The following is a 223,371-nucleotide window of genomic DNA, read 5'->3' on the forward strand; positions in this document are numbered from 1 at the left end:
GGTCATCCTGCGCCAGCGGGAGATGGGCGGATCGCTCGCCCGGTTCGCGCAGGCCAGGATGCTGGTGGCGGAAGAGGGCACCGGTTTCGCCGACGCCCAGCGCGCCGCGCACGCCGTCGTGGCCGCGCACCCGGCCCTCCGGATGCGGCTGCGCACCGAGTACGGAGTGTGGGCGCTGCGTACCGAACCCGCCTACGAGGTCACCGTCGTGCGGTCGGAAGCCACCGACGCGAGGAGCGCGGCGAACGAAGCCGCCGGACGGCTCGATCCCGAGTGCGGGGACGTCATCGCGTTCTCGTGGCTGGCCGCGAGCCGGACGCTGGTGGTCACCGTCCACCACCTCGCTGTCGACTCGGTGTCCTGGCTGGTCCTTCTCGACGACCTCGCCGCCGCTCTGCGCGGGACGGCCCTGGCACCGCCGACCACCTCCTATGCCGAGTACGCCGAAGCGCTGGCCACGCAGTCCGCCCAGGTGACCGGCGACCTCGGGCGCTGGGTCACCACGCTCCGGGCGCCCGCGCTGCTGTCCTCGGCCGGGGAGCTGCACGCGGTCGAGCGGCACGAGACCACCGTCGTACTGGCACCCGAGGTGAGCGACACGGTGACGCGTACCGCGCCGACCGCACTCGGCGTCGGCCTCACCGAGCTGCTGTGCGGCGCGCTGCGCACCGCGCTGACCCGCATCCAGCCCTCGCCCACCGATCTCGCGGTGGAGTTGGAGCGGCACGGCCGGGTCCCGGCGCTTGAACACCACGACTACACCCGCACGGTCGGCTGGTTCACCGCCATCGCGCCCGTGCGGCTGACCGCGCACACCGATCCCGTCGCGGCGGCGCACGAAGTCGCCGAGCGCCAGCCGAACGAGCGCGGCCACGTCGCCTACGGCCAGCTCAGGTACCTCAACCCGCAGACGGCCCCGCTGCTGAACGCCTGCCCGCAGGTGCTGTTCAACTACCTCGGCCGGGGCGGCGAGTCCCAGGCACTGCACGTCACCGGCGGCGAACAGCACAGCCCGTACGCCGTCGAGGTCAACGCGTGGACCGACGAGGCCACCGGAAGCCTGCATGCGGCCTTCACCCTCGCCGAGGGCATCCCCGACGAGATCACCGCGCACTGGCGGAGCGCGCTGGAACACATCGCGGAGTCGGCCTCGACGGCCGAGCGCACGGCACCGGTCACCCCGCTCCAACGGGGCCTGTTCTTCCAGGCCCAGCTGGCCGGTCCGGACGGTCCCGGCCGGGCGCGGTATGTCGCGCAGAGCTACTTCACCTTCGACCGGCGCCTGGACACCGACGCGCTGGCGGAGGCGATGGCGTACGTGATCGCGCGGCACCCGGTCGTGGGCGCCGGCTTCACCACCGACGACGACGGGAGCCCGGTCCAGGTCCTCCGTGCGGGCCGGCGGGTCGAGGTCCGCACGATCGAGCTGTCGACGGCGGCGGAGATCGAAGCCCTGCGCGCCCGGGACCGGGAGACGGGATTCGATCCGGGGAAGCCGCCGCTGATCCGGCTGACCGTGGTGGGTCTGCCCGACAGCCGCGACGGCCTGCTGCTGAGCTACCACCTGCTGCTGTGGGACGGCTGGTCCCGCGAGATCCTGTTGCGGGACCTGTTCGACGCCTATCAGGCCGTTGTCGCGGGCGAGCCGCTGGATGCGGCCCCGGCCACGCCGAGCTTCGAGGACTACGCCCGGCGGCTCGACGCCAGGGACCCCGCCGTGTCGGAACGCTTCTGGGCGGAGCACCTGGCCGGCCTGCCCGGCCCCACGCTGCTCGCCGGACCGCAGCCCTCCCTTTCGGACGGTCTGCCGCACGCGCTCGTGCACACGCTCTCCTCCGAGCAGTCGGAACTGCTGAGGGAAGCGGCAAGGGTGCACGGCGTCACGCTGAACTCGGTGCTGACCGGCGCGTTCGGCCTGCTGCTCGGCGCGCACACGGGCCGGAGTGACGCCGTGTTCGGCGTGACCGTCTCCGGCCGGGAGGGCGAGGGCCACTCCGGCATCGTCGGTGTGCTGCTCAACACCGTGCCCCTGTGGACGCGGGCACGGCCGGACGAGACAGCCGGCGAGTACCTGGCGGCCGTACAGGCGGCCAGGGTCGAGGCCATGGAGCACGAGCACCTCGGGCTCGGCGAGATCCAGCGGGCCAGTGGGCACGACACGCTCTTCGACAACCTGTTCGTGCTCCAGAACTTCCTGGACACGGACGCCTTCGCCGACATGAACACCAGGCACGGCATCACCTCGGTGAAGGCCGACGACTCCACCCACTACCCGTTCACGTGGGTCATCACGCCCGGCGAACGGCTGACGGTCAAGCTGGAGCACCGCGGAGCAGCGGGGCGCGGCACCGAGCACGCCCGTCGTCTCCTCGGCGACTACCTGCGCGTGCTGGAGGATCTGGCCCGGTGCACCGGGCCCGTCGGCGCACTGCGGGGCCCGGGGCCGGCGCCGGAGCCCGTCGAGCGCACGGACATCGGCACGGACACGGTCGTCGACCGGTTCGACCAGGCCGCGGAGCGTGACCCGGGGCGGGTCGCGCTCGTCGCCCACGGTTCGACGATGACCTTCGCCCAGCTGCGCGACCGCAGCCGTGCCGTGGCGGGTGTGCTCGCCCGGCGGGGCATCGGCCCCGAGAAGACCGTGGGCCTGGCGATCCCGCGCTCCCTCGATTCGATCGTGGCGCTGTTCGCCGTGCTGCGCGTCGGCGCCGCGTACGTACCGCTGGAGCTGGACCACCCGGACGAGCGGATCGCCGCTGTCGTCGCGGATGCCGGCCCGGAGGTGGTACTCACCGTGAGCGCCGTATCGCCCCGGCTGACCGGTGAACTGATCGAGCTGGACCGCCCGCTGCCCGAGGCCGAGCCGTATACGACATTCGCACCGGAGGACCCGGACCGCCTGCGGCACCCCGCGTACACCCTCTACACCTCCGGCTCGACCGGGAAGCCCAAGGGTGTGGTGACCGCATACGCCGGGCTCACCAACATGCTGATCAACCACCAGCGCAGGATCTTCGAGCCGGTCCTCGCGGAGCACGGCCACCGGGTCTTCCGGATCGCGCACACCGTGTCGTTCGCGTTCGACATGTCGTGGGAGGAACTGCTGTGGCTCGCCGACGGCCACGAGGTGCACATCTGCGACGAGGAACTGCGCCGCGACGCGCCCCGTCTTGTCGAGTACTGCCTCGGGCACGGGATCGACGTCATCAACGTGACCCCCACCTACGCGCAGCAACTGGTGGCCGAGGGCCTGCTCGACAACCCGGCGCGGCGCCCCGCGCTGGTGCTGCTGGGCGGCGAAGCCGTCACCCCGACGCTGTGGCGGCGGCTCGCGGAAACCGAGGGGACGGTCGGCTACAACCTGTACGGACCCACCGAGTACACCATCAACACCCTCGGCGTCGGCACCTTCGAGTGCCAGGACCCGGTGGTGGGCGTGGCTATCGACAACACCGACGTGTACGTGCTGGACCCGTGGCTGCGTCCGCTGCCGGACGGAGTCCCCGGTGAGCTGTACGTGTCGGGCATCGGCATCGCGCGCGGCTATCTCGGGCAGCCCTCCCAGACCGCGCACCGCTTCCTCGCGTGCCCCTTCGGCGAGCCCGGCGAACGCATGTACCGCACCGGGGACCTGGTGGTCCGGCGGACGGACGGGAACCTCACCTACCTCGGCCGCATCGACCAGCAGGTGAAGATCCGGGGGCACCGGGTCGAGCCGGGCGAAGTCGAGGCCGCGTTCGCAGCGCACCCGGCGGTACGGTTCGCCGCCGCGGTCGCCCAGCCCGACCCGCGGGTCGACGGGGCGTACCGGCTGGCCGCCTACCTCGTGCTGGACGGCTGCGAACTGGCGGCGGTCGCCGCGGAGGTGGGCGCCGAACTGCCGGACTTCCTGCGCCCGACGCACTATGCCCAGGTCTCCGGAATCCCGCTGACGGTGAACGGGAAGGCTGACACGAAGGCGTTGCCGGAGGCCAAGCCGCTGGGCGCGCTGACCACGCCGGGGGAACGCGGCCCGGAGACGGAGACCGAGACCGCGGTGTGCGAAGTCTTCGCCGAGGCACTGGACCTGGACGATGACGAGGTGAGCGCGGTGAGCGACTTCGTGTCCCTCGGAGGGCACTCCATGCTGGCGGTGCGGCTGGCCGGGCTGCTCCGCCGAGAGTACGGTCCTGTGGTCACGATCCGTGACCTGTTCACCCTGCGAACCCCGGAAGCGATTGCCCGCCATCTCGATGACCACTCCTGACACACAGCCCCGCTCGGGGCCCGGCATCCTCCGCACCGCGCTGCGCCGCAACATCGGTGCCATGACCTGGGGCACCGTCCTCATGGGCCTGTACCAGGCAGGTGAGACCGCCTTCCCCATCGCGCTCGGCCTGATCGTCGAACACACACTGCGGGAGGACCGGAACCTCGGCTCCCTCGCCCTGTCGATCGCCGCGCTGGCCGTGATCATCACCACCGTTTCGCTGTCGTGGCGGTTCGGGATGCGCGTCCTGCAGAAGGCCAACACCACCGAGGCCCACCGCTGGCGTGTGCGGGTCGCGGCCTGCGGGCTCCAGCCGGTGGCCAGGGACGTCGACCTCAAGTCCGGCGAGGTGCTGACCATCGCCACCGAGGACGCCGACCAGACGGCCGACATCATCGAAGTGGTACCGCTGCTGATCAGCTCGCTGGTCGCGGTGCTGGTCGCGGCGTTCGCACTGGGTTTGGCAGACATCCGGCTCGGCCTGCTGGTGATCGTGGGCACCGTGGCGATCCTGTCGGTCCTGAGCGTGATGTCCAAGCGGATCGGCTCGAGCACCCGCGAACAGCAGGCGCGGGTGGCGCGGGCGGGCGCGAAGGTCGCCGACCTGATCACCGGTCTGCGCCCGCTGCACGGCTTCGGCGGCAACCAGGCGGCGTTCCTGTCCTATCGGAAGGTCAGCACGCGGGCCAGACGCCAGGCGATCACCGTCGCCAGGGTGAACGGCGTGTACGCGGGCACCGCGCTGGCCCTGAACGCGGTCCTCGCCGCGGCGGTGACGCTGACGGCGGGCTGGCTCGCGTTCGACGGCAGGATCAGCATCGGGGAGCTGGTCATGGCGGTGGGTCTCGCGCAGTTCATCATGGAACCGCTCAAGCTGTTCTCGGAGATGCCGAAGTACGTGATGGTCGCGCGCGCGTCGGCCGAGCGGATGGCGCTGGTGCTCGCCGCGCCACCGGTGACGGCTCCGGGCCCGGAGTGCCCGGCCCCGGGCGGAGACCTGGAGGTCGACTGCGTCCGGTACGGGCCCCTGCGCAAGCTGAAGTTCCAGGTGGCCGCCGGGGAGTTCGCGGCGATCGCCGTCTATCAGCCGCGCGCGGCGGCCGACCTCGCGGCGGTCCTCGCCGTGAACGTCCCGCCCGACGCTTACGAGGGCGTGGTGCGGGTCAGCGGGCGGGAGCTGACGGACCTGTCGATCGAGGCGGTCCGCGCGCACCTGCTGGTGAACCCGTACGACGGGGAGATCTTCGCGGGCAGCCTCCGCACGAACATCGACCCGTCGGGCACCAGCCGGATGCTCCCCGAAGCCGTCGAGGCGTCCATGCTGACCGATGTCGTCGCCCTCCACCGTGAAGGACTCGACTACGCGGTCCGTGACCGCGGCGCGAACCTTTCCGGGGGGCAGCGCCAACGGCTCTCCCTGGCCCGCGCACTGGCCGCCGACACCGACATCCTCGTCCTGCACGATCCGACGACGGCGGTAGACGCGGTCACCGAACAGCTCGTCGCACGCAACGTAGCGAAGCTGCGCCGGGGCCGTACCACCGTCGTGATCACCAACAGCCCGGCCCTGCTGGACGCCGCCGACCGTGTCCTCGTACTGGACGACGGCGTCATCATCGCCGAGGGCACCCACCGCAACCTGCTCGCCGCCGACGAGGACTACTGCCTGGCCGTGGCCCGGTGACGCCCTAAGAGCCCCTGACAGAATGGGCGGTCGGCTTGCGACGCCTGGCACGCGCGCTCGCCGCGTTGTCGGAGTCGTCCATGTACGCCCAGTACGAGGACGATCCTCCGCCTTGCGAGCGCACGCACCAGACGCCGCAAGCTGATCGACCGCCCATTCTGTCAGGGGCTCTAAGCGAGCGCCCAGGCGACGTCCCTGAGCAGGGCGTGCCGCCAGCCCGCCCGGTCGTGATGCGATGCCGACCGCGAAACGCGCACGGTCGCACCGGCCTGTCCGGCCAGTGTCTCGGCCAGCTCGCAGTGGGGCAGCATCCGCGTCTCGTGTTCCCCCACGTCGAACGCGACCCGCAGACCGGACAGATCGGGCCGCTCCCGCAGGCGCGCGGCGATGGCGCCGCCGACCGGGCCGCCCAACGGGTCCGCCAGACCCGGGGCTTCGGGTGTCCACCAGAACGCCGCCGACTGGCAGGCGACGCGGGATACCAGGTCCGGGAACTCCAGTGCCGCGTACATCGCGCTCAGCCCGCCGAGGCTCTGCCCGGCGACCACCAGCCGGTCCCGGTCAGCGGGTATGCCGCTCTCCGCCACCAGCGGCAGCAGTTCGTCCCGGATCGCCTCCCACAACGCCGGGCTGCAGCCGAACTCGGCCTGCCTGTCCCTGGCCGGGAGGAAGACGAGGGTGACGGCGGGCATCTCACCACTGGCGACGGCCGAGTCGAACGCGGTCACGGCCGGATGCAGGTACAGCCAGTCGTCCCCGTCGAGCAGCAGGACCACCGGTCCCCCGCCGCCCGCCGGGTGGACTCGCACGGTGCGCCGCCCGCCGAGCCGTTCGCTGGTCCAGCGGAGCCGGGTTCGCGGGACCGGCAGTACGACATCGGTGCCGGCGCCGCTGTCGGGCCAGTGCGGCTGGGCCGGGGTGTCGGGGGTCGCGGCGATGGACCGGTCACCGCCCGCACCGGCCGGGTTGAGCGGGTCGGCGTGCGCTTCCCCGCGCGCCAGGAACTGGTAGGTCACCCGCAGCCGCGCGGGCATGCGCACCTGGGCATACCAGCAGTCCGTATCGCCCCATCGGTGCAGTGGCACCGGCTCCGACCAGCTCTCGAAGCCGATGCTCGCCGGAGACCCCCGCCACAGGAACAGGGTCACCCAACCGCCGTTGTCCGCAGGCACCGAGGCGGGTGTCCGCGCCGCCGCCCAGAACTTTTCGGTGCCCGGTTCGCCGGGCAGTCCGAACTCGGCGAAGGCGCTCTGCTCGGTCACCGGGCGCATACACGTCTCCTTGTGAGGGGGAGGGCGAAAGGCTAAGCTCGCCACTTAGTTAGGTGAGCCTAATCTAACCGCGACTGAGGAGGCACCGACACATGAGCACCAACCCTTTCGACAACCCCGAAGGCCGCTTCCTGGTCCTGGTGAACGACGAGGGACAGCACTCACTCTGGCCGTCCTTCGCCGACGTCCCCGGAGGCTGGACGATCGTCTTCGACGAGAACACCCGAGACGCATGCCTGGACTTCATCGACACCCGCTGGACGGACCTGCGCCCCCGCTCCCTCCGCGCGTCCACGGACGCCTGACCCTCCGTCGCCGGTCAGTGCGGAAGCTCAACCGCCAGGTGCGGTGTCAGCGCCCGGAGGAAGTCCGCCGCGTCGAACATCGCGCCGGCCGAGGCCACGCCCGTTGCCCGCGTGTGCCCGGCCAGGATTCGCTGGACGGCCTCCACGACCAGTGGCGCGGTGACCGCGTAGATGTCCTGGCCACGAGCCGTGGCGCGTCGCTCGACGCCACCCGCGCGGACCAGGGCGTCGACGACGAACGTCTGGTCCGACCGCCCCGAGGAGTCGACCGGCTCCGGCGTCGGCGTACCCTCCTCGGCCAAGTCCCTCGCGGCTTCGACGGCCATGTAGGTGCGGACTTCAGGCACGGCCAAGTGGCTGGGAACGGTGACGATATCGGCCATGGAGAACTCCGCGATCACCGCTCGCCGCCCCAGCGGCTCGGGGAAGAGCCAGTCCTGCTCTGAGACCTTGTCGTCGTGGTATTGCAGCGCGCCGCCCGCGAACCGCACCCGACGGCCCGCGCGACGCTGATGGGACACCTGACCGGCCACCCGGGTGCCCGCCGTCGGATGCCAGCTGCTCAACCCGTACGCGACATGCGCTGTGTCCGCAGCAGTCCATTCGCCCATCGCCGCGGTCACCAACAGGTCGCCGAGCCCACCGTAGAACGCCATCGCCGGCACCACGGGTGTGTCCGACTTCCGCGCTGCCTCCGCATGGTCGGCGAACATCGAAGCGTTCGCCTCGATCTCTGCCGCGACATCGACGTACGGGATCCCCGCGCGCAACGCCGCCTCGACGACCGGGCTTCCCGTCACCGCGAACGGGCCGGCACAGTTGATGACAGCCGCTGCGCCCGCCAGGGCGCGGTCCAGCGAGCTCGCGTCGTCCACGGTGGCCGGGCGCACGACCACATCTCCCCACTCGGCGGCCAGCACCTCCAGCTGAGCCGCGTCACGGCCGGAGATCACAGCGGTGAAGCCACGTCTGCGCAGTTCGGCGACGATGAAGCGACCGGTGTGCCCTGTCGCCCCGTAGACCACTACTGCGGCCGGTGTACCCATGATTCCCCCATCTCGATGTGCTGATGAGTCCAGCCTCGCCGCAGACGGGCCCTGACCGTGAGAGTCTGGAACGACATCACACGTACACTTTCGGACATGCCCACTGTCGCGCTGCTGACCGCCGGCCACCCGCTGCACTTCGAACTGGCCGTGGCCTGCGAGATCTTCGGCAATCCCCCGCGTGAGGCCACGGAGGGCTGGTACGACGTACTGCTCTGCGGGCCCGGACCAGTGCAGGTCGGCCCGTTCACGGTCGAGCCCGAGCACGGCCTCGAGCGCTTGGCCGGCGCCGACACCGTGATCGTGCCCGCGTGCGCGGACATCGACGAGCCACCGCAGACGGAGCTGATCGAAGCCGTGCGTGCGGCCCACGAGTCGGGGGCCCGGGTTGCCTCCCTCTGCACCGGAGCATTCCTGCTCGGCGCCGCGGGCCTGCTGGACGGCCGGCGGGCCACCACCCACTGGGCTCACGCCGCGGCGTTGAGTGCCCGCCATCCGCAGGCCGTGGTGGACCCGGAAGTGCTGTACACGGACAACGGCAGCGTGCTCACGGCCGCGGGCAAGGCCGCGGCCGTGGACCTCTGCCTCCACCTGATCCACCTGGACCACGGCGCCACCATCGCCAACTCCGTCGCCCGCCGCCTCGTCATGCCGCCACATCGGCCCGGCGGCCAGGCCCAGTTCGTGGCCACGCCGATGCAGGTCACGGGCGACCACGCGCTGACCGGTCTGCTCACCTGGGTCCAGCAACGCCTGGACCAGCCGCTGACAGTGACCGACATGGCGCGCAAGGTGAACACCAGTCCGCGCCATCTCGGACGGCAGTTCCAGTCAGTCATCGGGCAGACGCCGATCCAGTGGCTCCTGACCCAGCGCGTACGTCGCGCCCAGGAGCTGCTGGAAGCCACCGACGAGAGCATCGAGGCGGTTGCCCGCGCTACCGGCATGGGCACCGCCACGACACTTCGGCGCCAGTTCAAACGGATCGTAGGGGTCCCACCCGACAGCTACCGGCGCGCGTTCCGCAGCGCGAAGCCCGCCTGACCGGTACGGGTGGCAGCTCCCCGCCCGAATTCACCGTAGGGGCGGGCCCGTCGCCCCCGTGGGGAGTTCCTGGACGCCCAGTACCCGCAGCAGCTCAAGCCGCTCGCGCGCCTCGGCGTCCGCCGGGCTCAGCACCAGCAGCTGCTGACCCTGGTCAGGGGTGACCCAGAGTCTCGCAGGCCATCAGCAGGCGGCCCACCCGCGAGTACTGGACGGTCTTGCGGTCGGCGCGCCGGACCGCCACCTCGTACTCGCCCCAGAGCCGGCGGGTTCGGCGCTCCTCCCGCGGTCCCGCACTGGAGCCCCTCCCGAGCCCCGCGAGCATCCTGCCGCACCGGGCACCGACCGCCCGGCTCCGGATCGCAGACACGAGGGTGACGCTGCTGGGCCCGTACGTGCCCTCACGAGGCCCGCGCGAACGCCGCAACGAGGGCAAGCACGCCTTCCAAGCCGCCGTCACCACAGCCCTCCTCGGCCTGGCCACCGATGCGGACGGCCCGGTGATCGTCGCGGGCGACCTGACATCGTCGTGGGGGCGTCCGCCAGAACCTGAGCAGCCGCAGTAGACACACCAGGCCCACACTGACACACACAGCGACTCTTGCCTCCATGAGCTTGCATTGACACACTGTGCCATTCAAGTCATGGTGAGCCTATGAACACCGCCGCCTCGCAGACACGCCCTCGATGGTCCGCTGCCGAGATCCCCGACCAGACCGGTCGCACCGCCCTCATCACCGGCGCGAACAGCGGCCTCGGCCTGGAGACCACGCGTCAGCTGGCCCGTCGTGGTGCGCACGTGATCATGGCCGTGCGCAATCAGCGCAAGGGCGAGGACGCCGCCAGAAGACTGCGCGACGAGATCCCCGGAGCCCGCCTCCAACTGCGCGCGCTCGACCTCGCCGACCTGGACTCGGTGCGGTCGCTCGCAGCGGACCTCAGGTCGGAGGGCGCTGTGATCGATGTGCTGGTGAACAACGCGGGAATCATGGGGGCGGTGCGGTCGCTGAGCCCGCAGGGGCACGAAAGCCAGTTCGCCACGAATCACCTCGGCCATTTCGCCCTCACCGGTCTGCTCCTGGACACTCTCCCGTCGGGACCGGATCCGCGCATCGTCACCGTCACCTCGTTCACGCACAGCCGTGGGCGTATCGACTTCGAAGACCTTTCGGGCGAACGGAAGTACTCACCGATGCGTGCCTACACACAGGCCAAACTCGCCAACGCTCTTTTCGGCCTGGAGCTGGACCGCAGGCTGCGTGCGAGGGGCTCGGCAATCCGCAGTGTTCTCGCCCACCCTGGCTACGCGAACACCCCCATGCAGCGCACCGGACCGAACGCCGTGGCCCGCTCCCTCACGGGACTCGCCGGCGCACTGACAGCCCAGCCCGCCGAAGTGGGCGCACTCAGCCTGCTCTACGCCGCCACCGCACAGGCCGCACAGGGCGGCGACCTCATCGGCCCTGACGGCCCGAGGGCGAAGAAGGGCCACCCGACCGCGCTCACCCCCGCCCCCTCGGCCACCGACCAAGCTGCTGCCCGTCGCCTGTGGGAGGTGTCGGAGGAGTTGACCAAAGTGCGCTTCCCCCGCTAGAGGTGCGCGTTGCCCGGAGTGTCGAGCAGTGTGAACGCCTCGTTGACCAGGGACTTCAGGGGCGGGGCTCCGCCACGGTCCACCCATGCGGCCAGTGCGACGTCGAAGGCGGCGAAGGCGGCCGCCGTCATGAGGGCGGGCCGCATGTCTGCTCGCGCGTCGGTGTCCATGCGGCGGGCCACCTCCTCGGTGAGGTCTGCCCGCCATTCGGCCTGCCGCTCCAGGTAGCGGCCATGGAGGGCAGGGGTGGAGAGCATGAGTTCGGCCAGGCGCAGCGGCGTCTGGGAGGGATCGCCGTAGGCGTCACCGAAGGCCGCGAGGGTGTGGCGCAGGGCGGCACCGGGGTCCTCGTCCGCCGGGCGCCCGGCGAGCTGGTGGCGCAGCTGCGGGCCCAGGTCGCCGAGGAACTGGACGATCACATCTTCCTTGGAATGGAAGTAGCGGGAGAACGTCCTGCGGGAGATACCGGCCTCGGTGACGATCTGTTCGACGGTGGTCGCTTCGAAGCCCTGGGAGGTCATCAGCCGCAGCGCCGCGGAGGTGAGCTCCGTACACACGACCTGCCGTTTCCGTTCGGCGATGGTGACGGGCAACGACCCCGGCGGTGAGCTGGTCATGAAAGCAACCCTAAGGCACGCCGGTCCTTGTGCGCGGCAAATTACGCAGCAGGCCGCAATTGACTCACCGTGCCACTCCTTCCGTGTTGAACTCCCCCGCGAGAACCGCCGGCCTGGACGGCTCCACGACCAGCCGGCGTGTTCCTTATGCTCGGAAACATGACTATTCAGCGGATGGACAACGTCGGCATCGTCGTCGACGACCTGGACGCGGCTGTCGCGTTCTTCACCGAGCTGGGCATGGAGCTGGACGGCAAGGGGCAGATCGAAGGCCGTTGGGCGGACCGCACCGTCGGACTCGACGGCGTCCGGAGCGACATCGCGATGATGCGGACCCCGGACGGCCACAGCAAGCTGGAGCTGGCCAAGTACCACACGCCCGCGGCGTCCGGCGCCGAGCCAAAGAACCCTCCGCCCAACACGCTGGGGCTGCATCGTGTCATGTTCGCCGTCGACGACATCGACGACACGGTTGCCCGCCTGCGCGCCCACGGCGCCGAGCTTCTCGGCGAGGTGGCGCAGTACGAGAGCGTCTTCCGGCTCTGCTACCTCCGCGGCCCCGCGGGCATCATCGTCGCCCTCGCCGAACAGATCGGCTGATGCGGTCTGCCGCGCGCCGCGGGCGCGTCACATGCGGTCGGCGATGTGGTTCAGGTAGTGGGCCAGTGTCGGGTGCTTGGCCGGTGTGAGGGCGCGGTCGTTCCAGGAGCCGACGCGCCCCTCGGGGTCCACGAAGTGCCCGGAGGTGTGCATCGTCTGGTCGTCGCGGGAGGTGACCGGTATCCAGGCCGGGTTCCAGGCACGCCCCCACTGCTTCACGTAGAGACCGTGGTTGAGGCGCAAGGTGAACATGTGATGGATCTGCTGCGCCTTGTCCAGGCTGATGAAGGCGTGGCCGTCCATGAAGTCCCACCGCATGCCCCGGTCGCGCACGTCGTACGCGCCCTCGTGGATACCCCACAGCGTCCGGAGTGCCTCCGGTATCCGCATGTCCTGGTCTTCTTCGAGCGCACGGACTGCGGCCGGCGGCGCCGGCGGGCGCAGTGGCGGATACGTGTCCGGATGCCGGGAGATTGCCTGCTGGATGCGGTTCCATGCCTGCTGTATCTTCTGCTCGCCTGCCATCACGCGTCCCCCTGGTCCTGGTTACGGTGCCTGCGGTGGAACGGCCGCCAGTCGTCCAGCTCTTCGTAGAGCCGACGGGCGGGATCGTCCCAGACGAGGGAGCCGTCCGAGATGCCCGGCACGTCCCCGCCCGTCGACTGGTCGGGCGCTTTGTGCAAGGCGTCCGCCTCCGACTTCAGGTAGTCGGCCAAGGTGGTGCCCATCGACACCGTCGGCATCTCCGCCTCCGCCCAGTGCCCGACGAAGCCGGTCTTCGTGTCGTGGAACATGCCGGAATACGGGTCGGTGGGGTCGTTGCACACGAACGGTATCCACGACCGCTCCCACCCCCGCTCCTCCCCGTTCTCCAGTGGATGGCAGCGGACTGACCCGTCGATGCTCAAGGGCGCGTAGCCGTCGAGGAAGTCGGGGAAGGTGAACAGGTAGGCGCCCTCGTTCACTCCCCACAGTGCCTTCAGGTCCGCATGTACGGGCGTGCCGATGCGCTGTTCGTACCACTCCAGCGCCTCCGGCGTCACCGGCGGGCGCAGGCGTGCGTAGGTGGCGGGGGCGTGGCGCTTCAGCCAGGAAGTGATGCGTTCCCACTGGTGGGTGACCCTTGCTGGTGAGTCCACTCTCTGTCCTCCCGTCGGCCGGCGTTGTGCTGGTGTACGGCGCTGGTCCTGCGGACTGCCGCACGCGGCGACGGTCGTCGTCGTGGAGGTGAGGGCTGCGAGTACAACACTGCGGCGGCGCACGCTTGTCGATGTCACCGGGCCGACCATATCGGGCAGGGGTTCGGCATCGCCCCTCACCACAACTCCTCCGGCACCGACACCGACGCCTTCTCAGGCCACCGGGCGTTGTTCATTGCTGCGGACCGGGTCACTGAACAATCCGTGCCGCGCTGAACTGGGCTTGCGGTGCCTGCGTTCGGCACCCGCGAAGACGGGTCACAGCACGGAGAGAGGTCGTTGGATGTTCAAGAGGCGGAGCGTCACCGTGGTGGCCGCCGGGCTGGTACTGGCCGTCAGCGGCTGCGGGGGCGGAGACGGGGACGGGGCAGACGGGAAGTCCGGCACGTCGGACAAGAAGTCGGCCAAGCCGCCGCCCAAGGAGCTGGTGGAGTGGGTGGGCGACATGTGCGAGTCGACGACCGCGCTCAAGACCGTCCGGGCGGACAGCACGGCGGCCCTGAAGAAGGTCCGCAAACCCGGCGAGACCGACCCGTCCCCCGAATTCCTCGCCTATGACCACGTCTTTGCAGCGCCACCGTCGGTGAAGGATGTGGAACGCGACCTCAAGAAGCTCGGCCGGTCGGGCGTTTCCGCGGCCGACCAGCTGCACGGGGCCTGGCTGCGGAAACTGAAGGACGTCAGGCCGGAGCTCGACAAGTTGTCCCCGTCCGCGGCCTTCGACGACCCCGAGGGCAGCGCGGCGGACGCCGACAAGCTCGTGCAGTCCCTCGCCCCGCCGAAGCCGGACCTGACGGCCCTGACCAAGAAGGACCGGCAGCTCGCGGCCGCACACAAGCGCGCGAAGCAGTGCGCCCCGGGCTGGAAGCCGCCCGGAAAGGCGGCCTCGCACGCGCCCGACCCGACCGGCCCGCTGCCCAAGGCAGCGGACGGCGGGAACAGCGGGGCCTGCGCCGACAGCAAGTGCGAGATCCTGGTGACCTCCTCGGTGAACATCACGGCGAAGGGGCTGAACCTGCTGGTCACCGTGGACGACGAGGGCGTCTCTCTGCAGACCGGTGATGGCGGCTTCATGCAGCTGGGCGGCAGGGGTTCGATCGAGTTCGCCGAGGGCGTCGGCGTGTTCGTCATCGCGCAGAACGAGGACGGTGCCGTGCTGCACTTCACTCCCTCTTGAGCGCCGTCCCGCACGCGCCGTACGCGCCGCACGCTGCGCACACGCCGCACCCCGCGTGCCTATCCCTCCTCGCACGACTCCCGGTAGCCGAGTTGCGGCAGGCTTTCCTCCCATTCGGCGCGGGTGAGGACGCCCTGGGTGCGGTCGCAGACGTAGTCCGTCGCACGCTCCGCCTCCAGGGTCCACACGCGGGCCGTCAGGTCGTAGCTGGCGGAGGTGAGGGTGCCGCCGTCCGGGCTGAACGCGACGGAGGTGACGGTCTCGAGGTGACCGGTGAGTGGCTGGCCGACGGGCTCGGCGCGGACCGGATCGGCCACGTCCCACAGGCGGACGGTGCTGTCTCCGCTGCCGGTGGCCAGCGTCCTGCCGTCCGGGGCGAAGGCGACGGACCTGACCGGCCCGCGGTGCTCGGCCAGCTCCTCCCCCACCCGCCGTACGCGGTCCGTCCGTTGTACGTCCCACAGCCGCGCCGTGCGGTCGTCGCTGCCGGTGGCCAGCGTCTTGCCGTCCGGGGCGAAGGCAACCGTGTTGACGGTCTGGTCGTGGCCGGTGAGGGCTTCACCGGCCGGCCGTGCCCGGGCTGGGTCGCGTACGTGCCACAGCCGCGCCGTGTTGTCCTCGCTGCCGGTGGCCAGCGTGCGGCCGTTGCGCGCGAAGGCCACGGAGGTGACGGTGTCCCGGTGGCCGCGCAGCGGTTCGCCCAGCTGCCGTACGCGTTCCGGCCGGCGTACGTCCCACAGCCGCACCGTGCCGTCGTCTCCACCGGTGGCCAGCGTGCGGCCGTCGGGGGCGAACGCGACGGTGAGGGCGCCGTCTTCGTGCGCGTCCAGCGGTGCGCCGAGCGGGGCGGGGCGTTCGGGCGCGGAGATGTCCCACAGCCGTACGGTGCCGTCCTCCGAACCGCTGGCCACCGTACGGCCGTCGGGGGCGAACGCGACGGCCAGCACCTCGGCCTCGTGGCCGGTGAGCGTCCGAGGTATGCGGCGCGGGCGGCCCGGCTCGTCCACGTCCCACAGGCGGATCAGCCCGTCGTCGGTACTGGCGGCGGCGAGCAGGCTGCCGTCGGGGCTGTAGGCGACGGCGGTCAGTGGGTTGGTGAAATCGGTGAGGACGGTCGGCGGCCGGTGCCAGAGGCGGACGCTGCGGTCGGCGCCGGTGCTGGCGAGGGTGCGGCCGTCGCGGCTGAAGGCCACCTCCCACACGGCCTCCGTGTGGCCGGTCAACGGCTCCCCGAGCTGTTGCGGGTATGCGGGGTTGGCCACGTTCCACAGGATCGGGGAGTCGTCTTCGCCCGCGGTCGCCAGGGTGCGGCCGTCCGGGCTGAAGGCCACCGACATGACGGACGCGGAGTGCTCGGTGAGCGGTTCACCCAGCGGCTTGAGGCGGGCCGGGTCGGAGGCGTCCCACAGTCGTACGGTCTCGTCGAAGCCGGCCGAGGCGAGGGTCTGGCCGTCCGGGGAGAAGGCCAGCGTCCAGACGGAGGCGGTGTGTTCGCGCCGCGGCTTGCCGAGCGGGGCGAGTCCGTCGTCCTCGCTGAACTGCCACATCCGCACGGTCCCGTCGTAGCCGGCCGTGGCCAGGGTTTCCCCGTCCGGGGCGAACACGACGGCCCGGACGCTGCCCTTTTCGGATTGGTCGGCCTCGGCGGGCTCGCCGAGCGGCGCGGGGCGGGACGGATCGCTCAGATCCCACAGCCGTAAGGTCCCGTCGTCGCCTGCGGTGGCCAGCGTCCGGCCTTCGGGTGCGAACGCGACGGAGACGACGTTCTCCTCCTCGTGGCTCACCAGCGGCCGGGCGACGGCGCGGGGCCGCTCCCGGTCGCGGACGTCCCACAGTTGGATGGCGCCGCCCTCCCCGGTGGCTGCCAGCAGGTCGCCGTCCTGCGGCGCGAAGGCGACCGCGCCGACGGGGCCCGTACGCAGGCGCAGCGGCTTCCCCAGCGGCCTCCCCATGCCCTCGGACGTGTCCCCCGGCCGCGCGGCGGTGTCCCACAGCCGGACCGTGCCGTCGTGGCCGCCGCTGGCGAGGGTACGGCCGTCGGGCGCGTACGCCACGGAGCTGCCCAGGCCGCGGTGCCCGGACAGCCGGGTGGCCAGTACCCGGCCCGCGTCCGAGGCCAGCCGCGTCCGCAAGTCCGGGGTGGAGCGCATGCGGTGCGCGGCGACGTCGAGCCGGGCGGCCAGTCCGGCGCGGGTCTCGCGGACTCCGTCGGCCTCGGCGGTGAGACGGCCGAAGACGGCATCGTCCCGTTCGGCGTGTGCGGTGGCGCGCGCCTGGAGGGCGACGACGGCGGTGCCGCTGGCCAGCATCACGAGCGCGGCGAGCACGGCCACGACGGTACGGCGCAGGCGCGCGGCACGGTGCCGGCGCCGGAGCGAGGCGCTGAGGAACTGCCTTTCCGGCGGGGTGAGTTCGTCTATGCGGCGCTCCTCACGTGTCTCCCGCTCCGCCTGTCCGCTGCCGTGCGGCTCGGCGGCGTTCGGCGGGAAGGCGTCGTGGGCGGCGTCCAGACGGGAACCGGCGTAGAGCGCGGCGTTCTCCCGGCCGAGTGCCTGCCAGGTGCGGGCCGCCTCGGAGAGCGAGCGGTGGACGCGGAGCCGGTCGCGTTCGGCGTCGATCCATTCGCGCAGGCGCGGCCAGGCGGTGATGAGTGCTTCGTGGGCGAGGTCGACGGTGCCGTCGTCGAAGGTGATGAGGCGGGCACGGACCAGGCGTTCCAGTACGACTCGGGTGTCGGCGGGCCCGCCGAAGTCGAGCTCCGCGTGCTCGGTGGGGCGGCGTGTGTCGGGTGTGCCGTCGCCGGGGGCGATGAGGCGGAGCAGGATGCGGCGGGCCAGCTCCGCCTGGGAGGCGGTGAGTTCCTCGTACACCTGCTCGGCCGTACGGACGACGGCGCCGTGCAGCCCGCCTGCGGCCTCGTACGCGGTCTCGGTCAGTGCGCGTCCGCTGCGGTGGCGCCACGTCTCCAGCAGGACGTGCGACATCATCGGCAGTCCGCCTGGTGCGCCCTCGACTTCGTCCAGGAGGCGGTCGGTCAGGGAGCGTTCGACGATGAGGCCGTCCACTGCTGCCGGGCGGACGATGGCCTCCCGCAGCTCCGCGCGGCTCATCGGTCCGGCGAGCAGCGTGGCGTCCTGCAGCACGGCCGTCAGGCCCGGGTGTTCGGCGCAGCGTCCGAGAAAATCGGCCCGCACCGCGATGACGACGCGCAGACGGCTGTCGGCTTCGGTCGCGGCGACGAGGCGGTCGATGAAGGTGTCCCGCTCGGCCGGGTCGGCTCCGAGGGTGTAGAGCTCCTCGAACTGGTCGACGATGAGCCAGGTGTCGGCGTCGGTGCCGGATACGGGCATGAGCCGGTCCGCGTGGGTGTGCAGCGGGTCCGCGCCGGGCGTGAGGATCCGTACGGCTGCGGGGGTGGCGCCGCGGTCCCCGTGGCCTTCGCCGTGGGGCGAGTTGCGCAGGCGCGGGATCAGACCGGCCCGCAGCAGCGAGGACTTGCCACTGCCGGAAGGGCCGAAGACGGCGGTGAAGCGGTGCTTGCGGTTCAGCTCGCTCAGCCGCTCCACGAGCGGGTCGCGGCCGAAGAAGAGTTCGGCGTCGCCCGGTTCGAAGCGGGTCAGGCCGCGGTAAGGCGGCCGGAAGGTCTCGTCGTCGGCGGTCTCGGCTGCCAGTTCGGCCGACGCCTCGCGCCAGCGCCGCTCCCACTGGTTCACGTCGCCGCCGCACGCCTTCACATAGGCGAGCGTCACCGGCCGGGTGGGCAGCTGTTTCCCGGCAGCCGCCTGCGACAGGGCGGTCACGCCGTACCCCGCCTGCTGAGCCATCGCCCGGTACGTGGGTCTCCCCGCGGACTCCCGCAGTGCGCGCAGTTCGGCGGCGAACCTCGGCACTGGTCCGGCCTCCGGATCCAGTTCGCCCTCGTTCCGCCCCGGTCCTGGTTGTTCCGACACGTGCCCGCCCTATCCTCGTTCACTTAAGTCGTCACCAGGCATCACACAGCGCGTCCGCTGGGGCGCCCACGGTAGGGAGTCCCGCGGACGGCCGCAACCGAGGGTGGGCCGTATCGGCAGGTGGGGCAGCGCCGTTCACCCGATCTTCACGATTCCTCCTGCCGAGTCCGCACGCTCAATCGGGCGCGTTCCCGTTGTTCAGTACCGGGAGAGGGCCTGCTGAACAACGGCGTACGGCGGTCGAATAGCCGTGGGACATGGCCAGGACGGGTCATGGCGCGGTCCGAACCCGCCACTGGGGGGAGGGTTCGGGCCGCCATCCCGCATCCGCACACGCGCGACAGACTGAAGGGGAGTCATGTACGGACGACTTCGCGCCCGGCACCTCGCCGATCCGCCCGGCACGGCCGCTCCGACCGGGATACCGCGCATGCCCGGCGCCCTCGTCCTCGTGCTCGTGCTCGTCACCGTGCACGCGCTGGGCACGGCCGTCGGCGGCTGGGCGGTCCTCGACGAGAACCACAGCAAGCAGGACCACGGGCAGGATCTCCTCATGCCGATGGGCATTGCCTGGTTCGTGGCGCTGTGCTGCTGGGGGCTGGCAGCGCTCCAGGTCGTCTGCGTCGTGCTGGCCCGGAGGCGCCGCCACTGGGTCCGTGTGGTGCTCGCCGCGTGGCTGATCTTCGTGACGCTCTCGATGGTCCTCGGCCTCACCGGCTCGCTTGCCGCCGGGACGCCCAGCCCCGCGGTGCTCGTGATCCTCGGCATCGATGTGGCCGCCCTGTGGGTGGTGCTCGGCGAGACCGCCCGCCACTGGTTCTCCGTACGCAGCCCGGCACCCATTTCACCTCAGGGGTGATCACCCATGGACTACCCGATCCACGAACACGACCCGTACCAGCCGCCCGGCGAGCCGCCGGAGCCTCCCGAGCCGCACGGGGACCCGGGCCTGCCCGACCCGCCCCCGTCCGACCCGCTGGCGGCGGCCCTCGGCAACGCCTCACTGCTCGGCATCGGCTATCTGCTGCTGGGCCAGTGGCGGCTGGCCGCGCTCGCCGCGCTCTGCACGGGCATGCTCCTCAGCTTCAGCGCCTCGGACGCCACTGCCTGGTGGGAGGTCGTGCTGCTCCTGTGGTGGGTGTCCGGCATCGCCGCCGGCTGGTTCCTGGCACGCGGGCGCGCGGAGCATGCCGTACGGCGCGGGCAGCGGGCGGGCGCGCTCGCCGTCACGGTCGCGGTGCTGCTGGCCGCCGCGCTGCTGCGTGTCGACGCGTACGGGATCGAGGACCGGGTGAACGAGGCCCGCGAGGGCGGCGACTGCGAGACGGCCGTGGCCGCGCAGGACGAGGTGTGGTTCGGCCACCGTCTGGCGGGCGCACCGGTGGTCGCGCCGGGCGACGCGGTGGTGGAGGCGTGCCACCGGCTGGAGCGGGCCGCGGCCAGGCTGACCGCCGGACGGAGCGGGAGCGCCGACGACCTGAGGCAGGGCTTCGGCATCCTCGCCGGCGTGCTGGAGAAACCCGGCAACGAGAAGACCGTCGAGACGGTCCTGGACGGCTTCCTCGACGGCCTGCCCACCGAGGACTCCTGCAAGACCGCCGAGATCACCGACTGGCTCCGCGACCGCAAGCCCACCCGCGACGTACTGGACCAGTCCGCCGACACCGCGACCCGTACGGAACCCGCAGCGCTGATGGGATGCGGCGACGAGCTGATGGACGAGGACTCCTGGAAGAAGGCGCGAACGCACTACCAGCACCTGCTCGACGAGCACCCGGACGACGCGCGCACCGGCGAGGCACGGAGCGGTGTGAAGAAGGCGACCTTGGCCATCGAGCTGGACAACGTACGCGGTCTTGTCGACTCCGCTGTCGACGCGTCGTCCGGCTACTGCGACGCGCCCGCCCAGTACAGCGGCGCCCCGAAGTACCGCAAGGGGGAGAACCGCGCACTGTTCCTCGGCGACAGCGAGTACACCGGCAAGCTCCCCGGCGACTGGCGTACCGAGGACCCGGCCAAGGCGGCGCTCGTGGTCTGCGCGGACACGGCGAAGAACGGAGCCGCCGTCGAGACGTGCGACTACGAGAACGACCGGTCCGAGTTCCTCCCCCACCAAGTGACCTTCTACAAGGTCAAGATCCCGCTGAAGGTCTACGAGCTGCGCACCGGAAAGCGCCTCGACCCGCGCGAGGTGCAGATCAGCGGCGGAAGCTGCCCGAGCGTCCTGCGCTACGAGTACTACGGCACGGCGGACCTGGGGCCGGGCGACCAGTTCGTCTCCACCGCCAAGTCCGGCGTCCGGGACGCCTTCCGGTCCGTCATCACACGGTGACGGCGGCCTGAGGCCCCGGCCCCGCGCCCGGCCGGCCCCCGGCCCCCGGCCCCCGGCTGTGACGCCTGCACGTCACAGCCGGGGGCCGGGGGCGCGTGCGGGTGCCTGCGTGCACCGCACACGGACGGCCCTCACCGAGCGGCCTTGAATTGAGGATTTCGGTAGAGTGAGCCACTGGTCTCCGCGAGCGGAAGCGGGTGAGCATGACGGTGGTGCGAGGGCCCGGCATTCTGACGGCGGGGGCAGGCGAGGCTCTCCCCGCGCGTGCTGTGGAGCACGCATGATGCCGACGCCGTCGACCGCGACCGAAAGCGCTCCGGAACCTCTCGTCTCGCCGGTCAGTTCGCACAACGAATGGGATCCACTGGAAGAGGTGGTCGTCGGGCGTCTCGACGGCGCGACGATTCCTTCCAGCCATCCGGCCGTGACGTGCAATGTCCCGCCGTGGGCGGCGCGATTGCAGGGGATTGCCGCCGGCTTCAGATATCCGCGCATGTTGATCGAGCCCGCACAGCAGGAACTCGATCAGTTCATCACTCTCCTGGAGTCTCTCGGCATCACGGTCACGCGCCCCGAAGCAGTCGACCACAAGCGACGTTTCCGCACCCCGGACTGGTCGTCGCGCGGATTCGGCAACACCTGCCCGCGGGACAGCATGCTCGTGGTCGGTGACGAGATCATCGAGACGCCGATGGCCTGGCCGTGCCGGTATTTCGAGACCCACTCCTATCGCGCGCTCCTCAAGGACTACTTCCGACGTGGCGCGCGCTGGACGTCGGCGCCGAAGCCGCAGCTCACGGACGCGCTGTTCAAGGCGAATTTCCGTCCCCCAAAAGCCGGCGAAGCCATGCGCTACATCCTCACCGAGTTCGAGCCCGTGTTCGATGCGGCGGATTTCGTGCGCGCGGGCCGGGATCTGTTCGTCACGCGGAGCAACGTCACGAACCAGATGGGCATCGAGTGGTTGCGCCGGCATCTCGGACCGGGCTATCGCATTCACGAGATCGAGAGCCGCTGCCGGACGCCCATGCACATCGACACGACGTTCCTCGTGCTCTCGCCCGGCAAGGTGCTGGTGAATCCCGAATACATCGACGTCGACCGCCTGCCCGACGTGCTGAATTCATGGGACGTCCTGATCGCCCCCGAGCCCGATCCGATCAATGAGCGTCTACTGAAGATCACCTCGATGTGCGGCAGGTGGCTCAGCCTGAACATCCTCATGATCGACGGCAAACGGGTGATCGCGGAACGGCACCACACCGCCATGCTGCGCGCGCTCGAAAAGTGGGGTTTCGAGCCGATCCCCTGCGACCTGCTGCACTACGCCCCCTTCGCCGGTTCCTTCCACTGCGCAACCCTCGATATCCGCCGCCGCGGCACCCTCGAATCGTATTTCCCCTGACCGGACCGAAGTGACAGCCCTGAGGGGCCGGTCATGCCGTCAGCCCTGCGTGCATGACCGCCGCCGCCGCGAGGCCTCGGATGAGGGGATGCGGGCGGCTGCCGTCGTCAGCGAGCTCGGGCTGGAAGAGGGTGGCGAGGAAGAACGGGTGGCCGGGCAGCTCCGCGACGCGCACTTCGCCCTCCGCATCGGTACCGGTGAAGCGCATCCCGCGGGCGCGGAGAAAGTCCACGTGGTATGGGTTGGCACCGTAGTTGCAGTGGTAACGCTCGACGGACTGCTCGGCGCCGATGAGCCGTTCGGCCCGAGAGCCCGCGGCCAGCTCGATCGTGCCCTCGTGGCCGACCAGGGAACAGGCGAGCGGCACCACCACCGCGTCCTTGGCCGGGGTGTCCGGCGTGTTCTCTGCATGCTCCACCGTCGCCAGACCGCACACGTTGCGGGCGTATTCGAGCAGGACATGCTGGAAGCCGGCGCAGGTGCCGAGAAAGGGGATGCGGTGCTCGCGGGCGGTGCGGATGGCCGCGAGGGCCCCGGCCTCGCTGCGGTAGGGGCTGCCGGGCAGCACCCAGACCGCGTCGAACGCGGCGAGTGCCGTGACGTCCGTCGCCTCTTCGGTGGGAATCCAGTAGGCATCCAGATCCAGGCCGTCGCGCTCGCGCAGCGCGTCAAGCAATCCCGGAACGCGCATATGGGACCGGACGTGGGGCGAGCGGTCGCCGACGAGGGCGATGCGGGCGGTATGGGTCATGCCGACCATCCTGAGCCAGCCTGCCGCATCGCGTCCAACGATGATCTCTGCATCCAGTATCAGCAATACTGATGCTCATGGATCCGCAGCAACTCCGCACGTTCGTCTCGGTGGTCGATCACAGGTCCTTCTCCCTCGCGGCGCGGGCTCTCGGGTACACCCAGTCCGCCGTCTCGCAGCACATCGCCGCCCTCGAGGCCGACCTGGACACCCCGCTGGTCACCCGCCGCCCGGTAGCCCCGACCGAGGCGGGCGTACGACTGCTGGAGCACGCCCGTCCGCTGCTGCTCCGCCTGGACGCAGCCCGCGCCGACATCGCGAGGCTGCGACAGGTGCACCCCGGACGGCTCACGCTGGCCTGCACGCCCGGTGCGCTGACGCCCGCCGTCGCGCACGCGGTGGTCCGCCTCCGCACCACGTCCCCGCGGCTCGCCGTCTCGGTACGGACCTGCGGCCGCGGCGAGGCGGTGGAGGCGGTGCTGACCGGAACGGCCGATCTCGCCCTGGTCGACGGCGCGGCGGCACCCAGCGATCCGCTGCCGCTGCCCGACGCCGGGCCCCTCACCGCGTTCGCCATCGCCCAGGAGCCGCTCGCGGTACTGCTGCCCGCCACCCACCCGCTCGCCGGACGGCCCGCACTGCGGCTCGCCGACCTGGCCGCCGCCCGCTGGATCGAAGCCCCGGACGCCGCCGTACCTCTGAGCCACCTGCGGGCCGCCGCCCAAACCGACGGCTTCGGACATCAACTCGCCTATGCCGGAGGCGACATGAGGGGGCTCGGCACTCTGGTAGCCGCCGGAGGCGGGCTCACCACAGCAGCCCTGCCTGCGGCCCGCCACGTCCCGGGCGTCGCCGCCGTGCCGATCTCCGTACCCCGGATCGTGCATCGCGTCGAAGTCCTCCAGCCCCGCTCCTCCACCGGCCCAGCCGCCGAACTCTCCGACATCCTGCGGCCCTCGCAGTGAGCATGCCTGGGCTCAGCCCGCGGCCGAGCCCTTGGTCAGGGCGTCCATGAGGAGGGCGACGAGCCGGCCGGCCTGCTCCCGGGTGGCGTACTGACCGGCGGACAGGGCGATGCCGCCCATGAAGAGCAGCACGTCCTCCGGAGTGATGTCCCCTCGCAGGCTCCCGTCCCGTGCACCGGCCTCCAGGAGGGTCGAGACGGCATCGACGAGGAGGGTGCGGCTGTCTGCGTACGGGTCGACTCCGGAGGCGATGACCGTGTTGAGGGCCTCGGACATGCCGCTCTTGGCCGTCGCGTAGTCGAGGAAGTGTTCCATCCACGCCCGGGTGGCCTCGGCGGCCGTGTGCCCGGGGAGGAGTTCGGCCGCCTTTTCGCATACGAGGGTGAGCCGGCGCCGGTAGGCGGCGTCGATCAGGGCCTCACGGGTCGGGAAGTGGCGGTAGAGCGTGCCGACGCCGACCCCCGCCTGCTTGGCGATGGCGGCCGGAGCGGTGTCCAGGCCCTGCTCGGCGAAGACCTGCGCGGCGACCTCCAGCAGGCGTTCCCGGTTCTGCAGCGCATCGCTCCTGGTCCGGCGCGGTGTTGCGGGCATACGGGCTCCCTCGGCGGCCTCCTGTTGCATTCCGGAATGCGTTCCGGTTAACTGCTTAAGCGGAACGCATTCCGGAATCACTCTATCCGAGGACACCCCTATGCCCACTCCGGCTCTGCCCACTTCGGCTCTGCCCACCCCCGCCGACAAGGCCGTACGTCGCTGGTTCATCACCGGAGCCTCCGGCGGCCTGGGACGCCACCTCACCGAACACGCCCTTCAGCAGGGCGACCGCGTCACCGCGACGGTCCGTCGCCCCGGCGCCCTGGACGACCTGCGCGCCGCGTACGGCGAGCGCCTGACCGTCGAGACCCTCGACGTCACCCGGTCGGCGGACATCGACGAGGTGACCGCCCGCACCCTCGCCTCCGGGCCAGTCGACATCCTCGTCAACAACGCCGGGTACGGCCTGGTGGGCGCCACCGAGGAGATGACCGTCGAGCAGATCCGCGACCAGGTGGAGACCCTCCTGCTCGCTCCGATGCTGATCACCCGGGCCTTCCTGAAGCCGATGCGCGAGCAGGGCGGCGGCCGCGTCATCCAGATCTCCAGCATGGGCGGCCAGGTCGGCTCCCCCGTCTTCAGCGCCTATCACGCGGGCAAGTGGGGGCTGGAGGGCTTCACGGAGGGCGTCAGCCGTGAAGTCTCCGGCTTCGGCATCCACTTCACCCTGGTCGAGCCGGGCGCCACCCGCACCGGCTTCACCTCCGCCCTGCGCTACACCATCGAATCAGCCGCCTACCGGGACAACGCCGTCGGAGAGATGCGGCACTGGCTGGAGGCCGCCGACGACAGCGCCCTCACCGTCGACCCGGCCGCACTCGCCGCCGCCGTCTACGACACCACCCGCCGACCGGCCCCGCCCCTGCGCCTCGCTCTGGGCGCCGACACCTATGACGCCGTCCACGCCGCACTCACCGAACGCCTCGCCGCACTCGAAGCACAGAAGGACCTCGCAGCATCGGTCGCGTTCACCCGCTGAAACCCGGCACTCCCTGTACTCTCTAGTGGTTACTCAGGCACTGCAGGAGAGTGAGAGTGACGTGGAAGAACGCACCTTTCCTTGACTGGGGAGAGCCTGATGGGGACCAAGCAGTTCAGCGGCCTGCCCGAGGACGCAGACCTGGCGCGCGCGGACTCCCTGGCGCGCGAGATCTTCGCGGACGTCGCCAACAAGTGGGCGTTCCTGATCATCGAGTTCCTCGGCGAACGCACCCTGCGCTTCAGCGAACTGCGGGACGAAGTCGAGGGCATCAGCCACAAGATGCTCACCCAGAACCTGCGCATGCTGGAGCGCAACGGCCTGGTCGAGCGGGACGTGCACCCCACCGTGCCGCCGCGGGTCGAGTACACCCTCACCGAGGCGGGCCAGGCTCTGCGGGCCACCGTCGACGGCATGTGCGGCTGGACCCGCCAGTACCTCGGGCACATCGAGTCCTCCCGCGACCGCTTCGACGCCTGACGGGTGCTGCCGGCCCGCTGCCCGACTCCGGGGTCTCAGTCGAGAACCGCGGTGGCGTCGACCTCGACCAGATGACCGGGTACGGCGAGTGCGGCAACGCCCAGCAGAGTGGCAGGCGGGACCGGGGTGGCCCCCAGCTTCGCGGCCGCCGCGGCGATCCCTTCCAGGAACAGAGGCATCTTGTCGGGGGTCAAGTCGACGACATACGCGGTCAGTTTCGCCACGTCATCGAAGGAGGCCCCCACTCCGGCCAGGGCGGTGCCGACGTTGACATAGCACTGCTCGACCTGGACAGCGAGGTCACCTTCGCCGACCGTGACCCCCTCCGCATCCCAGGCGACCTGCCCGGCGATGTGGACCAGCTTCGACCCGGTCGAGACGGACACCTGCCGGTAGACGTCGATCTTCGGCAGTCCTTCGGGGTTCACCAGGGTGACGGCCATGCTGACTCCTTCTCGTGAGAGCGGCTCATCGGTCTCTTGTGGTTACTCAGAAACCGTAAGAGAGTGGCCGCTGACATGGAAGAACGCACTTTTTCGTGACTGGGGAACCTTATGGTGACCTAAGGCGTGATTGAGAAGTAGCGCCGGCCGTCCGGAGGGCGAGACAGGCGGGACTTCTCAAACACTCCCCAGTGTCTGGCAGTTCAGGTGCCGTGGATTTCAGCTGGTCCACACCTTTCAACGGACCGGGCGGCTCAACAGGTGGAGCGGCTCGTGTTGTTCAGGGTGAGGTTCCGGTAGGTGATGTTGGTGCCGCAGGGGCTTTCCCGCAGCGAGGTGTCGTTCAGCGTGAGGTTCTGCAGGGTGATGTCCCGGTTGTTCTCGAACTCCGAGCGGGCCGCGAGCCGTACCTCGCCGCCTCCGCTGATCGTGCCGCCCTGCCCGGCGATGGTCACGTTGTAGCAGTTCTCGATCAGGATCGCGTTGTTGCCGGTGTTGGTGAGCGTCACCCGGTCGATGACCGCGCCGCCGCTCTGGGAGACGCAGAACACCCCGCGTCCGCCGCCGCTCGCGACCACCTCGCCGACGTGGATGTTCGTCGGGTAGCTGCTCCCGACGCGGCCGTTCCCGTTGGCCATGCGGAACGCCGCGTATCCGGTGCCGCTCCCGGTGTTGGCCGCGTCTACCTTGCCGATGTCGGCGTTGACCGTGTCGTTGAGCAGCAGCCCGGAGTAACCGACGTCGCGGGTCGTGACCGTGCCGACGTTGAGCCCGTCCACGCCGTAGGTCTCCACGCCGTGGTTGCCCGCGCCGGAGACGTACACGTCGTCGATGCGGATGTTGCGGGAAGGCTGCGAACGGTCGCCGTGGTTGTCGATCCGGATGCCCAGGCCGCCGGACAGCCGCATGTCGATCTGGCCGAGCACCACGTTGCTGACGTTGCGCATGAAGATCCCGTACAGCGGGCCGCCGGTCAGCCTCAGATGGCCCACCTCGATGTTCGAGGCCCCGCGGGCGTATATCGGCGCTTGGTCACCGGAGCCGGAGCCCGTGACGTTGATCGTGCCGCACACATCGATCCCGGTGTAGCTCGCCAGCGAGACACGGGTGCCAGCACTCATCGAGCCGGAGCCGCGTACCACCACGCGCTCCATGGACGTGCGGTTCGGCGTGAGGCTGCTGACCGCCGCCTGCATCGCGTCCCGCATGTTACCGCCGGTGTAGACGGTGCTGCCGCCGTTGCGGGCCGTCCAGGTGCCGCCGTTCAGCTCGGCCTCCGCCTGGTAGGACCCGCTGCCGCACTCTTCGCTGCCGCCGCCGGAGCCGACCGGGGTGAGGGCCCATTGCTGATTGGCGCCGTCGAGGTCCGAGTACTGCGAGACCCGCGCACCGTCGTCGGTGGACCACTCCCAGACCTCGAGTGCCTTGCCGCTGTGGCGGTTGATGAGCTGGATGTTGCCGTTGCCGGAATCGGTGACGGCGAACTGCTGGTTGGGCGAGTTGCTGTCCGTCCACTGATAGACGTTCGCACCGTCCTCGGTAGACCAGCCCGCGATGTCGAGCACCTTTCCGCTGTGCCGTGATCTGAGGCGGTAGTACCCGTCGCCGGAGCTGACGAACTGCCACTGCTGCCAGGCACCGTCGTTCCTGGGCCACTGAACGATCTCGGCCCCGTCGTGGGTGCCCAGGTTGTACACGTCGAGTGCCTTGCCGCTGTGCTGGTTGGTCAGCACGTACCAGGCACTGGTGTCGATGGCCGCGGCGTGCGCGCGGGGTGCGGGCAGGGCGACGAGGGACACCCCGGCCAGCACGCTGACCAGCAGGGCGGCGAACAGCACTCGCAGGCTGCGCACTCTTCGGAAAGGCATGGCGGCTCCTTCTCACTGAGACAGGGAATCTCGGGAAGCCCGGCCGACACGCGATGAATCGTTTCACTCCAAGGCCGCGTGCAGCGCGGTTGGGAGCGCTCCCATGACCCGGCAAGATATCAGTTTGGTCATGCCCAGGACAACCACTGCGCGGCGGGCGGTCAAAAGGTGTCGAGGCCGTCGACCAGGCGGTTGAGGAAGCGGGTGAAGGTGGCTTCGGGGGTGACGAGGCGTCCGGGGACGGAGAGGGCTTCGGCGAGTTCCGGGTGGTGGCCGTCCGCAGCGACGGCGGCGAGGTGCCCTGGCTGGACGACGTGATGACGCACCCGGACGCCAACGAACTGAACCTCCTCGTGGAGCTGGCCACGTACACGGCGCCGAGCGCGCCGTGAGCAACATGCGGTCTCTCGGAGGAGGTCACAAGATCCTCCTCTTTGACGGCGGCATGCCGTACCGCCTCTCGGTGAAGGCCGCGCTCAACTCCCGGCGGCGGAACCGCGAGGTGGAACGGAAGTAGCCGTGGATCAACAGCCGCACCGTGAGCTGGGGTCGCAGGGCGCAAAGCCGCGCTTCTCGGCGTAGTCGGCCAACAGGCCCGAGGTCCAGCACTTCGTCCACCAGGTCGGCGACAAACCGGGCCAGGTGGTCCTCGAACAGCCCATCCCACCGCGCATAACCTGATCATCGGCATGAAGGACCAGGAACACACGCGGGCGCGGAGCAAAGTGGCGATCGTTCCACTGGTCGGCGTGCGCCTGAACCGCACTTCCGAGAAATTTCGCAGGTCCTTGCTCGGGGATGTCGAAATCGTCGCGCGTGCTTCTACCTATCAGTGAGAGCGCCTGACAGGAGCGCACGAATGTGAGGAGCAGGTCGTGAAGTACATGCTGCTGATGCAGTTCAGCGAGCAGACAGCTGACTTCCCGGAGATCGGGACCTGGAGCGCGGAGGAGCTCAAGGCGCATATCGCGTTCATGAAGGACACCAACAGGAAGCTCGGCGAAGCCGGGGAACTGGTCGACGCCCAGGGTCTGGCGATGCCGGAGACGGCCAGGATCGTCCGCTCCCACGGCGGCGGCGTGCCCGTGGTCACCGAGGGCCCCTACCCTGAGACCAAGGAGTTCCTGGCCGGCTACTGGATCGTCGACTGTGACGAGCCCGAGCGTGCGGTGGAGATCGCCGCGTCCGTCTCGGCCGCACCCGGCCCCGGCGGGAACCCGCTGAACATGCCTATCGAGGTGCGCCAGGTGATGTCGGCACCGCCCGGGGAGATGTGAACACTGGCTGACGCGGACATGAACGCCGACGACCTGCTGCGCGAGCTGGCGCCGCAGGTCGTCGGCGTGCTCACCCGGCGTTTCGGCGACTTCGACGCCGCCGAGGACGCGGTCCAGGAGGCGCTGCTGGCAGCAGCGACCCAATGGCCGAACGAGGGAGTGCCCCGCAATCCGCGAGGATGGCTGATCCAGGTCGCAAGCCGCCGCATGACCGAGCAGGTGCGCAGCGAGCAGGCCAGGCGCCGCCGCGAAGATCTCGCAGCCAGGCGGATGTCGGCCGACCGGCAGTCCGCGCCCGCGGCGGACGCACAGGACCCCGCCGGGCGGGACGACACCCTCGTCCTGCTGCTCATGTGCTGCCACCCCGCGTTGTCGCCGGCGGCGGCAATCGCATTGACCCTGCGCTCGGTGGGAGGTCTGACCACAGCCGAGATCGCCCGCGCCTTCCTCGTGCCCGAGACGACCATGGCGCAGCGGATCAGCCGGGCCAAGCAGCGCATCAAGGCCTCCGGAATCCCCTTCGGCATGCCGGACCGTGAGGACTGGGCGCCTCGACTCGACGCGGCATTGCACGTCCTGTACCTCATCTTCACCGAGGGCTCCACCACCAGCAGCGGCCCCGACCTGCTGCGCCCCGAGCTCTCACGGGAAGCGATCCGGCTGGCCAGGGCAGTGCACCAGATACTTCCCGACGACAACGAGGTGACCGGGCTGCTCGCGCTGATGCTGCTCACCGACGCCCGGAGCCCGGCGCGCACAGGCCCGGGCGGCGAGCTCATCCAGCTGGCCGAACAGGACCGCAGTCTGTGGGACGAGAAGGCGATCGCCCAGGGAGTCGCGCTTGTCACCGAAGCCTTGGCCACGGGCCCCGTCGGCCCCTACCAGATCCAAGCGGCGGTAGCCGCAGTTCACGACGAGGCGGCGACGGTCGAGGAGACCGACTGGCCCCAGATCCTCGCGCTGTACGGAGTGCTGGAACACATGTCGCCCAATCCCCTGGTCTCGCTCAACCGCGCCGTCGCTGCCGCCATGGTGCACGGCCCGGCCGCCGGCCTCGACATGCTGAGGGTCCTGGAGTCCGACGGACGCCTGGCGGAGCACCATCACCTGTACGCCGCCAGGGCCCACCTCCTGGAGATGGCCGGCGATCTTCAGGCCGCGATCGAGAGCTACCGCGCAGCCGCAAACCGTACGACCAGCCTGCCGGAACGGCACTACCTCACCATCCGCGCCGCCCAGCTCGCCGCCCCGCCCACGTAGGCCCCGACACAAGACGCGGCGCGCAGGCCAGGAACGTCACTGAGCACGGCACCCGCCACGCGAAGCGCTCTCTCGCCAACTGAAGCAGTCACAGCCGGTTACCGGGACACGCTCCTGGCCGAGGCGAGGGGCTGCCGCTGCTCGCTCTGGGGGCTCGCACCGTCCCGGCCCCATTCCTCTCAGGCAGCCCCGGCGGTGCGCACGCGCACCGCCGGGGGCACATCGCCCACCCGAGAAGGGGTAACACCCGCCTCGCGGCGGCCCAGCAAGATCCAGACGAGAGACCCTAGCGGCGCAGCGCTGCCGCGCCCGCGTACTGGGCGCTGTCGCCCAACTGCTCCTCGATGCGGGTGAGTTGGTTGTACTTGGCGGTGCGGTCGGAGCGGGACAGTGATCCGGTCTTGATCTGGCCGCAACCCGTGGCCACCGCCAGGTCCGCGATCGTCGTGTCCTCCGTCTCTCCCGAGCGGTGCGACATGACGACGGTGTAGCCCGCCCGGTGGGCGGCGTTGACGGTGGCCAGGGACTCCGTCAGGGTGCCGATCTGGTTGACCTTCACCAGGACCGAGTTGGCGACGCCGGAGCCGATGCCCTCTCGCAGGAGGGTCTCGTTCGTGCAGAACACGTCGTCACCGGTGAGCTGGCAGCCCGCACCGACCCGTGCGGTCAGGTCCCGCCACCCTGGCAGGTCGTCCTCGGCCATCGGGTCCTCGATCGACACGATGGGGTAGGCGTCGATCAGCTTGACCAAATAGTCGGCGTGTTCGGCGGGTGTGCGCCGTACTCCTTCCCCGGTGTAGTCGTAGACGCCTTCGCGGAAGAACTCGGACGACGCCGGGTCCATGACCAGGCCGACGTCCGTGCCCGGCCGGTAACCCGTGCGCTCGACGGCGGTCATCACGAAGTCGAGGGCCTCCTCGGCGGTGCGCAGGGCGGGTGCGAAGCCGCCCTCGTCGCCCACGCCCGTGGAGTGCCCGGCGGCGAGGAGGTCGCGGCGCAGGGTGTGGAAGATCTCGGACCCCATCCGCACGGCCTCGGCGAAGGTCTCCGCGCCGATCGGGGCGATCATGAACTCCTGGAAGTCCAGGGGATTGTCGGCGTGCGCACCCCCGTTGACGATGTTCATCATCGGTACGGGCAGCAGCCGGGCGTCGGAGCCGCCGAGGTAGCGGTAGAGCGGCAGGCGGTGGGCGGCGGCTGCGGCCTTGGCGGTGGCCAGGGAGACTCCGAGGATCGCGTTGGCGCCGAGCCTGGACTTGGCGGGGGTGCCGTCCGTGGCGACGAGGGTGGCGTCGAGGCCGGCCTGGTCTTCGGCCTCGCGGCCGGTGACGGCGGCTGCCAGCTCCGTGTTGACGTGGCGTACCGCGTGGTCGACGCCCTTGCCGTGCCAGCGGGCCGGGTCGCCGTCGCGGAGCTCGACGGCCTCGCGGGCGCCGGTCGAAGCGCCGGAGGGGACTGCGGCCCGGCCGATGGAGCCGTCCGCCAGTTCCACGTCCACTTCGACGGTGGGGTTGCCCCTGCTGTCGAGGATGCGGCGGCCGGTGACGGAGGTGATGGCGGTCATGGGAACCCTTCCCGTTGTCGCATGCGTGCCGGGGTTCGGCTGCGGCGACGGTGGCGCTGGACCCGGCGCAGAACACTCTACAGCAATGCTGTCCAGTTGTGCTGTTTAGTTTGGCTGTTCAGTGATGCTGCGCAGTTCTGCTGTGCAGCGCTGTGCTGCGTTAAAGTTCGGTATGCCCCTTCCGGAATCCGCCGCCGTCGCGGCCGAACTGCGCACCGCGATGGGAAAGCTCACGCGGCGCGTGAAGCTCGAGGACCAGATGCCGCTCGGTCAGGTGGCCGTCCTCGGTGCGCTGGACCGCAGCGGTGCGATGACCACCAGCGAACTGGCGGCCGATCAGCGGGTACGCCCGCAGTCCATGGCCCGAGCCGTCGGACTGCTCATGGAGCAGGGGCTGATCACGCGCCGGGCACATCCGACCGACGGCCGCAAGAGCCTGGTCGAGCTCTCCTCTGCGGGGCAGGCGCTACTGGAGGAGGAGCGGGGGCGCAGGGCGGATTGGCTTGCGCGGGCGATCGAGGCGGAATTGACGGGCGAGGAGCGGGAGTTGCTGGCACGCGGGATCGGGCTGGTGGAGAGGCTCGCGGCGCGCTAGGGTCTCTCGGCGGCCGAGCCGACCACGGGCGAACTGTTCGCACGCGATCGCGCCTCATACGCAGCCCGCCGACGCGTCTCCTCGGCGGTGACTTCCCCGATCGGGCGTTCATGCAGGGGTCGCCGAGCACCAGCCCCGCCGCTGTCAGAATCCGATGGCTTCGCGGAGCAGCAGAACGGTGCCGCGTCCAGGGCGGTGTTCCGCGTTGAGGATGAGAAGGCGGTTGATGACGCTGGGCCACCCGTGGGCTTCCTGCGTGCGGGCGGTTTCCAGCGGGAGGCAGTGGTCTTCGACGCGCCGCAGCGCGGTGTCCAGGTCGGGCACCACCTTCTGCGCCCCGACGATCCAGATCGCGCGGGCGGCGCCGCCGGCGTAGCCGGGCAGCTGGCTTCCGCTGCCCGAGGCGATGACGAGGGAGCCGGTTTCGGTGAGGGCGGCGACGCTGCCCACGATGACGTCGGGGCTGGCGAGCAGCCGCCGGATGTCGTCGGCGCCGGTGACGCGGTCCATGGCCAGGACTCGTGGCTTGATGGCCTGGTACCGTCCGCCGGCGTTGATGTCCTCATCGATGCCGGACAGACGGAGCGTCTCGCTGGACCCGGTGAACACGCTGGCGCCCTCCGGTATCAGCTCTGCGATGCGGGTACGCGCGGCGGCCACGTCGTCGAGGATCTCCACGGTGAAACCGTGCACGGTCAGCGCAGTGGCCGCCCGCTCCAGGCGCAGTGCGGGCGCCGGGTCGGCGAACGGTGTTACCGGCATCGGGCTAGTCATGAGGTCTGAGCTTCCTGTTCGCTGGGTGACGTGTTCGTCTCACCAGTTCGACAACACAGCCCCTCCGAATGTGAGGTGACGCACCGGCCTCACGTTCCGGTGCGCTGTCTTTTCGAACTGGTGAGGACAGATGCGACCAAGGGAGCCGTCGGCACCATGACCACCCGATCCGGGCCCAGGACACGGCCGGCCCGATCCGGGCCTGGACGTGATCATGAGCGAGCGGCTTCAGCTGATCAACACCGCCTACCGGCTCCTGGGTTCTCTGGCCGAGGCCGAGGACTCCGTCCAAGAGGCCTACGCCCGCTGGTACGCCATGCGCCTGGGGCAGCGGGACGTCATCGAGTCCCCCGGCGCCCGGCTGACGACGGTCGCCAGCCGCATCTGCCGCAACTGGCTCGGCTCCGCCCGAGCCCGGCGCGTGACCTACGTGGGCGAATGGATCCCCGAGCCACTGCCCGAACCTGCGGAGTGGAGCACCGGGCGGCCGGACGGCACCACCGGTGACCCGGCCGACCGGGTCACCCTCGACGAGTCGAAGGCGGCGAGCAGATCGCGCACGCCTGGATCGAACTCGCCCGCCGGAGGCCCGGCGGCATGACGTGCCTGGAACGTACGGTCAACGGTCAGCCCGGTCTGGTGGCTCAGCAAGGCGGCGTCACCGTGACGGTGTTCGCGTTCGACGTCGCCTGGGCCGCGAAGGCGAGTTCAGTGCGCCGGATTGCTGCGCAGCTTGCGCCGCTCCCAGCGGCTGGGGTGGCGGATGACTACTCCCGCCATTCCGGCGGACCCGGTGAGCCGGATCAGTGGAGTTCCCGGGAGCCGGTCGGGAGTGGTCTTGTCCGTAAAGCCGCCTACGCCGGGATCCATGCCGCTGGTGTCTGCGGCCCAGGCGTCGGGGATGACGATCGTGACACCAGCCATCTCCCCGTACGCCTCGACTGCGACCTCGGTGAGGCGGCACTGAACCCGGGTGAAGTCGACCTTGACGCCGCCCATGCCTCCGCGAGCGACCACGTGCCCGGGAACCTCCCAGCGCCCGGGACCTCGCGAAGCGCCATGCATGCCGCCCTTGAGCACCAGCGGCGGCCGGCTCTCAGAGCTATGCAGCCTCGGCAAGTCGGCGGTCAGGACGGCCAGTTCGGCGTGAGTCTTGGACTTCAGCGCCTGCTCCAGGCGCGTATCCAGCTCATCGAGATCGATTCGCCCCTCGGCTGCCGCATCGCGCAACTGCTCCACCACCGCTTCCCGGTCGTCATGAGAGGCGCGGAGCTCTCCCGAAGGAGCAGGGCGCGGAGATGGCTCCGAAGGATGGGCAGTCATGGCCACAAGGATAAGCGGCCGGCGGGCCGGGTGGCCCGGACTGCGCTTGACCTTGTCGCTGCGACAAGGTCTCTACTGGTGCCATGCGGATCGGAGAACTCGCCGGCGTGGCCGGCATCACGACACGCGCCGTGCGGCACTACCATCGCATCGGCCTGCTGCCCGAGCCCCCACGGCAACCCAACGGCTACCGTGAGTACTCGCTGCGCGATGCCGTCGAGCTCGCCCGCATCCGCCGCCTCACGGAGTTGGGGCTGAGTCTGGACGAGGTCCGCGATGTCCTCGCCGAGGACGTCGGCAAGGATCTGGCCGAGGTACTCACCGAACTCGACGCGGATCTGGCACGCCAGGAGGAGTCCGTCCGGGAGCGACGCGCCCGCCTGGCGCAGCTGCTGCGGCAGACCGATGAAGGCGGCACGCTGTCCGCCGAGGCGCCGGTTTCTCCCGCGCTCGCCGCGCTGTTCGACGACATGGAACGTACCTCGGCCCGGCTCCCCGGGCCGGAGCCCGCGATGGCGGTCAAGGAGCGCGAACTGCTGGCGCTGCTGGAGACCGGCTCCCCGGGCGGTGACCGCGGCTGGCTCGACGGCATGATGCACGCGCTGAGGTCCGATCCGGAGGCCATCACGCGGGCGTACGCCGTCTACACCCAGCTCGACGAGCTGGCGGGGGCGTCTGAGGATGATCCTCGGGTGGAGACCACAGCCCGTGCAATCGTCCGCAGCATGCCGGAGGGGGTGCTCGAGGCGATGACTGCGCCAAGCGGCCAGGAGCCGGAGGCGGCGGGTGCCGGTTTCGAAGCGGCGTTCTTCGCGGACTTCGCGCCGGCACAGGCCGCGGCGATACGCCGCGCCATCCAGCTGTTGCAGGAGCGGACGCGATGAAGGCGCTGCGCAAGGCGGTGCGGTGGTCGTTCGCCGCCGTGGTGCCCGGCGAACTGGTGCTGGTGGTCTGCCTGGTGTCCGGGGCAGGCATGGCACCGGCGGCGCGCATCGCCGTGGAACTGGCGGTACTCGTCGTCATGGTGGCCTCGGCCACGCTGCTGGCGCTGGACTGTCACCACCACCGGCGCGGCGGCATGGGCTGGCGCCAGGCCGTCCTCGCTGCCGTCGCGGACTCGGTGCCCGTTTCTGTACGCAGGCTCATCGCCCACGAGTTGAGGCTCTCGACCAGCTTTCTGCGCTGGATCACGCGGCACGGGCCGCACGGCGTGCGCGAGGGCGACACGGCGGTGGCGTATGCCTCAGGGCAGGCGGCTGTGAGGTACGGCTTCCTCTTCGTCTGCGTCGTGGAGACGGTGGCCCTCGCCTATCTGATCCCCTGGCCCGTGGTGCACGCGATCGTCCTCGTTCTCGACGTCTGGGGCGTGTACTTCATCATCGCCCTGCATGCCTCCTGCGTCGTACGCCCGCACGTCATCGGCGCCGACGGCGCGCTGTGGCTGCGTTACGGAGTGCTGCTCGACATCCGCATCCCCGCTGAGCACATAGCCTCCGCCCGCGTCGAACGCCGCTTCCCCGAGAGCCGGCTGGCAGCCGTGGACGAGGACGGCGGTGCGGACCTCGCCGTGGGCGCCCAGACGACGGTCACCGTGCAACTGACGGAGCCGGTCTCCTACACCCGGCCGCTGGGGAAGCCCGCGCAGGCCCGCACCTTCCGCTACTACGCCGAGGACCCGGCATCCGCTGTCGCGGAACTCCGTGCACGCGCGGCTTTCGACGGGACGTGAGGCGGCGGCTCCACGTCCGTCGCCAGGCGGGCGTGGCGCTCGACGTCGTAACGCACGCCGTCGTGTTCGAGCTTCTGCCGTTCCGGGCCTCGACGGCGAAGCCCGCGGCACAAGCCACGCCGCATGAGGCCGCGTTGTTCACCCGGTGCCCCAACTCCAGGCGGAACAGGCCCGCCTCGTCGAAGCACCAGCGGGCGAGAGCGCGACAGGCCCGGGAGGCGCCCCCTGCCTGCCCGCGCATGAGGGGATCCGCGAACGCGGCCCTCACCGACGTGGCGTCCGGGAACGTCCACCGCCACAGCACCAGCCCCGGCGAAGCCTCCGCACGCTCATCCGATTCTGCGGGCGAGGGTGAGGCCGTCGGCGAGGGGCAGCATCACGGATTCGACGCGGCTGTCCGCGCGGACCCGTTCGTTGAAGGACCGGATGGCGCGCGCGTTGCCCTCCGCTCCGGCGTCTGCCGCCTCTCCTCGGTACAGCACGTTGTCCGCGAGGAGCAGACCACCGGGGCGGACCAGCGGAACGAGCAGTTCCCAGTAGGTCTCGTAGCCGGGTTTGTCCGCGTCCAGGAACACCATGTCGATCACCGGGTCCGCGGGCAGGCCGCGCAGCGTCTCGGCCGCCGGGCCGAGCCGGAGTTCGATGCGGTCGGCGACTCCGGCCTCCTGCCAGGCGTCGCGGGCGACGGAGGTCCACTCCTCGGAGACGTCGCAGGTGATCACTCTGCCGCCGGTGGGCAGCCCGAGCGCGAACGCCAGCGTCGAGTACCCCGTGAAGGTGCCGACTTCGAGGATGAGGCCCGGCCGGACGATGCTGGTGAGGAAGGTCAGGAAGGCGGCTTGCTCGTGCGGGACCTGCATTCCGGCCACACCACCGCCGAGGGACCTGGTGCGCTCTATGAGCTGGGCCTGCACGGCGCTCGGGGGCGTGGCCTGCTCCAGCAGATAGTCGTACACCTCGGGCGTCATCGGCACGGTCTTCGTCGCGCCTGCCAGGTGGCGGGGCTGCATGCCGGCCCCGGCCCCGGCGTTGGTGTTGATGTTGGTGTTGGTGTGGTTCACAGGCACGGTCCCTTCGCGCGTCAGCGCCGGGTGGATGACGACTCCAGGATCACCCGGCGCCCGCCGACGTGGCCACCCGGGGCAGGTACGGGCACGCACTGCACGCAGTGCGTGCCACGGTGGCTGCGAACCGTCACATCCCCCGCTCCTTCGGGCCCCCGCTGACGCTGGAGCCGCGGACGACGAGTTCGGGTCGGAGGACGATCTGCTGGTGCCGGTGGTGCCGGGCCGCGTCGCCGGTCTCCTCCATGAGGAGTTCGGCGGCGATACGGCCCATCCGCTGGGCGGGCTGGCGCACCGAGGTCAGCGGCACCGCGGCCGCCGAGGCGAACTCGATGTCGTCGTAGCCCACCAGGGCGATCTCCTCCGGCACCGAGACGCCCGCCCCGTAGAGCACCTGGAGCACTCCGAGAGCCAGCAGGTCGTTGGCGCAGAACACGGCCGTCGGCCGTGGTGACATGCCCAGCAGCCGTGCGGCCGCGTCGCGTCCGGCCTCCGCGTCCCGACCCGCGGTGTCCTCCAGCCCGCCGGTCTCGATATGACGGAGCCTGGATCTCGGCAGGCCCCACCTCTCGATCATCCCCAGCGCTCCGGTGTACCGGTCCTGGCACTGGGTCAGCCGCATGGGGCCGCTGATGTACGCGATGTCCCGGTGTCCTTGTTCCAGCAGGTGGCGGACTGCCAGGCCGCCGCCCATCACGTCGTCGACGGAGACCGAGCAGCCCTCCTCGCTGGGCTGCGCCCGGTCGACGAAGACGACGGGGGTGCCACGGCGGCGGAAGTCGGCGAGCTCGCGGCCGCTCCCGTCGACGGGGGTGACGAGTACACCCCGTACCCGCTGCTCAGCGAAGAGTGAGAGGTATCCGGCCTCCTCCCCCGGGCTCTGCGCGCTGTTGCACAGCATCACCCAGAGGCCCGCCTCGCGCGCCGCCCGCTCCGCGCCGGAGGCGACATCGACGAAGAACGGGTTGGCCATGTCCAGTACCAGCAGGGAGATGATCCGGCTCTGGCCCGCCCGCAGCTGCCGCGCCGACTCGCTGCGGACGTAGCCGAGCCGTTCTATGACGGCCAGGACGCGTACCCGGGTCTGCTCGGAGACGTTCTCCGGCCGGTTGATGACGTTGGAGACCGTGCCCACCGACACTCCGGCCTGCTGGGCGACCTCCTTGATACCTACCGATCCGGCCATCAAGCGGTGACCTCGACCAGCTCCAGTCCGCTGAGGCCGGCAAGCGCCCGCAGCTCGGGCAGCAGCCGTCCGGTGGCCAGAGCCCAGTGGTGGCCGATGCCGCTGGCGCTCCAGGCGTCGGTCCACTCGCCGGGGTCGGCGCCGAAGTCGACTCGGGAGGTGGTGTTTCCGATCGACAGCAGCGGCCCGCCGACGACCTCTCCCTCGGCCGCGATCAGCCGGTAGCGGCCGTCGCGGGTCTGGCCGACGCCGACCAGTGTCACCGGGCCGTGCTTGACGTCGAACTCCACCGAGACGCCCCAGCCGCGCTTGCCGTGGTAGACGCCGAGGCCGCGCAGCAGCGGCTTGTTCTCGCTGATCGCCAGGTGTCCTGGGCCGTCGTGCCCCATCTCGACGACGCCGTCCCGGAAGTTGAGCGCCTGCAGTTCGGTGAAGGAGCCGCCGGCGCCCAGCCGGTCGCAGATGAGCATGGCGAGTGAGGTGCGCAGCTCGAATTCGCCGGCCGCGGGGATGCCGCGGGCGGTGAGCAGTGAGGAGCCGAGGATCATGCCGGCGCCGAGGCGTTCGTGGATCTCGCCGTCCAGCCCGCGGTGGTAGTAGGCGAGCGAGTCGAGGTCGAAGTCGGCGACGAGCCGGTCGAGTCCGGCCGCGACCGTGGCGGCCCACCGGAGATCCTCGTCGATGACCGAGCCGTCGACCGCGAAGGTCTCACGGGTCTCGGCGAGCTTGGCGGCCGTCTCCTCCTCGGTGACCTGCTCGACGCGCGTGCGCAGGTCGTCGAACTCCAGGACCTCGACGTGTCCGCCGAAGCTGCCGGGGACCATGGTGAGGTCGGTGGAGACGTCGTACATGCCGGGGTAGAGGTGCCCCATCAGGCCGTGGCGGCCGTTGCGGAGCACGGAGCGCACGCCCGCCGCCCGTATCCACCTGCCGATGCGCTGCCAGGCCCGCTCGTCCTCGAGGTGTCCGGAGACGGAGCGGAAGTCGACTCCCACTCGTTCGAACGCGTTCGCCATCTCCGGCAGCGGGCAGGCGCCGCAGTAGGCGAGCCACTGGCCGGTGTCAAAGGCGGCGTGGTCCATCGCCTCGGTGGGCTGGAGGTTGACGAGCAGCACCGGGGCGTCGCTGCGCTGGGCGATGGGCACCAGCATGGTGGCGGTCATGTAGGTGGTGAGGAAGCCGACGATGAGGTCGCAGTCGGCCTCGCGCAGCCTCGCCGCCGCGGCGGCGCCTTCCTCGGCGTCCGAGATGAAGCCGACGTCGATGACCTCGGCGTCGAACTCCCGCACGCGCTCGGCGACCCGGACGGCGGACCGTTCGAGCTGCGGCAGCAGGTCGGGGAACTGCGGCCAGTAGGCGCCGAGTCCGCCCGCGACCAGGCCGATCCTCGGCTTGCGGGCGACCGCCGGGGTGCGTGGGATGCCCGGGGCGCGTGCCGTGCTCGGCGTGCGTGTCGTCGTGGTGGTCGTGGTGGTCATGGTGAGCAGTCTCCTCTCTTACCGGGGCAGGGCGAAGTCGATGACGCGGATGGGCGAGGGTGTCGTGCCGCTGGAGCGGCGCTGGTACATGAACGACAGCACTCCGTCCTGGGCGAGCCGGGTCTCGTCGAGGACGATCTCGCCGAAGGCGTTCAGTTCGCGGCCGTTGTAGAGGGTCTTCCAGTCGGTCCAGCCCGACGCGCGGGAGGCGGCGACGATCCGGCCGTAGGGCATGATCGCGTACGCGTTGTCGTAGGCGTCGAAGGCGAGCTTGGTGCGCTGGGTGGAGTCGAGCGGGACGTCGATCTCGGTCTTGTGCCAGTTGCCCTCGTCGTCCTTGTGGAGGTGGAAGACGCGGCCGTCGGCTGTCCTGTCCCGGACGTAGTCGGTGGTGCACTGCCCGAAGCGCCCGGGGACGTAGCTGACGAGGGCGTGCGGACGGTTCGCCGAGTCGGTGGCCTGGGTCTCCTGGTTCATCAGCGAGTGGTCGGGCCCCAGCGGGTCGGCGACGGTGCCGGGGTCGCCGACCGCGACGAGATCGCTGCCGCCGGTGGTGCCGATCACGGTGCCCTCGGCGTTGCGCCAGGTGCGGCCGCGGTCGGTGGAGTGCACATAGCCGGTGTCGTGGTTGCTGAGCCCGCCCGGTGCGCACATCACGGCGCCGTTCCCCTCGCGCCAGGTGTAGAAGGCGTGCAGGGTGCCGTCGGTGTCGTAGTCGATGCCGTGGAGGTACATGTTGCGGCGGTCGCTGGAGCCGTGCCGGGTCGTGTAGGTGCCCGACGAGCTGGACCACTCGCCGAGCACGCTCCAGGTGTCGCCGTCGTATTCGGCCAGGGCGTTGCGCCCGTTTCCGGAGATGCCCACCCGGTAGCTGAGCTGGAGCGCGCCTTCGGGGGTGGCGACGAACTGGGGGTAGGTGAACTGGTCGGTGAGGTTGAGGCCGTCGAGCGTGGTCTGTACGGGCCCGAAGCCGGCGGCCGTCCAGTCGTGGCCGCCGGGGTCGTTCATCAGCCCGGCGGCGGACTTCACGTAGAAGAGGCTGTCGCTGTGCGCGTCCATCAGGATGTGCATCCGGCCGTCTGCCTTGGAGACGCCCATCGAGATGACGTTGTGCGAGTCGTCGGACTTGAGCCGGTGGCCCAGCTTGACGGTCTGCCACCGGCTGTCTCTCGCGGCAGACTCCAGCTTCCTCCGGCCGATGACGGCGCTGCGGTCGGCGGTGTACCAGGCGGCGTACTGGTAGCCCTGGTGGGTGAGTACTCCGTTCTTCTGGAAGGAGTTGTTGTTGACGAGGCCGTCATAGGAGACGAAGTAGAGGGCCTCGTCGTCCAGCCGGGTGTCGGCCAGTTTCTCGACAAAGGGCCCGGGGGCGGCGGCCGGGCCGGTGCCGGCCCGGACCGCGCCCGCGGGGAGCGCCGCGGTGGTGGCGAGGAGTGCTCCGACAGCCAGCACGGCGGTGGGGAGTCTCATCAGGTGATTCCTAGTCGAGGTGGAAGACTTCGGTCAGTGGGCGCATCGCCTCGTCGGGCTGGGCGCCGTCCAGGGCCTCGAAGTAGTCCGCCATCTGGGCCTGCCAGCGGGCGTTGACTCCGGTGGCGGCCATCGCGGCCTGGGCGGCGGCGAAGTCCTCGGTCTCCAGGTAGCCGACGAGCAGGCCGTCCTCGCGCAGGAAGAGCGAGTAGTTGCGCCAGCCGGATTCGGCAAGTGCCGCGCGCATCTCGGGCCACACGTCGGCGTGCCGCTCGCGGTACTCCTCGAGCCGGTCTGTTCGCACCTTCAGCAGAAAGCAGACGCGCCGCACCTTTTCTCCCGCCGCTCAGAAGTCGAAGTCGTCGATGTTCTTCTTGTCGAAGACGGTGGGCGGGCCGAGGATGACCTCGCCGTCCTTGCCGATCTCGTACTCGCCGAGCTTCCCGGCCTTGAACTTCTCGCCCTCCGCGCCGGTGATCTGCCCGGAGGCCAGCGCCGCCGCCGCGTACGAGCCGAGGTAGCCCAGTTCCTCCGGGTTCCAGAGGGAGAACTGCTCGACGGTGCCGTCCTTGATGTACTTGCGCATCTGGTTCGGGGTGCCGAGGCCGTTGACGATGACCTTGCCCTTGTACGAGGAGGAGCTGACGTAGCGCGCGGCGGCGGCGATGCCGACGGTGGTGGGCGAGACGATCGCCTTCAGCTTGGGGTGGGACTTGAGCAGGCCCTGGGCTTCCTGGAAGGACTTCTGGTCGTCGTCGTTGCCGTAGCGGGTGTCGACCAGTTTCATGTCCTTGTATTCGGGCTTCTTCAGCTCCTTCTTCATGTACTCGATCCAGGTGTTCTGGTTGGTGGCGTTCTGGGTGGCCGACAGGATGGCGAGCTCACCCTTGTAGTCCATCTGCTTGGCGACGTGCTGGATCTGGGAGCGGCCGATCTCCTCGGAACTCGCCTGGTTGATGAACATCTGCCGGCAGTCCTTGGAGGTGTCCGAGTCGTAGGCGACGACCTTGATGTCCTGCTTCATCGCCTGCTTGAGCGGGCCGCAGACCGCCTTGGGGTCGTTGGCGGCGATGAGGATCGCGTCCTGCCGCTGCTGGATGAGGGTGTTGATGTAGGAGACCTGGGAAGACGCCTTGGCGTCGGAGGGTCCGACCTCCTTGCCCGTGCCCTTGTACTCCTCGGCGGCCTCGATGCCCGCCTTGTTGACGATCTTGGAGTAGGGGTTGTTGATCTGCTTGGGGAGGAAGGCGACCTTGAGTCCCTCCTTCAGCGGGGCGTCCGGGTCGGCTTTGGCGTCCGAGGTCTTGGCATTGGCGTCGCCGCTCGAATCGTCCTTGGTGGTGCCGCCGCAGCCGGTGAGGGTGACGGCGAGTGCGCCGGCCACGGCGGTCGCCGCGAAGGCGGCCCGGCGGGTACGGGCGTGCGGGTGCGTCATTGCGGTGCCTTTCGGGTGATGCGCTCCTGGGGGGCGCGCTCTTGGGGCGGGCGTTGCCGGGGTGGGCGTTGTTGGGGCGGACCGCTGCCGGGCGGCTCGCTGCCGGATGTGCCGCTGCCCGGCGGCGGGTTCAGGCGTTGCCGCCGTTCGGAGAGCACGGCGATGAGCCGCGGGGTGAGGACGGAGGCGATCAGCAGCAGCCCGGTGACGATGACCCGGATCTCGTTGGAGATGTCGTTCAGCGTGAGGAGGTTGTTGAGCAGGCCGATCAGCAGCACTCCGGCGACCGCGCCGCCGAGCGTGCCCTTGCCGCCGTTGAAGTCGATGCCGCCGAGCAGCACGGAGGCGATGACGACGAGTTCGAGGCCGAGCCCGTTGTCGGCGCGGGCGCTGCCGTAGCGGAGGGTGTAGACGATTCCGGCGAAGGCAGACATCACTCCCGTGAGGACGAAGAGCAGCAGCTTGATGCGCCGCACCCGGATGCCCGCGAAGTAGGCGGCGTCCTCCTGCGCGCCGATCGCGAACAGTGACCGGCCGAAGCCGGTGCTGTGGAGCACGATCGCGGTGATCACCGCGAGCACGGCGAACAGGGCGATCGGATAGGGGATGAAGGTGCCCGGCACGGTCTCGAGGTGGGTGGCCCACTGGGAGTAGGTCTCCGGGAAGTCGGCGACCGCCTTGTTGCCGAGGATCACGGAGGCAAGACCCCGGTAGAGGGTGAGGGTGCCGATGGTCACCGCGAGCGAGGGCAGCCCGACGCGGGTGACCAGCCAGCCGTTGAGCAGTCCGCCGGCCATGCCGACCAGCAGACAGACGGGCAGGATCATCTCGAAGGTCCAGCCGGCGTCCCACAGCGCGCCGGCCAGCGCGCTGGAGAGCCCGAGCATGGAGGCGACCGACAGGTCGACCTGCCCGGCGACGACCAGCAGGGTCATCGGCAGCGCGATCAGGGCGATTTCGGCGGTGTCGTTGAGCGCCGCGGAGAGGTTGCCGGTGCTGCCGAAACCCTCGGTGCTGCCGGTCCCCGCGAGGAAGACGGCGATGAGCAGCACCCCGACGACGGTGTCCCAGCGCAGGAACTTTCCCAGTCCGGTCACTTCCTGCTCCTCTTCCTGAGTGCACTGGTCGTGCGCGTGTGCACGATGCGGTCAGTGGTGATGGCCGCGAGCAGCAGTACGCCGGTGATGGCCTGCTGCCAGAAGGAGTTGACCTTGAGGACGACCAGGACGCTGCCGATGGTGGTGAGCAGCGTCGCGCCCAGGGCGGCGCCCCAGACGGAGCCGACACCGCCGGTGATGGCCACGCCGCCGACGACGACGGCGCTGACGACGGTCAGCTCCCAGCCGTTCGCCGGGTCGGCGACGACGGTGCCGAAGCGGGCCAGCCACAGCGCGCCCGCGAGCCCGGCGACGGCGCCGGAGAAGAGATACGCGCCGAGCACCCGGCGGCGGATCGGGATCCCGGCGAGCCGGGCGGCCTCCGGGTTGGAGCCGATCGCGTACAGCTCGCGACCGCTGCGGTAGGTCCGCAGGTAGTAGGCGGTGGCCACCAGGACGGCGACCGCGATGAGCGGCAGATACGGCACGCCCAGGACGTTGCCGCTGCCCAGTTCCAGGATGGGGTCCGGCACGTTGGCGGCGCTGATCTGTCCGCCGTCGGCCCAGTAGTAGCCGATGCCCTGGATGACGTAGAGCATGCCGAGTGTGACGACCAGGGCCGGCACCCGGCCGAAGCTGACCAGGGCGCCGCTGACGAGTCCGCACAGTGCGCCGAGGGCGATGCCGAGGAGCACCATGGTGGCGGCGCTGTGGTCGCTGCCGGAGACGAAGCTTCCGCAGGCGAAGGCCGAGAGGCCGACCACCGATCCGACGGATAGGTCGATGTTGCGGGTGAGGACGACGACGGCCTGGCCGACGGCGAGCAGCAGCAGGATGGAGGAGTTGAGCAGGAGGTCCTGGGTGCCCTGGCTGTCCAGGAAGCTGGGGTTGGTGATCCAGGTGACGAGGATCAGCAGCACCAGGGCGCCGCCGATGCTGAACTCGCGGGCGCGCAGCAGCGCCTCGGCGAGGGCGCGCGCGGAGCGGCCCGGTGTGCCGGGGCCTGGTGGCGCTTCCTCGCCCTGCCGGGTCTTCCGGGGTGTGGTGATCACGCCGCTTCCTCCCCGCTGCCGCCGTTGCGCCCGGTGGCCGCGGCCATCACGGAAGCCTCGGTTGCCTCGTCGCGCGGGATCTCGGCGACCAGCCGTCCCTCGTGCATGACCAGCACCCGGTCGGCCATACCGAGTACCTCCGGCAGGTCGGAGGAGACCATCAGTACGGCGAGTCCTTCGGCGGCGAGGCTGGACAGCAGCCGGTGGACTTCCGCTTTGGTGCCGACGTCGATGCCGCGGGTGGGCTCGTCGACGATGAGCACGGACGGCTCGGTTGCCAGCCACTTGGCGAGCACGACCTTCTGCTGATTGCCGCCGGAGAGCACCTCGACGGTGTCGGAGAGGCGGTTGTACTTGAGCTGGAGCTTGGTCGCCCAGTCGGTGGCCCGCCCGCGCTCCAGGGTGCGGCGCACCAGTCCGGCCCGGCCGAGTTCGTCCAGGCCTGTCAGTCCGATGTTGCGTTCGATGGACATCTCCATCACCAGCCCGCGCTGCCGCCGGTCCTCGGGGACGAGCGCGATCCCGGCGTCCATCGCTGCGGTGGGTGAGCCGGGCGGCAGTGTCCTGCCGTTCACCTCGACGGCGCCCGCGTCGGCGCGGTCGACGCCGAAGACGGCCTGGACGACCTCGCTGCGTCCGGCGCCCACCAGCCCGGCGAGCGCCACGATCTCTCCGCGCCGGACCTCGAAGGACACGTCGAAGAAGACACCCTCCCGGGTCAGCCGGCGCACCGAGAGCGCGCACTCGCCGATGCGGGTGTCCTGCTTGGGGTAGAGCTCGTCGAGGTCGCGGCCGACCATCCGGTGCACCAGATCGTCCTCCGTGAGGTCTGCCAGCGGCTCGGAGGCGATCCAGCAGCCGTCGCGCAAGGTGGTGACACGCTGGCAGAGCTGGAAGATCTCCTCCAGACGGTGCGAGATGAACAGCACGGCCGCGCCCTCGGCGCGCAGTGTCCGCACCACCGAGAAGAGCCTGGCGGTCTCGCTGCCGGTCAGCGCCGCAGTCGGCTCGTCCATGATCAGTACGCGGGCGTCGAAGGAGAGCGCCTTGGCGATCTCGACGATCTGCTGGTCGGCGATGGAGAGGCCGCGGGCGGGCCGCTTGGGGTCGAGGTCGACGCCGAGCCGCCGCATCAGGGCCGCGGTCGCCTCGTGCACGGCCGCGTGATCGATCCGCCCGAAGGAGCGGAGCGGCTGCCGGCTCATGAAGATGTTCTCCGCGATCGTCAGATCGGCGAAGAGTGTGGGCTCCTGGTAGATGACGGCGATGCCCGCGTCCCGGGCGTCGGCGGGGCCCTGGAAGTCGACGGGCTCACCGTCGAGCAGCACGGTGCCGGTGTCCGGCCGGTGCACTCCGGCGAGCGTCTTGATGAGGGTGGACTTACCGGCTCCGTTCTCCCCCGCGAGGGCGTGCGCTTCGCCGGAGTAGAGCCGCAGGGAGACTTCGCGCAGGGCACGTACGGCACCGAACGACTTGCTGACGTCGGTGAGCGCCAGGACGGGGACCGGGTCGCCCGTCTCGGACTGTTTCATGAGAGCTCCAGGGCGGCGGCGCGCCGGGCAGGCCGCACAGCCGTGAAAGGTTTCAACCAGATTTCAGGGAAGCTAGACGGCTCTCCGGCTCCGAGTCAATGGGTGGGAGGCCAGAAACTGTTCAATGCCACCCGGAGTGAAGGCGGACAAGGACCGTGCGCCCACACCTCTTGACGACTCCAAGAGCACGCCTATAACTTCACGATCGTGAAACGATTCAAGCTCGCCTCTGACAAGGAGCACTGATCGATGACCGCCGTAGCCGCGGTGAAGGCCGCACTCAGGAGCCAGGCCATCGAGACGCCGTCATGGGCGTACGGCAACTCCGGCACCCGCTTCAAGGTGTTCGCCCAGCCTGGCGTCCCCCGCACCCCGTGGGAGAAACTCGACGACGCCGCCCGCGTGCACGAGCACACCGGAGTCGCGCCGACCGTCGCCCTGCACATCCCGTGGGACAGGGTCGAGGACCTCGAGGGATACGCGGAACTGTCGGAGTACGCCCAGGAGCGCGGACTGCGGCTCGGCGTCATCAACTCCAACGTCTTCCAGGACGAGGACTACAAGCTCGGCAGCGTCTGCCACCCGGACCCCGCGGTGCGCCGCAAGGCCCTGGGCCACCTGCTGGAGTGCGTCGACATCATGGACGCCACCGGCTCCCGCGACCTGAAGCTCTGGTTCTCCGACGGCACCAACTACCCGGGCCAGGACGACATCCGCACCCGCCAGGACCGGCTGTCGGAGGCGCTGCACGCGGTGTACGAGCGGCTCGGCACCGACCAGCGGATGCTGCTGGAGTACAAGCTCTTCGAGCCCGCCTTCTACGCCACCGACGTCCCCGACTGGGGCACCGCCTACGCCCACTGCCTCAAGCTCGGCCCGCAGGCCAAGGTCGTCGTGGACACCGGCCACCACGCGCCGGGCACCAACATCGAATTCATCGTGGCGCTGCTGCTGCGCGAACAGAAGCTGGGGGCCTTCGACTTCAACTCCCGCTTCTACGCCGACGACGACCTGATGGCCGGAGCGGCCGACCCCTTCCAGCTCTTCCGGATCATGTACGAAGTCGTGCGCGGCGGCGGACTGACCTCCGAGGTCGCCTTCATGCTCGACCAGTGCCACAACATCGAGGCGAAGATCCCCGCGATCATCCGTTCGGTGATGAACGTCCAGGAGGCAACCGCCAAGGCGCTGCTGGTCGACGGCGACGCGCTGCACGCGGCCCAGTCGGAGGGGGACGTCCTCGCGGCCAACGCCGTGCTGATGGACGCGTACAACACCGATGTGCGGCCGCTGCTCGCCCAAGTCCGCGAGGAGATGGGCCTCGCCCCCGATCCGGTCGCCGCGTACAAGGCCTCCGGCTGGGCCGAGAAGATCGTCGCCGAACGCGTCGGCGGCACCCAGGCGGGCTGGGGAGCCTGACGCCCCACCACCGGCTGGAAACCGGACACTGTCGAAGCCCGGCCACTGTCGAAACCCAGACTCATCAGACTCAAAGGAACTCCAGGGAATGACGGACGCAACTCACGGGCCAGTGGCCGAGCTGCTCGCCCGCTCGCACCGCCTCGGCGCCGATCCGCGCAACACCAACTACGCGGGCGGCAACACGTCCGCCAAGGGCACCGGTGCCGACCCCGTCACCGGTGACGAGATCGGCCTCCTGTGGGTGAAGGGCTCCGGCGGGGACCTCGGCACCCTGACCGCGGGCGGCCTCGCCGCGCTCCGCCTGGACCGGCTGCACGCACTGACCGGTGTCTATCCGGGCGTGGAGCGCGAGGACGAGATGGTCGCCGCGTTCGACTACTGCCTGCACGGCAAGGGCGGGGCCGCGCCGTCCATCGACACCGCGATGCACGCCCTCGTCGACGCCGGCCACGTCGACCATCTGCACCCCGACTCCGGCATAGCGCTGGCCTGCGCGGCCGACGGCGAGGCGCTGACCGGGGAATGCTTCGGCGATCAGGTGGTGTGGGTGCCCTGGCGCCGCCCCGGCTTCCAACTCGGCCTGGACATCGCCGCGGTCAAGGAGGCCCACCCGGAGGCCATCGGCTGCGTCCTGGGCGGCCACGGCATCACGGCCTGGGGCACGAGCAGCGAGGAGTGCGAGCGCAACTCGCTGTACATCATCCGCCGGGCCGAGCGGTTCCTCGCCGAGCGCGGCAAGGCCGAGCCGTTCGGCCCCCCGCTGGCCGGGTACGGGCCGCTGCCCGAGGCGGAGCGGCGGGCGCGCGCCGCAGCGCTGGCACCGGTCGTCCGCTCTCTCGCCTCCGCCGACCGCCCGCAGGTCGGGCACTTCACCGACTCGGAGACGGTGCTGGACTTCCTGGCCGGCACCGAGCACCCCCGGCTGGCCGCGCTGGGCACCTCCTGCCCGGACCACTTCCTGCGGACGAAGGTCCGCCCGCTCGTCCTCGACCTTCCCTCCGACGCGCCCCTGGAGGACGCCGTCGCCCGGCTGCGCGAACTGCACACCGCCTACCGGGACGAGTACCGCGCCTACTACGAACGGCACGCCTCCCCCGACTCCCCCGCCATGCGCGGCGCCGACCCGGCCATCGTGCTCATCCCCGGCGTCGGGATGTTCTCCTACGGCAAGGACAAGCAGACCGCCCGGGTCGCGGGCGAGTTCTATGTGAACGCCATCAACGTGATGCACGGCGCCGAGGCCGTCTCCGCCTACTCCCCCATCGAGGAGTCGGAGAAGTTCCGCATCGAGTACTGGGAGCTGGAGGAGGCCAAGCTGCGGCGGATGCCCGCGCCCAAACCGCTGGCCACCCGTGTCGCGCTGATCACCGGCGCCGGCTCGGGCATCGGCAAGGCCATCGCGCAGCGGCTGGCCGCCGAAGGCGCCTGCGTCGTGGTCGCCGACCTGGACGCGGCGAGCGGCGCGGCCGTCGCCGAGCAACTGGGCGGCCCGGACAAGGCAGTCGCCGTCACCGTGGACGTGACGGAGGAGGCACAGATCCAGGCGGCCTTCGACGCGGCGGTACTCGCCTTCGGCGGAGTCGACCTGGTGGTCAACAACGCGGGCATCTCCATCTCCAAGCCGCTGCTGGAGACCACCGCCGCGGACTGGGACCTCCAGCACGGCATCATGGCCCGCGGCTCCTTCCTCGTCTCCCGGGAAGCGGCCCGGGTGATGACGCAGCAGGGGCTGGGCGGCGACATCGTCTACATCGCCTCCAAGAACGGCGTCTTCGCCGGACCCAACAACATCGCCTACGGCGCCACCAAGGCCGACCAGGCCCACCAGGTGCGGCTGCTCGCCGCCGAGCTGGGCGAGCACGGAATCCGGGTCAACGGCATCAACCCGGACGGCGTCGTCCGCGGCTCCGGCATCTTCGCGGGCGGCTGGGGCGCCAAACGGGCGGCGGTGTACGGAGTCGAGGAGGAGAAGCTGGGCGAGTTCTACGCCCAGCGCACCCTGCTCAAGCGTGAGGTGCTGCCCGAGAACGTGGCGAACGCCGTCTTCGCCCTGACCGGCGGCGACCTCACCCACACCACCGGGCTGCACATCCCCGTCGACGCGGGCGTCGCCGCGGCCTTCCTGCGCTGACGCCGCCGCTGACGCACCTGCCCGGCCGCCGCGCGCTCCTGCCGTGCGGCGGCCGGGCAGAGCACCACCGCCCTGTCGTGGGCACCCGCGGACACGGAGTCGCCGCGGGCCGCGCCCCCACCACGATCACCAGGACCGCCATGCCCCCCAGCTCCCCGCCCGCCTTCGCGGCCGTCGACCTCGGCGCGTCCAGCGGCCGCGTCATCCTCGGCCGCGTCGGCACCGGCCGCACCGGCCGCACCGGCACCGACGGGCTGTCCCTGACCGAGGTGCACCGCTTCCCCAACCGCCCCGTACGCCTGGGCGGCACCCTGCACTGGGACATCCTGGGCCTCTACCGGGGCGTGCTCGACGGCCTGCGCAAGGCGGGCGAGGTGGCCTCCGTGGGGGTGGACTCATGGGCCGTCGACTACGGACTGCTCGACGCCACCGGCGCCCTGCTCGGCAACCCCGTGCACTACCGCGACAGCCGCACGGAAGGCACCGCCGGACGCGTTGCGGCAGTGCTGCCACCGCCCCGTCTCTACTCCCTCACCGGCCTCCAGCATCTGCCGTTCAACACCGTCTACCAGCTCACCGCCGCCCGGGGCACCCCCCAGCTCGGCGCCGCCCAGCGACTGCTGCTGATCCCCGACCTGATCTCCTACTGGCTGACCGGGACGGCCGGGACCGAGCTGACCAACGCCTCCACCACCCAGCTCGTCGACCCCCGAACCCGCGACTGGTCCCGTCCTGTGGCCGACGCCCTCGGCATCGATCTCACCCTCTTCCCCCCGCTGCGCATCCCCGGCGAACCGGCGGGCGAGCTGCTGCCCGGCGTCCGCGAGGCGACCGGTCACACCCACCCCGTCCCCGTGACCGCCGTCGGCTCCCACGACACGGCCTCCGCCGTTGTCGGAGTCCCGGCGGCGGGCCCGGACTTCGCGTACATCGCCACCGGCACCTGGTCGCTGGCGGGGCTCGAACTCGACGCCCCCGTGATCACCGAGGCGAGCCGTCGCGCCAACTTCACAAACGAGCTGGGTGTCGACGGCACGGTCCGCTATCTGCGCAACATCATGGGGCTGTGGCTGCTTCAGGAGTGCCAGCGCAGCTGGGAATCCGAGGGACGGCCGTACGAGCTGCGGGAGCTGCTGCGCGGAGCCGCCGAGGCTGCCCCGCTGCGGTCCGTCGTCGACGCGGGCGACCCCCGCTTCATCGCACCGGACCGGATGCCCGCCCGGATAGCCGAAGCCTGCCGCGACACCGGCCAGCCCGTGCCACGTGACGCCGTGGAGACCGTCCGCTGCGTCCTCGACTCGCTCGCGCTGGCCCACCGCCGGGCCGTCGAGGACGCCCAGCGGCTCTCCGGCCGAGGCGTCAGCGCCGTCCATGTCGTCGGCGGCGGCGCCCACAACGAGCTGCTGTGCCAGCTCACCGCCGACGCCTGCGGCCTGCCCGTCGTCGCGGGCCCCACGGAGGCCGCGGCGCTGGGCAACGTGCTGGTCCAGGCCCGCACGGCGGGCGCCGTCCACGGCGGCCTCGCCGACCTGCGCGAGCTGCTGCGTACGGCCCTGCCGCTGCGCCACCACCAGCCCGCGGGCCCGCAACAGGCATGGCGGAGGGCGGCGGAGGCCGTGTCCGCGCAGGCGAACGGGTGACGCAGGGCATCCGGCTGCCAGCCGGGTGGAATACCTCGCACGGGTCGACAAATCGATCGGCTGTCGCGTGGTAGGGAAGCCCCTTGTGAGTGTTACTGATCCCGTACTCGAAATGTTCCTCGACATCCTCCCCGCGGAACGACGGCAGTGGGTGGAGGGCAGGTCCCTGGAAGAGCAGCGTGCGATGACCGAAAACTGGATGGAGGTAACGGGCCTGGCTGCCACCGACGTCCTGTCCGGCCCGTCCGCTGAGGCACGCGCCCTCGCGGCGGGCCTCGTCGAAGCCTCTCAGTCGGCGGCGGGCGGCTGACCGGCAGCGGGGCGCGCCAACGGCATTACTATGGGGCGCCGGAAAGACGAGACGGGGGGCGCCGCAGTGACGCAAGGGCGTAAGCACGGTCGGCAGAGCCCCTCCCCGCCCCACGGACACCGGCGGGCACAGGGAGAGCTGGAAGCGCTCATACTCTCCGCACTGCGGGAGGCACCCGCCCCGGTGACCGCCGGATGGGTACAGGAACACCTCGGCATGGAGTTCGCGTACACCACGGTGATGACGATCCTCACCCGGCTGCACACCAAGGGAGTTGTGTCCCGGGAGCGCGATGGCCGTGCCTTCGCCTGGCGGGCCACCTCTGATGAGGCGGGCTTGGCGGCCCTGCGCATGCGGCGGGTGCTGGACAGCGAGTCGGACCGGGGCGCGGTGCTCGCCCGGTTCGTGACCGGTCTGTCTTCGGACGACGAACTGCTGTTGCGCGGACTGCTCAGGGAGACGGCTGAGGGATCGGCTGAGGGGCCGGAGGAATAGCCGCATGGGCGTCTTCGTCTTCTTGCCGCTGGTGCTGCCGGTGACGGCATGGCCGATCGTCCGCCTCGCCGAGCAGCACCTCCACCCCCGTGGTGCGGCCCGCCTGTTGACGGTCGTCGGGGGGCTGCTGGCGGTGTGCAGCACACTCTGCCTGGTGCTGCTCATGGTGGTCGGCACGGCGCAACTGCCCGGAAACCCGCTGCCGGACGGCTGGTCGGATCCGGAGGTGCGCGCGGCCGTGCCACACGAGAAGTACGTCGGCGAGGTCTCGATCGGCGCGCTGCTGGCGGTGCTGGTCGCCTGGTCGCTCGCCGTTGCCGGGCACTTCCGTGTACGGCGGCGTGCGCACCGGTCGCTGGCAGGGCTGCCGGACGCGGAGCTTGCCGTGCTGCCTGACGCCGCCCCGTACGCGTACGCGCTCCCCGGCGACTCCGGCAGGCGCGGCCGGGTGGTGGTCTCCACGGCGATGCTGGACCACCTCGACGCCGACGAACGCCGGGTGCTGATCGCCCACGAGCAGGCGCACCTGGCGGCCCGTCACCACCGCTTCCTGCTCCTGACCCGGTTGGCGGCGCGGGCGAACCCGCTGCTGAGTCCGTTGCGGAACGCGGTCACCTACAGCGCGGAGCGGTGGGCCGACGAGGAGGCGGCACGGGAGGTGGGCAGTCGGCGCACGGTGGCCCGCGCGGTCGCGAAGGCGGCACTGGTCACCCGGCGTGCGCACGCCTCCGCGCCGCCGGCGTTCGCCGAGCCCGGCCCGGTGCCACGGCGGGTCGCCGCGCTCCTCGCGCCCGAGCCGCCGGCACGCAGCTGGCCGCCGACGGGGACGGCGGCGGGGCTGGCTGCCTGGGTCGCCGCCGCGGGCACGGCGGCCTCCGCCCTCTCCGCCCTGATCGCCGCCGCGGCGCTCACCGCGATCCTGATCGCGGCCACCCCGCTCTAGCCGCCCCGGCATGGGGTCAGAGGTCGAACTCCGACGGCGGGATGCCCAGTGCGAAGCAGGCCTCGCGTACGACACCCTGCTCGGTCCTGTCGAAGTCGCCGTCGGCGCCGCCGATGACGATGCCGATCTGGACGACGGCACGCGCCTCGTTGGGCTTCTTGCCGACCTTGCCGATCGTCTGCATGAGGCTGACCTTGCCGACGGCGAAGTCCGCCATGAGCTGCTGGCAGTTGTCGTTGAACCGCTGCTGGAGTTCCTCGGCGGGGAAGTTCCGCAGCACCTCGTTGCCGGCGATCAGGGAGGCGACTCGCTGACGTTCGTCGGGGTCGATGGTTCCGTCGGCGGCGGCCACCAGCGCGCACATCGCCATGCTGGCGTCACGGAAGCCGCCGCCTTTGAGCTCGTTCTTCTTCGTGTTGAGCTGGGTCTGCATCGTCGAGGCGGATTCCTTGAACCGGTCCCACAGGGCCATCAGCCATCCTCCGAGCCAAATCGACTTCTACATGGGTGTAGAAGTTGCACGTGGCCAGGAGTCTACAGGCCGGCTGACGCACCGTGAGAGCCGCTCACGGTTTGCGGTGACGCACCCCTCATCCTCTCCCCCGCCCTCCTCTCTACAGCCATGTAGAGGAAACGTTTAACATGACGCAACGGACTGCCTTCGACGGCCGTCCCCCGCATCCGAACGTTCCCAAGGAGTCGCAGTACCGCGATGGACGATCCTCCGAGTAGCCGCAGTGCCATGCCGTGCCCGTCTTCGCGAGCGGGGGTGGCCCGGTGACCGAGGCACTGCTCCTGCTGGTGGCCCTGGCGCTCACGCTTGCCTGCGCGGTCTTCGTGGCAGCCGAATTCTCGCTCACCACGATCGAGCGCGGCGAGCTGGAGCGCTCCGCGGCGGCAGGCGAACACGGGGCCGCCGGTGCGCTGAAGGCGGCGCGGGAGCTGACGTTCCAGCTCTCCGGCGCCCAACTGGGCATCACCGTCACCTCCCTGGTCATCGGCATGCTCGCCGAACCCTCCCTCGCGGGGCTGCTGCGCGGCCCGCTGGAGGCCACGGGGCTGCCCCTCGGGGCGACCTCCGCCCTCGGCGTCATTCTGGGCGTGATCCTCTCGACCGTGGTCCTGATGGTCGTCGGTGAGCTGGTGCCGAAGAACTGGGCGATCTCCCGCCCGCTGGCCGTCGCACGGGTCGTGGCGGGGCCGCAGCGCGGATTCACCGCCGCCTTCGCACCGCTGATCCGGCACCTCAACAACTCGGCCAACCGCCTGGTGCGCCGCCTGGGCCTGGAACCCGCCGAGGAGCTGGCCTCCGCGCGGAGTCCCGAGGAGCTGATCGCCCTCGCCCGGCACTCCGCGGCCAAGGGCGCGATCGAGGCGGACTCCGCCGAGCTCTTCGTCCGCACCCTGCACCTGGGCGAGCTGAGCGCGGAGAACGTCATGACGCCCAGGGTGGACGTCATGGCCCTGGAATCCCACAGCACGGCCGCCGACGCCGCCGAGCTCGCCCTGGCCACCGGCCTGTCCCGCTACCCCGTCTACTGCGACACCCTGGACGACATCCTCGGCACCGTGCACATCCGGGACGTGCTGGCCCTGGACGAGGACGAGCGCGCCGGCACCCCCGTCACCGGCCTGATGACCGAACCGCTGCTGGTACCGGACAGCCTCGCCGTGGACCGCCTCCTGGACCGGCTGCGGCACAGCCGCACCATGGCCGTCGTCGTCGACGAGTACGGAGGCACGGCGGGCGTGGCGACCATGGAGGACATCGTCGAAGAGATCGTCGGCGAAGTCCGGGACGAGCACGACCCGGAGGAACGGCCCGACCTCCTGCCGCTCGAAGGCACCGGCGACGGCCGCCCCGCATGGGAGGCCGACGGCAGCGTACGCCTCGACCAGCTCGCCGACCTCGGCCTGCTGGCCCCCGAAGGACCGTACGAGACCCTCGCCGGGCTCATCGCCGACCAGGTCGAACGCATCCCCGCCGCCGAAGACACCGTCGAGCTGGACGGCTGGCGGCTGGAGGTCGTCCAGGTCGACCACCACCGGGCCGAACGCGTACGCATCACCGCACCGGCGGCAGCGCCGGCACCGGCAACCGCTTCGCAATCCCCTGGGAAGGAAGCCCGATGACCGCCCTGCAACTCGCCATCGGCGCCCTCACCCTGATCACCAACGCCTTCTTCGTCGGCGCCGAATTCGCCCTGATCTCCGTACGCCGAAGCCAGATCGAACCCCGGGCACGCGCCGGGGAGAAGCGGGCCCGCGCCACCCTGTGGGGCATCGAGCACGTCTCCGCCATGATGGCCACCGCCCAGCTCGGCATCACCGTCTCCTCACTGGTGCTGGGCGCGGTCGCCGAACCGGCGATCGCCCACCTGCTGGAGCCCGGTTTCGACGCCGTGCACGTACCGCACGGCCTGGTGCACCCGATCGCCTTCGTGATCGCCCTGGCCGTCGCGACCTACCTCCACATGCTCATCGGCGAGATGGTGCCGAAGAACATCGCCCTCGCCGCGCCCGAACGCACCGCCCTGCTCCTGGGCCCGCCCCTGGTGGCCCTCACCCACGCCCTGCGCCCGCTGATCTTCGGCATCAACGCCTTCGCCAACACCCTGCTGCGCCTCCTGCACGTCGAGCCGAAGGACGAGGTGGCCGCCGTCTTCACCGACGACGAACTGGCCCGCATGGTCGAGGACTCCCGCGCCGCCGGACTCCTGGAACCGGCAGAGGGCGAACGCCTCCGGGACGCCCTGGACCTCGGCACCCGCCCCGTCGGCAGCATCCTGGCGCCCCTGGAGACCATGGTCACCGTCGACGAGCGCATCACCCCACGGCAGCTGGAGCGCGCCTCCGCCGAGTCCGGCTTCTCCCGCCTCCCCGTCATCACCCCCGGCGGCAGCGGCACGGTGCTGGGCTACCTGCACATCAAGGACGCGCTGGGGGCCACGCCACGCGACCAGCCCTTCCCCCGCTCGACCCTGCACCCGGTCACCAAGGTGAGGGACGACACCCCGCTCGACGACACCCTCACCGCCATGCGCGCCACCGGCACCCACCTCGCCGCGGTCTCCGGCGCCGACGACACGCTGCTCGGCTTCGTCACCATGGAAGACGTCCTGGAAGAGCTCGTCGGCCCCGCCCCCACCACCGCGTCAACTTGACCCCGCCCCGAGGAACGGCCTCAGCGGCCGAACCCGGCCGCGATGCGGTCGGCGAGCAGCAGCGCCAGCGGGCCTCCTTGCAGCAGGAAGCGGCCCTCGGCGGCGGCCTGGATCGCGTCAGTCATGGGCCACCACGTCAGCTTGAAGCCCTCATCGCCCGGCTTGAGCTGCTGGGGACCGCAGGTGAGTCCCTCGGCCAGGAAGAGGTGAATGCGGGCGCCGGAGTCCAGCGTGATGGCGTATGAGCCGAGGGGGCGCCAGAACTCGGCGGTTACGCCCGCTTCCTCGCGCAGCTCGCGCCGCGCGCACTCTTCCGGCGTCTCCCCGGATTCCTGGCGCCCTCCGGGCAGGAACACGTACTCGCCGCCAGGCCGGCGGAAGTCGGCGGTCAGGACGGCGACCATGCCGTCCGCGTCACGGGCCACGGTGACGGAGGCGTCGCGCCGAGCCCGCCTGTCGGATACGTCGGTCATGGCCCGCGAGCGTAGCGCTTTACGGTGCGAGCACAGCGGCGAACGGCACGTTCAGCACGGCGGGGTGAGCAATTCCACGGCCGTGGTACCCATCGAACGCATCACCGTGGTCGGCGCACATGATGATCAGCCATCTCTTCTACTGCCAGGGCTTGAGTGCGTCCTCGGCCAGCCAGCGGCGCACGGTGGAGGCTGACACGAACGTGCGATGCCCCGCTGGATGGCCTCGCAGGCCAGCTCCGGGCACGACCGCCGCGACAGCGGTATGCCGCTCTCGACGGGCGGTTGGCAGGCCAGGGCCTTGACCTGGGCGGTCTGCAGTGCGGTGAACACGCGCGGGCGGCCCGGGCGCTTGCGGTCGGCCAAACCCGGCAGGCCCTGCCCGGCGAACCGGCCCCGCCAGCGGCGCACGGTATCCACGTGCAGCCCCGTCTGGCGGGCGATCGCTGCGGTGGAGCGGCCTCTGGCCGCGTGCAGGACGACCTGCGCACGCAGGCGCGTCCGGTACTCGCTCTTGTGAGCGCAGGCCATCTTCTTCAGCTGCTTGCGCTCGGCGGCGGTCACTGTGATGGGGCGGGCCGGGGTTACGGGCATGTCGTTGAGCGGGCCGATCGGGAGAAACGGATGCCGATCTGCCGCGTCCGGTGGCAACTGCCCGGTCCGCGGCGGTGGTGCAGGCACTGCGGGCCAGCTGGACCCTTGTGGCGCGAGGCGCGAGCCGGCCCACGGCGGTCTCGGCCGCATCATGGAGACGGTGGCCGCGGGCGCGACGGTCAGAGGCCTAGGTAGGGGGCGAGGGTCGCGGCTGTGGTCGCGGACTTCAGGTAGTTCTCGGCGTGGTGGAAGCGGTAGTGGGGGCTGATGACGGTGGTGTGGTCCAAGGCGATCCCGTCGAAGCGGCTGCCCAGTTGAGGTTCGGCGGCCCAGGCACGCATCGCCCGGCTCCAGGTGATGGGACTCCGCACTCTGCGCTACTTCGTGGCGGTCGCCGATGAGCTGCACTTCGGCAGAGCCGCCGTGCGGCTGCGGATGACGCAGCCCCCGCTGAGCCGGGCCGTCAGACAGCTGGAGACCGACCTGGGCTGCGAACTCCTCCGCCGTTCCCCCTCGGGCGTCGCCCTCACCCCGTCCGGAGCCGTGCTCTACGACGAGGCACGCACCCTGCTGGCGCGGGCCGACCAAGCGCGTGCCCGGGTGGCCGACACCGCCGGGAGCGCGACCCTGACCCTCGGCACCCTCGCCGACAGCGCCGAGCAGTTCGGAACGCGGCTGGCCGCCGCCTACCGGCGCCGCCGCCCCGGCGTGGACGTCCGCATCCGCGAGGCCGACCTGACGGACCCGACGACCGGCCTGCGGTCCGGGCTCGTCGACGTGGCCCTGACCCGGGCACCGTTCGACACCACCGGCATCACCACCCTCGTGCTGCGCTCGGACCCGATCGGCGTGGTCCTGCGCACCGACGACCCGCTTGCCGACCGCGACCAGCTGCACCGGCACGAGCTCGCCGACCGCAGGTGGTTCCAGTTCCCGGACGGCACGGACCCCGTGTGGCGGGCCTTCTGGACGGGCCCCGCCCAGGCGGACGGGCACCATGACTGGCCCGTCGTCCGAACGGCCCATGAATGCCTCCAGTCCGTCCCGTGGAACGGCACCGTGGGACTGGCGCCGCTCGCTCACGCCCTGCCGGACGGCCTCACCACCGTGCCTCTGGCCGGCACGCCGCCCAGCGACCTGGTCATCGCCTGGAACACCGCCCACACCACCCCACTCATCCGCTCCTTCGTACGAACCGCCGCCACCGCCTTGACTGACGCAGCGTCAGCTGCTGGAGCCTGAGCCTGCTCGCTGCTCGGCACACGACTGCGGGGCTGCACTCCCGTCTTCCCGAACTCCGCACGGACGGCAGTACCGTGGAGCACAGGCTCCGGCGGGGAGCCGCTGCCGGAGGGTCGGCGTCGCTCAGTCGTCGACGGCGCAGAGAGTCTCGGTCAGTGCCGCCAAGCGGGCCCGGGCGTCCGGGTCGTACGCCTGGGCCTGGGCGGGGGCTTCGGTGAACTGGTCGAAGTAGGTGCCGGTGACGCCCGCCACGGCCGGGTCGGCGATCAGCCTCAGCGTCGGCCGCATTCCCTCGGCCAGCTCGGCCACGGGCGTGAAACCGCTCTGCCGGACCATCTCGGTGTCCATGAGGTGCGCCGGATGCAGCACGTTCAGGGTGATTCCGTCGCCCGCGAACTCGGCGGCCAGGTCGAACGTGGCCATGATCATGGCCAGTTTGCTCTGACAGTAGGCACGCACGCCTTCGTACTCACGCTCCAGCATGGCGTTGTCGAAGTCGATGGGGGTTTGGCCCATCGAGGCGACGTTGACCACCCGGGAGGGTGCGGACGCGGTCAGCAGCGGCAGGAGGCGGCGCGTCAGGAGGTAGGGCGCCAGATGGTTCACGGCGAACCTCAGTTCATGCCCCTGGCGGCTCACCTCCCGCCGCGCGGGATCGACCCCACCGCCGACGGCGGCGTTGTTGACCAGGACATCCAGGCGCGATTCGGCACGGAGCAGGCGGTCGGCAAGGGCGCGCACCTGATCGAGGTCCGACAGGTCTGCCAGATAGGTACGGGGCGGTGCGTCGGGAGCGAGGGCTCGGACCTCGGAGGCGACCTGTGCCATCCGGGCGCCGTCGCGTCCGTGGAGCAGCAGGGTGGCGCCCGCGGAGGCGAGTGCGTGAGCGAGGTGACGCCCCATCCCCTGGGTGGCACCGGTGAGCAGGACGGTCTTGCCGTGCAGATCGTACGCAGCTGGGCCGGTGGCGTGGTTTTCCGTCGGGCGGTTCGTCGCTGGCAGTGTGTTCATGCCCTGCTTTCTATCAATACTTTGATAAGTAGTCCAGTATTGATTCTGGACTCCGGGCTATAGGATCGCCCGCATGGACATGCCTCCCGACACGCGGCTCGGCCTGGACATCAAGCGAGCCGAGCAGGCCCTCATGTCCGCCAAGAGCACCGCGGTGAAGGCGGCGGACCTCAGCGTCGCCCAGTACGCCGCACTGCTGGTCCTGTCGCAGAACCCGGGCATGTCCGCTGCCGCGCTGGCCCGCGCGTGCCTCGTCACCCCCCAGGCGATGACGGCCGTGCTCAAGAACCTCGAACAGCGCGCCCTGATCAAGCGCACGGCACATCCCTGGCATCAGAAGATGCTGGAGACACAGCTCACCGAAGCGGGCAGGCAGGCCGTGGAACTCGCCGACCGGGAGGCCGTCCGTATCGAACGCCGCCTTGCCGAGGAGTTCACCGGCGAGGAACGAGACACCCTCCGCACCCTGTTGTCGCGCTGCGTCCGGGCCATCCAGAGCGGCGGCTGACTCCTGCCCGCCGCCCCCGCCGACCGCGCACCCGGTGAACACCTGGGCGCGGCCGTCGGAGCGGCCGTGCTCGGTTTCTCGGTCGTGGTGGCGGTCCTCGTGGTGGAACACCACGTGGCTCGTACGCAGCGGCGGGTGAGCGCCGCGTTGCCCCGGCCGGTACCTGCGCAGGCCGGTACGGCGATTCCGCAGTAAATTGGGTGCGTGGCCCGCCCCAACAAGGAGATTCAGGCCCTGCTCCAGGAGTATGCGGACCTGATCCTGATCACCGGCGGAGACGCCTTCCGGGCCCGGGCCTACGAAAAGGCCGCGCGGGCCATCGGCGGCTCCCGTGCCGACGTGTCGCAGCTCGACGAGAAGGGGCTGCGGGACATCCCCGGTGTGGGCAAGTCCATCGCCGACAAGGTCGTGGAGTATCTGCGCACCGGCGAGATGCCCGAGATGGGAGAGGTGCGGGAACGGATCCCCTCCGGCGTACGGCATCTCGTGGAGATCCCGATGCTCGGCCCCAAGAAGGCCAAGATCCTCTACGACGACCTGGGCATCTCCTCGGTCCCCGCGCTCCGGGAGGCGATCGAGCAGGGGCGGCTGCGTGACCTCAAGGGCTTCGGCCCGAAGACGGAGGAGAACATCCTGCACGGCATCGAGCTGCTGCGGGTGGCCGGTGAACGCATTCCGCTCAACGTCGCGACCGAACTCGCCGAGGAGGTCGTCGCGGCGCTGAACGAGGTCGAGGGCTGCGAGAAGTGCACCTGGGCCGGATCGCTGCGCCGTATGCGGGAGACGGTCGGCGATGTGGACATCCTGGTCGCGGCGCGACGGTCCGAGCCCTTCATGGAGGCTTTCCGTGCGCTGCCGTACGTCGCCGAGACCATCGCCCAGGGTGAGAAGAAGACCTCCATCCGCACCTCCACGGGCACGCAGGTCGACCTCCGGGTGGTGCCTCCCGGTTCCTGGGGCGCCGCGCTGATCTATTTCACCGGCTCGAAGGCGCACAACATCCGGCTGCGCGAGATGGCCGTACGGCGCAGGCTCAAGCTCTCCGAGTACGGGCTCTTCCACGCGAAGAGCGGCAAGAAGATCGTCTCGGAGACGGAGGAGGAGGTGTACGCCCGGCTGGATCTGCCCTGGATTCCGCCCACGCTGCGGGAGGACCGCGGTGAGATCGCGGCCGCGCTGCACGACGGACCTCGCCGCTCGGGCGGCTCACGCGCCTCGCGCGGTTCACACGAGGCGGAGAAGGAGAAGGAGTCCGAGTCGGCGGACGAACCGCAGCAACTGCCCGAGCTGCTGACCGAGAGCGACATCAAGGGCGATCTGCACACCCACACCAACCTCACCGACGGGCTCGCCTCGCTGGAGGACATGGTGGACGCTGCGGCGCGGCGGGGACTGCTCTACTACGCGGTCACCGACCACGCCCCGGAACTGCGGATGCAGCAGATGACGGAGGAGAAGATCCTCGCACAGCGCGAACGCGTGCGGGAACTGGACGGCAAGCGCCGGAAGATGCGCCTGCTGCACGGCACCGAACTGAACATCGGCCCCGGGGGAGACGTCGACTGGCCCGAGGACTTTTTGCGGGACTTCGACATCTGCGTGGCCTCGGTGCACTCACACTTCAACCAGAACCGCGACGCGCAGACCCGGCGGCTGCTGCGCGCCTGCGACAACCCGCGGATCCACATCATCGGCCACCCCACCACCCGGATCATCGGCAAGCGCGAGGGGCTGGACGTGGACCTCGACGCCGTCTTCGCCGCCTGTGCCCGCACCGGCACCGCGCTGGAGATCAACGCACACCCCCATCGTCTGGACCTGCACGACGAGCACATCCTGCGGGCCAAGCACCACGGCGTGAAGTTCGCGGTCAACACCGACGCCCACTCGCTGCCCGATCTGGAGTGTCTGGGCTACGGAGTGGGGATGGCGCAGCGCGGCTGGCTCACCGCCGACCAGGTGATCAACACCTGGCCGCTGCGGCGGCTGCGGAGCTTCCTGCGCACTCCCCAGCCCTGAACCATCCGCACGTTCCTGCTCGTCACCGGGGGGGCGTCAAGTGCTGGAGCGCGACGCGGATCTGGTGGCGGCCGTGCCGGGCGGCGGCTCGTGAAACTGCTCAGTGGTACTGGTGCACCACCGCGTGACCCTTCCCGCGACCGATCAGCCACTTGTTGACGGGTGTGGTGACCAGGAAGGCCACGGCGAAGGCGAAGGCGAGCGCGCCCCAGAACAGCGCGTCCGAAAGGTGCGCCTCCATGGCTCCGGGCACCATCAGCAGCACGCCGTTGTCGACGATCTCCATCACGGCGATCGAGAGGGTGTCGGCAGCGAGGGCGACACCGATCGCCGCCCTGAGGCTCACGCCCGCCCGGGTGACGGCGTAGAGGGTCAGCGCGTAGCCGAAGAAGAAGGCGAGGACGATGGCGAGGGCCATCGTCGGGGCGGTCCCCCAGCCCAGGGCCGTGCCGATGATCATGCCGAGCACTTCGCCGATGGCACAGCCGGTGAGGCAGTGCAGTGTGGCCTTGGCGGCCATGGCCCAGCCGACCGGGCCGTGCCCGTGAGCGTGCCCGTGATCGCCATCGTGGCCTGCCTGATCGTGAACCGCTGTGTCCCCACCGTGGTGCCCATGGGAAGCGTGCTGAGCGTGCGGGGCCTGCATGTCGTGCGCAGCGTGGGTGTCAGGGGTGTCGTGCGTCATGGCGTTCCTCGATGTTGAAGCAGCTCGACCCCACCGAATATATACCCCCATAGGGTATAAGGCAAGGGACTCTCCGCCCCGTGGAAGTGGGCGCGCGCGCCCATCGAAGGCAGGCGATGCCAGGCCCCCGGGAGGCGGCGATGGCGGTCATCGCGGCGAGGCCCAGTGCTGAGCCGATCTGGTCGCCGGCGTTGACGAGGCCCGCGGCCAGGCCGCCCTCCTCCGGGCGGGCGCTGGAGATGGCCGCCCCGAGGGAGGGGATGAACGCGAGCGCCGTCCAGCGCCTCGGGTCCGGCCGGGTCGACGTTGTCGAACGTCTTCCTCACCTCATACTCCCTGGGGGTAGCTCGTGAACAAAAAGAGAACTTACCCACAGGGGGTATGAGTGACGAGCGGGTGAGGACGGGCGAGGACTGGGTACTCGGCCGCGAAAGGCAGCATCGGCTCACTGATAGGGGGCATCTTGACAATGCTCCCATATGCACCTTATGTACGTTTTATCGGTTGTTTATCTCCAGGTCCGTGCCCGAGTCCCCTGCTTCGGCGGGACGCACGAGCTTGCCAATGAGGAGGAACCTGAGATGGCACGCGCGGTTGGTATCGACCTCGGCACAACCAACTCGGTGGTCTGCGTCCTGGAGGGCGGCGAACCCACCGTCATCACCAACGCCGAGGGCGCACGCACAACGCCTTCGGTGGTGGCCTTCGCCAAAAGCGGCGAACTGCTGGTCGGCGAAGTCGCCAAGCGTCAGGCGGTGACCAACGTGGAGCGCACGGTGCGCTCCGTCAAGCGCCACGTCGGTGAGGCCGACTGGCGTTTCCCGCAGTCGGGCGACATCGACGGAAAGCAGTACACGGCGCAGGAGATCTCCGCCCGGGTGGTGCAGAAGCTGAAGCGCGACGCCGAGTCGTACCTGGGCGAGGACGTCACGGACGCCGTCATCACGGTGCCCGCGTACTTCAACGACTCGCAGCGCACCGCCACCAAGGAGGGCGGTGAGATCGCGGGCCTCAACGTCCTGCGGATCATCAACGAGCCGACATCCGCCGCCCTCGCCTACGGCCTGGACAAGGAGGGAGACCAGACCGTGCTGGTCTTCGACCTGGGCGGCGGCACCTTCGACGTCTCGCTGCTGGAGATCGGCGAGGGCATAGTGGAGGTCAAGTCAACCTCCGGGGACACCCACCTGGGCGGCGACGACTGGGACCAGCGGATCGTCGACCACCTGGTCAAGCAGTTCAAGAACGGCTACGGCGTGGATCTGTCGAAGGACAAGATGGCGCTTCAGCGGCTGCGCGAGGCGGCGGAGAAGGCCAAGGTCGAGCTGTCGGCGGCCACCGAGACGACGATCAACCTGCCCTACATCAGCGCCTCCCCCGAGGGCCCGCTGCACCTGGACGAGAAGCTCACCCGTACGCAGTTCCAGCAGCTCACCTCCGACCTGCTGGAACGCTGCAAGGGTCCCTTCCACCAGGCGGTCGAGGACGCCGGGACGGACGTCGCCAAGGTGAACCACGTGATCCTGGTCGGCGGCTCCACCCGCATGCCCGCGGTGACCGAGCTGGTCAAGGAACTCACCGGGAAGGAGCCCAACAAGGGCGTCAACCCGGACGAGGTCGTGGCCATCGGCGCCTCGCTCCAGGCCGGCGTGCTCAAGGGCGAGGTCAAGGACGTCCTGCTGCTGGACGTCACCCCGCTGTCCCTCGGTATCGAGACCAAGGGCGGCATCATGACCAAGCTGATCGAGCGGAACACCACGATTCCGACGAAGCGCTCGGAGATCTTCACCACGGCCGAGGACAACCAGCCGTCCGTGCAGATCCAGGCATTCCAGGGCGAGCGCGAGATCGCGGCACACAACAAGAAGCTCGGGATGTTCGAGTTGACCGGCCTGCCCCCGGCGCCGCGCGGGGTGCCGCAGGTCGAGGTCACCTTCGACATCGACGCGAACGGCATCATGCACGTCGGAGCCAAGGACCTCGGCACGAACAGGGAACAGAGCATGACCATCACCGGCGGCTCCTCGCTGCCGAAGGACGACATCGAGCGCATGGTGCGGGAAGCCGAACAGCACGCGGACGAGGACGCCCGGCGCCGCGAGTCCGCGGAGACCCGCAACCAGGCCGAGCAGCTCGTCTACCAGACGGAGACCCTGATGCGGGAGAGCGGGGACAAGATCCCGGCGGACTCCCGGCAGGAGGTCGAATCCGCCGTCTCCGACCTCAAGGAGAAGCTGAAGGCGGACTCCGGCGAGAACGAGGACACGGCCGCCATCCGCGCGGCGGCGGAGCGGGTCAGCGAAGCGAGCCAGAAGATCGGCTCCGCCCTCTACGCCCAGGCACAGCAGCAGCGGCAGGGGGCCGCGGGCGGTACGGAGGCTCCCCGTGAGGGCGCGGCCTCCGGTGCGGGTGCCGGTGCGGGTGCCGACGAGGAAGAGGAGGTCGTGGAAGGGGAAATCGTCGACGAGGACGACAGGTCGAAGGGAGACGCCGCATGACCCGGTCCGGGGAGGGCCGGGTCCGGGCCCCTCGCCCGCGCCCGGGAGCACGACGAGGTGTCGGGTCTCTTCGGACAGGTCGCCGACATGCCGGAGAAGGAGACGAGCGCCCTGGGCCCGCAGTCGTCCGGCGAGGCCGGTGACGCCTTCGAGCCGGGCTCGACGAGGCGCTCGCCCACTCGTTCGACGAGGATGCCGATCACGCCACGTGCACCGAGGTGTTCCGTCCCGGCTACCGGATCGGTGACCAGCTGCCGCGGCCGGCCCAGGTAGCCGTGACCGAAGGCCCTCGGTCCGAGGCGTCCCAGCAGGAGGGCACCTCCGGGTGACGGCGGGGGCCGGGCCACCTCGACGGAAGGGGTGAGCACTGTGCCGTGGCAGCCGTGTGTGCTTCTCAAGTACGGCGAACTCGCGCTCAAGGGCCGCAACCGGTGGCTCTTCGAGCGGCAGCTCCGCGACAACGTACGCCACGGCGTGGCCGGAATCCGCTCGCCCGTGCGGATCCGCGGGCGTCGTGGCGTCCTCGTGCTCGCCGCGGCGCCGGAACACCAGGAGGAACTGGTGGCACGGGCGTGCGAGGTGATGGGCATCAGTGTGGTGCAGCCCGCACTGCGGGTGCCCCGTACTCCCGACGACGCCGCGTCGGCCGCGCTGGAACTCGCCTCTTCGCGCGGGGCGTCCCGCCCTGCCCCGCGCCGCTTCGCCGTACGGGCCCGGCGGCGGGACAAGAACTTCCCGCTGTCCTCGGACCAGCTCGCCGCACATGTCGGCGCCCGGATCTGCAAGGAGCTGGGATGGCCGGTCGATCTGGACACCCCGGAGCTGGAGATCGCCGTCGAGGTCGACCGGCACGAGGTGTTCGTTTCCACCGCGCGCCTCCCCGGCCAGGGCGGGCTGCCGGTCGGGGCCAGCGGCCGGGCGCTGGTGATGCTCTCCGGCGGCTACGACTCTCCCGTGGGGGCCTATCGCGCCATGCGCCGGGGCCTGCACTGCGAGTTCGTCCACTTCACCGGCGCTCCGTACACCGGGCCCTCCTCCACCTACAAGGCGTACGCGCTGGCGCGGCGGCTCGGTGCGTTCCAGGGCGGTGTGCGGTTGCACGTCATCCCGCTCGGTGAGGCCCAGCGCGCGCTCGCCGTGGCCGGGGCCGGGGAGCTGCAGATCGTGGCGCAGCGGCGGCTGATGGTGCGTACGGCCGACCGGCTGGCAGCGCGGCTCGGAGCGCGGGCGCTGGTCACCGGGGACAGCCTGGGACAGGTCTCCAGCCAGACGCTGCCCAACCTCACGGCGGTCGAGCAGGCCGCCACGCTCCCGCTGCTGCGTCCGCTGCTCGGTTGGGACAAGGCAGAGATCATGGCCGAGGCCGAGCGCCTCGGCACCGCCGAGATCTCCCGGCTGCCGGATGAGGACTGCTGCAAACTGCTCCTGCCGCCGCATGTGACCACGCGGGCGGCACCTGCCAGGCTGGACCGGCTGGACCAGCGGATGGACCCTGACGAGATGGCCGAACGCCTCCTGACGCGGGTCCGGGTGCTCCAGCCGGAGGGGAGACCGGCCGAAGCACCCGGGCCGGGCTGAGCGGCCTCCCCGCATTGCCGGTCGGGACGCGGCACAGTGGCGTACTGCGCACAGCCGCCGTGCACGTCCCAGCCGGTGCGGACGGACGAGGGGCAGGTTTCCCCCACGCCGGAGGCAATGGCATCACGTCCCGCAGGTCCAACGCAGCCAGGGAACCCCCACCCGAGCGGCGGACCGACCGCCTCGTGACCGGGAGCGACGCGCGCATCGTGCCGGGGAGCCCGGCGTTCCTGTGCGTCATCCCCCTCGGCTCCCTCGGCCTCCCCCCTCCCCCCTGCATCTGACAGCTAGGTGTGTTGTCCGGGAGACGTGCAACGGGCGGTGCTGCGGTCAGTCGGCCCGGCCCCGGAACCCGTATCCGGCGTCGTCGAGTACAGCGGCGATCGCCGCCTCGTCGGGCCCGCCTTCGGAGGTGACGGTCATCCGCCCGGTGGAGGTGTCGACGTCGACACCGCTGACGCCGTCGAGCTCGCCGACCACCTTGGTCACGACGCCCTTGCAGTGGTCGCTGTGGACGCCGGAGACCTTGAAGACGGTGTCGGTCGGCTCCGCGGCCCCGGAGTGGCAGCTGCCGTCGGTGGTGCAGCAGGACGAGGCCGTCGCTGCGGTCTCTTCGGTCGTCTCGGTCGTCGTCACATCGGACATGGGTTCCTCCTGGAAGAGACAAGGGCCAGGCGCTCAGCGGGTACCGGGGTAGGTACCCCGGAAGGCCGAATCACTTGCGCTCTTTATACCCCTCCCCCGTATACACCCGCAAGATTTCACGGTCAGCAAAAACACCCGCCAGGGGTATTTCCACCTGCGGTGACCGCGTAGTCGGCTACAGGGACGCTGCGGCAACGCAGCGGATGCGCGCCCGCCAGGGGGCGTCGTCCGGTGCGTGCGGTCCGCCGGTCCGCCGGTCCGCCGGTCGCCGCGGCCCAGGGCTCGGTCCTGCCGGTCCCGGAGGACGCAGGCCACATGCGCCGTCTGCGCCCAGCCCGCCGGCGCGAGCAGCCGCGACAGGGAGTCCGGAGGCGCGGCGGCCCGTACGCGGCCCTCTCGAGCCGCCGAAACCGCCGAGACCGCCGCGCGTGCCGCGTCCGCCGCGTCAGAACGCGGGGTCGAGAAGAGAGTCGAAGGCGGCCGGGAGGCGCATCCAGGATTCACGCCCGGCCGCGTACTCCGCGTCCGTGAGCAGGCAGGAGTCGAGAAGCTGTGCCAGTGCTTCGCGGTCCAGGCCCGGCGAGGTGAAGACGAGGTGCTGGCAGCGGTCGCCGTGCTCCGGATCCCAGTCCAACGCGGCGGCTGCCCTGCGCACCGGCGGCACCATCTCCCAGGCGGCGTCCGGCAGCGAGGCCAGCCACGGGCCCGCGCTCTCCACACACAGTGCGCCGCCCGCCGCCTCCCAGGCGAGCAGCGTGTCCGGCCGGTCGGCGAGCCAGAAACGGCCCCGGCTGCGGGCGGCGCCGCAGCACAGCTCCTCCAGTGCCCGGTAGAGCCGTTCGGGGTGGAAGGGGCGGCGGTGGTGCCAGACGAGCGTGGCCACGCCCGCTTCGTCCGCCTCCTGCGGCAGCAGCGCGCAGGCCGGGTGCTGGGCGGCGGCGGCCGAGCCGACGTCGAAGCCCGCGAAGGCGGCCTCGGCGAGATCGCCTGAGCCGGCGGTCACCTGCCGTGCGGTGGGGTGGAGTTGGGCGAGGAGTGCGCGGTCCTCGTCGTCGGCCTCCTCGCTGTCGACAAGCGCGAGGACGGGCGCGTACTCGAGCTGGCGGGCCCAGGTGTCCCCGACCGTACGCTGATCGGTCGCTGCCGCCGCGAGCCCGGCCTCGGTCAGATCGTCGCCGTTGGCGAGGTAGGGGAGCACCAGTGCTGGGTCGACGGCGGTCAGTACGTTGCGCAGGTCGAGGACGTCGGCGCCGTGCGCGGCGATGACCTCGGCCATCGCCTTGGGTTCGACCGAGTCCCACAGTTCGACGACGGCCAGCCGGGGCGTGCCGTCGGCGGCCAGGCGTCGCAGTTCGGGTACCAGGTCCTCGCGCAGCGCGCAGCAGGCGCAGTCGTTGACCAGTGGTGCCGCGCCGGAGGTCAGGTGCCCGGAGGCGTTGCGGACCAGGCGCCGCACCGTGCCCCCGGCGGCGGTGGCCAGATCGTGGTGGAGGGCGACGCTGCCGGGCACGGCACGCAGCAGTTGGTCCACCACCTGTGTGCGTGCCGCGGAGTGGAGACCGGCGACGATCACCACGGGCAGCCTCATGCGCGGCCTCCCTTTCCGTAACGGCGCTCGAAGCGCTCCACGCGGCCTGCGGTGTCGAGCACGCGTGCGGTCCCGGTGTAGAAGGGGTGGCTCACGGAGGAGATCTCGACGTCGACGACGGGATAGGTGTTGCCGTCCTCCCACTCCACCGTCTTGTCGCTGGTGAGGGTGGAGCGGGTGAGGAAGGCGGAGCCGGCGGCCTTGTCGCGGAAGACGACGGGGCCGTAGGCGGGGTGGATGCCGGGCTTCATGGCGGTGCCCTTCGGGACGGGAGGAGTGCGGTCAGCGTTCTTCGCGGAAGTCGACGTGCCTGCGGGCCTGCGGGTCGAACTTGCGCAGCACCAGGCGATCGGGGTCGTTCCGCCGGTTCCTGCGGGTGACGTAGACGTAGCCGGTCCCCGCCGTGGAGCGGAGCTTGACGAGTGGGCGTAGTTCGTTGCGGGCCATGGGCGCTAGTATATGACAACGATTTTCATTACCGAAAGCACTCGGAGAGAGAGGCAGGTCACCCGTTGTCCGCCCACTGCCAGCTGACCGGCGCCCAGCCCCGGTTCGGAAACAGCATTTCCCACTCGCACCGGCGCACCTCCCGGCGCTTCGACCCCAACATCCAGCGCAAGCGCTACTGGCTGCCGAGCGAGGGCCGCCACGTGCGCCTGACGCTGAGCACCAAGGCGATCAGAGCAATCGACACGATGGGCATCGAGGCGGCCGTGGCCCGCATCCGCGCGCGAGGGGTGAAGGTCTGATGGCGAAGAAGAGCAAGATCGCGCAGAACGAGAAGCGCAAGGCGACCGTCGAGCACCACGCCGCACGGCGGGCCGAGCTGAAGGAGATCATCCGGCGCCCGTCCACGCCGGACGCCGAACGCCTGGCCGCCGTGGCGGAGCTGCGCCGCCAGCCGCGAAACGCCAGCGCGACGCGCGTACGCAACCGGGACAGCGTGGACGGCCGCCCGCGCGGGCACCTGCGGCGGTTCGGGCTCTCCCGCATCCGCGTCCGGGAGCAGGCTCATGCCGGGTTCCTGCCGGGAGTCACCAAGTCCTCCTGGTAGGCGGCACCCACGGGGGCAGCGCCGACCGGCGGCACCTGCGGCCCGCGCCCTTCGGGCTGCGGGCCGCAGGTGCGGTGCCTAGGTAAAGAGTGCCTAGGTAAAGAGGTACCGCTCCCCCGCCGTCGCCCGGAGCGTGGTCTCGCCGCCGGGCAGCAGCGTGCTGCGCAGGGTGAGTTCGCCCGTGCGGCTCGCGGTGAGGGCGATGCGGCTCGCCCGTCCGCCGCTCCAGGTGATGTCGAGGGTGACACCGCCGCGCGCCCGCAGCCCCCGCACCTCGCCCCGGGGCCATGCGCCGGGCAGCGCGGGCAGGATCTCGATCGGGCCGTGCTGGCTCTGCACCAGCATCTCCGCGATGCCCGCCGTGGCACCGAAGTTGCCGTCGATCTGGTACGGGGGGTGGGTGTCCCAGAGGTTCGGCAGCGTGGAGGCCCTGAGCTGCTCGGCGAGCATCGTGTGGGAGTGGTCCCCGTCGTGGAGCCGCGCCCAGAAGTTGATCTTCCACGCCTTGCTCCAGCCCGTGCCGCCGTCACCGCGTGCGGTGAGCGACACCCTGGCGGCCTCGGCCCACCGGTCGCCCGCCGCTATCTGGCGGCCGGGATGCAGGGCGAAGAGGTGCGACACATGGCGGTGCTCGTCTTCCTGGCTGTCCAGGTCGGCCTTCCACTCCTGCAACTGGCCCCAGGAGCCGACGCGCAGCCCCGGATCGAGCGCGTCCAGCGCGTCTTCGAGCCGGGTGCGGAAGCCGGGAGGTTCGCCCAGAGTCCGGGCGGCCTCCAGCGTGCTGGTGAGCAGATCATGCACGATCTGCTGCGACATCGCCGCGCCCGCCGTGAAGTCACCGTGCTCGGGCGAGTAGCTGGGGGTGGCGACGAGCTTCCCGTCGCGCGGATCGGGGCGCAGGTTGTCCAGCCAGAATTCGGCGGCCTCCTTCATCACCGGGTAGGCGGTGGCACGCAGATAGCCGAGGGAGCCGCTGAAGCGGTAGTGCTCGTACAGCTGCCCGGTGATCCAGGCCGCGGCCTCCGGGAACCAGAAGGCGGTCGGCCAGTCGTGCACGCCGGTGAAGCCGTACGGATTGGTCTCGTTGTGCACCACCCAGCCCTTCGAACCGAACATCTTCCGCGCGGTGCGCCGGCCGGGCGCGCACAGCGTCTCGACGAAGCGGGCGTACGGCGCGGTGGTCTCGGCGAGGTTGGTGACCTCGGCGGGCCAGTAGTTCATCTGCAGGTTGATGTTGACGTGGTAGTCGGCGGACCACGCCGGGCCGGTGCTGTTGTTCCACACGCCCTGGAGGTTGGCGGGCAGCGAACCGGCACGCGACGAGGCGATCAGCAGATAGCGCCCGTACTGGAAGAAGAGTGCCTCCAGCGCCCGGTCGGCGGCGCTCGAACCGCCGGTGTATTGGGCGAGAAGCTGGTCGGTGGGCAGGTCGGGGAGCTGCTGGCCGATGTCCAGGGAGACCCGGTCGAAGAGTGCCCGGTGGTCGCTCTCGTGTTCGGCGCGCAGCTCCTCGTACGGCCGCCGGGCGGCGTCGTTGACGGCCCGGGTGACGGCGGCGTGCGGGTCGTCCCCTCGGTAGTCGGGATAGGTGTCGGCGTAGTCGGTGCCCGCCGCGAGGACGAACCAGGCACTGTCGGCGCCCCGCACGGTGAGGGTGCCGTCCGTCCGGGCCGTGACGCTGCCGCCGGCGGTACGCACCTCGATCTGGGCCTCGAAGCGCAGCCCGTTGTCCTGGAGGGCACCCCGCACCGTGAGGCGGCTGCCGGAGGCCGTGGCCGTGAAGTCCTTACGGGGCGAGGTGTAGCGGAGGGTGAAGCCGACACTGCCCGGCTGGTCCGCCCGGAAACGTCCGGCGAGGACCCGGCCGGGATGGGAGGCGAAGAACTCCCGCTGGTGGGCGGTGCCCTGATGGGTGTAGGCGACGGTGGCGACGGCCGTGGCGAGGTCGAGACCGCGCCGGTAGGAGGGGTCGGGGGCGGTGGGTGCTGCGGGCACGTCCAGCACCAGGTCCCCGAAGACCTGGTAAGCCCCGTAGCCGCGCTTCGGCTGGCCCAGTTCACCGGCGACGGACTCCGGGGAGAGCGATCCGTCGGTCTCCAGCCGCCGCTGGACGGAGGCGAGGGCACCGGGGCGGGGAGAGGACCAGTCGCCGTGGTCGTAGCCTCCGGCGGCACCGGGCCCGCCGGTCCACAGCGTCTTCTCGTTGAAGACGAGCCGCTCGGAGGCGAGGGTGCCGTACACGCTCGCGCCGAGGGCCCCACCGCCCAGGGGGAGACTCTCGCGCTCCCAGTCGGCGGCGGGCCGCGTGTACCAGAGGGTCAGTTCCCCGGCTGCGGTGGCGGTGTCGCTGCTGGTGGCGGTGTCGGCGGCGGCAGCAGGCTGGGCTCCCAGTGCCAGCCCGCCCGTCACACCGAGCGCGGTCTTCATCGTCGTCCTTCGACTGATGTGCTGAGTCATGCCAGATCACCTCGAACGTCGGTGGTACGGCGGGTCGGGGTCGTGCAGGTCGGGGTCGTGCAGGTCACAGGCCGTAGATCCTGGTCGCGGTCGCCGAGAAGACGGCCTCCCGCCCGCCCGTCCCCAGCCCCTCGGTGAGGGCCCACGCGGCCCCGACCACCTCCGGGTACGAGGCGGCGAGCAGGCATACGGGCCAGTCGGAGCCGAACATCACCCGGTCCGGGCCGAAGGCGCGCACGACGGTGTCGGCGTACGGACGCAAATCCTCGATACTCCAGGTGTCCCAGGCCGCCTCGGTGACCAGCCCGGAGAGCTTGCACGCGGTGTTGGGGAGGGTGGCGAAGGCGCGGACGGCCCGCGCCCACGGTTCCAGCTCACCGGCGGCGACGGGCGGTTTGGCCAGATGGTCGAGCACGAAGGTGAGGGCGGGGACCGCCGCCGCGGCCTCGTAGGCGGCCCGCAGCTGGTGCGGCCGGATCACGAGGTCGTAGGCGAGCCCCGCCTCGGCGAGTGCGCGCAGCCCGCGCAGTACGTCGGGGCGGACGAGCCACTCCGGATCGGGCTCGTGCTGGACCTGGTGGCGGATGCCGGCGAGCTTCCCGCCGCCCGGCAGTTCGCGCAGCCCTTCGATGCGGTCGGCGATCTGGGGCGAGGCGAGGTCGGTCCAGCCGACCACGCCCGCCACCGCGCCGCCGCCCGCCGCCAGCCGGAGGAGTTCGGGGGTCTCCTCGGCGACAGTGACCGTCTGCACCACCACGGTCGCCCGCACGTGCGCCGCGCGCAGTTCCGGTGTGAGGTCTTCGAGGGTGAAGTTCCGCCGCAGCGGCGTGAGTTCGCGGCCGGTGATCCAAGCCTGATCGCGCACCGAGAGGTCCCAGAGGTGGTGGTGGGCATCGACGATCCGCATCGGCCTCACCCTTCCCTGTCCGGCGTGGGGACCCGGTCCGGCAGCAGGCCCTCGGCGCGCAGTTCGTCCCACAGCGCGGCCGGGACGGGGCGGCCCGGCGGCGCGGCGGCGTCCCGTACCTCCGCCGCCGACCGGGCGCCGATCAGGACGCTCGCGACGGCCGGATGCCCGAAGGGGAACCGCAGCGCGGCGGCCCGCAGGCCGACCCCGTGCCGCTCGACGACCGCCTTGACGCGCAGGGCCCGGTCCAGTACGGGAGGTGGCACCGGCGCGTAGTCGAAGGTCGCGCCCGGCCGCGGGTCCGCCAGCAGGCCGGAGTTGAAGACGCTGCCGACCACGACGCTGCGCCCGCGCGCGACCGCCTCCGGCAGCACGTCGTCCAACCCCTGCTGATCCAGCAGGGTGTAGCGGCCCGCCAGCAGCACGACGTCGACATCGGTGTCGCGGAGGAAGCGGGCGAGCAGCGGCGACTGGTTCATGCCGACGCCGATGGCGCCCACCACGCCCTCCGCGCGCAGCCGTTCCAGCGCGGGGTAGGCCTCGTGGAGGGCCTGACGGGCGTGGTGATCGGGGTCGTGGAGATAGACGATGTCGACCCGGTCCAGGCCCAGCCGCTGAAGACTCTCCTGGAGGCTCCGGCGCACGCCGTCGGCGCTGAAGTCCCAGACGCGGCGGTGGGTGGCGGGCACCGCGAAGCCGTGGGCGAGGTCGTCGCCGCCGGGCCCGCCGGGCACCAGCAGCCGTCCTGCCTTGGTGGAGAGGGTGAAGTCGGCGCGGGGCCGGTCGGCCAGGGCGGCGCCGAGCCGCCGCTCGGACAGGCCGAGCCCATAGTGGGGTGCCGTGTCGAAGTAGCGGATTCCGGCGTCCCAGGCGGCGTCCACGCAGTCGGCGGCCTGTGCGGAGCTGACGGAGGCGTAGAGGTTGCCGATCGAGGCGGCGCCGAGGGCCAGTCGGGTGACCCGGACCGTGCTGCGGCCGAGCGTGACCTTCATGACCGCTCCGGCCGGAGTCTCAGGCCCGCCATACCGCCGTCGACCGCGAGCGCGGTACCGGTGACCGACGCCGCACCCGGTCCCGCCAGATAGACGATCGCCGCCGCGACCTCCTCCGGGCTCACCAGGGCACCCGTCGGCTGGCGCGCGCTCAGCGCGGCACGTTCGGCCGCCGGATCGTCGGCAGCCTCCAACAGCCGCGCCACCCAGGGGGTGTCGACGGTGCCCGGCGTCACACAGTTCACCCGGATCCCTTCGCGGACGTGGTCCGCCGCCATCGCCAGAGTCAGCGAGAGCAGGGCTCCCTTGCTGGCGCTGTACAGGGCGCGCTGCGGCAGCCCGGCGGTGGCGGCGATCGAGCAGGTGTTGACGATCGCCGCGTGGGCGGATTCCCGCAGGTACGGCAGCGCCGCCCGGGTGGTGCGTACGGCACCGAGGAGGTTGACGTCCAGCACCCGGTGCCACTGGGCGTCGTCGTTGTCCTCGACGGTGCCCTGCGCCCCGATGCCCGCGTTGTTGACGAGGATGTCGAGGCCGCCGAGAGCCGCTGCGGCGTCCCGGACCGCCGTACGGACGGATGCGTCGTCGGCGACGTCGGCGCGGTAGGCGAGCAGCGGCGCCCGCACGGCGTCCGGCTCCAGATCGACTACGGCGACCCGGGCCCCGTACGCCGCCAGCGCCTCGGCGGTGGCCCGGCCGATCCCCGACGCACCGCCGGTGACCAGGGCCCTGAGACCCGTCATGCCCGGTGTCATGCGACCGCCTCCCCGGTGGGCGCGGCGAGGGTGGGCGCGGCGAGTTCGGCCGCCCAGAAGGTGCCCTCCGGATAGCGGTATTCGGCGAGCGACTCGGCCCGCATGGTGGCCGAGAAGCCGGGCGAGCGGGGCGCGTCGTACCGCCCGTCGCGGACGGAGACGGGGTCGAGGAAGTGCTCGTGCAGATGGTCGACGTACTCGATGACCCGCGCGCCGAGGCTTGCCGACTCGGTGCTTGCCGAATCGGTGCTTCCCGAATCGGTGCTTCCCGACAGCGAGACGTAGTCGTACATCGCAAGGTGCTGGACGAGCTCGCAGAGGCCCACGCCGCCCGCGTGCGGGCAGACCGGGACGCCGAACTTGGCGGCGAGCAGCAGGATCGCCAGGTTCTCGTTGACGCCGCCGACACGCACGGCGTCGATCTGCAGGATGTCCAGTGCGTCCGCCTGCAGCAGCTGCTTGAAGACGATGCGGTTGTGGACGTGTTCCCCGGTCGCGACCTTGACGGGCCCGACCGCCCGCCGGATCGTGGCGTGGCCGAGGATGTCGTCGGGGCTGGTGGGCTCCTCGATCCAGTACGGGTCGAAGTCCGCGAGCGCGCGCGTCCACTCGATCGCCTCGTCGACGTTCCAGCGCTGGTTGGCGTCGACGGAGATCCGGATGTCCGGCCCGACGGCTTCGCGGGCGACCCGGCAGCGGCGGATGTCGTCGGCCACGTCCGCGCCGACCTTGAGCTTGATGTGGGTGAAGCCTTCGGCTACCGCCTCCTTGGCGCGGCGCGCGAGCTTCTCGTCGGAGTAGCCGAGCCAGCCGGGCGAGGTGGTGTACCCGGGGTAGCCGCGCTCCAGCAGCGCCGCCTCGCGCCCGGACGCCCCGCGCCGTCCCGCGCGCAGCATCCGCAGCGCCTCCTCGGGGGAGAGCACGTCGGCGATGTAGCGGAAGTCGATCTGCGAGACGATCCATTCGGGCTCGGCGTCGGCCAGCACCTTCCACAGCGGCTTTCCCGCGCGCTTGGCCGTCAGATCCCATACGGCGTTGACGACGGCGCCGATCGCCATGTGCATCACGCCCTTCTCCGGTCCGAGCCAGCGCAGTTGGCTGTCCCCGACCAGTTCGCGGCTGAGGGTGCCGGGGTCGGCGCACAGCGCGTCGAGCGGGCGGCCGAGCAGGTACGGGCGCAGCGCCTCGATGGCCGCGACCTGGACGCCGTTGCCGCGCCCGATGGTGAAGGTGAAGCCGTGGCCCTCCAGTCCGTCCGGGGCGTCGGTGCGCAGGACGACGTAGGCGGCGGAGTAGTCGGGGTCGGGGTTCATGGCATCGGACCCGTCCAGCTGCCGGGAGGTGGGGAAGCGGATGTCGTAGGTGTCCACCGCGCTGATCAGGGCGGCGGCGGACGGTGACGCGTACGGCGAGGTGGCCCCGGAGGGCGGAGTCGGCTCGGAAGCCGGAGATGACGCGGTTGACATGGTGCGGACCTTTCACACGAGGCGGTTCAGCCTGGCCGCTCAGTCCTGGCCGCGGCCGGTGGTGACCCGGGCGATCATCAGGGCGACGAGGATGATCCCGCCGTAGATTGCCTGGATCCAGAAGGACGACACCTGGGCCAGGGTCAGCAGGTTCTGCACGATGCCGAGCAGCAGCACGCCGGTGAGCGCGCCGAACATGGTGCCTTTGCCGCCGTCCAGGCTGATGCCTCCGATCACCGCCGCCGCGAAGACGGTGAAGATCATGTTCTGGCCCTGGTTGGCGTTGATCGCGCCGACATAGCCGGTCTGCATCAGGCCGCCGAGTGCCGCGAGGACACCGGCGACGACGAAGACGCCGAGCAGGACGCGCTCCACCCGGATACCGGCCGCGCGGGCCGCCTCCGGGTTGCCTCCGATCGCGTACAGCGCGCGCCCCCAGCGGTGGTACCGCAGCACGAACCCGGCGAGGCCGAACGCCGCGGCGGCCAGCCATACGGACAGCGGGATATGCAGGAAGGTGCTGGTGGCGAGCGTGTAAAAGGCTTCGGGCAGCCCGAAGAGGGTCTTCCCCTCGGACGCCCCGACCAGCAGCCCGCGCAGGACGATCAGCATGGCCAGGGTGACGATGAACGCGTTGAGTTTGAGGTGCACCACCAGCAGGCCGTTGAAGGCACCGAGCGCCGCGCCGACGACGAGGATGGCCAGCAGGGCCACCGCCGTGGGCAGCTCGGTGCCGAACCCGGCCTGGGCGGCGGGGAGCACGAGCAGCGCGCCGAGCGCGGGGGCGATGCCGAAGACCGATTCGAGTGACAGGTCGAACTTGCCCGCGATCAGCACCAGGGACTCGGCGAGCACCACCATCGCCAGGGCGGCCGAGGCGCCGAGGATGGAGATGAGGTTGCGCTCGGTGAGGAAGGAGTCGTTGAGCAGCGTGCCCAGCAGCATCAACAGCAGCAGCGCCGGTACGAGCGCCAGCTCCCGGGCCCGGCGCAGCAGGAGCGCCCTGACCCCAGGTGCCTGGGGCGAGCTCTTCCCGCCGGATGGAGGCGGCGCGGTGGAGGGCGCCGGAGTCTTGGTGTCAGCCACGGTCAACTCCTTCAATCGAGGCGATCAGCTCCTGGTCCGACCAGCCCGCCGGCCGGTCCGCGACGACCCGGCCGTGGAAGAGGACGAGGACCCGGTCGCAGCGCCGCAGATCGGCGAGTTCGTCGGAGACCATCAGCACCGCGGTCCCGTCCTCGCGGGCCTGGTCCACGCGGGCGAGCAGTGACTGCTTGGACTTCACGTCGACGCCCGCGGTCGGATTGATCAGGACGAGCAGGCGGGGGCCGGAGGCCAGTGCCCGTGCCATGACGACCTTCTGCGCGTTGCCGCCGGAAAGGTCGTGCACGGGCTGCTCCGGCCCCTCGGTATGGATGTCGAGCCGCTCGATGAGCGCGCCAGCCACGTCCCGCTGCCGGTCCGCGCTGACGAAGCCGTACCGGCCCAGCCGCTCCGGCACGGTCATGGTGGCGTTGTCGCCGACGGACATCCCGGCGACCAGGCCCTGTTCGTTGCGGTCGCGCGGCACACAGCCGACACCTGCGCGCAGGGCGGCCGGGACGTCGCCGAACGGCAGCGGCTCACCGTCGAGTTCGGCCGTGCCGGAGACCGGGTTGTGCAGTCCGGCGAAGCTCTCGGCCAGCTCGATCTTGCCGCTGCCGCTGCTCCCGGCCAGGCCCACGACCTCGCCCCGGCGGACGGTGAGGTCCACGTCCTGGTACGCCCGGGAGCTCAGCGCCTGTGCCCTCAGGACCACCGGCGCGTCGGCGGGGGCCGGGGGTCGTACGGCGTCGGTGTCCGCCACCGGCTCCCCCGCCATGGCCTCCACCAGTGCGGCGTGCGGCAGACCGGTCACGGGTGCGGTGGTGATCCAGCGGGCGTCCCGCAGCACGGTGACCGTCCGGCAGACCTCGTACACCTCCTGGAGATGGTGCGAGATGAACAGGAAGGTCACCCCGGACGCCTGGAGCGCGCGCATCCGGGTGAAGAGCCGCTCGATCTCGCGGTTGTCGAGCTGTGCGGTGGGTTCGTCGAGAACGATGAAGCGGGCGCCGAAGGAGAGCGCCCGCGCGATCTCCACCATCTGCCGGTCCTCGACCGGCAGATCCGCCGTACGGGCGTCGGGCGCGACGCGCACGTCCCAGGTGTCGAGGAGTGCGGTGGCCTCCGTGCGCAGCCTGCGCCAGCTGATGACGCCGCCGCGTACGGTGGGCTGCCGGTTGATGAAGAGGTTCTCGGCGACCGTGAGTTCCGGTACGACGGTGGGTTTCTGGTAGACGCAGGCCACCTTGCGGCGCCAGGCGTCGCGGTCGGCGGGCGGAGGCGCGGGCAGACCGTCGAAGGTGACGGTGCCCTCGTCGGGTGACTGCAGGCCGGTGAGGATGGAGACGAGGGTGGATTTGCCCGCGCCGTTGCGGCCGACCAGGGCGTGGGATTCGCCGGACCGCACGGTCAGCCTGCCGTCCTGGAGGGCGACCGTCGGTCCGTAGCGCTTGGTGATGCCCAGCGCTTCGGCGAGCGGCGCATCCCCGGCCCGGGTCTGAGTATGGGTTTCGGTCTCAGCGTCCTTCTCGGTCTCGGTATTCATTCGACGGTGTTGCCCCACAGCTCGGGGTCGTCGACGTTCTTCCTGGTGACCAGGGGCGCGGGCAGCTGGTCCTCCAGCAGGCCGTTGGGCAGCCGGACGATCTCGGAGCCGTGGTCCGTCGGGCCGGGCTTGAACGTCTCACCGGCCATCGCGGCCTTGATGTAGTGCATGCCGTACTTGGCGTACGCGTCGGCGGGCTGCGAGACGGTGGCGTCGATCTGGCCCTTGCGGATGGCCTCCAGCTCCTGCGGAATGCCGTCGTTGGAGACCACGGTGACATGGCCCTTCTCGCCGGACTTCTTCAGCAGCCCCTTGCTCTTGAGGGTCTGCAGGGTAGGGGCGAGATAGACGCCTCCGGCCTGCAGGTAGATGCCCTTGATGTCGGGGTTGGCGTTCAACAGGGTGTCCAGCTTGGCGGCCGCGGTGTCGGCCTCCCAGTTCGCCGGGATCTCCAGAACCTTCAGGTCCGGGTACTTCTTCTCGGCGCAGTCGCGGAACGCCTTGGAGCGCTCGCGGCCGTTGACCGAGGCCAGATCTCCCATGATCTGCACGACCTTGCCGGACTTCACCTGCTTCCCGAGGTAGTCGCAGGCACGCTTGCCGTAGGCCACGTTGTCGGCGCGGACGACCATGGCGACCTTGCCCTTCTCCGGGGCCACGTCCACGGCGACCACGGGGACGCCCTTGCGTTCGGCCTGGTCCAGCCCGGCGGAGATGGCGGCGCTGTCCAGGGGAGCGACGACCAGCCCTTCGACGCCCTGGTTGAGCTGGTTGTTGATGTCGGTGATCTGCCGTGCCGAGTCGCTGTTCGAGTTGACGGTCTTGAGAGCGTCGACCCCCGCGGCATCCGCCATCTTCGGCACGTAGTCGTTGTACGCCTGCCAGAACGGCGAGGTCAGCAGCGGAACGATCACCCCGACCTTGCCGCCCCCGCCACCGTCAGCTCCACCGCCGACGTCGTCCTTCGTACTGCCGCAGGCCCCGAGGAGCAGGGCGGCGCATGCGGCGAAGGACACCGCACGTGCCCGTAGCATCCCGTGTCTCACTGCCATGGCAACCACCTGACGGCCCCTCACCGAAGAGGAGCACTCAGTACGGCGGGCTCACCGGCCTAGCTGTGGTCCGGAGATCCCCTTCTCCACACGAAACGAATAGTGATCCGACCAATCCACTCCGTCAATGCCGCCGCAGGCACTTTTTCTCGATCATTCGTGTATTACTCGAAGAGTGGTCCGACCACCTGTGGGATTGAAGGGGTAGAATCCCGTAAATCCGAGACAAGGGGAGGAACAGCATGAAAGAGGAAACTCCGGACCAGGAAGCTCTGCCCAAGGAAGCTCCGCACAAGGAGACGGTGACGCAGCGCGCCATCGAGCAGATCAAGGCGATGATCGCGCAGGGCCGCCTGGAGCCGGGGCAGCGGCTGCCCACCGAGCGGGACTTCGCCGCCCAACTCGGCCTCTCCCGCAGCTCCATGCGGGAGGCGATCCGGGCACTCACGGTCCTCGGCGTACTGGAGGCCCGGCACGGGTCCGGGGTCTACGTCACCCAGCTGGAGGCGGGCGATCTGCTGGAGACCTTCGGCGTGGTCGCCGACCTCTCCCGCGGACCGCAGCTGGCCGAACTCCTGGAGATCCGCCGCATCATGGAGTCCTCGGCGACCGCCCTCGCCGCGGCCCGCATCACCCCGGAGCAGCTGGGCGTCGTCGAAGCGCACCTGGAAGCGATGCGACTGACCGAGGACCCCGAACGGATACTCGCCCACGACCTGGCCTTCCACCGGGCGATCGCGGTGGCCGCGGGTAACGAGACCCTGGCCGTCCTCCTGGAGGGGCTCTCCTCCCGCACCTTCCGGGCCCGGGTATGGCGCGGCTACCGCGAGGAGGGCGCGTTCGAACGCACCCGGCGGGAACACGAGCGCATCCACCGCGCGCTGGTCGCCCGCGACCCGGAAGCGGCAAGGGCGGCAGCCGCCGCCCACGTGGGCGAGGTCGAGCGCTGGCTCCGCCTCCAACTCGACCAGGGCACACCTCTGCCGGGCTGATCACCCGGACGCGTCCTCCGGGGAGGAGGACGCGTCCGATGCGGCGGACAGCTCCGCCCACACCGTCTTCCCGATGCCGCCTACGCGTTGGCGCACGCCCCAATGGTCGGCCAGCGCCTCCACCAGCAGCAGCCCGCGCCCGCACGTCTCGTCCTCGCCGGGCCTGCGCACCTCCGGCTTACCTTCACCCGCGTCGCTGACCTCCAACCGAAGCCGCCCGGAGCCGGATTGAACGATCCGCACCCCCACCTGCCGGTCCGGCGGCACCGGCACCTGCACAGCATTGGTCACCAGCTCCGACAGCACGAGTTCCGCCCGAGGAGATCGACCAGTTCGTCCAAGTGCGGATGGCCCGGCAGGAACGGCTCAGCAGTGAGACCCCTCTGGAGTTGTGGGCGGTACTCGCGGAAGGGGTTCTTCGGCAGCACGTAGGCGGCCCTGCGGTGATGCGTGCACAGTTGGAGCACCTGGCGGCGATGGCTGAGCTGCCGAACATCACTGTCCAAGTACTGCCGTTCTCGCGCGGTGCGCACTCCGGTATGTTCGGCCCGTACCTGGTGCTGAGCTTCCCGCAGGTGACATCGCTTGATCTCGTGCTGACGGAAACCCCGACCGGCAACATCTGGATGGAACGGGAACCCGAAGTCGCTTACTATCGTGCGCTCTTCGATGATGCGCGAACGGACGCGCTGCCGCCCACGGAATCGCTCAGGCTGATCCGCCGCATCGCCAAGGAGTATCGATCATGACCCGTGAACATCGGCTTCCCCCGGAAACAGCATGGCGAGCGAGCACATACAGCGGCGGACAAGGAAACTGCGTCGAGGTGGCCGACGGGATACCCGGTCTCATCCCCGTACGCGACAGCAAGCGTCCCACCGGGCCCGTGCTGCGCTTCCCCCAACACGCCTGGGGTGCCTTCCTCGACCGCCTGCGCTGAAGCGCGTCGCCACTGCCGTTGGTCGGGTACTCCCGGCAGTTATTGCCGGTCACGGCACTCGAAACTTGGTACCGTGGCCCAGGTCGCTACCGCTGGGAGAGTACGGCAGCGCGCTAGGCAGGGGGCCGGGCAACGATGCAGGCGTCAGAGTTCCCGCGTGCGATGGCCGCGGCCATGTCGATCGCCTCAGCACTTGGCCTGACAGCCGACGACGCGATCGTTCTCCATGACTCGAACAAGCTCACGCTGCGCCTGCTGCCTTGTGACGTCCTGGCACGGGTGGCACCCGTAGCGCATCAGGTCGCACAGTTCGAAGTCGAGATCGCTCAGCGGCTCGCCGAATCCGAGAACCCGGTGGCTGCTCTTGAGCCCCGAGTCGAGCCACGCGTCTACGAGCGCGACGGCTTCGTGGTCACGCTGTGGACTTACCACGAACCTGCGACGCCTGAAGAGGTCTCGCCAGCCGACTACGCCGATGCCCTCGCCCGGCTGCATGCAGGCATGCGCAAGCTCGATGTCCCGGCACCGCACTTCACGGACCGAGTCGAGCAGGCCCAGCAACTCGTGGCAAGCCGCGACCGCACACCGGCGCTCGCCGACGCGGACCGGGAGCTCCTCGGCAACACGTTGCGGGGCCTGAGACGAGTGATCGGCGAGCGCGGCGGCGCCGAGCAGTTGCTGCACGGCGAGCCGCACCCGGGCAACGTGCTCACCACGGAGAACGGGCTGCTGTTCATAGACCTTGAGACGTGCTGCCGTGGGCCTGTCGAATTCGACCTCGCCCATGCGCCCGAAGAAGTGAGCGAGCACTATCCGAATGTCGATCAAGGCTTGCTCCGCGAGTGCCGGATCCTCGTGCTGGCGATAATCACCACGTGGCGTTGGGACCGACACGACCAACTCCCCAACGGGCGCCAGCTGGGCACCGAGTGGCTCAGCCAGATCCGAGCAGCGCTCGACCGCAATGGGCTGGATACCCCTGGCTGATCGCGGGCCTTCGAGGTCGTGGACGCAGGACTCGCCGCACTTCTCGGCGCCGCTGGTTGCCCAGGCCTCGTCCGTCGGCGATCCCCTCCAGGTTCTCCCGGTGGCGTTTCACCGTCCCTCCTGCCGTCAGCGGAAATCCGTTCGACGCACCGGGCCGGAGTGTCATGATCCCAGTCGTGACGACTTCCCCGCAGTTCCTGGCCCGGGCCGCCGCCCGCAACAACGCCGAGTGGTGCGCGGCGATGAGCCGATCGCACGGCTTGGTGGGCGAATTCGAGGCACAGGCGTGGTCCGCTCCGTCCCGCACGCCACTGTATTACCCCGACGCGGTGACGCTGGTGCCGGGCGCCGACCCGACCGCGCTGGTGTCCCGGGTCGACACCACCGCACCCGGCGCCTCCGTCAAGGACAGCTTCGCCGACCTCGACCTGACGGAGGCCGCCGGCTTCCAGGTGCTGTTCGAGGCGCAGTGGATCCACCGCCCGGCGCGCGCGCCCGCCCCGGCGCCGGACCTTTCGTGGGACGTGGCGGGCAATCCGGACGCGCTGCGCGCCTGGGCACTCGCCTGGGACGACAGGGCAGGCAACGCGGACCTCTTTCGGCCCGAACTACTCGACGACCCAGCTACCTTCCTGCTCGCCGGACACTCCACCGACGGCCGTGTGCTCGCCGGAGCGGTGGCGAGCCGCAGCGACCAGGTGGTCGGAATCTCCAACGTCTTCGCGCTGGACAGCGGCCCTGACGCGGCCTGGCCGGTCGTACTGGCTGCGGTGAACCAGCTGTTCCCCACCCTGCCGGTGGTCGGCTACGAACAGGGAGACGACCTGGCGGCAGCCATACGTCATGGCTTCGAGCCGGTCGGTCCGCTGCGGGTCTGGCTGCACGGCTAAGAGCGAACTGGGCACGCAGCAGCAGCCGGACCAACTCGGCGTCGGTCTCCGCTTCGTCCGCGTGCATCTTTCCCATGCCTACCCGCCACATCTCTCGGTTCCTGCCAGGATCGTCGCATAGTCAGACCGTGCCCGAGAGCTCATATGTGCCGACCGCGCTGCCGGAGCGACACCACGCAGGCGGTGCTGCTTCAGCCGCAATACGTGTTGCGCAACAGCGTGTTGATCCGCTTGCCGTCGGCCTCGGTCACCGTGTGGTTCCCGGTGCTGAACCGCTCGGCGGCGAGCTGGTCCGGGGTGGCGGCGGTCCGCTGGAGGTCGGCGCACTGGGCGTCAGCCTTGCTGATGTCCTTGGCTGTACCAAGTGCGGCATCGATATAACGCAGGCCGCTTTGGAGGGCGGCTGCGCGCGCCGCGCCGAACGCCTCGTCGACCTGGGAGCTCGACTCCGCGGTGGGTTCCGCCGGAAGCTTGTCGTCGGTGGGGCGGGGCGAGGCACTCGGACTCTTGTCGGGCGTCGCCTCCGGCCCCGGCGATCGGGTGGCCTGGCTCTCCGACGTCCCACCCGTGCTCGGCTGGTCGGGGCCGGCCTTGTCCGCGCCTTCGCTCCCGCATCCGGCCAGCAGCAGCGCCATGCCCGGAGCGAGGAGTACGAGAGCCACGCCTTGGCGTCGCGTGGAGAGCATCTGGCGCATGGGATCCGCTCCGTGGTCAGAACCGGCCGCTGTCCTTGGCGAACACAGTATGGCGTACCGCTTCCCTGGCCGCTCCCGGTCCGCGCGATCGCGCCAACGGCACGGCCGCGCGCACCCGTCGGTGCGCGCGGCCGTCGCGCCGTCACCCGACGAGGGCCTCCCAGGTCTTCGCGCCCGCCAGACCGTCCACGTACAGGCGGTTGGCGCTCTGGTAGGCGCGGACGGCGGAGGTGGTCACCGAGCCGAAACCGCCGTCGACGGCGAGCCCCGCGCTGTGCTTGTTCAGCATCACCTGAAGCGCGCGTACGTGCGATCCCGAGTTCCCCTGCCGGAGCGAGTACACGAGTTTCGGCCAGGTCTTCGGCCCGACCTGGCCGTCCGCCACCAGCCCCCGGGAGGTCTGGAACTTCTTGACCGCGCTGACCGACACCGAGCCGTAGACCCCGTCGGCTACAAGTTTGGTGCCGCGCTGGGTGATCAGGTACTGGATGGCCCTGACGGTCGTGCCCGCGGCCCCAGGACTGATGGCCGACCAGCCGCCGCCCAGGTCCACGCCTCGGGCGGAGAGGTAGGTGACGGGATTCGTCGTGGCCCCCAGCCCTCCCGCGTGGGTCTCGAAGTGGAGGTGGGGACCGGTCACGTTGCCCGTGGCGCCCATGTCGCCGATGCGCTGGCCGACGGAGACCCGGGCGTTCAGGGCGATCCGGAACCGGCTGAGGTGCCCGTAGTAGGTGTACCGTCCGCTGCCGTGCGAGAGGACCAGGCCGTACCCGCTGCGCCCGGTCAGGACGCCGGTGCCGCGGCGGATCACGGTGCCGGCGGCAGCCGCGTAGACGGCCGTGCCCGTCGAGTTGGTGACGTCCTGCCCCGCGTGCGGGTAGCTGCCGCGCGGTGCCCCGTAGTGCCCGCCCGAGGGGAAGTAGCCCCGGGCGGGGTTGCACCAGCGGCCGTCCTTGAGAGTCGCCGCCGAGGCCGATGACGTCAGCATCGGCGCCCCCGTCAGCGCCACCCCGAGCCCGGCGCCGACGCCGAGCACAAGCTTTCTGCGTGACGGCCCCGAGGGCCGGGCCTCCAGCGGCTCTTCCCCCGCGCCCTCGTCCGGACCACACTGCTCACACATGTCCCGCCTCCTGGATTCCCAGTGGTTCTACGCGCGTTGCATTGGCGAGAGCATGCCAGATAACCAACCCACGCTCCAGGGGTCATGCAGGGCTGGGCGGGGGCTGCACACCCTGGCCAGTTCGTGATCTTCGTCGGTCGATGGCGTGACCATGATCCGTGGGAAATCCTGGTCAGAACATCGACCGATACCAGCGCTGCTGTGTCAGACCAGTTGCCGCAACGCCGCTTCGGTCACGGTGTCAGGTGCGGACCCCGTGTGCCGGATCCAGTCGGTCAGCTGCTCGACGTCGCGCGTGATTCCGCCTGAGCACCGGCTGCGCCGACAGCCCGGCTGGGCGAGGAGTGCCAGCTACCGACACCGATACGGACAGAGCGGCGGGATACTGCCGGGGGCTGGCACTCCGCCCATCTCGGCGAAGAGCTGCCCCCGGTCGCCGGCGGTCAGTCCTCGCGGCAGCGGAGGACGAGCTTTCCGGTGGTGTGGCCGGTCTCGCCCTCGGCGTGGGCCTTGGCGGCCTGCGCCAAGGGGAAGGCCGCGGCGATCGTCGCGCGCAGTTGGCCCGCGGTGACGAGGGCGGCGATCGCGTTCATGCCGCCGTGGTCCGACTCGACGACCATCAGCTCCGCCCGCACGCCGCTGCGGTCGGCCTCTTCCCGTAGCTTCTGCTGCCCGACCGGCAGGATCGAGACGAGGGTGCCGCCGCGGCGGAGGGTGGTCAGGGAGCGGGTGCGGTAGTCGTCGCTGCCGATGGTGTCCAGTACGACGTCCACCCCGCTGACGGCGTCGGCGAAGTCGACCTGCCGGTAGTCGATCAGCTCGTCCGCACCCAGTCCGCGCAGCATCTCGTGCTTGGCGGCGCTGGCCGTGCCGATCACGAACGCGCCGCGCGCCTTGGCGATCTGCACAGCCAGATGCCCGACCCCGCCCGCCGCCGCGTGGATCAGTACCCGCTGCCCGGCCTGTACTCCGGCGGTGTCCACGAGCGTCTGCCAGGCCGTCAGCGCGGCCAGCGGCAGCGCTCCGGCCTGCACATGGTCGATCCCGGAGGGCTTGTGGGCGAAGCTTCGCGCAGGTGCGGTCACATATTCGGCGTGCGCGCCGGCACCGTACGGATAGGGCAGCATCCCGAAGACCTCGTCGCCCGGCTTGAAGAGGGTGACGCCGAGGCCGACCTTCTCGACGACCCCGGAGACGTCCCAGCCCAGAACGAACGGCGGTTCGCCGAGGAAGAGCCCGCTGGCCCGGTGCTTCCAGTCGGTCGGGTTGAGCCCCGCCGCGTGCACCCGGACCAGCAGCCCGCTCACGCCCGGCTCAGGGCGTTCCACTTCCTTCTCCGTCAGCACCTCGGGGCCGCCGAGGACGTCCTGACTGATCACACGCATCATCTTCGTTGTCGTCATGGGCTCAGAGTGCCCCGGTCCGGCGCCGCGAAAAATGCCCGGACGGCGCGGAGGACGGCCGGTACGAAATCCTCACCCGCACGGCCGACGGCCGTCCGGTGAACGGCTGGCTCGCGGCCATACGGACCGGCCGGGACACCGCCCCGGTCCGTTTCCTCGTCGCGCGGCCGGACGGGTGCGGCCGCGGACCGGCCCGCCCGCGGGGAGGTTCAGCGGGGCGGACCGGTCCGCGGCAGGAGGTCAGGCACCTCTTCGTGCACCCGGATCACGCGTCCCGTCAGGGATAGGACACCACCGTGGACGGGATGGTGTCGCTGCCCGAGGTCGGTGCGCCGATGTTGTTGATGACGTGCTCGTACTGGCCAGCGCCGCCCAGGGACACGACGAGCAGATGGTGGAACTTCACGCCCGGCTTGTTCGGCGCCGCGAATCCGTGGCCCTGGATGATCGTCGGGTCCACGTTGTAGTAGCAGTAGTTGCCCAGCCCCCATCCCTCGTGGGTGTTCACGGAATCGCCGACCCGGTAGGCGGCGAAGCCCTTCTGACCGTTGTTGTCGATCGCCGCCTGGTTGGGGGCGTCGTACGCCTTCTCGCTCTGGAAGAAGATGGTGCGGCCCCGCTCGCCGAACCACTGCACGTCGTACTTGTTGAAGTGTTCGACGAACAGCCCGGTCGCCAGGACGTCGGCACCGTTGACGACGAGGCCGTAGTCGGCGCGGTTGGTCTCCCAGCCCACGCCATCCCCGTGGTCGGCGCGCCAGATCCACGTGTGATCGATGATCGTGTGGCGGCTGTTGACGACCAGGCTGGTCGTCGCCTTGCCGGGGCCCGCGCCGCCGATGCGGATGAAGAGGTCCTGGACCGTGATCGGGTTGGCGGAGTGGTTCGCGGACGCGCCTTGCTGCCCGACCTCCACCAGGGTCTCGGAGTTGGCCTGGCCGGCGTCGACGAGTATCCCGGCGAGGCGTACGCCGTCCACGTCGGCGACCCGCAGTGCGGTCACGCCGTTGTCCGGGATGAGGGTGGCGTAACCCAGCCCGAGCACCACGGTGTTCGCGTGCCGCACCTCGATCGTCTGGTCGAGGTGGTAGATGCCGGGGGTCAGCAGCAGATGGAGGCCCTGTTCGAGCGCCGCGTTGATGGTGGCGGCGGTGGCGCCCTCCTTGACGACGTAGAAGTCGCTGAGCGGCAGCGACTGGCCGCGCGGGGTGCCGTTCCCCCAGGTGGTGCCGCTGGAGTTGGTGCGCAGCTCGGGGAGGAAGACCCGGTAGTCCGCACCGTCCAGGTAGAGGAAGGGCTTTTCCCGGGAGAGCGGGGTGGTGGCCAGGGTGGTGTAGGGCGGGTCGGGGAAGCTCTGCGCCGGCGCGCCCTGGACCCCGGAGAACACCATGTTCCACACGGCGTTGAGCCAGCCGCCGACCGAGCTGTCCCGCGTGTACCACTGCTGCTGGGAGTACGGCCCGACGGTGCCGTCGATCCGGCTGTCGGCGATGTAGCCGCCGCTCGCCCAGCCGTAACCGGCGGGCGCCAGGTTGAGGCCGCCCCTGATGTGCATCCGCCGGAACGGCGCGGCCTGGGAGACCGCCCAGCGGTTGGTGCCGCTGACCGGGATGAGGGCGAGGTTCTCCACCGAACGCCAGAAGTTCTGCGTGGCGTTGCCCTCGAACCATCCGGCGTCGACGGTCACGTCGCCGTGGAAGGTCGTGTCGTCGGGCGACAGGCCGAGGCCCGCGATGGAGGTGTAGAAGCCGATCTGGGCGTTGAGTCCCTGGTAACTGCCCGGCTTGAAGAACAGCTGGTAGCGGCCGGTGCCGAACTGCGCCGACTCTTGCCGGGCGAAGATCTCGTCCAGCTTGCCCTGGATGCCGGGTGTGGAGGGGTCGAAGACCAGCACGTTCGGGCCGAGGTCGCCGCCGCCGGGCAGGGGATCGGCGGCGGCGGGCAGGGAGTCGGCGGCTGCGGTCTCCGCCGAGGAAAGGGTCGTGAGGGTGGCGGCCGGGACCGCGACGGCCATCGCTCCGAGGACCTTCCGGCGGGAAGGTGCGGATCTGGGGGTATCCGCCGCGTCGTGGGTGGGGGGCGTGGGCATGGGCAACTCTCCTAGTTCAGGAAGTGAACGACTGAAGACCTGGGAGCGCTCTCTTGCGTCCGGAGCTTTCTTGGAAGTGAACGAGGTGTCAAGGGCTGCGGACGGAGTTCTCTCAGTTCTGGCCGACTCCTCGACAGAAAGGCACCGTGTTCTGGTAATTGGTCCCTGTTTGCCGCTGCCGGCAGGGCCCGCTGACCCGATCCGTTGAGTTCATGAGGTGACGAATGCAGGGCAGTTCGTCCGGCGTCTTGACAGTGCCGGGGCGCACTTCTACCTTGCGAGGGAGAGCGCTCTCCAGCACTCAGCCGGTCTCCTGCCCGGCGGCGGCCGCCGTGGGCGCGGTCCGCCTGCTCCCCGCCGACCTCCTGAAAGCGCCCGGCACTTGCGACCGCCTGGTCTTCGCGTAAAGAGGAGTGGGCCGCCCGACTGCGGGCGCGTTACCTCCTGGCGTCCGCGCCCGGAGGTACGGTCGTCCTCGAGGTGGCGTACTGGGGCCCGTTATCGGGAATGCTTTCCCGTGACCACATGCCGGAATGAGCTGAACCAGGACGCAAGAACGGGTTATGTGTGACGTGCATTACCGTCCATGCTTTTCGGAACTAATTATTCCGCATCGTTTCACGCAACTCCCGCATAACTGCGCGACAGGTGTGGTAGGTTGGAGATGCGATACTGCACCGTGAACGGCCGTCAATGGCTTTCAACGGTGCCGCCGTGGCACACCGAAATCGAAATCCTCGATGGCTGTCCGTTCAACCGCGGAAATACCGCAGTCGGACAGCGCTTTGATCCGCGAAGCCCCGCGCGCATTCCCTCCGGGGCTCGCCGACCGCATCGGCGCAGGTTGTCGGCGTAGGCTTCCGGCGCTTCCGCTTTCCTCCCCGGCAGCAATTCGGCGCGTGACGCGCGACGCACTGCGCCGCAGCGGTGATCGACTTGGAAGCAGGCGCGCGCACGGGCAGATACCCGGAGCCGGGCAGAGCGATGACGAAACTCCCGCCTCCCGGCCGGCGGCCCCGGCAATATGAGCGCGCTGACTCCAACCTGCACACTCTTACGCCTCGGCAACCCTAAGCCTTAGTGTCACTACACGAAGTCACCGGTGCCTCGATGTGGGGCGCGTAAAAGGGGGGTTGTCCGTGTACCGCACAAGACTGACGACGCACGTCGTCGCTTTACCGTCAGCCGGCCTGCGGGGCGCCGCGCTGCTCGACACGCCCGACCCCGCAGCCGGCAGAGCCACACCGCAGCCGCGGGCCGCTTCCGGTCCGCGGCTGCGAGGCGTTCCCACCCCCCGGGCCGGCGGCCTGGCGCAGGCCCGGGACCAGCACAGCGGGCGGGCCTGCGACCGCTGAACCGCCCGCCCGCGTCCGTCATCCGCCCACTGACCGTATGACCCGCGTTGGTATGCCCGTCCGCCACCCCGGTCCCCGCGTCTGTCCCACCAGCAGGCCAAGACTCCCCGTCACAAAACGGCTCGCACCATCGGCCTCCCCGGGAGCGCCGGCGCCCACCGCGGCCGTACGGCGTCGGCGTGCGCACCTCGCTTCCCCCTGTCTGCGGTGTCCGTCAACCAGGACGCCGCCACCCGCGCCCACACCCAGCACCTGAAGCGGCGAGGCCGGCACGTCCGGCAGCGCCCGCATCCGTCTGTCCAGCACCGTCGCTGGATGCCCGCATCACCCCCGTCGCGTGACTCCGCGAGTGCCGGTCCGCCATGCCCAGTGACCGAGGGCGGCACACGGCTGCCCTACACCGACCGGCCCGGTGCCTCGCCGCGTCACCCTTACCGAGAAAGGCCGAACATGGCTGATGCCCTCAGTGAGAACGCGTCCACCACCACGTACGACACGCGCACCGCGCACACGGACACGTTCGTCCTCGACAACATGCCACCGCTCTCCCAGCAGCCGGAACTAGGCTCCACCCTTCCCGAGCTCGACTTCCCGACACGGGTCAACTGCGCCGGCGAGTTCGTCGACCGCTGGGCGGAGCAGGACGATGCCGGGGCGCGCCTCGCCCTGATCTCACCCCACGGCATCCGGTGGACCTACCAGGATCTGGACGAGATCGTCTCCCGGATCGCCCACGTGCTGACGACCGATCTCGGCCTGACCCCCGGCAACCGCGTGATGCTGCGCGGGTCCAACAGCCCCATGCTGGCAGCGATCTGGCTTGCCGTCATCAAGGCGGGCGGCGTGGTGGTCACCACCCTGCCGCTGCTGCGGCCCAAGGAGATCACCTACATCCTGGACAAGGCCCGCATCGACCACGTGCTGTGCGAGCGGGGACTGTCAGGGGATCTGGCCGAGGCGCTGGAAGACCGGCCGGAGGGTGTCCGGCCCCGGCTGATGTACTTCCACGGGGGCCCGGAGGCCGGTCTGGAGGCGGCGATGGCCGCCAAGCCGGTGCGGTTCACACCCGTCGACACCGCCCGCACCGACCCGTGCATGATCGCCTTCACCTCCGGCACCACCGGCTCCCCCAAGGCATCGGTCCACACCCACCGGGACGTGCTGGCGGTCTGCAACACCTTCCCCCGCCATGTGCTGGAAGTGTCGGAGCAGGACCGTTTCATCGGGTCACCACTGCTCGCCTTCACCTACGGACTCGGCGGCCTGCTGCTGTTCCCGCTCTACCACGGGGCGTCGACGGTGCTGCTGAGCGAGGGCTCGCCGATCGCCCTGGCCCGCGCCATCGCCGACTTCCGCGCCACCGTCTGTTTCAGCGGTCCCACCGCCTACCGCATGGTGGCGACCGAGGCGCACGACTGCGACCTCTCCTCGCTGCGCGCATGCGTCTCCGCCGGGGAGGCGCTGCCCACCGCCACCCGCGAACTGTGGAAGCAGAAGACCGGTATCGATCTGACAGACGGAATCGGGGCCACCGAGCTGCTGCACATCTTCATCTCCATGCCGGGTCGCGACGCACCGGCCCGCCCCGGCGCACTCGGGCGGGCGCTGCCCGGGTACACGGCCGCCGTATGGGACGAGCAGGGCCGCGCGCTGCCGCCCGGCCAGGTGGGGCGGCTCGCCGTGCGAGGGCCGACCGGCTGCCGCTACCTCGCCGACGAGCGCCAGCACGACTGGGTCAAGGACGGATGGAACCTCACCGGGGACTCCGGCTCGCTGGACGAGGACGGCTACTTCTACTACCGCGCACGCACCGACGACATGATCGTCTCAGCGGGCTACAACATCTCGCCCGCTGAGGTCGAGGACGCCCTGCTGTCCCATCCGGCGGTGCTTGAGTGCGCTGCGGTGGGCGTGCCCGACAGCAGACGCGGCTCCATCGTGAAGGCGTTCGTGGTCCTCGCCGGGAACCGCGCGCCCGGGCCCCAACTGGTCGAAGAACTCCAGAACTTCACCAAGCAGACGATCGCGCCTCACAAGTATCCGCGCGCGATGGAATTCTGCTCCGAGCTGCCCAGGGGCGGCACCGGGAAACTCCAGCGGTTCCGGCTGCGTGAGGCCGACGAAGCCGCCCGGAAGGCGGTATCCCAGGATGCCCGGTAATCCTTCCCGGCCTGCGGAGTTCGCAGTCGAGCGGCTCATCCGTTTCCAGCACTGCGACCCGGCGGGCATCGTCTTCTACCCGCAGTACCTCTTCATGGTCAACGAATTGCTCGAGGACTGGTTCGAGGAGCATCTCGGGATCGACTACGGGGCGATGTTCACCGAGCGGCGCATCGGCATTCCGACCGTACGGCTGGAATGCGACTTCCTCGGTCCGAGCAGGGTCGGTGACCGGGTGCGCTTCAGCGTACGGCTGCAGCGCATCGGCAGCAGTTCTTTCGAGCTCCAGTACCTGTGCGTGGGCGCCAAGGAGGGCGATATCCGGGTGCGCATGCGCGCGGTGCTCGTCTTCCTCTCCCTCACCTCGCACAATTCCCTGCCGGTGCCCGAGGACATCCGGGCGGCGATGGAGCCGTGCCTGGATCCGGTGCCCGGGAGCGGCACAGCGCCCGGGAAGAATTCCGGCCCCTCCGATACCGGCCCCTCCGATACCAGCACCACCGACACCAGCACCACCGACACCAGCACCGCAGGCCCCGGCGACTCCGGTGCCGCATGAGGAAGGAACACGAACCGATGCAGTCGAACCTGCTGAAGAACAAAGCGCTCGGCGCCGGCAACTTCTTCCCGCTGGCGAGCGCGGACACGGTCCTCGCCGTGGCGGTCGCCATCGAACTGGACCAGCCCTACACCTGCCACGACGGCCGCGTCCTCACCTCGCTCACACTCCCCGAGCTGGACGAGGTGAGCGACCGGATAGCCGGCGGCTACTGGCAGGACGGCATCCGGCCCAAGGATCCCGTCGCCCTCTTCCTGGACGAGAGCGTGCGCTACCTCGTGCACTACGTCGCCCTGAACAAGATCGGCGCCATTCCCGTCTTCCTCAACAGCGGGCTGCCGACCGACATCGCGACGCGGTTCATCGGCAACGTCGGTGCGGTCGCGGTCGTCTCGGACCACGACCGGCTCCCCCCGGACGCTCTCGGCATCCGCTACTACGAGACCGATCCGCACTCGGACCAGCCCTACCGGCGCTTCACCCACACCGACAACGACCCGACCCTGATCGCCCACACCTCCGGCACCACCGGCGTGCCCAAGGCCGTGCAGTTCAACCACCGGGGCTTCTTCTTCGGCATCAGGCAGCAGTCCGGGGCCGACCTCGGTGCGCGCATCCTCTCCGCCCTGCCGCAGAGTCACGCCTCGGCGATCTCCGTGCTGATGTCCGCCGTGCTGCGCGGCTCGACGGTGCTGCTCGCCACCCAGCGGGGACCGCAGCAACTGGTGGAGGCCATCGAGCGCTTCCGGCCGAACCTCGTCGGGGGCTTCCCGAGGACTTTCGTGGACCTGTGCCGGGTCGACCTGGACAACCGCGACCTGGACTCGGTCTCCCGCTGGATGTGCACCGGCGACGCCAACCACGAGCAGCACATCAGGAAGCTGGTGCGGCAGGGCACGCACACCGACCGGGGCGGGGAGGTCCGGCGCGGCTCCCTGTTCATCGACAACTTCGGCTCCTCCGAGTTCGGCTTCGCGATGTTCCGCACCGTCCACACGCCGACCAGCGACCGCTACGGACGCTGCATCGGTCAGCCCTTCGACTGGATCGACGTCGAGATCTTCGACGTGCACGACGAGCCGGTCGGGCCCATGACCGTGGGCCGTCTGGCCCTGAAGTCCCCGACGGTCACCTCTGGTTACTGGAACAACACGCTGCTCAGCGAGCGAAACCGAGTGCGCGGCTACTGGCTGACCGGCGACCTCGCCTACCGCGACCAGGACGGCCTCTACTACCACGTGGACCGCGCCTCCGACAGCATCACCACCGGCGGCGGCACCGTCTACAGCACCGAATGTGAGGAGCTGATCCTCACCGGCTTCCCGGAGATATTCGACTGCTCCCTGGTCGCCGCCGAACAGGGCGCCGACCGGGCCGCCGACAGCGCGGACGCCCACCTCGTCCTCAGTGTGGAGCCGGCGGACAGCCTCGCGGAGGGAGACCTCGACGACCTGCGCGGCCGTATCAACCTGGTGCTGCGCGAGCAGGGGCTGCCGCGGATCGAGCGGATCGTCCTCAAGGGCAGCGACGAACACGCCGGTCTCACCGGCAAGGCACTCAAGCGCACCATGCGCGAGGCGTACTCGAGCCAGCCGTGACCCATTCGAAGTCCCAAGGGGGAGACTTGTCCTCGTTACCGATCCTTCCCGCACGGCCGCAGCCGGACGCCGCCTCCGAGGCCCGTTGGGGCACCCCCGCGGGCGTGGGCGTCCTGCGCGTCAGCCAGCCGATGAACGTCCAAGCCGCCGCGGCTCTCGCCACTCTGGAGAAGGCGCTGGACGAGCGCCGCGGAATGCTGCTCCACCGAGGCGTGGACCGCGTCGTCGGGTACGTCGATCCACCGCTGGAAATCAACGTCACCGGCGGCCTGCTGGCCGTACGGGCGCTCAACGCACGTGGCCGGGTGCTGCTGCCCGCGCTGCGGCCGGCGCTGGCAGAGGTCCTGCGGCAACCGGACGTCACCGCGGACGTGGTGAGCGGCCTGGTGCCGCCGCCCGGCGTGGGTTTCGCCGAGGAGGACCGGACGCGTCACTCCGGCGTCTTCGCGGCGCTGCGCACGGTCAAGGCGGCACTGGCATCACGGGAGGACTCCCTTCTCGGTCTCTACGGTGCCTTCGGCTACGACCTGATCTTCCAGATGGAGCAGATCGAGCTGCACCAGGAGCGCAACCCGCAGGACCGGGACATGGTGCTGCATCTTCCCGACGAGATCATGGAGTTCGACCTCGGCGCGGACCAAGTCCGCCAGCACCGCTACGACTTCCGGGTCGGTGAGGTCTCGACACTCGGGATGCGGCGCGACACGCCCGCTCTCCCCTTCTCACCGGGCACGACCACGGAGCCGCGCGAGCGCGCCCCCGGCGAGTACGCCCGGCTGGTGGAGAGGGCGATGCCGCGCTTCGCCGCCGGTGACCTCTTCGAGGTGGTGCCCGGTCAGGTCTTCCGGCGCGGCTGCGCCCAGCCGCCCTCCACCGTCTTCCGCCGGCTGCGGGAGACGAACCCGGCGCCGCACAGTCTGCTGGCCAACCTGGGCGGAGGCGAATACCTGATAGGCGCCTCGCCCGAGATGTTCGTCCGGGTGCACCGCACCGGCGAGCTCGGCCAGGAGCGCGAGATGGTGGAGTCCTCGCCGATCAGCGGCACGATCGCGCGCGGCCGGGACGCGCTGGAGGATGCGGCCCGCATCCGGGAGCTGCTCGACTCCGTGAAGGAGGAGTCGGAGCTCACCATGTGCACGGACGTCGACCGCAACGACAAGGCGCGGGTGTGCGTACCGGGCACCGTGCGGCTGACCGCACGGCGGCAGACCGAGTTGTACTCCACGCTGATCCACACCGTCGACCGCGTCGAAGGGGAGATCGCCCCTGGCCGGGACGCGCTGGACGGCTTCCTCGCCCACCTGTGGGCGGTCACCGTCACCGGCGCGCCCAAGCTTGCGGCCGTCGAGTTCCTGGAGCGTGAGGAGCGGTCACCCCGCCGCTGGTACGGCGGTGCCGTCGGCAGCATCGGCTTCGACGGCAGTCTGGACACCGTGCTGACGCTGCGCACCATCCAGGTGCGCGACGGCGTGGCCACCGTACGGGCGGGCGCCACGCTGCTGCACGACTCGTCGCCCGAGGCGGAGGAGGCGGAGACCGAGCTCAAGGCGTCCGCGCTGCTGAACGTACTGGACCCGCCGCGCAGCGTCCCGGCAGCGCCCGCGCGGACCCGTACCGGTGACGGCCTGCGGATCGTACTGGTGGACCACCGCGATTCGTTCGTCAACTGTCTGGCCGACTACCTGCGGCAGACCGGCGCGGAAGTCACCACCTACCGCAGCGGCCGGCATCTGCCGGTGATCGAGCGGCAGCGTCCCGACCTGGTGGTGCTCTCCCCCGGGCCGGGCCGCCCCGCCGACTTCGGCCTCGGGCGGACGCTGGAGCTCGCCGAGCGGCTGGAGCTGCCGGTCTTCGGCGTCTGCCTGGGCCTTCAGGGGCTGGTGGAGTACTACGGCGGCGGCATCGGGGTGCTGGAGCGGCCGGTGCACGGCAAGCCGTCGCGGGTGCGGGTCACCGACGCGGACTCGCCTCTGCTGGCCGGGCTCCCCAAGTCGTTCGAGGTGGGCCGTTACCACTCGCTGTACGCCCTGGCGGACGCCCTCCCGGCGGAGCTGCGGATCACCGCGGAGACCGACGACGGCGTGCCGATGGCCGTGGAACACGCGCAACGCCCGTTCGCCGCCGTGCAGTTCCACCCCGAGTCGCTGATGTCCCTGAGCGGGCGCATCGGACACACAGTCGTCGACAACGCGGTGCGGGCACTGACCCGGCGGCCCCGGCTGCTGAGCGGCACGCGCTCATGACCGCCCCGCACGGCGGTCACCGCCCGGCCCGCACCGCAGCCCGCACCGCAGCCCGCACCGCAGCCCGCACCGCAGCTCAAGCCCGCCCGGCAGCCCATCCGGTCACATTCCACCCGAAGGAGACGCGCATGTCCTCCACCGGCCCCAGCTCCCAGACCACCGACTTCCCGACAACCCTCCCGCCCGATCCCAAGGCCGACACCTGGCGCGCGGTCCCGGCCGCCCAGCAGCCTGAGTGGCCTGATCCCGGCGCGCTACGCGCGGTGACCGACGAACTGACCACCCTCCCGCCGCTGGTGGCGGCCTCGGAGTGCGACACGCTGCGGGACCGCCTCGCGGCCGTCGCCCGCGGTGAGGCGTTCCTGCTCCAGGGCGGCGACTGCGCCGAGACCTTCGACTCCGTCACCGCCGACCAGATCGGCCACAAGCTCAAGACGCTCTGGCAGATGGCCGCGATCCTCACGTACGGGTCCGAGCTGCCTGTGGTCAAGGTAGGCCGCATCGCCGGCCAGTACGCCAAGCCGCGTTCGAGCTCCGAGGAGACCCTCGGCGGGGTCACGCTGCCCTCCTACCGCGGGGACGCCGTCAACGGCCTGGAGTTCACACCGCAGGCGCGCAGGCCCGACCCGGGACGGCTGCGCCAGGTCTACGACCACTCCGCGGCGACGCTGAACTTCGTGCGCGCCGCCACCAGCGGCGGCATCGCCGACCTGGCGCAGGTGCACACCTGGAACCGGGAGTTCCTCGGGCTCTCCCCGGCCGGGCAGCGCTACGAGCATCTGGCCGGCGACATCGACGGCATGCTTCGTTTCATGCGGGCCTCGGGCGCCGACCCCGACCGGCTGAGCCCCACCGAGTTCTTCACCAGCCACGAGGCTCTGATCCTCGACTACGAGAGTGCGCTGACGCGCGTAGACAGCCGTACCGGCGCACTCTACGACGTGGCCGGGCACATGGTGTGGATCGGCGAGCGGACCCGGCAGGTGGACGGGGCGCACGTCGAATTCGCCCGCCACATCAGCAACCCCGTGGCCGTCAAGCTCGGCCCGGCCACCACCAGCGACGACGCCCTCGCACTGATCGAGCGGCTCGATCCGGAGCGGCGTCCGGGCCGGCTGACGTTCATCAGCAGGATGGGAGCCGACCAGATACGGGAAAAGCTGCCCCGGCTGGTGGAGAAGGTGCAGGCGAGCGGGGCGCAGGTCGTGTGGGTGTGCGACCCGATGCACGGCAACACCTACACAGCACCCGACGGTCACAAGACGCGGCGGTTCGACGCCATCATGGACGAGATCACCGGCTTCTTCGAGGTCCACCGCGCGCTGGGCAGCCACCCCGGCGGCATCCATCTCGAACTCACCGGCACCTCGGTCACCGAGTGTGTCGGCGGCACGGTGGAGGAGGTCACCGAGGACGAGCTGGGGTTCCGATACGAGAGCGCCTGCGATCCGCGTCTCAACCACAGCCAGTCGCTCGATCTGGCGTTCCTGACGGCGGAGATCTTCAGGCGCTGATGATGACGACGGCTCACACGGCTCACTCCCCCGGCGCGGGCGGCAACGAGCGCGACGGCCCGCCGCCGGACCGGCCCACCGTCCGGCGGCAGCGCACCGTGCTCATGCTGATGTGCGCCTGCGTGCTCGTGCTGCAGTCGCTGGTCGCGGCCATCAACCTCGCCATCGCCGAGATCTCGGCCGGCGACCTGCGGCCCAGCTCCCCCGAGCTGCTGTGGATCGTCGACGCCTATGTCATCGTCTTCGCCTGCCTGCTGATCCCGGCGGGCATGCTCGGCGACCGCTTCGGACGCAAGGGCATGCTGCTCACCGGCATCGGCGTCTTCGGCGCCGGTGCGCTGATGAGCGCGCTCGCCACCGGTGTGCCCGTGCTCATCGCGGGCCGCGGGATCTCCGGGGCGGGCGCGGCGCTGGCGATGCCGGCCTCCATGTCGGTGCTGGTGCAGGTGATGCCCGCCGAGCGGCGGGCCTCCGCGATCGCCAGCTGGAGCGCTTCCGTGGCGATCGGCGGCGTGGTCGGCAACGCGGGAGGCGCACTGATCCTCCAGGCGTTCCCGTGGCAGGGGCTGTTCTGGGCGTACGTCCCGGCGAGCGTGCTGCTGCTGGCGGTGACGGCAATGGTCGCGCCACGCCTGCCGCATGGCACGGGCGCGCTCGACGTACCGGGGGCGGTGCTGCTGACCTGCGGACTGGTGCCGCTGCTGTTCGGCATCATCGAGGGCCCGGAACTGGGCTGGTCCTCGGGGGTCGTGCTCGGCGCCTTCGGCGTCTCGGCCCTGGTGCTCACGCTCTTCACGCTCTACGAGCTGCGCGCCCGGGTCGTCCTGCTCGACCCGAGGCTCTTCCGGCTCCCGGCGGTGCGCGCGGGCACCATCGGGGTCGGCGCCGTCTTCTTCGCGATGTTCACGCTCTTCTTCGTCAACGCCCAGTTCCTGCAGTACGTCAAGGACTACTCGCCGCTGCGCACCGGCTTCGCCATCGTGCCGATGGCGGTGGGGATGGTGATCGTCACGCAGATCAGTGTGCGTTGGGCGCGGCGCTACGGCGAGCGGCGGGTGGTCGGCACCGGACTGATGCTGCTCGTCGCCGGGCTGCTGCTGATGTCGACGGCCACCCGCGACACGCCGTACACCCTCTACACCACCTGGCTCATGGTGATGGCGGTCGGCGCGGGCCTGGCCATGCCCTCGCTCTCGTCCGGCATCCTCGGCGCGCTGCCCCCGCAGCACGCGGGGATGGGCTCGGGGCTCAACGGTGCCGCGCGGGAGCTGGGCGCGGCGCTGGGCATCGCGGGTATCGGCACCGTGCTGAACATCCGCTTCACCGACCAGCTTCCGGAGGCGCTGGCAGGGGACGCGCACTCCACCTCCGCCGCGCTGGCTGCCGCGGCCGAGGAGGGGGAGGCGCTGCATCTTGCCGCGGTGGAGAGCTTCACCCGGGCCGTGGCAACCGGTTACCAGACCGCCGCGGCGGTGCTGTTGCTGCTCTGCGTGCCGGTGCTCTTCGGCCGTCGCGAGGGGCGGTGAGCGGAGGATGCGCCAAGATGGGCCGGTGGGGCGGCGAGAGGTCAGGCGCGACGGCTCTCCGCCCGCAGCAGGGTCACCCCCTGCTCCGCGCACCGCCCCTCCAGCTCCAAGGGCGCCTCGGCATCGGTGACCAGAGTCCAGCCGCCGGACAGCCGCGCCCAAGCCGGTGCGTCGCCCACTTTCAGTTTCGTCGCGTCGGCGAGTACGGCGACGCGATCCGACCGGGCGGCGACGCGTTCCTTGACCGCCGTCTCCTCCAGCGTCGGCTCCCCGACACCCCGGCACGGGTCCACCGCGTCCGCGCCCAGGAAGGCCAGGGCGAACGACATGCGGTCCAGCGCGAGGTCGGTGAGCGGGCCGACCATGCCGTGGCTGAGCCTGCGCACGCTGCCGCCCAGCATCACCACGTCGAGCCCGGGTGACTCGGCTAGCGCCGCCGCGGTCTCCAGGCCGCGCGTCACCACCAGCGTCCGCGTGGTGGCGGGCGTGGAGTGCGCCAGCCTGCGCGCGAGTGCCGCGCAGGTGGTGCCCGCGTCGACGAACACGGCGCCGGAACTGGGCAGCAGGGACTGCGCGGCGGCCGCGATGTCGTCCTTGGCCTGGCGCCGTACCAGCGCGCTCTCGGCGACCGGCCGCTCCTGGAACGCCTCCGGGACTACGGCGCCGCCGTAGGTACGCGCCACCTTGTTGTCCTTGGTGAGCCGTGCCAGGTCGCGCCGCACCGTGGAGGGCGAGACGGCAAGGGCGTCGGCGAGATCCGGTACGTCCGTGACCCCCTTTCGCAGTAAGGCGAGCAGCGCCTCGTGCCGCAGCCGGGTGCCCTGCCGCGCGGCGGGCTCCACCGCGGGCCCGGCTGCGGGCTCCGCTGCGCGCCCATCGGCCGCTCGTAGCCCTGGTCCGTCCGATCGGCCCACCGGATCATCCTCCGTCTGGTCAGGAACCGTATGTCTCACGGATCTTCGGAGCGTACGGGCTGTAGTCGACGCCCGCGAGATACGCCGAGAGCATGGTGCCGTGATGGGCGCGGCCGGTGCCCGCGATGTCGAAGGCCGTGCCGTGGTCCACCGAGGTACGCAGGATCGGGAGTCCTACCGTCACCGAGATGGTGCCGTCGAAGTCGTAGGTCTTCGCCGGGATATGGCCCTGGTCGTGGTAATGCGAGAGCACCCCGTCGTACCGGCCGGTGAGCCCCTGGTGGAAGACGGAGTCGGCGGGCACCGGCCCGGTGACGTCCAGCCCGTCCGCGCGCGCCTGTTCGCACGCGGGGGTGATGTGCACGATCTCCTCGTCACCGAAGGCGCCGTTCTCGCCGCCGTGCGGGTTGACGGCTGCGACGGCGAGCCGGGGTGCCTCGGTGCCGAAGACGCGCAGCGCCGTGAGCGCCTCGCGGATGGAGCGGCCCACGCTCTCCTGGGTGATCTGGTCCAGAGCCCTGCGCAGCGAGACATGGCGGGTGGTGAAGAAGATGCGCAGATGGTGCCCCGCCGCCGCCGTGTTGCGTACGACGAACATGGTGTCCTGGCGGGTGACCCCGGTGAGTTCGCCGAGCATCTCGGTGTGGCCGAGATGCTGTGAACCGGCCTTCCAGATGGCCTCCTTGTTGATCGGGCCCGTCACGATGCCGGACACCTGGCCGTCCATCGCGGCGCGGGTGGCGACCTCGATGGCGGCCACGGCGGCCCGGCCTGCGCGGGCGTCGACGGTGCCCCACTCGGGCACGTCGGTGCCCAGCACACCGGTGTCGAGGATGTCGATCACGCCTTCGCCCGCGGGTTCCGCGTCGAAGCCGCTCACTTCGCGCACCTCGGCGTCGACGCCCGCGGCCCGTACGCCACGGCGCAGCGCCTCGGCGTCGCCGACCGCGACGCCGTGGTGTGTGCCCTGACCGGCTACCTCCGCGAGGGTGCGGGCGGTGATCTCCGGGCCGATTCCCACGGGGTCGCCGAGGGTGAGGGCGAGAACGGGACGGGTCATGAGGGTTTCCTCCTGGCAGGGGTGTGGGTGTGAGCGGATCGGACCTGACGGCGGGCCGCCGAGGCAGCCCGCCGCAGTTGCTCAACGCAGACGACCGTCGTGGCGGCGTCTCCGACGAGCCCTCCCTTGGTGACCACCGGCAGACCGGCCCAGGGGCCGCCGACGAAGGCCCCGGCGACCGCGAGCGGGACGATCTCGTCCGTCACGTCCAGCCCGTCGGCTTCCAGTTCGGCGAAGAGGGCGGCCGAGACGTCCCCTCCGGTGGCGTACAGGCCGTCGACCGGCCATCGTTCCATGGCGCGGCGCACCGCCTGGGCCAGGGCCGCCGTCAGCCGCTCGCTCTGCAGTGCGCTGTGCGGGGTGACGTCGGCGCCGTCGAGGACGGTGGCCAGCAGGACGATCTCCGCGGGCCCCGCCTGCGCGAGCGCCGCGGCAAGGGCCTCGGCCGTCGCCGCGACGTCCGGTACGGCGCCGTCTCCCGCGGTCGCGGGGCGTACGACGGTGACCGGGTGTTCGGCACGGAGTCTCTCCAACTGGCTGCGGGTGAGCCGGGTCGTGGAGCCGGAGACGGCGAGCACCGGGGCGCCCTCGGAGCGGTCGGTGAGACCCAGTGCGCGGGCCAGCGCCACCGAGGCGGGGCCCGGGTCGACACCGATCCAGACAACATCGTCGCCGTCCGCGTCCCGGCCCGCGTCGACCGCCGCCGCGGCGGCCCGGTCCAGATGCTCCTCGGTGAGAGCGTCCGCGATGATCATCTCGGCGCCGTCCCGCAGGTGGCTTCTGATCAGTTCGCGCAGTTCGGCCGGGTCGCCGGTGACGGCGGACAGCGGCAGGTGGGCGACCCGCAGATCCGCCTGCGCCCGGACCAGCGCTGCGATGTCCGAGGTGCGCACGGGTGCGCGCGGGTCGCGGGCGAGCTCGGTCTCCTCCAGCCGGGTGCCCGCCAGCAGTTGGGTGCCCTGCACGGTGTGCCGCCCCGCCGCCGGGTGCGCCGGTGCGCACAGCGCGACGCTGCGGCGGCCCGACTCCTTCCGTACGGCCTCCAGGGCTGCGGCGGCCGAGGCGCCGACGTTCCCTCGAAGGGTGGAGTCGACGCGGTCGCAGACGAGTGCGGCGGGCCAGCCCGCGTGGACGACGGCGCGGATCTGCGCGGCGGCTTGTTCCGGAGAGCAGTGGCGGCTGTCGGTGCTGACGACGACCACGTCGAAGCGCTCGGCGAACTCGGCCACCAGGTCCGTGGACCGGTCGGCGCCGACGGTGACCGCGCGCAGCCCTGCGCGGGCGAATCCGGCGGCGGCGGCGTTCGCACCGGTCAGGTCATCGGCGATGACGAGGACAGGGGCGCGTGAGCCGCTCTGCGTTCCACTCATACGAACACACTCGCTATCAGCAGCAGCGGCAGCGAGCCGAGCCATACCGCGCTGGTGATGCCGGACCATCCGCGCAGCGCCGCCGTGCCCTCCAGCCCGGTGAAGCGGGTCACGACCCAGAAATACGAGTCGTTGAAGTAGCTGAGCACCATCGAGCCGGCACAGCAGCCGAGGGCGGCCAGCAGCGGCGATATTCCCAGGCCGCTCACCAGCGGTGCCGTCACCGAGGCGGCGGTGATCATCGCGACGGTGCCGGAGCCCTGGGCGACACGGACCAGGGAGGCGATCAGGAAGGGAACCAGCACGCCCGGCAGGCTCCAGGAGGAGATGGCCTCCGCCAGCTCGTCGCCGACGCCGGAGTCGCGCAGCACCTGCCCGAGCGCGCCACCGGCACCGGTGATCAGGATGACCAGTCCGGCCGAGGCCGCCGCCTCGGAGAGCCAGCCACCGACCTGGCTGCGCGTCGTCCAGCGGGGCAGCAGCACGTAGACGGCGAGGATGACGCCGATGATGAGGGCCACCACCGGGCTGCCGATGAAGGCGAGTATTTCGGCGGTCCGGGACGGGTCGTAGTCCTTTCCGTCCAGCGCGTCCTGGGAGTTCTGGTCGATGGCAGTGGTGACCGTGTTGGCGACGATCAGCAGGAGCGGTACGAGCAGCGGAAGTATGGCGAGGCGGACCGGCACCCGGTGCGGCTTCGCGCCCTCCGGCGGTGTGCCCAGGGCGGCGGCCGGGTCGGGCTCGCCGAGGGAGTCCGGTTCGCTGCCGTCCAGGTCGGCGCCGTCCGCGCCGGAGCCGGGTGAACCGGCAGGACCAGCTGAACCAGGGCCCGAGCCGGGCCCCTTGGTCAGGACGGTGCTTCCGGCCTGCTTTGCCTCTGCGGAGAGTGCCGCACCGCCGTAGACCGCCTCACGGACCTCCGGGGTCAGCTCGCTCTCCAGCCGCGGGCCGACCCAGCGGGCGTACAGCACCACGACCGGCATCAGGCACACGCTGAAGGCGAGGCCCCACAGGACCAGGGCGCCCAGATCCGCGCCGAGGATGCCGGCGACGCCGAGCGGGCCCGGGGTCGGCGGCACCAGGTGGTGGGTCAGGGTCATGCCGCAGCCGAGGGCGAGGGCGAGCGTGACGTATCCGGCCTTCTTGCGGCGCGCGATGGAGCGGGCCAGCGGGTTCATGATGACGTACCCGGAGTCGCAGAAGACCGGGATGGAGACCATGGCCCCGGTGCCCGCCATCGCCCATGGCTCGCGGCCCTTGCCCAGTGCTCGCACGACTGCACGGGCGAGGGCGTCGGCCGCTCCGGACACCTCGAGGATCTTGCCGACGGCCACGCCGAGGCCGATGACGATGCCGATGGAGCCGAGTGTGCTGCCGAACCCGGTGGTGATCGAGTCGAGCACCTCCGGTGCCGGGGTGCCTGCCACGAAGCCCGTGACGAGCGCGGCGATGAGCAGTGCGACGAACGCGTCGAGGCGCGTTCGGAGCACCACCACGATCATCGTGGCAATGCCCAGCACAAGGGCCGCCAAGAGTTGGAGATCCACGCTGATCCTCCCTGTCGTGGGACACACGCACCGCCTTGGAAGGTCGGGCGGACGCCATCCTGCACCCGAAGAGATGCGCAAAACAAGCATCCAGCAGGATGAACTTGCGCGAACTGAGCAACTAGCCCGCGTGCAGTCGCACCCCGCGCGGAATCTCGTATTCCATTTGTGCAGCTCAGGGCGCCGCGAGACGCCCGGGGAATTGCGGGAGAAGCCCGGACAGGGACGGCGGCATGCCGGAGACTGTGGGCGCCGGTACGCCGCCGAGCCCGCCCCGTAGCCGCCCCGAGCCCGCCCTGCCTCCAGGAGGACCCCCATGAAGGTGACCGCCGCTGTCTCGACCGCGCCGCAGGCCCCGTTCGAGATGCGCGAGCTGGAGCTCTCCGCGCTCGCACCGGACGAGCTGCGCGTCCGGCTCGTCGCCACCGGCGTCTGCCACACCGACGCCCTCGTCCGCGACCAGGCGTATCCCACCCCGCTCCCGGCGGTGCTGGGCCACGAGGGGGCGGGGGTGGTCGAGGAGACCGGTCGGGACGTCCGCTCGGTGCGGCCCGGCGACCAGGTGGTGCTCTCCTTCGACTCCTGCGGGCAGTGCGACCACTGCCGTTCGGGCGCACCGGGCTACTGCCGCTCCCTCCTCGCACTGAACTTCTCCGGTCGCCGCCCCGACGGGAGCAGCACCCTGCATGACGGCCGCGAGCCCCTCTCCTCCCGCTTCTTCGGCCAGTCCTCCTTCGCGACCCACGCGAACGTCGCGGAACGCAGCGTCGTCAAGGTCGACCCCGGGCTGCCGCTCGAGCTGCTGGGCCCGCTCGGCTGCGGCGTACTGACCGGGGCCGGGGCCGTCTTCCACACCTTCCGCCCGCCCGCCGGTTCCTCGATCGCGGTCTTCGGCACCGGAGCGGTGGGCGCGTCCGCGCTGCTGGCGGCGCAGGTCGCGGGCTGCGCCACGCTGATCGCGGTGGATGTGCTCGGCTCGCGGCTGGAGTTCGCCCGCGCGCTGGGTGCCACGCACACCGTCGACCCGAACGCCGGGGATCCCGTGGAGCAGATCCGGGAGATCACCGGCGGCCGGGGCGTGGCGTACGCGCTGGAGACGACCGGGCTGCCCGCGGTGCTGCGTCAGGCTGCCGACTCCCTCGACATCCGGGGCACGGTCGGCCTCGTCGGAGCCGCCGCGCCGGGGACGGAGACCAGCTTCGAGACGGGTCTCTCGCTGACGAAGGGCTGGACGCTGCGCATGATCATCGAGGGGGACGCGGTCCCGCAGGTCTTCGTCCCCCGGCTCATCGAGCTGTGGAGCCGGGGCCGGTTCCCCTTCGACCGGCTCATCACGCCGTACCCGTTCGCGAAGATCGACGACGCGTTCCGGGACTCCGCGAACGGGGACGCGGTGAAACCGGTGCTGACCTTCGGCTGACGCGCTGTCACCAGGGCCTCTCGTCCGAGCGGTCAGCCGACCGCCTTCGCCGCCGCGCGGCCCGCCGTCCGTCCGGAGAAGAGGCAGCCGCCCAGGAAAGTCCCCTCCAACGAGCGATAGCCGTGCATCCCGCCACCGCCGAACCCGGCCGCCTCGCCCGCCGCGTACACCCCCGGCAGCGGCTCGCCTCCTTGTGCGAGTACCCGGCCTGAGAGGTCGGTCTCCAGACCGCCCAGTGTCTTACGCGTGAGGATGCTGAGCCGCACCGCGATCAGCGGACCCGCCTTCGGGTCCAGCAGGCGGTGCGGCGTCGCGACCCGGATCAGCTTGTCGCCAAGGTAGTTGCGGGCTCCCCGCATCGCGGTGACCTGGAGGTCCTTGGTGAAGCGGTTGTCGATCTCGCGGTCGCGGGCGGTGATCTCGCGCCGCAGCTCCGCTTCCTCGATCAGCGGGTCGCCGGTGAGTTCGTTCATCCGGCGAACCAGCGCGGACAGGTCGCGTTCGATCACGAAGTCGGCGCCGTGGTCCATGAACGCCCGCACCGGACCGGGCGCCCCGGAGCGGGCACGGCCCAGCACCTGGCGTACGGACCGGCCGGTCAGGTCGGGGTTCTGTTCGGAGCCGGAGAGGGTGAACTCCTTCTCGATGATCTTCTGGCTCAGGACGAACCAGGTGTGTTCGTGGCCGGTCCGCATGATGTGTTCGAGCGTGCCCAGGGTGTCGAAGCCGGGGAAGAGCGGGACGGGGAGCCGCTTGCCCGTCGCGTCGAGCCAGAGGGAGGAGGGGCCGGGGAGGATGCGGATTCCGTGCTGGGCCCAGATCGGGTTCCAGTTGGCGATGCCCTCGGTGTAGTGCCACATGCGGTCGCGGTTGATCATGCTGGCCCCGGCCGCCTCCGTGACGCCGAGCAGTTCGCCGTCGACGTGCGCGGGGACTCCGGAGAGCAGGTGCCTTGGCGGGGTGCCCAGCCGCTCCGGCCAGTTGGCCCGCACCAGGTCGTGATTGCCGCCGATGCCGCCGGAAGTGACGATCACAGCCTGGGCCCGCAGCGTGAAGTCCCCGGTGGCCTCCCGGCCACTGGCCGTGCCGCGCTCCGCCCCGCTCGGGGCCAGGATCTCGCCGCTGACGGTGTCGACGGCACCCGCGCTGCGGCTGAGGCCGGTCACCCGGTGCCGGAAGCGCAGGTCGACAAGTCCGCGTGCGACGCCCGCCCGCACCCGCGCCTCGAAGGGTTCGACCAGTCCGGGTCCGGTCCCCCAGGTGATGTGGAAGCGCGGCACCGAGTTGCCGTGCCCCGTCGCCTCGTAGCCGCCGCGCTCGGCCCAGCCCACCACCGGGAAGAGCCGCAGCCCTTGCTGCCGGAGCCAGGAGCGCTTCTCGCCCGCCGCGAAGTCGACGTACGCCTCGGCCCAGCGGCGCGGCCAGTGATCCTCGGGGCGGTCGAACCCGGCCGTGCCGAGCCAGTCCTGCCAGGCCAGTGCGCGGCTGTCGCGGATACGCAGCCTGCGCTGCTCCGGGGAGTCGACGAGGAAGAGGCCGCCGAAGGACCAGTGCGCCTGGCCGCCGAGTGACTGCTCGGGCTCCTGGTCGAGGAGGATCACCTTGCGTCCGGCGTCGACGAGTTCGGCGGTGGCAGCGAGCCCGGCGAGCCCGGCGCCGATCACGATCACCTCTGCGTCGTACGCGTCGTGCGCCATGCTGCCCACCTGCTCTTCCGTTCACGGCCGCCGTTGGTGACTGGAGAGTAACCCCCGCCCTGCGGCGGTGACACCCCTGTACCGGCTGTTGAATGGCGGCATGACGGATCAGGAGATCAGCGGCAGGTCGGCGGATGAAGTGCTGGACATCGTCGACGAACACGACCGGGTGGTCGGGCAGGCGCCGCGCGGAGAGGCGACGGCGCGCAGGCTGCGCCACCGGTCGGTCTCCGTACGGGTGCGGGACCCAGAGGGGCGGATCTTCGTACACCAGCGCACCCCGGTGAAGCTCATCTTCCCCTCGATGTACGACGTCGTGGTGGGCGGCGTCGTCGGCGCGGGCGAGAGCTACGACGAGGCGGCCCTGCGGGAGGCGGAGGAGGAGCTGGGTGTGAGCGGTCTGCCGACGCCGCAGTGGCGCTGCCACTTCCTCTACGAAACGCCGGAGCACAGCTGGTTTCTGAACGTGTACGAGGTGGTCTGCCCGCTGCCCGTGGCGCCTCAGCCCGAGGAGGTGCAGTGGCACGCCTTCCTCACGGACGAGGAGCTGGCAAGGCGGCTGCCCGGCTGGGACGTGGTACCGGACGGGCTGGAGTGCCACCGCCGGCTGGACGCCTGGCACCGGGAGCACGACGCCGGGTGACCGGCGGACCGGCGCCCGCAGAGGCGGGGCCGCTACCCTCGGGCCATGATCAACCGGCTGACGGCCACGCTGCGGCTGTGGTTCGCCCCGCAGCGGCTGCGGGAAGAGGGCCGTACGCCCGACTACCGCTTCTCCCTCGCGAACGAGCGCACCTTCCTGGCGTGGATCCGTACCGCGCTCGCGCTGGTCGCGGGCGGGATGGCGGTGGACCAGTTCCTCACCGGCATGCGGTGGGGTGTGCGTACGGCGATCGCGGTGGCGCTGCTGGCGGGCGGCGCGGTGTGCGCCGTACGGGCGGTCCATCACTGGATGAGGTGCGAGCGGGCGATGCGCCGGGGCGAGGATCTGCCCGTCTCGCGCTTCCCGGCGCTGCTGGGCGTGGCGACGGCGATGGCGGCGTTGCTGGTGGTGGCGGCCGTACTGCTGGGGCAGGCGGGAGCGTGACGGCGGGCGGGCTCGTGACGCCGCCGGGCCCCGGCAGCGGCGGGCCCGACCGGGGTGCGCAGCGGGAGCGCACGCGGCTCGCCTGGCGGCGTACCACGCTCACCTTCACGGTGGCGGCCGGGCTGGCGGTGCGCAGCGCATTCGAGGGATCGGTGGCCATCGGGGCCGTCGCCGCCGGGGCGGTGGTGCTTGTCTGGATTGCCTTCCTGGTGGTGGCGCACCGGCGGGTCCGTGAACTGACCGAACTGCCGGTGGTCGGGGCGGCCGGTGGACGGCTGCGGTCGGCGGCACTGTGGACGCTGGCACTGACGGCGCTCGGCGTTGTACTGCTGCGGTGACGTACGGCCTCTGGACTCCATACCGACCAGTCGGCATGATCGGTGCGGACCGGCTGTCCACCCCCGGAAGAGGAGCCGCACGCGATGAGCATGGACAATCCGCCCGGACTCGACCTGGCACGGCTCGCGGCATACCTCGGCCGGGAGCGCCCGGACCTGGCGGCCGGGCCGTTGCGGGCCGAGGTGATCGAGGGCGGGCGGTCGAACCTGACCTACCGGGTGTACGAGAGCGGCGGAAGCGGCAACGGCGCGCGCTGGGTGCTGCGGCGTCCGCCGCTGGGGCATGTGCTGGCGACCGCGCACGACATGGCGCGCGAGTACCGGGTTATCAGCGCCCTGCACGGGACCGCCGTACCGGTGCCCGGCACCGTACTGCTGTGCGAGGACGACTCGGTGCTCGGGGCGCCGTTCTATCTGATGGAGGAGGCCCCGGGCACCGCCTACCGCAAGGCCCGCGAGCTGGCGGTGCTGGGACCGGAGCGCACCCGCGCACTGGTGCTCTCCCTCCCGGACACCCTTGTCGACCTGCACGCCGTGGACCCGGAGGCCGTCGGGCTCGCCGGGTTCGGCCGCCCCGAGGGCTTTCTGGAGCGGCAGCTGCGGCGCTGGGGCAAGCAACTGGACGCCTCCCGCGGCCGTGAACTGCCCGGGATCGACGAGCTGCACGCGGCGCTCGGCGCCGACCTGCCCTCCTCGCCCGCCCCGACCGTCGTGCACGGCGACTTCCGGCTGGACAACGTGCTGGTGGGTCAGGACGACGGGATCACCGCGGTACTCGACTGGGAGATGTCCACGCTCGGCGATCCGCTCACCGACCTGGGCCTGCTGACGATGTACAGCGAGCAGCGGGAGATGCCGGGCTCCCCGGTGGCCACGACGCGCGACGCGCCGGGTCATCCTGAGCCGGGTGAACTGATCGAGCGTTACGCGGCCGGGTCGGGCCGCGACGTGTCGCGGATCGGCTGGTACACCGCGTTCGCCTACTTCAAGCTGGCGGTGATCTGCGAGGGCATCCACCACCGCTTCACGCTCGGCCGGACGGTCGGCCCCGGCTTCGACCGGATCGGCGCACTCGTCCCCGTCTTCACCGACAGCGGACTCACCACCCTGCGGAAGGGCTGAGCAGCATGGACTTCGCATTCGACGCACGCACACAGGAGCTGCGCGAGCGGCTGCTCGCCTTCATGGCGGAGCACGTCCGCCCCGCCGAGGCCCTCGTGGCCGAGCAGCGCGCGGCGCAGGACGACCCCTGGCGTACGCCGCCCGCGGTCGCGGAACTGCAGGCGCGGGCGCGCAAGGAGGGGCTGTGGAACCTCTTCCTCCCCGACCGCGCCTACGGGGCCGGGCTGAGCAACGTGCAGTACGCGCCGCTGGCCGAGATCACCGGCCACAGCCCGCAGCTGGCGCCGACGGCGCTGAACTGCGCGGCGCCGGACACCGGGAACATGGAGCTGCTGGCGGAGTTCGGCAGCCCCGAGCAGCGCGAGCGGTGGCTGGAGCCGCTGCTGCGAGGTGAGATCCGGTCCGCGTTCGCGATGACCGAGCCGGAGGTCGCCTCCTCCGACGCCACCAACATCGAGACCCGTATCCAGCGCGAAGGCGACGCGTACGTCATCACCGGCCGGAAGTGGTACATCTCCGGGGCGATGAACCCGGACTGCCGCGTCTTCATCGTGATGGGCAAGACGGACCCGGAGGCCGGAGACGTCCGCCGCCAGCAGTCGATGGTCCTTGTCCCGCGCGGCACGCCCGGCCTCGAAGTGCGCCGGGCGATGCACGTCTACGGCTACGAGGACCACTACCACGGCGGCCACGCCGAGATCGTCCTCGACGAGGTGCGGGTACCGGTCGAGAATCTGATCGGTGAGGAGGGCGGCGGGTTCGCCATCGCCCAGGCTCGGCTGGGGCCCGGCCGCATCCACCACTGCATGCGGCTGATCGGGATGGCGGAGCGGGCGGTCGAGCTGATGTGCCGACGGGCGGCCGGCCGTGCGGCCTTCGGGAAGCCGCTGGCGGCTCAGGGCGTCGTACAGGAGTGGATCGCGGACGCGCGGGTGCAGATCGAGCAGCTGCGGCTGCTGGTGCTCAAGACCGCCTGGCTGATGGACACGGTCGGCAACCGCGGGGCGCACACCGAGATCCAGGCCATCAAGATCGCGACGCCGCGTGCGGTGGTGGGCATCCTGGACCGGGCGGTGCAGCTGCACGGGGCGGGCGGGGTCAGCCAGGACTTCCCGCTGGCGGAGCTGTGGGCGGCGGCGCGCACGCTCCAGCTCGCGGACGGGCCGGACGAGGTGCACCAGCGGTCGCTGGCGCGGCGGGAGTTGAAGAAGTACGCCTGAGGCGGGACTTCCGGGCGCGGCTGCGGGAAGCAGAGCCGCGCCCGGCAGCGCGCCGGACCCGGATCAGGCTGAGCCGGTGTCAGGGCTGGACGACCACCCGGCCGGTGGTCACACCGTCGAACACTCGTTGCACCGCTTCCGCCGCGCTCGCCAGCGGCACCCGCTCGCTGATCAGCGGGCTGATCGCACCCTGCGCGGCCAGTTTGGCCAGCTCCTCGTGGCAGGCGTCCACCGCGGCCGGTTCCCGGCGGTTGTAGAGACCCCAGTGCAGGCCGAGGATCGTGTAGTTCTTCACCAGCGCGTGGTTGAGTCCGGGGGTGGGGACGGCGCCGCTGGCGAAGCCGACCACCACGATCCGGCCCTCGAAGGCCACGCACTTCACCGACTTGGCGTACGCGTCGCCGCCGACCGGGTCGTAGACGACGTCAGCGCCCCGCCCCTCGGTGGCCTCCTTCACCACGGCCACCAGATCGTCCGTACGCCGGTCGACGACCAGGTCGCAGCCCAGCTCCCGGGCGGTCTCCGCCTTGGCCGCGCCACCGACGACCCCGATGACGCGGGCGCCCGCCGCCTTGCCCAGCTGGACGGCCGCGCTGCCCACTCCCCCGGCGGCGGCGTGCACCAGGAGCGTCTCGCCCGGCTGCAACCGGGCCCGCCGGTGCAGTCCGAACCAGCCGGTCTGGTAGCCGATATGGAGCGCGGCGGCCTGCGCGTCGTCCAGCGAGGCCGGGGCGGGGCGGGCCGTATCGGCGTCGACGAGCGCGCGTTCGGCGAACCCGCCCGCGGGCAGCACCGGCTGGGCGATCACCCGGGTGCCCACCGCCGCAACCGGCCGCGCCTGCGTGCCGGAGCCGGACTCGGCGCCGGAGCCGGGGCCTGCGGCCAGCACCTCTCCGCACACCTCCACCCCCGGGGTGAAGGGCAGCGGCGGCCGGGTCTGGTATTCGCCCCGGCAGAGCAGCGCATCGGGGAAGTTGATGTTCGCCGCGAGAACCCGGACCAGCAGTTCGCCGGGACCCGGCTCCGGCTCGGGAGTCTCCTCCAGCCGCATCACGTCACGTGGTTCACCGTTCGTATGGACGCGCCATGCCTTCATCGCGGGCCTCCGCCCTGTGGATTTCCGGTGTGTCGTGGCCTGGTGGCCTGGTGGCCTAGGGCCGCAGTGCGCGCAGCAGCAGCCCGGCCAGGTGGTCGGCGACCTGCTGCGGTGTCAGCGGACCGTCCGGGCGGTACCAGCTGCTGAGGTGGTGGACGGATCCGAAGTGGTAGTCCACCACCAGGTCGGCGGGTGTCTCGGTGCTGAACGCCCCACTGCTCTGCCCCTCTTCGATCAGCGCGCGGAACCGCTCGTGGTAGCGGCGCCGCTCCGTGCGCACCTGCTTGTGCTTCTCCGGGCTGAGCTGGTGCATTGTCCGGAAGAAGATCACGGCGTCGTCGAGGTTGTCGATGGTGGTCACGACCACGTCGGCCGCCGCGTCCCGCAGTCGGCGCTCGACGGGGGCGTCCGCGCCGGCGAAGGCGTCGAGCCGCTGCTGCTGAAGGCGCAGCAGCCGGCCGTAGATCTCGTGGAGCAGATCGTCCTTCGACCCGAAGTAGTGGTACAGCGCGCCCTTGGTGACCCCTGCCGCCTCCACTATCTCCTGCACGGAGGTGCGCTCGTACCCGCGCTCCGCGAAGAGCCGGGTGGCGGCGGCCAGCAGCCGTCGCGGTACCGGCTGGTCCGTCGACCCGGTCAATGTGCTGCCTCCTGCCGGAGCCGCTGACCTGCCGCGTGCTCCACCTTCTGCTGGATCTGGTTCATGCCGGACAGCCAGCGGTCGGGGTCGGCGGCACGTGCCGCGTAGTAGCGCGCGGTCTCCGGGTGCGGCAGCACGAGGAAACGGCTCCCGGCGATGGCGTCGAGCAGCGCGTCGGCGACCTCTTCCGGCTCGATGGCCGTGGGTGCGAGCACGAGTTCGCCGGTGGTCCCGGTGCCGCGCAGCATGTCGGTGTTGACGCCCTGCGGACAGATGGCGTGGACGTCGATTCCCCGGTGGCGGTAGGTGAGAGAGAGCCACTCGGCGAAGGACAGCGCGGCGTGCTTGGTGACGCTGTACGGCGCCGAACCGACCATCGTCAGCAGTCCGGCGGCGGACACGGTGGCGATGAAGCGCCCGCTGCCGCGCTCCAGCCATTCGGGCAGCAGTTCGTGTGCCGCCCGTACGTGAGCCTTGACGTTGACGTCCCAGGCGGCGTCCCACACTTCCTCGGGCGCCTCCGGACCTCCTTCGGGCGCGACTCCCGCGTTGGCGCAGAAGATGTCGATGCCGCCGCCCAGTGCCGCGCGCGCCGAGCCCACGACGCCGGAGGCGTCGCCCGGGACGGCGGTGCCGCCGATCTCGGCGGCGACGGCCTCGGCCCGTTCCGCGTCCAGGTCGTTGACGACGACCCGGGCTCCCTCGGCGGCGAACCGGCGGGCCAGCGCGGCTCCGATGCCCGCCCCCGCCCCCGTGACGACAACCCGTGCTCCGCTCAGGATCTCCACGTACGCCCGCCCTTCACTGTCGGCCCCGCGGCAGACTAACCGGTCGGTATGTCATGGGGAAAGAGTCTTCGTGGCTTCGACCGGGAACGGGTGACCCACATGTTCCGTTATTCAGGTTGGGGCAACTCGCCCTCTGCAAGAAGCGGACTCCCCGAGAGGGATCCGATCCCGTCGCGGGTGCGTCACACCTTCGACGAATCGGCTCCTCTCTGTCGGAGGTGGGAAGATTGGCCGGTTTCAGAGCGCTCGCCGAGCAGGTTCGCGATGGGAGCAGGACGCCCTCGCAGCGGCGCCAGGCGTTGCGCAAGTGTCTGGAGCGCTTCGCTCCGTACGGACATCGCGCTACCTGGCACCACCTGTGCACCAGCGCGGGCTTCTCCCCGGAGGAGCGCGAGCCGGATCCGGCACTGCTGGTTGCTGCCCTGGAGGAGCTGGAAGAGGCCCGCTCTGTGTGGCTGGCCTACGAATCGGAGGTCGCCGCCCGGCGCAGACGGGAGAAGCACGACGGCATCAGACAGCCGACCGCACTCGACGGCTGGCACCGTCTGGTCTGGGGCGGAAGATCCCTGTTGCCGTGTGACGATCCGACCGCCCCGCCGGACACCCGGCTCGCGGTGGTCCTGCGCCGCCTGATCGCCGCCATGGAGAACGCCGCGCGGCCCGACTACCGCAGCATGGCCCCCACACCTGGCTGACCCTGGCAGACCTCCTTCGCCGACCTGACCCCTCGGCCGAGCTCTCCGAGCCACTCCGCCGACCTGACCCCTCGGCCGAACCCCTCCACGCCCCCGCTTCACACCGTCGCGCCACCGGCCGTTGACAGGCCGTGCGCACCCCCGCATGCTGAGCGAGCGCTTAGGGCGTGTGCATCCCACACCCCCGCAGCGCGTCGGCCACGCGCGCGTGGCCGGCAACGAATGCCGGTTGTGCGTGCGTGGGAGGTAGTACGGATGGCGGAGCCCCGGGTTTTCACCTCGGCTGACGAATTGCGGGCAGCGGTCGGCGAGGAGCTGGGCACCAGCGACTGGCTGGAGATCGACCAGCGGCGCATCGATCTGTTCGCCGAGGCGACGGGTGACCACCAGTGGATCCATGTGGACCCCGAGCGCGCGCGCAGTGGTCCCTTCGGCTCGACCATCGCGCACGGTTATCTGACGCTCTCCCTGCTCCCCGCCCTCGTGCCGCAGATATTCCACGTCGAGGGTTTGCGGATGGGCGTGAACTACGGGGTGAACAAGGTGCGCTTTCCCGCACCCGTGCCCGTCGGCTCCCGGCTGCGGGCGCACGCACGCCTCGCCGACGTCCACGAGGCCGGAGAGGGAGTGCAGGTGACGGCGCAGGTGACGGTGGAACGCGAGGGCGGCGAGAAGCCGGTGTGCGTCGCGGAGACGGTCAGCCGCTACTTCTGGTAGGTCCGGCGCCGACCATGCGCAGCGCGAGGCCCGCGTAGAGCGTGCCGATCTCCTCCGGGGTGCGCGGCCCGCCGGTGCGGAACCAGCGGGCGACGTCGACACACAGCGAGAGCACCGCCAGGGCGGTGCCGCGCAGGTCCTCGACGGTGAACTCGCCGTCCGCGACGCCGTCGGCCAGCACCCCGCGCAGGATCTCCTCGGTCCGCCGCCGCATCCCGACGATCTCGGCGTAGTGCTCCGTGCCGAGTGCCGTCAGCTCGTACTGCACCACCCGTGCGGTGGTGTGGTGCTCGGCGTGCCAGCGGACGAAGGCACGTACGGCGGTGCTGAGCCGTTCGGCCGCGCTGCCGCCGCCCTCGGCTGCGGCGCTGAGAATCCGCACCGCCCGCTCGTGCCCGACGCGGCTGATCTGGTAGAGCAGCTCTTCCTTCGTCCGGTAGTGGATATAGAGCGCGGCCGGGCTCATGCCGGCGCGGCCCGCGATGTCCCGGGTGGTGGTGGCGTGGAAGCCGCGCTCGGCGAACGCCTCGACGGCGCCCAGCAACAGCCGCCGCGCGGCGTCCGGGGTGACCCCGCCGAACTCCTCCGCTGCCTCGCCCACCGTCTCCGCCCTCTCGCTCGCCGCGCGGCACCGGCAGTGCCTCCCTCACGGGGCGATTACCATACAACGCCCACTGAGCAGACGCTTAGGCTCTGCCACCGAACACCCGGTCATCGAACACTCATACGGCCGAACAGGCGCGCTCTACGATGTGCGCATGGCCCGACCCCGCAAGCCCCTGCTCAGCCGCGAGCGGATCGTCGGCTGCGCGCTCTCCCTCGTGGACGCGGAGGGTCTGGAGGCGGTGTCCACCCGGCGGCTCGCCGCCGAACTCGGGGTGAGCGGCCCCTCCCTCTACAACCACTTCCGCACCAAGCACGAGATTCTGGACGCCGTCGCCGACACCGTGTGCGCACAGGTCGACGTGGAGATGTTCGAGGACGGCACCGAGTGGCACGAGGCGCTCCTGAGCTGGGCGCGTTCGTACCGCGCGGCGCTCACCGAGCACCCGAACATCGTGCCGTTCCTTGCCCAGGGCCCGGGCCGCCGCCCGAGCCAGCTGCGGATGGCGGACGCGGTGTTCGGCGGCATGACCGGCGCGGGCTGGTCACGCGCCGAGGCCACCCGTATCGGCGCGCTCATGCGCTACTTCGTGGCCGGGTCGGCGCTCGGCTCGTTCGCCAGGGGCTTCGTGGACGACGCGGCGGTGTACGCCGCCGACTATCCGCATCTGGACCAGGCTCATCTGCTCGCCGAGCATCAGCAGCGGGTGGACGAGGGCGCGTTCGAGACGGGACTGCGCGCCCTGATCGACGGCCTGTCCCTCCGCCGCCGAAGTGACCGCCGCCCGGACTGACCGCCGCCCGGACGGACATCCCGCGCCAACGAGCCTACTCGAAGACCACCAGCGCGCGCCCTCCCCGCCCCTCCGCCATCGCCGCGAACGCCGCCGGGATGCCGTCCAGCCCGATCCGGTCGGTGACCAGCGCGCCCAGATCCAGCCGCCCCCGCCGCACATGCTCGGCGAGCACCGGCAGATCGCGGGCCGGATCGCAGTTGCCGTAGACGCAGCCGGAGAGGGTGCGGGCGAAGTGGAAGACCTCCAGCGCCGAGAAGGAGATCTGGTCGTCCTTGCCGCCGATGCCGACCACCGTCGTACGGCCGCCGCGCCGGGTGGAGCTCCAGGCGGTACGGATCGCCGTGCCGCGTCCGGCGCACTCGATGGCGACGTCCGCCCCGTGCCCGCCGGTCAGAGCGCGGATCTCCTTGGCCGTGGTGCCGGAGGCGAGAACGTAGTCGGTGGCGCCGGCCGCACGCGCCAACTCCTCCTTGCCCGTGGTGACGTCCACCGCGATGATGCGTCCCGCCCCCGCGATGCGAGCGGACTGCAGGGTCGCCAGGCCCACCCCGCCGACTCCGAAGACGGCCACCGACTCCCCCGCCCGGACACGGGCGCTGTGGTGCACCGCGCCGTAGCCGGTGAGGGCGGCGCAGCCGAGCAGCGCGGCGTCGGCCAGCGGCACCCCGTCGGGCACCGGCAGCACCGCATGTGCGGGGACGACGGTCTCCTCCGCGAACGCGGCGACGCTCAGCCCGGGGTAGAGATCCGTGCCGTCGGCCGTACGGGCATGGGGCGTCGTCGTCGCGGCGTTCGCGTGCTGGCACAGCCAGGGCTCGGAGAGCCGGGCGCAGAAGTGGCAGCTTCCGCAGGAGGGCGCCCAGTTGAGCACCACCCGGTCGCCCGGCGCGGTCGAGGTGACCCCGTCGCCCACCGCGACGACCGTGCCCGCGCCCTCGTGGCCGAGCACGGCGGGGACGGGCTGCCGGAGAGTCCCGTTGGAGAGCGAGAGATCGGAGTGGCAGACCCCGGCGGCGGCGAGGCGGACGCGTACCCGGCCGGGGCCCGGCTCAGGCAGTTCGATGGCGGCCAGCTCCAGGGGAGCTCCGACGGCGGGCAGTACGGCGGCGCGGATCATGCGTGGCTCCTCGGAAGCTGTTGTCCTACCTCGGCCTGATTCCAACCCGGGTAGGGCAACTCAGAACTGCAGCGACTTGGTCTGGAGGTACTCGGCCAGGCCGTGTGCGCCCAGCTCTCTGCCGACGCCGGAGCGCTTGTAACCGCCGAAGGGGGCGCGGGGGTTGAAGCGGCCTCCGTTGATGTCGACCTGCCCGGTATCGAGTCGGCGGGCGAAGGCGACAGCCTCCTCCTCGTCCCGCGACCAGACGGCGCCCGCGAGGCCGTAGACGGTGCCGTTGGCGATGCGGAGGGCGTCCTCGGTGTCCTGGTACTTCAGGATCGTCAGGACCGGGCCGAAGATCTCCTCCTGGGCGAGGATCATCTCCGGGGTGACGTCGGCGAAGACGGTCGGCTGTACGTACCAGCCGCGCTCACACCCCTCGGGCGCGCCGGCACCGCCCGCGACGAGCCGCGCGCCCTCCCGCACTCCCTGGGCGATGTAGCCGGTCACCCGCTCGCGTTGAGCGGCGCTGACGACCGGGCCCATCCGTACGGAGTCGTCCAGCGGATCGCCGGGGCGGTACTTGGCGGCGGCCTCCGCCGCCAGGGCCACAGCCTCTTCGTAGCGTTCGGCGTCGACCAGCATCCGGGTCCAGGCGCTGCATGTCTGACCGGAGTTGGACATGACGTTGGCGACACCGACCTTGACGGCCCTGACCAGGTCGGCGCCGGGCAGGATGACGTTCGCGGACTTGCCGCCCAGCTCGAGTGCCACCCGCTTCACCGCGCCGCCCGCGAGGGCGCCGACCCGGCGGCCGACCGCGGTGGAGCCGGTGAAGGAGACAAGATCCACCTCCTCGTGCTCGGCCAGCGCCTGTCCGGCCACCGGGCCGAGTCCGGTGACGAGGTTGAACACGCCTGCGGGCAGGCCCGCCTCATGGACGGCCTCCGCGAAGAGCTGGGCGATGAGCGGGGTGTCCTCGGCGGGTTTGAGTACGACCGTGCACCCGGCGGCGAGAGCGGGTGCGACCTTGGCCACGATCTGGTGCAGCGGGTAGTTCCAGGGGGTGATGGCGCCGACCACTCCGACGGGCTCGTGCAGGACGCGCGAGTTCCCCGTCGTCTCCTCGAAGGCGTACTCAGCGGCGAGTTCGGCATAGCCGGCGGCCACCGCGAGAGGCACGCCGGCGTGCACGGCATGGGAGAAGGCGAGCGGGGAGCCCAGTTCGGCGGTGACGGTGCGGGCGATCTCGTCGCGCCGGGCGGCCAGCACGTCCCGCAGTGCGGCGATGCGGGCGGCGCGTGCCGCCGGTGGCGCGGCGGCCCAGCCGGGGAGCGCGGCGCGGGCGGCCCGTACGGCGGCGTCCACGTCCTGGGCGCCGCCGGACGGGACGGCGCCGAGCACCGTCTCGTCGGCCGGGTTGACGACCTCGATCATGCCGGTGCACGCGGCGGGCCGCCACGCGCCGTCGATGTACATACCGTCGTGTGGCTGCATGCGCCCAAACTAACGGCGCTAGTTTGAGCTGTCAGCAGCCTGTCGCGTGCGCTGGGTCACTCACCGGCCGTGGGCCGGACCCTGGGGCGTGTTTGAGAAGTAGCGCCGGACCCCGCGAGACAGGCGGGACTTCTCCAACACGCCCTAAAGGTGGACCATGACGGTCTTGGTCTCGGTGTAGGCGTCCAGGACCTCGATGCCGTGTTCGCGGCCGAGACCGGACTGCTTGAAGCCGCCGAACGGCACCGTTCCGGCGCTCATGTCGGCGTAGGCGTTCACCCACACGGTCCCGGCGCGCAGGCCGTCGGCGGTGCGGTGGGCGTGTTCGAGGTTCGTCGTCCACACCGAGGCGGAGAGGCCGTAGATGGTGTCGTTGCCCTGGGCGATGGCGTCGTCGGCATCGGTGAAGGTCATCAGCGACGCGACCGGGCCGAAGATCTCCTCCCGCACGACGCGCGCCTCGCTCCCCACGTTCTCGATCAGCGTGGGCGGCATGTAGAGGCCGTGGCCCCTCTCGCCGGACGTCTCCAGGGTGCCGCCCTCCTCGCGGGCCACGTCCAGATAGGACGACACCCGCTTGAAGTGCTCGGGCGAGACCAGCGGCCCCATCCGGGTTTCCGGGTGGAAGGGGTCCCCGAGGGTGTACGCCTTCATCTCCTGGACCAGCAGTTCCCGGAACTGTTCGCGGACGGATTCCTGGACGAAGATCCGGCTTCCGGCGACGCAGCCCTCGCCGCTGCCCTGGGCGAAACCGGCGACGGCTCCCCTGGCGGCGGCCTCCAGGTCGGCGTCGGCGAAGACGATGGTCGGCGACTTGCCGCCGAGCTCCAGCGTCACCCGCTTGAGGTCCCTGCTGGAGACCTCCAGGATGCGCTTGCCCACGGCCAGTGAGCCGGTGAAGGAGATCTTGTCGACATCCCCGTGCTGGGTCAGCGCCTCGCCCGTGGTGACACCGTCGCCGGTCACGATGTTGACCACACCGGGCGGCAGGTCGGTGGTCTGCAGCAGCTCACCGATCCTCAGCGCTGACAGCGGTGACCAGGCGGCGGGCTTGGCGACCACGGTGTTGCCGGTCGCCAGCGCGGGGCCCAGCTTCCAGGCGAGTTGCAGGACCGGACCGTTCCAGGCGGTGATGGCCGCCACCACACCGAGCGGCTGGCGCAGGGTGTAGCTGAAGACCGTCGGGTCGGACGGCGCGGTCTGCCCGTATATCTTCGTCGGCCAGCCCGCGTAGTGCCGGAAGACCTCCACCGAGTGGTGCACCAGCCAGCGGGTCATCCACAGCGGGCCGCCCATGTCGAGCGAGTCCAGCACGGCCAGTTCCTCGGCGTGCGCCTCGATCACGTCGGCGATCTGGAGCAGCACCCTGCTGCGCTGGTAGGGGGTGATGTCCGCCCAGGAGGGCGCCTCGAAGGCGCGCCGGGCAGCCGCCACCGCCAGGTCGACGTCCTCGGGCCCGGCGGAGGCGACGGAGGCGAGGGCCTGCCCGGTGGTGGGGTCGAAGGTCTGGAAGGTCCTGGCTGCGACCGGGGCGGTCCATGCGCCGTCGATCAGCAGCTTCTTGGCCGGGCCCTCGGTGAGGAAGGCGGGGGCCGGGCGCGCCGAGGCGTCCAGCGTGAGGGGGGTCGTCATGAGTGCTCCTATGCAAACGAACTGGTTCGTTCCTCTTGCTCGACGGTAACCCCGGCCGCTCGGCTACGCAAACGAACCAGTTCGTTTAAAGTGCTGTCATGGACAATGTGGTCATGGACAAGGGACAGGCCAGCAGGCGGCGGCTCCTGGTTACCGCCGCCGCAGAATTCGCCGCTCACGGCATCGCCGGCGCGCGCGTCGACCGCATCTCGGCCGACGCGAAGGTGAGCAAGGCGCAGATGTACGCCTACTACGGCAGCAAGGAGGATCTGTTCGACGCCGTGCTCTTTGACCAGGTCCAAGGCGTCCTCGACGCCGCCCCGCTGACACCGGAGGATCTACCCGGCTACGCCGTCCGCCTGTACGACGCCTATCTCGTGCATCCACAGCTCGTGCGGCTGGCCACCTGGGCACGCCTGGAGCGCAAGCCCACCGGACACCTGTTCTCCGAGGCGGACGAAAGCCCCAAGATCCAGGCCGTCATCCGGGCTCAGGAATCCGGACACATCGATGCCGCACTGCCCCCGGCCGACGTGCACTCCATGGTGATCTCCCTGGCCATGACCTGGTCACCGGGCAGCCTCACTTACACCGCGACGGCGGCCGACCCGCAAGCCGACCACGACCGCCGCCGCACCAGCCTCGCCGCCGCCGCCCACCGCGCCTTCGCTCCCGCACCGCAGGGTCATTGACGTAGCAGGAGCTCCATTCCTATGGTCTTCCATAGGAATCTAGAGGTGGGAGCAATGCCGATGAGCAGCACCGAGCAGGCGCGCAAGGCGGCGGAGGGGTTGCACCACCTCTCCGGCTTCGGGAACGAGCACAGCAGCGAGGCCGTTCCAGGCGCCCTGCCCCTCGGCCGGAACTCACCGCAGCGCGCCCCCCTTGGCCTGTACGCGGAGCAGCTCAGCGGCAGCGCCTTCACCGAGCCCCGGTCCGCCAACCGCCGCTCGTGGCTCTACCGCATCCGCCCCTCGGCGGCCCACCCCCGGTTCGTGCGGGCGGAGAACGGCACGCTGGCCGGAGCCCCGTTCACCGACTCGGTGCCCGACCCCAACCGCCTCCGCTGGAATCCGCTCCCCGACCCGGCCCCCGGCACCGACTTCCTCTCCGGCCTGTGGACTCTGGGCGGGAACGGCGACGCGGCGCAGCGGGCCGGGATGGCCATCCATCTGTACGCCGCCGACTCCCCCATGACCGACCGGGTCTTCAGTGACGCCGACGGCGAACTGCTGATCGTGCCGGAGCGCGGCGGGCTGCTGCTGCGCACCGAGTTCGGGCTGCTGCGCGCCGAGCCCGGAGACGCCGCGCTGATCCCGCGCGGCGTGCGCTTCCGGGTCGAGCCGCTGGACGCCCTGGTGCGGGGGTACGTCTGCGAGAACTACGGCCGCCCGTTCGCCCTCCCCGACCTGGGCCCGATCGGTGCCAACGGGCTCGCGAACGCGCGGGACTTCCTGGCGCCGGTGGCGGCGTACGAGGACGAGGACCGGCCGGTCGAGGTGGTCAGCAAGTTCTGCGGCAACCTCTGGACGGCGACCTACGACCACTCCCCGCTGGATGTGGTGGCCTGGCACGGCAACCACGTGCCCTACGTCTATGACCTGCGCCGCTTCAACGTGCTGGGCAGCATCAGCTACGACCACCCGGATCCCTCGATCTTCACGGTGCTCACCTCCCCCTCCGACACCCCGGGACTGGCGGGGGTCGACTTCGTCGTCTTCGCTCCGCGCTGGCTGGTGGGCGAGGACACCTTCCGGCCGCCCTACTTCCACCGGAACGTGATGAGCGAGTACATGGGCCTGATCGAGGGGGCGTACGACGCCAAGGCCGAGGGCTTCGTGCCCGGCGGCGGCTCGCTGCACAACATGATGTCGGCACACGGACCGGACCGGGAGACCTTCGAGGCGGCCAGCGCCGCCGAGCTGAAGCCGCAGAAGGTGGACAACGGTCTCGCTATCATGTTCGAGACTCGTTGGCCGGTGACGGCCACTCCGCAGGCGCTGGACACGAGCCGCCTGCAACAGGGGTACGACCAGGTATGGCAGGGTCTCGAACGCCATTTCCGCTCATAACCGGAGCCCTTCGGAGCCGTCTTGACCGTTTTTGCTCCTGACTCGCTCAGTCTGAACCGGAAACTGCCCCTCTGGTATCAGGTCTCGCAGTCCCTGCGTGCCTCGATACTGGGCCGCACCGCGGACGCGCCGCTCCGCCTGCCGACCGAGGACCGGCTGGCGGCGCACTACGGCGTCAGCGTGCTGACCATGCGCCAGGCCCTCAAGGAGCTGGAGACGGAGGGGCTGATCAGCCGGCACCGGCGGCGCGGCACCTTCATCGAGCCCGCCACCCGCCGCGCCCGTACGGTGCGGGTACTGGGCTCGGTGGACGCCATCGTGGCCCAGCAGTCCGGCGAGGAGACCACGCTGCTGCACCACCGCGTCGGCGCGGTCCCGCCCGAGCTGGCCTCCTACTTCCCGGACATCGCCGAGACGATGACCTATCGCAGGCTGCGCCGCGACCGGGAGAGCGGAGAGCCGACGAACTGGGCGGAGAACCTGATACACCCCGAGGTCGCCGCGCATGTCGAAGCGGCCGATCTGGAACGCGGCTGGCCGATGACCAAGGTGCTGCGGGACGCGGTGGGGGTGCGGATCAGCCGGATCACCGACACCGTGGAGGCGCGGCTGGCGGACCCCGAGACGGCCCGGCTGCTGGAGGTGCCTCTGCTGAGCCCCATCCTGCACTACACGGGGGTGACCTACGACGAGTCCGGGCGGGTGGTGGACGTCGCGCGCATTCACTACCGGGGTGACCGCTTCTCGTTCGCGGTCACCGTGGACGCCGCACCGGACTGATCTCGGAGAAAAGGGATACCCGGGGGGATGCCGGGGGATATGGGTGCCTGGGGAGGAGTTTTCAGGGATGGCACTGCCCGGGCCGTCCCCCTCGGCCCCGGCAGCTATGCCAGCTCGGCGAGCCCACCCGCCCTGCTCCGCGAGCACGACGCTGTGGACCCGGCACCGCCGGCCCAGTGTCAGCCGCGCCCACCGAAGATCGATCGCCGCAACCTGCGCAGTGGCGCGAAGAGCGACACACGCGCACGCCGGGTCTTCGACCGGCTCGGAGCGGTGTCACGCCTGGTGATCTCCCGCATCAGCGTGGTTGCTTCCTCGGTTTCGACCAGCGGAACCGCGGGACCGGCAAGCACAGAGAGATGCCGGTCGAGGCGCGAGCTCGTCGCACCTGTGCCGCAGTTGATCGCGGGCACGCGCGCCCTACTGCGCACTGTTATCTGTTCCATGACACTCCCCACCCATACGAGGGCACCAGCCCGGGCACAGTAACCCTATCGCCAGTCCGCGACACTCCGGTATCCCGGTCACCTGATTCACCTACCCCGCAGGGCTGTTGACGAACGCTGTGCGAAAACGCACGTGCGAGGGCAGCGGCCATGCCGGATCATTACCGCCATGTGTGCCGACCGCCCCGCCGACGACAGGAGCCCCGTCGTCCTGCCTTCTCCCTCGCCCGCGTCCACTCAGGCATCCGCTCAGGCACCCGCCGAGCGCTCGCTGCCCCTCCGGCTGAACCTCGACGACAACGACTCCCCCTCGGATGTCCTCGACGCCCTCTTCCTGGGCCGCTTCACCACCGGGGAGCAGCCCTCTTCGCGCAGCCACTCGGTGAGCCGGGTGAAGAAGGACCACACCCTGCTGCCGCCGGGCGCGACCGTGCTGCGGGACGCGCAGGACGACGACCGCAGCACGGTGCTGGCCGAGGGCGAGGGCTGGACGATACTGGTCTCCCGGTGGAACGACGGCGCGGACGTCACGGTCACTGCGGTCAGCGGCGAACTGGCCGAGGAGCGCCTGAAGCAGGCGGTCGACGGCGCGGAGGACGAGCCGGAGCCGCAGCCCGAGAACGTCTCGATGGGCTTCTGGTACCAGTCGCCCCGGCGCGGCCCCTACCGCACCACCCGCACCATCACCGCCGGCACCTGGCAGGAGGTCAGCGCGAACTACACCGCCCCGGTCGCCGACGCCATGGGCGAGCTGATGAAGATCACCCCGGACGCCGTCTCCGGTCGGCTCCTGCTGCTGCACGGGCCGCCCGGTACGGGCAAGACCTCCGCCCTGCGCACACTTGCCCGCTCGTGGCGGGACTGGTGCCAGGTGGACTGTGTACTGGACCCGGAGCGGCTGTTCAACGACATCGGCTATCTGATGGACATCGCGATCGGGGCGGACGACTCCGAGTCGGGCCAGGAGCGCTGGCGGCTGCTGCTGCTGGAGGACTGCGACGAGCTGATCCGCGGCGAGGCCAAGTACGCGGCGGGCCAGGCCCTCTCCCGGCTGCTGAACCTGACGGACGGGCTGCTCGGCCAGGGCCGCAACGTACTGGTCGGGGTCACCACCAACGAGGACCTGGAGCGGCTGCACCCGGCGGTCGTACGGCCCGGCCGGTGCCTGGCGCGGATCGAGGTCGGCAAGCTGACCCGCGGTGAGGCGGTCGACTGGCTCGGTACGGAGGAGGGAATCGGGCGGGACGGCGCGACGCTGGCCGAGCTGTTCGCCCTGCGCCGGGGCACCTCGCCGGCATCGGTGCCCTTCCAGGGTGACCGCGCCGACGCGGGGCTGTACCTCTGACGCCCGCCCGTACGGCCCTCACCGCGCTGGGCCGTACGGGCCGTACGCGTTCCCGCAATCACCCTCGGGGAGTACAACCCTGCTGCCGTCCGAGGTGTCCCTGTGAAGAGAGATTCTTCTTGGGGGAAGGTTTTGACCATGCGTTCTCACCGATTCCGCACCATCGCGGCCTGTGCTGCCGTCGCCTCCGCCGCCTTCGGGATGAGCCTCGCCACCGCCGGGCAGAGCCTGGCGAAGGAGCGCCCGGTCGCTCCCGCGCCCGGCTTCCTGGAGGCCGAGGAGCTGCCGCCGCACCCGTCGTCCGAGTGGCGGGCGGGCGATGTCACGGAGGGGCTGCCCGACCCGCTGCCCTTCTGTCTGGATGACGACGCCCTGCGGGAGGAGGGCGACAGCTACCACCGCACGTTCAGCACGGATCTGGACACCGGCGCGGTCCAGGTCAGCGTCACCGCGCGAAGCACCGAGGAGGCAGCCGAGGTCGCCGCCGAGCTGGAGGAGTCCGTCGCGGAATGCGCCGGTGACTGGCTCAGCGCAAATCCGGGCGGCACCGCCTCCTGGAACGACTACGGCAAGGTGGACGCAGGGGACGGCGCACATCTGTACGGCGTGTACGTCGCGCAGCCCAACTCCTCGCACAATGTCCATCTCTTCGGCGTCGGGCGGGACGGCACCACCGTGACCGCCATCCACTGGGGCCAGATCGGCACCCTCGCGGACGCGCCCGTCCAGGACTTCCGCAAGACCACCATCACGGCGGTGAACAGGCTGTAGGAGGTCGCCGGAGTCCGCCGCCCCGGTCCGTACGGCACGCGGTACGGGCCGGGGTGCGGCCTGGGCGGCAGAGATCATAAGCTCGGTGGATGGCGAAGTATTTCGATGTGCACCCGGACAACCCGCAGCGCCGCACGATGAGCGGAGTGGCCGACAGCATCCGCGCGGGCGCACTTGTCGCCTATCCGACGGACTCCTGTTTCGCCCTCGGCTGCCAGCTGGGCAATCAGGACGGCATCAACCGCATCCGCTCCATCCGGCAGCTGACCGATCGGCACCATTTCACACTGATGTGTCAGGACTTCGCCCAGCTGGGCCAGTTCGTGCACATCGACAACAGGGTGTTCCGTACGATCAAGGCGGCCACGCCCGGCAGCTACACCTTCATCCTCCCGGCGACGAAGGAGGTGCCGCGCAAGCTGATGCAGCCGAAGAAGAAGACGGTCGGCGTCCGGATCCCGGACCATGTCGTCACGCAGGCGCTGCTCGCCGAGCTGGGTGAGCCGCTGGTCTCCAGCACCCTGCTGCTGCCCGACGAACCCGAGCCGCTGACCCAGGGCTGGGAGATCAAGGAGCGGCTGGACTTCGTGGTGGACGCGGTGATCGACTCCGGCGACTGCGGCACCGAGCCGACGACCGTCGTCGACTTCTCCGGCGACGAGGCCGAGATCGTACGCCGGGGAGCGGGCGACCCCGCGCGCTTCGAGTAGCGGCCTGCGCCTCAGCCTTTCTGGAAGGCCGCGCGCAGCGCCTCCTCCACGGCCGCGCGTGCGGCGGCCCGGTCGGCCCCCAGCCGGTACGCGCGGTGCGCGTACGTCTGCGCGGCCTCGGCCAGCGCGCGGTCCGCCGCGTCACCGGCTGCGGCGATGAAGGTGCCGTTGCGGCCCCGGGTCTCGATCACCCCGTCGGTCTCCAGGGTGCGGTACGCCTTGGCGACCGTGTTCGCCGCCAGCCCCAGTTCCTGCGCCAGGGCGCGTACGGTCGGCAGCCGGTGCCCGGTGGGCAGCCGTCCGCTGCGGGCCCCGTCGGCGATCTGGGCGCGCAGCTGCTCGTAGGGCGGCTCGGCCGAGGTGGGGTCCAGGCTGATCTGCTGGGGCACGTGCGCTCCGGCTCTGCTCGGGAAGGGTGTGCGCGGGCGGGGGCTCGCAGGGCGGGCCGCTGCTGATTCTCCCCCTGCGGGGGCGGAGGCGCGGCCTCAGCCGGGAGCCCGGTCGATGGCGAGGCGGCGGCCGACCCGGCCCAGGGCACCGGCCAGCACCTCCAGCTCCTCGGGCTCCAGGAGATCGATGAGCGAGGCGCGCACGGCCGCCACATGTCCCGGCGCCGCCTCGCGGAGGACCCGGCGGCCCTCGTCGGTGATCACGGCCAGCACTCCTCGTACGTCCGTGGGACAGGAGCGGCGCCGCACCAGGCCACGCCTCTCCAGTTGTCCGACCTGGTAGGTGAGCCCGCTCTTCGAGGTGATGAGCAGGTCGGCCAGTTCGGTCATCCGGATCTCACCGTGCGGGCAGGCCTCCAGTCGTACGAGGATCTCGTACTGCGGATGAGAGAGCCCTGCCTCGTCCCGTAGCTGCTGTTCCAGATGGCGGGCCACACGGTTGCTCGCCTGGAGGAAACCCTCCCAGGCTGCCATTTCGCGCTCGTCCAGCCACCGAGTCTCGTTCATGCATCTATTCTACGCAGTTGTTCAAATTCCAACTACGCGCTAGCCTCGACGTTATTCGAATTTGAACAACCTGAAGCAGCTTCCCCGAACGACCAGCTCGGAGTCCCCCTCATGACGTCCCCCCGCGCCGCCGCACTCCCCTCCCCCGGCACCCCCGCCTCCGCACCCGCGCACGACACCGGGCTGCTGCTGCTCCGGCTCGCCCTGGGCCTCACCCTGGCCGCGCACGGCGTGCAGAAGCTCTTCGGCTGGTTCGACGGCGGCGGGATCACGGGCACCGGCCAGTTCTTCACCTCCGTCGGCTACCCGTCCGGCGAGACCATGGCCGTCGCCGCCGGAGTCACCGAGACGTTCGGCGGCCTCGCGCTCGCCGCCGGGCTGCTCACCCCGCTGGCGGGCGCCGCCGTCCTCGGCACCCTGCTCAACGCGCTCGCCGTCCGGTGGGGCGACGGCTTCTTCGCCCCCGCCGGAGTGGAGTACGAACTGCTGCTCGTGGTCGGCGCCGCCGTCCTGACCCTCGCCGGCCCCGGCCGCCTCGCCGCCGACCGGCTCCTGCCCGTGCTCCCCTCGCACCGCCTCGTGCACGGCACCGCCGCCGTGCTGCTGGCCGTGGTCGCGGCGGGGATCATCCTTCTCGTACGCGACTGAGGTGCCGCCCGCCATGACCGAAGACCGCACAGCCGCCGCCCGGATGCCCGTGCTCTACCTCTCCCACGGGGCGCCCCCACTCGCCGACGACCCCCTGTGGACCGGCCAGCTGGCCGCCTGGGCGGCCCGGCTGCCGCGCCCGAAGGCGGTGCTGATGATCTCCGCGCACTGGGAGTCCGCGCCGGTCACCCTCTCCGCCACCGGCACCGTGCCCCTGGTGTACGACTTCTGGGGCTTCCCCGAGCACTACTACCAGGTGCGCTATCCGGCGCCCGGCGCGCCGGCGCTGGCCGACCGGCTGCGGCGCCTGCTGGACTCCCCCGAGACACCCGTGCACGACGATCCGCACCGGGGCCTGGACCACGGGGCGTACGTCCCGCTGGTCGAGATGTACCCCGACGCCGACGTCCCCGTACTCCAGATGTCGATGCCCTCACTCGACCCGGAGGAACTGATGCGGCTCGGCCGGCGCCTCGCACCGCTGCGGGACGCCGGAGTACTCATGATCGGCAGCGGCTTCTTCACCCACAATCTGAGCGGTCTGATGTGGGGCGCGGGGCCCGACGAAGCCCCCGGGTGGTCACGGGAGTTCGACGACTGGGGCCGTCAGGCGCTCGCGGGCGGCGACATCGACGCCCTGCTGGACTTCCGGCACCGCGCCCCGGCGGGCCGCCTCGCCCATCCGCGCACCGAACACTTCGCACCGCTGTTCGTCACCCTCGGCGCCGGAGAAGCGGACCTGGGCACCCAGCGCACCGTCATCGACGGCTTCTGGGGCGGACTGGCCAAGCGATCCGTGCAACTCGGCTAACGACCTGGTGCACTGGCTATCGTGCACCAGGTCGTAAGGGCCGTCCCGTAGGGCCGGTTCCGGAAGGTACCCCGATTGACCCGCGGCGTCCGGCTGGACGGGGCGGCGCCGCGCCCCGCCGACGGCGGACACGCCGTCGCCCGGAATAGCCGCACCGCGCGGCGGGTTCGGTCATGGCATGGAAAGCACCACGCCCACACAGTCCCTCGCCCATGACCTCGGACGCCTCGGCATCTGGAGCGCCACGCTGCGGTCGGAGGACCCGGCCCATCGCGGCGCGATCACCGAAGCGGCGGCCGAGCTCGAAGAGCTGGGCTACGGCACCATCTGGCTGGGCGGCAGCCCCGGAGTCGAGCAGGCCCTCCCCGTACTGGCGGCCACCTCGCGGATCGCGGTGGCCACCGGCATCCTCAGCATCTGGTCGCACGAACCAGCCGATGTGGCCGCCGCGTTCACGGAGGCGAACGCAGCACACGGCGGCCGGTTCGTGCTCGGCCTCGGTGTCAGCCACGGTGCCCTGACCGACCGCTACCGGCGGCCGTACTCGGCGATGGCCGATTACCTCACCGCCCTGGACGAGTCGCCCACACCGGTCCCGGCCGACCGCCGGATGCTGGCCGCGCTCGGCCCCCGGATGCTCAGGCTGTCCCGGGACCGGACAGGCGGCGCGCACCCGTACCTGGTCACTCCCGAGCACACCGCCGAGGCCCGCGACGTCCTGGGCGAGGCCGCCGTGCTGGCGCCGGAACTGAAGGTGGTACTCGACCCCGACCTCGACCGCGCCCGTACCACCGCGCGCGCCTACCTGTCGCGCTACCTGGCTCTCCCCAACTACACCAACAACCTGGAACGCCTAGGCTTCACCGAGGACGACTTCCGGGAGGGCGGCAGCGACAGGCTGCTCGCCGCGGTGTTCGCCCTCGGCGACGCCGAGACCGTACGGGCACGGGCCGACGGCTTCTTCGCCGCGGGAGCCGACCACCTCGCCCTCCAGGTGGTCACCGAGGACCCCGCCAACGACATCCCCCTGCCCGCCTACCGCACGCTGGCCGACACCTTCGGTCTCGGCCGCTAGGGCGGGGGCCGCCCCGGTTTCTTCCGGCTCATCGGCCGCTGGCTGTTCGGCTTCTGCTGGATGGCCGTCTTCGTCCCCCTCCCTCTGGCATCGGACAGCGACGTGGAGCAGCAGGACGCGGTGGTTCTGCGTAGGGTGCGTCGATGATCCGTTCCTTTCGTTTGCTGTCCCGGAGGCGGCGCCAGGCCCTGACAGGCGCGGGTGTCGCCGTCGCGGCCGTCGCCGGATTCACCGTCTACCACGTCACCTCCAGCGAGGCGGACCGTCCGCTGAACGTCGAGTTCGTGCTCGGCGGCGGGGCGGACGGCGCCGGCGAGGGCGGGGAGTTGAAGATCAGTGGCAGTTACGCGGGGCTCGCCGCCGCCCCCGACGGCACCGTCTACCTGTTCACGCAGGAGGACGACGGGATGGTGATGTGGCAGCGGAAGCCCTCCGGCGCCACCAAGCGCACTGCCGTCTCCGGCCTGGACGAGGCGGACGCGGAGCAGGCTGCCGTCGCACCCGACGGATCCGTCTACCTCGCGGCCGGCGACCTGTGGAAGGTCAACCCGGAGGGCAAGGCGACCAAGGTCGTCCGGACCTGCAGGAAACCCGACCCGCTCGCGACAACGGTGAAGGAGTTCTGCGCCGGAGAGATCACCGGCGTCGCGCTCGCCGAGGACGGCTCCCTGTACATCGGCGACCAGGTGAACTGGGGGGAGACAGCCTCCTATGTGCACCGGATCGACGGCGATTCGGTCGAGCGGGTGGCGGGGCGCCCGCCCAGGGACGGCGAGTCCTACAAGCGCTCCAATCCGGCGGTGAAGAACGGCGTCAACCCGGCCGCGGGTACGAAGGCGAAGGAGGTGCTGGTCACAGACAACTGGAACTCCGGCTGGCTCGCGTCCGGTAAGGACGGCCTCTACTGGAGGTCGGGCCCGGGGATCGTGCGGATTGACCGTGACGGCACGCTGAGCCCGTTCATGGCGGCTGCGGCCCCTGACCGGGTCACCGAAGGGAAGGGGCCCTTCGACAGCGCGGGCAAAGCGCGCGACGCGATGATCTCGCGCAACGTCTCCGACGGCCCGCGGGGCGGCTTGGCCGCCGTCCCGGGGCGTGGCGAGGTCTACTACGCCGACAGCGGTGAGTACTACCGGCCCGCTCTGGAGGGCCCGTACCGCTGGCGCGGAGCCTCATCCGACGCGCAGAAGGAGCTCCTCGAGAAATCGACCAACGGGAAGCTCGTCAAGCGGGTGTCCGACGGGGAGCTGTCCTCGGTGATCGCGGGAGTACAGGCCCTCGCGACTTCCGACGACGCGCTGTACGTCGCCGTGGAGGCCGAAACCGGAGACGACCGCAGCACTCCGGAGAACTGGACCACGGCGGTCGTCCGGGTGGGCCTCCCGTAGGAGGACAGGACGGCCGAGCCTCAACCTCCAGCAGCCCGCGGACGGTCCATGGCGTACCCGTCCCGTCCGCGAAGGCCGGCGCGGACGGCAGACCCTGGGGGTGAGGGCCGTACCGCGCCGGTGACTCGGGCTCAGGCGCGGGCGGCGGCCTCGTCGGCCAGGGCCGTCAGATCACCGATGGACGTCGTACCCGGCGGCAGCCCCTCCCGCGCGAAGATGTTCGCCGCGTGCCGCAGAGTGTCGTTGACCGGCGTAGGCACCCCGTGCAGGCGCCCGAGCAGCGAGATCTCCCCGTTGAGGTAGTCGGCTTCCACCGACCCCGTGCCCCGCGCCAGGCTCTGCCACGAGGACCCGCCCCGCACCCCCGGAGGCGGCTGGACCTTGCCGTCGCGTGCCGCCGCCTGCTCGGCCTCCGAGACGTACGCGATGCCCGCCGCCTCGAACACGGCCTCGCCCTCACGGACCGCCCGCTGCTGCAACGCCGTCTTCTCCTGGCCCGGTTCCGGGCCAGTCGCCGCCTGGATCGCGTTGGCCAGATTCGCCAGCAGCTTTCCGTACTTCCACCGCATCACGTCCTCGACCACCGGCGCGTCGAATCCGGCCTCCGACAGGTCGGCCGCGATCCGGTGGGCGAGCCTGCCGGTCCCGCCCGCCGCCGGGCCCAGATGGAGCATCCCCGTCAGTGGAGCGCACAACGCCGAGACCACACCCGGCTCCAGGAAGGTCGCGGGCAGCCAGACGCACATCCCGTACACGCGCGCGAAGCGCCGCAGGGCCAGGCGTTCGCTCTCCACTCCGTTCTGCGCGCACAGCACGGGCAGCCGCTGCGCCGCCGTGCCGCCGCCCGCGATCTCCGCGTCACCCCACGCGTCGAGCGCGGCGATCGCGTCCTGGGTCTTCACGGTCAGCAGCAGCACATCGTCCGGCCGCAGTTCACCGAGGTCCGCGGGCCCGGTGACCACGGACAGGCGGTGTACGCGCTCCCCGTCTGCCGTCGTCAGCCGCAGCCCGTCCGCCCGCAGCGCCTCGGCGTGCGCGCCGCGCGCGACGAGGACGGCCTCCCGGCCTGCCTCCGCGAGGCGCCCGCCGATGGTCGCGCCGATCGCCCCGGCGCCAATGATCACGTAACGCATGCCTGGAGCCTGGCACATCCCTCGCCGTGCCCGGCGTCCGGGTGACCGCGCAGCGCGGTCGGTGACCGTGCCAGGGCGGCGAGCGGGGCGAAGCACTAGGATCCGCCGGGCGCGCCTGTCCGTACGGACCAGGAGGGGCGGGAGTTGAGCGCGCTCACGTCCATGTCCGTGGTGCGGCGCATACCCTCGCGCATGCCCGTCAGTTCGGCTGCGGTGAGTACCTCGCCGATGTGGCGGAAGCCGTCCGGTGCCCTCTCGGCCACCGTGTTCAGCACTCGGTCGGAGGGCATGTCGCGGCAGGCGGAGGCTATTTCGTTCGCCGGGCCGAGCCGCTCCGTCTCGTACGCCCGGAGCGCGGCGGCCGGGTCCGGCCGTCTCCCGGACGGGCTGCCGGGTCTGGACCCTCCGGCGAGCTCCCGGGCCAGCTCGCGGGCGAAGACGCGCGCGTCGAGTACTGCCTGCGAACCGCCGTTGGAGCCGACCGGCAGCATGGGGTGCGCGGCGTCGCCCAGCAGCGTCACCCGCCCCCGGCCCCAGCGGGAGAGCGGATCACGGTCCACCATCGGGTAGTCGAGGATGCTCGGTGCGCCACGCAGCAGCGCGGCGATGTCGAGTCCGGCTATGCGCCAGTCCTCGAAGTACGGCAGCACGTCCGCCAGTCGCCCCTGGCGTGACCAGTCGGCGCCGGGCACGGCCGACGATGCGGGCAGCCGCACCTCGGCCACCCAGTTGACCTGACCGTCGCCCAGCGGATAGACGACCACACGGGCGGGACGGTAGCTGCCCGCGACGATCATCGTGCTGCCGTCCAGCGGCGGCGGGGCGTGTGTGACGCCGCGCCACATGCGTATGCCGTTCCAGCATGGTTCGCCCTCGCCCGGGTGCAGTTGGCGGCGTACGGCGGAGTGGAGGCCGTCGGCCCCGATCAGCACGTCGGCGTCCAGCTCCGCCGCGGGGCCGGCGGAGCTCCCCCGGTCCCGGAGCAGCCCGGTCACGCCGTCGGCGCGCTCCTCGAAGCCCTCCAGCGTGAGCGCCGTACGCACCGCGCCCGGTCCCAGGCGTTTCTTGACGGCGTCGAGCAGTATCCGCTGGAGTTCGCCCCGGTGCACGGACAGCTGCGGCCATCGGTAGCCCGCGAACCGCCCACGGGGGTGGGCGGTGATCCGGTTGCCGTGCCGGTCGGTCAGCAGCAGCCGACGCGGCTCGGCGGAGACCGCCGCCAGCTGCTCCCCCAGGCCGAGTTCGGTCAGCTCGCGCACCGCATGCGGCTGGAGGTTTATCCCCGCCCCGACCGGCAGCAGTCGCTCGGAGGCGTCCACGACCGTGATGCCGCCGCCCACTCCGGCGGCGTGCAGGCTGAGTGCCGTACTCAGCCCTCCGATTCCCGCCCCGACTATCAGTACACGCAGGTCTTTCACCGGTATTTCCGCGCCAAGTGCCGTGACCATGCCGTAGGTCCCTCTCGGACGTGTGTGCGGGCGGTGTTGCCGCGCCGCACACCGTACCGGGGCATGTTCGTACGCCAGTCCGGAACCCGGTGTTACGTACGGAAGGTCCGGCGGTAGGCGCCGGGCGTGGTGCCCAGAGCGCGGCGGAAGTGCTGCCGCAGGCCGTCGCCCGTGCCGATCCCGCTGCGCTCGGCGACGGAGTCGACCGGCAGGTCGGTGGTCTCCAGCAACTCCCGTGCACGGGTAAGCCGTTGCCGGTTGAGCCACTTGAGGGGAGTGGTACCGACCTCCCGCGCGAAGTACCGCCCGAAGGTACGGGTGCTCATCCCGGCCCGCCCGGCCAGCTCCACCACCGTCAGCGGTTCGTGCAGCCGAGACAGCGCCCAGTCGAGCACCGGTGCCAGCCCCTCGCCCGTACGGCCGCCCGCTGCGGGGCGGGCCGGGGCCGGTACGAACTGCGCCTGGTCGCCTTCGCGGTGCGGAGCGACGACCATGCGGCGGCTGGTCTCCCCCGCCGCCCGCGTGCCGTAGTCGCGGCGGACGATGTGCAGGCACAGGTCGATGGCGGCGGCCGTGCCCGCGCTGGTGAGGATGTCGCCGTCATCAACGTAGAGCGACTGCGCGTCGACCCGCACCCGGGGGTGACGGCGGCGCAGCTCTTCCGCGTACATCCAGTGCGTCGCGACCGTACGCCCGTCCAGCAGCCCGGCGGCCGCGAGGACGAAGGCGCCGGAGCAGAGCGAGGCGAGACGGGCACCGCGCGCGTGCGCGGCGGCCAGCGCGCGCAGGAGGCGGGGCGGCGGTTCGTAGGTGCCCATCACGCAGGCCGGGACGATCACCAGATCCGCGTCGTCCAGCGCGTCGAGGCCGCGCGCGGTCTCCAGCCGCAGGCCGCCGGCGGCGCTCTGCGAACCGGGGGCCGTCCCGCAGAGGGTCAGTGTGTATCCCGGCTGGTCGAAGACGGCGCAGGGGACGGCGAGTTCGAAAAGCGAGGTCTCCTCGAGGACGGTCACGGCGACCCGGACCGGTGGTCGGCTCACCTGGGCCTCACTCCGGGGTTGGCGTACGTCTGGTTGGCGTAAATCTTCGGGACCTTGTCATTTGCGCCAATGGTAGCCCGCACGCCGCGTCAGCAGGCTGGTCCCCATGGACACAGCCCCCGTACGCACCCCAACCCCCGCTCCCGCGCCCACACCCCCCTCCGCACCGGCACCGGCCCGGGCCCGGCTTCCCCCGCAGTGGCGGCTCGGGCTGGCCGGGGTGGCAGGGATCGGCGTCACCTTCGGTTTCGCCCGCTACGGATACGGTCTCTTCCTCCCCGAGTTCCGCCGCGATTTCGGCCTGTCCGTCGCCCAGGTGGGCCTGATCGGGAGCGCGGGCTACGTCGGCTTTCTGGCCGCCCTGCTGCTGGTCGGCGGGCTGGTCGCGCGCTTCGGGCCTCGCCCGCTGGTGGTGACGGGCGGGCTGTCGGCCACCGTCGGCATGGTCCTGGTGTCCGTCGCACGCGACCCCGGCACGCTCACGGCGGGCCTGGTGCTGGCCGGTACCAGCCCAGGCTGGGCCTGGGCGCCCTACTCCGATGCCGTCGACCGCATGGTGCCCGCCGGGCTCCGGGCGAAGGTGATGGGGGCCATCGCCACCGGTACGGCCTTCGCCGTCGTCCTCGCCGGGCCACTGGCCCTGCTGGCACGGGACACCGGCTGGCGCTTCGTCTGGCTGGTCTTCGCCGCTCTGACACTGCTCACCACGGTCGGCAACGCCCGGGTGCTGCCGACGGGCCCGCACCGTCGGCAAACGGCCGGGACGACGGACGGGAAGCCGGACGGGAAGCCGCCCGGAAAGCCGGAGCGCACCGCGCTGCGCACCTTCGCCACCCGCCGTGCCGTGCCGCTCTTCTGGACTGCGGTGCTCTACGGCTTGGTGGGCGCCGTCTACTGGGCCTTCGCCGTCGAGGCGGTCAGCGACGCGGCGGGTGAGGGCAGCATCATCGTGCCACTCTTCTGGACCGTGATGGGCCTGTCCGGCACGGCAGGAGTACTGACCGGCCACGCCGTCTCGCGGTACGGGCTGCGCGCCGTGCACACCGGCCTGTTCGCGGGCATCACCGCCGCCGTCGCCCTGCTGGGCGCGGCGCCGGGCACGCTGGGTGCGGTGCTGGTCTCGGGGCTGCTGTACGGGCCGTCCTTCATGGCGGGTTCCGGGCTGCTGGCCGTCTGGAGCTACCGGGTCTTCCCCGCACAGCCGTCGACGGGCTTCAGCGCCACCGTGTTCTTCGTCGGGCTGGGCACCGTCGCCGGGCCCGCCGCGCTGGGGGCGGCGGCGGACTCGTACGGACTGCGCACGGCGCTGCTGGTGACGGCCGCACTGGGCGCGGCGTCGCTGGCCATGCGGCCTGCGCACAGCGCGGGCGGTGAGGCAGGAAGCGAGCCCGGTGCCAGTACCGGTGCACGGGCGGATGCCGCTGCCGGCGCCGAGTAGGGCGGTGCCGAGTAGGGCGGTGCGGCCCGCTGCTCAGAACCCGCCGCCGAAGTCGCCACCGCCCCCGAAGCCACCGCCGAAGTCACCGAAGCCGCCGCCGAAGTCGCCCGGCTCGAAGTCGGAGCCGGACATGTCGCCGCCCCCGTAGTCGCCGCCTTCGCCGCCCCCGTACGCACCGGCGGCGTCGGCTCCGTAGCCGTAGGGACCGATGGCGCTGCCCAGCATGGTGCCCATCAGCAGGCCGGGCAGCAGGCCGCCGCCGAAGTAGCCGTAGGCCCACGGTCCGTAGACGGGACCAGCCTCCCAGTACGGCCGCCGCCCGGACGGCGTCTCCACCTCGCGGGCCATCGGCTCCGCACCGTCCGCCAGCCGGACGGCGTCGGCTGCGCAGACGGGCACGGTCCGTTCGGTGCCGCCCTCCGGTGCCCACAGCGCGTCCTCGGCCGCCGGGCCGTGCCGGGGGTCGAAGAAGCACGGCGTACGGCGTTCGGGCAGCGGCTTACCGGACCGTCGCGCGTCCAGCGTGGCCAGCGAGAACCGGCCCTCCTCCAGCGCCCGGGTCACCTTCCGCACCTCACCGGGGCGGCGCGCGTCGGCCATCATCGCCTTCGCCTTCTCGTACGAATCGAGCGCGCTTGCGTAGTCCTCGCGCATCGCGTCGTCCATTCCCGCGGTCTGCGGGGAGATGTCGATCCGGTCCAGCTCCTCGCCGAAGGCGGTGATGTCCTCGTCCACCACGGGGCGCAGCGTCGCCAGCTGCTGCCGCTCCCATTCGGCGCGGCGCTGCCTGCGGCTGCGGGCCTTGACGAACAGGGAGCCGCCGACGGTGAGGGCGAGCAGCGCGACCAGACCGGTCAGCACGGCGAGGCCCCCGGCGCCCAAACCGCCGGCATCCGGTCCGCCGTCCGCGCCTTCCCAGGAGGCCGGTGCCGTGCCCTCCGCCTGCTGGACCGCCTGATCGGTGAATCCGGTGACCATGGCCTGTACGTCGCCGGGATCGGAGCGCTCCACGGCTCCGGCGAGGTTCGCCACCTCGGCACGGGACATCACCGAGGAGTCGGCGCGGGCGGAGAAGTCGTCGCCCAGCGCGACCACGTAGGCACCCGTGATGCCGACTTTGGTCCGCAGGTCCTGGAACAGCGTCGCCTTGTCGAATTCGGCGGCGTCGGGCAGTACGGCGACGAAGACCGGAACATCGGCCTTTTCGATGGTGTCGGCCAGGGCACGGGCCTCGTTTCCGTGCAGCTCACCGGCGGACCTCGGGTCGACGTAGACGGGCCCCTGGCGCAGGTTCGCGGCAGCCCGGTCGAGCCCGTCCGCCGCCCGCGCTCCCGTCGACGTGGCGACCACCAGCGCGAGTGCGGCGGCCAGCACGGTGGCGAGCGCGGCGACGAGCACGCCCGGCAGCCGGACGGGAAGCGGTCCCCCGTACTTCGGTGCGGTGCTCATACTTCACGGTAACTCGGCCAGGCGCCCCGCGGGCAGTCGTGGGAGCAGGTTCGTGGGCAGTCCTGCGCGGGGCGGGCGGTGCGGGGCGGTGCAGGGCGGTGCAGGGCGGTGCAGGGCGGGCGGATCGTAGTATCGGTGCCATGACAACAGAGTTTGTGGAGGTCACGTCCGAGTCCGAACTCCGTGAGCTGATCGGCGAGCCCACCACGCATGCCGTACACAAGACACGGCCCGTCCTGCATGAGCTGGACCGCGAATGGCTGGCGCAGACGCCGCTCTGCCTGATAGCGACCTGCGGTCCGGACGGCACCTGCGACGTCTCACCGAAGGGCGATCCGCCCGGCTTCGTCAAGGTGCTCGACGAGCGCACGCTCGCGATCCCGGACCGCCCGGGCAACAAGCGGGTCGACGGCCTCCGCAACATCCTCGCCAACCCGCACGTCGGCCTGATCTTCCTGCTGCCCGGCCGCGGTGACACGCTCCGCGTCAACGGCCGGGCCAAGATCGTGCGGGAGGCGCCGTTCCTCGACGAGATGGTCGTCCGGCGCAACCGCCCGAAGCTGGCCGTGGTCGTCGAGATCGACGAGGTCTTCCACCACTGCTCCAAGGCGTTTCTGCGCTCCCACGCCTGGCAGCCGGAGACCTGGCATCCGGAGGCGGTGCCGAGCCGGGCCCGTATCGCCAAGGCCCTCGACCGGCAGGGCGATTCGCTGGAGTTCCTGGAGGACTACTACGGGCCGAAGTACGCGGAGAAGCTGTACGGCTGAGCGCCTGGCCCACGGGTGAGCGGGGCGCGGCGCGGGAAGCGGGCGCGGCGAGTGGCCGGCCCGCCGGGCATCCGCCTCACGCGGGCAGCAGGAGCAGACCCACCGCGAGGGCCGTGATCACCACGCTCGACACCACCGCCGTCACCATCCGCCCGCGCGGACCGGTCAGGGCCCGGCCGAGCACCGTACCGCCGGCGGCCAGCAGCAGCTGCCAGCTCGCGGAAGCAGTGGTCACCGCCGCGACGTAGGCGATCCCGCCCAGCACCCCCGCGTCCCCGCCCACGCCCGCCTGACGGCCCAGCACCAGCGCCGAGAAGTAGATGATGGTCCACGGGTTGAGCAGGGTCAGGCCGAGGAATCCCAGATACGCCCGCCACGGCGCACCCAGGCCACGGTGCCGGGCGCCCGGCGCCTCCGGCGCACCGCGGCTGCGCAGCGCGGTCACCGCAATTCGCACTGCCATCGCGACGAGCACCAGTGCGGCGACCCACCGCAGCGGCCCCGCGACCGGCCGCACCGCGTGCGCCACCGCCGCGCCGCCGAGCAGCGCGAGCGCCGCGTAGGAGCCGTCGGCCGTCGCCACCCCGAGGGCACCCGAGGCGCCCACCCGGAAGGAGGTCCGTGCCGCCAGGTTCACCAGCAGCACGGCGAGGGCGCCGACCGGGATGGCGAGGGCGTAGCCCGCCCACAGGCCCGCGAGGATCGATTCGGTCATGACAGGCAGTCTCGAACGCCGGATTTTCCAGGTCCATCGAAAGATTCAGCACGGCATCTTGTTGAATAGCCACATGATTGATCCGCGCCTCCAGACCCTGCGCGTGCTGTACGAGCGAGGCACCGTCACGGCGGCGGCCGAGGCCCTGCACCTCACCCCGTCGACGGTCTCCCAGCAGCTCCGCCAGCTCGCCGACCGCCTCGGTGTGACGCTCCTCGAACCGCACGGCCGCCGGGTGAGGCTTACCCCGGCGGCGCTGGCACTGCTGCGGCACGCGGACGCGATGTTCGCCCGCTGGGAAGAGGCCGACGCGGAGCTGGCGGCCTACCGCGACGGCACCGCCGGACGGCTGCGGGTATCCGCCGTGGCCACCGCCCTCGCGGCGATCGTCGCCCCGGCGGCGGAGCGGCTGCGCCGCGAGCACCCCGCCATGACCGTCGACCTGACCGAGGATCCCGGGGAGGACCGCATGGGGCTGCTGCTGACCGACCGGGCCGACATCGCCGTCGTCATCCCCGCCCCCGGCGGACCGCCGCCGGACGATCCGCGCTTCGACCAGCAGCCCTTGTACGAGGAGCCGCAGGACCTCCTCGTACCGGCCGGACACCGCCTCGCCGCACGGCGGCGGGACGGCGTGCGGCTGACGGAGGCCAAAACCGAGAGCTGGATCCGCGCGGGCGACCCCCGCGACCAGCACACGCTGCTCCTGACGGCCTGCGCCGCCGCCGGGTTCACCCCCCGGATGTCGCACGGCGCGGTGGAATGGCATGCGGTCGCGGCGCTGGTGGCGCACGGCTTCGGAATCAGCCTGGTGCCCCGGCTCGCGTATGTGCCACGGGAGTTCGACGTCGTACGGGTCCCGCTGCGCGGGCGCCCGGCCCCCACCCGCCAACTCCTCGCCTGCGTCCGCCGCGGCAGCGCCCACCACACCCCGATCACCCGCGGCCTAGCGGCCCTGCGGGAGGCCGCAGAGGAGGTCGCGGGCACGGGGCCGGCCGACCAGGGCTCGTCGCACCTTCAGCGGTGATCGTCGCCTTGCTGAGCCCGCGCGTGGCCGCTCGTGTGGACGGCGACGGCGCCGACTGAGGCCGCTGTGACGAGGCCGACGGCCAGCCACTGAAGCGTGGATAGACGCTCGTGGAGGAGCAGGAGGCCTGCCATGCCGGCGGCTGCGGGTTCCAGGCTCTGCAGGACTCCCACCACACGGGCCGGCAATCGGCGAAGCGCCGTCAGCTCCAGGGAGTAGGGCAGCGCCGCGGACAACAGGGCCACCAGAAGTCCCAACGTCAGAGCGTGGGGCTGCACCATCTGGTCACCGCGGACAGAACGGCGAAGGTCAGACCGGTCACGGACAGCGGGCCTGAGGAGGATGAGCCGGGAAGCATGAAGCACGCGATCCCCGCCGCTGCGAGCAGCCCCCAGGCGGCATCGCGTGCGCGGCGAGAGGTCGCCAGGGACACCGCCAGCGGGCCGGTCAGTTGAATGGTCACCGCCACACCCAGGGGCATGCGCTCCAGGGCCAGGTAGACGAGGTTCATACCGGCGATCGCCGCGCCGAAGGCGAGAATCAGCAGACGACTCTCGCGGTCGGCGGGCAGGCGGCGCGGACGCCACAGCAACAGGAGGAGCAGAGCGGCGAGCAGCAGCCGCAATGCGACGGCCCCCATAGGGCCCCCGGCGGTGCCGATCAGTTGCTTGCCCAGTGCCTGGCCGCTCTGGACGCTGATGACGCTGCCCAGTACGAGCAACGGGGCCGGGACGGGCAAGCGGCGCCCGTAACCGACGGGATCAACGCGCCGTTCGGCGGCGGATCGATCCCGCAGGGAGCCCGTCCTGCTCACGCTTGGTGACACTCCGGCTCGGCAGCCACGGCCCAATTCGCCTCTCGGGCCTGGTCACTTCCCGGGACGACCAGACGAGGCGGGGCTGTTGGGGCGGGCGTGTGCCATACCCGCAGCAGACCGCAGACGCAGCGCGCGTACACGATGGTTCCGTCGGAGACGGAATGGCGGGAGACCACGTTCTCGGACTGCCCCGCAGGCCAGCCACATGCAGGGCACCTGCGTTCAGCTTGCCCAGAAGGATCAGTCATGCCTCCTAGTTTCGACACTCGCAGCATGCACGTCTATCGCACATTTCCGCATGTAATCATGTTGCATGACTGCATGATTGATCTCGGTCTCCTACAGACGTTCCGTGTGCTCCAGGAGCAGGGCACCGTGACGGCGGCAGCGCGGACGCTGAGTCTGTCGCCGTCCGCCGTCTCGCAGCAGCTCAGACAACTCTCACGCCAGGCCGGAGCGGAACTCCTCGAACCGGACGGCCGGCGCCTGCGCCTGACCGCCACGGGGCGCGTACTACTCCGTCACGCGGACGTCATGTGCGCCCAGTGGGAGGAGGCGCGTGCCGAGCTGGCGCAGCATGGAGCCCCCTCGCGTCGCACGTTGCGCCTCGCGGGCTTCGCCACGAGCGTCGGACCGCTCCTCGCGCCCGCCGCTGAAGACCTGCTGCATGCCGCCAGACCGACTCAGGCCACCGTCACAGAGACGGACACGCGTGGCTGCTACCAGCAGCTCCTCGCGAACCGCGTCGACATCGCCGTGCTGACCCCCTTGTCCGACAGCCCACCGATCGACGACGCCCGGTTCCACCAGGAACCTCTGCTGGAAGACGTGCTGGACTTGGTCGTGCCCGCGCACCACCGGCTCGCGACGCAAGAGGGCGTCGACTTGTCGGCAGCGGAGCGCGAGACCTGGATCTCACCTCATCACGACCAGGACCGCCTCACCCACGCCCTGTGCACCGCCGCCGGCTTCGCCCCGCGCACCGTGCACCACGCCGACGAATGGCATGCGGTACTGGCCCTCGTCAGTCATGGCCTCGGCGTGTGCCTGGTGCCGCGCCTCATCTCCCTCGACGCCCATCCACGAGCAGTCCGACTGCCCCTGAAGGGCGACCCGCCACCCTCCCGCCGCATCCTCACGTGCGTGCGCCGGGGAAGTTCGGGTCAGAGTGTGGTCTCCGATGGGTTGAAGGCGCTCAGGGCGCGTGCAGAGCAGGAGGCCACGACGACACGACCTGGTTGTCAGCGATGAGACACGTCTCCGCATCCAGGTTCACCCCAGCCGTTCGCGACCGACCGGCGGCATCGGTCGGAGCGGTCTCCTGCGCTGACGAACAGTGCGGTCAGCATGGGAACGCCGTGGCCGAGTGCCTGGCGCGGCAAGGGGCCGGTGGCGACGAGTGAGGCGATTCCGTGGCCGATGGTCCAGCTTTGCGTGGCCAGCTCCAAGGGGTCGACGTCCTCGCGGAAGCGGCCGGCCGCCTTGGCTCGTTCGACGGTGCGGACCAGGCAGTGCAGCGCTTCGTCCGCCGCGTCGGCGTCTTCGAGTGCGAAGCCGGCGTCGAACATGACTCGGTAGAGGTCAGGGCTCTCCAGGGCGTTGGACAGGTAGGCGGCTCCCAGGGCGGCGAGGTCCCGCACCGGGTCCGCGGACGCCGAAACGGTGGCGAGTTTGGCGGCCAGCCGGATGAAGCCCTCCTGGCGCAGCGCCTGCCACAGGCCGCCCATGCCGCCGAAGTAGGTGTAGACGGCCATCGTCGATACGCCGGTCCCGGCGACCAGCGTGCGGAGCGTCACCGGTTGCCGCATCCGGAGCATCTGCGCTGCCCGGTCCAGCAGCAGGGAGAAATCCGGTAGCGGGGCAGTGGGCGCTCGGGCATGCTCGCGCCCATGGTTTCAGTGGTGCAGAACATCGCGGTCGACTGTACGAACGCCTACGAACTTGCCCGGTTCTGGAGCGAGGTGACCGGCAGGCCACTCCACCCGGAGGACGGGCCGGGTGACCCGGAAGTCGACGTGATGCTGCCGCAGGGGCCGCTGCTGCACTTCAACCAGGTGCCGGAGGCGAAGACGTTCAAGAACCGGATTCACCTGTGCCTGCAGCCGGAGAGTCCGCGTGAGCAGGAGGTCGAGCGGCTGCTGGGCCTCGGCGCCGCCCTCCTCGCCGATCACCGGAAACCCGACGGCTCGGGCTGGGCCGTCCTCACGGACCCCGAGGGCAACGAATTCTGCGTGCTGCGCAGCGAGTCCGAACGCGCCGCGATGTCCCACTGACCCTGGCGACGGCGTCGAGCCCAGCAGCGGCACTCTGGTGCGGGGAGTTCGCCGCCTGAACCCATCCCGCCACGGCCCGGATTGGCCGGCCCCGCCCCCGTCTCCGGCGGGGGCCTCGCCATGTTGCACGCTGCGGATCAGCGGCGTTGCCTCGGTCTGTGAAGGTCGCTAAGGTCGGCCGGGTGACTACCGGGCCGGCCATGGGCCATGCACGAGTGAGGTTCCCGGCGCCGACGTGAGCGCGAGGCGGGCAAGAGGCCCGCCCCCGTCTCCGCGTCCTTGCTCCCGGCGCCCGCCGCGGCGCCCCATCCCAGCGGATCACAAGCCCCGGAGACACCTCACCGATGTCCGATGACCAGCAGTACCCGCACGCATCCGAATTGCCGACGGCCGTCGCCCAGCTCAACCACACCGTCGTCTACGCCAGCGACCGGCACCTGTCCGCCGAGTTCCTCTGCGCGATCCTGGGGTTGAAAGTCGGTGCTCCCTTCGGGCCGTTCCTGCCCGTCGACCTCGGCAACGGCGTGACGCTCGACTACTACGAGAAGCGCGACGAGCCGATCCAGTCGCAGCACTACGCGTTCCTCGTGCCCGAGGCGCAGTTCGACGGGATGATCGCCCGCCTGGAGGCGGTCGGGATCACCTACTACGCCGACCCCAGCCACACCGAACCCGGCCGGATCAACCACCTGTTCGGCGGCCGCGGCGCGTACTTCGACGACCCGGACGGCCACAACATGGAGATCATGACCCGCCCCTACGTCCGCCCCTAGCAGACCGCCCTTGGCAGACCGCCCGGCAACGGTCCGCAGGGCCCTCTCCGCCGAGCGGCTCCCCCACTTCCCGGCCCGCCGGCGAGGTGATCCGCTTGGCGGGGTCCGGGGGGGGCGAACGCATGACCAAGGCGACGGCGTCGGGCGTCGCCGGTCACCTTCCACCCCTGCGCAAGGCAGGTGTCCCGGTCAGGTGTCGCGGGGTTTGACGAACTCTCCGATCAGGACGGGATACTGCTCCCCGCCGTGTCCGGCGGCGATCGAACGGTCGGCCATCGCCTTGATCAGCTTCGGTAGTTCGGCGTTGACGCCCAGCGTCTCACTCTCCTCGATCAGGTGCGCCATCGCCCGCGCCTCGGTCTCCAGGGCCGACACCTCGGCCGGGAAGGAGCCACTGTCGATCTGCTCGGCATACCCCGGCAGCCATTCGGCCACACCGGCAGCGATCTGCCGCGCGAACGGCGCATACGTTGCGGCGTCGACACCCGCCGTCCTGAGCAGGGCAGTGCCCTGGAGCCAGGCGTTCAGCACGCTCCACATCATGGCCAGGCCGGCCACGTCGTACAGGGACGCCAGTCCATGGTCCGCACCAAGGTAGGTGACGGTGCCGAGCGCTTCGAGTGTTGACTCCTGTGCCTCGAAGTCCGGCTGCGGTCCGCTGTTCAGAATCACCGCCTCGGCGGTCCCGATCGCCGGCGGGATGGCCATGATGGCGCCGTCCAGATAATGGGCGCCACGCTGCTCGGCCCATTGGGCGGCTTCCCGGGCCTGGGCCGAGTCACCCGAGGTCAGGTTGATCAGCGTGGTGCCGTCCAGCTCGATATCGCCCGCGCCGAGCAGCTCGTGCATGGCCTGGTAGTCGGTGACGCAGATGACGGTCAGGGAACCTGCCTTGAGCGCCTCGCCAACGGTGGGCGCCAGCCGTGCGCCCTCGGCCACCAGACGGCCGGCCTTGGAGGCTGTACGGTTCCACACCGTTGTGGGATGCCCGGCTTTCAGGAACGCGCCGGCGAGTGCCTGGCCCATCAGTCCGAGTCCGATGACGGTCACGGGTGCAGCGGTTTTCTTGTTCATGGCAGCATCGTCAACGTTGATACCGGTGTGAAGGTCAAGTGAGGTTCGATGCGGATCGGGGAACTGAGTCGTCGGACGGGCGTCAACGCCCATCAGTTGCGCTACTACGAGGCCCAGGGCCTGCTGGAGGCAGACCGCGGCGCGAACGGTTACCGCGAGTACGACGAGAACGCCCTGCTGCGGGTGAAGCAGATCCGGCACCTGCTGGGTGCCGGTTTGTCCTCCGAGGACATCGCATACCTGCTGCCCTGTGCGGTCGGAGAGGCCCCGGAGCTGCTCGGGTGTCCCGAGTTGCTGGCCGCGATGCGGTCACGGCTGCGGCGACTGGACGATCAGATGGACAGGCTCGCTCAGTCCCGCGACGCCCTTGCCGGCTACGTCGATGCGGCCGAGAGGATGGGCAGCGAGAGCTACCCGCCCTTTGACGATGCTGACCAGGAGCCTGTCCCCGCCTGAGCAGGCGGGGTGCACGTGCGGCTCGTGGCTGGTGCGGCGGGCTGGCGTGTCAGGCGGCGTCGTCCAGTTGGCCCGCCGGGTGGGCCGCCGTGCTGCCGAAGCGGAGCCGGGCCCGGTCGGCGGCGGCCTCCGCACGGCGGGCGTTCTCCTCGCGGGGGTCGAGGGACAGCTGATGGGCGGCGAGTTCGGCGGCGGTGAGCTCCTCCGCGCGCAGCACGACCGCGCGTACCCGGGCACGCTGGAGCCCGAGCGCGTCGTGCAGCGCGTAGGCGGCGGCGGTCAGTGCCGGGGTGTGCGCGGTGGGCTCGTCGAGACGCCGGGTGCGGGTGAGCGTGGAGCGGTCCGCGCAGCGGACCGTGAGGGTGAGCACGCGGGCGACCCGTTCCTCCGTACGCATCCGGAAGCCCAGCTCGTCGGCGAGCGTCAGCAGCGCCCGTCGGCGCAGGCCCGCATCCAACTCATCGCGGCCGAAGCGGTATTCGCGGCTCAGCGAGCGCGCCGGTGCGCTGGGGGTGACGGAGGACGGGTCGACGCCGCGTGCGCGCTCCTGGACCTGTCGGCCCGTAGCGGCACCGAGGATGCGCTGCAGCGTGCCGAGCCGTGCGGCGGCGATACGGCCGACGGTGTCCAGCCCGTACGCGCACAGGGTGCGGGCGGTCGCCGGACCGACGCCGTACAGAGCGGCGGCGGGCTTCTCGGCGAGAAACGCCGCCGCTTCCCCCTCCCCCGCGGGCACGCACCGCACCTGCCCCGGCGGCCCGTCGTATGCGGCCATCCGGGCGAGCAGCGGATTGGCCGCGACGCCGACGGTGCAGTCGACGCCGTGCAGGGCCAGCGTGCGGAGACGGATGAGCGCGGCCAGCCCGGCGGCGTCCCGCCCGAAGTAGCGCAGGGCGCCCCGCACATCGAGAAGCGCGGCGTCGGGCGGCAGCGCCTGGACGACGGGGGTGATGTCGCCGAGCAGCTCCAGCAACTGCGGATAGCACGGCATGGCCCCGGGGCCGAAGTGCACATAGAGCACCTGCGCTTGCGCTGGCTGCGCCTCAGCCGAAGGGGGCCCTGCGGGGCCGCCGTCCGGCGGGCCCGCAGAGCCCGCCCCCGCGCCGGCGGCCAGCGGTGCGCGCCCGGCCTCCGCGCCGCGCGCCTCGCCTGCGGCGGCGTCCTCCGCCCCGGCGGAGTTCAACGCGCCCGGTGACGGGCTCGGGGCAGGGGCGTCACCGGAACCGGCAGCGGGCCCGCCGCCCGGCGCGGGCTCGGCGCCGATGGATCGCGCCCGCTCGGCCGTCGCTGCTCCGCCGGATGACGGGGCGGTTTCGCCTGGTTCGGTGGGGTGCGTCTGGGCGGGGGTGGGCGTTGCCGTGCGGGCCGGACGGGCCGCCCCGGGTGTGGCCGCCGCCGCGTGCTGTCGCATGGGTTTCGTCATCCCGCGCTCCCCTGGCTGGAGTGCCACATCTTGCGGGGGCTCTTCGCGGGTTCGCCTGCGGGCCGGAGGTCGGCCCAGGGGTGCATCCGGTAGCCCGTCGGCATTTCGATACGGCGGCCCCCGGTGGGGTCGTCCTCCTCCCCGGACGGGCCGGCCCGCTCGCCGTTCTGCCCGTCGGCCCGCTCGCCGTTCTGCCCGTCGGCCCGCTCGCCGTTCTGCCCGTCGGCTCCCTCGCCGGCCTGCCCGCCGGGGCCCTCCGCGAGGCGGGCCGCGACTTGTTCCAGGCCCCCCGTGCGCCGCAGTTCGATCAGTTCGGCCAGGTCCCAGGCTGCCGCGCCGACCACGCTGAGGCTGCGGGGTCCGCGCCGCTGGACCACGCCCCGTACCAGCAGCAGCCAGGAGTGGAAGACGGTGTGTGCGCAGGCGGCGTGGGAGTCGTCGAAGAAGGCGCAGTCGACCAGCCCCGTACCGTCGTCGAGAGTGATGAAGATGACGCGCTTCCCGCTGCGTATCGGCGGGGTCTGGGTGGCGGCCTTGGCGCCCGCGACCAGGACCGTGTCACCGTGCCGCGCCTCGCGCAGCGTACGGGCGGAGTGCGCGCCCAGTTCGCGCAGGAAACCGGCGTGGTCGCCCATGAGGTGGCGGGAGGCGTCCATGCCCAGGACGCCGAGTTCCGCGCCCAGCCGCTCGTCGCGGTCGAGGTCCGGCAGTCCGGCCGGGTCTGGCGACGCGGCGTCGCCGAGTGCCAGCTGCCCTTCCCGCGCGCCCTTTCCGCGCTGCTGGCGGTGGAGTTCGGCGATGTGCAGCAGCATGTCGCGGCGGTTGGGGCCGAACGCGTCCAGCGCGCCGACCCGGGCGAGCCCCTCGGCGACCGGACGCGGCGGCCGGGCCCGGCGCCAGAGGTCGGTGAGCGAGTCGTAGGGCTGCCCGGCGGCGATCCGTTCCGCGTCGGCCTCGCTGATGCCCTGCACCTCGCTGAGGGCGAGCCGGATGCCCCAGCGGCCCGCGCCAGGCGCACCAGCTCCCGGCGCGGCATCGGGCGCGGGCTCCCGTTCGATCCGGTAGGTGACCCCCGACCGGTTCACCTCCAGCGGCAGCACCGGCACCCCGCGCCGCCGTGCGTCCGCCAGCAGCAGCCGCTTCGGGTACATCCCCGGGTCGTGCACGAGCAGTCCGGCGTAGAAGGCCGCCGGGTGGTGGGCCTTCAGCCAGGCCGACTGGTAGGTGGGCACCGCGAAGGCGACGGCGTGCGCTTTGCAGAAGCCGTAGCTGCCGAACGCCTCCACGATCGCCCAGGTGCGTTCGACGACCTCCGTCGAGTAGCCCTTGCGGGTGGCCTCCTGTGCGAACCAGGCCCGCACCCTCCCCTGCCGTTCGCTGTCGGACAGCGCCCGCCGTGCCTCGTCGGCCAGTGCGCGGTCGCAGCCGGTCATGACCGAGAGGATCTCGATCACCTGCTCGTGGAAGACCACCACGCCGTGGGTCTCGCGCAGCGCGGGCTCCAGGTCCGGGTGCGGGTAGCGCGCGGCCTTCCTGCCGTGCCGGGCGTCGATGAAGGGCCGCACCATGTCGGCGGCCACCGGGCCCGGCCGGAACAGCGAGATGTCCACCACCAGGTCGTGGAAGGTCTCGGGCTGCAGGCGTCCGATCAGGTCGCGCTGCCCCGGCGACTCGATCTGGAAGCAGCCGAGCGTCTCCGACGACCGGATCAGCTCGTAGGTCTCCGGGTCCTGCTGCGGTACGGCGTCCAGGTCTACGTGTTCCCCGTCCGCCCGCTCGATCTCCTGTACCGCGTACGCCATCGCGGACTGCATCCGCACACCCAGCACGTCCAGCTTGAGCAGGCCCAGATCCTCCACGTCCTCCTTGTCGAACTGCGACATCGGCAGGTTCTCGCCGCTGGTGGGCACCACGGGGGTGCGGGCGCGCAGTGAGCCGTCGGAGAGCAGCACCCCGCAGGGGTGCATGGCGACACCGCGCGGCAGCCCGTCCAGCGCCTCGACGAGTGACCAGAAGCGGTCCCCGTAGCGGTCCGCGTCCACCGCCTTGAGCTCCGGCAGTTCGGCGAGCGCGGAGCGCGCGTCCCGGGCCCGGATGTGCGGGAACGCCTTGGCGAGCTGGTCCGTCTCCGCCGGGTCCATGCCGAGGGCTGCGCCCACGTCCCGTACGGCGTGGCGCACCCGGTAGGTCTCCGGCATCGCGACGGTCGCGACCCGCTCCTCGCCGAAGCGGTCGAAGATCGCGTGGTAGACCTCGATCCGGCGGGCGGATTCCACATCGATGTCGATGTCCGGGAGCGCGGCCCGGCGCGGGGAGAGGAAACGTTCCATCAGCAGTCCGTGCTCAACCGGATCAGCCTGGGCGATGCCCAGCAGGTGGCTGACGAGGGACCCGGCGCCGGATCCGCGCGCGGCCACTCGTATGCCCATCTCCTTCACGTCCTCGACCACGCGGGCGACGGTGAGAAAGTACGAGGAGAAGCCGAGTCCTTCGATGATCCGCAGCTCCTCCTCCAGCCGGTTCCACCTGGTGCGGTCGCCGTCGTACCGCCGCCGCACCATCCCGGCCGCGCAGCGCGACCGCAGCACCCGCTCGGCCGTCCGCTGCCCGGCGCCCACCAGCTGCGGTTCGGGGAAGTGCACCCGTCCGATCCCGAGGTCGTCCTCGGGGTCGACCCGGCACTCCCCGGCCGTCTCCTCCGTGAGCTGGAGCAGTCGGTGCGCGGTGTTGCGCCGGTAGCCGGCGGCCTCCGCGACCCGCCCGGCAACCTCGGCCATCTCCGCCGGGCCCTTCAGCCACCGTTCGCCGCCGTCGAGCCCGGACCGCCCGTCCACCGGTATGAGCCGCCGCGCCGCGTCCAGCACATCCGCGACCGGCCCCTGGCCCGGGTCGGCGTAGCGGACGGCGTTGGTGAGCACCGGGGTGATCCCTTCCTGTGCGGCCAGCCCCAGCGCCCGCGCGGCTTCCCGCAGCGGCCCGGAGCCGGTCACCGCGAGCCGCAGCCCGTTTCCGAAGATCTCCCGCCATGCGGCGAGCAGCCGCGCGGCCCGGTCCGGCCTGCCCGCGGCGAGCGCGCGTCCGACGTCGGACTCCGCGCCCAGCAGCACACTCACCCCGTCTCCGGCCGTGTGCAGCTCCTCCCAGCCGAGCTGGGGGCGCGCGGCGCCTCCGCCTCCGCCGCCATGGGGGGCGTGCGCGCCGTGCGCGGCGTGCGCTGCCGTCACCATCCGGCACAGCCCTGCCCATCCGGCGGCGCCGTCCCGGGCCAGGAAGACGACCCGTTGTGCTGATTCGTCGACAAAGGAACCGCCCCTGACCGGCGCGCGGCGCCTGCGCACAGCGTTCGAGGGCTCGGTCTGCTCCCCCACCGCGAGGTCCACCCCGTACACCGGCCGCACTCCGGCCCGCGCGGCCGCCTTGGCGAACCGCACCGCACCGGCGAGGGTGTCGCGGTCGGTCAGCGCGACCGCGTCCATTCCGCGCTCGGCCGCGCGGTGGGCCAGCAGATCGGGGGGCGAGGCGCCGTAGCGCATCGAGAAACCGGAGGTGACGTGCAGATGAGTAAAGCAGTCCATCTGCCGCTCCTCTCCGTACCCCGCGCCTCCTGGCCACCCCCTCTCCTCTCTCCACCATAAACCAGAATCTCGAATGTCCGTTCGAATGCTGGTGCGGGCTCACCCCGCGCCCACCCGAGACGGGCGCCGGGCGGGTGCGGGCGGGTACGGGCAGGCACGGACGGGGTGCTCTGCGGGCGCCGAATCCCGTTCCGTGCACACTTCATGTCCACTCGATGCCCGGATGTGTTTACTTTGGCGTGGCAAGGTTCTAACCTCATGGCGAAACCACAGACCCGGGCATGAAACGGACGCGAAACGATATGTACGCACCAGAGCGCCAGCAGGAGATCCTCCGCCTGGCCCGGGAGCGCGGGCGGGTCGACGTGGTGTCCCTCGCGGAGGAGTTCCAGGTCACCGCCGAGACCGTACGGCGGGACCTGAAGGCCCTCGACCGGGCCGGGCTGCTGAACCGGGTGCACGGCGGCGCGATCCCCGCCGGGCGGCTCGACTTCGAGCCCGATCTCGCCGAACGCGACGCGCTGGCCGCCGACGAGAAGGACCGCATCGCCCAGGCCGCCCTCGAAGAACTCCCCGCCGGCGGCAACGTGATCATCGACGCCGGGACCACGGCTGCCCGGCTCGCCGCCGCCGTACCGCTCGACTCCGACCTCACCGTGGTCACCCACGCGCTGCCCGTCGCCGCCCGCCTCGCCGATCACCCCGGCATCGCGCTGCACCTCGTCGGCGGGCGGGTGCGGCACCGTACCCGTGCGGCCGTCGACGCCTGGGCGCTGAGCGCCTACGGTCAGGTCAACGCCGATGTCGCCTTCCTCGCCACCAACGGCTTCTCTCCGGAGGGCGGTCTGACCACCCCCGATCTCGCCGAGGCCGCCGTCAAGCGGGCGATGATCGCGGCCGCCCGCCGCGTCGTGCTCCTCGCCGACTCCGGCAAGCTCGGTCAGGAGCATTTCGCCCGCTTCGGCGACCTCTCGCACGTCGACGTGCTCATCACCGACACCGGACTCGCCGACGACGCCGCCCGCGCCCTCAAGCGCCAGGGCACGGAAGTAGTACGCGCATGATTCTCACCGTCACCCCCAATCCGAGCCTCGACCGTACGTACGAGCTGCCGGGGCTGGAGCACGGCGCCGTCCTGCGGGCCACGGCGGACCGTGTCGACCCCGGCGGCAAGGGTGTGAACGTCTCCCGCGCGGTCGCGGCGGCCGGGCAGCGTACGGTCGCCGTCGCGCCGCTGGGCGGGCCGGAGGGCGCGCTGCACGCGCAGCTGGCCGGCGAGTACGGCATCGAGGCGGCCGGAGTGCCGATCGCGGGCAGCACCCGCGTCAACGTCACACTCGTCGAGCCCGACGGCACCCTCACCAAGGTCAACGCGGCCGGGCCCCGGATCACGGCGCCCGAGGCGGAGGCCCTGCTGGAGGCCGTACGGAACCGCTCCGCGGCGGCGGCGTGGATCGCCTGCTGCGGCAGCCTGCCGCGCGGGCTGCCGCAGCAGTGGTACGCGGAGCTGGTGGCCCGCAGCCACCGGGCCGGTGCCCGGATCGCCCTCGACACCTCCGGCGGGGCGCTGACCGCGGCTCTGCGGGAGCGGCCCGATGTGGTCAAGCCGAACGCGGACGAGCTCGCCGAGGCCGTGGGCCGCCCGCTCGCCACGGTCGGCGACGCCGTCAAGGCGGCGGAGGAGCTGCGCGAGCGCGGCGCCCACTCCGTCCTGGCCAGCCTGGGCGCCGACGGGCAGCTGCTGATCGACGGCACCGGCACGTACTACGGCAGCACGCGGGCGGGCACGGTCCGCACCGTCCGCAGCAACGTCGGCGCGGGCGACGCGTCGCTGGCGGGCTTCCTGACCGCGGGCGGCATCGGCCCGGCCGCGCTCGCCTCGGCCGTCGCCCACGGCACGGCTGCCGTGCAGCTGCCCGGCAGTGTGATGCCGACTCCGGCGGACCTGGACCTCTCCGCGGTCACCACGACCACGGCCATCCCCCTGGACCGCGCCCTGACGGAACCCACCTCATGACCGCCGCACCCGGCACCCGTGCGGCCGAGTACGCGCGCACCCGCGACCCACTTTCCCCGGCCGTCCGCAAGGCGGTCCACGAGCAAGGAGACCCGCGATGAATGAACTGATCACCGCGGAACTGGTCGACCTCGATCTGTCCGCCGAGACCAAGGAGTCGGCCGCCCGTTCGCTCGCCGAGCGGATGTGCGCCGTCGGCCGCGTCACGAACCTCGAAGGCTTCCTCGCCGACGTGGCCGCCCGGGAGGCCCAGATGCCGACCGGCCTGGAGGGCGGGATCGGCATCCCGCACTGCCGCAGCGCGCATGTGACGGTGCCGACGCTCGCCTTCGGCCGCAGCGGCCGGGGCATCGACTTCGGCGCGGTGGACGGACCGGCCGACCTGATCTTCCTGATCGCGGCACCGGCCGGGGCCGACAGCGACCACCTCACGATCCTGGGGAGCCTGGCGCGCCAGCTGATCAACCCGGACTTCACCGGTGCGCTCCGCACGGAGCGTGACCCCGCCGCAGTCGCGGCCCTGGTGCGCGGCGAGGAGGCTGCCGACGCGACGGAGGAAGCCACGGAGGAGACCGCGGAGGAGGAGGCCGCAGAAGAGACTGCGGAAGAGGCCGCGCAGGAGCCGGGGAAGGCGACCGCGGCGAACGGACCCTTCCGGATAGTCGCCGTCACCTCGTGCCCCACCGGCATCGCGCACACCTACATGGCCGCCGAGTCGCTGGAGACCGCGGCCCGCGCCGAAGGCGTCCTGCTGAGCGTCGAGACGCAGGGCTCGGCCGGTTTCGAGCGGCTCGACCCCGCCGTCATCGCCGCCGCCGACGCGGTCATCTGGGCACACGACGTCGAGGTGCGGGAGAAGGCGCGGTTCGGCGGCAAGCCGATCGTCGACGCCGGGGTGAAGGCCGGGATCAACCGGGCCTCCGAACTGATCGCGCAGGCCCGGCAGAAGGCCAGGCGCGGTGAGATCAGCGGCGCCCTGGACGCCACCACGCCCGGGGAGGGCGGCGGCGGAAGCGGCGGCGGCGAGCACTTCGGCGTCCGGCTGCGGAAGTACCTGATGTCCGGCGTCAGTTACATGGTGCCGTTCGTCGCCGCTGGCGGCCTCCTGATCGCCCTGTCCTTCGCCATCGGCGGCTACGAGATCGCCGACGCCAAGTCCGTCGCCGATCACTTCGTATGGGCCGAGGCCGACAGCTGGGCCGCCCTGTTCAACCAGATCGGCGGCACCGCCTTCGGCTTCCTGGTGCCCGTGCTCGCGGGCTACATCGCCTTCGGCATGGCGGACCGGCCAGGGCTTGTGCCGGGCTTCGTCGGCGGCGCCATCGCCCTCACCATCGACGCCGGCTTCCTGGGCGGCCTCGTCGCCGGTCTGCTGGCCGGTGCGGTGGTGATGGCGATCCAGCGGGTCAAGGTACATCCCACCCTGCGCGGCATCATGCCGGTGCTGGTGATCCCCCTGATCGCCTCCACGGTCGTGGGAACCCTGATGTTCATCGTCGTGGGCAAGCCGATCGCCTCGCTCCAGGACGCCCTGACCGACGGGCTCAACAGCCTCTCCGGTTCGAACGCGGTCATCCTCGGCATCGTCCTCGGCCTGATGATGTGCTTCGACATGGGCGGGCCCTTCAACAAGGTCGCCTACGCCTTCGCGGTGGGCGGTTTGGCCGACCCGACGCCCGCGGGCCTCAAGGTGATGGCCGCGGTGATGGCGGCGGGCATGGTGCCGCCGCTGGCACTGGCGCTCGCGACGACCGTGCGCGGCAGGCTGTTCACCAAGACCGAGCGGGAGAACGGCAAGGCGGCCTGGGTGCTGGGCGCGTCGTTCATCACCGAGGGCGCGATCCCGTTCGCGGCGGCTGACCCCCTGCGCATCATCCCCTCCGCGATGGCGGGCGGCGCGGTCACCGGAGCGCTGTCGATGGCCTTCGGCTGCACGCTGCGCGCGCCGCACGGCGGCGTCTTCGTGGTCCCGTTGATCGGCGAACCCTTCCTCTACCTGATCGCCATCGCGGCCGGTACGGCGGTCACGGCGGGCCTGGTCATCCTGCTCAAGGGCGTACGCGGGGCCGCCGGGGCGCCCGGCGGCCCCGCGACCGAGGGAGCCGGGGCCGCCAAGGAGCCGGTCGCCGCCTGACCCAGCAACCGGCCCCACCAGCCACCGGCCAACCAGCCATCGCCCCAGCCAGCTACCGCCCGAACCCGTAGGAGTGGACCCATGCACCAGCGCACCGTCGCCGTAGGCTCCAGCAGCGGGCTGCACGCCCGTCCGGCCTCGCTGTTCGTCAAAGCGGCGACCCGACAGCCGGTCAGAGTGACCATAGGCCGGGACGGTCAGGCCCCGGTCGACGCCCGGAGCCTGCTCTCCGTCCTCGCCCTGGGAGCCCGGCACGGCGAGTCCGTGGTGCTCGCCGCCGAGGGCGACGGCGCGGAAGCAGCGGTCGAGGAGCTGGCCACCCTCCTCACCGACGACCTGGATGCCCAGGAATAGAGCTCGTTCACCTTCGGGCAGTAAGCAATCACCGGCCGGGGACCAGGGAAGGTCCCCGGCCGCACCCCGTCGCTACTGGTTCGACGTGTGTCAACATAGACACATGCCGAATGTGAAGGCACCACCGCTGCCGGAAACCGACACGCCTCCGGGCCCGGACCGGGAGCTGGAGAGCCTGGAGCCCGGCCTGGAGCCTGTCGCCGGACCAGTCGTGATCCCGTGCTGTGCACCGCTGACCGACCGCCCCTTGAACGCCGAGGAGGCGGTCCGTACCGCCGCGATGTTCAAGGCGCTGGGAGACCCGGTCCGGCTGCGCCTGTTCTCCCTGGTCGCCTCCCACGAGGGCGGCGAGGCATGCGTGTGCGATATTTCCGACGTCGGCGTCTCCCAGCCGACCGTCTCCCACCATCTGAAGAAGTTGAGGGAGGCGGGCCTGCTCACCTCGGAGCGGCGCGGTACCTGGGTCTACTACCGCGTGGAGGCGTCCGTACTGGCCGCCATGGGCCAGACACTCCAGCGCTACGCACCCTGATTCCGCGCCCCCGGCGCCGCCTCGCGGCAATCGAAAACCGCACACCGGGGCCGTACACTGGACCGGCAGGGCATACTGAGGGCAATGACAAGGTCAGCCGCAACCCGGCGCAATCTGCCCGCCAGCCCCTTCAAGAATCCGGTCGCACCGCCCCTGAAGCATTTCGCCGTGGGGGACCGCGTCTCCCACGATGAGCACGGCCTCGGCCGGGTCATCGGGCTCGAGGGCGAAAACGCGGTGCTTGTAGATTTCGGCCCGGTCCAGAAACGGATCATGGCTCCCTTCACCAAGATGACCCAACTCTGAGATCGTCGGCCATGCCAGGCCGGGGCCATGGCGGCCGGTCGGGGCTCCCACCAGCCCGACCGGACCGCCTACCCGCCCCGCGCCCTCCGGTCCGCCCATGACCGGAGCGCACGACGGGTGCCACACCGGCACCACACCGCGTCACGCATTACCGCGCGACGCATCGCACCCAAGGAGTCAATTCCCATCGACACAACCTCGCTGTTCTCGGAACCCGAGCCGGCGGTCATCTCCGCCACAACAGCAGAAACACGCCCGCCGACGACGGATCCCTTCCAGGCACCCGACTTCGCCGACGACACCTCTGAAGACTTCGCCACCGGCCCAGACCCGGACCCGAACGAGCCGCAGCTGCGCGCACCCTTCGCCCCTTCGGCCTAAGGGCTGTCCCGTAATCCCTGGCGGGCGCACGACGACAGCTACGGGCACCCCTCGGCGCCGAGCGCGTACCCCCTTCGAGGGAATCGCCCGCCCGCGCCGAACGGCCCTCCGTCGGCTTCAGCCAGGGCGCAGTACGCAGGGGTGGCTGAGGAAGTTCCCGAGCCACCCTTCGCCGTCGCCGTTCTTGCAGGCGTGCGCCACACCGGTCAGCCGACCCTCTTCGAGACGGAGCTGCAGACCCAGCACGGGGCTGTTGATCCGCGCGTCGGCGGTCGGCAGCTGCAACGGGACCTCGGCGCGCACCGCCCACGCCTCGGAGGCCGACGCCTCGCCGGTGACGCTCACGCCGTCCACCCGCAGCCCGATCCGACGGCCTGCCAGCACCCACAGCTCGACCGGCACCTCCCGCTCGGGCGCGCTGATCCGGCCCTCCCAGACGGCACCCTCCGGCAGGTCCATCGGCCGGGCCGGATCGGGAACCCCCGGATCGGTCAGCGCGGACGTGTACCCGGGGACCAGCGCGCCCAGTACGTACCGCAGCACCATGTCGCGGGCCGCCTTGCTGGTGGAGTTGGACAGCACGGCCACCGAGAGCCCCAGCTCGGGCACCGCGACCACCATCGCCGCCACTCCTCCCCCGCCACCGCTGTGGCTGAGCACCACCGGAGTGCCCCCGTACGACACGCTCCAGCCCAGCCCGTATCCAACCCGCGCGTTCAGCGGCGGCGCGGCGCGCACGGCGGCGGCCGTCTCCGGCCTCAGCAGACGCTCATACGACTGCGCGAAGAGGGCCAGCTCACCGGCGGGGGCCCAGCCGAGGGTGGCTCCGGGGTGGCCGCAGCCGTAATCCGGGTAGGCGCGCCCGTCGACGGTGTACCGGACCGCCGACGGCGCGGGGCCCGGATACGTACGCCCCAGGTGGCTGCCGTGCAGGCCCAGCGGCTCGAACACCCGCTCCCGGACGAAGGCGCCGAGCGGCTGCCCGGTCACCGACTCCAGCAGTCCGCCCAGCACCCGGTAGCCGAGGTTGGCATAGGTGAAGCCGGTGCCCGGCTCGCGGTGGAGCACCGTGTAGCGGCCCGGATCGACCATGGGCTCGCCCTCGCCGTACTCCCAGGCGTAGAACGCGCCGAGCCCGCCCCGGTGCTGGAGCAGCTGCCGCGCCGTCGGCGCGGCCCGGCGCCCGTACTCGCCCGGTACCGGGGCGTCCAGATCCAGCAGCCCTTCGTCGGCGGCGAGGCACACGGCGGTTGCCGTCACCGGCTTGGTGACGGAGCCCAGCAGGTACGCGGTCGCGGGCGTGGCCGCGCGCCCTTCCGCCAGTCCCGCGAGCCCGTACGCCTCCGCGAGCACGACCTCACCCCGCTGGGCCACGGCGACCGAGACCGACGGACACCCGTGCTCCGCCAGCGCCTCGGCACAGATCTCATCCAACCGCTCCAGCACGCCCGGCCCCTCCCACCCCAGTTCCCGGTCCTCCTTGAGGACCTCCCCCCAGTGTCCCCGCCGCCCCGAGGCGGGGAACGCGCGGGCGGCGGTGGGTCAGCATCGGGTCGGCGGCAGGTCAGCCCACCCGGCGGCGGTGGTCGGCCAGACAGGCGCGCAGCGTCGCGGCGTGGACGGCGCGGGCCAGACGGGAGCCCCAGCGGGAACGGGGACCGGCGAAGGGTTCCTCCGGGTGCCCGTCCACGATGAGCGGCGCGGCGGCGCACACCGCGTCGGTCGGGGTGCCCGAGGCGTCGTAACCCGCGTCCCGCAGCGCCTGGACCTTGGCTTCCGTCGCCGTCGTGACGGCGTTGACGAGGGCGCCCGTACTCAGCGGCACGGGCAGCGCGACGACGATGTTGACCGTCCCCGCACGGGGCGGGCCGGGACGTGCGGCAGGCACGGGCACAGGGGCCGCGGCCCACCCGTGCACCCCCACCCCGGCGGTGACCAGGGCCTCCGCGCCCTCGTCCGCAGCCCAGCACCGGTCCGTCACCTCCGCCGCGGTCATCAGTCCCACCCCCGGCCCCTCGGCGCCCGCCTCGGCGGCCAGGGCCGCCAGGTGCGCGGCCGGATCCGGCCTGCGGTAGCCCGGGGTGACCTGCGCGTTGAGCACCCAGTGCCGCTCACCCCAGCCGCCGCCCAGCACGGCGCTGGAGAGCATCCGCCAGCCGGGCCCCGGCGCCCACAGCAGCAGGGGCAGGCGGAGTCCGTCCTCACTGCGCTCCAGGAGCACGGTCTCGGACAAGGGGGCGGAGGTACGGCTGGTGAGGGTCACGCCGCACTGTAACGGACTGCAAACGATCTTCATCGGCCGACGGAAACGACGCCTTGGCCCTGTCCAGGCCCCCGGATCGTGGTCACGGCGTCGACCGACGAAGGCCGCCCGCCCCGTACAGCGCCCCCGCCGCACACAGCAGCGCCGGGGCCGCCGCCACCGCGAAGCAGGCGGCCAGCGGAAGCCGCCCCACCAGCAGGCCGACCGCGGCCGTGCCTCCGGAGACCCCGGCGTTGAGGGCGGTGTTGACCCACGCACCGGCCTGGGTGCGGCTTTCCGGGGCGGCGGCCTGGTCCGCGAGCAGATAGGCCGAGGTCAGCGCCGGGGCGACGAACAGCCCGGCGACTCCGACCACCGCGGTGAACACCAGCAGCCCGGGGGCGAGCCCGGCCGCGGCCAGGATCAGTGCCAGGGCGGCGGTGAGCACGGGCAGCCGCAGCCGCTCCGGGGCGCGCCAGGAGACGGCACCGTACGCGAGACCGCCGGCGGCGCTGCCCGCTGAGAGTGCGGCCAGCACCCAGGCGACCGCCGCCGCCTGGTGGCGCTGCTCGGCGAAAGCCACCGCGAGCAGCTCCAGTGCGCCCAGGCACAGGCCCACTCCCGCCGAGGCGAGGACGGCACGGCGCAGATCCGGTGTCACCCGCAGCCGCTTGCGCTCCCGCCGCTTCCGCTCGGCCTGCCCCTCCTGCCCCTCCTGCCCCTCCTGACCGCCGTGCCCGTCCGGTACGGGCCGGGCCACCGCGCGCGCACGCCCCGGCATGGCGCGGACGGCCGGGGAGGAGACCAGCGCGAGGCAGCCGGTCAGCACGAGTGCGGCGCTGACGGCCACCCCGGCCGCCGGTGCGGCGAATCTCATCAGCAGCCCGACCAGCAACGGCCCGCTGACGAGGAGCAGTTCCTCGGCCACGGAGTCGAGGCTGTACGCCCGTTGCAGCAGCCGCCGGTCGGGCAGCAGCCTGCTCCAGAGCGTCCGCATCACGGGGCCGAGCGGCGGCGTGCAGGCACCGGCGGCCATGGCGAGGACCGCCAGCGTGAGCTGGGAGGCACCTGGCCGCCAGGTGGCGTGGGCGAGTGCGGCCAGCAGCAGCGCGTACGCCCCCGTCATCGGGGGCAGTGCGCGGCGCGGGCCGTGACGGTCGATCAGCGCGGCGCGGGCGGGCGAGAGAAAGACGCTGGTCAGCCCGAACAGCGCCAGGACGGAGCCTGCCACGGCGTAGGAGCCGCTGGTTTCCTTGACGGCGAGCATGAGGGACAGCGAGACCATCCCATACGACAGCCTGCCCAGGAGTGCGGTTCCTCAGCGTGCGGTTCACCGGGAAAAGGGAGGTGCGTGCAGCCTTCCGGCGGTGCCAAGCTGCGCCGATGAACCGTGAACAGATGTCCAGGATCGCTCATGCACGTCATCCGATCAAGTCTCCCCTCGACGACGATTCGGTACGCGAACTGCTCGCGCAGGGGATCTCCCAGCCGGACGCGCGGGTGCTCGATCTCGGCTGCGGAGGCGGAGAGTGGCTCCTACGCGCCCTGGCCGCCAGTCCCCGCCTGCGCGCCGAGGGCGTCGACATCTCCGAAGACGCGATGGCACAGGCCCGTGAGGCGGCGGGCAGCCTCGGTCTCCAGGAACGCCTGGTCCTCCACCACCAGGCGGCCGCCGACTTCACCTCCGCGCACCCGTTCGACCTGGTGCTCAGCGTCGGGGCCGCCCACGCCTTCGGCGGCCTGCTCCCCACTCTCGCGGCAGCACGCAGGCACCTGGCTCCCGGCGGACGCGTGCTGGTCGGTGACGGCTTCTGGGAGGAAGAGCCTTCCCAGGAAGCCGTGGAGATGCTCGGCGACTTCGCCGACCTGGCGACCACTTTGGATCGCGTGACCGCTGACGGGTGGACGCCCGTCCACGGCCACGTCAGCACCCGCCGGGAGCGGGATGACTACGAGTGGGCGTGCTGGGGGTCGCTGGCCTCGTGGGCTCTGGACCATCCGGATGATCCGGACAGCTCCGAAGTCCTCGCGACAGCCGCCACCCGCCGCTCCGAATGGCTGCGTTCCTACCGTGAAAGCTTTGGCTTCGTCTGCCTGGTCCTGCGCCAGACCTGAGCCTTCACGGCAGGAGTGGGCGTCGGCCTTACGACGAAGGCGACTTGCGGGCCGACGTCACCTGGCAGGAGTAGGTGAGCCGTTCATTGGTGCTGTGGGAGGTGTGCATGCTGACGGTCCGGTCGCCTCCCGCGCTGACCGTCACCGTATTGGGGCGGGAGGCGATGGTCTTGCTCGCTACCGTGGAGTTGGCGTATTTACCGACCTTGAACTCCACCGTGAAGGAGTAGCGGAAGGCGTAGTCGCTGGAGGAGTTCTGGATGTCGACGTCGTAACTCATCTTGCTGCTGGCGCGGTCGTAGCGGCAGTTCTGGCCGATGACCTCGCCCGTCGCGTTCTGGTTGTACGTCGGCTGCGCCGTCGGGCCGCTCCCGCCGCTGCTGCTCCCGGAGGTGCCGCTCGAAGTCCCGCCCGACGTACCGGACGAACTACCGCCGGACGAAGTACCGCCGGACGCCTCGGGGATGTCGGGCATGCCGGTGGGCATGTTCGAGAGTGAGGGGTTCGGCATGGTCGGCGGCGCGGGCGCCTCCCCGAATCCGCCGAAGGCCTTGTCCTGCGGATCGTCGGCACAACCGGAGAGCGTGGCGACGACGGTGAGAGCGAGCGTGGCGGCGCCGACGGCGCGACGAATGTGCATTGTTGATCCCCCGAGATACCGATCTTGCGATGTTCCGACAAGTTTAGGGCCAGAGCTATAGGCAGATTAGTCGGATCACTGCCGGGGAAACCACTGCCTCCCCTGTCCCGTCTTCCGCCTGTAGCACGTCCGTTGCGCTCCTGTACCGCAATCGTGCGACGCCCCGGACCGTTGCGAACCGTTGCGATCTCGGGCTCCAACGCGGACGACTCCCTTGGTACTTTGGCCGCTCACCGCACACTCGTGCTCAACGCACACGCTTCAACATCGGGGGATCCATGAGCCAGCCCTGGCAACCGCAGCCACAGCCACAGCAGTACGCCCCGTACGGTCAGCCCGGGCAGCCGCCCGTACAGCCGCAGCAGCCGGGATACGGATACCCGCCCCAGCAGCCGATGCAGCCCATGCAGCCCGGCTATCCCTACCCGGGCTTCCCGCCGCCGCCTCCCGGAGGGGGCGCGAAACCGGCCAAGGCGTTCTTCCTCGGGCTGCTCATCTCCGTGGTCTTCACACTGGCCTACATGGGCATGCTGCTCGCCAGCTACGAGGATCTCTCGAGGGTGGGCCTCCAGGTCAGCTACATAATCCTCGCGCTGGCACTCGCGGCGTGCGTGGGCGCGGTGGCGGGCAGCGCGGGCGGCCGCAGCGTCGGCGCGCACATCTGCGCGGCCATCCTTGCCGCACTGGGCGTGTTCTTCAGCGTGACGAACGGCTATGTGGCCGTCCTGCTCGATGCCGGCGGCACCGACATCCTCGAATCCATGCTGGAGAACGAGCCCATGCTCCCGGCCGAGTTCTGGTGGAAGCGGCTCAAGGGCGGCATCGCCCTCCTCGGCATCGCCCTGGCAGGCGGCGGCGCCTTCACCATGGCCCACCTCGTCGGCAAGAAGCGGTCCCACTAGGGCCCTTCGGCTGCCCACGCCACGCCGTTCAATCGTGTGCGCTGCGCGCAGCGCACACGTACGGTCCAGGTATGAGCGAGCGTCCCGTGCCGCACGGATTCTGGGAAGGCGCCGGGGCCGGCAAGGAGTTCACCCACCGGCTCGATCCCGAGCTGCTGACGGCCTGCCTGCCCCGCGACGCCCGCGTCCTGGACTACGGCTGCGGCTACGGGCGGCTGACCGCTCAGCTGGTGGACCTGGGGTATCAGGACGTGCGCGGTGTGGACCCCTCACGCGCGATGATCCGGCGGGGCCACCGCGAGCACCCGGAACTGGACCTGGTGCATCTGTCCGTCCTCCCACTGCCCTCGGTCGACGCCTCCTATGACGCGGCGCTGCTGTTCGTCGTCCTCAACTGCGTGCCTGAGGACGCCGGGCAGCGGGCGATCCTGCGGGAGGTGGCGCGGCTGGTGCGGCCGGGCGGGGTGCTGTACGTCAGCGACGTCCCGGTGCAGAGCGACGCCCGCCACCTCCAGCGGTACGAGGCCGGGGCGCCCGGCCACTCCGCGTACGGCGTCTTCACCACGGACGAGGGCGGACTCTTCCGGCACCACCACCCCCAGCACCTGCGCACTCTGCTGCACGAGCACGGTTTCCGCATCGAGCAGGAACGGCCCGGAACCGCCGCCTCGCTCCAAGGCCACACCACCGGGAACCTCCAGGTGATCGCCCGCCGCGTCCAGACCGTGCCGGAGACCGCCTAGTGCCTGTGGCCGGGAAGGTTCACCGGCTCGCGGCGTCCGGTGCCGCGGATCGCAAGGCGGAGGCTGATCCTCCTACCAGCGGCACCACACCCCTGGAGGACCCGTACTCCCGCCTGGCGCAGAGGCGGGCGCGGTGGCTCCCCCCGCGTGGCGTCACTTTGTGAACGCAGGAAGTCCCGCTGCGGTGACGCGGTATCAAGCATTGACACGTTCTCGTCAACGGCGCAACACTGAAGTCGCCTTGGAGAGCGCTCTCCGAGTAGCCGGGAGAGGCACGCCCTCGCGTCCGCAGAACGGCATGGAGGTCCACATGCTCCGAAGAACGAAAACTCTGTCCGGGCTCCTGATAGCCGCCGCACTCGCCCTTGTCGCGTTCACTCTCCAGTCCATCAGCGCGGCCGCCACGCCGGGCGCCGGGAGCCCGGACGGAGGCGGGCACGCCAATCACGGGGCGAAGGTCTCCGCCTCGGGCGACGACCCGGACGGCGACGGGTACATCCCGGCGGACCCGCCGGTGACCGGTGTGGAGCCGTCCACCAAGGAGCCGCCGCACCGGTACTTCCACGAGTTCCAGGCCAACTGCTCGGTCTCGCACACCGGGCCGGACGACCCCATCGTCTACCCGGGCCAGCCCGGCGCCTCCCACCACCACACCTTCATGGGGAACACGACGACCGACGCTTTCAGCACCACTGACTCGCTCGGTGCGGGCGGCACCACCTGCAAGGCACCCGGCGACAAGTCCGCGTACTGGATGCCGACGATGTTCAACGGGGACGAGGAGATCCGTCCGGTCGGCCCGCAGACCATCTACTACAAGTCGGGTGTCACCGACTACACGAGCGTCCGGCCCTTCCCCAAGGGACTGCGGTACGTGGTCGGCAGCCCCATGCAGTCCGCCGACGAATTCCGCAACCACCCCGGCTGGGTGGAAGGCTGGGAGTGCGGGGAGAGCTACTTCAACGCCGACTTCCCGGAGAGCTGCCCGACCGCTCGGGACGTCCAGGTCAACGTCCGCTTCCAGTCGCCCAGTTGCTGGGACGGCGAGCACCTGGACACACCGGGGCACCGGAGCCACATGGCGTATCCCGTCGCAGGGGGCGCGAACCAGAACACCTGCCCGGCCTCCCACCCGGTGGCCGTGCCGATGATCGAGTTCAAGATGGCCTTCCCCGTCAACGGTGACCTCTCGGAGCTGAGGCTCGCCAGCGGCACCGGACACTCGTTCCACTACGACTTCTTCAACGCCTGGGACGAGCCGACCCTGAACGCCATGGTCGACCACTGCATCGTGGGCGGCCTGCAGTGCGACGCGCGGGGCTACGACCAGACACACCCCGAGCGGGGCGCGGCCCTGGACGAGGACTACGAACTGCCCACGGCAGCCCCATAGTCCCCGCCCCTGCCCAGCGCTCCCCCGGCGCTCCCACCGCACCGTCAACTTCCCCGGATCGCACATCCCTCAGAGCGCTCACCCGTTCTCCGGGCGCATCTCCCACCCCCCAACGCAGGAGGTCCCGTGCCCCACTCCGAACTGCTCACGCGGCCACGCCGCAGGCCCAGGCCCAGACGCCGAGCCCGGCGGACCGGTGTCGCCGCCGCGCTCACCGCGCTGCTCGCCGCCGGTCTGACCGGCCTGCCCGCGTCATCTGCCACGGCCGCAGCGGGAAGCGTCGTCGAGGTCACCGGCTCGCAGGGCGACTGGCAGCTCACGGTCGACGGCGCCCCGTACCAGGTGAAGGGCCTCACCTGGGGCCCCGACATGGCGGACGCCGACACCTACATGCCGGATGTGCGGTCCATGGGCGCCAACACCGTGCGGACCTGGGGCACCGACGCGAGCAGCAAGCCCCTCTTCGACGCCGCCGCAGCCAACGGCGTCAAGGTGATCGCCGGGTTCTGGCTCCAGCCCGGCGGCGGGCCCGGCAGCGGAGGCTGTGTCAACTACCTCACCGACACCGGCTACAAGAACGACATGCTGGCCGAGTTCCCGAAATGGGTGGCCGAGTACAAGGACCACCCGGGCGTCCTGATGTGGAACGTCGGCAACGAGTCGGTCCTCGGGCTGGACAAGTGCTTCGCCGGTGACGAACTCGAAGAGCAGCGCGACGCCTACACCAGCTTCGTCAACGACATCGCGAAGGAGATCCACGCGGTCGATCCGAACCACCCGGTCACCTCGACCGACGCCTGGACCGGCGCCTGGCCGTACTACGAGAGGAACGCGCCGGATCTCGACCTCTACGCCGTCAACGCCTACCAGGCGGGCTGCGGTGTCCGGGCCGACTGGGAGGAGGGCGGCTACTCCAAGCCCTACATCCTCACCGAGGCAGGACCGTCCGGCGAGTGGGAGGTCCCCGACGACGCCAACGGCGTACCGAAGGAACCGGCCGACACCGCCAAGGCGGAGGGCTACCAGGAGTCGTGGGACTGCGTCACCGGACACACCGGTGTCGCACTGGGCGCCACGCTTTTCCACTACGGCACCGAGGACGACTTCGGCGGGGTCTGGTTCAACCTGCTCCCCGACGGGAAGAAGCGCCTCTCCTACTACGCGGTCAAGGAGGCGTACGGCGGTGACACCGGAGGCGACAACACCCCGCCGGTCATCTCCGGCATGACGGCCGACAGCGCCGAGGGCGTGCCCGCCGGACGGGAGTTCACCGTGCGGGCCCCCGCCACGGACCCGGACGGCGACGAGATCAGCTACTCCGTACACCTGAGCAGCAAGTACGTCGACGAGAACGGCTCGCTGACCGACGCGGAGTTCACCCGGGAGCCGGACGGTACCTTCCGGGTCACCGCTCCGGACAGGCTGGGCGTCTGGAAGCTGTATGTGAAGGCCGAGGACGGTCAGGGCAACGTCGGCATCGAGACCACCTCGGTCAAGGTCGTGCCGCCGCCGGTGGACGGCACCCACCTCTCCCGGGGCAAGGCCGCCACGGCGTCCTCCACGCAGGCGGCGGGCGGCGACTGCCCGTGCGTCGCCGGCAACACCACGGACGGCGACCACGGCACACGCTGGGCGAGCGACTGGAGCGACCCGCAGTGGGTCCAGGTCGACCTGGGTGAGAAGACCTCGTTCAGCCATGTCCAGCTGGCCTGGGAGACCTCGTACGCGAAGTCCTACACGGTGCAGACCTCCGACAACGGTTCGGACTGGCAGACGGTCCACACCACCACCGGGGGCGACGGCGGCATCGACGACTTCGATGTGAGCGGCTCCGGCCGGTACGTGCGAGTGCACGGCACCGAGCGGGGAACCGGATGGGGTTACTCGCTCTACGAGTTCGGCATCTACAGCTGAGCACCGGCTCGGCCTGACGCCGCCCGCACCAGTCCGGTGCGGGCGGCGTCAGGCCGATTCCCGTACGACCAGCTGGGGATCGAAGATCACCGAGGCCACCGGCCGGTCCGGGTGCTCGACGCGCTCCACCAGCAGCCGGGCCATCTCTGCCGCCATCTCCTCCACCGGCTGCCGCACCGTGGTCAGCGGAGGGCGGCAGGTGAGCGCCGCGCCGCTGTCGTCGAAGCCGACGACGGCGACCGCGTCCGGGACCGTGCGGCCGTGCTCCCGCAGGACCTCGCAGGCGCCCGCCGCCATCAGGTCGTTGGCCGCGAAGACGCCGTCCACCCCGGGGTGTTCGTCGAGCAGCCGTTCCATCGCCGCCGCTCCGCTCTCCTGGGTGAACTGCCCCTCCACCACCGGAACATACGCGTGGCCGCGGCGCGCCATCGTCTCCCGGAACCCGGCGAGCCGGTCCTGTGCCGCGGGCACGTCGAGCGGGCCGCAGATGGTGGCGACGGACCGGCGGCCGGTGGCGAGCAGCTGCTCGGCGGCCAGCCGCCCGCCCTCCTGGTGGGCGAGGTCGACGTAACTGATGGGCAGCAAAGCGGCGGGCCGGGCGAACAGCACGGCCGGGAGCCCGGCCGAGGTGATCAGCTCGGGCAGCGGGTCCTGGGCGTGGGTGGAGACGATCAGGGCACCGTCGGCGTTGCCCTGCCGCAGGAAGGCGACGACCTGTTCTCGGGTCTCACCGGCCTCGGCGAACATCAGGACAGGGTGCATTCCGCGCGGACGCAGATGGCTGATGACGCCCGCCACGACCCGTCCGAAGAAGGGGTCGCCGACGACGCGTGCCAGCTCGTCCGGCGTCCCGCCCGCTCCGGACACCACCAGGGCGAGGGTCTCGCTGCGGCGGGTGACCAGGGAGCGGGCCGCCCGGTTGGGCGCGTAACCGGTGGCGGCGATCGCCGCCAGCACGGCTTCGCGGATCGCCGGATCGACATTGCGGGTGGCGTTGACGACCCGCGAGACGGTGGCGCGGGACACCCCGGCCACCCGGGCGACGTCCTCGAGGGTGCTGGGCGCGCGGGAGGCCGTCCGCGGGGCTTCGCTCATGAGCATCTTTATAACAGACGAGGAGAGCGCTCTCCGCTACGGAGAGCACGGTCGCCGACGGTGCGGGGGCACTGGTGGGCGCCGCGGTCCCGCATGAACGCGCTGGCAGCGGCCCCGCCGCGTCCCGCATGCTGTCGCAGTGAACATCAACGTAGCCACGGCGCGCGACTGGCCCGCCATCTGGCCCTTCTTCCACCGGATCGTCGCCGCGGGCGACACCTTCACCTACCCCGCCGACCTCGACGAGGCACTGGGCCGCGACATGTGGCTGCAGCCCGCGCCCGCCCGTACGGTCGTCGCCGTCGACGACGCGGGCCGGGTCCTGGGCACCGCGAAGATGAACCGCAACCACATGGGCAACAGCTCACACATAGCGAGCGCCAGCTACATGGTCGACCCGGATCACGCCGGACGGGGCGTGGGCCGGGCGCTGTGCACGTACTCGGTCGAATGGGCGCGCGCGGAGGGCTACCGCGCGATGCAGTTCAACGCCGTCGTGGCGACGAACACACACGCCGTGAAGCTGTACGAGTCTCTGGGCTTCACGATCGTGGGCACGGTGCCGGAAGGCTTCCGGCACCCCCGGGAGGGCTATGTGGGACTGCACATCATGCACCTCGCCCTCTGACCCCGGCGATCCTGCGGTCCGGCGCCCCGGAGGCGTTGAGCCCGGAGGCATGAGCCGCAGGTGTGACCCAGGTCAAAGGGTTTGGCGACCGTAGCCGGAGCAAGGCAGGGTAGGGGAAGCAGGAGCACAAGGACACAAGCGAGGCGTCAAGGGTGACGCACCGCGCTGGTGCCACCCAGAGTGCCGATCAGAGTACGGACTGCAGAAGGAGCCCCATGAGGATCGGGATCGTCGGAGCCACCGGTCAGGTCGGCAGCGTGATGCGCGAGATTCTGGCCGAGCGGAAGTTCCCGGTCGCTGAGCTGCGGCTGTTCGCCTCGGCCCGCAGTGCCGGGCGTACGCTGCCGTGGCAGGACGGCGAGGTCACCGTCGAGGACGCGGCCACGGCCGACTACTCCGGGCTGGACATCGTGCTGTTCTCCGCGGGCGGCGCGACCTCCCGGGCGATGGCGGAGAAGGTCGCCGCACAGGGCCCCGTCGTGATCGACAACTCCTCCGCCTGGCGGCTCGACCCCGAGGTGCCGCTGGTGGTCTCCGAGGTCAACCCGGAGGCCGCTCGCCAGCGCCCGAAGGGCATCATCGCCAACCCGAACTGCACCACCATGGCCGCCATGCCGGTGCTGCGCCCGCTGCACGGCGAGGCGGGGCTGACCGCCCTGGTCGTGGCCACCTACCAGGCCGTCTCCGGCAGCGGTCTGGCCGGGGCGGCGGAGCTGGACGAGCAGGCACGCAAGGCGGTGGAGAGCGACGCGAGCAGGCTCACCTTCGACGGGGACGCCGTGGACTTCCCGGAGCCGGTGAAGTTCAAGCGGCCGATCGCCTTCAACGTGCTGCCGCTCGCGGGCTCGATCGTCGACGACGGTCTGGACGAGACCGACGAGGAGCAGAAGCTGCGGCACGAGAGCCGCAAGATCCTGGACATCCCGGCGCTCAAGGTCTCGGGTACGTGTGTGCGCGTCCCGGTCTTCACGGGTCACTCGCTCCAGGTCAACGCGCGCTTCGAGCGGCCCCTCAGCGCCCAGCGGGCGCGCGAGGTGCTGGCGGAGGCGCCGGGTGTGGAGCTCTCGGACATCCCGACGCCGCTCCAGGCGGCGGGCCGGGACGCCAGCTACGTCGGCCGGATCCGCAACGACGAGACGGTGGAGCACGGCCTCTCGCTCTTCCTCTCCAACGACAACCTGCGCAAGGGCGCGGCGCTCAACGCCGTGCAGATCGCGGAGCTGGTGGCGGCCGAGTCCCGCTGACCCTCCGACCGGCCCACCGGCCAACCCGCTGACCCGCTGACCCGCTGACCCGCTGACCCGCTGACCCGCTGACGGAAACAGCACAGCCCCCCGGACGGATACGGGGGGCTGTGCTGCGTGGGGGGGGCTGAACGCTGCGTCGTACATGTGGGGGGTAACGCCGAGCGGTCAGCTTGCTGCGGTCACTGTGGTGCGGTGTGGTGCGGCCGGGGAGTGCCGTACCGCGCCGGGCGGTACGGCACCGTGCCCCGATACGACCGGGGGTGCCCGGCCGGTCTAGCCGATTTCGGCGCCGTACGCCTGGAGTGCCTCTCCCACTGGCTGGAAGTAGGTCTCGCCGCCGGAGGCACAGTCGCCGCTGCCGCCGGAGGTCATTCCGAGCGCCTCGTCGCCGGAGAACAGCGCGCCGCCGCTGTCGCCGGGCTCGGCACACACGTTGGTGTGGATCAGGCCGTCGACCGTGCCCTGCGGGTAGGACACCGAGGCGTTGACGGCCAGGACCTCACCGTCGTGCAGCTGCGTGGTGCTGCCGCTGCGCTGGACGGTCTGGCCGACCGTCGCCTCACCCGCGCCGGAGATGGCCTGGGTGCTGCCGTTGTAGAGGTTCACCTCGCTCGGGTGCGGTACGTCCGCCGTATACATGGCGAGGCCGTAGTCGTCGCCCGGGAAGCTGCCGCCCTCGGTCGCCGCGACCTCCTGGCCGCCCTGTGCATCGGACCAGCCGGAGACGGACTCGGTGCAGTGCCCGGCGGTGAGGAACCCGGGCTGACCGTCCACCGTGACATTGAAGCCGAGCGAACACCGGGAGCCGGCGCCGTAGATGGCGTCTCCGCCGGCCAGCTTGGTGGTGAACTCTCCGGCTGTGCGCTTCAGTACGGCCTTGCCGTCCTGTGCGGCGACCTGCTTCTTCAGCTTCGCCAGCTCGGCACCCTTGACGGTCTTGTCGGCGGTGACCACGAGCTTGTTGGTCTTGGGGTCGACCGCCCGGGAGGTGCCGGTGACGTCGTGCTCGGTGAGATCCTTCTTCACACTGTTCAGCTCGGCCATGGTGTGGTCCACCATCTTGGCCTCGGCGCCCGCGGCCTGGACCTTCTGCCTGGCCGCGTCGTTCACGACGTTGACGACGAGCTTCTTCGCCCCGGCGTCGTAGTACGCACCGCCGTCGCCCTTGATGTCGGACACGAGGTCCTGGGCGAGTGTGCTGGCGGCGGTCTGCGACAGCGTGTCAACGGCGGGGCCGTCGGCGGCGTTGGCGTTCGACAGGGTCAGTGCCCCGGCGACGAGCGCGGTGACGCTCGCTCCCGCGAGGGCCATGCGGCGCTTGGATATACGACGGTTGTGCCTCAACTCTCAGCCTCCTGTGGGGGGTTGAGCACGCCCGAGTCAGAGCGCGCCCGGAGGAGGCACAGACGTGTCCGTGAAGAGGACAAACAGAAGGACGCGTCCATGCCAACTGGCGCGCCGAGTATTGCGCGAACGTCGGTTAACACACAAGGGCCAACGGTGAGGCACGTCCGTCAACTGCCCGTCAGACTCCGGATTCCGGGGTGGTTTCCGTAGGTTCGGGCGAAGATGTCGCGCAACTGCCCGGGCGATCTTCGAGGCACGCGAAGTCCGCCCGGACAGCCAGGTGTCCTATTCGTTCCGCTCGGGGTCCTCCGGCGAGGGCGAGACGTCTGGTTCGCCGCGTTCAACCGATTCCGGCGCGTCGGCCGGCCCCGGCGGGTCCAGCAGCCCGAGCTCTCCAAGTGCCCGCAGCCGCCCGGTCCCTTCCGGGGCTTCCACAGCCTCCGCACCCTCGGAAGCCGCCGCCGGCTCGATGGCTTCGTCAGCCTCCAGGGCCCGGGGCTCCTCGCCGCGCGCCGTGGTGCGGTGCTGTCGCCCGTCCGGGGCCTGCCGTTCCCCCGACTGCTGCGAACGGTCGAGGAACCGCAGCAGCTCGACCGGGAACGGCAGCACCAGCGTGGAGTTCTTCTCCGTCGCCACCGAGGCGACGGTCTGCAGCAGCCGCAGCTGAAGCGCGGCCGGGGCGTCGGACATCGCGTCCGCGGCCTCGGCGAGCTTCTTCGACGCCTGCAGCTCCGCGTCGGCGTTGATCACCCGTGCCCGCCGGTCCCGGGTCGCCTCCGCCTGCCGTGCCATCGACCGCTTCATCGTCTCCGGCAGGGAGACGTCCTTGATCTCCACCCGGTCGATCGTCACACCCCAGTCGACCGCCGGGCTGTCGATCATCAGCTCAAGGCCCTGATTCAGCTTCTCCCGGTTGGAGAGCAGGTCGTCCAGCTCGCTCTTGCCGATGATCGACCGGAGCGAGGTCTGCGCCATCTGGGAGACCGCGAAGCGGTAGTCCTCGACCCGGATGATGGCGTCCACAGGATCGACGACCTTGAAGTAGACGACCGCGTCGACACGGACCGTGACGTTGTCCCGCGTGATGCCCTCCTGCGCGGGCACCGGCAGCGTCACGATCTGCATGTTGACCTTCTGGAGCCGGTCGACAGCTGGAACGATCATCGTGAATCCGGGCTGTTTCAGCCCGCCACGCACCCTGCCGAGGCGGAAGACGAGCCCCTGCTCGAACTGCTTCACCACTCTCGCCGCCGCCAGGACATACACCGCGCCGCCGGAGAGCGCTACCGCGACCAGCTCCCAGACCATTATGGCCCCCAAAGTCCGCTATACCCCAAAGGTAAACCTGGAGGCGACCTCGGTCGAATCTTCCTGAGCGGCTCTGAAGCCCTCAGCGGGCCGGATCCAGCCGGCACGGTCCGGCCAGGCACCCTGGCATCCCCAAGGCGGTCAGCGGAGCTCTCGGGCACCCTCAGCACCCTCAGGCGCAGCAGCCCCGAGGTGCACGGCGCCCACGGCAGGCACAGAGCGGCAGCGGCGGTGGCCCCGGCAGTCGGCCCGTACGACCGGCCCGGCTGCCCTGGTCGCCCAGTCGCGGGCCCCGGCTCTTCTCATTCGCCGTCAGTTTCCGTACCCCGCCCCGCAGACGAGAAGATGCGAGGATGATCCCGGTTCCACCGCCCCCTTGTGACGGCGAATCACCTAGGGTGGTGGCCATCCCGCTCACCCATCTGTCCCCCATGAACACCCGTCCGGCGGGAGAGCCGGTATTCAGCACTCCGTCACCATTCCTGCACGGAAACTCCCCTGATCCGGCGCCATATCTTTCTGCACCAGAACCGTCACGAATCACATCTGCGGTGGCAATCCACTTGGCACATCATCCGCCTCATGCACGACCATAGGACTGCGGACCCCGCGGCGGTGCCGCCACAGGTTACTTTCGCCGCCGCACGCAGAGGAGAGGAGGCGTCCATGGGATCGGTGCGCAAGGCAAGTGCCTGGCTGGGCCTCGTCGACGACAGCGAGATGCGTTACTACGACGACGACTACGCCGAAGGACCGGAGCCCGGCGACGCCGCTCGCGAGTCGTGGGTGACTGACCCGCGGGTCCGGGTGACGGCCGAAGCCGCTCAGGGCCAGGGCACCCGGATCGCCACCGTCACCCCGGACGGGTTCCGGGACGCCAGAGGCATCGGCGAGCTCTTCCGGGACGGCGTGCCGGTGATCGTGAACCTCACCGCGATGGATTCCTCCGACGCCAAGCGTGTCGTGGACTTCGCCGCCGGCCTGACCTTCGGGCTGCACGGATCCATCGAGCGGGTGGCGACGCGGGTGTTCCTGCTGACCCCGGCCGAATACAAGATCGTCAACGGTCAGGAGCGCCGTGCCTCCGAGGGCGGATTCTTCAACCAGAGCTGATTCACCCGATGGGGTGGGTCCCGATGTGGTGATGTGCCGTGGCGGCGGATGCGAGCTGCCGCCGCCACGGTGAAACCCGGCGCCACGCTGCACCCGGCGCAGCAGGTCGTTGCCGGAAGGCTCGTCGTCACCGGAAGGCTTCGAGCCCGGTGAGCGCCTTTCCGAGCACCAGTTGATGCATCTCGGTGGTGCCCTCGTACGTCAGCACCGACTCCAGGTTGGCGGCGTGCCGCATCACCGGGTACTCCAGGGAGATGCCGTTGGCGCCCAGGATGGTGCGCGCCGTACGGCAGATCGCGATCGCCTCCCGCACGTTGTTCAGCTTGCCGAAGCTGACCTGCTCCGGGCGCAGCGTCCCCGCGTCCATCCGCCGCCCGAGGTGGTAGGCCAGCAGCAGGCCCTTGTGCAGTTCGACTGCCATGTCGGCGAGCTTCGCCTGGGTGAGCTGGAAGCCGCCGATCGGCCTGCCGAACTGCTCGCGGGTCTTCGCGTAGCCGAGCGCCGACTCGAAGCTGGCGCGGGCGGCACCCATCGAACCCCAGACGATCCCGTAGCGGGCGTGGCTCAGACAGTTGAGCGGGGCACGCAGCCCGAGGGCTTCCGGCAGTACGGCCTCGGCGGGGAGCCGTACGTCGTCCAGCACCAGCTCGCTGGTCACCGAGGCGCGCAGCGACAACTTGTGCTTGATCTCCGGGGCCGCGAAACCCTCGGTCTCGGTGGGTACGGCGAAGCCCCGGACGCCTTCGTCGGTGCGCGCCCAGACGACCGCCACGCCCGCCACCGAACCGTTGGTGATCCACATCTTGCGGCCGTTGAGCACCCAGTCGGTGCCCTCCCGCTTGGCGTGGGTGCGCATGCCCGCCGGATCCGAGCCGTGGTCCGGCTCGGTCAGGCCGAAGCAGCCGATGACCTCACCGGAGGCCATCCGCGGCAGCCAGTGCTGCTTCTGCTCCTCGCTGCCGAAGCGGTGGATGGCGTACATGGCCAGCGATCCCTGCACGGAGACCAGGGAACGGATGCCCGAGTCGGCCGCCTCCAGCTCCAGGCAGGCAAGCCCGTACTGCACGGCGCTCGCACCCGCGCAGCCATAACCGGTCAGGGACATCCCGAGGGCGCCCATGGCGCCCAGTTCGCGGGCCAGCTCGTGCAGGCCGGGCAGTTCGCCGCGCTCGTACCAGTCCGCGACATGCGGCAGGACGCGGTCGGCCGCCCAGGAGCGCACGGTGTCGCGGACCGCCAGGTCCTCCGGGTCGAGGAGGTCGTCGAGACCGAGCGGGTCGGCGGGGTCGAAAGGCGGCAGCGCGGACATGCGGACCTCCGGGTGGATGGGCGGCGATGGCTGATCGTCGCGGCGTGCGGCCGACGCTATGGCTGAGAGATCCCGCCGGACAAGAGCGTACCGGCCCGCTTGTCATGTACGGATGACGCCCCATGCGGGGAGGAGGAGGGCCCGGCATGTGGGGAGGGCCCGGCGCCCCGGGTGGAGGCGGGGTGCGCCGGCGGCTGAGCGGGAACCGAGTGCGCGGCGGACGGCGGCGGCCCCGCCGGCCTGGACGGCGGTTCCTGCTCCCGCTGCCGTGCGCAGTCCATGGTGCGCGGCAGCCGCAGCGCGGCGACGGCACCGAGCAGCAGCAGTCCGGCGCTGACGATCAGCGTCATGTGCATCCCGTGCACGAAAGACTGGCGTGCCGCGTGCAGCAGAAGGTCGCCGGTCGGGTCGGCGAGCCGGGAGGCGACCCCGTACGCCTCGCCCAGCGAGTGGCTCGCGTCGCCTCTCGCCTCGAGCGGGACTCCGGCCGCGTTCCGGACGCCGGGGGCGTAGGTGGCGTTCATCACGCTGCCGAGCAGGGCGATGCCGATCCCGGCGCCGAGCTGGTAGGCGGTCTCGCCCATGGCCGCCGCGCAGCCCGCGCGGTCGGCGGAGGACTCGCTGAGCATCGACTCGTAGCAGCCGAAGAGGGTGGTCTCCAGCCCGAAGCCGAGCAGCACGAAGCCGCCGATCAGGAGTGCGGGGCGGTCCTCCTGGCCGACCCCGGTCAGCAGCAGCACGGCGAAGGCGGTGACCAGGAAGCCGAGCGCGACCATGAGCCGCGGACCGAGCAGCTGGAGCATCCGGGAACCGGCGAGTCCGGCGGCCACGGCGGCCACGGAGAGCGGCAGCAGCCGCAGACCGGTCTCCAGCGGTGAGAGGCCGAGCACGAGCTGCAGATACTGGGCCGCGATCAGCGCGAGTCCCACCAGTGCGAGCACGGTGAGCACGATGCAGCCCACGGCCACGCCGAAGGCGGGCCGCGTGATGGCCGCGATGTCGATCAGCGGATACGGGCGGCGCCGCTGCCTGCGTACGAACAGGACCAGCAGGGCGGTGCCGGTCGCCAGGGGCAGCAGCGTCTCCGGGGAGAGCGCCTCCCCGGTGCCCGCGGACTTGACCCCGCATATGACGCCGAAGAGCCCGAAAGCGGCCAGTCCGGCGCCCCATACGTCCCAGGGGCCCTGGGCGGCGCTTGTCGACTCCGGTAGCAGCCAGCGGCCGATGGGGAGGCTGGCCGCCATCAGCGGCAGATTGATGAGGAAGACGGAGCCCCACCAGAAGTGCTCCAGCAGGAGCCCGCCGAAGAGCGGTCCGACCGCGGCGCCGACCGCGGCGACGGCGCTCCAGACTCCGACGGCGAAGGCCCTCTCGCGGCGGTCGGGGAAGACCTGGCGGAGTATCGAGAGGGTGGCGGGCATGATCATCGCGCCGCCGACGCCGAGCAGTGCGCGGGCCCCGATCAGCATCTCGGCAGTCGGGGCGTACGCGGCGAGCGCCGAGGCCAGCGCGAAGAGCGCATAGCCGAACAGCAGCACGCGCCGTCTGCCGATGCGGTCCCCGAGCGTGCCGAAGAGGATCAGCAGCGCGGCGCAGACCAGCGGGTAGACATCGACGATCCAGAGCAGCTGGCTCGATCCGGGCCGCAGGTCCTCCGAGACGGCGGGGACCGCGACATGGAGCACGGTGGCGTCGAGTGCGACCAGGAGCAGGCTCGCGCAGAGGACGACGAGTACGGTCCACCGGTTCGCGGGCCCGGTCCCGGGGGACGCGCCCGGCCGCTGCGGAGGCACTGCCTCCCGGGCTCCAGCCGTGGTCGTCCCTGACATGTATGCACCTCCTCTTGCGCCCGAGCCTCGCTGGACCGTGGGGAATGCCGGGGCGCCCGTGCGCCGTCCGGCCCGGTGGGAGGTACGAGTGGGCGCCAGCGTACGCGAGACCCCGGGGCCCATGAGTGGCGCGTCTCACCTTTCCGGGTGACGCGCACGGCGGCGGCCGGATGTTCGTATGCTCCTCCTGCGGGTGCCCGCGCGCCGGCCAGGGCGTATGGGCGGGGAGGCCGGGCGGGGGTGCGCCCGGGGCGGGAAGCGAGGGGGAATTCCGCATTAAGGCGCGGTGAACGAAATCCATAGACTGTGCGATACACCCATGACAAACCAGACCGGAATACCGGCCCAGCACCCGGCGCATGTCCGTGCTATGCGTGCCCTATGCCGGGACAGTGTCCGTTCTAAGCATGGGATAAGCAGCTGGAATACTCGGGATAAAGCCCGTCGGGGGGGCGCACTCCACATCACATCGTCATCACAAATACGGTGAGTTGTACGTTTGCCTCTCAGACCCGCTGTAACGTCGATTGGGTGCGTACCGAGCGAATCCTCGCCAGGCTGGAGCAAGAGCCTGAGCGACCGAGCAACCGCGGTGTCCCGCGGATGAGCCGAACCCGAAAGTGGTTGTTCGGCTCGACGATGGTGCTGTACGTGCTCATTGTCGCCGCCGTCCTGCTGTCGACTCAGCTCGTCCGCGTGGACTGGCAGATCATGCTGTTCCGTCCGTACAAGCAGTGGCCGGAGTACCACGCCTTCCTCGACTACTTCGTAGTGCTCGGCCAGCGCGCGCCGACGGCGGTGCTGGTCGCCGCCTGGCTCGGCTGGCGCTCCTGGCGCCAGCGCACGCCACGGCCGCTGCTGGTGCTGGCGACATCGCTGCTGCTGCTCAACACCACCGTCGGCGCGGTCAAGATCGGCCTGGGGCGCCTCGGACCGCACTACGCCACCGAGGTCGGCTCCGCCGAGATGTTCGCCGGCGGTGACATATTTCCCTCCGGCCACACCGCGAACGCGGTCGTGACCTGGGGAATCCTGGCTTATCTCGCCACCACTCCACGCGCCCGCAGGCTGCTCTCCGTCGTCGCCGCCTTCTGTGCGCTGGGAGTGGGCGCGACCACCGTCTATCTCGGCACGCACTGGGTGAGTGACGTGCTGCTGGGCTGGGCTGCCGGGCTGGTCATCCTGCTCGGACTGCCCTGGTGCGAGCCCTGGATCGCCCGCGCCGAGGCGCTGGTCCTCGACTACCACGAGCGCCTGCGCGCGTTCGCCCGGCGGCGGTCGCCGGTGCCGTACGCCCCGGTGGGTGCTTCGCTGGCCACTCGGGGCGAGGGGACCGAACCCGGCGGCGAAGGGGCGCTGCCGGGCGAGGAGGTCCCCACCGCGGGCCCCCCGGCCGCTCCGGCGGCCCGCCCGCACCACGCTCCACGCCCGCACGCCACGCGCACCGACCGGGCCCCTGGCGGCCCGGCGGGCGGCAGCCGGAGACCGGGCGGTGAGCGTACGGTGACGCCGCGCACGGCCCCGCTGGGGCCGCGCGGGAAGTAAGGGCTGTCCCGTAACCCCTGGCGGGCGCACGACGACAGCTACGGCACCTCGCTGCGTGCCGGAACGCCCGGATACGCCCGGCATGAGGACGCCCCTCCGCCTTGCGAAGCACCGCATCTGACGCCGCGCGCTGATCCACCAGGGATCACGGGACAGCCCTCAGCTGTCCGGGGAGCAGCGGTTCGAGAAACCAGTCGGGGAGCAGGGCCGGGGCCGGGCGCTCAGCCCTTCCAGCACCGCACAACGACACCGTCCCGCACGGCGAGGTTGAGCCGCCCCGACAGGTACTCCATGGTGATGATCGCGTCCGGCGACAGGACTCGCACCGTCGTCCAGCCGCGCTCCCGGGCCCACTGCTCGGCGGCCTCGGCCGGGAGGCCGAGATACCTCTCGGGGTCGTCCTCGGGGAAGTAGAAGTCTGCGGAATCGGGTGCCATACCCGTCACCGTACGGGCCGGGTCCTGTCTGACAAAGAGCACCGTCCTCCCTGGGCCTCGGCGGTCCGGCAGGTGCCCCTCGGAGGGCGGCGGTACACCCGGAAGTCCCGGCGGTATCGGTACCGCGTCACGCTTCTGTCACAGCTACGGCCAGTCGGGCGACCAGTTATGCGCTCCGCCATACGGGTCAATTGTGCTCGTCGTATTTACACCGCGCGGAGAGAATCCCACCCGCCGGCCGGCCGAAAGGAATATGCCCGCTTTCGAATTCCGGCGGCTGCCGAGGAGAGGAAGATATGCGCCGGAGGTATTCCTTCCGGAACGGGGAGGCGGGGAGGCGGGGAGGGAGACGAGGGGCGGAAAGGGTCATTGCGGCCGCCGCGTGACCCCGGACTCTGCGGGCCCCGGTGCCGCTGCGGCCCGGGGCCCGGGGGGCGAGGGCTCGCCGAGTGCGCGGGTCAGCCGGTCCCGGATGGCCCTGATGTGGTCCGTCAGCTCGACCGGTTCGCGTACCTCGAAGTCGATACCGATCATCGCCAGATGGATGACCATCACGTCCAGCGCATGCGCGCCCGTACGCAGCAGACAGCTGTGCTCATCGACCGTCTCCAGCGTCCCCGAGGAAAGCGAGACCACTTCGGCCGCCCGTTCGATCGGGGCGTGCAGCAGCACGGTGGCCTGTGTGGCGTACGCCCGGGTGGACACCCCTTCGGAGACCCAGGCGGCCAGATCCTCGGCGGGAGGCGTGCGCGGGGCGAAGCGCGGCCCATGCGGCGGGCGGAGGGTGATGCGGTCGGCACGGTAGGTACGCCAGTCCTCGCGGTCCACGTCCCAGGCCACCAGATACCAGCGGCGCAGCGTGCTCACCAGACGGTACGGCTCGACGGTGCGCCGGGTGACGGCGCCGCCGTGCGCGAGGTACTCGAAGCGGACCCGCTCGTGGTCCCGGCAGGCGTGTGCCAGCACGGTGATGGTCTCCGCGTCGGCGGCGGGCCCGCCGGCCTTGCGGGTCATCGGCACGGTGTAGGCGTTGAGCGCGCTGACCCGGCGGCGCAGCCGGTGCGGCAGGACTTGCTCCAGCTTGGCGAGCGCCTGCGCGGACGCCTCCTCGATGCCCTGCACGCCGCCGTTCGCCGCGCCCCGCAGGCCGACGGCGACGGCGACGGCCTCCTCGTCGTCCAGCAGCAGTGGCGGCAGTTCGGCGCCCGCACCCAGCCGGTAGCCCCCGGCCGTGCCGGTCATCGAATGGACCGGGTATCCGAGCGCCCGCAGCCGGTCGATATCCCGGCGCACGGTGCGCGGGGTGACGCCCAGCCGTTCGGCGAGGTCCCCGCCCGACCATTCGCGGTGTGCCTGAAGCATTGAGAGCAGTCGCAGCAGACGTGCCGAGGTCTCCAACATGGCCCCGAGTCTGTCACCCGCTGCGGACGAGTTCTGTCCGCAAGCGGCTCCACCAGCGGCCCGGTGGCATGCCTGACAGCTCTGGGCACCGGCTCGTCAGCCCTCCGCCCGCTCCACGCGTACGGCCAGATCGTTGTCCCGCGTGTAGTAAGGCGTGGCCGTGCCGGTAGGTGTGGAACACGGCGGATAGCTGACCGTGCGCTGCTTCTCCGGCACGTCGTCGAGGATCCGGGCGATGCGCACCGGCCCCGCCGGCCGCTCCGCCGGATCGGCGCTCCCCGAAGGACGCAGCCACAGCTCCCACTCCCCCGCCCCCGGCAGCTCGGCGAGCGGCAGCGCGCTGCAGAAGAGCTCGCCCTCCTCCGCCCCGCAACGGGCTCCCACCGGGACATCCGCGGGGACGAACACCGGCTCCCGGTCCTGCTGCCGCGGCCGGGCCTCCAGACCGGCCCCGGTCGCGAGTTCCGCTCCGTACAGCCGCCCGCGCAGGGAGAGGACGCCGTCCTCGATCCACAGGTCCCCCACCTCGGCATGCGGCCAGCGCAGCCAGGCGCGGACGGAGAGGTTGCCGTGCCGGGTGGCGTAGGGGACCCGCACGCCCAGCCAGGTGCGGTGGGCGCCGGGCACCCGCTCGACCAGCGAGCTCAGATCACTGACTCCGGGCCGCAGCCGCTGCGGCCCGTCGTCGCCCAGCGAGACGTAGACGTCCCAGACCCCTTCGGCCAGCTGCACGGTGCTCGGCAGCGCAGCGCGCAGCCGGCCCTCGCCGAAGGGGAACAGGGGCAGTCTTACAGGACCCTCGGCGCCCGTGCCGCTGCCACGACGGTGGAGCAGGAGGGCGGCGTCCCAGCGCTCCTCTCCGTCGGGCAGCGCCAGGTCGAACGTCAGTCCGCCCGCGGAGTCCGCGGTGCAGTCGGCAGACGGTCCCGAGGGAACGGCTGCCGCTGCACCGGGCCTCCTCGGCAGGGTCATCTGACCCGTCCCGCAGGCACACGGGCGTGGACCGGGCGGGCACGGCGGACTGAGCCGGTTTGTTGCGAGATGTGCATGTTCCCCAGGTTTCACGGAGCCGCGCGTTCAGTCCCTCACTGCCCGCCTGACACCCCTGTAGACGACTGTCGCCCTGCCTGGGTTGGCCTCTTTCACCAGCTTGTTCTGGAAAGGTTCTGACATTGTGAGGCGATCAGGGGAACCCGGATGATCATTTCTCCGTCCCCGGAGGGACGACCGGGCGCGGACTGGCCCTAACCTGCCGCTCCGGGAATGACCAGCTCGGTTCCGATCTGCAGGTACCTCGGGTCCGGCCCGACGGCCTCCCGGTTGGCCTCGTGCAGCGCGGGCCAGCCGCCCGTGATGCCGTACCGCTGTGCGAGGTCGTACAGCGTGTCACCGGCCAGTACGACGTGGACGGGGCCCCGACCGTCCTCCGAGGTCGGTGGGGCCTGCGGGGTCTGGGCGGGTGGTGCCTCTGGTGTCGGTGTCGTCGGTGGTGCCTCTGAGCCCTCAGGCGCCTCTTCGGCCTCCGACGGTGCTTCCGTCGTCGACGCTGGTGAATCCTGGGACTCCTGGGACTCGTGTCCGGTGAGGCCGTAGCGCGCCGAGCAGACCGGCCAGGCTTCCCAGCCCTGTTCGGCGAGCACCCGGCGGGCGATCTCGATCTGCTGTTCAGGGGTCGCCAGATCCGCCCGCGCGGCGAACTCGAGCCCGCCATACGCCTCCCAGGTCGGCTGGTAGAACTGGAGCCCGCCGTAGTAGCCGTTTCCGGTGTTGCTGTCCCAGTGCCCGCTGCTCTCGCACTGGGCCATGCAGCTCCAGGGCCAGCCGTTCTCGGCACAGCCGGGTCCCGATTCCGATTCGGGCCCGGCGCTTGTATCGGAAGAAGTGGCGTGAGCGGAGCCGACGGGAAGCAATGCGGCGGCCACAGCGGCCACGGCAACGACTCCGGCACGCATACGAACACACATTTGCGACATCGGCACACGCTAGGCACGCCCCACCCCGTGTTCCGCACAGCCGCGCCCACGACGCGCGCACTCCCCACCCGGTCGGCGCACACATGAGCCCGGCGTACACGCCCTCACGGACCGGGGTGGCATCAAAGCCGCGCCGTCCGCCCGGAGGGCGGTGCGGGCGGGGGCTGCCGCGTGCGGCTGCGAAGGGGCGGAGGCGGCCTCGCAGTGGGCTACTCAGGGGCTGCGACAACGCAGCAGACGCCCGTGCCGGGCGCCGCCGCCAACGCGGGACTCTGACGCCGCCCCCAGGCCCGTGACCGCGACCGCCCCCGCCCGTTAGGCCCTGCGGACAGAAGCCCGACCCCGCGTGTTCCCGCCACCATCGAACCCGCAAGAAGCCAGGAGTCCCCCGTGCCACCCATGCTCGACGTCAGTGACGACGTACGCTCCGAGATCGGCGATGCAGAAGCCGCCCGGCTGCTCGCCGGGGAGAACTCCCCGGGCAGCTACGACTGCACGTCCTGCCGCACCCCCGGAGACACCGGGAGCGAGCGCACCAGCACCGTGCTGTTCCTGGGAGAGGAGACGGCGCTCCTCGCCTTCGCGCACGCCACCTGCATCCCGTCCCAGGTGGTGAAGGTCTCCGAGGAGCAGCTCCAGGGCGCGGTACGCACCATCACCGGTGATCAGCAGCAGGCCTCCGGACAAGGCTCCGGCGCCCGGCCTGCCGTGCTCAGCGTGACCTGCGGCCAGGTGCTGATCGACGGCACCCTGCACCCGGCGGTCGTCGTCGAGCCGAACAGCGCGATCAGCCGGCCGGGTTCGACCGGGCCCGGCGACGACTTCCTGCCGCTGCTCATCGAGCAGGGCTTCCGCCCGGTCTTCGATCTCTCGCAGGCCCCCGAGACCATCGAGGGCTGGTCCGTGCTGATGGCCATGGGCCAGTTGCACGGCATCCTCCAGCCGTCGGCGCAGGGCCACGGCCAGCCGACCTCGTGGTGGCAGGCGCACCAGCCGCTGCCGGTCACCGACGGCTGGCGGGTCGCGGCGAACAAGAGCCACACCGTGCTGGTGTACGCCGCGCCGACCGGTTCCATCGGGCAGCAGCCCCGCGAGGATCTGCTGCGCGAAGCGCTGGAGCGGGCGGCCGCGAACGGCTCGCTGGTGGCCGGGGCGATGCCGCTCACGGGCACCTGACCGGGGCGCCCCTCGAACGGATTCTTCGCGAACAGGTCATTTGCCGCCCGGCACCGCATCCGCCGGGCGGCGAATTCGTTTGAACTGTCGTGCAGCCCTACGAACCCTCCCGCGCCCGGAACCACCGCCACGGCCACGTACCCGGAATGCGCCCGCCCTTCACCGGTACGTACAGCGGCTCGGCCGCCGGCTCGGCCCGCGCCTCGGCCACGCCGATCTACGACAGCCTCTACGCCGAATACCAGCGGCTCTTCCGGGCCCTGCCCGGCGACCGCTCCGGCGAGGAGGAGCTGGCCTTCGAGCGCTTCAACACCGTCCACGGCACGGGCACGGGTTCCTGGAGCGCCCTCGCCCGGCGGCGCGGGGCGGCGCTCCCCGCGCTGCCGCCCGCCCCGCGTGACGGCAACCGCTACGACAGGTAGCGGCTGCCTCTGCTGCCTTCTCGGGGCCGCTGCTTTTCGGGCCCCTGCTTGCTCCGGCCGCTACTTCTTCCGGCCGCGCTTCTCCCGCACCCGCACCGACAGGTGGATCGGCGTCCCCTCGAAGCCGAACTCCTCGCGCAGCCGGCGCTCGATGAACCGCCGGTAGCCCGCCTCCAGGAAGCCGGAGGCGAACAGGACGAAGCGCGGCGGCTTCGTACCGGCCTGGGTGCCGAAGAGGACGCGCGGCTGCTTGCCGCCGCGCACCGGGTGCGGGTGGGAGGCCACGATCTCGCCGAGGAAGGCGTTCAGCCGCCCCGTCGGCACGCGTGTCTCCCAGCCGGCCAGTGCCGTCTCGATGCCGGGCACCAGCTTCTCCATGTGGCGGCCCGTACGCGCCGACACGTTGACCCGAGGGGCCCACTGGACCTGGACCAACTCGCGCTCGATCTCCCGCTCCAGATAGAAGCGGCGCTCCTCGTCGAGGGTGTCCCACTTGTTGTAGGCGAGCACGAGCGCCCGCCCCGCGTCCACCGCCATGCTGATGATCCGCAGGTCCTGCACGCTGATCGACTCGCTGACGTCGATGAGGACGACCGCGACCTCCGCCTTCTCCAGCGCGGCGGCGGTGCGCAGCGAGGCGTAGTAGTCGGCGCCCTCCTGCAGGTGCACCCGGCGCCGGATACCCGCGGTGTCCACGAACTTCCAGGTCTTGCCGCCCAGTTCGATCAGTTCGTCGACCGGGTCGCGGGTGGTGCCCGCGACGTCGTGGACGACGACACGGTCCTCGCCCGCCACCTTGTTGAGCAGTGACGACTTGCCGACATTGGGACGGCCGATCAGCGCGACCCGGCGGGGCCCGCCGAGGGCCGCGCCGAAGGTCTGCTCGGGCGCGTCGGGCAGCACCCGCAGGACCTCGTCCAGCATGTCGCCCGTGCCGCGCCCGTGCAGTGCGGACACCGGCTGCGGCTCACCGAGGCCCAGCGACCACAGGTAGGCGGCGTCCGCCTCGGCGGAGGGCCCGTCCACCTTGTTGGCGCACAGGACAACCGGCTTGCCCGCCCGGCGCAGCAGTTTGACCACGGCCTCGTCGGTGTCGGTCGCGCCGACCGTGGCGTCCACCACGAAGACCACCGCGTCGGCGGCCTCGATGGCGAACTCGGCCTGCGCGGCCACCGAGGCGTCGATGCCGAGCACGTCCTGCTCCCAGCCGCCGGTGTCGACGAGTTTGAAGCGGCGGCCCGCCCACTCCGCCTCATAGGTCACCCGGTCGCGGGTGACGCCGGGCCGGTCCTCGACGACTGCCTCCCGTCGGCCGATGATCCGGTTCACCAGGGTGGATTTGCCGACATTGGGACGGCCGATGACGGCGAGCACGGGCAGCGGGCCGTGCCCGGCCGCGTCCAGCGCGCCCTCGACCTCTTCAGGGTCGAAGCCCTCCTCGGCGGCGAGCTCCATGAACTCCGTGTACTCGGCGCCGCCGAGCTCACCGTGCTCGTGCCCGTCACCGGACTGGGTCTGGTCGTTCATGAAGTCTCGTCCTCGTTCGCTGTTCACGTCTGGTTCGCGGTCCGGCCCGGTCCGGCCCGGTTCAGCGGCCCGTGAGCGCTCTGGCCTCGGCCAGATGCCCGGTCAGCCGCTGCTGGATGCGCGCGGTCGCGGCGTCCAGGATCTTGCGCGTACGGAGGCCGGTGCCGTCCCCGGCCGCGAAGGGATCGCCGAAGACGACATCGACACGGGCGCGGAGCCTGGGCAGCCCGCCCATCACCCGGCTCGGCTGCTCGGCGCTGCCGAGCACCGCCACCGGTACGACTGGTGCTCCCGACCGTACGGCGAAATACGCAAGCCCGGCGCGCAGTGAGGCGAAATCGCCCTCGCCCCGGGTCCCCTCCGGGAAGATCCCCAGCACACCGCCCCCGTCGAGCACCGCCAGCGCGCTGCCGACCGCGGCACGGTCGGCCCCCGAGCGGTCCACCTTCAGCTGGCCGATGGCCCGGAGGAAGGGGTCGAGCGGGCCGACGAACACCTCCCGCTTGATCAGGAAGTGCACCGGCCGCGGGGCGGTGCCCAGCAGCATCGGGCCGTCGATCACATGCGAGTGGTTGACCGCCAGGATCAGCGGGCCACGCGCGGGCACCCGCCAGGCGCCGAGCACCCGCGGCCGCCACAGCCCGTGCATCACACCGATGCCGATCCGCCGCCCGGCCGCCGCGCCGGGCGGCGAGGGGGCGGCGAGGGCCGACGCGGACGACGGGGCCGAGGGCGTGCGGCTCACGTGGCCAGCTGCTTCTCTTCGACAAGGGTCACCACGCACTCGATGACCTGCTCCAGGGTCAGCTCCGTGGTGTCCACCTCGACGGCGTCGTCCGCCTGCTTCAGCGGGGACGTCTTCCGGCTGGAGTCGGCCGTGTCCCGGCGCAGCAGCGCCTCACGGGTGACCGACAGGTCTGCGGCGTCCTTGCCCTTCAGCTCGCCGCTGCGGCGGGCCGCCCGCACCTCGGGTGAGGCGGTGAGGAAGACCTTGAGGTCGGCGTCGGGCAGCACGGTGGTGCCGATGTCCCTGCCCTCGACGACTATGCCGTGGTGCGCCTCGCGGGCGATGCTGCGCTGCAGCTCCGTGATCCGGGCACGGACCTCGGGCACGGCGCTGACGGCGCTGACGGCCGCCGTGACCTCCTGGGTACGGATGGGGCCCGTCGCGTCGGCGCCGTCCGCGGTGATGGTGGGCGCGGCCGGGTCCGTACCGGAGACGATCACGGGCTTGCCCGCCGCGGCGGCGACGGCGGCCGGGTCGTTCACCTCGACGCCGTTGCTGAGCATCCACCAGGTCATCGCGCGGTACTGGGCCCCGGTGTCGAGATAGCTCAGGCCCAGCGCGGCGGCCACAGCCTTGGACGTGCTGGACTTCCCCGTGCCGGAGGGGCCGTCGATGGCGACGATGACGGGAGCCGGTGCGGTTTGCACGGTGGCGGACACCTTTCTCGAAACACGGGGGTATGGGCCGACGGGCCCGGCCCCAGGTTACCGGCTGCGGGATGGCCTCCCGCGCCCCGGTGGGCGCGGGAGGCCACGGCTCCGCCGCAGAGCCTGTCGGTGACCTTTGACCGGGGCGGCCTCGTCACTGCGCGCGGATGGCCCAGCCCCGCTCACGCAGTGCCGCGGTCAGCACCGGTGCCGCGCCAGGCTCCAGCATCAGCTGCACATGACCGGCCTGCTGGCCCGTGGCGTGCTCGATGCGTACGTCCTCGATGTTGACCCCGGCCGCTCCCGCGTCGGCGAAGATCCGTGCCAGCTCGCCGGGGCGGTCGCTGATGAGCACCGCCACCATCTCGTACACGGCCGGCGCCTGGCCGTGCTTGCCGGGCACCCGGGAGCGGCCCGAATTGCCCCGGTGGAGGACGTCCTCGATCCCGAGCACGCCGCCGCCGCGCTTCTCCTCGTCCGCGGAGTCCAGCGCGCGCAGCGCCCGCACGGTCGCCTCCAGGTCCGTCGCGACGGCCGCCAGCACATCGGCCACCGGCCCCGGATTCGCCGAGAGGATCTCCACCCACATGCCCGGATCGGAGGCGGCGATGCGGGTGACGTCGCGGATGCCCTGGCCGCACAGCCGTACCGCCGTCTCGTCGGCGGTCTCCAGCCGGGCCGCCACCAGGCTCGACAGGAGCTGCGGCGTGTGCGAGACGAGCGCCACGGCGCGGTCGTGCGCGTCGGCGTCCATCATCACCGGCACGGCCCGGCACAGGGCGACCAGCTCCAGGGCGAGGTTGAGCACCTCGGTGTCGGTCTCGGGCGTGGGTGTGAGCACCCACGGCCGGCCCTCGAAGAGGTCGGCCGTCGCCGCGAGCGGGCCGGACTTCTCCCGCCCGGACATGGGGTGCGTTCCGAGATAGCTGCTCAGGTCGCAGCCCTGGGCGCGCAGCTCGCGGCGCGGCCCGCCCTTGACGCTGCCGACATCGATATAACCGCGGGCCAGGCCGAGGCGCTGCGCGCCGGTCACCGCCTCGGCGATGTGCGCGGGCGGTACGGCCAGGATGGCCAGGTCGACCGGGCCCTCGGGCTCATCCGCGGTGCCCGCGCCCAGGGCCGCGGCCGTACGGACGTGCTCCGGGGCGTGGTCGCGCAGATGCACCCGCACACCGCGGGCGGCGAGCGCGAGCGCGGCGGAGGTGCCGATCAGGCCGGTGCCGATGACGAGGGCGGTACGCATGGGCGGGCGGTTTCCTTGCCGGGTGCGGGGAAGCGGGCGTGCGGGTTGGCTGGTGCGTGGTGGCCGGTGCGTGGTGCCGGGCGCCTGATGTCGGGCCGCGGGCGGGCCGCCGCCGGACGGCCCGGCGGCCGACTGCCACGGCGGCCGCTGTCACGACGGCCGGGAACTCACCCGCCCGGCCGGTGGACGGTCGCCGCGCGTGCCGACGCCGGAAGTCAGAGGCCGACCTCCTGCATCAGCATGCCCACCTCGGGGTTGGTCAGCCGACGGAGCCAACCGGACTTCTGGTCACCCAGGGGGATGGGACCGAAGCGCGTCCGGACGAGCCGGTCGACCGGGAAACCGGCCTCCGAGAGCATGCGGCGCACGATGTGACGGCGGCCCTCGTGCAGCGAGACCTCGACGAGGTAGTTCTTGCCGGTGTTCTCGACGACCTTGAAGTGGTCGGCGCGTGCGTAGCCGTCGTCCAGCTTGATGCCGTTCTTGAGCTGCTTGCCCAGGTCACGCGGGATCGGGCCCTGGATCGCGGCGAGATAGTGCTTCTGCACGCCGTAGCGGGGGTGAGTGAGGCGGTGGGCCAGCTCACCGTGGTTGGTGAGGAGGATGAGGCCCTCCGTCTCGGTGTCCAGACGCCCGACGTGGAAGAGCCGCGTCTCGCGGTTCTGGACGTAGTCGCCCAGGCACTGGCGGCCCTCCGGGTCCTCCATGGAGGAGACGACACCGGCCGGCTTGTTCAGCGCGAAGAAGAGGTACGACTGGGTGGCTATGGTCAGCCCGTCGACCTTGATCTGGTCCTGGTCGGAGTCGACCCGCAGCCCCTGCTCCAGGACGATCTCGCCGTTGACCTCGACCCGCGCCTGCGCGATCAGGTCCTCGCAGGAGCGGCGCGAGCCCATGCCCGCGCGTGCGAGCACCTTCTGGAGACGCTCGCCCTCCACCTCCCCGAAGGTCTTGGGCAGCTTCGCCGGTCCGTCGCTGTGGCGCGCGCGATTGCGCTCCTCGATCTGCGCCTCGTACTCACGGGGGCGAGCGGGGGCCGACGGCTTACGGGCACGGCTTTTGGGGGCGCCGCTCTTGGTCACGGTCCTGGGCGCGGGGCCCTTGGATCCGGCCTTGGATCCGGCCTTGGATCCGGCCTTGGAGCCCGCCGCCGGACCCCTGCCGCCGGTCGCGGGCTTACCCGCCGAGGGCCTGCCGCCACCTGCGGGTTTGCCGCCGCCTGCGGAGGGCTTGCCACCCGCTGCGGGCCTGCCGCCCGCGGAAGGCTTGCCGCCCGCCGAGGGCTTGCCACCGGACGGGGCCTTGCTTCCCGGCCGGGCCGTCGGGCGGCCGCCGGCCTCATGGCGGCGCTCCTCCGGGCGCGGGCGGCCCGACGAGCGCTGCTCCCTGTCGTCGCCCGCCTTGGCCGCGCCGGACCCGCCACGGGCCGACCCGCCGCGCGGGGACGCGCCGCGAGGTGCTCCCTGGCTACCCCTGCCCTTACTGTCTCGGTTTCCGCTGGTGTTCCTGCCGCTACTGCTTCGCATCAAAGATCCGTCGTCTGGGTGTCGCCGCTGTCGTCTGGGTCGAACGACGGAATACCCTCCTGTGTCTCCCCCTCGACCGCGTCCGCCTCTGGAAGGAAGGGCGCCAGTTCCGGCAGCTCGTCCAGGCCACGCAGGCCCATTCGCTCCAGGAAGTAATTCGTCGTCCTGTACAGGATCGCACCTGTTTCGGGTTCCGCGCCCGCCTCGGCCACCAGACCCCGCTGGAGGAGGGTACGCATCACCCCGTCACAGTTCACTCCGCGCACCGCGGAGACCCTCGAACGGCTGACCGGCTGCCGGTAGGCGACCACCGCCAGCGTCTCCAGCGCGGCCTGCGTGAGCCTGGCCTGCTGGCCGTCCAGCACGAAGCGTTCCACCGCCTCCGCGTATTCCGGGCGGGTGTAGAAGCGCCAGCCGCCCGCGACCATGCGCAGCTCGAAGCCGCGCCGCTGGCGGGCGTAGTCATCGGCAAGTTCCTTGAGGGCGTCCGAGACGGCGCGGCGAGGGCGCTCCAGCACCTTGGCCAGCTGCTCCTCGGTCGCCGGTTCGTCGACGACCATGAGAACGGCCTCCAGCGCGGGCCTCAGTTCCAGCTCCGCGACGCCGTCCCTGCCCGCGAGGTCCGTGCCCGCGAGGTCGCGGTCGTCCGGTGCGGGGTGAATCCCCGCCTCGCGGATCTCGTACGTCTCCTCGCTCATGCCTCTCGCTCCTCCGGTCCGGGTGCGGGCACGGAACGGGACGGGCGCCGCGCCTCCTGATCGAACTCGTCGGTCACCAGCGGACGGGCCGCTCCCCCGCCTTCCTCACCGTTCCAGCGGACGGTGAGCGTGCCCAGCGCCTCCTCCTGGTCGAGCGTGACCGCGCGCTCCCGGTAGAGCTCCAGCAGGGCCAGGAACCGGGCGACGACGGTGAGGGTGTCGGGGGCGTCCTCGGTGAGCGTCCCGAAGCTGGCTTCGCCCAGCTCGCGCAGCAGTCCCATCACCACCTCCGCCTGCTCGCGCACGCTGACCAGCGGTGCGTGGATGTGTTCGACGTACACCTGCGGCTTCGGCCGGGGCCGCATCGCCTTGACGGCGAGCTGGGCGAACCCCTCCGGACCGATACGGAGCGCCACCTCCGGCAGCAGGTCGGCGTGGTGCGGCTCCAGACCGACCGTACGGGGGTAACGGCGCCCCTCGGTGGCCAGCCGGTCCGCGAAGATCGCCGCGATCTCCTTGTACGCGCGGTACTGGAGCAGCCGGGCGAACAGCAGGTCACGTGCCTCCAGCAGCGCGAGATCCCCCTCGTCCTCCACCTCGGCCGAGGGCAGCAGCCGCGCCGCCTTCAGATCCAGCAGGGTGGCGGCGACGACGAGGAACTCGGTTGTCTGGTCGAGGTCCCAGTCCGGCCCCATGGCACGGATGTGCACCATGAACTCGTCGGTGACCCTGGAGAGGGCGACCTCGGTCACATCGAGCTTGTGCTTCGAGATGAGCTGCAGCAGAAGATCGAAAGGGCCCTCGAAGTTGTCGAGCACGACCTTGAACCGACCGTCATCCACGTCGGCCGCCTCCGGCGGCCCCTCTCCCCCATGGCGCGCGTCGGCCGCGCCCTCCTGTGGCACCTCGCGCGGGCGTCCGGCCTCCTGCGCGGCACCGGGCTCCGCCCGGTCCGACGGTCCCCGTTCCTCACGCAGCCCGCCCTCGCTCGGCGCCGGGCAGTCCACGGAAGCCGCCCTCGCGCCCGGCTCCGGCCCGCCGGCCCCCCGCACGGGGGCCGCCGGGCGCTGCGGCGCGGCATCAAGCTGCGCCGCCCCCGCATCCGGCTCCCGCCCGGTGGCCCGGCCCTGGTCCGAGGCCCCGCGCCGGGCTCCGGGCTCCGGCGCGGCGTCAGACTCCGGCCAGCCGGGCTCATCACGCAGTCCGCCTCCGTGCGGGGCCAGCCAATCCCCGGAGGGCGCCTCCGCATCCGGCTCCGGGATGGCCGGCTCCTGTGCGGTTCCCGTCCCGGCGGGGTGTCCGGGCAGGGCGGTCTTCTGTGGAGCATCCGGGCGCGCACCGGTGCCGAGTGCGGCAGGAGGGCCAACGGGGGCCGTGGGCCCTGCGGAGGGCTGTGGGGAGGGCGGGGCCGGGTGAGGCTCGCTCGGGCGGATGTCCGGTCGGGTCGTCGGCTCGGCCGGAGCGCTCTCCATGGCGGCGGCCGGGCTCCCGGCCGGGGCCTGTCGGCTCTCGACCACGGCGGCAGGCTGCGGCTCCGGAGGTACGGGCTCCGCAGGTACCGGCTCCGCGGGTACGGGCGGCGGGTCGGGGTTCCGCTCGCGTCGAGCGGCGGGCTCCGGCGCCCCCGGCGCAGACGCAGCCGTACCCGGGCCGCGGCCCAGGGGGCGGCGGCCACGGGTGGCCGGTGCGTCGTCGTCGGATGTCGGCATCGCCGGGCAGCGTACTGGGCAACGCCCGGCCATGACGCCCAGGCTCACCCCACGGGCGGCTGCGGTTTCTGCCGGGCAGCAAGGGCCTGTCCGGCGGATCTTCGAGGATCAGCCAGCGGGGGCCTCCCGGCCGCCAGCCCCAAGGGGAGTCCGGCCCCGGCGAGATTCCAACGGAGAGACCCACCGAGCAGGCTCCAGGGCCGGTCAGCGGCCCCGCAGGCGGCGGACGAGGATGCTCGCGTCACCGCGGGATTCGAGATCGGCGAGAACCACCGCGACGGCCTCCCGGACGATGCGGCCTCGGTCCACCGCGAGGCCGTGCTCGCCGCGCAGCACAAGCCGCGCGTGCTCCAGGTCCATCAGCTCCTCGGCCGACACATAGACCGTGATCTTCTCGTCGTGGCGTTCGCGACCGCTGGGCCGCCGGTTCGCCGCGCGGCTGCGGCGGCTGCCCGAGCCTCCGGTGCCTTGGCGGCCCTTGGCCTGGCCTCCCCGGGGAGAGGCCGCCGCCTGGGCCCCCCGCCCGCTGATCGGTCTGCGCGCGTCCTGCTGGTCCTGCGCGTACGCCGCCGATCCCGAGGCGTCATTCCCAGCCGCGCCGCCGGCCACGCCCGGAGCCGCGTTCCGCCCCTGGCGGCCCGCCGAAGGGCCGGAGTCCTGCCCCGGCACCGACGCGGGTGCGCCGGAGCGCTGTTCGCGCCCGTAGTGCTCCCCGGTACCGTCGGCCGGGGTGGCAGCGTCCGTGGGGGCGTCGGCAGAGGTGTTCTCGCCGTCGTCCGCCGTGGTGTGCTCACCGGTTTCCCGGTTCTCTCCGGTGCGCTCACGCGCCGGTTCACCCGCGGGCGCGGGCACCCGCGGTTCACCACCCTGCTGCTGCGGGGCCGACGGCTGGACCGCGGATCCCCCTGTCGTACGGAACAGTTCATCGGCTGCCGGAAGACTCACTCGGCGGGGCACCGGGCGAGCACCTCCCTGGCGAGCTGTCGGTAGGCCGCAGCGCCGACGGAGTTGGAGGCGTAGGTCGTGATCGGTTCGCCCGCGACCGTGGTCTCGGGGAATCTGACCGTGCGTCCGATGACGGTGTGGTAGACGTGCTCGTCGAAGGCTTCGACGACTCTGGCCAGCACCTCACGGCTGTGCACCGTGCGCGAGTCGTACATGGTGGCCAGGATCCCGTCGAGCTCCAGTTCCGGGTTGAGCCGCTCCTGCACCTTCTCGATCGTCTCGGTCAGCAGCGCCACGCCGCGCAGCGCGAAGAACTCGCACTCCAGCGGAACGATCACCTTGTGCGCGGCGGTGAGCGCGTTGACCGTCAGCAGGCCCAGCGACGGCTGGCAGTCGATGACGATGAAGTCGTAGTCCGGCAGCAGCGGCGTGAGGGCACGCTGGAGTGTCGACTCCCGCGCGACCTCGCTGACCAGCTGCACTTCGGCAGCCGACAAGTCGATATTGCTGGGCAGCAGGTCCATGCCCGCGACCGCCGTCTTCAGCAGCACCTCGTCGGCCGCCATGCGGCGCTCCATGAGGAGGTTGTAGACGGTGAGGTCCAGTTCCATCGGGTTGACCCCGAGGCCCACGGAGAGGGCGCCCTGCGGGTCGAAGTCGACGAGCAGCACCCGGCGCCCGTACTCGGCGAGGGCGGCACCCAGATTGATGGTCGAGGTGGTCTTGCCCACCCCGCCCTTCTGGTTGCACATCGCGATGATCTTGGCGGGGCCGTGGTCGGGAACGGGGCCCGGGATAGGGAAGTAAGGGAGTGGCCGCCCGGTCGGTCCGACCCGCTCACGACGCTGACGGGCGGCGTCGGGCGCGAGTGTGGCCGCGTACTCGGGGTCGGGCTCGTACTCCGCGTCGGGGTCGTAGAAATGCCCCTGGGGCAGTTCGCCGTATTTCAGGTCGTAGTCGGCGAGTCGGTTGGCGGACTGACCGCCGGTAGCGTCGCCGGCCATGGCGTTCACGTAGTGGCCGTCCATGCTCTGGTGGGCTGTCGCTCTCGGTGAGGGGCTCTGGTGGGCGGTGAACGTGCGGACAGCGACGGAGCCGACAGCCTCGGGCCGCGCGGGGTCCTGGCCCCGTACCGGCGCTCCTGGTTGACCACCCCCGGGAGTAAATGTCGACTCATTCACAAGTCGTCCTACCTCCTTGGCGACCAGGAAACATCTAGACAGGTCAGCGTTGCACCATGCCGACGTTTGGCGACTCTATGGCGTGTCGGTGGTTCACAGCAACACAATCCGCCGGAGTCAGCACGATGTGTCGGCAATCGAACGTGCCGCTGTCAAGGCCGTAGGGGGCGCATCCGCGAGGTTTCACCACCGCGCGAATCGGTTAAACAGTTATGTTCAAGGCGAGTTGACTTGCGATTGTGCCGCAGGCGCGCCGCGGGACACGCCGCCGGCCCGCCCCCGTATCCGGAAGGCGGGCCGGTGACGTGACGTTGCTGACGTTGACGCAGGGCGTCAAACGGCTACTCGGAACGTCGACTTGTCAGCTCAGCAACTGCGTCAGGTCATGGGCCGGCAGTCCGTGCGCCTCCGCGACCGGGCCGTAGACGACCGCACCCTCATGGGTGTTGAGGCCCTTGGCCAGTGCCGCGTCCCGGCGCAGCGCTTCCCGCCAGCCGCGGTTCGCCAGCTCCACGATGTACGGCAGTGTGGCGTTGGTGAGCGCGTAGGTCGAGGTGTTCGGCACCGCGCCGGGCATGTTGGCGACGCAGTAGAAGACGGAGTCGTGCACCCGGAAGGTCGGTTCGGCGTGCGTGGTCGGCCGGGAGTCCTCGAAGCAGCCGCCCTGGTCGATCGCGATGTCGACAAGGACACTGCCCGGCTTCATCCGCGAGACCAGCTCGTTGGTGACCAGCTTCGGCGCCTTGGCCCCGGGGATCAGCACGGCACCGATCACCAGGTCGGCCTCGAGCACGGCCTGCTCCAGCGAGTAGGCGTTGGACGCCATCGTCTGCACCGTGGTGCCGAAGACCCGGTCGGCGTCTCGCTGCTTGTTCACGTCCTTGTCGAGCAGCGTGACATGGAAGCCCATGCCGACCGCGATCTGGGTGGCGTTCCAGCCCGAGACGCCACCGCCGATGATGACCGCGCGCCCCGCGCTCGTGCCCGGCACGCCGCCGGGCAGCACGCCGCGCCCGCCGGCCGAGCGCATCAGGTGGTAGGCGCCGACCTGCGGCGCGATCCGGCCCGCGACCTCGGACATCGGGGCGAGCAGCGGGAGGCTGCCGTTGGCGCTCTCCACCGTCTCGTACGCGATGGCCGTGGTCCCCGACTCCAGGAGCGCGTCGGTGCAGGCGCGGGAGGCGGCGAGATGCAGGTAGGTGAAGAGCGTCTGGTCCTTGCGGAGCCGGTGGTACTCCTCCGCTATCGGCTCCTTGACCTTCAGCAGCAGGTCCGCGGTCGCCCAGACGGCGTCGGCATCGGCCTGGATGACGGCGCCGGCCGCGATGTACTCCTCGTCCGTGATGGAGGAGCCGGATCCGGCTCCCCGCTGCACATGGACCTCGTGTGCGTTTCGCACGAGTTCATGCACGCCGGCCGGGGTGATGGCCACGCGGAACTCGTTGTTCTTGACCTCGGTGGGGATGCCGACCTTCACGTCGATCACAGTCCTTGCCTGGAAGGGTGCGGGTGAGACCGAGGGGAACCCTTGCACATCAGCATATAGGGGTGGATGCCGGATGCCCTTGGGAAGTCCACGGCCAGACAAGTTTAATGAAGGATCGACCCCTGTCCAGCCTTGCAAAGCTTCAATTCTTGCGCAGAAGGCTATTAGTTTCGCAGGTTGCGTCCGGCGATGGCGGAGGTATCACCACTCGTCTCCGACTCCTCACCCTGCGTGCTTCCCGCGGGCCACCCGAGGAGCCCTTCGGCGGCGTCGCGGTGCGCCTGCGCCGTCACCGGGTCGTCGGCCCGGTCGCAGGCGTCCGCCAGCCGGAGCCGCAGCACCGCCTGCAGCCCGTCGTCGCCGGACCGGCGCGCGGCGGCGAGCGCCTCCTGTGCGGTCCGGAGCGAGTCGTACGGACGGCCGGCGAAGTCCAGCACCCGTGCGACCTCACTCAGGGCCCGCGCGTTCCCGAGCTGGTCCCGCAGCCTGCGGTGCACCGCCGCCGCGGCCCGCCACTCGCGCAGCGCGTCCCCCCAGCGCCCCTCGTGCAGATGCGCGGCGCCGAGGCGGCCGTGCAGCCGGGCGGCCGAGGGCAGGTCGCCGTCCGTCTGGCGCAGCGCGAGCGCGCGGTCGTACCAGTCGGCGGCACGGGCCCAGTCGCCTAGCTCGGCGTACGCACCGCCCAGCGACTCCAGGGCACGGGCAACCGCGGCGTGGTCGCCGCAGGCGCGGGAGGCGTCCAGCGCCGCGCGGTAGCGGGTGACGGCCTGTTCGAGGCGGCCCCAGCGGGCGTCCTGGTCCGCGAGGTTGAGCAGCGCCGCCGTCCGTTCCCGCTGCAGGTCGCGGCGCTCCGCGACGCACAGGACCAGCTCGTGCAGCCGGTAGATCTCAGGTGCGGACTCCTCCGGAGTGCGGTGCGCGCCGAAGGCGCGGGACAGCGCGTGGATCAGGCGGCGCGCGAGGGTGTCCAGTTCACCGCCGCCCTCCGCGACGGCCAGCTGGGCGGCGGCGAGTATCGCGGCACGGCGCAGCTCCAGCCAGCGGCCGGCCTCGGCGGCACTGGTGAAGCGCAGTTCGCGGGGCAGGCCCGCCAGTTTCTTCCGGGCGGGTGAGCCGGTCGGCTCCCTCACGGCCCAGCACGCCTGCAGTCGGCGCACGGTCCGCTCCAGCATCCTGGCCCGGGCCAGCATCAGCTCCGCGGGCCGCTCCTCCGCCTCCAGCGCGGCGCGCAGCAGCGGGTCGAGGCAGCCTGGCACCGTGTAGCAGCGTTCCCACGGGGGCGGCGCGTACGCCCGCCCGCCCGCGCCGTGAGCTGCGACGCCGTGGCCTGCCGTGGCGGGCTCCCCGGTGCGGTGGTGCAGCAGACCCAGTTCCGTCAGCTCCTCCAGCGCCGCGCCCGCGGCGTCCACCCCGCAGCCCGCGAGGGCGGAGGCGGTGTGCGCGTCCACCACACCGGCCGGTGCGAGTGCGAGCAGCCGCAGCAGCCTGGCGGCGGAGCGCGGCAGCGAGGCGTGCACGAGGCGGAAGGCGCGGGCGAGGAAGTCGGTGTTCCGCTCCTCGGGCGGTGCGGGCACGGCCTCCAGCCGCGCGGTCGCGTCGGAAACCGACAGCTTGGGCTGGGCGGCCAGCCAGCCGCCGATCAGGCGCAGGGCGGCGGGCAGATCGCCGCACGCCTCCGCCAGCGACTCGGCACGGCGCGGGTCGACGGTGATCCGTGGGGCGGCTCCGGCCCAGCCGCGCAGGAGTTCGACAGACGCGGCCCGGTCCAGGCCGCCCAGCGTGCAGGGCCGTACGTCGGGCACGCCGGTCAGCGGTCCGGCGGCGACAGCCACGACGAGGCAGTCGCGGCTGTCGGGCAGCAGTTCGAGCAGCTGCTCGGGGTGATGGACGTCGTCGAGCAGCAGCAGGGCACGGCGGCCGGAAAGGGCGGCGCGCAGCTCGGCGGTCAGATCGTCCTGGTCGGCGCCGGGCGGTGCCGCCCCGTGCCCCAGTGCGCCGAGCAGATCGCGGACGGTGCGCTCGATGGGCACCGGCGACCCGCCCGGATCGAGCAGCCGGGCCCGCAGGACGCCGTCCGGGTAGTCCCCGGCCAGCTGCCGGGCCAGCTCCTCGGCCAGCGTGGTGCGGCCGGAGCCGGGGCGGCCAGCGATGAGCAGGACACGGCTCTGCGGGGCCGGACGGCCGGAGAGGGTGTGAAGACCGGCGCGTTCGATGTCCGCCCGCAGTTCGCGCAGTTCGCGTACGCGACCCGTGAATCCGCCCGCCGCGTACGGACTCGGCCCACCGCCCCGCACCGCCTGATCCGTCACGGGCCACGCTCCCGTCCCTCTGAGCCGTGCGTACGAGCCCGCTCGCGGGCGCGAGCGGGCTCACCGAGCGTAAGTCACCCGGACCCGCTCCCGTCGGAGCGCATGGCTGACGGCTACGGCAAAGATCACCGCATCGGATCACCGCACTCGGCCGCGGCCGGTGGATCTCCCCGGTCCCGCCCCCTCCCGGCCCGTTCGGCATGCGGCTCCGCCGTGCGGGGAGGCTCCGCCCCGGACCCGGTCCTCAAACGCCGGACAGGCTGGAGAGCAGCCCTTCCGGCCTTTGAGGACCAGCCCCGCGAACCCGGCGGGATCCAAACGACAGGCCCTAGTCCTCGAACGGCCGGGCGGGCCAGGGCGCGTCCGCGGGACGCAGTGCGTCGAGGCCCTCGCCCGCCAGCGCGGCAGTCAGCGCCAGCGTGCCGACGGCCAGGCTGTTGTTGTTCAGTTCTCCGCCCAGCACCGCCCGTACGAGCTGGGGCAGGGGCACCCGGGCCTGCTCCATCTCGGCCTCCTCCCCGGTGACCTCGAAGCGGGGGCGGTCCGCCGTGGAGATCTGCCGGGCGAGGAAGATCCGTACGGCCTCGTCGCAGCCGCCGGGCGTCGTGTACACGTCCACCAGGACCCGCCAGTCCTCGGCCTTCACGTGGGCCTCCTCGTACAGCTCGCGCTGGGCGGCGTGCAGCGGGTTCTCCCCCGGTACGTCCAGCAGACCGGCCGGGATCTCCCACAGCTTCCGCCGCACCGGATGCCGGTACTGGCTCAGCACCAGCACCCGCTCCCGCTCGTCCAGGGCGACGACGGCGACAGAGCCGGGATGCACCTGGTAGTCGCGGCGGGCGGTTGTGCCGTCGGGCATCCGCACGTCGTCCGTGCGGATGCTGGTCTTTGCACCGCGGAACGGCATCGCGGTCGCCGTGACCGGCCACTCCTGAGGGGCGTCCGCGATGTGCGGTACGTCGGCGTTCTGCTCTGCCATGGTTCAGCCCTCGTTCCCGGCGGCGCCGGACTGCGCGGTGCGCGCGTCCCGCTGCCGGGCGACGGCGGCCTTCACCAGCCCGGCGAAGAGCGGATGCGGACGGGTCGGGCGCGAGCGCAGCTCCGGATGGGCCTGGGTGGCCACCAGGTACGGGTGGATCTCGCGCGGGTATTCGACGTACTCGACGAGCTTGTTGTCCGGGGAGGTGCCGGAGAAGTGGAGCCCGGCCTTCTTCTCCAGTTCGGAACGGTAGGCGTTGTTGACCTCGTAGCGGTGCCGGTGCCGCTCCTCGACGTACTGTTCGCCGCCGTAGACCTCGCGCACGATCGATCCCTCGGCGAGCCTGGCCGGGTACATGCCCAGCCGCATGGTGCCGCCCATATCGCCCTCACCGGCCACGATGTCCAGCTGCTCCTCCATCGTGGAGATCACCGGATCGGTGGCGGCCTGGTCGAACTCCGTGGAGTTGGCGCCGGTGACTCCCGCGAGGTTGCGGGCGGCCTCGATGACGATGCACTGGAGACCCAGGCAGAGCCCCAGCAGGGGGATGCGCTGCTCGCGTGCGTAGGTGATGGCGGAGAGCTTCCCCTCCACGCCCCTGTCGCCGAAGCCGCCGGGTACGCAGACCGCGTCGACGTCGCTGAGCTGCCGCTCGGCGCCCGCCGCGGTGCGGCAGTCGTCGGAGGTGACCCACTTGATGGTGACCCGGGCGCTGTTGGCGAAGCCGCCGGCACGCACGGCCTCGGTCACCGAGAGATACGCGTCGGGCAGGTCGATGTACTTGCCGACCAGCGCGACGGTGACCTCGTGCTCGGGCTGGTGCACCCGCTGCAGCAGGTCGTCCCACTGGGTCCAGTCGACATCGCGGAAGGGCAGGTCCAGGCGGCGGACGACATAGGCGTCCAGGCCCTCCGCGTGCAGCACCTTGGGGATGTCGTAGATCGACTTGGCGTCGATGGCGGCGACAACGGCCGCGTCGTCCACGTCGCACATCAGGGAGATCTTGCGCTTGATGGCGACGGGGACCTCGCGGTCGGCGCGCAGCACGATCGCGTCGGGCTGGATGCCGATGCTGCGCAGGGCGGCCACCGAGTGCTGGGTGGGCTTCGTCTTCAGCTCGCCGGAGGGGCCGATGTAGGGCAGCAGGGAGATGTGAATCACGAAGACGTTGTCCCGGCCGACCTCGTGCCGCACCTGGCGTACGGCCTCCAGGAAGGGCAGTGACTCGATGTCGCCGACGGTGCCGCCGACCTCGGTGATCACCACGTCGACGTCCTCGGTGGCCATCCGGCGGATGCGGTGCTTGATCTCGTTGGTGATGTGCGGGATCACCTGCACGGTGTCGCCGAGGTACTCGCCGCGCCGTTCCTTGGCGATCACCGAGGAGTAGACCTGCCCGGTGGTGACGTTGGCGGAGCCGTCCAGGTCGACGTCGAGGAAGCGCTCGTAGTGTCCGATGTCCAGATCGGTCTCGGCGCCGTCGTTGGTGACGAACACCTCGCCGTGCTGGAAGGGGTTCATCGTGCCCGGGTCGACGTTCAGGTATGGGTCGAGCTTCTGCATCGTGACCCGCAGCCCGCGCGCCTTGAGCAGCGCGCCCAGACTGGAAGCCGTGAGCCCCTTGCCGAGAGAGGAGGCGACACCCCCGGTGACGAAGAGGTGCTTGGTCGTCGTGGAGGACGAGGATCGGGTCGGCATGGCCAAGAGGAAGCTCCCGTGGGTCGCGAGGTGAAGTGCGTACCGGCGCCCCGGGCGGTCCGATGCTCGGGGGTGCCGTCGCTGCGGTTCGGGGGGCTGCCGTATCGACGGATCGAGATGCCCTGCCCACCGGTCACGGGCGACCAGGTTATCAGCGACGGGCACCGGCCGCGCCACCCGGCATCCGCGTGGTGCCTGCCGGGTGTCTTCCCGGTGCACCCCAGGGGCCGTTCCGCAAGCCTTCCCGCGGCCTCGCGGGTGCCTCCCGGTCACCGGTGCGGGCTTCCGGCGCGACCGGACTCGCGAAGCGTGCACGGATCACCGCACGCGCATCGTAAGCTGCACGGACCACCCGTATGGGCAGAGGGAAGTACGCGCGTCCCGCGGGGGCGTAGCCGCAGGTTGACTGGAGATTCACGTGGCTGGGCGCATCGAGGATTACGCACTTATCGGGGACATGCAGACTGCCGCCCTCGTCTGCCGGGACGGCTCGGTGGACTGGCTGTGCCTGCCGCGTTTCGACTCTCCCGCAGTCTTCGCCGGGCTGCTGGGGACCGAGGAGCACGGCTTCTGGCGGCTGGGCCCCGCACACGCGACCGGTGGCGAACCGCCTCCGGCGACCCGTCGGCGCTACCGCAGCGACTCCCTCGTACTGGAGTCCGAGTGGGACACCCCGCGAGGCCGGGTCCGCGTGATCGATTTCATGCCGCCGCGCGGCACGGGCGCACCGCAGCTCATCCGGATCGTGGAGGGGGTCAGCGGCCGGGTGCCGATGCGCTCCAGCCTGCGGATGCGCTTCTCGTACGGCTGGGTGGTGCCGTGGGTGCACAAGGTGGACCACCGCACCGTCGCCGTCGCCGGGCCCGACTCGGTCTGGCTGGACACCGACGCGGAGACGTACGGCAAGGATCTGACCACCTACTCCGACTTCACCGTCGGGCCGGGCGAACGGGTGGCCCTCACCATCAGCTGGCAGTCCTCGCACAAGGGTCCGCCGCCGCTGCCGGACCCGGAGGGTGAGCTCGAGGACACCGAGAAGTTCTGGCGCGAGTGGGTCGAGAACTGCACGTACCACGGCCCCTACCGTGAGGCGGTCGTCCGCTCGCTGATCACGCTCAAGGCGCTGACCTACGCCCCCACCGGGGGCATCGTCGCCGCCCCGACGACCTCGCTGCCCGAGGAGATCGGCGGCTCCCGGAACTGGGACTACCGCTTCACCTGGCTGCGGGACGCCGCGATCACCCTCTCCTCGCTGCTGCGCACCGGCTATCACGACGAGGCGCGCGCCTGGCGGGAGTGGCTGCTGCGGGCGGTCGCCGGCGACCCGGAGCACCTCCAGATCATGTACGGCATCGCCGGTGAACGCGATCTGGGTGAGCGCGAACTCACCTGGCTGCCGGGCTACGAGGGCTCCGGCCCGGTCCGGATCGGCAACGGCGCGGCCGGGCAACTCCAGCTGGACGTCTACGGCGAGGTGACGGAGGCGCTGCATCTGGCCCACATGACGGGCCTGGCGCGCAACGACTACGCACAACTGCTCCAGCTCAAGCTGATCCACTACCTCGAGGACCACTGGAACGAACCGGACGAGGGCATCTGGGAGGTGCGCGGCCCCCGCCGCCACTTCGTGCACTCCAAGGTGATGGCGTGGGTGGCCGTCGACCGCACGATCAAGCTCATAGAGTCCGGCGAGGTGGACGGACCGCTGGGCCGCTGGCAGCGGCTGCGCGAGGAGATCCACCGGGACGTGTGCCGGAAGGGGTACGACCCGGAGCGCAACACCTTCACGCAGTCCTACGGCTCCAAGGAGCTGGACGCCTCCCTGCTGCTGATCCCGCAGATGGGCTTCCTGCCGCCGGACGACAAGCGCGTCATCGGCACCGTTGAGGCGGTCCAGCGGGAACTGTCCACACCGGACGGCTTCGTGCGGCGCTATCCGACAGTCGGCGACTCTGCGGGCGTGGACGGCCTGGAGGGTGACGAGGGCGCGTTCCTCGCCTGCTCCTTCTGGCTCGCCGACGACCTGGCCATGATCGGCCGGGTCGAAGAGGCGCGGCAGCTCTTCGAGAAGCTCCTGGCCCTGCGGAACGACCTGGGGCTGCTCGCCGAGGAGTGGGATTCCCGGCTGCAACGCCAGGTCGGCAACTTCCCGCAGGCGTTCAGCCACGTGCCGATGATCGACACTGCGCTGCGGCTGACCACGTCGGGGGCGTACGGGGGCTGACGCCGCGGGTACGGGTGCGCACGGGCAGTCCGTACGCACCCGCGCCCGTGCGGTCAGAAGGGCGTGAGTGTCAGCGTGATCTCCGCCGGCGCCCCGTCCTGGATGTACGAGGCGAACCCCTCCACGTCATCGAACGCGAACCCGTACGCCTTGCCGTCCACCGTCGCGGCGTGCATCGCCTTGGCGTAGAGGTGGGCCGGGTCCCCCTGGTAGAAGCCCGCCGGATCGTTCGTCGGCTGGGTCGCCGACGCGAGGAGCGTCGTGCGGTTCAGCGCGGCGCCGAGGATGGCGGCGACAGGGCCGGTGACGCCGTCGTTGGGCGCGGCGAGTGCGCCGTCGCAGAAGAGGACGTCCCGGGTGGAGGGTTTCGCGAAGGAGACGTCGCCCGGACCGCTGAAGGAGAGCCGTCCTCCGCTCACCCGCCCGCGGAAGACACCCGCGTTCGTGGTGACGCTGAGGTCCCGCGACGCGTAACGGCTCCACACCTCGTCGACGTACGGATCGAAGTAGTCGCCGGGGAAGATGCCGGCGTCGAGTCCGTGGCCGGGGGCGACGATCCGGCGGTCCCCGTCGACGAGCGACCCGAACGGGCCGTCGGCCAGCTCGGCGAAGACCCTGGCGCGGGCTCCGTCGCGCAGGGTGCCGGTGGTCTGCTGAGCGGCCCCGTTGAGCTGGATGGCAAGCGGGACGCTGAACATGTCGACCATCGTGGTGTTGCAGAACATGCCGTCGGGGTTGAAGGTGAACTCCGCGCAGTCGTGCAGCACCGCGTAGTTGGGGTCGGATTCGACCCAGCCCGCCGGATAGGCGAGAGCGGGCTTCCCGTTGCCGTCCTCGACCGCCCGGAACTTGAGCCGGTCGCCGAGCGCGGTGTAGATCCGGCCGGACATGTGCGGCAGCCGGAGTGTGGTCGTACCGGAGGCGGCCAGCGGGATGGCGTAGTCGGTGTAGCCGTCGGGCCCGTTGTCCGAGAGCGCGACCGGCCGCACTTCGCCCTCCGGGGTGAGCCGCACCTGGCGGGTGCCGTCGTTGCCGACGACATAGAGCCATACCGAGGCGTTGTCGTAGGCGCCGCTGTTGTTGACGATGTGCAGCGGCATCGAGGAGGCTGCCCGGTTTCCGGCTCCGGAGGCCCGGCCGCCCGCGAGGGTGAGGCCCGCGCCTGCGGCGGCAACGGCGGCGGTCGCGCCGCCCAGCAGTTTCCGTCGGGAGATCATCGGCCCGCACCTCCGGTCGCGTTCCGGGGCGCGGCGACGGAGACGGCGACGTTGTCGACGAGCATCGAGGCGCCCGGCCTTGTGGTGTCGGTGGGGGTGCGATGACCGGCCACGCCGTCCGGGAAGGCGCCGCCCATTGCCAGGTTCAGCAGCAGGAAGTGGCCGTGGTTCGTGGCGTTGGCCCAGGTCTGCGCGTCCATGTCGCTGGAGCGGACCGAGTGGTACTGCTGTCCGTCCACGGACCAGCGCAGCTCCTCGGTCGGGCCGGTACGGTCGAGCTCCAGCGCGTAGGTGTGGTATCCGGCCTGGCAGGCCATGGTGGGGCAGGGCCTGGAGGCGCCGATGCCCTGCGTCTCGTTGCACGGGCCGCCCGGGTTGACGCCGCAGTGCAGCACGCCCCAGACGGAGTTGATCCCGTTGACGTTCTCCATGATGTCGAACTCGCCGATGCCCGGCCAGTTCCAGTAGTTGCCGCGGTATGCCTCGCCGAGGGTCCAGAAGGCGGGCCAGTAGCCCAGCGCCTCGGCACCGCTGACGTCCGGCATCCGGATGCTCGCCTCGATGCGCATCGATCCGCCCTCGGGCGCGGCGAAGTCGGTACGCCGGGTCTCGATGCGGCCGGAGGTCCAGGTGTTCCCGTCCTTGAGGGCGGTGATCTTCAGATGTCCGGCACCGTCCAGCTTGAGGTTGGCCGGGTTGTCGGTGTAGGTCTGCACCTCGCCGGTGCCCCAGTTGCCCGGGCCGCCCGGGTAGCCGGTGCCCTTGTCGATGATCCAGTCCTCGGCGGAGGGGAGTGATCCGGCGGCTCCGTCGAAGTCCGTGCGCCAGACCTCCTGCAGTGCGCGCGTCTGCGTCTGGTTCTGCGCCTGCTTCTGCGAGGCGTTCTGGTAGTCCGCCCGCGGCGCCGAGTCCGGCTCTCCGGCCTGTGCCACGGGCAGGGCGTACGCCCCGAAAGCGGTCAGCGCGGCCACCGTCCCCAGTAGCCAGCGTCGCCTGAATCTGAACATGATCATGTCATGCGCTCCTTGCAAGTGGGGGTGAGAGCGCTCTCTGGTCAGGTGCCTGCACATTGCCGGGAAGCAGGAGTAGCGTCAAGGCCCTTCGACGGAAAAGGAGTTCGCAGTGCCCGGTGACCTCGGTTCGCGTCCCACCCTGGAGGGCGTCGCCGCGCACGCGGGTGTCTCCCGTGCCACCGTGTCGCGGGTGGTGAACGGGAACGTCGGAGTACGGGCCGAGATCCGGGAACGCGTGCAGCAGTCGGTGAGGTCGCTCGGGTACGTCCCCAACAGGGCCGCCCGCAGCCTGGTCACCCGCCGTACCGGTGCGGTCGCGGTCGTCATCGCGGAACCGGAGACCCGGGTCTTCTCCGACCCCTTCTTCGCCCAGCAGTTGCGCGGAATCAGCCGCGAACTGTCCGCGCACGACACCCAGCTCCTGCTGTTGCTGCTGGAGCAGCGCCGGGACTACGACCGGATCGGCCGCTACCTGTCCGGCGGGCATGTCGACGGCGCCCTGATGTTCTCCCTGCACACCGACGATCCGCTGCCGGCGATGGCCGCCGAGTCCGGGCTGCCGACCGTCTTCGGCGGACGGCCGGGATGGCCGGGCGCGGACCGCGAACCGCTCCCCCTCTACGTCGACACCGACAACCGGGGCGGCGCCCGGCAGGCCGTAGAGCATTTGCTGGAGCGAGGACGACGGCGCATCGCCGTGATCACCGGCCCGCTCGACCAGACCTCCGCACTGGACCGCCTGCACGGATACCGGGACGCGCTGGACGTCCGGGAGGCGGACCCGGATCTGGTGGCACACGGCGGCTTCACGGCGGAGGGCGGCGAGCGGGCGATGGCCGAACTCCTGACCCGTAGCCCCACCCTGGACGCCGTCTTCGCAGGCTCCGACCTGATGGCCTCGGGCGCGGTCCGCGCCCTGCGCGCGGCGGGGCGGCGGGTGCCGGACGAGGTGGCCGTGGTCGGCTACGACGACCTGGAGCCCGCCGCCTGGGCCGATCCCCCGCTGACGACGGTGCGCCAGGACGTGGAGGGGATGGGGCGCATGATGGCTGAGTTGCTGCTGCGACGACTCAGTCACGAGCCGGGGCGGGCTCCGGCTCCCGGGAGCGTGCCCGGCTCAGTGGTCACCCCGGCCCGGCTCGTCGTCCGCGCGTCCAGCTGACCTGGCGGGGGCGGTGGCGCCGGGGGTGATCTTGTTCGGTCGACGGACGGTCACACTCCGGGGCGTTGACACGTCCGTACCGTCGACCGAACAAGATCACCCGGTCAACTCGTCGTAGACGCTGAGCACCTGGGCCACCGTACGGTCCTCGGTCGGCCAGGCCGCCGCCCGGGCGCGGGCCGCCGCCGCGAGCGCCGTGCGGCGTCCGGGGTCGGCGAGCAGACCCGCTACGGCCTCGGCGAGAGCGTCCGCGTCACCGCAGGGCACCAGCAGGCCGCCGTCGCCCACCAGTTCGGATGTCCCGGCAGCGGCGGCGGCGACCAGCGGAATGCCCCCGCGCAGCGCTTCACGGGCCAGCGGGCCGCTCTCCGGGCAGGCGGCGAGCACCGCGATGTCCGCGACGGCCAGCAGGTCGAACGCGTCGGCCCGCTCCCCCAGCAGCCGTACCGGCAGTGTCTCCGCGTCGATCCTCGCCTGCAGTTCGGCCCGTTGCGGCCCCTCCCCCGCGATGGCCAGCAGCGGCGGCGGCTCCAAGTCGCGCCAGGCACGGGCCGCCGTCAGCACGGTGCCGTAGCCCTGGAGGGGCTCAAGGCCGCCGAGGGCGAAGAGTAGCGGCCGCTCCACCGCGCCGACCTCGGCCCGGGTCTTGGCGGCTGCCTCACCGTCCGGTGGCCGCAGGGGCGAGCGTGGCGGGTCGGCCGCGACGGGCAGCCGGAGTGCGACCGGCGCGAGCCGGGCGTCTCGTGCGCCGTGGGCCCGCGCCAGGTCGACCAGGCCGGTGGTGGCACCGAGCACCACGGCCGAGGCCAGTGCCACGCGCCGCTCCCCCAGCCGTACCGGCGGCGCGCTCCGCGTATCGGCAAACGGCTCCGGTCCGTGCAGCGTGACGACCAGCGGGACACCCCGCCCCCGCCGTCCCCGTGCGAACGTGGCGAGCAGTCCCGCACGCAGACCGTGCGCATGCACCAGTCCGGCGCCCGCGCAGACGGCGCGCAGCACTCCCGGCGCCGCAACGCGCCCACGCCCCCGCACGGGGACGAACCGGGCCCCGGCAGCGGTGAAGTCATGGCGCTCCTCCGCCTGGGGCGGTGCACAGACCGTGACCCGCAGCCCGTGGTCCACCAGCCCGGCGGCCAGCGAACGCACATGCGCACCCTCGACGGCCCCCGCATCGCCCTCACCGCCCAGCACCTGGACGACATGCAGCGGTGCCTCGCCGCGCTGTGGCGGGGACTGCTCGGGCGTACGGCTCACAGCGGTCGGACTCCGGGGTAGCGAGTTGCGGGCGCGCGGTGGGGCGGATGCGCTGCGCCCAGGATGCCAGTCGGTGACGTCGCGGGCGCACCGTGTCCGGCCCAAGGAGCCGCCACAGCACGCGAGCCCTCCTCACGGATCACCCACCTGGCCGACACCCGACGCCCCTGCCGGCGCCGAGGAGAACCACCGGCCAGGTGACACCGGCACGCACCCGCCCCAGCTGGCTTTAGCGCCAGGGTCAGTGGGTGGAGCGGGCCGCCGCCAGGAGTTCCTCCGCGTGGGCGCGGGCGAGCTCGGAGTCCTCCTGCCCGGCGAGCATGCGGGATAGCTCGCGCACCCGGTCCTCACCCTCCCGTGCCTGTACGCCGCTGCGCGTCACCGATCCGTCGTCCGTCTTCTCCACCACCAGGTGCCGGTCGGCGAAGGCCGCCACCTGCGGCAGGTGCGTGACCACCACGACCTGCGCGGTCCGGGCCAGCCGGGCGAGACGTCGCCCGACTTCGACCGCCGCCTTTCCGCCGACGCCCGCGTCCACCTCGTCGAAGAGATAGGTCGGCACCGGGTCGGACCCGGCGAAGACCACCTCGACGGCGAGCATCACGCGGGAGAGTTCACCCCCGGAGGCACCCTTGGCGATGGGACGGGGAGGCGCGCCGGGGTGCGGGGCGAGCAGCAGTTCGATCTCGTCGGTTCCGTGGGGGCCGAAGGCGACGGTGCGTCCCCCCGCGTCGAGCCCGTGCGGGTCCTCGCTCTGGCTGAGGTCGAAGGTGACCCGGGCGTGCGGCATCGCCAGCTCGGTGAGTTCGCCGGTGACCGCCTCGGCGAACCGCTTCGCCGCGTCCGTACGGGCCTCGGTGAGGCGCTGGGCCAGCGCGGAGAGTTCGGCCCGCAGCGCGTCCCGTTCGGCGCCGAGCTCCCCGATGCGGTCGTCGTCGCCCGAGAGTTCGGCGAGCCGGGCGGCGCCCTGCTCGGCCCAGGCCAGCACGTCGTCGATGTCCTCGCCGTACTTGCGGGTGAGCTGGGTCAGCGCCGCGCGCCGTTCCTCGACGGCGGCGAGCCGCAGCGGGTCCGCGTCCAGGTCGTCGGCGTAACCGGCGAGTTCACCCGCGACATCGGAGAGCAGGATGGAGACCTCGCCGAGGCGCTCGGCGAGCGAGCCGAGTGCCGGGTCGTGCGCCCGTACGCCCTCCAGCGCACGCTGGGCGCCCGATACGAGGGTCGCCGCGTCCATCCCCTCCTGGTCGGCCGGGTCGCCCGCCAGCGCGCCGTGGGCCTCGGTGGCGGCGGACGCCAGGGCCTCCGCGTGGCCCAGCCGCCCGGCCTCGGCGGCGAGTTCGGTGTCCTCGCCGGGGCGCGGCTCGGCGGCGCCGATCTCCTCCAGTCCGAAGCGGAGCAGATCGGCTTCCTGCGCGCGCTCCCGGGCAAGGGTCGTCAGTTCGTCCAGTTCGGCGGCGACCGCCCGCAGCCTCGCGTAGGCCTCGGTGTAGTCGGCGAGCGGCGCGGACACCGCCTCGCCCGCGAAGCGGTCCAGTGCCTGCCGCTGTCTGGCGGGCCGCAGCAGGCCCTGCTGGTCGGTCTGTCCGTGCACGGCCACCAAGTCGTCGCGCAGTTCGGCCAGCAGGCCCACGGGCACCGACCGGCCGCCGAGGTGGGCGCGCGAGCGGCCTTCGGCGGAGATCGTACGGCTGATGAGCAACGCGCCGTCGTCCAGCTCGGCGCCCGCCTCCTCGGCCCGCACGGCCGCAGCCTGGCCCGGCGCCACCACTATCCGTCCCTCCACCACCGCGGCCTTCGCTCCCAGCCGAACCAAGGCCGGGTCCGCACGGCCGCCGAGCAGCAGGCCGAGGCTGGTGACCACCATGGTTTTGCCCGCGCCGGTCTCGCCGGTCACCGCCGTGAAACCGGGGGCCAGCTCGACCACGGCGTCATCGATCACGCCCAGGGCTCTGATCCGCATCTCCTCCAACACGGGTACGACCATACGAGGTCCCCGCGCCAAAGCCACCCCGGGGCCGGAGCCCGTCCCCTGCGGACACCCTTGTGGACACCCCTGCGGACGGGCCCCGGCGACGCTGGGCGAGCCGTTGTTCAGGCCGCTGGTGTACGGTCCGCACAGGCTTCGGCGATGGCGGCGGTGTCCCAGTAGAAGGGGCGGACTTCGGCGATGCGCCCGTTCTCGACGGTGACGGTCTGCAGGATCGGGAAGTCGAGTTCGCGCCCGGTCGCGCGGGCGCGGGCGCGCACCTGCGTGAGGACCACCACCGTCCCGCCCGCCTCGCCCTCCGCGAGGAACTCCTGCTCCAGCATGTCGAAGGATTCCCAGGCGCGGCTCATCGCGTCGAAGAACGCCGCCATGCCCGCGTGCCCCTCCCAGGTGCCGCCGTACGGCAGGGCGGAGGCCTGGTGCAGGACCACGTCGGCAGCGAAGAAGGGGGCGAGCAGGTCGAAGGAGGCCTTGCCGGGCCCACCTGCTGCCAGGTACCGGGCCTCGGCCGCGTACATGCCGCGCAGTACGGCCGCGGGCGTGATCGTCTCGGAAGGAGAGGGGGAGTTCGTCGTCATGCGGTCAGTGTCGGCGCGACCGGCGCCGCGCACCGGCGGGTTTCGGACGACGGCCTCGCGGTCCGCCGTCGGCCGCCGCCCCGCACCCGTGCGGCGCTCCCTACTGCGGCGCCCCGCGCCAGCCCGCCACCGGAAGGGCGAACTTGGCGACCAGCCGGTCGGTGAAGGAGGCGTGGTGCAGCCGTGCAAGCCGCACCGGTACGGCCCCGCGCCGGACCTCCACCCGCGCCCCGGCGGACAGTTCCGCGCTGCGCCGCCCGTCGCACCACAGCACCCCGTGCGGCGTCTGCGGCTGCACCTCGACGGCGAGCACCGAGTCGGGCGCGGTGACCAGTGGCTTGGCGAACAGCGCGTGCGCACTGATCGGCACCATCAGCAGCGCCTCCACCTCGGGCCACACAACCGGACCACCCGCCGAGAAGGCGTACGCCGTCGAGCCCGTGGGGGTGGCGCACACCACGCCGTCGCCGCCGAAGCGGGATACGGGGCGGCCGTCGACCTCCGTGACGACCTCCAGCATCCGCTCCCGGGCGGCCTTCTCCACAGCGGCCTCGTTGAGCGCCCAGTCGGTGTGCACGATGTGCCCGTCGTTGCGTACGAGCACGTCCAGGGTCATGCGCTCCTCGACCTCGTACGCCCGGGTCACCACCCGGTCCACCACCTTGTCCAGGTCGTCGCGCTCCGCCTCCGCGAGGAAGCCGACGCGGCCCAGGTTGACGCCCAGCATGGGCACGCCGGAGGCGCGGGCGAACTCCGCACCGCGCAGCAGCGTACCGTCGCCGCCGAGCACGACCAGCAGCTCGCATCCCTCCAGCACGTCCGTGCCCGCCTCGACCGTCTCGACCGACGGCGGCAGCGGCAGGTCGCTCGCCTCGTCGCCGAGGACCCGCACGCCGATGCCCCAGCGCAGCAGTCCCTGCACGACCAGTTCGGCACTGCGGATGGCTGCGGGCCGCCCGGTGTGCGCGAGCAGGAAGACCGTACGGCCCTCGGTCGGTGTCGTCGTCACTTCGGCCCCTCCGCCACGGCTCGTTCGACATCGGCCGGGTCCAGTTCCGGCGCCCCGGCACGCAGCCACAGAAAGTATTCGACATTCCCGGACGGTCCGGGAAGCGGGCTGGCGGTGACACCCAGCACGCCCATGCCCAGCGCGGCGCCCTGCGCCGCCACGGTGGTCACCGCCTCGGCGCGCAGCTGCGTGCTGCGCACCACGCCACCGCTGCCGAGGCGTTCCCTGCCGACCTCGAACTGCGGTTTGACCATCAGCACCAGGTCGGCGTCCGGTGCGGCGCACCGCAGCAGCGCGGGCAGCACCAGGCCCAGCGGGATGAACGAGAGGTCGCCCACCACCACGTCGACAGGCTCGCCGCCGATCATGTCCAGGGTCAGCTCGCGTACGTTCGTACGATCCTGGACGGTGACCCTGGCGTCACTGCGCAGGGACCAGGCAAGCTGCCCGTAGCCGACGTCGACGGCGACCACGTGGGCGGCACCCGCGCGCAGCAGTACGTCCGTGAAGCCGCCGGTGGAGGCTCCGGCGTCCAGGGCGCGACGCCCCTCCACACGCAGCCCGGACGGGCCGAAGGCGGCCAGCGCCCCGGCGAGCTTGTGGCCGCCCCGCGAGACGTACTCCGGGTCGCCGTCGTCCTCGCGCACCACCAGGGGGGCGCTGGTCTCCACCTGGGTGGCGGCCTTTGTCGCCGTCGCCCCGCCGACGGTCACCCGCCCCGCGTCGATGAGCCGGGCGGCGTGCTCGCGTGAGCGGGCAAGCTTCCGGCGCACCAGTTCGGCGTCGAGTCGCCTGCGTTGCGGGCGGGTCACAGCCACGTGGGGTTCAGCTCCTGACTTCGGACACTACGGGTACTGCGGGTACTGCCGGCGCTGCCGGCTGGTCGAGCGCGGTCAGCGTGTCGCGCAGGCCGCGATGCACATCTTCGTACACCTCCAGGTGCCCCGACACAGCGAGGTGGTCCGCGTCCTCCAGCCGCCTGAGCTGCGCGTCCACGGGCTCGTGTCCGGTGGGCTCGATACCGAGGCCCAACGGGCTGGGGCCCGCTTCCGTGCCCGCGCCTGTGCCCGCTTCCGTACTTGCGTCTGTGCCCGCTTCCGTACTTGCGTCTGTGCCCGCTTCCGTACTTGCGTCTGTGCCCGCTTCCGTGCGTGCGTCCGGCCCCGCGACTGTGCCTGTGTCTCCGTGCTCCTCCGGCTCACCACCGGGCATGGGCTCGCTCATGGGACCGACGCTACCCGCTGGCAGCAGCGGGGAGGGATACGGCGGCGATCTTCATCGGTCGACGGCTCCGTCACAGAAAGGCCGCTCGAGTGACCAGAGCGTCGACCGAACAAGATCCGACAGGCTCTCAGCGCACCCGACGCGCTGCCGGGACGACCAGCGGGGTGCCCGACTCGGGGTCCTCGATCACCCGGCACGGCAGCCCGAAGACGCCCTCCACCAGCTGTGCGGTGACCACCTCGGCGGGATCGCCCTCCGCGACGACCGCCCCTTCCCGCATCGCGATCAGGTGCGTGGCGTACCGGGCGGCGTGGTTGAGGTCGTGCAGTACGGCCACCACCGTGCGTCCCTCCTCGTGCAGACGCGCGCAGAGGTCGAGCACCTCGATCTGGTGGGCGATGTCCAGATAGGTCGTGGGCTCGTCCAGCAGCAGCAGCGGTGTCTGCTGGGCCAGCGCCATGGCGATCCACACCCGTTGCCGCTGACCGCCGGAGAGCTCCTCCACCAGTCGGTCGGCCAGGTCCGCGACGCCGGTCGCCGCCATCGACTCGTCGACGATGCGCTCGTCCTCGCGTGACCACTGCCGCAGCAGGCCCTGGTGCGGATAGCGTCCGCGCGCCACCAGATCCGCGACGGTGATCCCGTCCGGGGCGATCGAGGACTGGGGCAGCAGCCCCAGAGCCCGGGCCACGCGCTTCGGCGGCAGGGTGCTGATGTCCGTGCCGTCCAGCAGGACGGCACCGGCTGACGGCTTCAGCATCCGCGACAGTGCGCGCAGAAGGGTGGACTTCCCGCAGGCGTTGGGGCCGACGATGACGGTGAACGACTGGTCCGGGACGGCGACGTCCAGTGCTTCGGTGATGGTCCGCTGGCCGTAGCCAAGGGTCAGCCCCTCGCCCCTGAGCCGCACAGCCCCGCGGCCCTGAGGGTGAGCGGGGGCAGCGCGGTCCGGAGTGCGCTCCGCCGCGCCGGCGCCCATGTCCGTGCCGGCGCCCATGTCCGTACCGGTGCCTGTGTCCGTGCCTGTCATATCCGACCTGCCTTGCGCTCCGTGGCGAGCAGCCACACCAGATAGCCTCCGCCCAGTACCCCCGTGACCACGCCCACCGGCAGCTGGCGGTCCGCGAAGACCCGCTGTGCGGCCAGGTCCGCGGTCACCAGCAGTGCCGCACCCACACAGAGCGAGGGCAGCAGGTTGGGGCCGGGCGACTTCGTCAGCCGCCGTGCCAACTGCGGGGCGGTGAGGGCGACGAAGGCCACCGGCCCCGCTGCCGCTGCACCGAAGGACACCAGCAGTACGGCCGCCGCCAGCACCGTCAGTCTCGTCCGCTCCACCCGTACGCCGAGGGCGAAGGCCGCGTCGTCTCCCATCTCCAGCATGTGCAGGGCCCGCGCGCAGCCGATCAGCACCACCGGCAGCAGCACGGCCATGGCCACCAGCAGCGGCATGGCGTCGTCCCAGCCGCGCCCGTCCAGGCTGCCGGTGATCCACAGCACGGCCCGCGCGGCATCGGTGATCTGAGCCCGGGTCAGCAGGTAGCCGTTGACCCCGGTCAGGATGGCGGTGATGCCGATGCCGATGAGCACCAGCCGATAGCCGTGCACGCCCTGACGCCACGCCAGCGCGTAGATGAGCAGCCCGGTGGCGAGCCCGCCGACGACGGCTCCGGAGGCGAGGGCGAGGCTGCCGCCGCCGAAGACCACGATGACGGTGAGCGCGCCGGTCGCCGCGCCTTGGGTGAAGCCCAGCACGTCAGGGCTGCCCAGCGGGTTGCGTACGACGGACTGGAAGACCGCCCCGGCGACGGCCAGCGCCGCACCCACCAGCAGGGCCGTGGCGACGCGCGGCAGGCGGACGTCGTTGACGATGAACTCGTCCGCGGGGTCCCCCGTGCCCAGGAGCGTACGCAGCACCTGGCCGAAGCTCATCGGATAGTCGCCGCTGCCGCTGCCGATGGCGAACACGGCCGCCACCAGTGCGAGCACCGCGCAGCCCGCGCCCACCGCGAGCCCGCGCGGCCGGTAGGCCAGCGAGAATCCGCCGGCCGTACGCAGGACGCTCATGCGCGCGCCACCTTCCGTCGCCGTACGAAGTAGAGGAAGAACGGCCCGCCGAGCACGGCCGTCACGATCCCCACCTGGAGTTCCGAGGGCCGGGCCACGACCCGGCCGAAGACGTCCGCGCCCAGCAGCAGCACCGGTGCGAGCACCGCGCAGTACGGCAGCATCCAGCGCATGTCGGGTCCGGTGAGGGTGCGCACCATGTGCGGCACCATCAGACCGACGAAGACGATCGGTCCGCAGGCCGCGGTGGCGGCCCCGCACAGCAGGGTGACGGCGATCATGGAGCCTGCCCGGGCACGCGCGGGCCGGGCGCCGAGCGCCTGCGCCGAATCGTCCCCGAGAGCGAGCGCGTTGAGCGGCCGGGCCAGCGCGAACGCCAGCACCACCCCGACCGCCATGAAGGGCGCCACCCGCAGCACGGTGTCGCCGTGGGCTCCGGCCAGCGAGCCGACCGTCCAGAAGCGCATCCGGTCCAGCGAGGCGGTGTCCAGCAGTTGAACGGCGTTGACATACGAGAAGAGCGCCGCGTTGAGAGCCGCCCCGGCCAGCGCCAGCCGCGCCGGGGTCGCCCCGCGGCCGCCGCCCACCACGTACACCAGCACCGAAACAGCCGCCGCGCCCGCCAGCGCGAACCACACATAGCCGGTGAAGCCGGTGATGCCCAGAAAGGAGATCGCGGAGACGACGGCGGCCGCCGCACCCGCGTTGATGCCGAGGAGCCCGGGGTCGCCAAGCGGGTTGCGGGTCAACGCCTGCATGACTCCCCCGGCCAGCCCGAGCGCGACGCCGGTCATCAGCCCGAGCAGGGTGCGCGGCAGCCGCATCTCGTGCACCACGGTGTACTCGGCTGAGGCGCTGTCCGTGAGCCCGCTCCATGCCTGGCCCACGCTCAGCGGTTTCGCCCCGACAGCGAGGCTGAGAGCGCAGATGACCAGCAGGAGCAGCAGTGCGCCGGCCAGCCCGGCCGCCCGGCGCGCATGGCGACCGCTGCCCGGCGGCCGTGCGGCGGGCGGAGGCGGATCGGTCGGATCCGCCTCCGCCCGCGGGGACTTGGTGAGCGACACGAGCGTCACGTACGGGCTCCGGATCTGGACGGCGGGCGGCGCATGCCCCTGACCACTGGACAACAACTTTGGTTAGGTTAACCTAACTGTACGGTGGGGCCCACTGCTCCCCCGGCGTCCGAGAAAGGCCCGTCCGAAAGGCCCGTCCCATGAGCACCGCCATGAGCACCGCCGCACCCGAAGCTCCCGCCCTGCCTTTCGAGTTCTTCGACGTCCTGGTCGTGCGCACACGCCGTGTCAGTCCCTCGATGATGCGCGTCACCCTCGGCGGCGACCGGCTCAGGGACTTCACCTCCGGAGGGCGGGACCAGCGCTTCAAACTGTTCCTGCCGCAACCGGGCCAGGACGCCCCGGTGGTGCCGAGCGACGCGGGTGCGGAATGGTTCCCCCAGTGGCGGAAGATGGACCCGGCGGTACGGGGCATCATGCGTTCCTACACCGTTCGCGAGCAGCGCCGGGCCGCTGGCGAGCTGGACATCGACTTCGCACTGCACGGCACCGGCATGCACGGCTCCGGCATGCACGGCACCGAGCCGGTTGCCGACGGTCCGGCCTCTCGCTGGGCGGCGGGCGCGCAGCCCGGCGACCGGGCGGTACTGCTGGGTCCTGTCGTCAAGGACAACGCCGGCGTCGACTTCCGCCCGCCCGCCGGAACCGACTGGGTGCTCATCAGCGGTGACGAGACCGCGCTGCCCGCCGTCGCGGGAATCCTGGAATGGCTCCCGGCCGGGATGCCCGCAAGGGTCTGGATCGAAGTCGGGCACGCGGAGGACGTCCAGAGCCTGCCGACGGAGGCCGACGCCGAGATCCACTGGCTTGTCAGGGAAGACCTTCTCCAGGCGGATCCGGGTACGGGAGACGCGGTCCAGCAGCTGAGCCGCACGGCCCTCGCACCGGACGCCGTCCGCGCCACCTCGTTCCCGCCCGGCACGCCGTACGCCTGGGTCGCCGGTGAAGCGAGCACCGTACGGGCGCTGCGCCGCCATCTGGTCAAGGAGCGCGGCATCGACCGCAAGGCCGTCACCTTCACCGGCTACTGGCGGCTGGGCGCGACGGAGGAGCAGCTCGTCGAGGAGGCGGTCTCCGAAACCGGTCCGGACACCGAGAGCTGACCGACGGATACCTCACCGGCAGGGCGGGCAGGGCGGGCAGGACAGGTCAGGCAGAACAGGTCAGGATCGGGCCGGGCAGGCAGCAGCGCTGGCGGGCTCACAGGCCCAGCTGTGCCAGTGCTTTGCCCCCGTCCAGCGTGCGGCCGGATTCGCCGGCAGCCGCCCACGCCGCGCCGCACAGCGCTCGCAGCCCGTCCAGGGGCTCCCCCTCACCATCCAGCGCGCAGGCCCCGTCCCGGACGGCGGCCATCCACCGCCCGCAGCGGAAGCCCGCCGCCTCCTCGGTCACCGGCGGCTGCGGGGCCAGCAGGCCGCGCAGGTCGGCCGCCACATAGGTGGGCCGGTGCCGGGGCACCGCGGCCAGCAGCTGAGCCGCGTCGGTGACTCCGCTCAGCACCAGCAGCGAGTCCACGCCTCCCGCGTGCGCCCCCTCGATGTCCGTGTCCAGCCGGTCGCCCACCACCAGGGGCCGCACCGCACCGGTGCGCAGGATCGACTCCCGGTGCATCGGCGGCTGGGGCTTTCCGGCCACCACCGGCTCGGGTGCGTCCCGCATCCAGCGCGTGGCGCTGCGTACGACCTCCACGGCCGCGCCGTTGCCGGGTGCGATGCCCCGGGGGGTCGGAATCGTCAGGTCGGTGTTCGAGGCGAACCACGGCAGTCCGCGCCCCACGGCGATTGCCGCTTCCGCCAGCCGCCCCCACGGCAGTTCCGGCCCGCCGTAGCCCTGCACCACCGCCACCGGATCGTCGTCCGCTGACTCGACGGGCGTCAGCCCGCGCTCCGCCAGCGCCACCCGCAGCCCCTCGGCACCCACGCACAGCACCCGCGCCCCGTCCGGCAGGCGCTCCGCAACGAGGCGGGCGACCGCCTGGGCCGAGGTGACGACGTCCTCGGGGCCGGCGGAGACGCCCAGCCGGGTCAGATGGGCGGCGACGGTCTGCGCGGTGCGAGCGGCGTTGTTCGTCACATAGGCGAGCCGCATGCCGCCGTCGCGCGCCGCACCCAGGGAGGAGACGGCGTGTGGAACGGCCACGCCACCGGCGTACACGACCCCGTCGAGGTCCAGCAGTGCGGTGTCGTACGCCTCGCTCAGCGCCTGCCGGGAAGCTCGCAGCATGGGGGTCCCGCTCCTTAAGCTCGGCCGGGCTGTGCCGGTGGCCCTCTCATAACCCGATCATCATCCCGCACCCGTGCCCCATCCAGCCGACCGGGCGGCATAGCATTCCCGGATGAGTGACGCCGGGCTCCACCTCCATCCCTTCCGAGGACTGCGCTACGCCCAGGACCGGGTCAGCGGCCTCGCGGCCGTCACGTCCCCGCCGTACGACGTGGTGGTCCGGCCGGACGGCGTGCAGCATCTGGAGACCGCGGACCCGTACAACATCGTCCGGCTGATCCTCCCGCAGGCCGCCGATCCGGCCGTGCGCCACCGCCAGGCCGCAGACACGCTCCGGCGCTGGCGGGAGGAGGGAGTACTCGCCCAGGACGACCGCCCGGCGCTGTACGTCTACGAGCAGCGGTCCGGCGAGCTGCTCCAGCGCGGCCTGATCGGGGCACTCACCCTGGACGGGCCGGTGCTGCCGCACGAGGACGTGGTGCCGGAGATCGTCGCGGAGCGCGCCGACCTGATGCGGGCCGCGGCGGCGAACTTCGAACCGCTGCTGCTGGCCTACCGGGGCGAGGGCACCGTCACCGGCGCTACCGCCGTGATCGAACGGGCCCTGCCGCGTACCCCCCTGCTGGCCACGACCACCGAGGACGGCTTCGCGCACCGGCTCTGGGCCGTCACCGACCCGGACGAACTCTCCGCCGTCCACGCCGACCTGAGCCACCGCGAAGCGCTCATCGCCGACGGACACCACCGATGGGCGACCTACCTCCGGCTGCGCGCCGAGCGCCCCGGCGAACCCGCCTGGTCCCGGGGCCTGGTGCTGCTTGTCGACACCGCCCGCTATCCGCTCCAGGTGCGCGCCATCCACCGGGTGCTGCCCCGGCTCACCCTCACCGATGCCCTCGCCTCTCTGGACGGCTCCTTCCGCGCCCGTACGGTCACCGGGCCGCTGGAGCGGGCGATGGCAGAGCTTTCGGAGACGGCGGGGAACGCCTTCCTGCTCTCCTCGGGGCCCTCGGAGTTCCGGCTGCTGGACCGCCCTGACGCCGCCCTGCTCGACCGTACGATCCCCGGCGACCGGCCCGAGACCTGGCGGCGGCTGGACGCCACGGTTCTGCACTCCACCTTGCTGGAGCGCGTGTGGCAGATCCCGGACTGCCCTGCCGACATCAGCTATCTGCACTCCGCGGAGGACGCCGTCGACCAGGCGCGGCAGCGGGGCGGCACGGCGGTGCTGATGCGGCCGGTCGTCGAGGAGACGGTGCGCGAGCTGGCGGGGCAGGGTGTGACGATGCCGCGCAAGTCGACCTCGTTCGGGCCGAAACCCGCGACGGGGCTGGTGCTGCGCACTCTCGACGGCCGGGACAGCAGCGGCGGCGGGGCGGACGGCTGAGGCGGGGACCCGGAACGAGCGACGCGCCCGGCCCCGCCGTAGCGGGACCGGGCGCGTCGCTCCAGGGGGCGCTCAGCCGTACTCAGCTCAGCCCTCGGCACGTGCCTCGCCGTCGGGCCCGTCACCCTGGTGCGGTGCGTTCTCCGGGCCCGCGTCGTCCTCGTCGTCCGCGTCCTCGTCCAACGCGTCGAGGAACTCCACGCCGTCCAGCTCGGCGAGCCGGTCCGAGGCGTCCGTCGCCCCGCTCTGATCCGCTTCCAGGGCCTTGGCGAACCACTCGCGCGCCTCGGTCTCCCGGCCCACCTCCAGCAGCACATCCGCGTACGCGTAGCGCAGCCGCGCCGACCAGGGCTGTACGGAGTGGGAGGCGAGCTCGGAACTCTGCAGCGTCACCACGGCGGCCTCAGCCTGCCCCATGTCCCGCCGGGCGCCGGCCGCGACCAGTCGCATCTCGACCTGCCCGGCCTTGTCCAGGCTCCGCACCTCCGGCTCCCCGGCCATGGCCAGCGCGCGCTCAGGGCGGCCGATGCCGCGCTCGCAGTCGGCCATCACCGGCCACAGCTGCACGCTGCCCGTCATCCGCCGTGCCGCCCGGAACTCCGCCAGCGCCTCGGCGTACTTGCCCACCGCGTACGCCGCGAACCCGGCGGACTCACGGACCGACGGGACCCGGGAGGCCAGCCGCAGCGCGATCTTCGCGTAGCCGTACGCCTGCTGCGGCTCCTCGTCGAGCAACCGGCCGACCATCACGAGGTTCTTCGCGACATCCTCGGCCAGGCCCTTGGGGAGGCTCATCAGCTCCTGCCGCACCTCCTTGTTGATCTCCTCGCCGGTGACGTCCTCGTCGATCGGCAGCCGGCGCAACGGCTCCCGCTCCGGCCTGCGATCGTCACGGCGGTCATCACGGCGATCCCGTCCGCCACGGTCGTCGCGCCGGAAACCTCCCCGGTCTCCACCGCGGTCTCCACTGCGGTCACTGCTGCGGGGAGGCCGACGGTCGTCGCCGCGCCCACGGTCCCTGTCATCCCTGCCACGGCCCGCGGGGGCTGGACGCCGCCCGCCCCGATCGTCCTCGCGGCGGGGGCCACGGGGGCGGTCATCGCCAGGGCGGTCACCACGGGGACGGTCACCACGCGGCCTGTCGTCGCGAGGACGGTCACTTCGGGGACGGTCACCACGGGGGCGATCGTCACGGGGACGGTCGTCGCGGGGACGGTCGTCGCGAGGACGGTCACTACGCGGCCTGTCATCGCGGGGGCGGTCATCGCGGTCGCGCCGGAACGGGGGGCGCTGACCGCCGCGGTCGGCGGTGCTGCCACGGCTCGCGTTCCGGTCGGGGCCGCGGTCGGGGCCGCGCTCGCGCCCGCCGGTCGGCCGACGGTCCTCTCCACGTCCCGCGGCGGGGGGCCGTCCGCCGCGGTCGTCCTCACGACGCGGACCACGCGGCCGGTCGTCACGGGGACGGTCACTTCGGGGCCGGTCGTCACGACTACGACCGCCACCGTACGGGCGACGCTCGTTGCTGCTGTTGCCCCGGCTGCTGTCACGGCTGTCGTCACGGCGCGGGCCGCTCGGCCTGTCGTCCCGGCTGACGGGGCGCCCGGAACCTCGGTCGTCCCGGCCTCGGCTGCGGTCGTCGCGGGACCGGTCGCGGTCGTTGTCCCGACGCGGCTGACTCGGTCGGTCATCGCCTTGTCGCGGACCTCCCTGGCGAGTCCGGCGCTCCGGCCGGTCGTCGGGCGAGTTGGTGGACATCGGCGTGACTCCTGTCTGCAGCTTTTGCATGTTGTTCTCGCACAGCCGCACAACCGGCAGGCATCGAACGGAAATGGATGTGAAAACCAAAAAAGAGCCGTCGGCCCCCAGCGCATGAACGCTGAGGGCCGACGGCCCCTAAAGATTGTTCGGCGGCGTCCTACTCTCCCACACGCTCCCGCATGCAGTACCATCGGCGCTGTAAGGCTTAGCTTCCGGGTTCGGAATGTAACCGGGCGTTTCCCTCACGCTATGACCACCGAAACTCTATTCAAGTCATCGTGAAATTGAATTCACGACGACTCAGAGTCTTAGCGAACAAGCACACTTTTCAATTAAGTCTGTTTGTTTCAAAGTCTGATTGTTGTCTCAGAACAACACAGTGGACGCGAGCAGAATCTATGGTCAAGCCCTCGGCCTATTAGTACCGGTCAACTCCACCCCTCACGAGGCTTCCATATCCGGCCTATCAACCCGGTCATCTACCGGGAGCCTT

At 71.3% G+C, this 223,371-nt stretch carries 203 protein-coding genes, 2 rRNA genes and 7 pseudogenes (1 of these 212 only partly in view); 95 read left to right on the top strand and 117 right to left on the bottom strand.

Annotated elements, in window-relative coordinates; translation table 11 throughout:
- Both LHJ74_RS02360 and LHJ74_RS02365 read left to right on the top strand, forming a co-directional pair.
- Window positions 1–4,246: the end of a non-ribosomal peptide synthetase gene (locus tag LHJ74_RS02360; protein WP_260215715.1), read on the top strand. The gene continues 6,728 nt to the left of window position 1, outside the view; 4,246 of the gene's 10,974 nt are visible here — the last part of the coding sequence; the start codon falls outside the window, past its left edge; its stop codon occupies window positions 4,244–4,246.
- Complete coding sequence (locus LHJ74_RS02365; protein ID WP_260215717.1) at window positions 4,233–5,933, top strand: ABC transporter ATP-binding protein; 1,701 nt, start codon at window positions 4,233–4,235, stop codon at window positions 5,931–5,933. The genes LHJ74_RS02360 and LHJ74_RS02365 overlap by 14 nt, the downstream gene beginning before the upstream one ends.
- Before the next feature lie 170 nt (window positions 5,934–6,103).
- Here LHJ74_RS02365 and LHJ74_RS02370 read toward each other — a convergent pair whose 3' ends face one another.
- Complete coding sequence (locus LHJ74_RS02370; protein ID WP_260215718.1) at window positions 6,104–7,204, bottom strand: alpha/beta hydrolase-fold protein; 1,101 nt, start codon at window positions 7,202–7,204, stop codon at window positions 6,104–6,106.
- 92 nt (window positions 7,205–7,296) lie between these two features.
- Between LHJ74_RS02370 and LHJ74_RS02375 the strand changes: the two genes are divergently transcribed.
- Window positions 7,297–7,509: an MbtH family protein gene (locus LHJ74_RS02375; RefSeq protein WP_260215720.1), complete on the top strand. Its 213-nt coding sequence runs from the start codon at window positions 7,297–7,299 to the stop codon at window positions 7,507–7,509.
- 14 nt (window positions 7,510–7,523) lie between these two features.
- Here LHJ74_RS02375 and LHJ74_RS02380 read toward each other — a convergent pair whose 3' ends face one another.
- Window positions 7,524–8,555 carry a saccharopine dehydrogenase family protein gene (locus LHJ74_RS02380; RefSeq protein ID WP_260215721.1) on the bottom strand — a complete coding sequence of 344 codons (1,032 nt, stop codon included), beginning with the start codon at window positions 8,553–8,555 and terminating at the stop codon, window positions 7,524–7,526.
- A 96-nt stretch (window positions 8,556–8,651) separates the two neighbouring features.
- Between LHJ74_RS02380 and LHJ74_RS02385 the strand changes: the two genes are divergently transcribed.
- Complete coding sequence (locus tag LHJ74_RS02385) at window positions 8,652–9,599, top strand: helix-turn-helix domain-containing protein (RefSeq protein WP_260215723.1); 948 nt, start codon at window positions 8,652–8,654, stop codon at window positions 9,597–9,599.
- 154 nt (window positions 9,600–9,753) lie between these two features.
- Here LHJ74_RS02385 and LHJ74_RS34320 read toward each other — a convergent pair whose 3' ends face one another.
- Window positions 9,754–9,969, bottom strand: coding sequence for a hypothetical protein (locus LHJ74_RS34320; RefSeq protein WP_375546639.1), 216 nt, complete (start codon window positions 9,967–9,969; stop codon window positions 9,754–9,756).
- Window positions 9,970–9,994: 25 nt separating this feature from the next.
- Here LHJ74_RS34320 and LHJ74_RS02395 point away from each other — a divergent pair, with 25 nt between their 5' ends.
- Window positions 9,995–10,165 (top strand): hypothetical protein, encoded by a 171-nt coding sequence (locus tag LHJ74_RS02395; protein WP_260215972.1) that lies wholly within the window; start codon window positions 9,995–9,997, stop codon window positions 10,163–10,165.
- 89 nt (window positions 10,166–10,254) lie between these two features.
- Complete coding sequence (locus LHJ74_RS02400; RefSeq protein ID WP_260215724.1) at window positions 10,255–11,193, top strand: oxidoreductase; 939 nt, start codon at window positions 10,255–10,257, stop codon at window positions 11,191–11,193.
- Here LHJ74_RS02400 and LHJ74_RS02405 read toward each other — a convergent pair.
- Window positions 11,190–11,810 (bottom strand): acyl-CoA-like ligand-binding transcription factor, encoded by a 621-nt coding sequence (locus tag LHJ74_RS02405; RefSeq protein ID WP_260215725.1) that lies wholly within the window; start codon window positions 11,808–11,810, stop codon window positions 11,190–11,192. The two genes, LHJ74_RS02400 and LHJ74_RS02405, sit on opposite strands and share 4 nt — an antisense overlap.
- Before the next feature lie 159 nt (window positions 11,811–11,969).
- On the opposite strand from LHJ74_RS02405, the gene LHJ74_RS02410 reads away from it, so the two are divergent.
- Window positions 11,970–12,410: a VOC family protein gene (locus LHJ74_RS02410; RefSeq protein WP_260215726.1), complete on the top strand. Its 441-nt coding sequence runs from the start codon at window positions 11,970–11,972 to the stop codon at window positions 12,408–12,410.
- Between the two features lie 27 nt (window positions 12,411–12,437).
- On the opposite strand, the gene LHJ74_RS02415 is transcribed toward LHJ74_RS02410, so the two are convergent.
- Both LHJ74_RS02415 and LHJ74_RS02420 read right to left on the bottom strand, forming a co-directional pair.
- Window positions 12,438–12,935 (bottom strand): SMI1/KNR4 family protein, encoded by a 498-nt coding sequence (locus tag LHJ74_RS02415; RefSeq protein ID WP_260215727.1) that lies wholly within the window; start codon window positions 12,933–12,935, stop codon window positions 12,438–12,440.
- Window positions 12,935–13,549, bottom strand: coding sequence for an SMI1/KNR4 family protein (locus tag LHJ74_RS02420; RefSeq protein ID WP_260215728.1), 615 nt, complete (start codon window positions 13,547–13,549; stop codon window positions 12,935–12,937). Before LHJ74_RS02420 ends, LHJ74_RS02415 begins: the two co-directional genes overlap by 1 nt.
- Before the next feature lie 343 nt (window positions 13,550–13,892).
- On the opposite strand from LHJ74_RS02420, the gene LHJ74_RS02425 reads away from it, so the two are divergent.
- Window positions 13,893–14,786 (top strand): hypothetical protein, encoded by an 894-nt coding sequence (locus LHJ74_RS02425; RefSeq protein WP_260215729.1) that lies wholly within the window; start codon window positions 13,893–13,895, stop codon window positions 14,784–14,786.
- A gap of 59 nt (window positions 14,787–14,845) precedes the next feature.
- Here the strand turns inward: LHJ74_RS02425 and LHJ74_RS02430 are convergent, their stop codons facing one another.
- Window positions 14,846–18,736: an nSTAND1 domain-containing NTPase gene (locus tag LHJ74_RS02430; RefSeq protein WP_260215730.1), complete on the bottom strand. Its 3,891-nt coding sequence runs from the start codon at window positions 18,734–18,736 to the stop codon at window positions 14,846–14,848.
- A gap of 358 nt (window positions 18,737–19,094) precedes the next feature.
- Here LHJ74_RS02430 and LHJ74_RS02435 point away from each other — a divergent pair, with 358 nt between their 5' ends.
- The 3 genes from LHJ74_RS02435 (at window position 19,095) to LHJ74_RS02445 (ending at window position 22,473) form a co-directional block, all read left to right on the top strand.
- Window positions 19,095–19,595 (top strand): hypothetical protein, encoded by a 501-nt coding sequence (locus tag LHJ74_RS02435; protein WP_260215732.1) that lies wholly within the window; start codon window positions 19,095–19,097, stop codon window positions 19,593–19,595.
- Between the two features lie 6 nt (window positions 19,596–19,601).
- Window positions 19,602–21,068 (top strand): hypothetical protein, encoded by a 1,467-nt coding sequence (locus LHJ74_RS02440; protein ID WP_260215733.1) that lies wholly within the window; start codon window positions 19,602–19,604, stop codon window positions 21,066–21,068.
- A 280-nt stretch (window positions 21,069–21,348) separates the two neighbouring features.
- Complete coding sequence (locus LHJ74_RS02445; RefSeq protein WP_260215734.1) at window positions 21,349–22,473, top strand: amidinotransferase; 1,125 nt, start codon at window positions 21,349–21,351, stop codon at window positions 22,471–22,473.
- 31 nt (window positions 22,474–22,504) lie between these two features.
- Here LHJ74_RS02445 and LHJ74_RS02450 read toward each other — a convergent pair whose 3' ends face one another.
- On the bottom strand, window positions 22,505–23,224 hold the full coding sequence (locus LHJ74_RS02450; protein WP_260215735.1) for a CTP synthase C-terminal region-related (seleno)protein: 720 nt from the start codon (window positions 23,222–23,224) through the stop codon (window positions 22,505–22,507).
- Window positions 23,225–23,301: 77 nt separating this feature from the next.
- Here LHJ74_RS02450 and LHJ74_RS02455 point away from each other — a divergent pair, with 77 nt between their 5' ends.
- On the top strand, window positions 23,302–24,189 hold the full coding sequence (locus tag LHJ74_RS02455) for a LysR family transcriptional regulator (protein ID WP_260215736.1): 888 nt from the start codon (window positions 23,302–23,304) through the stop codon (window positions 24,187–24,189).
- 12 nt (window positions 24,190–24,201) lie between these two features.
- Here the strand turns inward: LHJ74_RS02455 and LHJ74_RS02460 are convergent, their stop codons facing one another.
- Entirely contained in the window at window positions 24,202–24,780 is a 579-nt protein-coding gene (locus tag LHJ74_RS02460) for a TetR/AcrR family transcriptional regulator (protein ID WP_260215737.1), read from the bottom strand.
- Window positions 24,781–24,880: 100 nt separating this feature from the next.
- Here LHJ74_RS02460 and LHJ74_RS02465 point away from each other — a divergent pair, with 100 nt between their 5' ends.
- Together LHJ74_RS02465 and LHJ74_RS02470 are read left to right on the top strand one after the other, a co-directional pair.
- Window positions 24,881–25,762, top strand: coding sequence for an SDR family oxidoreductase (locus tag LHJ74_RS02465; protein WP_260215738.1), 882 nt, complete (start codon window positions 24,881–24,883; stop codon window positions 25,760–25,762).
- Window positions 25,763–25,861: 99 nt separating this feature from the next.
- Window positions 25,862–26,242: a winged helix-turn-helix transcriptional regulator gene (locus tag LHJ74_RS02470; RefSeq protein ID WP_260215739.1), complete on the top strand. Its 381-nt coding sequence runs from the start codon at window positions 25,862–25,864 to the stop codon at window positions 26,240–26,242.
- Window positions 26,243–26,277: 35 nt separating this feature from the next.
- Here the strand turns inward: LHJ74_RS02470 and LHJ74_RS02475 are convergent, their stop codons facing one another.
- The 5 genes and pseudogenes from LHJ74_RS02475 to LHJ74_RS02490 all read right to left on the bottom strand — a co-directional run.
- Window positions 26,278–26,685, bottom strand: a complete 408-nt coding sequence (locus LHJ74_RS02475) for a RidA family protein (protein ID WP_260215740.1) — start codon at window positions 26,683–26,685, stop codon at window positions 26,278–26,280.
- Window positions 26,686–26,939: 254 nt separating this feature from the next.
- Window positions 26,940–28,156, bottom strand: a pseudogene (locus LHJ74_RS02480) (hypothetical protein).
- Window positions 28,062–28,553: pseudogene (locus LHJ74_RS34325) on the bottom strand (RICIN domain-containing protein); the annotation flags it as partial. The pseudogenes LHJ74_RS02480 and LHJ74_RS34325, both read right to left, overlap by 95 nt.
- Window positions 28,554–28,714: 161 nt before the next feature.
- Window positions 28,715–28,852, bottom strand: a pseudogene (locus tag LHJ74_RS02485) (TetR/AcrR family transcriptional regulator); the annotation flags it as partial.
- A gap of 172 nt (window positions 28,853–29,024) precedes the next feature.
- Window positions 29,025–29,216 (bottom strand): annotated as a pseudogene (locus tag LHJ74_RS02490) (hypothetical protein); the annotation flags it as partial.
- 26 nt (window positions 29,217–29,242) lie between these two features.
- On the opposite strand from LHJ74_RS02490, the gene LHJ74_RS02495 reads away from it, so the two are divergent.
- Genes LHJ74_RS02495 through LHJ74_RS02505 form a run of 3 tightly spaced genes read left to right on the top strand, consistent with a single transcriptional unit; the run spans window position 29,243 to window position 31,090 of the window.
- Window positions 29,243–29,389 (top strand): hypothetical protein, encoded by a 147-nt coding sequence (locus LHJ74_RS02495; RefSeq protein ID WP_260215742.1) that lies wholly within the window; start codon window positions 29,243–29,245, stop codon window positions 29,387–29,389.
- A gap of 48 nt (window positions 29,390–29,437) precedes the next feature.
- A complete protein-coding gene (locus LHJ74_RS02500; protein WP_260215944.1) occupies window positions 29,438–29,830 on the top strand; it encodes a YciI family protein in 393 nt (130 codons plus the stop codon).
- An 18-nt stretch (window positions 29,831–29,848) separates the two neighbouring features.
- On the top strand, window positions 29,849–31,090 hold the full coding sequence (locus LHJ74_RS02505) for an RNA polymerase sigma factor (protein ID WP_260215743.1): 1,242 nt from the start codon (window positions 29,849–29,851) through the stop codon (window positions 31,088–31,090).
- 286 nt (window positions 31,091–31,376) lie between these two features.
- Here the strand turns inward: LHJ74_RS02505 and eno are convergent, their stop codons facing one another.
- Window positions 31,377–32,654 (bottom strand): phosphopyruvate hydratase, encoded by a 1,278-nt coding sequence (eno, locus tag LHJ74_RS02510; RefSeq protein WP_260215744.1) that lies wholly within the window; start codon window positions 32,652–32,654, stop codon window positions 31,377–31,379.
- A gap of 172 nt (window positions 32,655–32,826) precedes the next feature.
- On the opposite strand from eno, the gene LHJ74_RS02515 reads away from it, so the two are divergent.
- Window positions 32,827–33,249 carry a MarR family winged helix-turn-helix transcriptional regulator gene (locus LHJ74_RS02515; RefSeq protein ID WP_260215745.1) on the top strand — a complete coding sequence of 141 codons (423 nt, stop codon included), beginning with the start codon at window positions 32,827–32,829 and terminating at the stop codon, window positions 33,247–33,249.
- Between the two features lie 144 nt (window positions 33,250–33,393).
- On the opposite strand, the gene LHJ74_RS02520 is transcribed toward LHJ74_RS02515, so the two are convergent.
- Window positions 33,394–34,011 (bottom strand): LUD domain-containing protein, encoded by a 618-nt coding sequence (locus LHJ74_RS02520; protein ID WP_260215746.1) that lies wholly within the window; start codon window positions 34,009–34,011, stop codon window positions 33,394–33,396.
- 226 nt (window positions 34,012–34,237) lie between these two features.
- On the opposite strand from LHJ74_RS02520, the pseudogene LHJ74_RS02525 reads away from it, so the two are divergent.
- A pseudogene (locus LHJ74_RS02525) lies at window positions 34,238–34,561 on the top strand (sigma factor); the annotation flags it as partial.
- A gap of 170 nt (window positions 34,562–34,731) precedes the next feature.
- On the opposite strand, the gene LHJ74_RS02530 reads toward LHJ74_RS02525, so the two are convergent.
- Complete coding sequence (locus LHJ74_RS02530; RefSeq protein ID WP_260215747.1) at window positions 34,732–35,346, bottom strand: DUF1707 SHOCT-like domain-containing protein; 615 nt, start codon at window positions 35,344–35,346, stop codon at window positions 34,732–34,734.
- Between the two features lie 83 nt (window positions 35,347–35,429).
- Here LHJ74_RS02530 and LHJ74_RS02535 point away from each other — a divergent pair, with 83 nt between their 5' ends.
- Together LHJ74_RS02535 and LHJ74_RS02540 are read left to right on the top strand one after the other, a co-directional pair.
- Entirely contained in the window at window positions 35,430–36,230 is an 801-nt protein-coding gene (locus tag LHJ74_RS02535; RefSeq protein WP_260215748.1) for a MerR family transcriptional regulator, read from the top strand.
- Window positions 36,227–37,075, top strand: a complete 849-nt coding sequence (locus LHJ74_RS02540; protein ID WP_260215749.1) for a hypothetical protein — start codon at window positions 36,227–36,229, stop codon at window positions 37,073–37,075. Before LHJ74_RS02535 ends, LHJ74_RS02540 begins: the two co-directional genes overlap by 4 nt.
- Before the next feature lie 11 nt (window positions 37,076–37,086).
- Here the strand turns inward: LHJ74_RS02540 and LHJ74_RS02545 are convergent.
- From LHJ74_RS02545 to LHJ74_RS02590, 10 genes and pseudogenes are all read right to left on the bottom strand, one after another.
- A pseudogene (locus LHJ74_RS02545) lies at window positions 37,087–37,286 on the bottom strand (GNAT family N-acetyltransferase); the annotation flags it as partial.
- Between the two features lie 118 nt (window positions 37,287–37,404).
- Entirely contained in the window at window positions 37,405–38,085 is a 681-nt protein-coding gene (locus LHJ74_RS02550) for an O-methyltransferase (protein WP_260215945.1), read from the bottom strand.
- Window positions 38,086–38,269: 184 nt separating this feature from the next.
- Window positions 38,270–39,325: a LacI family DNA-binding transcriptional regulator gene (locus LHJ74_RS02555; protein WP_260215750.1), complete on the bottom strand. Its 1,056-nt coding sequence runs from the start codon at window positions 39,323–39,325 to the stop codon at window positions 38,270–38,272.
- Window positions 39,325–40,803, bottom strand: a complete 1,479-nt coding sequence (locus LHJ74_RS02560) for an L-fucose/L-arabinose isomerase family protein (protein WP_260215752.1) — start codon at window positions 40,801–40,803, stop codon at window positions 39,325–39,327. Before LHJ74_RS02560 ends, LHJ74_RS02555 begins: the two co-directional genes overlap by 1 nt.
- An 18-nt stretch (window positions 40,804–40,821) precedes the next feature.
- Window positions 40,822–42,273, bottom strand: a complete 1,452-nt coding sequence (locus LHJ74_RS02565; protein WP_260215753.1) for a BNR repeat-containing protein — start codon at window positions 42,271–42,273, stop codon at window positions 40,822–40,824.
- 10 nt (window positions 42,274–42,283) lie between these two features.
- Complete coding sequence (locus LHJ74_RS02570) at window positions 42,284–42,604, bottom strand: L-rhamnose mutarotase (RefSeq protein WP_260215754.1); 321 nt, start codon at window positions 42,602–42,604, stop codon at window positions 42,284–42,286.
- A gap of 15 nt (window positions 42,605–42,619) precedes the next feature.
- Window positions 42,620–43,708, bottom strand: a complete 1,089-nt coding sequence (gene rhaS, locus LHJ74_RS02575; protein ID WP_260215755.1) for a rhamnose ABC transporter substrate-binding protein — start codon at window positions 43,706–43,708, stop codon at window positions 42,620–42,622.
- Window positions 43,705–44,805 (bottom strand): ABC transporter permease, encoded by a 1,101-nt coding sequence (locus LHJ74_RS02580; RefSeq protein WP_260215756.1) that lies wholly within the window; start codon window positions 44,803–44,805, stop codon window positions 43,705–43,707. Before LHJ74_RS02580 ends, rhaS begins: the two co-directional genes overlap by 4 nt.
- The gene (locus LHJ74_RS02585; RefSeq protein WP_260215946.1) at window positions 44,802–45,854 is read right to left on the bottom strand and encodes an ABC transporter permease; all 1,053 of its coding nucleotides are present in this window, start codon (window positions 45,852–45,854) and stop codon (window positions 44,802–44,804) included. Before LHJ74_RS02585 ends, LHJ74_RS02580 begins: the two co-directional genes overlap by 4 nt.
- Entirely contained in the window at window positions 45,854–47,389 is a 1,536-nt protein-coding gene (locus tag LHJ74_RS02590) for a sugar ABC transporter ATP-binding protein (protein ID WP_260215757.1), read from the bottom strand. Before LHJ74_RS02590 ends, LHJ74_RS02585 begins: the two co-directional genes overlap by 1 nt.
- A gap of 249 nt (window positions 47,390–47,638) precedes the next feature.
- Between LHJ74_RS02590 and rhaI the strand changes: the two genes are divergently transcribed.
- From rhaI to LHJ74_RS02620, 6 genes are all read left to right on the top strand, one after another.
- The gene (gene rhaI / locus LHJ74_RS02595) at window positions 47,639–48,808 is read left to right on the top strand and encodes an L-rhamnose isomerase (RefSeq protein WP_260215758.1); all 1,170 of its coding nucleotides are present in this window, start codon (window positions 47,639–47,641) and stop codon (window positions 48,806–48,808) included.
- Between the two features lie 88 nt (window positions 48,809–48,896).
- A complete protein-coding gene (locus LHJ74_RS02600; RefSeq protein ID WP_260215759.1) occupies window positions 48,897–50,942 on the top strand; it encodes a bifunctional aldolase/short-chain dehydrogenase in 2,046 nt (681 codons plus the stop codon).
- A 140-nt stretch (window positions 50,943–51,082) separates the two neighbouring features.
- Window positions 51,083–52,582 carry a rhamnulokinase gene (locus LHJ74_RS02605; protein ID WP_260215947.1) on the top strand — a complete coding sequence of 500 codons (1,500 nt, stop codon included), beginning with the start codon at window positions 51,083–51,085 and terminating at the stop codon, window positions 52,580–52,582.
- Between the two features lie 85 nt (window positions 52,583–52,667).
- Window positions 52,668–52,892, top strand: coding sequence for a hypothetical protein (locus tag LHJ74_RS02610; protein WP_260215760.1), 225 nt, complete (start codon window positions 52,668–52,670; stop codon window positions 52,890–52,892).
- A gap of 30 nt (window positions 52,893–52,922) precedes the next feature.
- The gene (locus LHJ74_RS02615) at window positions 52,923–53,387 is read left to right on the top strand and encodes a BlaI/MecI/CopY family transcriptional regulator (protein WP_375546640.1); all 465 of its coding nucleotides are present in this window, start codon (window positions 52,923–52,925) and stop codon (window positions 53,385–53,387) included.
- 4 nt (window positions 53,388–53,391) lie between these two features.
- Window positions 53,392–54,330 carry a M56 family metallopeptidase gene (locus tag LHJ74_RS02620; protein ID WP_260215762.1) on the top strand — a complete coding sequence of 313 codons (939 nt, stop codon included), beginning with the start codon at window positions 53,392–53,394 and terminating at the stop codon, window positions 54,328–54,330.
- A gap of 16 nt (window positions 54,331–54,346) precedes the next feature.
- Here LHJ74_RS02620 and LHJ74_RS02625 read toward each other — a convergent pair whose 3' ends face one another.
- The gene (locus LHJ74_RS02625) at window positions 54,347–54,802 is read right to left on the bottom strand and encodes a tellurite resistance TerB family protein (protein WP_260215763.1); all 456 of its coding nucleotides are present in this window, start codon (window positions 54,800–54,802) and stop codon (window positions 54,347–54,349) included.
- Between the two features lie 305 nt (window positions 54,803–55,107).
- Between LHJ74_RS02625 and LHJ74_RS02630 the strand changes: the two genes are divergently transcribed.
- Together LHJ74_RS02630 and LHJ74_RS02635 are read left to right on the top strand one after the other, a co-directional pair.
- On the top strand, window positions 55,108–56,463 hold the full coding sequence (locus LHJ74_RS02630; protein ID WP_260215764.1) for a hemolysin family protein: 1,356 nt from the start codon (window positions 55,108–55,110) through the stop codon (window positions 56,461–56,463).
- Complete coding sequence (locus tag LHJ74_RS02635; RefSeq protein ID WP_260215766.1) at window positions 56,460–57,494, top strand: hemolysin family protein; 1,035 nt, start codon at window positions 56,460–56,462, stop codon at window positions 57,492–57,494. The genes LHJ74_RS02630 and LHJ74_RS02635 overlap by 4 nt, the downstream gene beginning before the upstream one ends.
- A 20-nt stretch (window positions 57,495–57,514) precedes the next feature.
- Here LHJ74_RS02635 and LHJ74_RS02640 read toward each other — a convergent pair whose 3' ends face one another.
- The 3 genes from LHJ74_RS02640 to LHJ74_RS02650 all read right to left on the bottom strand — a co-directional run bounded on the left by LHJ74_RS02640 (window position 57,515) and on the right by LHJ74_RS02650 (window position 58,902).
- On the bottom strand, window positions 57,515–57,967 hold the full coding sequence (locus LHJ74_RS02640; protein WP_260215767.1) for an NUDIX hydrolase: 453 nt from the start codon (window positions 57,965–57,967) through the stop codon (window positions 57,515–57,517).
- 126 nt (window positions 57,968–58,093) lie between these two features.
- Window positions 58,094–58,531: a helix-turn-helix domain-containing protein gene (locus LHJ74_RS02645; RefSeq protein ID WP_260215768.1), complete on the bottom strand. Its 438-nt coding sequence runs from the start codon at window positions 58,529–58,531 to the stop codon at window positions 58,094–58,096.
- Between the two features lie 209 nt (window positions 58,532–58,740).
- On the bottom strand, window positions 58,741–58,902 hold the full coding sequence (locus LHJ74_RS02650) for a hypothetical protein (RefSeq protein WP_260215769.1): 162 nt from the start codon (window positions 58,900–58,902) through the stop codon (window positions 58,741–58,743).
- Between the two features lie 16 nt (window positions 58,903–58,918).
- On the opposite strand from LHJ74_RS02650, the gene LHJ74_RS02655 reads away from it, so the two are divergent.
- Window positions 58,919–59,803 (top strand): LysR family transcriptional regulator, encoded by an 885-nt coding sequence (locus LHJ74_RS02655; protein WP_260215770.1) that lies wholly within the window; start codon window positions 58,919–58,921, stop codon window positions 59,801–59,803.
- Window positions 59,804–59,926: 123 nt separating this feature from the next.
- On the opposite strand, the gene LHJ74_RS02660 is transcribed toward LHJ74_RS02655, so the two are convergent.
- Window positions 59,927–60,814: an SDR family NAD(P)-dependent oxidoreductase gene (locus LHJ74_RS02660; RefSeq protein ID WP_375546641.1), complete on the bottom strand. Its 888-nt coding sequence runs from the start codon at window positions 60,812–60,814 to the stop codon at window positions 59,927–59,929.
- A 73-nt stretch (window positions 60,815–60,887) separates the two neighbouring features.
- Between LHJ74_RS02660 and LHJ74_RS02665 the strand changes: the two genes are divergently transcribed.
- Both LHJ74_RS02665 and LHJ74_RS02670 read left to right on the top strand, forming a co-directional pair.
- Complete coding sequence (locus LHJ74_RS02665; protein ID WP_260215771.1) at window positions 60,888–61,322, top strand: MarR family winged helix-turn-helix transcriptional regulator; 435 nt, start codon at window positions 60,888–60,890, stop codon at window positions 61,320–61,322.
- A gap of 204 nt (window positions 61,323–61,526) precedes the next feature.
- Window positions 61,527–63,341, top strand: a complete 1,815-nt coding sequence (locus LHJ74_RS02670; protein WP_260215772.1) for a DNA polymerase/3'-5' exonuclease PolX — start codon at window positions 61,527–61,529, stop codon at window positions 63,339–63,341.
- Between the two features lie 100 nt (window positions 63,342–63,441).
- Here the strand turns inward: LHJ74_RS02670 and LHJ74_RS02675 are convergent, their stop codons facing one another.
- Complete coding sequence (locus tag LHJ74_RS02675; protein ID WP_260215774.1) at window positions 63,442–64,026, bottom strand: DUF4396 domain-containing protein; 585 nt, start codon at window positions 64,024–64,026, stop codon at window positions 63,442–63,444.
- A gap of 581 nt (window positions 64,027–64,607) precedes the next feature.
- Here LHJ74_RS02675 and dnaK point away from each other — a divergent pair.
- From dnaK to thiI, 3 genes and pseudogenes are all read left to right on the top strand, one after another.
- On the top strand, window positions 64,608–66,524 hold the full coding sequence (dnaK, locus tag LHJ74_RS02685) for a molecular chaperone DnaK (protein WP_260215775.1): 1,917 nt from the start codon (window positions 64,608–64,610) through the stop codon (window positions 66,522–66,524).
- A gap of 173 nt (window positions 66,525–66,697) precedes the next feature.
- Window positions 66,698–66,853 (top strand): annotated as a pseudogene (locus LHJ74_RS34330) (nucleotide exchange factor GrpE); the annotation flags it as partial.
- Between the two features lie 31 nt (window positions 66,854–66,884).
- On the top strand, window positions 66,885–68,102 hold the full coding sequence (thiI, locus tag LHJ74_RS02690) for a tRNA uracil 4-sulfurtransferase ThiI (RefSeq protein WP_260215776.1): 1,218 nt from the start codon (window positions 66,885–66,887) through the stop codon (window positions 68,100–68,102).
- 330 nt (window positions 68,103–68,432) lie between these two features.
- Here thiI and LHJ74_RS02695 read toward each other — a convergent pair whose 3' ends face one another.
- The 4 genes from LHJ74_RS02695 to rpmG form a co-directional block, all read right to left on the bottom strand.
- Window positions 68,433–68,747, bottom strand: a complete 315-nt coding sequence (locus LHJ74_RS02695; RefSeq protein ID WP_260215777.1) for a heavy-metal-associated domain-containing protein — start codon at window positions 68,745–68,747, stop codon at window positions 68,433–68,435.
- A gap of 445 nt (window positions 68,748–69,192) precedes the next feature.
- Complete coding sequence (locus LHJ74_RS02700) at window positions 69,193–70,335, bottom strand: CobW family GTP-binding protein (RefSeq protein WP_260215778.1); 1,143 nt, start codon at window positions 70,333–70,335, stop codon at window positions 69,193–69,195.
- Window positions 70,332–70,586, bottom strand: a complete 255-nt coding sequence (locus LHJ74_RS02705) for a type B 50S ribosomal protein L31 (protein ID WP_260215779.1) — start codon at window positions 70,584–70,586, stop codon at window positions 70,332–70,334. The genes LHJ74_RS02700 and LHJ74_RS02705 overlap by 4 nt, the downstream gene beginning before the upstream one ends.
- Window positions 70,587–70,617: 31 nt before the next feature.
- Window positions 70,618–70,782 carry a 50S ribosomal protein L33 gene (gene rpmG, locus LHJ74_RS02710; RefSeq protein ID WP_260215780.1) on the bottom strand — a complete coding sequence of 55 codons (165 nt, stop codon included), beginning with the start codon at window positions 70,780–70,782 and terminating at the stop codon, window positions 70,618–70,620.
- A gap of 65 nt (window positions 70,783–70,847) precedes the next feature.
- On the opposite strand from rpmG, the gene rpmB reads away from it, so the two are divergent.
- Both rpmB and rpsN read left to right on the top strand, forming a co-directional pair.
- Window positions 70,848–71,084 carry a 50S ribosomal protein L28 gene (gene rpmB, locus LHJ74_RS02715; protein ID WP_260215781.1) on the top strand — a complete coding sequence of 79 codons (237 nt, stop codon included), beginning with the start codon at window positions 70,848–70,850 and terminating at the stop codon, window positions 71,082–71,084.
- Window positions 71,084–71,389, top strand: a complete 306-nt coding sequence (gene rpsN / locus LHJ74_RS02720; protein ID WP_260215782.1) for a 30S ribosomal protein S14 — start codon at window positions 71,084–71,086, stop codon at window positions 71,387–71,389. The genes rpmB and rpsN overlap by 1 nt, the downstream gene beginning before the upstream one ends.
- Before the next feature lie 93 nt (window positions 71,390–71,482).
- On the opposite strand, the gene LHJ74_RS02725 is transcribed toward rpsN, so the two are convergent.
- From LHJ74_RS02725 to LHJ74_RS02760, 8 genes are all read right to left on the bottom strand, one after another.
- On the bottom strand, window positions 71,483–73,846 hold the full coding sequence (locus LHJ74_RS02725) for a glycoside hydrolase family 95 protein (protein WP_260215783.1): 2,364 nt from the start codon (window positions 73,844–73,846) through the stop codon (window positions 71,483–71,485).
- Window positions 73,847–73,910: 64 nt separating this feature from the next.
- Window positions 73,911–74,753, bottom strand: a complete 843-nt coding sequence (locus tag LHJ74_RS02730; protein WP_260215784.1) for an amidohydrolase family protein — start codon at window positions 74,751–74,753, stop codon at window positions 73,911–73,913.
- 5 nt (window positions 74,754–74,758) lie between these two features.
- The gene (locus LHJ74_RS02735; RefSeq protein ID WP_260215785.1) at window positions 74,759–75,745 is read right to left on the bottom strand and encodes an aldo/keto reductase; all 987 of its coding nucleotides are present in this window, start codon (window positions 75,743–75,745) and stop codon (window positions 74,759–74,761) included.
- Window positions 75,742–76,488, bottom strand: a complete 747-nt coding sequence (locus LHJ74_RS02740; protein WP_260215787.1) for an SDR family NAD(P)-dependent oxidoreductase — start codon at window positions 76,486–76,488, stop codon at window positions 75,742–75,744. Before LHJ74_RS02740 ends, LHJ74_RS02735 begins: the two co-directional genes overlap by 4 nt.
- 8 nt (window positions 76,489–76,496) lie before the next feature.
- A complete protein-coding gene (locus LHJ74_RS02745; protein WP_260215788.1) occupies window positions 76,497–77,966 on the bottom strand; it encodes an L-fuconate dehydratase in 1,470 nt (489 codons plus the stop codon).
- 39 nt (window positions 77,967–78,005) lie between these two features.
- Window positions 78,006–79,052, bottom strand: a complete 1,047-nt coding sequence (locus LHJ74_RS02750) for an ABC transporter permease (RefSeq protein WP_260215789.1) — start codon at window positions 79,050–79,052, stop codon at window positions 78,006–78,008.
- Window positions 79,045–80,595, bottom strand: a complete 1,551-nt coding sequence (locus tag LHJ74_RS02755; protein ID WP_260215790.1) for a sugar ABC transporter ATP-binding protein — start codon at window positions 80,593–80,595, stop codon at window positions 79,045–79,047. The genes LHJ74_RS02750 and LHJ74_RS02755 overlap by 8 nt, the downstream gene beginning before the upstream one ends.
- A complete protein-coding gene (locus LHJ74_RS02760) occupies window positions 80,592–81,647 on the bottom strand; it encodes a sugar ABC transporter substrate-binding protein (protein ID WP_260215791.1) in 1,056 nt (351 codons plus the stop codon). Before LHJ74_RS02760 ends, LHJ74_RS02755 begins: the two co-directional genes overlap by 4 nt.
- A 242-nt stretch (window positions 81,648–81,889) precedes the next feature.
- Here LHJ74_RS02760 and LHJ74_RS02765 point away from each other — a divergent pair, with 242 nt between their 5' ends.
- On the top strand, window positions 81,890–82,639 hold the full coding sequence (locus LHJ74_RS02765) for a FadR/GntR family transcriptional regulator (protein WP_375546642.1): 750 nt from the start codon (window positions 81,890–81,892) through the stop codon (window positions 82,637–82,639).
- Here the strand turns inward: LHJ74_RS02765 and LHJ74_RS02770 are convergent, their stop codons facing one another.
- Complete coding sequence (locus LHJ74_RS02770) at window positions 82,640–82,930, bottom strand: ATP-binding protein (protein WP_260215792.1); 291 nt, start codon at window positions 82,928–82,930, stop codon at window positions 82,640–82,642. It lies immediately after the preceding gene.
- Between the two features lie 56 nt (window positions 82,931–82,986).
- On the opposite strand from LHJ74_RS02770, the gene LHJ74_RS02775 reads away from it, so the two are divergent.
- The 4 genes from LHJ74_RS02775 (at window position 82,987) to LHJ74_RS02790 (ending at window position 85,456) form a co-directional block, all read left to right on the top strand.
- On the top strand, window positions 82,987–83,388 hold the full coding sequence (locus LHJ74_RS02775) for a DUF5753 domain-containing protein (RefSeq protein WP_311203241.1): 402 nt from the start codon (window positions 82,987–82,989) through the stop codon (window positions 83,386–83,388).
- Window positions 83,385–83,579, top strand: a complete 195-nt coding sequence (locus LHJ74_RS02780; RefSeq protein WP_260215793.1) for a DUF397 domain-containing protein — start codon at window positions 83,385–83,387, stop codon at window positions 83,577–83,579. The genes LHJ74_RS02775 and LHJ74_RS02780 overlap by 4 nt, the downstream gene beginning before the upstream one ends.
- Before the next feature lie 135 nt (window positions 83,580–83,714).
- A complete protein-coding gene (locus tag LHJ74_RS02785) occupies window positions 83,715–84,566 on the top strand; it encodes a phosphotransferase enzyme family protein (RefSeq protein WP_260215794.1) in 852 nt (283 codons plus the stop codon).
- 176 nt (window positions 84,567–84,742) lie between these two features.
- Window positions 84,743–85,456, top strand: coding sequence for a hypothetical protein (locus LHJ74_RS02790; RefSeq protein ID WP_260215795.1), 714 nt, complete (start codon window positions 84,743–84,745; stop codon window positions 85,454–85,456).
- A 191-nt stretch (window positions 85,457–85,647) separates the two neighbouring features.
- Here the strand turns inward: LHJ74_RS02790 and LHJ74_RS02795 are convergent, their stop codons facing one another.
- The 4 genes from LHJ74_RS02795 to LHJ74_RS02810 all read right to left on the bottom strand — a co-directional run bounded on the left by LHJ74_RS02795 (window position 85,648) and on the right by LHJ74_RS02810 (window position 90,763).
- Window positions 85,648–86,151 (bottom strand): hypothetical protein, encoded by a 504-nt coding sequence (locus LHJ74_RS02795; protein WP_260215796.1) that lies wholly within the window; start codon window positions 86,149–86,151, stop codon window positions 85,648–85,650.
- 142 nt (window positions 86,152–86,293) lie between these two features.
- On the bottom strand, window positions 86,294–87,160 hold the full coding sequence (locus LHJ74_RS02800; protein WP_260215950.1) for a peptidoglycan-binding protein: 867 nt from the start codon (window positions 87,158–87,160) through the stop codon (window positions 86,294–86,296).
- A gap of 554 nt (window positions 87,161–87,714) precedes the next feature.
- On the bottom strand, window positions 87,715–88,674 hold the full coding sequence (locus LHJ74_RS02805) for an NADP-dependent oxidoreductase (protein ID WP_260215797.1): 960 nt from the start codon (window positions 88,672–88,674) through the stop codon (window positions 87,715–87,717).
- A 277-nt stretch (window positions 88,675–88,951) separates the two neighbouring features.
- The gene (locus tag LHJ74_RS02810) at window positions 88,952–90,763 is read right to left on the bottom strand and encodes a pectate lyase-like domain-containing protein (RefSeq protein WP_260215798.1); all 1,812 of its coding nucleotides are present in this window, start codon (window positions 90,761–90,763) and stop codon (window positions 88,952–88,954) included.
- Window positions 90,764–92,568: 1,805 nt separating this feature from the next.
- On the opposite strand from LHJ74_RS02810, the gene LHJ74_RS02815 reads away from it, so the two are divergent.
- From LHJ74_RS02815 to LHJ74_RS02840, 6 genes are all read left to right on the top strand, one after another.
- On the top strand, window positions 92,569–94,278 hold the full coding sequence (locus LHJ74_RS02815; protein ID WP_260215799.1) for an AMP-binding protein: 1,710 nt from the start codon (window positions 92,569–92,571) through the stop codon (window positions 94,276–94,278).
- The gene (locus tag LHJ74_RS02820) at window positions 94,268–94,837 is read left to right on the top strand and encodes an acyl-CoA thioesterase (protein ID WP_260215800.1); all 570 of its coding nucleotides are present in this window, start codon (window positions 94,268–94,270) and stop codon (window positions 94,835–94,837) included. Before LHJ74_RS02815 ends, LHJ74_RS02820 begins: the two co-directional genes overlap by 11 nt.
- Before the next feature lie 17 nt (window positions 94,838–94,854).
- Window positions 94,855–96,435, top strand: a complete 1,581-nt coding sequence (locus tag LHJ74_RS02825; protein WP_260215801.1) for a class I adenylate-forming enzyme family protein — start codon at window positions 94,855–94,857, stop codon at window positions 96,433–96,435.
- A gap of 26 nt (window positions 96,436–96,461) precedes the next feature.
- Complete coding sequence (locus LHJ74_RS02830; protein ID WP_260215802.1) at window positions 96,462–98,678, top strand: anthranilate synthase component I; 2,217 nt, start codon at window positions 96,462–96,464, stop codon at window positions 98,676–98,678.
- Between the two features lie 128 nt (window positions 98,679–98,806).
- On the top strand, window positions 98,807–100,192 hold the full coding sequence (locus tag LHJ74_RS02835) for a class II 3-deoxy-7-phosphoheptulonate synthase (RefSeq protein WP_260215803.1): 1,386 nt from the start codon (window positions 98,807–98,809) through the stop codon (window positions 100,190–100,192).
- A gap of 2 nt (window positions 100,193–100,194) precedes the next feature.
- On the top strand, window positions 100,195–101,718 hold the full coding sequence (locus LHJ74_RS02840; RefSeq protein WP_260215804.1) for an MFS transporter: 1,524 nt from the start codon (window positions 100,195–100,197) through the stop codon (window positions 101,716–101,718).
- 41 nt (window positions 101,719–101,759) lie between these two features.
- Here LHJ74_RS02840 and LHJ74_RS02845 read toward each other — a convergent pair whose 3' ends face one another.
- The 4 genes from LHJ74_RS02845 to LHJ74_RS02860 are packed head-to-tail and all read right to left on the bottom strand — an operon-like array spanning window position 101,760 to window position 106,609.
- Window positions 101,760–102,632 (bottom strand): DeoR/GlpR family DNA-binding transcription regulator, encoded by an 873-nt coding sequence (locus tag LHJ74_RS02845; RefSeq protein ID WP_260215805.1) that lies wholly within the window; start codon window positions 102,630–102,632, stop codon window positions 101,760–101,762.
- Between the two features lie 19 nt (window positions 102,633–102,651).
- Complete coding sequence (gene pdxA, locus LHJ74_RS02850; protein WP_260215806.1) at window positions 102,652–103,692, bottom strand: 4-hydroxythreonine-4-phosphate dehydrogenase PdxA; 1,041 nt, start codon at window positions 103,690–103,692, stop codon at window positions 102,652–102,654.
- Window positions 103,689–105,062: a four-carbon acid sugar kinase family protein gene (locus tag LHJ74_RS02855; protein WP_260215808.1), complete on the bottom strand. Its 1,374-nt coding sequence runs from the start codon at window positions 105,060–105,062 to the stop codon at window positions 103,689–103,691. Before LHJ74_RS02855 ends, pdxA begins: the two co-directional genes overlap by 4 nt.
- Window positions 105,059–106,609 carry a GntP family permease gene (locus LHJ74_RS02860; RefSeq protein WP_260215810.1) on the bottom strand — a complete coding sequence of 517 codons (1,551 nt, stop codon included), beginning with the start codon at window positions 106,607–106,609 and terminating at the stop codon, window positions 105,059–105,061. The genes LHJ74_RS02855 and LHJ74_RS02860 overlap by 4 nt, the downstream gene beginning before the upstream one ends.
- 316 nt (window positions 106,610–106,925) lie before the next feature.
- Here LHJ74_RS02860 and LHJ74_RS02865 point away from each other — a divergent pair, with 316 nt between their 5' ends.
- On the top strand, window positions 106,926–108,029 hold the full coding sequence (locus LHJ74_RS02865; RefSeq protein ID WP_260215811.1) for an NAD(P)-dependent alcohol dehydrogenase: 1,104 nt from the start codon (window positions 106,926–106,928) through the stop codon (window positions 108,027–108,029).
- 32 nt (window positions 108,030–108,061) lie between these two features.
- Here the strand turns inward: LHJ74_RS02865 and LHJ74_RS02870 are convergent, their stop codons facing one another.
- The gene (locus LHJ74_RS02870; protein WP_260215812.1) at window positions 108,062–109,726 is read right to left on the bottom strand and encodes an FAD-binding dehydrogenase; all 1,665 of its coding nucleotides are present in this window, start codon (window positions 109,724–109,726) and stop codon (window positions 108,062–108,064) included.
- Window positions 109,727–109,826: 100 nt separating this feature from the next.
- Here LHJ74_RS02870 and LHJ74_RS02875 point away from each other — a divergent pair, with 100 nt between their 5' ends.
- The 5 genes from LHJ74_RS02875 to LHJ74_RS02895 all read left to right on the top strand — a co-directional run bounded on the left by LHJ74_RS02875 (window position 109,827) and on the right by LHJ74_RS02895 (window position 113,493).
- Window positions 109,827–110,369, top strand: coding sequence for an NUDIX domain-containing protein (locus tag LHJ74_RS02875; RefSeq protein WP_260215813.1), 543 nt, complete (start codon window positions 109,827–109,829; stop codon window positions 110,367–110,369).
- Window positions 110,370–110,414: 45 nt separating this feature from the next.
- Window positions 110,415–110,813, top strand: a complete 399-nt coding sequence (locus tag LHJ74_RS02880; protein ID WP_260215814.1) for a YidH family protein — start codon at window positions 110,415–110,417, stop codon at window positions 110,811–110,813.
- Window positions 110,810–111,151: a DUF202 domain-containing protein gene (locus LHJ74_RS02885; protein WP_260215815.1), complete on the top strand. Its 342-nt coding sequence runs from the start codon at window positions 110,810–110,812 to the stop codon at window positions 111,149–111,151. Before LHJ74_RS02880 ends, LHJ74_RS02885 begins: the two co-directional genes overlap by 4 nt.
- An 84-nt stretch (window positions 111,152–111,235) precedes the next feature.
- The gene (locus LHJ74_RS02890; protein ID WP_260215817.1) at window positions 111,236–112,273 is read left to right on the top strand and encodes a phosphotransferase family protein; all 1,038 of its coding nucleotides are present in this window, start codon (window positions 111,236–111,238) and stop codon (window positions 112,271–112,273) included.
- 5 nt (window positions 112,274–112,278) lie between these two features.
- Window positions 112,279–113,493: an acyl-CoA dehydrogenase family protein gene (locus LHJ74_RS02895; protein ID WP_260215818.1), complete on the top strand. Its 1,215-nt coding sequence runs from the start codon at window positions 112,279–112,281 to the stop codon at window positions 113,491–113,493.
- A gap of 79 nt (window positions 113,494–113,572) precedes the next feature.
- Here the strand turns inward: LHJ74_RS02895 and LHJ74_RS02900 are convergent, their stop codons facing one another.
- The 3 genes from LHJ74_RS02900 to LHJ74_RS02910 are packed head-to-tail and all read right to left on the bottom strand — an operon-like array spanning window position 113,573 to window position 116,008.
- Window positions 113,573–114,589: an NADPH:quinone oxidoreductase family protein gene (locus LHJ74_RS02900; RefSeq protein WP_260215819.1), complete on the bottom strand. Its 1,017-nt coding sequence runs from the start codon at window positions 114,587–114,589 to the stop codon at window positions 113,573–113,575.
- 55 nt (window positions 114,590–114,644) lie between these two features.
- The gene (locus LHJ74_RS02905; RefSeq protein WP_260215820.1) at window positions 114,645–115,229 is read right to left on the bottom strand and encodes a TetR/AcrR family transcriptional regulator; all 585 of its coding nucleotides are present in this window, start codon (window positions 115,227–115,229) and stop codon (window positions 114,645–114,647) included.
- Window positions 115,226–116,008: an SDR family oxidoreductase gene (locus LHJ74_RS02910; RefSeq protein ID WP_375546651.1), complete on the bottom strand. Its 783-nt coding sequence runs from the start codon at window positions 116,006–116,008 to the stop codon at window positions 115,226–115,228. The genes LHJ74_RS02905 and LHJ74_RS02910 overlap by 4 nt, the downstream gene beginning before the upstream one ends.
- 236 nt (window positions 116,009–116,244) lie before the next feature.
- Between LHJ74_RS02910 and LHJ74_RS02915 the strand changes: the two genes are divergently transcribed.
- Together LHJ74_RS02915 and LHJ74_RS02920 are read left to right on the top strand one after the other, a co-directional pair.
- Window positions 116,245–116,712 (top strand): hypothetical protein, encoded by a 468-nt coding sequence (locus LHJ74_RS02915; RefSeq protein WP_375546643.1) that lies wholly within the window; start codon window positions 116,245–116,247, stop codon window positions 116,710–116,712.
- Window positions 116,713–116,967: 255 nt separating this feature from the next.
- On the top strand, window positions 116,968–117,429 hold the full coding sequence (locus LHJ74_RS02920) for a MaoC family dehydratase (RefSeq protein ID WP_260215825.1): 462 nt from the start codon (window positions 116,968–116,970) through the stop codon (window positions 117,427–117,429).
- On the opposite strand, the gene LHJ74_RS02925 is transcribed toward LHJ74_RS02920, so the two are convergent.
- The gene (locus tag LHJ74_RS02925) at window positions 117,410–118,030 is read right to left on the bottom strand and encodes a TetR/AcrR family transcriptional regulator (RefSeq protein ID WP_260215827.1); all 621 of its coding nucleotides are present in this window, start codon (window positions 118,028–118,030) and stop codon (window positions 117,410–117,412) included. The genes LHJ74_RS02920 and LHJ74_RS02925 overlap by 20 nt on opposite strands.
- Window positions 118,031–118,187: 157 nt before the next feature.
- Here LHJ74_RS02925 and LHJ74_RS02930 point away from each other — a divergent pair, with 157 nt between their 5' ends.
- Window positions 118,188–118,826: a TetR/AcrR family transcriptional regulator gene (locus LHJ74_RS02930; RefSeq protein WP_260215828.1), complete on the top strand. Its 639-nt coding sequence runs from the start codon at window positions 118,188–118,190 to the stop codon at window positions 118,824–118,826.
- A gap of 34 nt (window positions 118,827–118,860) precedes the next feature.
- Here LHJ74_RS02930 and LHJ74_RS02935 read toward each other — a convergent pair whose 3' ends face one another.
- The 3 genes from LHJ74_RS02935 to LHJ74_RS02945 form a co-directional block, all read right to left on the bottom strand.
- Window positions 118,861–119,946: a zinc-binding dehydrogenase gene (locus tag LHJ74_RS02935; RefSeq protein ID WP_260215829.1), complete on the bottom strand. Its 1,086-nt coding sequence runs from the start codon at window positions 119,944–119,946 to the stop codon at window positions 118,861–118,863.
- 60 nt (window positions 119,947–120,006) lie between these two features.
- On the bottom strand, window positions 120,007–121,425 hold the full coding sequence (locus LHJ74_RS02940) for an aldehyde dehydrogenase family protein (protein ID WP_260215830.1): 1,419 nt from the start codon (window positions 121,423–121,425) through the stop codon (window positions 120,007–120,009).
- Window positions 121,426–121,569: 144 nt separating this feature from the next.
- Window positions 121,570–123,057, bottom strand: a complete 1,488-nt coding sequence (locus LHJ74_RS02945; protein WP_260215831.1) for an aldehyde dehydrogenase family protein — start codon at window positions 123,055–123,057, stop codon at window positions 121,570–121,572.
- A 98-nt stretch (window positions 123,058–123,155) separates the two neighbouring features.
- Here LHJ74_RS02945 and LHJ74_RS02950 point away from each other — a divergent pair, with 98 nt between their 5' ends.
- From LHJ74_RS02950 to LHJ74_RS02960, 3 genes are read left to right on the top strand one after another with little or no spacing between them, the layout of a single operon-like run.
- Window positions 123,156–123,749 carry a TetR/AcrR family transcriptional regulator gene (locus tag LHJ74_RS02950; protein WP_260215832.1) on the top strand — a complete coding sequence of 198 codons (594 nt, stop codon included), beginning with the start codon at window positions 123,156–123,158 and terminating at the stop codon, window positions 123,747–123,749.
- A gap of 60 nt (window positions 123,750–123,809) precedes the next feature.
- On the top strand, window positions 123,810–125,129 hold the full coding sequence (gene hmgA, locus LHJ74_RS02955; protein ID WP_260215833.1) for a homogentisate 1,2-dioxygenase: 1,320 nt from the start codon (window positions 123,810–123,812) through the stop codon (window positions 125,127–125,129).
- 21 nt (window positions 125,130–125,150) lie between these two features.
- Window positions 125,151–125,909 (top strand): GntR family transcriptional regulator, encoded by a 759-nt coding sequence (locus LHJ74_RS02960; protein WP_260215834.1) that lies wholly within the window; start codon window positions 125,151–125,153, stop codon window positions 125,907–125,909.
- A 179-nt stretch (window positions 125,910–126,088) separates the two neighbouring features.
- Here LHJ74_RS02960 and LHJ74_RS02965 read toward each other — a convergent pair whose 3' ends face one another.
- Window positions 126,089–126,355, bottom strand: coding sequence for a hypothetical protein (locus LHJ74_RS02965; RefSeq protein WP_260215836.1), 267 nt, complete (start codon window positions 126,353–126,355; stop codon window positions 126,089–126,091).
- 169 nt (window positions 126,356–126,524) lie between these two features.
- Here LHJ74_RS02965 and LHJ74_RS02970 point away from each other — a divergent pair, with 169 nt between their 5' ends.
- The 3 genes from LHJ74_RS02970 (at window position 126,525) to LHJ74_RS02980 (ending at window position 129,181) form a co-directional block, all read left to right on the top strand.
- Window positions 126,525–127,700, top strand: a complete 1,176-nt coding sequence (locus LHJ74_RS02970) for a DUF5925 domain-containing protein (RefSeq protein WP_260215837.1) — start codon at window positions 126,525–126,527, stop codon at window positions 127,698–127,700.
- Window positions 127,701–127,838: 138 nt separating this feature from the next.
- Window positions 127,839–128,471 carry a hypothetical protein gene (locus LHJ74_RS02975; RefSeq protein ID WP_260215838.1) on the top strand — a complete coding sequence of 211 codons (633 nt, stop codon included), beginning with the start codon at window positions 127,839–127,841 and terminating at the stop codon, window positions 128,469–128,471.
- Between the two features lie 89 nt (window positions 128,472–128,560).
- Window positions 128,561–129,181 carry an L-threonylcarbamoyladenylate synthase gene (locus LHJ74_RS02980; RefSeq protein WP_260215840.1) on the top strand — a complete coding sequence of 207 codons (621 nt, stop codon included), beginning with the start codon at window positions 128,561–128,563 and terminating at the stop codon, window positions 129,179–129,181.
- Between the two features lie 11 nt (window positions 129,182–129,192).
- On the opposite strand, the gene LHJ74_RS02985 is transcribed toward LHJ74_RS02980, so the two are convergent.
- The gene (locus LHJ74_RS02985; RefSeq protein ID WP_260215841.1) at window positions 129,193–129,570 is read right to left on the bottom strand and encodes a GntR family transcriptional regulator; all 378 of its coding nucleotides are present in this window, start codon (window positions 129,568–129,570) and stop codon (window positions 129,193–129,195) included.
- A 96-nt stretch (window positions 129,571–129,666) separates the two neighbouring features.
- A complete protein-coding gene (locus LHJ74_RS02990; RefSeq protein ID WP_260215842.1) occupies window positions 129,667–130,137 on the bottom strand; it encodes a MarR family winged helix-turn-helix transcriptional regulator in 471 nt (156 codons plus the stop codon).
- 111 nt (window positions 130,138–130,248) lie between these two features.
- Here LHJ74_RS02990 and LHJ74_RS02995 point away from each other — a divergent pair, with 111 nt between their 5' ends.
- The 4 genes from LHJ74_RS02995 (at window position 130,249) to LHJ74_RS03010 (ending at window position 134,059) form a co-directional block, all read left to right on the top strand.
- The gene (locus tag LHJ74_RS02995; protein WP_260215843.1) at window positions 130,249–130,785 is read left to right on the top strand and encodes a DoxX family protein; all 537 of its coding nucleotides are present in this window, start codon (window positions 130,249–130,251) and stop codon (window positions 130,783–130,785) included.
- Window positions 130,786–130,798: 13 nt separating this feature from the next.
- Window positions 130,799–131,596, top strand: coding sequence for a dioxygenase family protein (locus LHJ74_RS03000; protein ID WP_260215844.1), 798 nt, complete (start codon window positions 130,799–130,801; stop codon window positions 131,594–131,596).
- A 178-nt stretch (window positions 131,597–131,774) separates the two neighbouring features.
- Window positions 131,775–132,671 (top strand): LLM class F420-dependent oxidoreductase, encoded by an 897-nt coding sequence (locus tag LHJ74_RS03005; RefSeq protein WP_260215845.1) that lies wholly within the window; start codon window positions 131,775–131,777, stop codon window positions 132,669–132,671.
- Between the two features lie 143 nt (window positions 132,672–132,814).
- The gene (locus tag LHJ74_RS03010; protein ID WP_260215846.1) at window positions 132,815–134,059 is read left to right on the top strand and encodes an NHL repeat-containing protein; all 1,245 of its coding nucleotides are present in this window, start codon (window positions 132,815–132,817) and stop codon (window positions 134,057–134,059) included.
- Between the two features lie 131 nt (window positions 134,060–134,190).
- On the opposite strand, the gene LHJ74_RS03015 is transcribed toward LHJ74_RS03010, so the two are convergent.
- From LHJ74_RS03015 to LHJ74_RS03025, 3 genes are all read right to left on the bottom strand, one after another.
- Window positions 134,191–135,192: a ketopantoate reductase family protein gene (locus LHJ74_RS03015; RefSeq protein ID WP_260215847.1), complete on the bottom strand. Its 1,002-nt coding sequence runs from the start codon at window positions 135,190–135,192 to the stop codon at window positions 134,191–134,193.
- A 95-nt stretch (window positions 135,193–135,287) separates the two neighbouring features.
- Complete coding sequence (locus tag LHJ74_RS03020; protein WP_260215848.1) at window positions 135,288–136,640, bottom strand: flavin-dependent oxidoreductase; 1,353 nt, start codon at window positions 136,638–136,640, stop codon at window positions 135,288–135,290.
- Between the two features lie 92 nt (window positions 136,641–136,732).
- Entirely contained in the window at window positions 136,733–137,680 is a 948-nt protein-coding gene (locus LHJ74_RS03025; protein WP_260215849.1) for a GlxA family transcriptional regulator, read from the bottom strand.
- 106 nt (window positions 137,681–137,786) lie between these two features.
- On the opposite strand from LHJ74_RS03025, the gene LHJ74_RS03030 reads away from it, so the two are divergent.
- Entirely contained in the window at window positions 137,787–139,118 is a 1,332-nt protein-coding gene (locus LHJ74_RS03030) for an MFS transporter (RefSeq protein WP_260215850.1), read from the top strand.
- A gap of 33 nt (window positions 139,119–139,151) precedes the next feature.
- On the opposite strand, the gene LHJ74_RS03035 is transcribed toward LHJ74_RS03030, so the two are convergent.
- Window positions 139,152–140,567, bottom strand: coding sequence for a hypothetical protein (locus LHJ74_RS03035; protein ID WP_260215851.1), 1,416 nt, complete (start codon window positions 140,565–140,567; stop codon window positions 139,152–139,154).
- Window positions 140,568–140,707: 140 nt separating this feature from the next.
- Here LHJ74_RS03035 and LHJ74_RS03040 point away from each other — a divergent pair, with 140 nt between their 5' ends.
- The gene (locus tag LHJ74_RS03040; protein WP_260215852.1) at window positions 140,708–141,334 is read left to right on the top strand and encodes a pyridoxamine 5'-phosphate oxidase family protein; all 627 of its coding nucleotides are present in this window, start codon (window positions 140,708–140,710) and stop codon (window positions 141,332–141,334) included.
- Window positions 141,335–141,410: 76 nt separating this feature from the next.
- On the opposite strand, the gene LHJ74_RS03045 is transcribed toward LHJ74_RS03040, so the two are convergent.
- A complete protein-coding gene (locus LHJ74_RS03045; RefSeq protein ID WP_260215853.1) occupies window positions 141,411–142,049 on the bottom strand; it encodes a LysE family transporter in 639 nt (212 codons plus the stop codon).
- A 73-nt stretch (window positions 142,050–142,122) separates the two neighbouring features.
- Between LHJ74_RS03045 and LHJ74_RS03050 the strand changes: the two genes are divergently transcribed.
- Window positions 142,123–143,076: a LysR family transcriptional regulator gene (locus tag LHJ74_RS03050; protein ID WP_260215854.1), complete on the top strand. Its 954-nt coding sequence runs from the start codon at window positions 142,123–142,125 to the stop codon at window positions 143,074–143,076.
- On the opposite strand, the gene LHJ74_RS03055 is transcribed toward LHJ74_RS03050, so the two are convergent.
- Window positions 143,067–143,333 (bottom strand): EamA family transporter, encoded by a 267-nt coding sequence (locus LHJ74_RS03055; RefSeq protein ID WP_260215855.1) that lies wholly within the window; start codon window positions 143,331–143,333, stop codon window positions 143,067–143,069. The genes LHJ74_RS03050 and LHJ74_RS03055 overlap by 10 nt on opposite strands.
- A 2-nt stretch (window positions 143,334–143,335) precedes the next feature.
- The gene (locus tag LHJ74_RS03060) at window positions 143,336–143,890 is read right to left on the bottom strand and encodes an EamA family transporter (protein WP_260215856.1); all 555 of its coding nucleotides are present in this window, start codon (window positions 143,888–143,890) and stop codon (window positions 143,336–143,338) included.
- Window positions 143,891–144,214: 324 nt separating this feature from the next.
- On the opposite strand from LHJ74_RS03060, the gene LHJ74_RS03065 reads away from it, so the two are divergent.
- On the top strand, window positions 144,215–145,144 hold the full coding sequence (locus LHJ74_RS03065; RefSeq protein ID WP_260215857.1) for a LysR family transcriptional regulator: 930 nt from the start codon (window positions 144,215–144,217) through the stop codon (window positions 145,142–145,144).
- Here the strand turns inward: LHJ74_RS03065 and LHJ74_RS03070 are convergent.
- Window positions 145,135–145,701, bottom strand: a complete 567-nt coding sequence (locus LHJ74_RS03070; RefSeq protein ID WP_260215858.1) for a TetR/AcrR family transcriptional regulator — start codon at window positions 145,699–145,701, stop codon at window positions 145,135–145,137. The two genes, LHJ74_RS03065 and LHJ74_RS03070, sit on opposite strands and share 10 nt — an antisense overlap.
- 81 nt (window positions 145,702–145,782) lie before the next feature.
- On the opposite strand from LHJ74_RS03070, the gene LHJ74_RS03075 reads away from it, so the two are divergent.
- Together LHJ74_RS03075 and LHJ74_RS03080 are read left to right on the top strand one after the other, a co-directional pair.
- Complete coding sequence (locus LHJ74_RS03075) at window positions 145,783–146,166, top strand: VOC family protein (RefSeq protein ID WP_260215859.1); 384 nt, start codon at window positions 145,783–145,785, stop codon at window positions 146,164–146,166.
- 344 nt (window positions 146,167–146,510) lie between these two features.
- Window positions 146,511–146,939 (top strand): VOC family protein, encoded by a 429-nt coding sequence (locus LHJ74_RS03080; protein ID WP_260215860.1) that lies wholly within the window; start codon window positions 146,511–146,513, stop codon window positions 146,937–146,939.
- Window positions 146,940–147,128: 189 nt separating this feature from the next.
- Here the strand turns inward: LHJ74_RS03080 and LHJ74_RS03085 are convergent, their stop codons facing one another.
- Window positions 147,129–148,013 (bottom strand): NAD(P)-dependent oxidoreductase, encoded by an 885-nt coding sequence (locus tag LHJ74_RS03085; protein ID WP_260215861.1) that lies wholly within the window; start codon window positions 148,011–148,013, stop codon window positions 147,129–147,131.
- Between the two features lie 48 nt (window positions 148,014–148,061).
- Between LHJ74_RS03085 and LHJ74_RS03090 the strand changes: the two genes are divergently transcribed.
- Window positions 148,062–148,469 (top strand): MerR family transcriptional regulator, encoded by a 408-nt coding sequence (locus LHJ74_RS03090; RefSeq protein ID WP_260215862.1) that lies wholly within the window; start codon window positions 148,062–148,064, stop codon window positions 148,467–148,469.
- Window positions 148,470–148,518: 49 nt separating this feature from the next.
- On the opposite strand, the gene LHJ74_RS03095 is transcribed toward LHJ74_RS03090, so the two are convergent.
- Window positions 148,519–149,460 (bottom strand): DNA polymerase Y family protein, encoded by a 942-nt coding sequence (locus LHJ74_RS03095; RefSeq protein WP_260215951.1) that lies wholly within the window; start codon window positions 149,458–149,460, stop codon window positions 148,519–148,521.
- A gap of 428 nt (window positions 149,461–149,888) precedes the next feature.
- Window positions 149,889–153,467 (bottom strand): DNA polymerase III subunit alpha, encoded by a 3,579-nt coding sequence (locus tag LHJ74_RS03100; protein WP_260215863.1) that lies wholly within the window; start codon window positions 153,465–153,467, stop codon window positions 149,889–149,891.
- 302 nt (window positions 153,468–153,769) lie between these two features.
- On the opposite strand from LHJ74_RS03100, the gene LHJ74_RS03105 reads away from it, so the two are divergent.
- The 6 genes from LHJ74_RS03105 (at window position 153,770) to LHJ74_RS03130 (ending at window position 158,810) form a co-directional block, all read left to right on the top strand.
- Complete coding sequence (locus LHJ74_RS03105; RefSeq protein ID WP_260215952.1) at window positions 153,770–154,531, top strand: DeoR/GlpR family DNA-binding transcription regulator; 762 nt, start codon at window positions 153,770–153,772, stop codon at window positions 154,529–154,531.
- The gene (pfkB, locus tag LHJ74_RS03110; protein ID WP_260215864.1) at window positions 154,528–155,484 is read left to right on the top strand and encodes a 1-phosphofructokinase; all 957 of its coding nucleotides are present in this window, start codon (window positions 154,528–154,530) and stop codon (window positions 155,482–155,484) included. The genes LHJ74_RS03105 and pfkB overlap by 4 nt, the downstream gene beginning before the upstream one ends.
- Window positions 155,485–155,581: 97 nt before the next feature.
- A complete protein-coding gene (locus tag LHJ74_RS03115) occupies window positions 155,582–157,618 on the top strand; it encodes a PTS fructose transporter subunit IIABC (protein ID WP_260215865.1) in 2,037 nt (678 codons plus the stop codon).
- 81 nt (window positions 157,619–157,699) lie between these two features.
- Complete coding sequence (locus tag LHJ74_RS03120) at window positions 157,700–157,972, top strand: HPr family phosphocarrier protein (protein WP_260215866.1); 273 nt, start codon at window positions 157,700–157,702, stop codon at window positions 157,970–157,972.
- A 103-nt stretch (window positions 157,973–158,075) separates the two neighbouring features.
- Window positions 158,076–158,504 carry an ArsR/SmtB family transcription factor gene (locus LHJ74_RS03125; RefSeq protein WP_260215867.1) on the top strand — a complete coding sequence of 143 codons (429 nt, stop codon included), beginning with the start codon at window positions 158,076–158,078 and terminating at the stop codon, window positions 158,502–158,504.
- Window positions 158,505–158,588: 84 nt separating this feature from the next.
- A complete protein-coding gene (locus LHJ74_RS03130) occupies window positions 158,589–158,810 on the top strand; it encodes a hypothetical protein (protein ID WP_260215868.1) in 222 nt (73 codons plus the stop codon).
- 498 nt (window positions 158,811–159,308) lie between these two features.
- Here the strand turns inward: LHJ74_RS03130 and LHJ74_RS03135 are convergent, their stop codons facing one another.
- The 3 genes from LHJ74_RS03135 to LHJ74_RS03145 all read right to left on the bottom strand — a co-directional run bounded on the left by LHJ74_RS03135 (window position 159,309) and on the right by LHJ74_RS03145 (window position 162,739).
- The gene (locus LHJ74_RS03135; RefSeq protein ID WP_260215870.1) at window positions 159,309–160,637 is read right to left on the bottom strand and encodes a serine hydrolase domain-containing protein; all 1,329 of its coding nucleotides are present in this window, start codon (window positions 160,635–160,637) and stop codon (window positions 159,309–159,311) included.
- Between the two features lie 118 nt (window positions 160,638–160,755).
- A complete protein-coding gene (locus LHJ74_RS03140; RefSeq protein WP_375546644.1) occupies window positions 160,756–161,487 on the bottom strand; it encodes an adenosylcobinamide amidohydrolase in 732 nt (243 codons plus the stop codon).
- A gap of 49 nt (window positions 161,488–161,536) precedes the next feature.
- Window positions 161,537–162,739 (bottom strand): MFS transporter, encoded by a 1,203-nt coding sequence (locus tag LHJ74_RS03145; protein ID WP_260215953.1) that lies wholly within the window; start codon window positions 162,737–162,739, stop codon window positions 161,537–161,539.
- Between the two features lie 77 nt (window positions 162,740–162,816).
- Here LHJ74_RS03145 and LHJ74_RS03150 point away from each other — a divergent pair, with 77 nt between their 5' ends.
- Window positions 162,817–163,548 (top strand): SAM-dependent methyltransferase, encoded by a 732-nt coding sequence (locus LHJ74_RS03150; protein WP_260215873.1) that lies wholly within the window; start codon window positions 162,817–162,819, stop codon window positions 163,546–163,548.
- A 28-nt stretch (window positions 163,549–163,576) separates the two neighbouring features.
- Here LHJ74_RS03150 and LHJ74_RS03155 read toward each other — a convergent pair whose 3' ends face one another.
- Entirely contained in the window at window positions 163,577–164,188 is a 612-nt protein-coding gene (locus LHJ74_RS03155; RefSeq protein ID WP_260215874.1) for a hypothetical protein, read from the bottom strand.
- 278 nt (window positions 164,189–164,466) lie between these two features.
- Between LHJ74_RS03155 and LHJ74_RS03160 the strand changes: the two genes are divergently transcribed.
- From LHJ74_RS03160 to LHJ74_RS03175, 4 genes are all read left to right on the top strand, one after another.
- On the top strand, window positions 164,467–165,090 hold the full coding sequence (locus tag LHJ74_RS03160; protein WP_260215875.1) for a hypothetical protein: 624 nt from the start codon (window positions 164,467–164,469) through the stop codon (window positions 165,088–165,090).
- A 71-nt stretch (window positions 165,091–165,161) separates the two neighbouring features.
- Complete coding sequence (locus LHJ74_RS03165; RefSeq protein WP_260215876.1) at window positions 165,162–165,833, top strand: class I SAM-dependent methyltransferase; 672 nt, start codon at window positions 165,162–165,164, stop codon at window positions 165,831–165,833.
- A gap of 310 nt (window positions 165,834–166,143) precedes the next feature.
- Window positions 166,144–167,226 (top strand): DUF1996 domain-containing protein, encoded by a 1,083-nt coding sequence (locus LHJ74_RS03170; RefSeq protein WP_260215877.1) that lies wholly within the window; start codon window positions 166,144–166,146, stop codon window positions 167,224–167,226.
- A gap of 126 nt (window positions 167,227–167,352) precedes the next feature.
- A complete protein-coding gene (locus LHJ74_RS03175) occupies window positions 167,353–169,140 on the top strand; it encodes a discoidin domain-containing protein (RefSeq protein ID WP_375546645.1) in 1,788 nt (595 codons plus the stop codon).
- A gap of 48 nt (window positions 169,141–169,188) precedes the next feature.
- Here LHJ74_RS03175 and LHJ74_RS03180 read toward each other — a convergent pair whose 3' ends face one another.
- On the bottom strand, window positions 169,189–170,235 hold the full coding sequence (locus LHJ74_RS03180) for a LacI family DNA-binding transcriptional regulator (protein WP_260215879.1): 1,047 nt from the start codon (window positions 170,233–170,235) through the stop codon (window positions 169,189–169,191).
- Window positions 170,236–170,374: 139 nt separating this feature from the next.
- On the opposite strand from LHJ74_RS03180, the gene LHJ74_RS03185 reads away from it, so the two are divergent.
- Both LHJ74_RS03185 and LHJ74_RS03190 read left to right on the top strand, forming a co-directional pair.
- On the top strand, window positions 170,375–170,863 hold the full coding sequence (locus tag LHJ74_RS03185; protein WP_260215880.1) for a GNAT family N-acetyltransferase: 489 nt from the start codon (window positions 170,375–170,377) through the stop codon (window positions 170,861–170,863).
- Between the two features lie 215 nt (window positions 170,864–171,078).
- A complete protein-coding gene (locus LHJ74_RS03190; protein ID WP_260215881.1) occupies window positions 171,079–172,107 on the top strand; it encodes an aspartate-semialdehyde dehydrogenase in 1,029 nt (342 codons plus the stop codon).
- Window positions 172,108–172,383: 276 nt separating this feature from the next.
- Here the strand turns inward: LHJ74_RS03190 and LHJ74_RS03195 are convergent, their stop codons facing one another.
- The gene (locus tag LHJ74_RS03195) at window positions 172,384–173,454 is read right to left on the bottom strand and encodes a S1 family peptidase (protein ID WP_260215882.1); all 1,071 of its coding nucleotides are present in this window, start codon (window positions 173,452–173,454) and stop codon (window positions 172,384–172,386) included.
- Between the two features lie 288 nt (window positions 173,455–173,742).
- Window positions 173,743–174,765, bottom strand: a complete 1,023-nt coding sequence (locus tag LHJ74_RS03200; protein WP_260215884.1) for a slipin family protein — start codon at window positions 174,763–174,765, stop codon at window positions 173,743–173,745.
- A gap of 666 nt (window positions 174,766–175,431) precedes the next feature.
- Between LHJ74_RS03200 and LHJ74_RS03205 the strand changes: the two genes are divergently transcribed.
- Window positions 175,432–175,878, top strand: coding sequence for a cell division protein SepF (locus tag LHJ74_RS03205; protein WP_260215885.1), 447 nt, complete (start codon window positions 175,432–175,434; stop codon window positions 175,876–175,878).
- Between the two features lie 127 nt (window positions 175,879–176,005).
- Here the strand turns inward: LHJ74_RS03205 and LHJ74_RS03210 are convergent, their stop codons facing one another.
- Together LHJ74_RS03210 and LHJ74_RS03215 are read right to left on the bottom strand one after the other, a co-directional pair.
- The gene (locus LHJ74_RS03210) at window positions 176,006–177,187 is read right to left on the bottom strand and encodes an acyl-CoA dehydrogenase family protein (protein WP_260215886.1); all 1,182 of its coding nucleotides are present in this window, start codon (window positions 177,185–177,187) and stop codon (window positions 176,006–176,008) included.
- 56 nt (window positions 177,188–177,243) lie between these two features.
- Window positions 177,244–179,016 (bottom strand): MFS transporter, encoded by a 1,773-nt coding sequence (locus LHJ74_RS03215; RefSeq protein ID WP_260215888.1) that lies wholly within the window; start codon window positions 179,014–179,016, stop codon window positions 177,244–177,246.
- Window positions 179,017–179,547: 531 nt separating this feature from the next.
- Between LHJ74_RS03215 and LHJ74_RS03220 the strand changes: the two genes are divergently transcribed.
- Window positions 179,548–180,561, top strand: a complete 1,014-nt coding sequence (locus tag LHJ74_RS03220; protein ID WP_260215889.1) for a phosphatase PAP2 family protein — start codon at window positions 179,548–179,550, stop codon at window positions 180,559–180,561.
- 221 nt (window positions 180,562–180,782) lie between these two features.
- Here the strand turns inward: LHJ74_RS03220 and LHJ74_RS03225 are convergent, their stop codons facing one another.
- The 4 genes from LHJ74_RS03225 to LHJ74_RS34110 form a co-directional block, all read right to left on the bottom strand.
- The gene (locus LHJ74_RS03225) at window positions 180,783–180,998 is read right to left on the bottom strand and encodes an I78 family peptidase inhibitor (RefSeq protein ID WP_260215890.1); all 216 of its coding nucleotides are present in this window, start codon (window positions 180,996–180,998) and stop codon (window positions 180,783–180,785) included.
- A 366-nt stretch (window positions 180,999–181,364) separates the two neighbouring features.
- On the bottom strand, window positions 181,365–182,399 hold the full coding sequence (locus LHJ74_RS03230; RefSeq protein ID WP_260215891.1) for a helix-turn-helix transcriptional regulator: 1,035 nt from the start codon (window positions 182,397–182,399) through the stop codon (window positions 181,365–181,367).
- A gap of 96 nt (window positions 182,400–182,495) precedes the next feature.
- Entirely contained in the window at window positions 182,496–183,371 is an 876-nt protein-coding gene (locus LHJ74_RS03235; protein ID WP_260215892.1) for a hypothetical protein, read from the bottom strand.
- A 272-nt stretch (window positions 183,372–183,643) separates the two neighbouring features.
- Window positions 183,644–184,204 (bottom strand): LysM peptidoglycan-binding domain-containing protein, encoded by a 561-nt coding sequence (locus tag LHJ74_RS34110; protein WP_311203242.1) that lies wholly within the window; start codon window positions 184,202–184,204, stop codon window positions 183,644–183,646.
- A 558-nt stretch (window positions 184,205–184,762) separates the two neighbouring features.
- Here LHJ74_RS34110 and LHJ74_RS03250 point away from each other — a divergent pair.
- Both LHJ74_RS03250 and LHJ74_RS03255 read left to right on the top strand, forming a co-directional pair.
- Complete coding sequence (locus LHJ74_RS03250; protein WP_511262214.1) at window positions 184,763–185,548, top strand: DUF8842 C-terminal domain-containing protein; 786 nt, start codon at window positions 184,763–184,765, stop codon at window positions 185,546–185,548.
- A gap of 89 nt (window positions 185,549–185,637) precedes the next feature.
- Window positions 185,638–185,970, top strand: a complete 333-nt coding sequence (locus LHJ74_RS03255) for a hypothetical protein (RefSeq protein WP_375546646.1) — start codon at window positions 185,638–185,640, stop codon at window positions 185,968–185,970.
- Between the two features lie 60 nt (window positions 185,971–186,030).
- On the opposite strand, the gene der is transcribed toward LHJ74_RS03255, so the two are convergent.
- From der to pyrG, 13 genes are all read right to left on the bottom strand, one after another.
- On the bottom strand, window positions 186,031–187,497 hold the full coding sequence (der, locus tag LHJ74_RS03260; RefSeq protein WP_260215893.1) for a ribosome biogenesis GTPase Der: 1,467 nt from the start codon (window positions 187,495–187,497) through the stop codon (window positions 186,031–186,033).
- A gap of 61 nt (window positions 187,498–187,558) precedes the next feature.
- Entirely contained in the window at window positions 187,559–188,146 is a 588-nt protein-coding gene (locus LHJ74_RS03265; RefSeq protein WP_260215958.1) for a lysophospholipid acyltransferase family protein, read from the bottom strand.
- A 92-nt stretch (window positions 188,147–188,238) separates the two neighbouring features.
- Entirely contained in the window at window positions 188,239–188,943 is a 705-nt protein-coding gene (gene cmk, locus LHJ74_RS03270; RefSeq protein WP_260215894.1) for a (d)CMP kinase, read from the bottom strand.
- A gap of 142 nt (window positions 188,944–189,085) precedes the next feature.
- Window positions 189,086–190,174: a prephenate dehydrogenase gene (locus LHJ74_RS03275; RefSeq protein ID WP_260215896.1), complete on the bottom strand. Its 1,089-nt coding sequence runs from the start codon at window positions 190,172–190,174 to the stop codon at window positions 189,086–189,088.
- Between the two features lie 215 nt (window positions 190,175–190,389).
- Entirely contained in the window at window positions 190,390–191,700 is a 1,311-nt protein-coding gene (locus LHJ74_RS03280; RefSeq protein ID WP_260215897.1) for a pseudouridine synthase, read from the bottom strand.
- On the bottom strand, window positions 191,700–192,398 hold the full coding sequence (scpB, locus tag LHJ74_RS03285) for an SMC-Scp complex subunit ScpB (RefSeq protein ID WP_260215898.1): 699 nt from the start codon (window positions 192,396–192,398) through the stop codon (window positions 191,700–191,702). Before scpB ends, LHJ74_RS03280 begins: the two co-directional genes overlap by 1 nt.
- Entirely contained in the window at window positions 192,395–193,705 is a 1,311-nt protein-coding gene (locus LHJ74_RS03290) for a segregation and condensation protein A (protein ID WP_446033481.1), read from the bottom strand. The genes scpB and LHJ74_RS03290 overlap by 4 nt, the downstream gene beginning before the upstream one ends.
- Window positions 193,706–194,311: 606 nt before the next feature.
- On the bottom strand, window positions 194,312–195,064 hold the full coding sequence (locus LHJ74_RS03295) for a hypothetical protein (RefSeq protein ID WP_375546648.1): 753 nt from the start codon (window positions 195,062–195,064) through the stop codon (window positions 194,312–194,314).
- The gene (locus tag LHJ74_RS03300) at window positions 195,049–196,233 is read right to left on the bottom strand and encodes a ParA family protein (RefSeq protein ID WP_260215899.1); all 1,185 of its coding nucleotides are present in this window, start codon (window positions 196,231–196,233) and stop codon (window positions 195,049–195,051) included. The genes LHJ74_RS03295 and LHJ74_RS03300 overlap by 16 nt, the downstream gene beginning before the upstream one ends.
- Window positions 196,234–196,594: 361 nt before the next feature.
- Window positions 196,595–197,710, bottom strand: a complete 1,116-nt coding sequence (ald, locus tag LHJ74_RS03305) for an alanine dehydrogenase (RefSeq protein WP_260215961.1) — start codon at window positions 197,708–197,710, stop codon at window positions 196,595–196,597.
- Window positions 197,711–197,883: 173 nt separating this feature from the next.
- Window positions 197,884–200,028: a tetratricopeptide repeat protein gene (locus LHJ74_RS03310; RefSeq protein WP_260215900.1), complete on the bottom strand. Its 2,145-nt coding sequence runs from the start codon at window positions 200,026–200,028 to the stop codon at window positions 197,884–197,886.
- 328 nt (window positions 200,029–200,356) lie between these two features.
- Window positions 200,357–201,007, bottom strand: coding sequence for an NUDIX domain-containing protein (locus LHJ74_RS03315; protein WP_260215901.1), 651 nt, complete (start codon window positions 201,005–201,007; stop codon window positions 200,357–200,359).
- 3 nt (window positions 201,008–201,010) lie between these two features.
- Window positions 201,011–202,705 (bottom strand): CTP synthase, encoded by a 1,695-nt coding sequence (gene pyrG, locus LHJ74_RS03320; RefSeq protein ID WP_260215902.1) that lies wholly within the window; start codon window positions 202,703–202,705, stop codon window positions 201,011–201,013.
- Between the two features lie 412 nt (window positions 202,706–203,117).
- Here pyrG and LHJ74_RS03325 point away from each other — a divergent pair, with 412 nt between their 5' ends.
- Complete coding sequence (locus LHJ74_RS03325) at window positions 203,118–204,929, top strand: glycoside hydrolase family 15 protein (protein WP_260215962.1); 1,812 nt, start codon at window positions 203,118–203,120, stop codon at window positions 204,927–204,929.
- Window positions 204,930–204,982: 53 nt separating this feature from the next.
- Here LHJ74_RS03325 and LHJ74_RS03330 read toward each other — a convergent pair whose 3' ends face one another.
- Together LHJ74_RS03330 and LHJ74_RS03335 are read right to left on the bottom strand one after the other, a co-directional pair.
- Complete coding sequence (locus LHJ74_RS03330) at window positions 204,983–206,146, bottom strand: beta-1,3-glucanase family protein (RefSeq protein WP_260215903.1); 1,164 nt, start codon at window positions 206,144–206,146, stop codon at window positions 204,983–204,985.
- Window positions 206,143–207,159 carry a glycoside hydrolase family 16 protein gene (locus tag LHJ74_RS03335; RefSeq protein ID WP_260215905.1) on the bottom strand — a complete coding sequence of 339 codons (1,017 nt, stop codon included), beginning with the start codon at window positions 207,157–207,159 and terminating at the stop codon, window positions 206,143–206,145. The genes LHJ74_RS03330 and LHJ74_RS03335 overlap by 4 nt, the downstream gene beginning before the upstream one ends.
- A gap of 109 nt (window positions 207,160–207,268) precedes the next feature.
- Here LHJ74_RS03335 and LHJ74_RS03340 point away from each other — a divergent pair, with 109 nt between their 5' ends.
- Entirely contained in the window at window positions 207,269–208,321 is a 1,053-nt protein-coding gene (locus tag LHJ74_RS03340; protein ID WP_260215906.1) for a LacI family DNA-binding transcriptional regulator, read from the top strand.
- A 96-nt stretch (window positions 208,322–208,417) separates the two neighbouring features.
- On the opposite strand, the gene LHJ74_RS03345 is transcribed toward LHJ74_RS03340, so the two are convergent.
- The 8 genes from LHJ74_RS03345 to LHJ74_RS03385 all read right to left on the bottom strand — a co-directional run bounded on the left by LHJ74_RS03345 (window position 208,418) and on the right by LHJ74_RS03385 (window position 217,501).
- A complete protein-coding gene (locus LHJ74_RS03345; protein ID WP_260215907.1) occupies window positions 208,418–209,575 on the bottom strand; it encodes a glycosyltransferase family 4 protein in 1,158 nt (385 codons plus the stop codon).
- Window positions 209,576–209,816: 241 nt separating this feature from the next.
- The gene (gene recN, locus LHJ74_RS03350; protein WP_260215908.1) at window positions 209,817–211,559 is read right to left on the bottom strand and encodes a DNA repair protein RecN; all 1,743 of its coding nucleotides are present in this window, start codon (window positions 211,557–211,559) and stop codon (window positions 209,817–209,819) included.
- A gap of 107 nt (window positions 211,560–211,666) precedes the next feature.
- Window positions 211,667–212,140, bottom strand: coding sequence for a nuclear transport factor 2 family protein (locus LHJ74_RS03355; protein WP_260215909.1), 474 nt, complete (start codon window positions 212,138–212,140; stop codon window positions 211,667–211,669).
- 100 nt (window positions 212,141–212,240) lie between these two features.
- Window positions 212,241–213,149, bottom strand: coding sequence for an NAD kinase (locus tag LHJ74_RS03360; RefSeq protein WP_260215910.1), 909 nt, complete (start codon window positions 213,147–213,149; stop codon window positions 212,241–212,243).
- Window positions 213,146–213,961 carry a TlyA family RNA methyltransferase gene (locus LHJ74_RS03365; protein ID WP_260215963.1) on the bottom strand — a complete coding sequence of 272 codons (816 nt, stop codon included), beginning with the start codon at window positions 213,959–213,961 and terminating at the stop codon, window positions 213,146–213,148. The genes LHJ74_RS03360 and LHJ74_RS03365 overlap by 4 nt, the downstream gene beginning before the upstream one ends.
- A gap of 539 nt (window positions 213,962–214,500) precedes the next feature.
- Window positions 214,501–215,370 carry an ABC transporter ATP-binding protein gene (locus tag LHJ74_RS03375; RefSeq protein ID WP_375546653.1) on the bottom strand — a complete coding sequence of 290 codons (870 nt, stop codon included), beginning with the start codon at window positions 215,368–215,370 and terminating at the stop codon, window positions 214,501–214,503.
- Window positions 215,371–215,399: 29 nt separating this feature from the next.
- Window positions 215,400–216,437 carry a FecCD family ABC transporter permease gene (locus LHJ74_RS03380; protein ID WP_260215913.1) on the bottom strand — a complete coding sequence of 346 codons (1,038 nt, stop codon included), beginning with the start codon at window positions 216,435–216,437 and terminating at the stop codon, window positions 215,400–215,402.
- Window positions 216,434–217,501: a FecCD family ABC transporter permease gene (locus LHJ74_RS03385; RefSeq protein WP_260215964.1), complete on the bottom strand. Its 1,068-nt coding sequence runs from the start codon at window positions 217,499–217,501 to the stop codon at window positions 216,434–216,436. The genes LHJ74_RS03380 and LHJ74_RS03385 overlap by 4 nt, the downstream gene beginning before the upstream one ends.
- A gap of 149 nt (window positions 217,502–217,650) precedes the next feature.
- Here LHJ74_RS03385 and LHJ74_RS03390 point away from each other — a divergent pair, with 149 nt between their 5' ends.
- A complete protein-coding gene (locus LHJ74_RS03390) occupies window positions 217,651–218,613 on the top strand; it encodes a siderophore-interacting protein (RefSeq protein WP_260215914.1) in 963 nt (320 codons plus the stop codon).
- Window positions 218,614–218,710: 97 nt separating this feature from the next.
- Here the strand turns inward: LHJ74_RS03390 and LHJ74_RS03395 are convergent, their stop codons facing one another.
- On the bottom strand, window positions 218,711–219,733 hold the full coding sequence (locus tag LHJ74_RS03395) for an HAD hydrolase-like protein (protein WP_260215915.1): 1,023 nt from the start codon (window positions 219,731–219,733) through the stop codon (window positions 218,711–218,713).
- Between the two features lie 112 nt (window positions 219,734–219,845).
- Here LHJ74_RS03395 and LHJ74_RS03400 point away from each other — a divergent pair, with 112 nt between their 5' ends.
- Window positions 219,846–221,120, top strand: a complete 1,275-nt coding sequence (locus tag LHJ74_RS03400) for a DUF1015 family protein (protein WP_260215916.1) — start codon at window positions 219,846–219,848, stop codon at window positions 221,118–221,120.
- An 87-nt stretch (window positions 221,121–221,207) separates the two neighbouring features.
- Here LHJ74_RS03400 and LHJ74_RS03405 read toward each other — a convergent pair whose 3' ends face one another.
- From LHJ74_RS03405 to LHJ74_RS03420, 4 genes are all read right to left on the bottom strand, one after another.
- On the bottom strand, window positions 221,208–221,930 hold the full coding sequence (locus LHJ74_RS03405) for a tetratricopeptide repeat protein (RefSeq protein WP_260215965.1): 723 nt from the start codon (window positions 221,928–221,930) through the stop codon (window positions 221,208–221,210).
- Window positions 221,915–222,439, bottom strand: coding sequence for a hypothetical protein (locus LHJ74_RS03410; protein WP_260215917.1), 525 nt, complete (start codon window positions 222,437–222,439; stop codon window positions 221,915–221,917). Before LHJ74_RS03410 ends, LHJ74_RS03405 begins: the two co-directional genes overlap by 16 nt.
- Before the next feature lie 583 nt (window positions 222,440–223,022).
- A 5S ribosomal RNA gene (gene rrf, locus LHJ74_RS03415) occupies window positions 223,023–223,139 on the bottom strand.
- A gap of 137 nt (window positions 223,140–223,276) precedes the next feature.
- Window positions 223,277–223,371 (bottom strand): 23S ribosomal RNA (locus LHJ74_RS03420); the annotation flags it as partial.

The sequence above is a fragment of the Streptomyces gossypii genome, assembly GCF_025165795.1.
Taxonomy (GTDB): Bacteria; Actinomycetota; Actinomycetes; order Streptomycetales; family Streptomycetaceae; genus Streptomyces; species Streptomyces gossypii.

Excerpts from the sequence above, each read along its gene's own strand:
- rhaS (WP_260215755.1), bottom strand. The coding sequence starts at position 43,708 with ATGACGCACCCGCACGCCCGTACCCGCCGGGCCGCCTTCGCGGCGACC.
- LHJ74_RS02535 (WP_260215748.1), top strand. The coding sequence starts at position 35,430 with ATGCGGATCGGAGAACTCGCCGGCGTGGCCGGCATCACGACACGCGCC.
- LHJ74_RS03120 (WP_260215866.1), top strand. The coding sequence starts at position 157,700 with ATGCACCAGCGCACCGTCGCCGTAGGCTCCAGCAGCGGGCTGCACGCC.
- LHJ74_RS03400 (WP_260215916.1), top strand. The coding sequence starts at position 219,846 with ATGAGTGACGCCGGGCTCCACCTCCATCCCTTCCGAGGACTGCGCTAC.
- LHJ74_RS03395 (WP_260215915.1), bottom strand. The coding sequence starts at position 219,733 with ATGCTGCGAGCTTCCCGGCAGGCGCTGAGCGAGGCGTACGACACCGCA.
- LHJ74_RS03205 (WP_260215885.1), top strand. The coding sequence starts at position 175,432 with ATGGGATCGGTGCGCAAGGCAAGTGCCTGGCTGGGCCTCGTCGACGAC.
- LHJ74_RS02935 (WP_260215829.1), bottom strand. The coding sequence starts at position 119,946 with ATGATCCGCGCCGCCGTACTGCCCGCCGTCGGAGCTCCCCTGGAGCTG.
- LHJ74_RS03150 (WP_260215873.1), top strand. The coding sequence starts at position 162,817 with ATGAACCGTGAACAGATGTCCAGGATCGCTCATGCACGTCATCCGATC.
- LHJ74_RS03265 (WP_260215958.1), bottom strand. The coding sequence starts at position 188,146 with ATGCACGGGCTGTGGCGGCCGCGGGTGCTCGGCGCCTGGCGGGTGCCC.
- LHJ74_RS02890 (WP_260215817.1), top strand. The coding sequence starts at position 111,236 with ATGAGCATGGACAATCCGCCCGGACTCGACCTGGCACGGCTCGCGGCA.
- LHJ74_RS03020 (WP_260215848.1), bottom strand. The coding sequence starts at position 136,640 with ATGGTCACGGCACTTGGCGCGGAAATACCGGTGAAAGACCTGCGTGTA.
- pyrG (WP_260215902.1), bottom strand. The coding sequence starts at position 202,705 with ATGCCGACCCGATCCTCGTCCTCCACGACGACCAAGCACCTCTTCGTC.
- LHJ74_RS03165 (WP_260215876.1), top strand. The coding sequence starts at position 165,162 with ATGAGCGAGCGTCCCGTGCCGCACGGATTCTGGGAAGGCGCCGGGGCC.
- LHJ74_RS02665 (WP_260215771.1), top strand. The coding sequence starts at position 60,888 with ATGGACATGCCTCCCGACACGCGGCTCGGCCTGGACATCAAGCGAGCC.
- LHJ74_RS03210 (WP_260215886.1), bottom strand. The coding sequence starts at position 177,187 with ATGTCCGCGCTGCCGCCTTTCGACCCCGCCGACCCGCTCGGTCTCGAC.
- LHJ74_RS02825 (WP_260215801.1), top strand. The coding sequence starts at position 94,855 with ATGCAGTCGAACCTGCTGAAGAACAAAGCGCTCGGCGCCGGCAACTTC.
- LHJ74_RS02465 (WP_260215738.1), top strand. The coding sequence starts at position 24,881 with ATGCCCACTCCGGCTCTGCCCACTTCGGCTCTGCCCACCCCCGCCGAC.
- LHJ74_RS02855 (WP_260215808.1), bottom strand. The coding sequence starts at position 105,062 with ATGAGTGGAACGCAGAGCGGCTCACGCGCCCCTGTCCTCGTCATCGCC.
- LHJ74_RS02635 (WP_260215766.1), top strand. The coding sequence starts at position 56,460 with ATGACCGCCCTGCAACTCGCCATCGGCGCCCTCACCCTGATCACCAAC.
- eno (WP_260215744.1), bottom strand. The coding sequence starts at position 32,654 with ATGACCGCCATCACCTCCGTCACCGGCCGCCGCATCCTCGACAGCAGG.
- LHJ74_RS02370 (WP_260215718.1), bottom strand. The coding sequence starts at position 7,204 with ATGCGCCCGGTGACCGAGCAGAGCGCCTTCGCCGAGTTCGGACTGCCC.
- LHJ74_RS03280 (WP_260215897.1), bottom strand. The coding sequence starts at position 191,700 with ATGCGAAGCAGTAGCGGCAGGAACACCAGCGGAAACCGAGACAGTAAG.
- LHJ74_RS02400 (WP_260215724.1), top strand. The coding sequence starts at position 10,255 with ATGAACACCGCCGCCTCGCAGACACGCCCTCGATGGTCCGCTGCCGAG.
- recN (WP_260215908.1), bottom strand. The coding sequence starts at position 211,559 with ATGGTCGTACCCGTGTTGGAGGAGATGCGGATCAGAGCCCTGGGCGTG.
- pfkB (WP_260215864.1), top strand. The coding sequence starts at position 154,528 with ATGATTCTCACCGTCACCCCCAATCCGAGCCTCGACCGTACGTACGAG.
- LHJ74_RS03160 (WP_260215875.1), top strand. The coding sequence starts at position 164,467 with ATGAGCCAGCCCTGGCAACCGCAGCCACAGCCACAGCAGTACGCCCCG.
- LHJ74_RS02745 (WP_260215788.1), bottom strand. The coding sequence starts at position 77,966 with ATGTCAACCGCGTCATCTCCGGCTTCCGAGCCGACTCCGCCCTCCGGG.
- LHJ74_RS03230 (WP_260215891.1), bottom strand. The coding sequence starts at position 182,399 with ATGTTGGAGACCTCGGCACGTCTGCTGCGACTGCTCTCAATGCTTCAG.
- LHJ74_RS02375 (WP_260215720.1), top strand. The coding sequence starts at position 7,297 with ATGAGCACCAACCCTTTCGACAACCCCGAAGGCCGCTTCCTGGTCCTG.
- LHJ74_RS03225 (WP_260215890.1), bottom strand. The coding sequence starts at position 180,998 with ATGGCACCCGATTCCGCAGACTTCTACTTCCCCGAGGACGACCCCGAG.
- LHJ74_RS02965 (WP_260215836.1), bottom strand. The coding sequence starts at position 126,355 with ATGGAACAGATAACAGTGCGCAGTAGGGCGCGCGTGCCCGCGATCAAC.
- LHJ74_RS02730 (WP_260215784.1), bottom strand. The coding sequence starts at position 74,753 with ATGCGGATCGTCGATGCCCACCACCACCTCTGGGACCTCTCGGTGCGC.
- LHJ74_RS02785 (WP_260215794.1), top strand. The coding sequence starts at position 83,715 with ATGCAGGCGTCAGAGTTCCCGCGTGCGATGGCCGCGGCCATGTCGATC.
- LHJ74_RS02940 (WP_260215830.1), bottom strand. The coding sequence starts at position 121,425 with ATGCAGCCACACGACGGTATGTACATCGACGGCGCGTGGCGGCCCGCC.
- LHJ74_RS03140 (WP_375546644.1), bottom strand. The coding sequence starts at position 161,487 with ATGAAGATCGTTTGCAGTCCGTTACAGTGCGGCGTGACCCTCACCAGC.
- LHJ74_RS02515 (WP_260215745.1), top strand. The coding sequence starts at position 32,827 with ATGCCCCTTCCGGAATCCGCCGCCGTCGCGGCCGAACTGCGCACCGCG.
- LHJ74_RS02475 (WP_260215740.1), bottom strand. The coding sequence starts at position 26,685 with ATGGCCGTCACCCTGGTGAACCCCGAAGGACTGCCGAAGATCGACGTC.
- LHJ74_RS03180 (WP_260215879.1), bottom strand. The coding sequence starts at position 170,235 with ATGAGCGAAGCCCCGCGGACGGCCTCCCGCGCGCCCAGCACCCTCGAG.
- LHJ74_RS02405 (WP_260215725.1), bottom strand. The coding sequence starts at position 11,810 with ATGACCAGCTCACCGCCGGGGTCGTTGCCCGTCACCATCGCCGAACGG.
- LHJ74_RS03080 (WP_260215860.1), top strand. The coding sequence starts at position 146,511 with ATGTCCGATGACCAGCAGTACCCGCACGCATCCGAATTGCCGACGGCC.
- LHJ74_RS03335 (WP_260215905.1), bottom strand. The coding sequence starts at position 207,159 with ATGATCATGTTCAGATTCAGGCGACGCTGGCTACTGGGGACGGTGGCC.
- LHJ74_RS02605 (WP_260215947.1), top strand. The coding sequence starts at position 51,083 with ATGCCCCCCAGCTCCCCGCCCGCCTTCGCGGCCGTCGACCTCGGCGCG.
- LHJ74_RS02540 (WP_260215749.1), top strand. The coding sequence starts at position 36,227 with ATGAAGGCGCTGCGCAAGGCGGTGCGGTGGTCGTTCGCCGCCGTGGTG.
- LHJ74_RS02410 (WP_260215726.1), top strand. The coding sequence starts at position 11,970 with ATGACTATTCAGCGGATGGACAACGTCGGCATCGTCGTCGACGACCTG.
- LHJ74_RS02970 (WP_260215837.1), top strand. The coding sequence starts at position 126,525 with ATGTGTGCCGACCGCCCCGCCGACGACAGGAGCCCCGTCGTCCTGCCT.
- LHJ74_RS03070 (WP_260215858.1), bottom strand. The coding sequence starts at position 145,701 with ATGCGGCAACCGGTGACGCTCCGCACGCTGGTCGCCGGGACCGGCGTA.
- LHJ74_RS02865 (WP_260215811.1), top strand. The coding sequence starts at position 106,926 with ATGAAGGTGACCGCCGCTGTCTCGACCGCGCCGCAGGCCCCGTTCGAG.
- LHJ74_RS03030 (WP_260215850.1), top strand. The coding sequence starts at position 137,787 with ATGGACACAGCCCCCGTACGCACCCCAACCCCCGCTCCCGCGCCCACA.
- LHJ74_RS02870 (WP_260215812.1), bottom strand. The coding sequence starts at position 109,726 with ATGGCGCACGACGCGTACGACGCAGAGGTGATCGTGATCGGCGCCGGG.
- hmgA (WP_260215833.1), top strand. The coding sequence starts at position 123,810 with ATGAGCAGCACCGAGCAGGCGCGCAAGGCGGCGGAGGGGTTGCACCAC.
- LHJ74_RS03170 (WP_260215877.1), top strand. The coding sequence starts at position 166,144 with ATGCTCCGAAGAACGAAAACTCTGTCCGGGCTCCTGATAGCCGCCGCA.
- LHJ74_RS02415 (WP_260215727.1), bottom strand. The coding sequence starts at position 12,935 with ATGGCAGGCGAGCAGAAGATACAGCAGGCATGGAACCGCATCCAGCAG.
- LHJ74_RS02990 (WP_260215842.1), bottom strand. The coding sequence starts at position 130,137 with ATGAACGAGACTCGGTGGCTGGACGAGCGCGAAATGGCAGCCTGGGAG.
- scpB (WP_260215898.1), bottom strand. The coding sequence starts at position 192,398 with ATGAGCGAGGAGACGTACGAGATCCGCGAGGCGGGGATTCACCCCGCA.
- LHJ74_RS03125 (WP_260215867.1), top strand. The coding sequence starts at position 158,076 with ATGCCGAATGTGAAGGCACCACCGCTGCCGGAAACCGACACGCCTCCG.
- LHJ74_RS03015 (WP_260215847.1), bottom strand. The coding sequence starts at position 135,192 with ATGCGTTACGTGATCATTGGCGCCGGGGCGATCGGCGCGACCATCGGC.
- LHJ74_RS02445 (WP_260215734.1), top strand. The coding sequence starts at position 21,349 with ATGATGCCGACGCCGTCGACCGCGACCGAAAGCGCTCCGGAACCTCTC.
- LHJ74_RS02950 (WP_260215832.1), top strand. The coding sequence starts at position 123,156 with ATGGACAATGTGGTCATGGACAAGGGACAGGCCAGCAGGCGGCGGCTC.
- LHJ74_RS02600 (WP_260215759.1), top strand. The coding sequence starts at position 48,897 with ATGACGGACGCAACTCACGGGCCAGTGGCCGAGCTGCTCGCCCGCTCG.
- LHJ74_RS02620 (WP_260215762.1), top strand. The coding sequence starts at position 53,392 with ATGGGCGTCTTCGTCTTCTTGCCGCTGGTGCTGCCGGTGACGGCATGG.
- LHJ74_RS02435 (WP_260215732.1), top strand. The coding sequence starts at position 19,095 with ATGTACGGACGACTTCGCGCCCGGCACCTCGCCGATCCGCCCGGCACG.
- LHJ74_RS03095 (WP_260215951.1), bottom strand. The coding sequence starts at position 149,460 with ATGCCGTGCTATCCGCAGTTGCTGGAGCTGCTCGGCGACATCACCCCC.
- LHJ74_RS02675 (WP_260215774.1), bottom strand. The coding sequence starts at position 64,026 with ATGACGCACGACACCCCTGACACCCACGCTGCGCACGACATGCAGGCC.
- dnaK (WP_260215775.1), top strand. The coding sequence starts at position 64,608 with ATGGCACGCGCGGTTGGTATCGACCTCGGCACAACCAACTCGGTGGTC.
- LHJ74_RS02505 (WP_260215743.1), top strand. The coding sequence starts at position 29,849 with ATGAACGCCGACGACCTGCTGCGCGAGCTGGCGCCGCAGGTCGTCGGC.
- LHJ74_RS02555 (WP_260215750.1), bottom strand. The coding sequence starts at position 39,325 with ATGGCCGGATCGGTAGGTATCAAGGAGGTCGCCCAGCAGGCCGGAGTG.
- LHJ74_RS03085 (WP_260215861.1), bottom strand. The coding sequence starts at position 148,013 with ATGAACAAGAAAACCGCTGCACCCGTGACCGTCATCGGACTCGGACTG.
- LHJ74_RS02655 (WP_260215770.1), top strand. The coding sequence starts at position 58,919 with ATGGGACTCCGCACTCTGCGCTACTTCGTGGCGGTCGCCGATGAGCTG.
- LHJ74_RS02980 (WP_260215840.1), top strand. The coding sequence starts at position 128,561 with ATGGCGAAGTATTTCGATGTGCACCCGGACAACCCGCAGCGCCGCACG.
- LHJ74_RS03035 (WP_260215851.1), bottom strand. The coding sequence starts at position 140,567 with ATGAGCACCGCACCGAAGTACGGGGGACCGCTTCCCGTCCGGCTGCCG.
- LHJ74_RS03040 (WP_260215852.1), top strand. The coding sequence starts at position 140,708 with ATGACAACAGAGTTTGTGGAGGTCACGTCCGAGTCCGAACTCCGTGAG.
- LHJ74_RS02805 (WP_260215797.1), bottom strand. The coding sequence starts at position 88,674 with ATGACGACAACGAAGATGATGCGTGTGATCAGTCAGGACGTCCTCGGC.
- LHJ74_RS02920 (WP_260215825.1), top strand. The coding sequence starts at position 116,968 with ATGGCGGAGCCCCGGGTTTTCACCTCGGCTGACGAATTGCGGGCAGCG.
- LHJ74_RS02440 (WP_260215733.1), top strand. The coding sequence starts at position 19,602 with ATGGACTACCCGATCCACGAACACGACCCGTACCAGCCGCCCGGCGAG.
- LHJ74_RS03235 (WP_260215892.1), bottom strand. The coding sequence starts at position 183,371 with ATGACCCTGCCGAGGAGGCCCGGTGCAGCGGCAGCCGTTCCCTCGGGA.
- LHJ74_RS02835 (WP_260215803.1), top strand. The coding sequence starts at position 98,807 with ATGTCCTCCACCGGCCCCAGCTCCCAGACCACCGACTTCCCGACAACC.
- LHJ74_RS02725 (WP_260215783.1), bottom strand. The coding sequence starts at position 73,846 with ATGACTCAGCACATCAGTCGAAGGACGACGATGAAGACCGCGCTCGGT.
- LHJ74_RS03190 (WP_260215881.1), top strand. The coding sequence starts at position 171,079 with ATGAGGATCGGGATCGTCGGAGCCACCGGTCAGGTCGGCAGCGTGATG.
- LHJ74_RS03390 (WP_260215914.1), top strand. The coding sequence starts at position 217,651 with ATGAGCACCGCCATGAGCACCGCCGCACCCGAAGCTCCCGCCCTGCCT.
- LHJ74_RS02470 (WP_260215739.1), top strand. The coding sequence starts at position 25,862 with ATGGGGACCAAGCAGTTCAGCGGCCTGCCCGAGGACGCAGACCTGGCG.
- LHJ74_RS02385 (WP_260215723.1), top strand. The coding sequence starts at position 8,652 with ATGCCCACTGTCGCGCTGCTGACCGCCGGCCACCCGCTGCACTTCGAA.
- LHJ74_RS02815 (WP_260215799.1), top strand. The coding sequence starts at position 92,569 with ATGGCTGATGCCCTCAGTGAGAACGCGTCCACCACCACGTACGACACG.
- LHJ74_RS02930 (WP_260215828.1), top strand. The coding sequence starts at position 118,188 with ATGGCCCGACCCCGCAAGCCCCTGCTCAGCCGCGAGCGGATCGTCGGC.
- LHJ74_RS03380 (WP_260215913.1), bottom strand. The coding sequence starts at position 216,437 with ATGAGCGTCCTGCGTACGGCCGGCGGATTCTCGCTGGCCTACCGGCCG.
- LHJ74_RS02880 (WP_260215814.1), top strand. The coding sequence starts at position 110,415 with ATGATCAACCGGCTGACGGCCACGCTGCGGCTGTGGTTCGCCCCGCAG.
- LHJ74_RS03315 (WP_260215901.1), bottom strand. The coding sequence starts at position 201,007 with ATGGCAGAGCAGAACGCCGACGTACCGCACATCGCGGACGCCCCTCAG.
- LHJ74_RS02560 (WP_260215752.1), bottom strand. The coding sequence starts at position 40,803 with ATGACCACCACGACCACCACGACGACACGCACGCCGAGCACGGCACGC.
- LHJ74_RS02895 (WP_260215818.1), top strand. The coding sequence starts at position 112,279 with ATGGACTTCGCATTCGACGCACGCACACAGGAGCTGCGCGAGCGGCTG.
- LHJ74_RS03215 (WP_260215888.1), bottom strand. The coding sequence starts at position 179,016 with ATGTCAGGGACGACCACGGCTGGAGCCCGGGAGGCAGTGCCTCCGCAG.
- der (WP_260215893.1), bottom strand. The coding sequence starts at position 187,497 with ATGAACGACCAGACCCAGTCCGGTGACGGGCACGAGCACGGTGAGCTC.
- LHJ74_RS03130 (WP_260215868.1), top strand. The coding sequence starts at position 158,589 with ATGACAAGGTCAGCCGCAACCCGGCGCAATCTGCCCGCCAGCCCCTTC.
- LHJ74_RS02565 (WP_260215753.1), bottom strand. The coding sequence starts at position 42,273 with ATGAGACTCCCCACCGCCGTGCTGGCTGTCGGAGCACTCCTCGCCACC.
- LHJ74_RS03200 (WP_260215884.1), bottom strand. The coding sequence starts at position 174,765 with ATGGTCTGGGAGCTGGTCGCGGTAGCGCTCTCCGGCGGCGCGGTGTAT.
- LHJ74_RS02650 (WP_260215769.1), bottom strand. The coding sequence starts at position 58,902 with ATGCGTGCCTGGGCCGCCGAACCTCAACTGGGCAGCCGCTTCGACGGG.
- LHJ74_RS02425 (WP_260215729.1), top strand. The coding sequence starts at position 13,893 with ATGTTCAAGAGGCGGAGCGTCACCGTGGTGGCCGCCGGGCTGGTACTG.
- LHJ74_RS02590 (WP_260215757.1), bottom strand. The coding sequence starts at position 47,389 with ATGAAACAGTCCGAGACGGGCGACCCGGTCCCCGTCCTGGCGCTCACC.
- LHJ74_RS03355 (WP_260215909.1), bottom strand. The coding sequence starts at position 212,140 with ATGACGACGAACTCCCCCTCTCCTTCCGAGACGATCACGCCCGCGGCC.
- LHJ74_RS03065 (WP_260215857.1), top strand. The coding sequence starts at position 144,215 with ATGATTGATCTCGGTCTCCTACAGACGTTCCGTGTGCTCCAGGAGCAG.
- LHJ74_RS03075 (WP_260215859.1), top strand. The coding sequence starts at position 145,783 with ATGGTTTCAGTGGTGCAGAACATCGCGGTCGACTGTACGAACGCCTAC.
- LHJ74_RS02640 (WP_260215767.1), bottom strand. The coding sequence starts at position 57,967 with ATGACCGACGTATCCGACAGGCGGGCTCGGCGCGACGCCTCCGTCACC.
- rhaI (WP_260215758.1), top strand. The coding sequence starts at position 47,639 with ATGACCGCCGTAGCCGCGGTGAAGGCCGCACTCAGGAGCCAGGCCATC.
- LHJ74_RS03045 (WP_260215853.1), bottom strand. The coding sequence starts at position 142,049 with ATGACCGAATCGATCCTCGCGGGCCTGTGGGCGGGCTACGCCCTCGCC.
- LHJ74_RS02705 (WP_260215779.1), bottom strand. The coding sequence starts at position 70,586 with ATGAAGCCCGGCATCCACCCCGCCTACGGCCCCGTCGTCTTCCGCGAC.
- LHJ74_RS02820 (WP_260215800.1), top strand. The coding sequence starts at position 94,268 with ATGCCCGGTAATCCTTCCCGGCCTGCGGAGTTCGCAGTCGAGCGGCTC.
- LHJ74_RS02520 (WP_260215746.1), bottom strand. The coding sequence starts at position 34,011 with ATGCCGGTAACACCGTTCGCCGACCCGGCGCCCGCACTGCGCCTGGAG.
- LHJ74_RS02455 (WP_260215736.1), top strand. The coding sequence starts at position 23,302 with ATGGATCCGCAGCAACTCCGCACGTTCGTCTCGGTGGTCGATCACAGG.
- LHJ74_RS02695 (WP_260215777.1), bottom strand. The coding sequence starts at position 68,747 with ATGTCCGATGTGACGACGACCGAGACGACCGAAGAGACCGCAGCGACG.
- LHJ74_RS02760 (WP_260215791.1), bottom strand. The coding sequence starts at position 81,647 with ATGGCAGTGAGACACGGGATGCTACGGGCACGTGCGGTGTCCTTCGCC.
- LHJ74_RS02945 (WP_260215831.1), bottom strand. The coding sequence starts at position 123,057 with ATGACGACCCCCCTCACGCTGGACGCCTCGGCGCGCCCGGCCCCCGCC.
- rpsN (WP_260215782.1), top strand. The coding sequence starts at position 71,084 with ATGGCGAAGAAGAGCAAGATCGCGCAGAACGAGAAGCGCAAGGCGACC.
- LHJ74_RS02450 (WP_260215735.1), bottom strand. The coding sequence starts at position 23,224 with ATGACCCATACCGCCCGCATCGCCCTCGTCGGCGACCGCTCGCCCCAC.
- LHJ74_RS02495 (WP_260215742.1), top strand. The coding sequence starts at position 29,243 with ATGAAGGACCAGGAACACACGCGGGCGCGGAGCAAAGTGGCGATCGTT.
- LHJ74_RS02460 (WP_260215737.1), bottom strand. The coding sequence starts at position 24,780 with ATGCCCGCAACACCGCGCCGGACCAGGAGCGATGCGCTGCAGAACCGG.
- LHJ74_RS03115 (WP_260215865.1), top strand. The coding sequence starts at position 155,582 with ATGAATGAACTGATCACCGCGGAACTGGTCGACCTCGATCTGTCCGCC.
- LHJ74_RS03050 (WP_260215854.1), top strand. The coding sequence starts at position 142,123 with ATGATTGATCCGCGCCTCCAGACCCTGCGCGTGCTGTACGAGCGAGGC.
- LHJ74_RS02530 (WP_260215747.1), bottom strand. The coding sequence starts at position 35,346 with ATGACTGCCCATCCTTCGGAGCCATCTCCGCGCCCTGCTCCTTCGGGA.
- pdxA (WP_260215806.1), bottom strand. The coding sequence starts at position 103,692 with ATGACCCGTCCCGTTCTCGCCCTCACCCTCGGCGACCCCGTGGGAATC.
- LHJ74_RS02795 (WP_260215796.1), bottom strand. The coding sequence starts at position 86,151 with ATGCGCCAGATGCTCTCCACGCGACGCCAAGGCGTGGCTCTCGTACTC.
- LHJ74_RS02995 (WP_260215843.1), top strand. The coding sequence starts at position 130,249 with ATGACGTCCCCCCGCGCCGCCGCACTCCCCTCCCCCGGCACCCCCGCC.
- LHJ74_RS03155 (WP_260215874.1), bottom strand. The coding sequence starts at position 164,188 with ATGCACATTCGTCGCGCCGTCGGCGCCGCCACGCTCGCTCTCACCGTC.
- LHJ74_RS02700 (WP_260215778.1), bottom strand. The coding sequence starts at position 70,335 with ATGAGGCTGCCCGTGGTGATCGTCGCCGGTCTCCACTCCGCGGCACGC.
- rpmG (WP_260215780.1), bottom strand. The coding sequence starts at position 70,782 with ATGGCCCGCAACGAACTACGCCCACTCGTCAAGCTCCGCTCCACGGCG.
- LHJ74_RS02875 (WP_260215813.1), top strand. The coding sequence starts at position 109,827 with ATGACGGATCAGGAGATCAGCGGCAGGTCGGCGGATGAAGTGCTGGAC.
- LHJ74_RS02810 (WP_260215798.1), bottom strand. The coding sequence starts at position 90,763 with ATGCCCACGCCCCCCACCCACGACGCGGCGGATACCCCCAGATCCGCA.
- LHJ74_RS02780 (WP_260215793.1), top strand. The coding sequence starts at position 83,385 with ATGACCCGTGAACATCGGCTTCCCCCGGAAACAGCATGGCGAGCGAGC.
- LHJ74_RS02550 (WP_260215945.1), bottom strand. The coding sequence starts at position 38,085 with ATGCAGCCCCGCCACCTGGCAGGCGCGACGAAGACCGTGCCGATGACG.
- LHJ74_RS03375 (WP_375546653.1), bottom strand. The coding sequence starts at position 215,370 with ATGGGCGCCGGCACGGACATGGGCGCCGGCGCGGCGGAGCGCACTCCG.
- LHJ74_RS03010 (WP_260215846.1), top strand. The coding sequence starts at position 132,815 with ATGATCCGTTCCTTTCGTTTGCTGTCCCGGAGGCGGCGCCAGGCCCTG.
- LHJ74_RS34110 (WP_311203242.1), bottom strand. The coding sequence starts at position 184,204 with ATGGCCCAGTGCGAGAGCAGCGGGCACTGGGACAGCAACACCGGAAAC.
- LHJ74_RS03000 (WP_260215844.1), top strand. The coding sequence starts at position 130,799 with ATGACCGAAGACCGCACAGCCGCCGCCCGGATGCCCGTGCTCTACCTC.
- LHJ74_RS03330 (WP_260215903.1), bottom strand. The coding sequence starts at position 206,146 with ATGATCTCCCGACGGAAACTGCTGGGCGGCGCGACCGCCGCCGTTGCC.
- LHJ74_RS02625 (WP_260215763.1), bottom strand. The coding sequence starts at position 54,802 with ATGGCCCTGTGGGACCGGTTCAAGGAATCCGCCTCGACGATGCAGACC.
- LHJ74_RS02775 (WP_311203241.1), top strand. The coding sequence starts at position 82,987 with ATGGCCCGGCAGGAACGGCTCAGCAGTGAGACCCCTCTGGAGTTGTGG.
- LHJ74_RS02380 (WP_260215721.1), bottom strand. The coding sequence starts at position 8,555 with ATGGGTACACCGGCCGCAGTAGTGGTCTACGGGGCGACAGGGCACACC.
- LHJ74_RS03100 (WP_260215863.1), bottom strand. The coding sequence starts at position 153,467 with ATGGACTGCTTTACTCATCTGCACGTCACCTCCGGTTTCTCGATGCGC.
- LHJ74_RS03275 (WP_260215896.1), bottom strand. The coding sequence starts at position 190,174 with ATGCGTACCGCCCTCGTCATCGGCACCGGCCTGATCGGCACCTCCGCC.
- LHJ74_RS02755 (WP_260215790.1), bottom strand. The coding sequence starts at position 80,595 with ATGAATACCGAGACCGAGAAGGACGCTGAGACCGAAACCCATACTCAG.
- LHJ74_RS02500 (WP_260215944.1), top strand. The coding sequence starts at position 29,438 with ATGCTGCTGATGCAGTTCAGCGAGCAGACAGCTGACTTCCCGGAGATC.
- LHJ74_RS03105 (WP_260215952.1), top strand. The coding sequence starts at position 153,770 with ATGTACGCACCAGAGCGCCAGCAGGAGATCCTCCGCCTGGCCCGGGAG.
- LHJ74_RS02365 (WP_260215717.1), top strand. The coding sequence starts at position 4,233 with ATGACCACTCCTGACACACAGCCCCGCTCGGGGCCCGGCATCCTCCGC.
- LHJ74_RS03090 (WP_260215862.1), top strand. The coding sequence starts at position 148,062 with ATGCGGATCGGGGAACTGAGTCGTCGGACGGGCGTCAACGCCCATCAG.
- LHJ74_RS03005 (WP_260215845.1), top strand. The coding sequence starts at position 131,775 with ATGGAAAGCACCACGCCCACACAGTCCCTCGCCCATGACCTCGGACGC.
- LHJ74_RS02840 (WP_260215804.1), top strand. The coding sequence starts at position 100,195 with ATGACGACGGCTCACACGGCTCACTCCCCCGGCGCGGGCGGCAACGAG.
- LHJ74_RS02615 (WP_375546640.1), top strand. The coding sequence starts at position 52,923 with ATGGGGCGCCGGAAAGACGAGACGGGGGGCGCCGCAGTGACGCAAGGG.
- LHJ74_RS02660 (WP_375546641.1), bottom strand. The coding sequence starts at position 60,814 with ATGAACACACTGCCAGCGACGAACCGCCCGACGGAAAACCACGCCACC.
- LHJ74_RS02740 (WP_260215787.1), bottom strand. The coding sequence starts at position 76,488 with ATGACGGGTCTCAGGGCCCTGGTCACCGGCGGTGCGTCGGGGATCGGC.
- LHJ74_RS02975 (WP_260215838.1), top strand. The coding sequence starts at position 127,839 with ATGCGTTCTCACCGATTCCGCACCATCGCGGCCTGTGCTGCCGTCGCC.
- LHJ74_RS02900 (WP_260215819.1), bottom strand. The coding sequence starts at position 114,589 with ATGAAGGCATGGCGCGTCCATACGAACGGTGAACCACGTGACGTGATG.
- LHJ74_RS02735 (WP_260215785.1), bottom strand. The coding sequence starts at position 75,745 with ATGAAGGTCACGCTCGGCCGCAGCACGGTCCGGGTCACCCGACTGGCC.
- LHJ74_RS02765 (WP_375546642.1), top strand. The coding sequence starts at position 81,890 with ATGAAAGAGGAAACTCCGGACCAGGAAGCTCTGCCCAAGGAAGCTCCG.